This window comes from Candidatus Nitrosotenuis aquarius (assembly GCF_002787055.1).
Classification (GTDB): Archaea; Thermoproteota; Nitrososphaeria; order Nitrososphaerales; family Nitrosopumilaceae; genus Nitrosotenuis; species Nitrosotenuis aquarius.
In genome coordinates, this window is sequence record NZ_CP024808.1 from 1,522,011 (window position 1) to 1,697,207 (window position 175,197).

The 175,197-nt window shown below is 42.8% G+C and carries 200 protein-coding genes, 10 tRNA genes and 1 rRNA gene (1 of these 211 cut by a window edge); 117 read left to right on the forward strand and 94 right to left on the reverse strand.

Features of this window, described 5'->3' with window-relative positions; translation table 11 throughout:
* The 6 genes in view from NAQ_RS08865 to hisI are tightly spaced (at most 22 nt apart) and all read left to right on the forward strand, a layout consistent with a single transcriptional unit that may run on beyond the window.
* On the forward strand, window positions 1–449 hold the end of the coding sequence (locus tag NAQ_RS08865) for an HAD family hydrolase (protein WP_100183178.1). 523 nt of this gene lie to the left of the window's left edge; the window shows 449 of its 972 coding nt (coding positions 524–972); its start codon lies off the left edge, out of view; the stop codon is at window positions 447–449.
* 11 nt (window positions 450–460) lie between these two features.
* Complete coding sequence (hisB, locus tag NAQ_RS08870) at window positions 461–1,045, forward strand: imidazoleglycerol-phosphate dehydratase HisB (RefSeq protein ID WP_100183179.1); 585 nt, start codon at window positions 461–463, stop codon at window positions 1,043–1,045.
* A complete protein-coding gene (gene hisH / locus NAQ_RS08875; protein WP_100183180.1) occupies window positions 1,042–1,650 on the forward strand; it encodes an imidazole glycerol phosphate synthase subunit HisH in 609 nt (202 codons plus the stop codon). Before hisB ends, hisH begins: the two co-directional genes overlap by 4 nt.
* Window positions 1,647–2,351: a 1-(5-phosphoribosyl)-5-[(5-phosphoribosylamino)methylideneamino]imidazole-4-carboxamide isomerase gene (hisA, locus tag NAQ_RS08880; RefSeq protein ID WP_100183547.1), complete on the forward strand. Its 705-nt coding sequence runs from the start codon at window positions 1,647–1,649 to the stop codon at window positions 2,349–2,351. The genes hisH and hisA overlap by 4 nt, the downstream gene beginning before the upstream one ends.
* Window positions 2,348–3,151, forward strand: a complete 804-nt coding sequence (gene hisF / locus NAQ_RS08885; RefSeq protein ID WP_100183181.1) for an imidazole glycerol phosphate synthase subunit HisF — start codon at window positions 2,348–2,350, stop codon at window positions 3,149–3,151. Before hisA ends, hisF begins: the two co-directional genes overlap by 4 nt.
* Window positions 3,152–3,173: 22 nt before the next feature.
* Window positions 3,174–3,500 (forward strand): phosphoribosyl-AMP cyclohydrolase, encoded by a 327-nt coding sequence (gene hisI, locus NAQ_RS08890; RefSeq protein WP_100183182.1) that lies wholly within the window; start codon window positions 3,174–3,176, stop codon window positions 3,498–3,500.
* Here the strand turns inward: hisI and NAQ_RS10235 are convergent.
* Window positions 3,497–3,967, reverse strand: a complete 471-nt coding sequence (locus NAQ_RS10235) for a hypothetical protein (RefSeq protein WP_100183183.1) — start codon at window positions 3,965–3,967, stop codon at window positions 3,497–3,499. The two genes, hisI and NAQ_RS10235, sit on opposite strands and share 4 nt — an antisense overlap.
* Window positions 3,968–4,113: 146 nt before the next feature.
* Between NAQ_RS10235 and thrC the strand changes: the two genes are divergently transcribed.
* From thrC to NAQ_RS08940, 9 genes are all read left to right on the forward strand, one after another.
* Complete coding sequence (gene thrC, locus NAQ_RS08900) at window positions 4,114–5,328, forward strand: threonine synthase (protein WP_100183184.1); 1,215 nt, start codon at window positions 4,114–4,116, stop codon at window positions 5,326–5,328.
* Window positions 5,329–6,663: a ThiF family adenylyltransferase gene (locus NAQ_RS08905; protein ID WP_100183185.1), complete on the forward strand. Its 1,335-nt coding sequence runs from the start codon at window positions 5,329–5,331 to the stop codon at window positions 6,661–6,663.
* 108 nt (window positions 6,664–6,771) lie between these two features.
* Window positions 6,772–8,136: a Cdc6/Cdc18 family protein gene (locus NAQ_RS08910; protein ID WP_100183186.1), complete on the forward strand. Its 1,365-nt coding sequence runs from the start codon at window positions 6,772–6,774 to the stop codon at window positions 8,134–8,136.
* Between the two features lie 187 nt (window positions 8,137–8,323).
* Window positions 8,324–13,543, forward strand: a complete 5,220-nt coding sequence (locus NAQ_RS08915; RefSeq protein ID WP_100183187.1) for a hypothetical protein — start codon at window positions 8,324–8,326, stop codon at window positions 13,541–13,543.
* Window positions 13,544–13,644: 101 nt separating this feature from the next.
* Window positions 13,645–14,607, forward strand: a complete 963-nt coding sequence (locus NAQ_RS08920) for an envelope protein (RefSeq protein ID WP_100183188.1) — start codon at window positions 13,645–13,647, stop codon at window positions 14,605–14,607.
* 7 nt (window positions 14,608–14,614) lie between these two features.
* Window positions 14,615–18,817: a S8 family serine peptidase gene (locus NAQ_RS08925; protein ID WP_100183189.1), complete on the forward strand. Its 4,203-nt coding sequence runs from the start codon at window positions 14,615–14,617 to the stop codon at window positions 18,815–18,817.
* Between the two features lie 39 nt (window positions 18,818–18,856).
* Complete coding sequence (locus tag NAQ_RS08930) at window positions 18,857–19,465, forward strand: Rieske 2Fe-2S domain-containing protein (protein ID WP_100183190.1); 609 nt, start codon at window positions 18,857–18,859, stop codon at window positions 19,463–19,465.
* Complete coding sequence (locus tag NAQ_RS08935) at window positions 19,446–20,903, forward strand: cytochrome b (RefSeq protein ID WP_100183191.1); 1,458 nt, start codon at window positions 19,446–19,448, stop codon at window positions 20,901–20,903. The genes NAQ_RS08930 and NAQ_RS08935 overlap by 20 nt, the downstream gene beginning before the upstream one ends.
* Before the next feature lie 83 nt (window positions 20,904–20,986).
* Window positions 20,987–21,403 (forward strand): cupredoxin domain-containing protein, encoded by a 417-nt coding sequence (locus NAQ_RS08940; RefSeq protein WP_100183548.1) that lies wholly within the window; start codon window positions 20,987–20,989, stop codon window positions 21,401–21,403.
* Here the strand turns inward: NAQ_RS08940 and NAQ_RS08945 are convergent.
* From NAQ_RS08945 to NAQ_RS08960, 4 genes are all read right to left on the reverse strand, one after another.
* Window positions 21,400–21,747, reverse strand: a complete 348-nt coding sequence (locus tag NAQ_RS08945; RefSeq protein ID WP_100183192.1) for a hypothetical protein — start codon at window positions 21,745–21,747, stop codon at window positions 21,400–21,402. The two genes, NAQ_RS08940 and NAQ_RS08945, sit on opposite strands and share 4 nt — an antisense overlap.
* 38 nt (window positions 21,748–21,785) lie before the next feature.
* Window positions 21,786–21,863 (reverse strand) — tRNA-Arg (locus NAQ_RS08950).
* A gap of 35 nt (window positions 21,864–21,898) precedes the next feature.
* Complete coding sequence (locus NAQ_RS08955; protein WP_100183193.1) at window positions 21,899–22,735, reverse strand: DNA-3-methyladenine glycosylase family protein; 837 nt, start codon at window positions 22,733–22,735, stop codon at window positions 21,899–21,901.
* Window positions 22,735–23,991: an MBL fold metallo-hydrolase gene (locus NAQ_RS08960; RefSeq protein WP_100183194.1), complete on the reverse strand. Its 1,257-nt coding sequence runs from the start codon at window positions 23,989–23,991 to the stop codon at window positions 22,735–22,737. The genes NAQ_RS08955 and NAQ_RS08960 overlap by 1 nt, the downstream gene beginning before the upstream one ends.
* A 114-nt stretch (window positions 23,992–24,105) precedes the next feature.
* Here NAQ_RS08960 and NAQ_RS08965 point away from each other — a divergent pair, with 114 nt between their 5' ends.
* Complete coding sequence (locus tag NAQ_RS08965; protein ID WP_100183195.1) at window positions 24,106–24,318, forward strand: hypothetical protein; 213 nt, start codon at window positions 24,106–24,108, stop codon at window positions 24,316–24,318.
* A gap of 139 nt (window positions 24,319–24,457) precedes the next feature.
* Window positions 24,458–24,760, forward strand: a complete 303-nt coding sequence (locus NAQ_RS08970) for an ATP-binding protein (RefSeq protein WP_048194556.1) — start codon at window positions 24,458–24,460, stop codon at window positions 24,758–24,760.
* Window positions 24,761–24,776: 16 nt separating this feature from the next.
* On the opposite strand, the gene tgtA is transcribed toward NAQ_RS08970, so the two are convergent.
* Both tgtA and NAQ_RS08980 read right to left on the reverse strand, forming a co-directional pair.
* A complete protein-coding gene (gene tgtA / locus NAQ_RS08975) occupies window positions 24,777–26,279 on the reverse strand; it encodes a tRNA guanosine(15) transglycosylase TgtA (RefSeq protein WP_100183196.1) in 1,503 nt (500 codons plus the stop codon).
* A gap of 4 nt (window positions 26,280–26,283) precedes the next feature.
* Window positions 26,284–26,838, reverse strand: coding sequence for an adenylate kinase family protein (locus NAQ_RS08980; RefSeq protein ID WP_100183197.1), 555 nt, complete (start codon window positions 26,836–26,838; stop codon window positions 26,284–26,286).
* 73 nt (window positions 26,839–26,911) lie between these two features.
* Here NAQ_RS08980 and NAQ_RS08985 point away from each other — a divergent pair, with 73 nt between their 5' ends.
* Window positions 26,912–28,105, forward strand: a complete 1,194-nt coding sequence (locus NAQ_RS08985; protein ID WP_100183198.1) for a redox-regulated ATPase YchF — start codon at window positions 26,912–26,914, stop codon at window positions 28,103–28,105.
* Between the two features lies 1 nt (window position 28,106).
* Entirely contained in the window at window positions 28,107–29,087 is a 981-nt protein-coding gene (kae1, locus tag NAQ_RS08990; protein ID WP_100183199.1) for a KEOPS complex N(6)-L-threonylcarbamoyladenine synthase Kae1, read from the forward strand.
* On the opposite strand, the gene NAQ_RS08995 is transcribed toward kae1, so the two are convergent.
* The 3 genes from NAQ_RS08995 to NAQ_RS09005 all read right to left on the reverse strand — a co-directional run bounded on the left by NAQ_RS08995 (window position 29,081) and on the right by NAQ_RS09005 (window position 31,088).
* Complete coding sequence (locus NAQ_RS08995) at window positions 29,081–29,407, reverse strand: hypothetical protein (RefSeq protein WP_100183200.1); 327 nt, start codon at window positions 29,405–29,407, stop codon at window positions 29,081–29,083. The genes kae1 and NAQ_RS08995 overlap by 7 nt on opposite strands.
* Window positions 29,408–29,464: 57 nt before the next feature.
* The gene (locus NAQ_RS09000) at window positions 29,465–30,226 is read right to left on the reverse strand and encodes a hypothetical protein (RefSeq protein ID WP_100183201.1); all 762 of its coding nucleotides are present in this window, start codon (window positions 30,224–30,226) and stop codon (window positions 29,465–29,467) included.
* A 61-nt stretch (window positions 30,227–30,287) separates the two neighbouring features.
* Window positions 30,288–31,088, reverse strand: a complete 801-nt coding sequence (locus NAQ_RS09005; protein WP_100183202.1) for an inositol monophosphatase family protein — start codon at window positions 31,086–31,088, stop codon at window positions 30,288–30,290.
* A 78-nt stretch (window positions 31,089–31,166) separates the two neighbouring features.
* On the opposite strand from NAQ_RS09005, the gene NAQ_RS09010 reads away from it, so the two are divergent.
* The 7 genes from NAQ_RS09010 to NAQ_RS09040 all read left to right on the forward strand — a co-directional run bounded on the left by NAQ_RS09010 (window position 31,167) and on the right by NAQ_RS09040 (window position 37,746).
* Window positions 31,167–32,282, forward strand: coding sequence for a hypothetical protein (locus NAQ_RS09010; RefSeq protein ID WP_100183203.1), 1,116 nt, complete (start codon window positions 31,167–31,169; stop codon window positions 32,280–32,282).
* A 9-nt stretch (window positions 32,283–32,291) separates the two neighbouring features.
* Window positions 32,292–33,449: an AAA family ATPase gene (locus NAQ_RS09015; RefSeq protein ID WP_100183549.1), complete on the forward strand. Its 1,158-nt coding sequence runs from the start codon at window positions 32,292–32,294 to the stop codon at window positions 33,447–33,449.
* Entirely contained in the window at window positions 33,446–33,769 is a 324-nt protein-coding gene (locus NAQ_RS09020; protein ID WP_100183204.1) for a hypothetical protein, read from the forward strand. Before NAQ_RS09015 ends, NAQ_RS09020 begins: the two co-directional genes overlap by 4 nt.
* A 20-nt stretch (window positions 33,770–33,789) precedes the next feature.
* Entirely contained in the window at window positions 33,790–34,095 is a 306-nt protein-coding gene (locus tag NAQ_RS09025; RefSeq protein WP_100183205.1) for a hypothetical protein, read from the forward strand.
* A gap of 90 nt (window positions 34,096–34,185) precedes the next feature.
* On the forward strand, window positions 34,186–35,733 hold the full coding sequence (locus NAQ_RS09030) for an acyl-CoA carboxylase subunit beta (protein WP_100183206.1): 1,548 nt from the start codon (window positions 34,186–34,188) through the stop codon (window positions 35,731–35,733).
* A 4-nt stretch (window positions 35,734–35,737) separates the two neighbouring features.
* A complete protein-coding gene (locus NAQ_RS09035; protein ID WP_100183207.1) occupies window positions 35,738–37,231 on the forward strand; it encodes an acetyl-CoA carboxylase biotin carboxylase subunit in 1,494 nt (497 codons plus the stop codon).
* Window positions 37,232–37,233: 2 nt separating this feature from the next.
* A complete protein-coding gene (locus NAQ_RS09040; protein ID WP_100183208.1) occupies window positions 37,234–37,746 on the forward strand; it encodes an acyl-CoA carboxylase biotin carboxyl carrier protein subunit in 513 nt (170 codons plus the stop codon).
* 10 nt (window positions 37,747–37,756) lie between these two features.
* Here the strand turns inward: NAQ_RS09040 and NAQ_RS09045 are convergent, their stop codons facing one another.
* A complete protein-coding gene (locus tag NAQ_RS09045) occupies window positions 37,757–38,227 on the reverse strand; it encodes a redoxin domain-containing protein (protein ID WP_100183209.1) in 471 nt (156 codons plus the stop codon).
* A 157-nt stretch (window positions 38,228–38,384) separates the two neighbouring features.
* Between NAQ_RS09045 and NAQ_RS09050 the strand changes: the two genes are divergently transcribed.
* The 11 genes from NAQ_RS09050 to NAQ_RS09100 are packed head-to-tail and all read left to right on the forward strand — an operon-like array spanning window position 38,385 to window position 48,713.
* Window positions 38,385–38,717 (forward strand): NADH-quinone oxidoreductase subunit A, encoded by a 333-nt coding sequence (locus NAQ_RS09050; RefSeq protein ID WP_100183210.1) that lies wholly within the window; start codon window positions 38,385–38,387, stop codon window positions 38,715–38,717.
* Between the two features lie 43 nt (window positions 38,718–38,760).
* A complete protein-coding gene (locus NAQ_RS09055) occupies window positions 38,761–39,276 on the forward strand; it encodes an NADH-quinone oxidoreductase subunit B (protein WP_100183211.1) in 516 nt (171 codons plus the stop codon).
* Between the two features lie 6 nt (window positions 39,277–39,282).
* A complete protein-coding gene (locus tag NAQ_RS09060; RefSeq protein WP_100183212.1) occupies window positions 39,283–39,828 on the forward strand; it encodes an NADH-quinone oxidoreductase subunit C in 546 nt (181 codons plus the stop codon).
* Window position 39,829: 1 nt separating this feature from the next.
* On the forward strand, window positions 39,830–40,963 hold the full coding sequence (locus NAQ_RS09065; RefSeq protein WP_100183213.1) for an NADH-quinone oxidoreductase subunit D: 1,134 nt from the start codon (window positions 39,830–39,832) through the stop codon (window positions 40,961–40,963).
* 1 nt (window position 40,964) lies between these two features.
* Window positions 40,965–42,266 carry an NADH-quinone oxidoreductase subunit NuoH gene (gene nuoH, locus NAQ_RS09070; protein WP_100183214.1) on the forward strand — a complete coding sequence of 434 codons (1,302 nt, stop codon included), beginning with the start codon at window positions 40,965–40,967 and terminating at the stop codon, window positions 42,264–42,266.
* Complete coding sequence (locus tag NAQ_RS09075; protein WP_100183215.1) at window positions 42,266–42,766, forward strand: 4Fe-4S binding protein; 501 nt, start codon at window positions 42,266–42,268, stop codon at window positions 42,764–42,766. The genes nuoH and NAQ_RS09075 overlap by 1 nt, the downstream gene beginning before the upstream one ends.
* Entirely contained in the window at window positions 42,759–43,271 is a 513-nt protein-coding gene (locus NAQ_RS09080; RefSeq protein ID WP_100183216.1) for an NADH-quinone oxidoreductase subunit J family protein, read from the forward strand. The genes NAQ_RS09075 and NAQ_RS09080 overlap by 8 nt, the downstream gene beginning before the upstream one ends.
* Window positions 43,252–43,557 (forward strand): NADH-quinone oxidoreductase subunit NuoK, encoded by a 306-nt coding sequence (gene nuoK / locus NAQ_RS09085; protein WP_100183217.1) that lies wholly within the window; start codon window positions 43,252–43,254, stop codon window positions 43,555–43,557. The genes NAQ_RS09080 and nuoK overlap by 20 nt, the downstream gene beginning before the upstream one ends.
* Complete coding sequence (locus tag NAQ_RS09090) at window positions 43,557–45,125, forward strand: complex I subunit 4 family protein (protein ID WP_100183218.1); 1,569 nt, start codon at window positions 43,557–43,559, stop codon at window positions 45,123–45,125. The genes nuoK and NAQ_RS09090 overlap by 1 nt, the downstream gene beginning before the upstream one ends.
* Complete coding sequence (locus NAQ_RS09095; RefSeq protein ID WP_245871608.1) at window positions 45,125–47,215, forward strand: NADH-quinone oxidoreductase subunit 5 family protein; 2,091 nt, start codon at window positions 45,125–45,127, stop codon at window positions 47,213–47,215. Before NAQ_RS09090 ends, NAQ_RS09095 begins: the two co-directional genes overlap by 1 nt.
* A 10-nt stretch (window positions 47,216–47,225) precedes the next feature.
* Window positions 47,226–48,713, forward strand: coding sequence for an NADH-quinone oxidoreductase subunit N (locus NAQ_RS09100; RefSeq protein WP_100183219.1), 1,488 nt, complete (start codon window positions 47,226–47,228; stop codon window positions 48,711–48,713).
* Here NAQ_RS09100 and NAQ_RS09105 read toward each other — a convergent pair.
* Complete coding sequence (locus tag NAQ_RS09105) at window positions 48,697–49,548, reverse strand: polyprenyl synthetase family protein (protein ID WP_100183220.1); 852 nt, start codon at window positions 49,546–49,548, stop codon at window positions 48,697–48,699. The genes NAQ_RS09100 and NAQ_RS09105 overlap by 17 nt on opposite strands.
* Before the next feature lie 49 nt (window positions 49,549–49,597).
* A tRNA-Glu gene (locus NAQ_RS09110) sits at window positions 49,598–49,673 on the reverse strand.
* Between the two features lie 79 nt (window positions 49,674–49,752).
* Here NAQ_RS09110 and NAQ_RS09115 point away from each other — a divergent pair.
* Together NAQ_RS09115 and NAQ_RS09120 are read left to right on the forward strand one after the other, a co-directional pair.
* The gene (locus NAQ_RS09115; protein ID WP_100183221.1) at window positions 49,753–50,391 is read left to right on the forward strand and encodes an iron-containing redox enzyme family protein; all 639 of its coding nucleotides are present in this window, start codon (window positions 49,753–49,755) and stop codon (window positions 50,389–50,391) included.
* Window positions 50,392–50,424: 33 nt separating this feature from the next.
* Window positions 50,425–50,498, forward strand: a tRNA-Ile gene (locus tag NAQ_RS09120).
* A gap of 80 nt (window positions 50,499–50,578) precedes the next feature.
* On the opposite strand, the gene NAQ_RS09125 is transcribed toward NAQ_RS09120, so the two are convergent.
* The 8 genes from NAQ_RS09125 to NAQ_RS09160 are packed head-to-tail and all read right to left on the reverse strand — an operon-like array spanning window position 50,579 to window position 58,018.
* A complete protein-coding gene (locus NAQ_RS09125) occupies window positions 50,579–51,931 on the reverse strand; it encodes a site-specific integrase (protein ID WP_100183222.1) in 1,353 nt (450 codons plus the stop codon).
* Window positions 51,928–52,674 carry a hypothetical protein gene (locus NAQ_RS09130; RefSeq protein ID WP_100183223.1) on the reverse strand — a complete coding sequence of 249 codons (747 nt, stop codon included), beginning with the start codon at window positions 52,672–52,674 and terminating at the stop codon, window positions 51,928–51,930. Before NAQ_RS09130 ends, NAQ_RS09125 begins: the two co-directional genes overlap by 4 nt.
* Window position 52,675: 1 nt before the next feature.
* A complete protein-coding gene (locus tag NAQ_RS09135; protein ID WP_100183224.1) occupies window positions 52,676–54,865 on the reverse strand; it encodes a helicase HerA domain-containing protein in 2,190 nt (729 codons plus the stop codon).
* Window positions 54,858–55,037: a hypothetical protein gene (locus NAQ_RS09140; protein WP_100183225.1), complete on the reverse strand. Its 180-nt coding sequence runs from the start codon at window positions 55,035–55,037 to the stop codon at window positions 54,858–54,860. The genes NAQ_RS09135 and NAQ_RS09140 overlap by 8 nt, the downstream gene beginning before the upstream one ends.
* 28 nt (window positions 55,038–55,065) lie before the next feature.
* Window positions 55,066–55,668, reverse strand: coding sequence for a C1 domain-containing protein (locus NAQ_RS09145; protein ID WP_100183226.1), 603 nt, complete (start codon window positions 55,666–55,668; stop codon window positions 55,066–55,068).
* A complete protein-coding gene (locus tag NAQ_RS09150; protein ID WP_162858728.1) occupies window positions 55,665–56,981 on the reverse strand; it encodes a HesA/MoeB/ThiF family protein in 1,317 nt (438 codons plus the stop codon). Before NAQ_RS09150 ends, NAQ_RS09145 begins: the two co-directional genes overlap by 4 nt.
* Window positions 56,978–57,616, reverse strand: a complete 639-nt coding sequence (locus NAQ_RS09155; protein WP_100183228.1) for a hypothetical protein — start codon at window positions 57,614–57,616, stop codon at window positions 56,978–56,980. Before NAQ_RS09155 ends, NAQ_RS09150 begins: the two co-directional genes overlap by 4 nt.
* On the reverse strand, window positions 57,617–58,018 hold the full coding sequence (locus NAQ_RS09160; RefSeq protein ID WP_100183229.1) for a hypothetical protein: 402 nt from the start codon (window positions 58,016–58,018) through the stop codon (window positions 57,617–57,619).
* 301 nt (window positions 58,019–58,319) lie between these two features.
* On the opposite strand from NAQ_RS09160, the gene NAQ_RS09165 reads away from it, so the two are divergent.
* Window positions 58,320–58,808 carry a hypothetical protein gene (locus NAQ_RS09165; RefSeq protein ID WP_100183230.1) on the forward strand — a complete coding sequence of 163 codons (489 nt, stop codon included), beginning with the start codon at window positions 58,320–58,322 and terminating at the stop codon, window positions 58,806–58,808.
* A 2-nt stretch (window positions 58,809–58,810) separates the two neighbouring features.
* On the opposite strand, the gene NAQ_RS09170 is transcribed toward NAQ_RS09165, so the two are convergent.
* The gene (locus tag NAQ_RS09170; protein ID WP_162858729.1) at window positions 58,811–59,335 is read right to left on the reverse strand and encodes a hypothetical protein; all 525 of its coding nucleotides are present in this window, start codon (window positions 59,333–59,335) and stop codon (window positions 58,811–58,813) included.
* Between the two features lie 118 nt (window positions 59,336–59,453).
* Here NAQ_RS09170 and NAQ_RS09175 point away from each other — a divergent pair, with 118 nt between their 5' ends.
* Both NAQ_RS09175 and NAQ_RS09180 read left to right on the forward strand, forming a co-directional pair.
* Window positions 59,454–59,759, forward strand: coding sequence for a hypothetical protein (locus tag NAQ_RS09175; RefSeq protein WP_100183232.1), 306 nt, complete (start codon window positions 59,454–59,456; stop codon window positions 59,757–59,759).
* Window positions 59,760–59,771: 12 nt separating this feature from the next.
* Window positions 59,772–61,184 (forward strand): M48 family metallopeptidase, encoded by a 1,413-nt coding sequence (locus NAQ_RS09180; RefSeq protein ID WP_162858730.1) that lies wholly within the window; start codon window positions 59,772–59,774, stop codon window positions 61,182–61,184.
* A gap of 19 nt (window positions 61,185–61,203) precedes the next feature.
* On the opposite strand, the gene NAQ_RS09185 is transcribed toward NAQ_RS09180, so the two are convergent.
* From NAQ_RS09185 to NAQ_RS09195, 4 genes are all read right to left on the reverse strand, one after another.
* Window positions 61,204–61,566 (reverse strand): helix-turn-helix domain-containing protein, encoded by a 363-nt coding sequence (locus NAQ_RS09185; RefSeq protein ID WP_100183234.1) that lies wholly within the window; start codon window positions 61,564–61,566, stop codon window positions 61,204–61,206.
* Window positions 61,567–61,582: 16 nt separating this feature from the next.
* Window positions 61,583–61,723, reverse strand: coding sequence for a hypothetical protein (locus tag NAQ_RS10240; protein WP_162858731.1), 141 nt, complete (start codon window positions 61,721–61,723; stop codon window positions 61,583–61,585).
* Window positions 61,724–61,896: 173 nt separating this feature from the next.
* A complete protein-coding gene (locus tag NAQ_RS09190) occupies window positions 61,897–62,451 on the reverse strand; it encodes a hypothetical protein (RefSeq protein WP_100183235.1) in 555 nt (184 codons plus the stop codon).
* A gap of 428 nt (window positions 62,452–62,879) precedes the next feature.
* Window positions 62,880–63,821, reverse strand: coding sequence for a F510_1955 family glycosylhydrolase (locus NAQ_RS09195; protein ID WP_100183236.1), 942 nt, complete (start codon window positions 63,819–63,821; stop codon window positions 62,880–62,882).
* Between the two features lie 170 nt (window positions 63,822–63,991).
* Here NAQ_RS09195 and NAQ_RS09200 point away from each other — a divergent pair, with 170 nt between their 5' ends.
* A complete protein-coding gene (locus tag NAQ_RS09200; RefSeq protein WP_162858732.1) occupies window positions 63,992–64,300 on the forward strand; it encodes a P-II family nitrogen regulator in 309 nt (102 codons plus the stop codon).
* Window positions 64,301–64,320: 20 nt separating this feature from the next.
* Here NAQ_RS09200 and NAQ_RS09205 read toward each other — a convergent pair whose 3' ends face one another.
* A complete protein-coding gene (locus tag NAQ_RS09205; RefSeq protein ID WP_100183238.1) occupies window positions 64,321–64,875 on the reverse strand; it encodes a TATA-box-binding protein in 555 nt (184 codons plus the stop codon).
* Window positions 64,876–65,055: 180 nt separating this feature from the next.
* On the opposite strand from NAQ_RS09205, the gene NAQ_RS09210 reads away from it, so the two are divergent.
* From NAQ_RS09210 to NAQ_RS09225, 4 genes are all read left to right on the forward strand, one after another.
* The gene (locus NAQ_RS09210; RefSeq protein WP_100183239.1) at window positions 65,056–65,829 is read left to right on the forward strand and encodes a DsbA family protein; all 774 of its coding nucleotides are present in this window, start codon (window positions 65,056–65,058) and stop codon (window positions 65,827–65,829) included.
* Between the two features lie 34 nt (window positions 65,830–65,863).
* Entirely contained in the window at window positions 65,864–67,483 is a 1,620-nt protein-coding gene (locus NAQ_RS09215; RefSeq protein ID WP_162858734.1) for a multicopper oxidase family protein, read from the forward strand.
* Between the two features lie 37 nt (window positions 67,484–67,520).
* Complete coding sequence (locus tag NAQ_RS09220; protein WP_100183241.1) at window positions 67,521–68,060, forward strand: hypothetical protein; 540 nt, start codon at window positions 67,521–67,523, stop codon at window positions 68,058–68,060.
* A 272-nt stretch (window positions 68,061–68,332) separates the two neighbouring features.
* Entirely contained in the window at window positions 68,333–69,094 is a 762-nt protein-coding gene (locus tag NAQ_RS09225; RefSeq protein WP_100183242.1) for a DsbA family protein, read from the forward strand.
* A 7-nt stretch (window positions 69,095–69,101) separates the two neighbouring features.
* On the opposite strand, the gene NAQ_RS09230 is transcribed toward NAQ_RS09225, so the two are convergent.
* Window positions 69,102–71,510 (reverse strand): heavy metal translocating P-type ATPase, encoded by a 2,409-nt coding sequence (locus NAQ_RS09230; protein ID WP_100183243.1) that lies wholly within the window; start codon window positions 71,508–71,510, stop codon window positions 69,102–69,104.
* 95 nt (window positions 71,511–71,605) lie between these two features.
* On the opposite strand from NAQ_RS09230, the gene NAQ_RS09235 reads away from it, so the two are divergent.
* Window positions 71,606–72,046 carry an AsnC family transcriptional regulator gene (locus NAQ_RS09235; RefSeq protein WP_100183244.1) on the forward strand — a complete coding sequence of 147 codons (441 nt, stop codon included), beginning with the start codon at window positions 71,606–71,608 and terminating at the stop codon, window positions 72,044–72,046.
* Between the two features lies 1 nt (window position 72,047).
* Here NAQ_RS09235 and NAQ_RS09240 read toward each other — a convergent pair whose 3' ends face one another.
* Window positions 72,048–72,470: a hypothetical protein gene (locus NAQ_RS09240; protein WP_100183245.1), complete on the reverse strand. Its 423-nt coding sequence runs from the start codon at window positions 72,468–72,470 to the stop codon at window positions 72,048–72,050.
* Window positions 72,471–72,650: 180 nt separating this feature from the next.
* Between NAQ_RS09240 and NAQ_RS09245 the strand changes: the two genes are divergently transcribed.
* Window positions 72,651–73,034 carry a hypothetical protein gene (locus NAQ_RS09245; protein ID WP_100183246.1) on the forward strand — a complete coding sequence of 128 codons (384 nt, stop codon included), beginning with the start codon at window positions 72,651–72,653 and terminating at the stop codon, window positions 73,032–73,034.
* Window positions 73,035–73,077: 43 nt separating this feature from the next.
* On the opposite strand, the gene NAQ_RS09250 is transcribed toward NAQ_RS09245, so the two are convergent.
* The 4 genes from NAQ_RS09250 to NAQ_RS09265 form a co-directional block, all read right to left on the reverse strand.
* A complete protein-coding gene (locus tag NAQ_RS09250) occupies window positions 73,078–74,268 on the reverse strand; it encodes a S1C family serine protease (protein ID WP_100183247.1) in 1,191 nt (396 codons plus the stop codon).
* Window positions 74,269–74,715, reverse strand: a complete 447-nt coding sequence (locus NAQ_RS09255) for a hypothetical protein (RefSeq protein WP_162858735.1) — start codon at window positions 74,713–74,715, stop codon at window positions 74,269–74,271.
* Between the two features lie 32 nt (window positions 74,716–74,747).
* Window positions 74,748–75,593, reverse strand: a complete 846-nt coding sequence (locus tag NAQ_RS09260) for a sulfurtransferase (RefSeq protein ID WP_100183249.1) — start codon at window positions 75,591–75,593, stop codon at window positions 74,748–74,750.
* A gap of 92 nt (window positions 75,594–75,685) precedes the next feature.
* Window positions 75,686–77,332, reverse strand: coding sequence for a spermidine synthase (locus NAQ_RS09265; protein ID WP_100183250.1), 1,647 nt, complete (start codon window positions 77,330–77,332; stop codon window positions 75,686–75,688).
* A 99-nt stretch (window positions 77,333–77,431) separates the two neighbouring features.
* Here NAQ_RS09265 and NAQ_RS10480 point away from each other — a divergent pair, with 99 nt between their 5' ends.
* The 7 genes from NAQ_RS10480 (at window position 77,432) to NAQ_RS09300 (ending at window position 81,683) form a co-directional block, all read left to right on the forward strand.
* Window positions 77,432–77,572, forward strand: coding sequence for a YHS domain-containing protein (locus tag NAQ_RS10480; protein ID WP_100183251.1), 141 nt, complete (start codon window positions 77,432–77,434; stop codon window positions 77,570–77,572).
* 245 nt (window positions 77,573–77,817) lie between these two features.
* On the forward strand, window positions 77,818–78,249 hold the full coding sequence (locus NAQ_RS09275; protein WP_100183252.1) for an AsnC family transcriptional regulator: 432 nt from the start codon (window positions 77,818–77,820) through the stop codon (window positions 78,247–78,249).
* Window positions 78,250–78,323: 74 nt separating this feature from the next.
* Entirely contained in the window at window positions 78,324–79,085 is a 762-nt protein-coding gene (locus tag NAQ_RS09280; RefSeq protein WP_100183253.1) for a ferric reductase-like transmembrane domain-containing protein, read from the forward strand.
* Between the two features lie 133 nt (window positions 79,086–79,218).
* Window positions 79,219–79,812: a hypothetical protein gene (locus NAQ_RS10350; RefSeq protein WP_245871610.1), complete on the forward strand. Its 594-nt coding sequence runs from the start codon at window positions 79,219–79,221 to the stop codon at window positions 79,810–79,812.
* An 89-nt stretch (window positions 79,813–79,901) separates the two neighbouring features.
* Window positions 79,902–80,789, forward strand: a complete 888-nt coding sequence (locus tag NAQ_RS09290) for a transcription initiation factor IIB (RefSeq protein ID WP_100183254.1) — start codon at window positions 79,902–79,904, stop codon at window positions 80,787–80,789.
* Window positions 80,786–81,169: a hypothetical protein gene (locus NAQ_RS09295; RefSeq protein WP_100183255.1), complete on the forward strand. Its 384-nt coding sequence runs from the start codon at window positions 80,786–80,788 to the stop codon at window positions 81,167–81,169. The genes NAQ_RS09290 and NAQ_RS09295 overlap by 4 nt, the downstream gene beginning before the upstream one ends.
* A 13-nt stretch (window positions 81,170–81,182) precedes the next feature.
* The gene (locus tag NAQ_RS09300; RefSeq protein WP_100183256.1) at window positions 81,183–81,683 is read left to right on the forward strand and encodes a DUF192 domain-containing protein; all 501 of its coding nucleotides are present in this window, start codon (window positions 81,183–81,185) and stop codon (window positions 81,681–81,683) included.
* A 22-nt stretch (window positions 81,684–81,705) separates the two neighbouring features.
* Here NAQ_RS09300 and NAQ_RS09305 read toward each other — a convergent pair whose 3' ends face one another.
* From NAQ_RS09305 to NAQ_RS09320, 4 genes are all read right to left on the reverse strand, one after another.
* Complete coding sequence (locus NAQ_RS09305; RefSeq protein ID WP_100183257.1) at window positions 81,706–82,269, reverse strand: flavoprotein; 564 nt, start codon at window positions 82,267–82,269, stop codon at window positions 81,706–81,708.
* A 118-nt stretch (window positions 82,270–82,387) separates the two neighbouring features.
* On the reverse strand, window positions 82,388–82,627 hold the full coding sequence (locus NAQ_RS09310; RefSeq protein ID WP_100183258.1) for a thioredoxin family protein: 240 nt from the start codon (window positions 82,625–82,627) through the stop codon (window positions 82,388–82,390).
* The gene (locus NAQ_RS09315; RefSeq protein ID WP_100183259.1) at window positions 82,624–82,767 is read right to left on the reverse strand and encodes a YHS domain-containing protein; all 144 of its coding nucleotides are present in this window, start codon (window positions 82,765–82,767) and stop codon (window positions 82,624–82,626) included. Before NAQ_RS09315 ends, NAQ_RS09310 begins: the two co-directional genes overlap by 4 nt.
* Window positions 82,764–83,867 (reverse strand): cytochrome c biogenesis protein CcdA, encoded by a 1,104-nt coding sequence (locus NAQ_RS09320; protein ID WP_100183260.1) that lies wholly within the window; start codon window positions 83,865–83,867, stop codon window positions 82,764–82,766. The genes NAQ_RS09315 and NAQ_RS09320 overlap by 4 nt, the downstream gene beginning before the upstream one ends.
* Before the next feature lie 218 nt (window positions 83,868–84,085).
* Here NAQ_RS09320 and NAQ_RS09325 point away from each other — a divergent pair, with 218 nt between their 5' ends.
* The 4 genes from NAQ_RS09325 to NAQ_RS09340 all read left to right on the forward strand — a co-directional run bounded on the left by NAQ_RS09325 (window position 84,086) and on the right by NAQ_RS09340 (window position 86,640).
* Window positions 84,086–84,268, forward strand: coding sequence for a hypothetical protein (locus NAQ_RS09325; RefSeq protein WP_100183261.1), 183 nt, complete (start codon window positions 84,086–84,088; stop codon window positions 84,266–84,268).
* On the forward strand, window positions 84,252–84,704 hold the full coding sequence (locus NAQ_RS10245; RefSeq protein WP_162858736.1) for a hypothetical protein: 453 nt from the start codon (window positions 84,252–84,254) through the stop codon (window positions 84,702–84,704). The genes NAQ_RS09325 and NAQ_RS10245 overlap by 17 nt, the downstream gene beginning before the upstream one ends.
* Window positions 84,705–84,898: 194 nt before the next feature.
* Window positions 84,899–85,657: a fibronectin type III domain-containing protein gene (locus NAQ_RS09335; protein WP_162858737.1), complete on the forward strand. Its 759-nt coding sequence runs from the start codon at window positions 84,899–84,901 to the stop codon at window positions 85,655–85,657.
* A 251-nt stretch (window positions 85,658–85,908) separates the two neighbouring features.
* On the forward strand, window positions 85,909–86,640 hold the full coding sequence (locus NAQ_RS09340) for a CbtA family protein (protein ID WP_100183264.1): 732 nt from the start codon (window positions 85,909–85,911) through the stop codon (window positions 86,638–86,640).
* A 25-nt stretch (window positions 86,641–86,665) separates the two neighbouring features.
* Here the strand turns inward: NAQ_RS09340 and NAQ_RS09345 are convergent, their stop codons facing one another.
* Window positions 86,666–87,229, reverse strand: a complete 564-nt coding sequence (locus NAQ_RS09345; protein ID WP_162858738.1) for a hypothetical protein — start codon at window positions 87,227–87,229, stop codon at window positions 86,666–86,668.
* A 78-nt stretch (window positions 87,230–87,307) separates the two neighbouring features.
* Between NAQ_RS09345 and NAQ_RS09350 the strand changes: the two genes are divergently transcribed.
* Entirely contained in the window at window positions 87,308–87,571 is a 264-nt protein-coding gene (locus NAQ_RS09350) for a hypothetical protein (RefSeq protein WP_100183266.1), read from the forward strand.
* Between the two features lie 55 nt (window positions 87,572–87,626).
* Window positions 87,627–88,079 carry a hypothetical protein gene (locus NAQ_RS09355; protein ID WP_162858739.1) on the forward strand — a complete coding sequence of 151 codons (453 nt, stop codon included), beginning with the start codon at window positions 87,627–87,629 and terminating at the stop codon, window positions 88,077–88,079.
* A gap of 85 nt (window positions 88,080–88,164) precedes the next feature.
* Here NAQ_RS09355 and NAQ_RS09360 read toward each other — a convergent pair whose 3' ends face one another.
* From NAQ_RS09360 to NAQ_RS09375, 4 genes are all read right to left on the reverse strand, one after another.
* Complete coding sequence (locus tag NAQ_RS09360) at window positions 88,165–89,547, reverse strand: ubiquitin-activating E1 family protein (protein ID WP_162858740.1); 1,383 nt, start codon at window positions 89,545–89,547, stop codon at window positions 88,165–88,167.
* Window positions 89,548–89,555: 8 nt separating this feature from the next.
* The gene (locus tag NAQ_RS09365; RefSeq protein ID WP_100183269.1) at window positions 89,556–90,095 is read right to left on the reverse strand and encodes a hypothetical protein; all 540 of its coding nucleotides are present in this window, start codon (window positions 90,093–90,095) and stop codon (window positions 89,556–89,558) included.
* A gap of 79 nt (window positions 90,096–90,174) precedes the next feature.
* Window positions 90,175–90,348, reverse strand: coding sequence for a hypothetical protein (locus tag NAQ_RS10305; protein ID WP_218192566.1), 174 nt, complete (start codon window positions 90,346–90,348; stop codon window positions 90,175–90,177).
* A gap of 226 nt (window positions 90,349–90,574) precedes the next feature.
* Window positions 90,575–90,850: an EsaB/YukD family protein gene (locus NAQ_RS09375; protein WP_100183271.1), complete on the reverse strand. Its 276-nt coding sequence runs from the start codon at window positions 90,848–90,850 to the stop codon at window positions 90,575–90,577.
* Window positions 90,851–91,115: 265 nt separating this feature from the next.
* Here NAQ_RS09375 and NAQ_RS09380 point away from each other — a divergent pair, with 265 nt between their 5' ends.
* Complete coding sequence (locus tag NAQ_RS09380; RefSeq protein ID WP_100183272.1) at window positions 91,116–92,294, forward strand: hypothetical protein; 1,179 nt, start codon at window positions 91,116–91,118, stop codon at window positions 92,292–92,294.
* A gap of 4 nt (window positions 92,295–92,298) precedes the next feature.
* Complete coding sequence (locus NAQ_RS09385) at window positions 92,299–93,384, forward strand: hypothetical protein (protein WP_100183273.1); 1,086 nt, start codon at window positions 92,299–92,301, stop codon at window positions 93,382–93,384.
* A gap of 494 nt (window positions 93,385–93,878) precedes the next feature.
* Here NAQ_RS09385 and NAQ_RS09395 read toward each other — a convergent pair whose 3' ends face one another.
* From NAQ_RS09395 to NAQ_RS09420, 6 genes are all read right to left on the reverse strand, one after another.
* The gene (locus NAQ_RS09395; RefSeq protein ID WP_162858741.1) at window positions 93,879–94,355 is read right to left on the reverse strand and encodes a hypothetical protein; all 477 of its coding nucleotides are present in this window, start codon (window positions 94,353–94,355) and stop codon (window positions 93,879–93,881) included.
* Window positions 94,300–94,605, reverse strand: coding sequence for a DUF2958 domain-containing protein (locus NAQ_RS09400; protein ID WP_100183276.1), 306 nt, complete (start codon window positions 94,603–94,605; stop codon window positions 94,300–94,302). Before NAQ_RS09400 ends, NAQ_RS09395 begins: the two co-directional genes overlap by 56 nt.
* A gap of 15 nt (window positions 94,606–94,620) precedes the next feature.
* Entirely contained in the window at window positions 94,621–96,462 is a 1,842-nt protein-coding gene (locus NAQ_RS09405; RefSeq protein ID WP_100183277.1) for an ATP-binding protein, read from the reverse strand.
* 58 nt (window positions 96,463–96,520) lie between these two features.
* Window positions 96,521–97,312, reverse strand: a complete 792-nt coding sequence (locus tag NAQ_RS09410) for a nucleotidyl transferase AbiEii/AbiGii toxin family protein (RefSeq protein ID WP_100183278.1) — start codon at window positions 97,310–97,312, stop codon at window positions 96,521–96,523.
* Window positions 97,313–98,131 carry a type IV toxin-antitoxin system AbiEi family antitoxin domain-containing protein gene (locus tag NAQ_RS09415; protein ID WP_162858742.1) on the reverse strand — a complete coding sequence of 273 codons (819 nt, stop codon included), beginning with the start codon at window positions 98,129–98,131 and terminating at the stop codon, window positions 97,313–97,315.
* Window positions 98,132–98,841: 710 nt separating this feature from the next.
* Window positions 98,842–100,032: a tyrosine-type recombinase/integrase gene (locus tag NAQ_RS09420; protein ID WP_162858743.1), complete on the reverse strand. Its 1,191-nt coding sequence runs from the start codon at window positions 100,030–100,032 to the stop codon at window positions 98,842–98,844.
* Between the two features lie 349 nt (window positions 100,033–100,381).
* Between NAQ_RS09420 and NAQ_RS09425 the strand changes: the two genes are divergently transcribed.
* A complete protein-coding gene (locus NAQ_RS09425; RefSeq protein ID WP_100183281.1) occupies window positions 100,382–101,365 on the forward strand; it encodes a Cdc6/Cdc18 family protein in 984 nt (327 codons plus the stop codon).
* A 135-nt stretch (window positions 101,366–101,500) separates the two neighbouring features.
* Entirely contained in the window at window positions 101,501–102,418 is a 918-nt protein-coding gene (locus NAQ_RS09430) for a DUF5655 domain-containing protein (RefSeq protein ID WP_100183282.1), read from the forward strand.
* A gap of 82 nt (window positions 102,419–102,500) precedes the next feature.
* Here the strand turns inward: NAQ_RS09430 and NAQ_RS09435 are convergent, their stop codons facing one another.
* Both NAQ_RS09435 and NAQ_RS09440 read right to left on the reverse strand, forming a co-directional pair.
* Window positions 102,501–104,477 (reverse strand): heavy metal translocating P-type ATPase, encoded by a 1,977-nt coding sequence (locus NAQ_RS09435; RefSeq protein WP_162858744.1) that lies wholly within the window; start codon window positions 104,475–104,477, stop codon window positions 102,501–102,503.
* 11 nt (window positions 104,478–104,488) lie between these two features.
* Window positions 104,489–104,815, reverse strand: a complete 327-nt coding sequence (locus NAQ_RS09440; RefSeq protein WP_100183284.1) for an ArsR/SmtB family transcription factor — start codon at window positions 104,813–104,815, stop codon at window positions 104,489–104,491.
* A 312-nt stretch (window positions 104,816–105,127) separates the two neighbouring features.
* Between NAQ_RS09440 and NAQ_RS09445 the strand changes: the two genes are divergently transcribed.
* From NAQ_RS09445 to NAQ_RS09470, 6 genes are all read left to right on the forward strand, one after another.
* The gene (locus tag NAQ_RS09445; RefSeq protein WP_100183285.1) at window positions 105,128–107,017 is read left to right on the forward strand and encodes a heavy metal translocating P-type ATPase; all 1,890 of its coding nucleotides are present in this window, start codon (window positions 105,128–105,130) and stop codon (window positions 107,015–107,017) included.
* Window positions 107,018–107,089: 72 nt separating this feature from the next.
* On the forward strand, window positions 107,090–107,347 hold the full coding sequence (locus NAQ_RS09450) for a metal-sensitive transcriptional regulator (protein WP_100183286.1): 258 nt from the start codon (window positions 107,090–107,092) through the stop codon (window positions 107,345–107,347).
* Window positions 107,348–107,712: 365 nt separating this feature from the next.
* Window positions 107,713–108,075 (forward strand): YnfA family protein, encoded by a 363-nt coding sequence (locus NAQ_RS09455; RefSeq protein WP_100183287.1) that lies wholly within the window; start codon window positions 107,713–107,715, stop codon window positions 108,073–108,075.
* The gene (locus NAQ_RS09460; protein WP_100183288.1) at window positions 108,060–108,392 is read left to right on the forward strand and encodes a YnfA family protein; all 333 of its coding nucleotides are present in this window, start codon (window positions 108,060–108,062) and stop codon (window positions 108,390–108,392) included. The genes NAQ_RS09455 and NAQ_RS09460 overlap by 16 nt, the downstream gene beginning before the upstream one ends.
* A gap of 288 nt (window positions 108,393–108,680) precedes the next feature.
* Complete coding sequence (locus tag NAQ_RS09465) at window positions 108,681–109,040, forward strand: YnfA family protein (protein ID WP_100183289.1); 360 nt, start codon at window positions 108,681–108,683, stop codon at window positions 109,038–109,040.
* Window positions 109,028–109,360 carry a YnfA family protein gene (locus NAQ_RS09470; RefSeq protein ID WP_100183290.1) on the forward strand — a complete coding sequence of 111 codons (333 nt, stop codon included), beginning with the start codon at window positions 109,028–109,030 and terminating at the stop codon, window positions 109,358–109,360. The genes NAQ_RS09465 and NAQ_RS09470 overlap by 13 nt, the downstream gene beginning before the upstream one ends.
* 109 nt (window positions 109,361–109,469) lie before the next feature.
* Here NAQ_RS09470 and NAQ_RS09475 read toward each other — a convergent pair whose 3' ends face one another.
* On the reverse strand, window positions 109,470–109,931 hold the full coding sequence (locus NAQ_RS09475; RefSeq protein ID WP_162858745.1) for a universal stress protein: 462 nt from the start codon (window positions 109,929–109,931) through the stop codon (window positions 109,470–109,472).
* Between NAQ_RS09475 and NAQ_RS10250 the strand changes: the two genes are divergently transcribed.
* Both NAQ_RS10250 and NAQ_RS09480 read left to right on the forward strand, forming a co-directional pair.
* Window positions 109,923–110,123 carry a hypothetical protein gene (locus NAQ_RS10250; RefSeq protein WP_162858746.1) on the forward strand — a complete coding sequence of 67 codons (201 nt, stop codon included), beginning with the start codon at window positions 109,923–109,925 and terminating at the stop codon, window positions 110,121–110,123. The two genes, NAQ_RS09475 and NAQ_RS10250, sit on opposite strands and share 9 nt — an antisense overlap.
* Window positions 110,124–110,174: 51 nt before the next feature.
* Entirely contained in the window at window positions 110,175–110,735 is a 561-nt protein-coding gene (locus NAQ_RS09480) for a TATA-box-binding protein (protein ID WP_100183292.1), read from the forward strand.
* Here NAQ_RS09480 and pyrE read toward each other — a convergent pair.
* Entirely contained in the window at window positions 110,732–111,337 is a 606-nt protein-coding gene (gene pyrE / locus NAQ_RS09485; RefSeq protein WP_100183293.1) for an orotate phosphoribosyltransferase, read from the reverse strand. The genes NAQ_RS09480 and pyrE overlap by 4 nt on opposite strands.
* Window positions 111,338–111,387: 50 nt before the next feature.
* Here pyrE and NAQ_RS09490 point away from each other — a divergent pair, with 50 nt between their 5' ends.
* Window positions 111,388–112,473: a nickel-dependent lactate racemase family protein gene (locus NAQ_RS09490; protein ID WP_100183551.1), complete on the forward strand. Its 1,086-nt coding sequence runs from the start codon at window positions 111,388–111,390 to the stop codon at window positions 112,471–112,473.
* Here NAQ_RS09490 and NAQ_RS09495 read toward each other — a convergent pair.
* The gene (locus NAQ_RS09495; RefSeq protein ID WP_100183294.1) at window positions 112,459–113,541 is read right to left on the reverse strand and encodes a site-2 protease family protein; all 1,083 of its coding nucleotides are present in this window, start codon (window positions 113,539–113,541) and stop codon (window positions 112,459–112,461) included. The genes NAQ_RS09490 and NAQ_RS09495 overlap by 15 nt on opposite strands.
* 84 nt (window positions 113,542–113,625) lie before the next feature.
* On the opposite strand from NAQ_RS09495, the gene rimI reads away from it, so the two are divergent.
* Window positions 113,626–114,126: a ribosomal protein S18-alanine N-acetyltransferase gene (gene rimI, locus NAQ_RS09500; protein ID WP_100183295.1), complete on the forward strand. Its 501-nt coding sequence runs from the start codon at window positions 113,626–113,628 to the stop codon at window positions 114,124–114,126.
* 32 nt (window positions 114,127–114,158) lie between these two features.
* Window positions 114,159–114,380 (forward strand): transcriptional regulator, encoded by a 222-nt coding sequence (locus tag NAQ_RS09505; protein WP_100183296.1) that lies wholly within the window; start codon window positions 114,159–114,161, stop codon window positions 114,378–114,380.
* Here NAQ_RS09505 and NAQ_RS09510 read toward each other — a convergent pair whose 3' ends face one another.
* Window positions 114,381–115,211, reverse strand: a complete 831-nt coding sequence (locus tag NAQ_RS09510) for a class I SAM-dependent methyltransferase (RefSeq protein WP_100183552.1) — start codon at window positions 115,209–115,211, stop codon at window positions 114,381–114,383.
* Window positions 115,212–115,216: 5 nt separating this feature from the next.
* Window positions 115,217–117,001, reverse strand: a complete 1,785-nt coding sequence (locus NAQ_RS09515; protein WP_100183297.1) for a ribosome biogenesis/translation initiation ATPase RLI — start codon at window positions 116,999–117,001, stop codon at window positions 115,217–115,219.
* A gap of 82 nt (window positions 117,002–117,083) precedes the next feature.
* On the opposite strand from NAQ_RS09515, the gene rrf reads away from it, so the two are divergent.
* Together rrf and NAQ_RS10450 are read left to right on the forward strand one after the other, a co-directional pair.
* Window positions 117,084–117,203, forward strand: a 5S ribosomal RNA gene (gene rrf / locus NAQ_RS09520).
* A 40-nt stretch (window positions 117,204–117,243) separates the two neighbouring features.
* Window positions 117,244–117,372 (forward strand): hypothetical protein, encoded by a 129-nt coding sequence (locus tag NAQ_RS10450; protein WP_256387152.1) that lies wholly within the window; start codon window positions 117,244–117,246, stop codon window positions 117,370–117,372.
* Here NAQ_RS10450 and NAQ_RS09525 read toward each other — a convergent pair.
* On the reverse strand, window positions 117,359–118,843 hold the full coding sequence (locus NAQ_RS09525; protein WP_420887483.1) for a leucyl aminopeptidase: 1,485 nt from the start codon (window positions 118,841–118,843) through the stop codon (window positions 117,359–117,361). The two genes, NAQ_RS10450 and NAQ_RS09525, sit on opposite strands and share 14 nt — an antisense overlap.
* A gap of 60 nt (window positions 118,844–118,903) precedes the next feature.
* Between NAQ_RS09525 and NAQ_RS10255 the strand changes: the two genes are divergently transcribed.
* Window positions 118,904–119,053: a hypothetical protein gene (locus NAQ_RS10255; protein ID WP_162858536.1), complete on the forward strand. Its 150-nt coding sequence runs from the start codon at window positions 118,904–118,906 to the stop codon at window positions 119,051–119,053.
* Window position 119,054: 1 nt separating this feature from the next.
* On the opposite strand, the gene NAQ_RS09530 is transcribed toward NAQ_RS10255, so the two are convergent.
* From NAQ_RS09530 to NAQ_RS09540, 3 genes are all read right to left on the reverse strand, one after another.
* Window positions 119,055–119,555, reverse strand: coding sequence for a universal stress protein (locus NAQ_RS09530; RefSeq protein ID WP_162858747.1), 501 nt, complete (start codon window positions 119,553–119,555; stop codon window positions 119,055–119,057).
* 94 nt (window positions 119,556–119,649) lie between these two features.
* Window positions 119,650–120,009 (reverse strand): MscL family protein, encoded by a 360-nt coding sequence (locus NAQ_RS09535; protein ID WP_100183299.1) that lies wholly within the window; start codon window positions 120,007–120,009, stop codon window positions 119,650–119,652.
* Between the two features lie 77 nt (window positions 120,010–120,086).
* On the reverse strand, window positions 120,087–120,473 hold the full coding sequence (locus NAQ_RS09540) for a hypothetical protein (RefSeq protein WP_100183300.1): 387 nt from the start codon (window positions 120,471–120,473) through the stop codon (window positions 120,087–120,089).
* A gap of 106 nt (window positions 120,474–120,579) precedes the next feature.
* Here NAQ_RS09540 and NAQ_RS09545 point away from each other — a divergent pair, with 106 nt between their 5' ends.
* Genes NAQ_RS09545 through NAQ_RS09560 form a run of 4 tightly spaced genes read left to right on the forward strand, consistent with a single transcriptional unit; the run spans window position 120,580 to window position 124,158 of the window.
* Complete coding sequence (locus NAQ_RS09545; RefSeq protein ID WP_100183554.1) at window positions 120,580–122,247, forward strand: ribulose-phosphate 3-epimerase; 1,668 nt, start codon at window positions 120,580–120,582, stop codon at window positions 122,245–122,247.
* A complete protein-coding gene (locus NAQ_RS09550; RefSeq protein ID WP_245871612.1) occupies window positions 122,244–123,215 on the forward strand; it encodes a transketolase family protein in 972 nt (323 codons plus the stop codon). Before NAQ_RS09545 ends, NAQ_RS09550 begins: the two co-directional genes overlap by 4 nt.
* Window positions 123,212–123,865, forward strand: a complete 654-nt coding sequence (gene fsa / locus NAQ_RS09555; RefSeq protein ID WP_100183301.1) for a fructose-6-phosphate aldolase — start codon at window positions 123,212–123,214, stop codon at window positions 123,863–123,865. Before NAQ_RS09550 ends, fsa begins: the two co-directional genes overlap by 4 nt.
* Window positions 123,866–123,906: 41 nt before the next feature.
* Window positions 123,907–124,158 carry a hypothetical protein gene (locus NAQ_RS09560; protein ID WP_100183302.1) on the forward strand — a complete coding sequence of 84 codons (252 nt, stop codon included), beginning with the start codon at window positions 123,907–123,909 and terminating at the stop codon, window positions 124,156–124,158.
* On the opposite strand, the gene NAQ_RS09565 is transcribed toward NAQ_RS09560, so the two are convergent.
* Window positions 124,155–124,625 carry an ASCH domain-containing protein gene (locus tag NAQ_RS09565; RefSeq protein ID WP_245871614.1) on the reverse strand — a complete coding sequence of 157 codons (471 nt, stop codon included), beginning with the start codon at window positions 124,623–124,625 and terminating at the stop codon, window positions 124,155–124,157. The genes NAQ_RS09560 and NAQ_RS09565 overlap by 4 nt on opposite strands.
* The gene (locus tag NAQ_RS09570; protein WP_100183303.1) at window positions 124,626–126,026 is read right to left on the reverse strand and encodes an MBL fold metallo-hydrolase; all 1,401 of its coding nucleotides are present in this window, start codon (window positions 126,024–126,026) and stop codon (window positions 124,626–124,628) included.
* A 41-nt stretch (window positions 126,027–126,067) separates the two neighbouring features.
* Between NAQ_RS09570 and NAQ_RS09575 the strand changes: the two genes are divergently transcribed.
* The gene (locus NAQ_RS09575; RefSeq protein ID WP_100183304.1) at window positions 126,068–127,153 is read left to right on the forward strand and encodes a sensor histidine kinase; all 1,086 of its coding nucleotides are present in this window, start codon (window positions 126,068–126,070) and stop codon (window positions 127,151–127,153) included.
* 2 nt (window positions 127,154–127,155) lie between these two features.
* Here the strand turns inward: NAQ_RS09575 and NAQ_RS09580 are convergent, their stop codons facing one another.
* The 9 genes from NAQ_RS09580 to NAQ_RS09620 all read right to left on the reverse strand — a co-directional run bounded on the left by NAQ_RS09580 (window position 127,156) and on the right by NAQ_RS09620 (window position 135,599).
* Window positions 127,156–128,721: a vWA domain-containing protein gene (locus NAQ_RS09580; protein WP_100183305.1), complete on the reverse strand. Its 1,566-nt coding sequence runs from the start codon at window positions 128,719–128,721 to the stop codon at window positions 127,156–127,158.
* The gene (locus NAQ_RS09585; RefSeq protein ID WP_100183306.1) at window positions 128,721–129,521 is read right to left on the reverse strand and encodes an AAA family ATPase; all 801 of its coding nucleotides are present in this window, start codon (window positions 129,519–129,521) and stop codon (window positions 128,721–128,723) included. Before NAQ_RS09585 ends, NAQ_RS09580 begins: the two co-directional genes overlap by 1 nt.
* A 50-nt stretch (window positions 129,522–129,571) precedes the next feature.
* Window positions 129,572–131,032, reverse strand: a complete 1,461-nt coding sequence (locus NAQ_RS09590; protein ID WP_338140699.1) for an NAD(P)/FAD-dependent oxidoreductase — start codon at window positions 131,030–131,032, stop codon at window positions 129,572–129,574.
* A 149-nt stretch (window positions 131,033–131,181) separates the two neighbouring features.
* Window positions 131,182–131,613 carry an RNA-binding domain-containing protein gene (locus NAQ_RS09595; RefSeq protein ID WP_100183307.1) on the reverse strand — a complete coding sequence of 144 codons (432 nt, stop codon included), beginning with the start codon at window positions 131,611–131,613 and terminating at the stop codon, window positions 131,182–131,184.
* Window position 131,614: 1 nt separating this feature from the next.
* Window positions 131,615–132,229, reverse strand: a complete 615-nt coding sequence (locus NAQ_RS09600) for a 30S ribosomal protein S3ae (protein WP_100183308.1) — start codon at window positions 132,227–132,229, stop codon at window positions 131,615–131,617.
* Window positions 132,230–132,264: 35 nt separating this feature from the next.
* Window positions 132,265–133,527, reverse strand: coding sequence for a serine--tRNA ligase (gene serS, locus NAQ_RS09605; RefSeq protein WP_100183558.1), 1,263 nt, complete (start codon window positions 133,525–133,527; stop codon window positions 132,265–132,267).
* Window positions 133,527–133,763: a KEOPS complex subunit Pcc1 gene (locus NAQ_RS09610; RefSeq protein WP_100183309.1), complete on the reverse strand. Its 237-nt coding sequence runs from the start codon at window positions 133,761–133,763 to the stop codon at window positions 133,527–133,529. Before NAQ_RS09610 ends, serS begins: the two co-directional genes overlap by 1 nt.
* Complete coding sequence (gene recJ / locus NAQ_RS09615) at window positions 133,735–135,150, reverse strand: RecJ family nuclease (protein ID WP_420887484.1); 1,416 nt, start codon at window positions 135,148–135,150, stop codon at window positions 133,735–133,737. Before recJ ends, NAQ_RS09610 begins: the two co-directional genes overlap by 29 nt.
* Window positions 135,150–135,599, reverse strand: coding sequence for a 30S ribosomal protein S15 (locus tag NAQ_RS09620; protein ID WP_100183311.1), 450 nt, complete (start codon window positions 135,597–135,599; stop codon window positions 135,150–135,152). The genes recJ and NAQ_RS09620 overlap by 1 nt, the downstream gene beginning before the upstream one ends.
* Before the next feature lie 112 nt (window positions 135,600–135,711).
* Between NAQ_RS09620 and NAQ_RS09625 the strand changes: the two genes are divergently transcribed.
* Both NAQ_RS09625 and NAQ_RS09630 read left to right on the forward strand, forming a co-directional pair.
* The gene (locus NAQ_RS09625; protein WP_100183312.1) at window positions 135,712–136,041 is read left to right on the forward strand and encodes a hypothetical protein; all 330 of its coding nucleotides are present in this window, start codon (window positions 135,712–135,714) and stop codon (window positions 136,039–136,041) included.
* A gap of 112 nt (window positions 136,042–136,153) precedes the next feature.
* Window positions 136,154–136,423 (forward strand): hypothetical protein, encoded by a 270-nt coding sequence (locus NAQ_RS09630; protein WP_100183313.1) that lies wholly within the window; start codon window positions 136,154–136,156, stop codon window positions 136,421–136,423.
* Window positions 136,424–136,494: 71 nt separating this feature from the next.
* Here NAQ_RS09630 and NAQ_RS09635 read toward each other — a convergent pair whose 3' ends face one another.
* Both NAQ_RS09635 and NAQ_RS09640 read right to left on the reverse strand, forming a co-directional pair.
* Window positions 136,495–137,031, reverse strand: a complete 537-nt coding sequence (locus NAQ_RS09635) for a hypothetical protein (protein WP_100183314.1) — start codon at window positions 137,029–137,031, stop codon at window positions 136,495–136,497.
* Window positions 137,032–137,108: 77 nt separating this feature from the next.
* The gene (locus NAQ_RS09640; RefSeq protein WP_100183315.1) at window positions 137,109–137,675 is read right to left on the reverse strand and encodes a methane monooxygenase/ammonia monooxygenase subunit B; all 567 of its coding nucleotides are present in this window, start codon (window positions 137,673–137,675) and stop codon (window positions 137,109–137,111) included.
* Window positions 137,676–137,955: 280 nt separating this feature from the next.
* Between NAQ_RS09640 and NAQ_RS09645 the strand changes: the two genes are divergently transcribed.
* The 4 genes from NAQ_RS09645 to NAQ_RS09660 all read left to right on the forward strand — a co-directional run bounded on the left by NAQ_RS09645 (window position 137,956) and on the right by NAQ_RS09660 (window position 140,862).
* The gene (locus tag NAQ_RS09645; RefSeq protein ID WP_048189064.1) at window positions 137,956–138,519 is read left to right on the forward strand and encodes a methane monooxygenase/ammonia monooxygenase subunit C; all 564 of its coding nucleotides are present in this window, start codon (window positions 137,956–137,958) and stop codon (window positions 138,517–138,519) included.
* 88 nt (window positions 138,520–138,607) lie between these two features.
* Complete coding sequence (locus tag NAQ_RS09650) at window positions 138,608–138,970, forward strand: hypothetical protein (RefSeq protein ID WP_100183316.1); 363 nt, start codon at window positions 138,608–138,610, stop codon at window positions 138,968–138,970.
* Window positions 138,971–139,096: 126 nt separating this feature from the next.
* On the forward strand, window positions 139,097–139,747 hold the full coding sequence (locus NAQ_RS09655) for an ammonia monooxygenase family protein (RefSeq protein ID WP_100183317.1): 651 nt from the start codon (window positions 139,097–139,099) through the stop codon (window positions 139,745–139,747).
* Window positions 139,748–140,007: 260 nt separating this feature from the next.
* Window positions 140,008–140,862 (forward strand): DNA adenine methylase, encoded by an 855-nt coding sequence (locus NAQ_RS09660; RefSeq protein ID WP_245871618.1) that lies wholly within the window; start codon window positions 140,008–140,010, stop codon window positions 140,860–140,862.
* Between the two features lie 4 nt (window positions 140,863–140,866).
* On the opposite strand, the gene NAQ_RS09665 is transcribed toward NAQ_RS09660, so the two are convergent.
* Window positions 140,867–140,940, reverse strand: a tRNA-Thr gene (locus NAQ_RS09665).
* Window positions 140,941–141,035: 95 nt separating this feature from the next.
* Here NAQ_RS09665 and NAQ_RS09670 point away from each other — a divergent pair.
* Window positions 141,036–141,160: transfer RNA gene (locus NAQ_RS09670), tRNA-Leu, on the forward strand.
* A 7-nt stretch (window positions 141,161–141,167) separates the two neighbouring features.
* On the opposite strand, the gene NAQ_RS09675 is transcribed toward NAQ_RS09670, so the two are convergent.
* Both NAQ_RS09675 and NAQ_RS09680 read right to left on the reverse strand, forming a co-directional pair.
* The gene (locus NAQ_RS09675; protein WP_100183318.1) at window positions 141,168–141,554 is read right to left on the reverse strand and encodes a hypothetical protein; all 387 of its coding nucleotides are present in this window, start codon (window positions 141,552–141,554) and stop codon (window positions 141,168–141,170) included.
* 111 nt (window positions 141,555–141,665) lie between these two features.
* Window positions 141,666–142,190: a hypothetical protein gene (locus NAQ_RS09680; RefSeq protein WP_100183319.1), complete on the reverse strand. Its 525-nt coding sequence runs from the start codon at window positions 142,188–142,190 to the stop codon at window positions 141,666–141,668.
* A 210-nt stretch (window positions 142,191–142,400) separates the two neighbouring features.
* Here NAQ_RS09680 and NAQ_RS09685 point away from each other — a divergent pair, with 210 nt between their 5' ends.
* Complete coding sequence (locus NAQ_RS09685) at window positions 142,401–143,282, forward strand: helix-turn-helix domain-containing protein (RefSeq protein ID WP_100183320.1); 882 nt, start codon at window positions 142,401–142,403, stop codon at window positions 143,280–143,282.
* 2 nt (window positions 143,283–143,284) lie between these two features.
* Here the strand turns inward: NAQ_RS09685 and NAQ_RS09690 are convergent.
* Both NAQ_RS09690 and NAQ_RS09695 read right to left on the reverse strand, forming a co-directional pair.
* Window positions 143,285–143,378, reverse strand: a tRNA-Ile gene (locus tag NAQ_RS09690).
* A gap of 38 nt (window positions 143,379–143,416) precedes the next feature.
* Entirely contained in the window at window positions 143,417–143,968 is a 552-nt protein-coding gene (locus NAQ_RS09695; protein ID WP_100183321.1) for a thioredoxin family protein, read from the reverse strand.
* Between the two features lie 86 nt (window positions 143,969–144,054).
* On the opposite strand from NAQ_RS09695, the gene NAQ_RS09700 reads away from it, so the two are divergent.
* The 4 genes from NAQ_RS09700 to NAQ_RS09715 all read left to right on the forward strand — a co-directional run bounded on the left by NAQ_RS09700 (window position 144,055) and on the right by NAQ_RS09715 (window position 146,383).
* Window positions 144,055–144,126: transfer RNA gene (locus NAQ_RS09700), tRNA-Ala, on the forward strand.
* A gap of 297 nt (window positions 144,127–144,423) precedes the next feature.
* A complete protein-coding gene (locus NAQ_RS09705; protein ID WP_162858748.1) occupies window positions 144,424–145,497 on the forward strand; it encodes a hypothetical protein in 1,074 nt (357 codons plus the stop codon).
* A gap of 24 nt (window positions 145,498–145,521) precedes the next feature.
* Window positions 145,522–145,992 (forward strand): phosphopantetheine adenylyltransferase, encoded by a 471-nt coding sequence (locus NAQ_RS09710; RefSeq protein WP_100183323.1) that lies wholly within the window; start codon window positions 145,522–145,524, stop codon window positions 145,990–145,992.
* Window positions 145,993–146,071: 79 nt separating this feature from the next.
* Complete coding sequence (locus NAQ_RS09715; RefSeq protein ID WP_100183324.1) at window positions 146,072–146,383, forward strand: hypothetical protein; 312 nt, start codon at window positions 146,072–146,074, stop codon at window positions 146,381–146,383.
* On the opposite strand, the gene NAQ_RS09720 is transcribed toward NAQ_RS09715, so the two are convergent.
* Window positions 146,380–146,661: a hypothetical protein gene (locus NAQ_RS09720; protein WP_100183325.1), complete on the reverse strand. Its 282-nt coding sequence runs from the start codon at window positions 146,659–146,661 to the stop codon at window positions 146,380–146,382. The genes NAQ_RS09715 and NAQ_RS09720 overlap by 4 nt on opposite strands.
* Window positions 146,658–147,770 (reverse strand): tryptophan--tRNA ligase, encoded by a 1,113-nt coding sequence (locus NAQ_RS09725; RefSeq protein ID WP_100183326.1) that lies wholly within the window; start codon window positions 147,768–147,770, stop codon window positions 146,658–146,660. Before NAQ_RS09725 ends, NAQ_RS09720 begins: the two co-directional genes overlap by 4 nt.
* A gap of 52 nt (window positions 147,771–147,822) precedes the next feature.
* Here NAQ_RS09725 and pheS point away from each other — a divergent pair, with 52 nt between their 5' ends.
* The 6 genes from pheS (at window position 147,823) to NAQ_RS09755 (ending at window position 152,651) form a co-directional block, all read left to right on the forward strand.
* Window positions 147,823–149,229 (forward strand): phenylalanine--tRNA ligase subunit alpha, encoded by a 1,407-nt coding sequence (pheS, locus tag NAQ_RS09730; protein ID WP_100183560.1) that lies wholly within the window; start codon window positions 147,823–147,825, stop codon window positions 149,227–149,229.
* On the forward strand, window positions 149,220–150,854 hold the full coding sequence (gene pheT / locus NAQ_RS09735) for a phenylalanine--tRNA ligase subunit beta (protein WP_100183327.1): 1,635 nt from the start codon (window positions 149,220–149,222) through the stop codon (window positions 150,852–150,854). The genes pheS and pheT overlap by 10 nt, the downstream gene beginning before the upstream one ends.
* A 246-nt stretch (window positions 150,855–151,100) precedes the next feature.
* On the forward strand, window positions 151,101–151,511 hold the full coding sequence (locus tag NAQ_RS09740) for an EVE domain-containing protein (RefSeq protein ID WP_100183328.1): 411 nt from the start codon (window positions 151,101–151,103) through the stop codon (window positions 151,509–151,511).
* 48 nt (window positions 151,512–151,559) lie between these two features.
* Window positions 151,560–151,799: an Lrp/AsnC family transcriptional regulator gene (locus NAQ_RS09745; RefSeq protein WP_048187091.1), complete on the forward strand. Its 240-nt coding sequence runs from the start codon at window positions 151,560–151,562 to the stop codon at window positions 151,797–151,799.
* Window positions 151,800–151,823: 24 nt separating this feature from the next.
* Window positions 151,824–152,387 carry a hypothetical protein gene (locus tag NAQ_RS09750; protein ID WP_100183329.1) on the forward strand — a complete coding sequence of 188 codons (564 nt, stop codon included), beginning with the start codon at window positions 151,824–151,826 and terminating at the stop codon, window positions 152,385–152,387.
* Between the two features lie 45 nt (window positions 152,388–152,432).
* Window positions 152,433–152,651, forward strand: coding sequence for a hypothetical protein (locus NAQ_RS09755; protein ID WP_100183330.1), 219 nt, complete (start codon window positions 152,433–152,435; stop codon window positions 152,649–152,651).
* Here NAQ_RS09755 and NAQ_RS09760 read toward each other — a convergent pair.
* Complete coding sequence (locus NAQ_RS09760) at window positions 152,648–153,283, reverse strand: hypothetical protein (protein ID WP_100183331.1); 636 nt, start codon at window positions 153,281–153,283, stop codon at window positions 152,648–152,650. The genes NAQ_RS09755 and NAQ_RS09760 overlap by 4 nt on opposite strands.
* A gap of 153 nt (window positions 153,284–153,436) precedes the next feature.
* On the opposite strand from NAQ_RS09760, the gene NAQ_RS09765 reads away from it, so the two are divergent.
* The gene (locus NAQ_RS09765; RefSeq protein WP_100183332.1) at window positions 153,437–155,707 is read left to right on the forward strand and encodes an aconitate hydratase; all 2,271 of its coding nucleotides are present in this window, start codon (window positions 153,437–153,439) and stop codon (window positions 155,705–155,707) included.
* A 2-nt stretch (window positions 155,708–155,709) separates the two neighbouring features.
* On the opposite strand, the gene NAQ_RS10260 is transcribed toward NAQ_RS09765, so the two are convergent.
* A tRNA-Trp gene (locus NAQ_RS10260) sits at window positions 155,710–155,862 on the reverse strand.
* An 87-nt stretch (window positions 155,863–155,949) separates the two neighbouring features.
* Between NAQ_RS10260 and NAQ_RS09770 the strand changes: the two genes are divergently transcribed.
* From NAQ_RS09770 to NAQ_RS09790, 5 genes are read left to right on the forward strand one after another with little or no spacing between them, the layout of a single operon-like run.
* Window positions 155,950–156,486 carry a hypothetical protein gene (locus NAQ_RS09770; RefSeq protein WP_100183333.1) on the forward strand — a complete coding sequence of 179 codons (537 nt, stop codon included), beginning with the start codon at window positions 155,950–155,952 and terminating at the stop codon, window positions 156,484–156,486.
* Window positions 156,483–157,715: a hypothetical protein gene (locus NAQ_RS09775; protein ID WP_100183334.1), complete on the forward strand. Its 1,233-nt coding sequence runs from the start codon at window positions 156,483–156,485 to the stop codon at window positions 157,713–157,715. The genes NAQ_RS09770 and NAQ_RS09775 overlap by 4 nt, the downstream gene beginning before the upstream one ends.
* 55 nt (window positions 157,716–157,770) lie before the next feature.
* Entirely contained in the window at window positions 157,771–158,739 is a 969-nt protein-coding gene (gene pdxS / locus NAQ_RS09780; protein ID WP_100183335.1) for a pyridoxal 5'-phosphate synthase lyase subunit PdxS, read from the forward strand.
* A complete protein-coding gene (gene pdxT, locus NAQ_RS09785) occupies window positions 158,736–159,428 on the forward strand; it encodes a pyridoxal 5'-phosphate synthase glutaminase subunit PdxT (RefSeq protein ID WP_100183336.1) in 693 nt (230 codons plus the stop codon). Before pdxS ends, pdxT begins: the two co-directional genes overlap by 4 nt.
* Before the next feature lie 39 nt (window positions 159,429–159,467).
* On the forward strand, window positions 159,468–160,034 hold the full coding sequence (locus NAQ_RS09790) for a hypothetical protein (protein ID WP_100183337.1): 567 nt from the start codon (window positions 159,468–159,470) through the stop codon (window positions 160,032–160,034).
* A 27-nt stretch (window positions 160,035–160,061) separates the two neighbouring features.
* On the opposite strand, the gene NAQ_RS09795 is transcribed toward NAQ_RS09790, so the two are convergent.
* The 3 genes from NAQ_RS09795 to NAQ_RS09805 are packed head-to-tail and all read right to left on the reverse strand — an operon-like array spanning window position 160,062 to window position 163,527.
* Window positions 160,062–162,377, reverse strand: a complete 2,316-nt coding sequence (locus NAQ_RS09795; RefSeq protein WP_100183338.1) for a valine--tRNA ligase — start codon at window positions 162,375–162,377, stop codon at window positions 160,062–160,064.
* A gap of 2 nt (window positions 162,378–162,379) precedes the next feature.
* Window positions 162,380–163,201 (reverse strand): 6-pyruvoyl trahydropterin synthase family protein, encoded by an 822-nt coding sequence (locus NAQ_RS09800; RefSeq protein WP_100183339.1) that lies wholly within the window; start codon window positions 163,199–163,201, stop codon window positions 162,380–162,382.
* 50 nt (window positions 163,202–163,251) lie between these two features.
* A complete protein-coding gene (locus NAQ_RS09805; RefSeq protein WP_100183561.1) occupies window positions 163,252–163,527 on the reverse strand; it encodes a 4a-hydroxytetrahydrobiopterin dehydratase in 276 nt (91 codons plus the stop codon).
* A gap of 86 nt (window positions 163,528–163,613) precedes the next feature.
* Here NAQ_RS09805 and NAQ_RS09810 point away from each other — a divergent pair, with 86 nt between their 5' ends.
* A complete protein-coding gene (locus NAQ_RS09810; RefSeq protein WP_100183340.1) occupies window positions 163,614–164,363 on the forward strand; it encodes an asparagine synthase C-terminal domain-containing protein in 750 nt (249 codons plus the stop codon).
* Here the strand turns inward: NAQ_RS09810 and purB are convergent.
* Window positions 164,356–165,717 carry an adenylosuccinate lyase gene (gene purB / locus NAQ_RS09815; protein ID WP_100183341.1) on the reverse strand — a complete coding sequence of 454 codons (1,362 nt, stop codon included), beginning with the start codon at window positions 165,715–165,717 and terminating at the stop codon, window positions 164,356–164,358. The two genes, NAQ_RS09810 and purB, sit on opposite strands and share 8 nt — an antisense overlap.
* A 73-nt stretch (window positions 165,718–165,790) precedes the next feature.
* On the opposite strand from purB, the gene NAQ_RS09820 reads away from it, so the two are divergent.
* Genes NAQ_RS09820 through NAQ_RS09830 form a run of 3 tightly spaced genes read left to right on the forward strand, consistent with a single transcriptional unit; the run spans window position 165,791 to window position 167,932 of the window.
* Complete coding sequence (locus tag NAQ_RS09820) at window positions 165,791–167,239, forward strand: RtcB family protein (protein ID WP_100183342.1); 1,449 nt, start codon at window positions 165,791–165,793, stop codon at window positions 167,237–167,239.
* Window positions 167,236–167,637: a DNA-binding protein gene (locus NAQ_RS09825; RefSeq protein ID WP_100183343.1), complete on the forward strand. Its 402-nt coding sequence runs from the start codon at window positions 167,236–167,238 to the stop codon at window positions 167,635–167,637. The genes NAQ_RS09820 and NAQ_RS09825 overlap by 4 nt, the downstream gene beginning before the upstream one ends.
* Complete coding sequence (locus NAQ_RS09830) at window positions 167,624–167,932, forward strand: hypothetical protein (protein WP_100183562.1); 309 nt, start codon at window positions 167,624–167,626, stop codon at window positions 167,930–167,932. Before NAQ_RS09825 ends, NAQ_RS09830 begins: the two co-directional genes overlap by 14 nt.
* Here the strand turns inward: NAQ_RS09830 and NAQ_RS09835 are convergent.
* Genes NAQ_RS09835 through NAQ_RS09845 form a run of 3 tightly spaced genes read right to left on the reverse strand, consistent with a single transcriptional unit; the run spans window position 167,929 to window position 170,604 of the window.
* Window positions 167,929–168,327: a 30S ribosomal protein S11 gene (locus NAQ_RS09835; RefSeq protein WP_100183344.1), complete on the reverse strand. Its 399-nt coding sequence runs from the start codon at window positions 168,325–168,327 to the stop codon at window positions 167,929–167,931. The genes NAQ_RS09830 and NAQ_RS09835 overlap by 4 nt on opposite strands.
* Before the next feature lie 56 nt (window positions 168,328–168,383).
* On the reverse strand, window positions 168,384–169,328 hold the full coding sequence (gene thiL / locus NAQ_RS09840; protein ID WP_100183345.1) for a thiamine-phosphate kinase: 945 nt from the start codon (window positions 169,326–169,328) through the stop codon (window positions 168,384–168,386).
* Window positions 169,312–170,604, reverse strand: a complete 1,293-nt coding sequence (locus NAQ_RS09845; protein ID WP_100183346.1) for a phosphomannomutase — start codon at window positions 170,602–170,604, stop codon at window positions 169,312–169,314. The genes thiL and NAQ_RS09845 overlap by 17 nt, the downstream gene beginning before the upstream one ends.
* A 52-nt stretch (window positions 170,605–170,656) precedes the next feature.
* On the opposite strand from NAQ_RS09845, the gene NAQ_RS09850 reads away from it, so the two are divergent.
* A tRNA-Thr gene (locus NAQ_RS09850) sits at window positions 170,657–170,730 on the forward strand.
* 172 nt (window positions 170,731–170,902) lie between these two features.
* On the opposite strand, the gene NAQ_RS10265 is transcribed toward NAQ_RS09850, so the two are convergent.
* Entirely contained in the window at window positions 170,903–171,073 is a 171-nt protein-coding gene (locus tag NAQ_RS10265) for a hypothetical protein (RefSeq protein ID WP_162858749.1), read from the reverse strand.
* Window positions 171,074–171,123: 50 nt separating this feature from the next.
* Between NAQ_RS10265 and NAQ_RS09855 the strand changes: the two genes are divergently transcribed.
* Window positions 171,124–171,294, forward strand: coding sequence for a hypothetical protein (locus NAQ_RS09855; protein WP_218192567.1), 171 nt, complete (start codon window positions 171,124–171,126; stop codon window positions 171,292–171,294).
* Between the two features lie 2 nt (window positions 171,295–171,296).
* Here NAQ_RS09855 and NAQ_RS09860 read toward each other — a convergent pair whose 3' ends face one another.
* Window positions 171,297–171,557: a winged helix-turn-helix domain-containing protein gene (locus tag NAQ_RS09860; protein ID WP_100183348.1), complete on the reverse strand. Its 261-nt coding sequence runs from the start codon at window positions 171,555–171,557 to the stop codon at window positions 171,297–171,299.
* A 105-nt stretch (window positions 171,558–171,662) separates the two neighbouring features.
* Here NAQ_RS09860 and NAQ_RS09865 point away from each other — a divergent pair, with 105 nt between their 5' ends.
* Window positions 171,663–172,229, forward strand: coding sequence for a hypothetical protein (locus tag NAQ_RS09865; protein ID WP_100183349.1), 567 nt, complete (start codon window positions 171,663–171,665; stop codon window positions 172,227–172,229).
* Here the strand turns inward: NAQ_RS09865 and NAQ_RS10270 are convergent, their stop codons facing one another.
* Together NAQ_RS10270 and NAQ_RS09870 are read right to left on the reverse strand one after the other, a co-directional pair.
* Window positions 172,230–172,397, reverse strand: coding sequence for a hypothetical protein (locus NAQ_RS10270; protein ID WP_162858750.1), 168 nt, complete (start codon window positions 172,395–172,397; stop codon window positions 172,230–172,232).
* A gap of 158 nt (window positions 172,398–172,555) precedes the next feature.
* A complete protein-coding gene (locus NAQ_RS09870; protein ID WP_100183350.1) occupies window positions 172,556–174,310 on the reverse strand; it encodes an AIPR family protein in 1,755 nt (584 codons plus the stop codon).
* An 85-nt stretch (window positions 174,311–174,395) separates the two neighbouring features.
* Here NAQ_RS09870 and NAQ_RS09875 point away from each other — a divergent pair, with 85 nt between their 5' ends.
* Entirely contained in the window at window positions 174,396–174,827 is a 432-nt protein-coding gene (locus NAQ_RS09875; protein ID WP_100183351.1) for a cupredoxin domain-containing protein, read from the forward strand.
* A gap of 1 nt (window position 174,828) precedes the next feature.
* On the opposite strand, the gene NAQ_RS09880 is transcribed toward NAQ_RS09875, so the two are convergent.
* Together NAQ_RS09880 and NAQ_RS09885 are read right to left on the reverse strand one after the other, a co-directional pair.
* A tRNA-Cys gene (locus NAQ_RS09880) sits at window positions 174,829–174,900 on the reverse strand.
* 36 nt (window positions 174,901–174,936) lie between these two features.
* The gene (locus NAQ_RS09885) at window positions 174,937–175,155 is read right to left on the reverse strand and encodes a histone family protein (RefSeq protein WP_048187123.1); all 219 of its coding nucleotides are present in this window, start codon (window positions 175,153–175,155) and stop codon (window positions 174,937–174,939) included.
* Between the last annotated feature and the right edge of the window lie 42 nt (window positions 175,156–175,197).

Genomic DNA, 175,197 nt, shown 5'->3' on the forward strand with positions numbered 1-175,197 from the left:
AAGGACTGATCGAAAATGATATTGTCCTTGTGACACAAAAACTGATGGATTCACTAGAGCCGAAATTTGCAAAAAAAATTGCCATAGTCACAGGACGAGGCAAAGAATCAACCAAATACTCACTGAACAAGTTATTTGGCAAATTTAACATAGATTCTTCATTTTTCCTAGAAGACCATCCAAGAACACTTGCAAAGCCAAATCCCAAATCTCTAATCATGTCGATAAATCGCCTAAAGTCAAAGCACTGCCTCTATGTCGGTGATTCCATGGAAGACCTGATCATGGCAAAAAAAGCAAGCAAGCTAGGAAAAAAAACCATATTCTGCGGAATCTATGGGACTGCCCAAAACCCAAATTCCAAAAAGAGATTCTTTGAAAAAAATAATGCCGACATCATAATACAATCAATAGACCTAATTCCAAAGGCATTAAATTTGGCGCACTAGGTTTTGTATTTGTGGCAAGAACAAGCAAAATCAAGCGTGAAACAAAGGAAACATCGATTCTAGTTCAAGTAAATATTGATGGTTCTGGAAAAACCTCAGTTAATACGGGAATTGATTTATTTGATCACCTGATTACATCGTTTGGCAAGCACTCTATGCTTGATCTTGCAGTAAAGGCAAAGTCAAATGACGGAATACTGCACCACCTCATCGAAGACACTGGCATTGCAATTGGTAGCGCAATAGACAAGGCACTAGGAAGCCGAACGGGCATTACAAGATTCAGCTATTCTTCTGTACCTATGGATGAATCACTTGCAGAAGCCTCAGTTGACCTAGTCAGACGACCATACGGCAAAATCAATCTCTCAATAAAACGATCACAGATAGAGGGAATGTCAAAAGAAGACATTGAGCACTTTTTCTCATCACTAGTCCAAAACCTGAACAGCTGCATCCACATCAGTGTAAAGTATGGAGAAAACGACCACCACAAAATAGAATCTGCAATCAAATCACTAGCGGTAGCACTGCGAACTGCATCAAGTCTGGACAAAAAACAGAAAGGAATCCCAAGCACAAAAGGTTCAATGTGATGAAGCTAGCCATATTTGATTACGGAGCAGGAAATATCTTTAGCCTCAAAGTTGCACTAGAAAAACAAAATGCTCAAGTGGATGTAATAACAAACTTTGACGCTGCAAACAATTATTCTGGTTTGATTCTGCCCGGTGTTGGTAATTTTGACCCAGCCATTCGAAGCATTCGCGATTACTCTAGCGTGTCGTTTCAGGAATATGTAAAAGACAAGATGCCGGTACTTGGAATCTGTCTTGGAATGGAAATGTTTTTTGAAAAAAGCGAGGAAGGAAAGGAAAAGGGCCTTGCCGCCATAGAAGGAGATGTGATATTACTTCCAAACAAGTTCAAGATCCCTCACATGGGATGGAACGGCCTGAGGATCAAAAAATCAAATCCTCTCTTGGATGGGATTCCTGATAATTCTTGGGTCTACTTTGTTCACTCGTATAGGGCAAAGCCAAAAAACGACGATGTTGTAGTTGCCGACTCTGACTATGGAATCGACGTTCCAGCAGTGATTAGCAAGGGCAATCTGTATGGGACACAATTCCATCCGGAAAAATCCGGCAAAATCGGCTCGCTTATGATAAAGAATTTTCTGCGAGAGTGCAAAAAGTGAAGATAATTCCTGCAATCGATATAATGGATGGCCAAGTGGTACGACTAGTACAGGGCAAACCCGAAAACAAAACTGTCTATAGCAACAATCCTGGAGAGATTGCAAAAAAATGGGAAAAACAAGGAGCGGACATGCTCCATATTGTGGATCTTGATGCCACGTTAAAACTAGGATCAAATCTAGAATTAATCCAAAGAATCGTCAAAGAAATATCAATACCTGTACAGATTGCAGGCGGTTTGAGGGATGAGAATGTTATATCCAGCACACTTGACTTTGCAGACAGAGTGGTCATTGGTACCCTTGCATTCAAAGATAGAGAACTGGTAAACAAACTAGGCAGCAAACTCGGACATAAGAATCTGGTAATATCTGCAGACCACAACAATGGTAATGTAGTAATAAATGGTTGGACACAAAAAACTAAAACCAATCTAGTTGACGCAGTTCAGGAATTTTCAAACAATGGATTTACGGAATTTCTAATCACAAATGTGTCCAGAGACGGAATGTTGCAAGGACCTGACCTTGAAAATCTTGCACTAGCATGCAAGCAAAACGTCAACGTGATTGCAAGCGGGGGAATATCAAAACCCTCTGATGTATCTGATGTCAAACAATGCAATGCATACGGCGTGATTTTGGGCAAGGCACTATACGAAGGCAAAATAACAATCGAGGAGGCAAAAAAACTAGCATGACCCTAACGAAGAGAATAATTCCGTGTCTTGATGTTGCAAATGGCAGGGTTGTAAAGGGCTTAAACTTTGAATCAATAAAAGATGCAGGAGACCCAGTACAGCTGGCGCAAAAATACAGCAACGAAGGAGCAGACGAGCTTGTATTTTTGGATATCACTGCATCCCAAGAACAAAGAGAAACAATTAGATCGCTTGTGTCAAAAGTAGCTCAAGTAATTGACATCCCATTTACGGTTGGCGGTGGGGTAAAGACACTTCAGCATGCTCGAGACATTTTGCTTTGCGGTGCAGACAAGGTGGCAATCAACACTGGCGCTGTAAAAAACCCGCAAATCCTCACAGAACTAATGGATCTATTTGGCAGACAGTGTGTTGTGGTAGCAATTGATGCCAAAAGAAACTACAACATTTCAAATGGAAAAAATATCTTCTCTGATGGTGCCAAGAACTTCTGGTTTGAGGTCTTTATCTATGGCGGCAAAAAAGAGACAGGCCTTGATGCAATCGAGTGGGCAAAGACAGCACAAAAACTAGGCGCAGGAGAAATTCTTCTTACCAGTATAGACAGAGACGGAACAAAGGATGGCTATGATTTGACACTCACAAAGGCAATAGTTGATGCTGTAAACATACCTGTTATTGCATCTGGAGGATGTGGAGAGCCGCGACACATGTTGGATGTTTTTAAAAACACTGATGTGGACGCAGCACTTGCGGCATCAATATTTCACTATGAGACACATTCTGTGGATAGAGTCAAGGAGTATCTCAAAGAAAACAACACTAATGTAAGATTATAAGGAAAAACCATACTCTAGAATCATGCAAAAAACCATTGATGATCTGGATTTTACAAAAGGTGACGGCCTAATCCCAGTCATAGTTCAGGATGCAAACACAAAGGAAGTGCTCACACTTGCCTATACCAACAAGGAATCTCTCTCATTGACACAAAAAACAGGTAATTCATGGTTTTGGAGTAGATCCAGAAACAAACTATGGATGAAGGGTGAAGAGTCTGGCAATGTGCAAAAGGTAAAAGAAATTCTAATTGACTGCGACTCTGATGCCGTTGTGTATTTGGTAGAGCCGACAGGGCCTGCGTGCCATACTGGGGAGCGCGTCTGTTTTCATAATAAGTTAGACTAGCAGACTCTCTGGAAATTTCCTTGTTCTTCTGGGATTGTATCGTTTAGTATTCTGAATCTTAATGGGTCATACTGCGTTCCCTGAAATACGACAGTCCAATCCCCTATTATGTCGTCTGTGCTGCAAATGTTGCGGGCCTTGGACACTGATGGCTTGAAATACTGATTAAAGCCTGACTTTTGTGCACCGTCAAACGGTATTACGATGTATTTTGTAGTTCCGTTTGGCAGTACAAATACTGCATTACCTACATCCATTGCTGTTAGTCCTTCTACTGCAAGAAAGATGTTTTCGCCTATTCTGTATTCGTGCTTGTTTACTGCAAATGGGCCTGATCTATGCCAATTTTTGAACTCACTTTCTTTTTTTGGAGTAGATACATCAATTGGGCCGACAAAAGATATTATTGCAATTATCGAAACGGCCAGCGCCGCGATCAATCCTAGCCCAATTAACTTTCCGTTCAACTTTTTCTTAGTCTGGAAAATCAGGTAAAAACCTTATGAACGATTTATACTGTGATTTTCCTACTTAAATTTTTAACCCAATAAATTAAGTATCACTAAACTTGATATTAGGACATTTTAACTAGACAATAAACTCGGTTTTTCTTATGACAAAAATATCGCTACAATGCAGAGAATGCAAAAAAGAATACGAATCCACATTCAAGTATATTTGCGAAGAGTGCTTTGGACCACTGGATGTCAAGTATGACTTTCCAAATATTTCAAAAAATACATTTTCTGGAAGGGAACACACCTACTGGCGATACTTTGAGCTCTTACCAATCCAAAACAAGGCAAACATTGTAAGCATTAGTGCCGGAATGACGCCTCTAATCAAAGCAGAAAAGCTAGGAGAAAAACTCGGACTCAACAACTTATACATAAAAAATGACTCTGTAAATCCGACATTTTCATTCAAGGACAGACCTGCAGGAATTGCAGTATCCAAGGCAAAGGAATTTGGCCTGTCTGCGGTTGGCTGCGCATCAACTGGAAATCTGGCATCAGCTACTGCGGCACATGCAGCAAAGGGGGGATTTCCGTGCTATGTGTTTGCGCCAAGCGATATTGAACACGCAAAAATAGCCCAGGCGCTTGCGTATGGCTCCAAATTCATTGCAGTTGACGGCACATATGATGACGCAAACAGAATTGCTGCTCAAATTGGTGACAGCAAGGGAATCGGGATTGTCAACATCAACATGAGATCATACTATGTGGAAGGATCAAAAACACTGGCATATGAGGTAGCAGAACAGCTTGATTGGAATGTTCCGGATCAGCTTATCGTTCCAGTAGGTAGCGGTGCAATGCTCAATGCCATATGCAAGGGATTTGAGGAATTGCAAAGCGTATCTTTGTTGAATAATGTATCGAACATGCACATGATTGCGGCCCAACCACATGGATGTGCGCCTGTAGTTGACGCATTCAAAAATGGTTCTGCCGAAGTAATCCCTGTAGAAAATCCTGACACTATAGCAAAAAGCCTTGCAATAGGAGATCCTGGAGATGGGCGCTATGTGCTAAAACGACTAAAGCAGTACAATGGTTATGCCGAAGAATCAAACAACAAGGAAATTCTTGATGCTATCCTGCTTTTGGCGCAAACAGAAGGCATATTCACAGAGCCTGCAGGCGGTGTGTCTGTTGCAGTGCTCAAGAAAATGATTGATGATGGAAAAATTGACAAAAATGACATTACAGTGTGCTATGTTACTGGAAACGGCCTCAAGACAACCGAATCAATCATGGAAGTGCTGGCAAAGCCGCAAGTGTTGCCAGCGGATATTGCAAAAATTGCAGCGGTGGTGAACTAGTTGCCAAACATTACATTCACAATACCATCTGTCCTAAACAAGGGTGGCGGGGAGAAAAAACTCTCGATAATAGCAGACTCTCTTTTGGATTCCTTTAACAAAGCATCTGATAACATGGGAGATGATTTCAAACGACGAGTTCTAAACGACGACGGTACGCCGCGCTCTCTGATTAACATCTATGTTAACGGAAAAAACGCCCGATTCTCAGGCGGAATGAATACTGTATTAAAAGACGGAGACGAAGTATACATCCTCCCTGCAGTGGCAGGCGGCTCTGAATTATCCAGCAAAGAAATCGACAGATATTCCAGACAGATAATGCTGGAAGAAATTGGTTATCAGGGACAGCTAAAACTGCGTTCTGCAAAAATCTGTGTAGTCGGAGTTGGCGGCCTTGGCAATCCGATTACAACCAGGCTTGTCGCAATGGGTGTTGGCAAACTTCGAATCATAGACAGGGATGTCATAGAGTTATCAAATCTGCACAGACAGACAATGTTTGACGAGTCTGACGTGGGCCAAGTCAAAGTCGAAGTTGCTGCAAAAAAACTCAAAAAACTAAACCCTGATGTGGAAATTGAATCCCTTCCAATCTCAATTAATGATTATACTGCTATAGACGCAGTTGAAGGATGCGATGTTGTAATTGATGCACTAGATAGCGTCAATGCAAGATATGCGCTAAACAAGGCGTGTGTTGAAAAAAGCATTCCGTTTGTGACTGGTGCAGCAGTGGGTGTGTCTGGACAGGCATTTACTATTATTCCTGGGAAAAGCGCGTGCTATTCATGCATGTTTCCGGCACTGGATGAGGATTCAATGCCTACATGTAGCATTGAGGGTGTGCATCCGTCGATTCTTTCCATAGTTGGAGGAATCGAGGTAGCAGAGGCAGTCAAGATAATTCTTGGCAAGAATCCAAGTCTTTCTGACAAGATACTGCACATTGATCTTGAAACCCTGGACTTTACCATGACTAGGACGTTTAGGGCAGAAGAATGCCCCGTCTGCGGCAACGGCAAAGCAGAATCTGCGCCAAAACAGGATCTGATAATTGAGGAACTCTGCGGCAGAAACAGAGGAAAGCGAACCTTTTCCATTACTCCTACACAGAAATTCGAAATAGATGTTGACAAGATCACAAATCTTGCAAAATCCCTAGAGTTTAGAATTGAGAACCAGGGCGATCTCGGGCTGTCCATGAGGACAAACGATCTGTCTGTGAACTTTATGAAAAGGGGCTCTGCGGTAATAGTCGGACCCAAGGATGAAAACGACGCTGTCCTATTGTACAGGCAGCTCCTAAGCAAAAAGGAAACAATACCCAACTAGTCCTGCTGGGGTTTCTTACGATATCTGTTTGGAGCCTTTAGTGTGTGCGTTGCAAGTGGAACTTTTATGATCAAATTTTTATATCATGTTGGTACCTTATAATAACGTATGAGTACGGTACCTAGCTCATCACATGACGCCGAGCTCACCCAGGAAAAAATCCGCGCAATCCGCAGGAAAATAGAGCGGCGCAATTCTGTCTTTTCTGACAAGAGATTTCTTGACTCGCTGTTTTTGCCCTCAAGTGTCATTGGAAGAGAAAAGCAGACGGAATCGATACTAGAGTTTGTAATGAGTGTGCGCGACGGCCTCGTAGTTCCGTTTGTATCCGTATATGGAAGAAGCGGCTCTGGCAAGTCCACTGTAGTCAAGTTTGTGTGCCAGAATCTCTCTGATCTGGCAGAGTACACGTTTGTCAATCTGCGCAAATCACGAACCGTCTTTGGATGCGCAAGCCTCATCCTGTCTGAGCTTGGAGGGGAGACGCCGCACCAGGGTGCCGGCATAAACAGAGTAATAGAAGGAATCGAGAAAAAAATCACCACCGCGCTGGATCTTTCAAAAAAGAACCTCTTTGTTCTGGTGCTTGATGAATATGATGCGATATTTTCTGATAGCCGTGGCAAGCCGTCTGATTTTGTCTACAAGCTTTTGACATTGGAAGAGGAGATGCGCGAACGCGGCCTGTTCTTGTGCGTGATTGGAATATCAAACAACGCGCTGTCGCAATACGAACTTGATGATCGCGTAAAGTCCAGAATGGGCAGCTCAGAAGTATTCTTTGAGCCGTATTCCAAGGATGACGTGCTTGGGATTATTTCGGATAGGGCCAAAAAGGCGTTTGCAGTTAAAATCGAAAAAGAGGTATTGGAATATTGCGCAACTCTGAGCTCAGACGATCACGGCGATGCACGTCGTGCACTCGACCTGCTACGGGTAGCGGGGGAGATGTGTGATGGAAAAAAGATCACAGTACAAAACATTGACTCTGCGCAGCAAAAAATAACAAAGGATCGTATATCAATTATTGTATCCAGCTCATCGTATCATTCCAGAGTTTTAATTGCCGCAATATGCTCAAATGCGCTTTCTTCTGGACACCCGTGGACTAGCACCTCTGAGATACACAAAAAATACCTCAAAACTATCTCCTCTGATAAAAAACCACTATCGTATCGCAGAATTGTGGACCTGCTGGTGGAAATTGAGAACTCTGGGCTAGTCGAGTCCCGCACCATATCTCGCGGAAGATACGGATATGGAAACGAGTACAAGCTCAGGACGTCTCCTGATCTGATCGGGCCTATTGTATCTGAGGAATGGTGGAACAGTCAGGTCGATCTCAAGGTGAGAAGGGATGCGGTGGAAGATTTGAAAAAGCAGATTGAGACAAGATCCAAAAACAATCCGTTTAGGAGCGTTTACAAAAATATGATGAAGGCAGATGCACTAATGAAAAAATATGGAAAATAGGGGAATTTTTTGCATATAATACAAACGGGCTGGTAACTGCCTGGCAAAAACTGCAAAATTTACATAATGCGATCAAATTAATGGATCGGGCTTTACTCGTGCGTGAAATTCTTACAAAAAACCCGTCAATTGTGGACAAATTGTCCATTAGTCTTATATACTAAATTTTGAACGGAAAGTCAATAACATGAACAACGAGATAGGACGTAAATTAACTAGTCTTACATTAATGACAATTATGCTAGCCGCTGGCTTCTCTGCATTTGCTCCAAGCACAATGCCAGAAGCAGCAGCAGCAAATGCTAACTTGTTTGTATCAGCTGAAAACTCTCAATTCCAAAACTACTTTGCAGGACCAATGGTCATCGAAGTAGTCGTAATTGATAGTGATATCAAAGATACTGACAAAGGCAAAGGTGAACCTGATGTTACCGTTAACGGTAACAAACTGAGAATGGCACAGGCAACTGATGGTAACTGGTATGGTTACTTCGCAGACCGTGCGCAAGCACAGAAAGCAGACGCAACACAGACAGCTCCAGGTACAAACGGTGCAACCACCGGATTAGACTTTGGTGCCTTCTGTAGTGCAGCAAGTGCTGGCGCTTCAATCGGTCCATCATTTACTCAAACAGTAGGTGTTGCCCTTGCACGTGCTCCAGCAGGAGCTACACAAGGTGAGGCCACACTAGGAACCTGTACTGGAACAGTACACAGCAATGCATTAGAAAATAATGTAGTTAGAGAGAACAAAACCCTTAACCGCGCTGGCACGACAGGTGTCACCGTCGGTCAAATCGGTGTACTTCAATCTAATTTCTGGCCATTCATCCAATTATACAACTTTAACCCAACAGGTAATGTTGTAGTACAGTACAACAAAGGTGGCGGTGTTCAAAGCACCACATTAAAGTTTGATACTGTAGACCAATTTGCAAAATTGGACTTGGATAGATCATCTTACCCAAGAGGAGCTCAAGTTCAGGCAACAATCACCGATCTACAGCTAAACATAGATCCAACAGATGAAGATTCTTGGACATTCCAAACATTAGGTACAAATGCAAGTACATACTACTCTGTCTTCACAGAAGATGGTGCATTTGACAACTCTACAGCACGTATCTCACTAGCATTAACCGGTAACTTGACCGGATTGATGTTTGAAGATAACGGCGTATTGTTACTTAACAAGAATGCCCAAAGTGCGTCAAACAACATCTTACTCATACAAGATAATGCTGATTCAATATTATCTGGTGATGACGGCGTTGTCCAGACCACAGTTCAAACTCTAAACTCAGCAAGCCAACCAGTCACAATTACCGAAACTGCACCAAACACTGGTGTGTTCGGTACTTATGATGAAAATGATGTCTCTGTATTGGAGATCACATCAGGCGCTGATAGAGGCAAATCCGCAACAATCAACTATAACGCAGCAGCAAAAAGCATCGTTGTAGGATTTGGATTTGCATCTGTTGATATTGCAGCAGTGGATGCAGAATGGAACTCTGGCCAAGAAATCCCAGTTCGAATTACTGACTCTGATGCTAACAAAAACAGCAGAGCAGACGAGGACTTGGACTTTAACAACGCAGATGTTTCAATCATTCCAGCACTGAGAATTGGTACTCCATTTACACTAGGTGTAAAGGGTACAGAAAGCTCAACAACTGCAGTTTCTGTCATTCTGAATAACTTTACAGAAAGTCAAGCCAACGTGGAAAACCGACCTCCAACGGACGGTGCATCCGTGTTCAAATTTACCGCAAGTAATACTGCAGCAGTAGCTGGTGGTATTATGGAAGGTAACATGACAGTACAGAAATTCAGTGATCGTGCTTTGCTAACACAAAACAGAACCAACTCAGCAACAGCTATCTTAATTGATACAAAAGCAACAGCCCAAGATCTAAAGAAATCCATCTTTGATCCAAGACAAAGTTCAACACCAAAGTTCTTTGGTTTCAACTTGCTAAACTTGGATGTTAGAGGAATTAGCTCTGGAGTTATTACTAACTCTAGCGTATACTTGGTAAACAGTACTAGTACAATCATTACAAGACAATCGGGAGCAACCGGAGCTGAATTAGAAATAAACGGCACCGGACACTTTACTGCAAAGTTAATCCCAATTGCTCATAATGTTAAACCACAGTCATTGAGTTTACTCAATGCAACTTTGGGTACTGCACAAAATGCACAGGTATACAGCAACATCTTTGGTGGCGCAGCAAACGGCGCAACCGGCGCAGTCAGCAGAGGAATCAGCGGCGGCGCAACAGATGCAACTACTAATATTGGATTCTTGGTCAACTTTACCAGAGTTGCTAACGTCACTTCAACCGCTCCAATCGCAGTCGACTTGTTCTCATTTGGCTACAAAAACGATGGTATCGTCAAAGCCGACAGAGTAAACAACATGATTGTTAGAATTGAAGCAGAAGAGACAGGCGATAACACAAGCGTATTCGAAGGTTCACTAGAATTTGTAGTACTAAACCAACTCAACATCCTTGACCGCACAACATACACTGGACTCACCACAATTGCTGATGATCCATCGTTTATTGTGCACCAAGATCTAGATGACGAGGAAGCTCCAAGAGTCAACTATAATGACTTGGCAGGAGATGGTACAGTTACTCAAGTTTCAGACCAAGAAGATGCTCCAACACACTCTGGTGTTGTATCATTTAACCAGCCTACATACAAGAAAGCAGATACAGTTGTAGTAACATTGGAAGACCAAGATCTCAACACTGATGTCGATCTAATCGATATCTATACCACTGTTAACAGCACAAACCTTGGAACACAGGATACTGCTGTAGATGCAGTGGGAGCAACCGGTCTACCAACACTAACCAATGGTGACGCCCTAGGTCGATTACTAGATGTTACCTTTGATGATGCTCGCTGGAAGGATACCAACAACGCATGCGCAACTTCTCTAAGAAGTGAAGGCATTGATGTTGGTCTATTCACATCCGGATTCACACTAATTGAAACCGGTCCAGCAACAGGCATCTTCACAGGCGACTTCATAGTTCCAGGCAAAGTGTGTAACATCTCGACTGGTGTACAAACCAGCCCAGTGAACGCACAAGGCCTTGACATGGAAGTAAACTATGTCGACTTTAGAGACGCATCAGGACAAATTGTTGAAGTCGGAGATGGCGCAGGTATTAGAGCAAACACTGGTTCAGTCAGCCTTGACAGAACTGTTTATCCAGTACCATTCGGCAGCTTCGATGACTTCTCTACACCAACTGACAATACCGCTCCAAGCGGAAGATCAATCTTCCCAATCCACTTAACTGGAATTGGAACAAACGGCATTGACGCATCAGAAACACTAGGTGACGGAGCACTGACCATTCACGTACAAGTGAACGATCCAGACTTTGACACCTCAGCATCTGGTGAAGACATCATTGCCGAAAACGTTACCGGTACTAACAAAGGACCAGTCAAGGTTACTGTCTCTAGAGGACAGAACCATGTGATCCTAGGTTATGCAGGTGGTTCTATTGTGAAGAATGGTGTAATGGATGTCGGCGCAGACAACACTGGCAACGGTGTATCATCAGTCAGACAACTAGGTCCAATCACAGAGACATCGCCTTCAAGCGGTATCTTTGAGTTTGACTTGGATGTGCTATACACTGATGGTCCAGCATCAACAACATGTCCAGCAACTGCAACAAGCGGATTTGACTCATTATTAACACCTGGCAGCAAAGGCACTGTTACAACAAGATTTGACACTGCTGCTTCATCTGGCAACTACTGTATCCTACAAGGTGATATCATCACAGTAGAATACACAGACCCAGCTGATGCATCTGGTGATCAGAATACAGTAACAGACTCAGCAACATTTGACCTAAGAAACGGTGCATTACAATCTGACAAATCAGTCTATATCATAGGCTCAGACATGATCCTGACTCTAATCGAGCCAGATCTTGACCTTGATAATGACTTGGCAGAAACCTATGATCTGGATCTCATTGAATGGGATTCAGATGCAGCTACCACCACCATGGGTGATAAAGGTGGCTCTACAAACCAAGCCGCATTCGATCCAGAACCATCTGACCTAAGAGAAACTGGTGACAGCACTGGTATATTCCAGGTAGTTGTCGAAATTCCAGAGACTCTAAGCAACGATAAACTGGAAAGAGGCGAGGAAATTGTACTAGAATACACCGACTGGGGTCCATCTGGTGCTGATTATGTTGGTCAAGAAGATGAAGACATCAACTTGACAGTATTCACATCAAACTTTGGTGCAACAGTTGAACTAGACCAAAAGGTCTACACATGGACTGACAAGGTATACATTACCGTAGTCGCCCCTGATCAAAACTTCGATAGCAACCTAATCGATGAAATCGGTGAACAAAACTCCGACCCATTGAAGGTAGCTACAAGAGGTAACGCACTTAACAAGTACAAGCTTGTTGAGACAGGCACTGACACTGGCATCTTCACTGGTGAAGTAATCCTCACAGGATTCAACCACGATGCTAACGGTGCTCAACAATCAGGCGGTACACCAACTGCAACAACTTCAGGATCCGGTCCAACGAGCGGATTCCTAAGTGCTGATGACGATGATGGTCTAACAGTATCCTATGAATTCTCAGAGGATGAAACTGTTGTAGGATCAGCATTGATCAGATGGAACATTGGTGAAGTCGCATGGTTAGAAGCTAGCTACCCAGCTAGTGGAACCGGTGTAGTAAGAGTCATTGATCCTGATATGAACTTAAACCCAGAAGCAGTAGACAACTTTAACGCAAACGTCTGGTCTGATTCAGACGCAGGCGGTATTGACTTGACTGTAACTGAGACTAATGAGGCAACTGGAATCTTCGAAGGTACTGTGTTCTTCACAACTACCGACGATTCATCCGGTCACAGACTCAGAGTCGCAGAAGGTGACACTGTCACAGCAGAATACCAAGACAATACACTACCAGATCCATACACAACTGCAGATGAACTCGACATTACTGGCACGGCATTCATCGGTACTGTAGTACCACCTCTTGAGAGAGCACCAGCTTCTAACGCAAGAGTTGTTGACGCCTTCGGCAATACCTTAGATGAGGTATCCGTAGACCAACAGGTACAAATCACAGCCGATTTGACAAACGGCCAGGACAGAGAGCAACCATTTGCATACTTGGTACAGATCCAGGATGAAAACGGCGTTACAGTCTCACTAGCATGGATTACAGGTTCACTATCTGCAGGTCAATCATTCAGCCCAGCATTGTCTTGGATTGCAACAGCACCTGGAACATACACTGCAACAGTGTTTGTCTGGGAGAGTGTTGACAACCCAACAGCGTTGAGCCCACCAGTATCTGTAGACATAACTGTCAGCTAAGACGAAAATAATACTATCCCTTTTTTCTTTTTTTTACTAGAACAAAACCTAGCGGATGCTATCACAAGTAATATCTATCAGATATCTTTCATATTGAGCAGATGAAATTATTGCTGGTATTTTGTATTGTGTTTTCTTTTGGTGTTTCACAAGTATTTGCTGCACAACTGGATTTTTTTACCGACAGCCAAATCTATTCTCCGGGAAAGCCGCTTTTTGTGTATGGCAAAGCCCTCCAACAAGAAGACATTGTCCTTCGATTCACTGATCCAGCTGAGAATGTCATAACGTTTACCCAGATTACTACTGATGATGACGGTCAATTCCAGACAGAACTGTTTGTCTGGCCAGAGGCGTCAACCACACTCCCATACGGAACATACACCATAGAAGCAATCAGCACTCAGCAAGGTGGTCTTTCCAAAATAATAGAAATCAAGTTCTCCCCAACAACAGAAATAGAAAAAATACCCGTCTCTCGAGATATAACCACACTTGTCTTTACTCCAGAGACTGCTGCAATAGGCCAACCTTTCCGAATATTCGCTCAGGTAACAAGTGATGGCTTGTTGGTTGGAGGAGATCCAGACAAGCTGCTTGGCACAACACACGTTCATTTGCCAGATGGACAGGCAGTTAATCTGTCTACATCATTTCAAACTCTACATCCTGGATTGTATTATGCTGAATTTACCCCAACACAGGAAGGAACACACGTATTTCACGTGGTGGCCTTCTCACAGGGGACAATATCACACGGTTCTGCAGCTACGGTAGTCCTAAAGCAAGACTTGGGAGGAATATCAACGCAAATCATCGAGCTAAACTCTGTACTAAAGGATACGTCATCAGAGCTGGACAATCTAAAATCGGAAATAGAAGGGTTTGGCTCTTCGCTTGATTCTGCCAGCAAAAACATCGATGAGAGTGTCACTTCTATATCAAACTCTGTTAAAAACATGGAAAATGCATCGCAACAGCTAAACTCTTTGTTGTTTCCTATAGTTGCATCAATTGCAATAATTGTGGCACTGCAAATTGTCATTCTTGCAAGAAGAAGATAACTGTACTATGTTTTTTGGCACAAAAATCCTCTCAGTGACTCTCTGTGTTTTGTTACTGTCTTCGGTTTTTTCAAGTTCTTTCGCATATGATAAATTTGACAATCCACCTGAGCCAAAATTAAATGCAAATTCGTTTACTGATCTGGTCGTTGTACCGCAAGAAACATTGCAAAACCACAAGTTGCAGCGCTATCTGGTATTTGGGCACGGATCACTTGATGACATTGACACAATTTCCAGTGTTAGCACTGGCAATGGGTTTTTTTCAATTGCCATACTTTCTGAGCAATCGATTCCTATTTTGAGTGCAAAAGGATATCACATTATCCGGGATTTTCCGCTGGAATTTCATAATAGGGGCATGTTTTCTGAAATGGACCAGATCCGAGAATCCAGCGGGGCAGAGCTTGCGCAAATAAAATACAATTACACTGGAAATGGAATCAAAATCGCCATAGTTGACACTGGTGTAGACTTTTCAAATCCCGATCTCAAGGATTCTCTGGCAAGGGACCAGAACAATTATCCAATAATGCTTGATGCCGACGGGCAGGGACTAGTACTTACAAATGCTACTTTTATTGCAAACATTGACAAGTATGGCGTTCTACAAAACACCACAAAACCAATAATTGAGAAAATAAACAAATCCCTTGACAAAAACGCAACATCTACAGTATACCTGACAAAAAACGGCGCCTTTTTGAACCTAAAGCAAAAGGGCAAGGGAACCCCCATATCGATATACAATTCGTTTTTTCCGGCAAGCGGCCCGGCGCCAAAATTCAACGGCACCATATTAGATGATTACAAAATAGGCAAAAGCAAGCACGATTTTATCAAATCTGCAAGCGGCGTTTACCATTTTGGAATGATGTATCAAGGGGCAATGCAGGGCCCATTTACAAGCGTTCAGGCCGTGCCTGTATTGGTAGTGGACTCTCAAATTCCTGGCAAATATGATACTATTATACCAGACCTTAGCACATCATGGCAAGACTATACCAAGTTTGATCTAAAAAAGGGACAAAAGCCTACTTATGACTTTGACTTTACAGATGAAACACCGATCCGACTTGGTTCCGGTAATGAATTTTTGGTGTATGATTCCAACAAGGACGGCAAGCTGGATTTCAGTGCGGGTACTGTGGGTGCGCAAATAGTCGACATCTATGGTGTAATGTCGCAAAACAAGTCCTTCGTAGATAAGTTCCTCAAGGCGACAAATGGAACGCTACTGCCGCCACTGGATCCAAATGGTAATTTTTTTGGCGTAATGACTGACTTTGTCGGCCATGGAACAGGAGCTGCAGCATCAATCGTATCAAAGGGAAAAGAACAATACGATATTTACAACAACACAAAAAAATACAAGCTAACAGGTGTTGCTCCAAATGCAAAAATCATACCAGTAAAGGCACTCTGGTTTGGCGACACTGTATATGGATGGCTGTGGGTCTCTGGATTTGATAGTACAAACAACACGTGGAAGTTCTCTGGCAAGCCACGAGCCGATATAATCTCGAACAGTTGGGGCATTTCCAATTTTCCATCGCTAAAGACAACGCCAGGAATCGATGTCTTATCTCTGATAGTAAATGTTTTGTCTACACCGCAGTCAATTGATCCGAAATATCCCGGCGTGACAATAATTTCTAGTGCAGGAAATGCAGGACCTGGCTATGGCACCATGGGATTGCCAAATGCCGCACCGTTTGGAATCACAGTTGGGGCTACTACAAACAATGTCTATGTTGGGTATGGCGCATTCAAGGGCCAGCCAAGATTTGGCAACACCACATATCATGCAAACCACATGGTTGACTTTTCAAGCAGGGGCCCAAGCATAATTGGTGATCCGAAACCCGATTTGCTAAACACTGGGGCATACGGATTTGTGCCAAGCAACGTACTCAAGGCAAAAAAGGACTCTAAGGCGGAATCGTTTTCCATGTTTGGAGGAACTAGCATGGCAGCACCTCTAGTTGCAGGCTCTGCGGCAATCCTAATGGAAGGCCTGCAAGAAAAAAACCAAGACTATGATCCGTTTATGATAAAAAACATTCTAATGTCTACTGCCACTGACATACACAACGATCCGTTCACGCAGGGCTCTGGCTTTGTAAACTCGTATCGAGCAGCTCAGCTCATCAATGGAGAAAATGGAATATTTGCAGTGTATAACAATTCGACATATTACACCATAAAACAAGTCCTAGAACCTCCAATGTTACGGCTAAACCAGACCCTTCCTGGATTTGATTTGTTCAAATTATCTGAAAAGGCACACCCGCAGACAAGCTGGTTTGGAGGAAGACTGGGGCCGGGTGACAAAAGCACAACCACATTCACAATAGAAAACCCAGGCAACCAGACCATAACAATACAGGTAATTCCTCAAAAGCTAGCACTGATTGAAAAATCCGAGATAAACTCTACCACAAAAATCCGACTCAAAGACATACTGTATAACAAAACAGGCGTGTTCAGGCCAGATTATATCAAGCTAAAAGATGTCTCAGAGCAGAAATCACTGTCATCGTATTATGAGAATCGAACCGTAATACCAAAAGATGCAGAACTAATGGTGATGAATCTGAACTTTGCATTCTCTGACTTTATGAACAAGACAGAAAAGCTCTACGCATCGGACATGAAGATTGCCTCACTATATCTCTATGACTGGAATGACAAAAACAAGGACGATCTGGCCTCAAGCAGCGAGCTGTCTCTAGTGAATAGGGGAGGTTCGTGGGGAACAGTCCAAGAGCTGCGCGTATCTGATCCAAGCACTAAATTCGAAAATGTGCCACTGGTCGGCGTGTATCCTGTGCCCACAAGATACTCGTACTGGCTAGGTGAGATCAAGAAAAATTCCACAGAGATGAACTATGAATTATCTGCCAGCTATTACAAAAAGCAAGACTGGAGCGATATCTGGATTGACAATGGAATAATACAGGTACCGCCGCACGGCACAGCCCAAGTCTCTGCAACAATTACTATTCCAGAGAATGCCAAGCCTGGACTGTATCAGGGATTTCTAAGATTCATTGGCAATAATCACACAGTGAATGCGCCGGTGTCGTTTGCGATAACATCACAAATACAAAAGGAAAAGCTGACGGTGATCTCTGGCCAAAAAAACCCAGACATATTGTATGGAAACGGCTACGTCAAGGGGGCATTTGACATGACAAACAGGTACAATGCAGGAGACTGGCGCCAATATTATTTTGACATATCGGATTCTACAATCAACACCGCATCAATTGACATATCTTGGCAAGACGGCGACACAAATTTTTCTGCATTTGTAATTGATCCGCAAGGCCGAATCATACAAAGCAATGTTCCTGCCGGCGTGTTTGGGCAATTACTTGACTGGCCGACATCTGACTGGCTTGGCACCACTCCATTTAGTGAGGGCGGAGGATTTTATCCAGTCAAAAACAAAGACGCAACATCCACGTTATTGTATGCGCCAATAAACCAGACAGGAACATACACCTTATTACTGCATTCCACTTTGTTTGGAGGAAAATCTACTACAGAGCCGTTTACGGTAATTGGCAAATTTTCTTCCATATCTGCAGATGACTCACCACCAGTAATTGATTTCCCAGTTGATCAGTACACCAATGTAATTCCAATTCCAACAATAACTGATGATGGCGAGGTTTCAGTCAAGTATCACCTTGATGGTATGGAAACCAATACAATATCTGACATATCAGAAGGCCCACACACCGTCAAAATAGAGGCAACCGATGATGCCGGCAACACGTCAGTACAATTCTATTCGTTTGTTGTGGACAGGACTGCACCACAGATACTGGTCTCAAATCAGGAGAGAATATCTGATGTGATGAGTGTTGATTTTGCTGTAGAGGATGCAAATCCGGATATCATTTCAGTATTGTTGCCAGATGGCACCATAATAGAAAATCAGACCTCAATTGACTTTGATGCTAGCAATCTGGATGATGACAAATATGACATTATAATTCAGAGTATGGACAGGGCTGGCAACAAGGCAGAAAAAACCATCACATTTGAAAAATCTAATGTCATAACTCCGGCTCTAGCCAAAAACGATACAAAACTTGATTTCAATCTTGTCTTGCTGATTATATCTGGAATGATTGCGATCGGAATTTCCATCTTTATAGTTTTGACAACCAAGTCGCAAAAATCATCAAAACGATGAAACAAGGTTTATAAGAAAAGTTTCGAAAAGCAGCTTTGAATGTCGCAAGGGGATAGTATCAAGCCATCTACGCTATCGCGACGAGATTTTCTCAAGCTAATGGGTGCCGCAGGAACAGCACTTACCTTTGCACCGTTTGTCCCATGGGGCAAATTCATGCCAAACCCGGACAGCGCAAAACTCGAAAAAGTGCCGGTAATTCTGCCGGACGGCGGCCAAGCAAACGTTAACACTTTTCCAACCAATCACGCCGAAGTCATCACATATCCAAAGACAGGAGACCGTGTATTGGATGAGGAGGCATTTAGAAAATGGCAGTTTATTCGATTGCCCGAAGAGCTGGGCGGTAGCAAAAACGATGCCAGCTCGTTTAGGGCTTATAGCATGGTGTGCTTGCATTTGTGGTGCCTTTGGAAGTATTGGCCGCAAGAAGGCAGAAAAAGAGGAGAATGCCCATGCCATGGAAGCATGTACAACCCAATCACTGGAACTGCGTTTGCAGGACCTGCAGCCTTGCAGGCGGCACCGTCTAACACTTTGGCAAAGCTGGACTTGGAAGCAGACACAAAAGGTGATCTGTGGATAATGCCCGCCAAATTTTCACCAGACAAAAATGGAGTAGTAGGATATGGCCGTTTCGTTGAGTAGGCGCACAGGCACTGTTGCCTTTTTGTACTGGATCTGGGATGGACTAGAAAGAACCGTCTTTACTGGAGTAAAATTCTCATTCCCATCTAGATTTGTCAGTCCATTTGGATTTTTAGGAATGCTGACATTTATCGTGTTTGTAATACTTGGTATTTCTGGCGCACTGCTAATGTTCTATTACATGCCTGTGCTGGATAGAGCATGGGACAGTGTGGAGAAAATCAACAATGTCGTGCCGTTTGGATTCCACATTAGGAACATTCACTATCACGGCTCTAACGCAATGGTTCTTTTAGCAATTCTGCACATGTACTATCAGTATTTTAGTGGAAGATACAAAATTAGAAACGAGATCCTCTGGGTAACTGGTGTCATACTGGGAACAGTAACCATACTTGAGGCATTCACTGGATACGACATCATATTTAGTGAAAGAGCGGAACTTGCAATCAGTATTGCAGCGTCGCTTACCAACTCTATACCGATAATTGGGTCCACTGTGCGTGACGCCATGTTTGGCAATGGATTTTCGGACTTTGTGCTTAGGTTCTATGCGCAACATGTGTTTATCCTGCCGCTTGTGATGCTTGGACTAATGGCAGTTCATTTCCCAAGATTCTTGGTCTTTGATGTGCCAATGGTCATGGCAATCTCTGGCGCTATTCTGATCACGGGAGGTGTGTTCCCAATTGACATGGGATTCAAGTTCGAGCCTACGGTACCGCCTGGAATTACTGTTCCAGAATGGTACCTGACAGGACTGTATGCATTTTTGAGGACGCAATACGACAAGTTCGTAACTGGCGTGCTTTGGCCGGGCCTGTTCATAGGCGCATTATTGCTGGTGCCATTCCTGGATAGGTACAAGAAATTCTCTTGGAAGGACAGGCCAATGGTTACTGCCTTTGGAATCACTGGAATTGCGCAAATCATGGTCACTACATACTGGGGGTTCTACATTCCTGCTGATACCACAGTGCCACTAGTCCAAAGACTGGTAATTGACCCAATATTCTTCTATCTGGTTATGATTTTACTAGTGCCGCTAGGGTTTGGCTTTAGCTACATGATGATAAAGATGGCACAGGAAGCAGAGCGCAAGGCAAAACTCAACAAGGACAAGGGGCCAAAAAAAGTAGCCGAGATCAACTTGTCCCAGAAATGGATCAACTGGGTCATAATCGGGTTGCTGGTGTTCCAAGTCTATCTCAACATAGCTGCATATAATGCGGCAATCACCGGCCTCAACAATTTATCGCTGTTCTTTACGGGCCTAATACTGATTGTATTTGCAGGAATGTTCCATGTGTACAGGTATGGCATGTCTGAGGCAAAGAGGCCCCCACCACCGCCGCCAGTACAAGAGCCGCAGCTAGAACAAGCACCAATCCCGGAAACAAAGGAACTTCCAAAAGAAAAATCGGAAGGCCAGCACTAAACTTATAAGACTTTTAGCGACCAGCAGAGTCGTTGAGCAGCAAACCAACATCTAGCCATGCATATGGAATTGGCATTATAGCAATGATCGTTGGGGTTTCAATTGGAATCGGTTACTATCAAATGTATTATCTGCCGGAATCACTGGCAAAACCAAAGGTATCTGAAGAAATTCTAAATCCTCCAGACAAAATCGAGGTCAAAATGATCAAAGGCTCTGACAGTCCTGAGCAAAAGGACAACTTTGTTCCAAAACTAATCAACGTACAGCTAGGCGTAGACAACCGCGTAATTTGGATAAACGACGATGGAACTCCTCATACTGTTACTCCTGACAAGGCAACCGAAGACTCGTACAGCGGGGAATTTGGCTCACCGGGAGTAGTCAAGGCTGGCGAACATTACGAGTTCCTCTTTACAGAAGCTGCCGAAATTGACTATCACTGCTCTCCTCACCCATGGATGAAGGGCAAAGTAGTGGTAACAAAGCAGAGATTCTAGGAAAAACTGGCAAAAACAACATCACTTTCAATTTCCTTGTGTTGCTCTATTATTGATGCGCGAAACTTGACTTCGTGCTTTTGTGCAGGCTCAAAGGTAATCTGAGCAGTAAAGTCCGCCTTGTTGTTTGGCATGGATTCCCGGCTGATGAAAAGCCTCGAGCTGCGCTGGGATATTTTTTTGCCATTATGTGACGTAAATAACATCAGCTCATTAGATCCAAGAATCTGGGTGTTAAGGACAATGCTGTCGTATTTGCCGGAATAATTCACTAGAATAGTACCTATGATGTCTGAATTTGGCTTGATGTTTTTGTCTTGTAGGATTATCTCGATGTCTTTCATTGTATGCCGCATGGTTTGATGTTAAATAATTTTTTAGGTGGCGGGCCAGAAGGGCTTCGATCCCTTGACCACTGGATTAGAAGTCCAGCACTCTATCCATGCTGAGCTACCGGCCCAAACACCTCAAAAGGAGCTGGCATTTTAAGGGTTTTTACAACCATTTTTTCTGATTTGACTCTCTGATCAGCTTGAAGAGAAATTGCTGGCAGTACCCTGCATATGGCCCAAAATACTGTGTGATTTGCTGGTGTAGAATTTGGTATTTGTTTTGTGTCAGTGTTTTTCCCTCAAAGGAAAATCTGTCTGGATAGTATTCCTGCAGGCTGCGAATTATCCAGCGGTCCAGCGGAAATGATTCCAGCTTTTCCAGTGAAAAAAGCAAAATACAGTCAGCTACTTTGTGCCCAATGCCAAACACCTGCAGTAGGGATTCTTTTGCGGCGTGATAGTCTACCTTTTTTAGATGATCAAAGTCAATTTGGCCATTGCTAACTAGGCTTGACGCCTCTTTCACAAATGGCGCTCTGTATCCCAGGCCGCAGGATAGCAACTCTTGCTTTGTTGCATGTGCCAGTGTCTTTGGTTCTGGGAATGTGTGAAATTCTTTATTGTCGAATTTGATTTTTTTGCCAAACTTTATTGTAATGTTTTGCAAAGTTCGCCTGATGTTTTGTATGCTAGAATTAGATGATACAATAAATGAGATATAGCACTGGAACGGGTCCTGCCTCATTAGCCGGAGGCCTGCAAATTCTTTTGCTGCCTTTTTTATTATTTTGTCTTGGGATATTGATTTTATGATTTTCTCAAAATTGTCTTTTTCTCTGAATAAATCGTAATCTTGTTTTTGATATGATGATGCTATGCCTGGATTGCTCTCGTCTACCGATAAAACATCAGGGCCGTTTATTCCGTACCACTTGGTCCCAAATTTTTCCCACAAAAACACTTGGCCGCTATTGATGGTATGATCTAGGTTGATTTGCATTATATCGATATGACATCGCCCATTTTCGGGGCATGTGCATCAAAGCCAAAGCGCTCGTTGATTTCCTGTGCAAACTTTGTGCATGCGTTTCCATCCCCGTGGACAGTCAGGACCTTGGGGTTTCCCTTGATCTTCTTGATTAGATCAAAGAGTGCGTTTCTATCAGAGTGGCCTGAAAACTCGAATTGCCTTACCTGCGCTTCTGCCTTTCGCTCTCTACCATGAACTGAAATCTTGCCTGAATCTAGCAGCCTTCTGCCTGGCGTGCCCTCACCTTGGTATGATACCAGCGCAATTCCATTTTTCTTATCTAATGCGAGTTCTTGCAGATAAAAGACGGCGTTTCCGCCAACTAGCATTCCTGCAGGAGATATCACAACACATGGCTCTGCAAGCTCGCGCTTTCGCTCTGAATGGGTCCTCACCCAGACTGTGTTTTCTATTGCATCTACAAAGACCTCATAGTCTCGGAGATATTCTGGATATCGCAATAATACTTCGTTGACACTTAATGCCATTCCGTCCATGATTATTTTGTGCTTGAACTTGGCATTTTTTAGAATGCAGGCAATTTCCTGGGAGCGCTCTACGGAAAATGCTGGAACAAACAGGGTTCCCTTTTGGTCTAAAATTTCATTTGCAAACTCGATGAACTTTTCCTCGGATTCCTTTCTTGGCATCTGTTCTGTCTGAGAATAGGTGCTCTCTGTGATTAGCATGTCAATTTCGCCGATATCTAGGTCTGCTTCGCGCAACATTCTAGAGCCGTTTACGTTGATGTCTCCAGTGTAGAAGAGTTTCTTTCCTTCGGATTCGACTAGGACTGTTCCGCCGCCCACGACATGGCCGGAATCTCGAAGCTCAAATGATGACTTGCCGTGGGTGATTTTTTCGCCAAAGCCAATTCGCTTTGCATGGGAATACATCTTGTGGACTTCGGGCAAGCCAAAGGGATGGGCTTCCTTTTCCAGTCGTAGCATGTCTTCGATTAGGATTCTGCTGAGATCAAATGTTGGCGGAGTCGCATACACGGGACAGGTACCGCTGACATACATCAGTGGCACATAGCCGGAATGGTCCAAGTGTGCATGTGTTACTATGATGGAGTCGACCTCCTTTGGCATTACGTGCATTGGGGCCTGAAGATTCTTTCCTAAATTTACTCCATAGTCCAATAGGTAATTGGCGCCTTCGCAATTTACCAAAAAGCCGGACCTTCCTACCTCTAGGCCTGCCCCCAAAACTTTTACTTTCAAGAGATTGGGATGGTTTTTGGTCTACGTTAAAAGGTTGTCACAAGATCGACCGATCGTTGCGCTAATAATGTAATCTTCAAAAGCTTTAATTAGTCAAACCTAAGATCCTCTTTCATGGGTAGAACTTTTGACCAATGGTGGAGTTCAATTCCTGCAGACCTACGCAACAAAGTTCGCGCAGGCGATGAAGGAAACAAACCACTGTTAAACCAAATTAATTGGGTTTGGGTAAAAAATCTGATGGACAAAAGAGCTGACTTGAATCCAAGCGCAGCTGAATTGCTAGATTGGGTAACAAGCGGCCAAATCGACGCAATGCGAAAGTAAAAACCATCTGTATACCTTTTTTATATTTTGAAAATTTTTTGTTTATTTGATCGCGCACGCCGATCAAAAAATAACGCTGTTGAATATTTCAATCATGGTTTAAATAGTTAGCAGAGACAAATTACATCAAGTGAAATAAATGCCAATAGCAATACTTCCAGACGTTGACGAACAAAGATGTATTGGCTGCGCACTATGCGTAGAAATCTGTACATCTCTTGGCCCAGACGTACTCCGAGTAAAACCAGTCGAAGGCTGGAAAAGAGGTAAGGCATTTGTCTTTTACCCAGAAAGATGCATCTCCGACGGAGCATGCATCGGCGTTTGCCCAACAAAGGCAATCTTCTGGATGAGACCAATGAACTACACAGCTGGACAACCAGTTCCTCTACACAAGAACGGAGTTTTCGTAAAAGGCTGGGCAGAAGACGCAGGTCTTTAGACCGCTTTCTTTCTTTTTACTTTTTTATTTGTCTAGTTTTGACTGATTTTGGTATTTTTTGGGATTTTAGGAAGTCGTTCTTCTCTAGATGTATCTTCTCAAACTTGTTGTTCTGTAAAAAAATCTTCCAGGTCTTTGAGAATTCTGTAAACTCTTCTGGCTTTGCGTTGGTATTTGCCATTACATAGTGCGCTGCCGGATACAGGTCAGAGATTTCCAGTGGTATTAGCCCCAGATATGGGTTGAACTGGCAAAACTGGACCTTCTCATCCTTGTATTTTTTCTTGATTTTGGAGTAATCTCCTGAAAGATAGAATGGCTTGTCTGTCGTGTCTCTTAGAATTACGAGTTCCTTTTTGTCGGTCTTAAAAGCCCGGACTGTTTTGTGATATGATAGAATCTCTGGCCTGAACTGGTCTTCTGGAGTATACAGGAATAATGCCCTGTCCTTGAATTTTGGTGTGGTTTTTGCCAAAAACTCGGAATTTGCAGTAAAGACATCCAGTGTTTCGTAGAGTTTTGGGTGAGCCTTTATCTTTTTGACGACATATTCCCAGAGCCTGCCTTCGTGGATTGCCTCCTTGGTCCTGTCCACCTCGGACTTGATAGCATATAGGTTGTGCAGGGCAATCTGGGGGATTCTCTCGTCTGCTGGTAGTTCTGAGAGTGACTTTGGGGTATATTTTGTGCAGACCTCGCAGTTGCATGCAAAATACTGCATTTCGGTGAGGTGGTTTGTTCTGTCGTCTGAGATGTACCTGTCGTGCTTGGCATAAAGCATGTAGGATGCCGAGTCAAACGTGTCATAGCCCAAGGCAATTGCAATAGGTATTGTAAGTGGATGGCCTGCGCCAAACAAGTGAAGCGGTATTGAATCCGGAATTAGCTTTTTTGCTTCAAGAATTATTTTTGCCAAGAGGCCATACTCGTATGACTCCATTACCTCAACTGGACTGCCAAAAGCAAGCATCTGGTATCCCTGTGATAGTAAGGTGCTAGTTGATCTTCGAACCAAGTCCAGATGTTCTGCTCCCTGGATTGGGCCAATCCAGATCTGGCCGTTTTCTTTTTTGTCCTTGATTGTTTTCTCTGTTACTGCTAATGTATGGTCGACATAGTCCTTTGCCTTTTTCTTTGGCAGGCCGTATCCTGTGGGCTTGTCCAGAGGTATTGCAATATCTGTCATTATTTTTTGCTCATAGTCTGCCATATTTTCTGGCGTGACGTCTACTTGGCCGTACTCGAGTACTTGGTATCCACCAGAGTCCGTCATGATGCTGCCGTCGAATTTTATTATATCATGGATGCCACGTCTTGCAGCTTCATCACCCCAGCGCTTCATTGTGATGTATGCATTTGTAATAACAAGATCAAAACCCATCTGTCTTAGCTTCGATGGCGGAATGCTTTGCTTTACTGGGTGAATCACCGGGACAAATGCAGGGGTTTCTACTTTGCCGTGGTTTGTCCGCAGTATAGCTATTCTTGCTGCAAGGTCTGTCTTTAGAATTTCAAACATGGGATCACTTTTTGTTTGGGAAAAACTTGGCCAGGTCTCCTTTGCGTGCGACTACATCCAGCCAGTCTACCTTGTCTCCTTTGGATTTGCGCCGTGTGATCAAGCCTATCTTTGATATGATTTGGCTTGGGGATAAATTGGTAGCATTGATTTGAAATGTTTTTTTGATGCCAAAGTTTGCAATTGAATCGTATTCTATTATGCCTAGGATTTCACTTCCTACGTTTTCGATGATTTTCTTTTGAGTGTATTTTCTTTTTTTGTAAACTGGGATTAGCTTGTATGGGTTTTTTCGCAGAATTATTGCAGTGCTTACCTGTGTTTTGTCCAAAACATATGGCGCTAGGTGTCCCGCTACGACGCTGTTCTTTTTTGCCATCTTTTTTACCAGCCTTGCCAGCTTTTTTACGTCAACGTCTAGTGTAGAGCCAGATTTTTCGTAGATTTTGTTTTGTATTGCGACTTGGTTTAGGTCCAGTACTGGCAGGTCTAGTTTTTGCGCTAGTTTTTCTGTGACTGTGTGTTTGCCTACACCTGGGTTGCCAGTAATTACTAACATGTAGGGGCTAGTTTTGCTCCACATTAAACAATTTCTGCAATCCTAATAAGAAGTGGTGATTTTTTTGTCTTTGATGTTTATTGGTCTTTTAGGCAAGGCAAATGTGGGAAAATCCACATTCTTTTCTGCAGCAACTGAAACCGCAGTGCCAATTGGGAATTATCCGTTTACTACAATAGAGCCAAACGTTGGCGTGACATATGTCAAGACAAAATGTGCATGCAAGCATTTTGGCATTGCACACCAAAACCCAATGTGCCTGGATGGTGTGCGACTGGTTCCTGTCAAAATCATTGATGTTGCAGGATTGGTTCCTGGAGCACATGAGGGCAAGGGTCTAGGCAACAGATTCCTAGATGATGCGCGACAGGCAGACGTTCTGATTCATGTTGTGGATATTGCTGGCACAACAGACATCCAGGGCCAGCCAGTTCCTGCGGGAACGCACAATCCTCTAGAAGACGTGGAATTTGTTGAAAACGAGTTCAACCAGTGGTTTAAGCAAATCTTGATGCGGGAATGGCAAAAATTACTAAAAGAAATTCTGCAAAAAACAGCAACGCTGGTGGAGGGAATAACTAGAAGGTTTTCTGGCCTGGGAATCAAGGACTATCAAGTATCTGACATGCTAAAGGAGACTGGGCTTGCTGCAAAAAAACCAACAGAGTGGAGTGAAGACGACATTTTGCAATTTGTGACTAGATTGCGCAAAAAAACAAAACCCGTACTAATTGCGGCAAACAAGGCGGATTTGTGCAAGGATTTATCCATAATTGAGAAAATCAAAAAGGAAAACCACGTGGTAACGTGCAGCGCTGAATCTGAACTGTTGCTCAGAAAAGCAAGCAAGGCAAATCTGATAAAATATGTGCCGGGGGACTCGTCATTTACAATATCAAACGAATCCACGATAAATCCGCAGCAAAAGCAGGCACTGGATCTGGTAAAATCCGTGATGGCAAAAATCCAGACAACCGGCGTTCAATCGGCAATCAATTATGCTGTGTTTGATGTTCTCAAGTTCATCACCGTATACCCAGTAGAAGACGAGACCAAGCTCTCAAACAAGGACGGCGTCATACTGCCTGATGCAAGACTACTGCCTGTCGGTTCTACTGCAAAAGAGCTGGCAGGCACCATTCATGCAGATCTGGCAAAGGGATTTTTGCACGCAATTGACGCAAAGACAAAGCAGCGAATCAGCGGTGATCACATCCTCAAGGACGGGGATGTAATCAAAATAATATCTAGCATGAGTCGTGGATAGAATGCTTTGTTTGGGAATAGAAAGCACCGCACACACATTTTCATGCGCTATAGTGGAAAAGAAAAACGGCAAGGGAAAAATTCTTTCTGATGTTCGCAAAATCTATCGGCCCCCAGACGGGCAGGGAATCCATCCGCGCGAAGCCTCGCGGCACCACATTGAGCACAGTGCCGGCGTTTTATCAGAATGCATGCAACAGGCAAATTTGTCCATAAAAGACATTGACATTATCTCATATTCAGCTGGGCCTGGCCTTGGACCGTGCCTGCGAGTGTCTGGCGTAATAGCTAGGACAATATCGTCGTATCACAAAATTCCCATCTATCCTGTCAATCACGCAATAGGGCACATTGAGCTGGGCAAAATGCTCACGGGTGCAAAGGATCCTCTGGTGTTGCTAGTGTCAGGAGGACACACAATGCTTGCGGCATTCAAGCACAAAAAATGGAGAATATTTGGAGAGACACTTGACATAACACTAGGACAGCTGCTTGATCAGTTTGGGCGATCGCTTGGATTTGCATCACCATGCGGAAAAAAAATTGAAGAGCTTGCGCAAGAATCTGATAACTATGTTGAACTGCCATATGTTGTAAAAGGAAACGACGTGTCGTTTTCTGGACTAATGTCTGCGGCAAAAAGAATCTCAAAAAACAAGCAAGACGCGTGCTATTCCCTGCAGGAGACGGCGTTTGCAATGATTGGCGAGGCTGCAGAGAGAGCACTGTCGTTTACAGAAAAAAAGGAATTGCTAGTAGTTGGCGGTGTTGCGGCAAACAAGAGGCTCTCGCAAATATTTCGGCAAATCTGTGCAAGACAAAAGGCAAAGTTCTTTGTCTCACCCCTGCAGTATTCCGGCGATTGCGGCTCACAAATTGCCTGGACTGGATTATTAGAGGCGACTGCAAAAAAGGGCGCAAAAATTCAGGACACATTTGTCAGACAATCCTGGAGACTAGACACAGTGCAAATTGATTACTGAGACTTTGCCTGCTCGATTGCCTTTTTGATGTCTTTTTCCCAGCCGCCCGTGCTAAAGACGCCGAACTTGAAGGTTTTTTCTCCGTCTGCTGTCTTGCCAGTAATGCAGATCTTTTTTATGAATAGGCCTTCCTTCCAGACCTTTTGAATATCGCCTAGGGGGATATCCATGATTGTCTCCTCTATGCGCTTGGTAAAATCGGCAATTCTTCCGCGAGTCTTGTCAAAGGCAACTCGCTTGTTTGTTAATGTGAGAATTCCTGGACCTAGACTGTCTTCGCTGCAGTCTTCTTGCTTTAGCCGCTTTTCTGACTCGTCCATGTGGAATTTTCTTTTGGTGATTATATAAAAATTAAAGAAAATAGAATTTAGGAAATTCTATTGGTATTGCTGCTTTAGCTTGGTCTTTTTCTTGCCTTTGGCCACTTGGGGCTTTTTCTTTGACTTTTCCTCTTTCTTTTCTTCCTTCTTTTCCTCGGATTTTTCTACCTTGGCCGGAGTCTTCTTTTCGACTTTCTTTTCTGTCATTTTCTGCTCTTTGACTTTTTCCATGCTTTTTTCGTCCACTTGGATTGCGTCCATCAGGATGCTCTTTCTTGAGCTTCTAGAGTCGTCCCAGGCTTCAAGTATGATTGAGGATTTCTGTACTGGCTGTGCAAACTCGAATGTAAACTCGATTACTGTTGTAAACGAATCAATTGAGGTTGCGGTGTACTTGACGTTGGATAATAGTTTGTCAAAATCCAGCACGTCTAGCTTTTGAGTTCCATCAAAGTTTTGCATAAATGCAATTCTTGCCTTTTGGGTTTGGTCCCGCTCGCCCTTGTAGTCGGCAACTGCAAATGATGCGTATCGCAATGCCGAAGTTCCGCTATTTTCGTATACTGTCATCTTTACGGTTACTGGCTGGCCTACAATTAGCATCTGGGTTGGAATTGTTTGTGCAAATCCTGCAATGTCAAATGACTGGCCGTTGATTACCAGTCCTTTTTCTACTAGCTTTCTTCCATCGTCTAGTGAGCCTAGTGTCGGTGCCTCACAGTCGCCGTCGCACTTTGAGTTTTCTGCAAACGATTCCTGCGCGGCAACTGAGCTTACCAAGATTGCCGCAAGAAGAGCCGCAAATACTGGTTTGTTCATAGAGAGTATTATCATACAGTTATGCTATAAGTCTAGTTCCAAATCTGCTCTGGCTTTGAGCCTAGAGTTTTAGCTGTCTTGTGATCTCTGATAGAATTTGCTTGTTTGCAGCAGCAATAAATGAGAGCCTTGTCTCATAGGAGAGATCAGAGTCTAGCGGCTTGAGTTTTGTGTCCAGTATGGTTCCGCCGGCTTCTTTTGATATGATGTATCCAGCTGCCATGTCTGTGACTCGGATTTTGTCTCGAAGGTCGATATACACATCAATTAGGCCGCGCGCAAAAAGAGCAAGCTCTAGTGCGTTTGCACCCAGGTGCCTAGAGTGATTGGAGTTCTCAAAGATTGGCTGGATTTTTTTTACTAGCTTGGGTTTTGCTCCAGAGACGTTGATTCCGACAATTTTGTAGACTGGGATCTGCTTGTGGACTGTGATTTTTTTCTTGTTGAGGTATGCGCCTTTTCCCTTTGTTGCCCAATACATGTCACCATTGGATAGGTCAGTTACTACTCCGTCTGTGATGGAGCTGAGCTTGTCCTTTGGAGCAAATGCAAGCGAGCAGCAAAAAAATGGAATTCCGCGCACTGCGTTTGCCGAGCCATCAATTGCATCCATTATCACAAATCCTTTTGGATTTTTTGATAACTCTACACGGCCGCACTCTTCGCCTAGGACTGTACAATCAAACTTTACTTTTTTTAGATAATTCAGAACTGTCTTTTCTGCGACAATGTCTATTTTTCTAGAAATGTCTCCGCCCTTGCCTACTCCGTGGTCTTCTGCAGCTGCCTTTGTTCCTGCTAGATCTTTTACATTTTGGTACACTAGCTTGGATGCGTTGCGCAAAACCTCGATTGGCTGCATAATACTTGGGAAAATTTTTCGTAATTTAATCTAAGAAATCTTGAAAGGCTAAATAACTAGGTGGAAAGCTAATCACTGATGAGCAGCAAGGACCAGTCTGTAGTGTCCAAAGAGGCACTAATGTCCACAAAATCCGGCAAGCAGATAATCAAGCAAGGGTTGTTCAAGTCAAAGGGGTTCAAGCTGTTCAACCAGTACAAGGAAGAGGCAGAATCCGAATTTCCAAAATTTGCGCAGAGATTTGCAGATGACTTGTTGCGTGAGATAAAAAATGATGCCTCTCCGGCATCCACACAAAAGGCGTTTGCGCAAGAGGTGGGCTCTGAAGAAATAATACTGCAGGATTCGCAGATTCCTGAAATCAAATCCAAGCTTGAAAATCCAGAGATCCTCAAGGACAGGGTTTTGCGCATTTTAAATTCCAATTTTGTAAAAATGACACTGCCGGTGTTTTGCGCTCTGTATGATGCGGCAGCTGAATACACTCACACAAAATCTGCGCAAATGCGACAGGACCTAGTTGACGGACATATCATAGCAATTGATCTTTCAGAGCCAATGGACAGAATAGTCGACAAGGACGAGGATTTGGAATATCTGGATGACTACAAGCTCATGAATCCGTATATTTTGAAGCTTGCCCGGGACAAAATAGCAAAAGGGGGCGAGGAAGTATTACGGGAATTCGAGGAAGGATTTCGCGATGCAAGACTAGGCCAATACATTGACACCAAACTCAAAAGCACGCCGACAAAAATTACCGAAGAGCAGATGAACCAATGCTACAAGAAATACCGAGCAGTAATGGGAACTGCCGGACGCAACATGGCACTATCCAAGAATCCGCTGGGCGAGATATTCTATTTGGGAATGGCACGTGCTGCAGAAGGAGTTGGATGCGGAAATGAAATCGAGGACTCGATTAAAAACAAGTTCGTCAAGGTCCCGTCATGGCCACTATACTATTCATTGCTGACAAATGACGTCAAAAAGGGCTTTGAATATACAATGAAGAAAAGCGAGCTGTATCTATCCGATGCAAGACTTGCACTGGAGTTGCTCCCAAAGGAATTTTCGCACACGGAATTTTTGGAGTTTTTGTTTTTGACTGTAGAGCACTACAACCAATACTGGTATAATCAGCTGGACAAGGCGAACCTGTGGTCGGAATTTTCCGCAAAACTTCCGCGGTGATAAGCCATGATGTGGTCTGAAAAGCATAGGCCAAAGAAAATCATCGACATGGTTGGAAACGAGGAATCTCGCAAGGCCTTTGTCGAGTGGCTTACAAAATGGAAGGTAGGCGCAAAGCCAATTCTGCTTGTGGGCCCGCCAGGAATAGGAAAGACAACGCTTGCGCATTTAGCTGCCAAGGAATTTGGATATGATCTAATAGGAATGAATGCAAGCGATGTTCGCAACAAGTCCAACATTGAGGACTTGTTATCGCCATTGCTTGGAAGCACTAGCTTGCTTGGACAGCCAATGATATTTGTCGACGAAGTGGATGGAATTCATGGCAGGTCTGACTTTGGGGGAGTCGAAGCACTGATCAAAATTCTCAAAGAGCCAACAATTCCAATAATCCTTGCAGCAAACTCTGATGATTCTGACAAAATGAAGAACATCAAAAAAACCGCAAAGACCGTCTACTTCAAGCCGGTTCCGCCGCGGCTGCTCGGAATGTACCTGAACAAGGTCCTCAAAGAAGAGGGAGCAAAACTCTCGCCTGGAACCGTAATCAAAATAATTGTGGACTGCAAGGGAGACATCCGCTCATTATTGAACATGGCGCAGGCCCAGCTTGGCGGATTTGATGTAATGACTGAAAAATCATTTGAGGCACTGGACGTGGAAGCAGGCATCAATGCATTTTTCAAGGCAAAAACACTCCAAGAGGCTCAAAGCGTTTTGTATTCTCTGCGAATTGATCCGCGAGAAAAAATCAACGCGTTCTATTCTAGTATGGTGACTAGCAACATTCCAAACCGGGACATGGCTCGACTATTGGATGTGATATCTGAGGCAGATGTACTGTATGGCAAAATAATGAGAACGCAGGAATGGCGCCTGCTTCGATATCTGGATAATATTTTGCTGAAATTATATTCCGAGGGCATGCCGGTGCAATACTCGCAATACAATTTGTCGTGGCCGCTTTTGAACAAACTGAGATGGGACGGCAAGGTAATCAAATCGCTTGGTGCAAATCTTGCGCAGCGATTCCATGTCTCCACCAGTACGATTGCGACGCATTATCTGCCGTACATTTTGTTTTGCATCAAAAACAAAAAGCTGGAACTCGAAGTCAACCCTGAATATTCCGAGGTAATCCAAAAGGAGATTGAGCTGATAAAGTGAGCTGGCGCAAAATCCCAATGAAGTTCCCTGGAACTTGTATCGTGTGCAACCAGAAAATCGAGGTAAGCGAGATTGGCCTGTGGGCAAAGGGGCTTGGGGTCAAGCACGAAAAATGCGCAGAAAAAGAGGTAAAGGAGCTAAAATGCATCATATGCGGAGGCCCTGCAGGATGCGCAAAGTGCGAGTTTGCGGACGACTGCGATCGAAACATGGTATCGGAATTGTGTGTGTGCAAAAAGTGCGGCGACTCGAAGGAATCGTTTTTGGATTATCAAAATGCCGTAAAAAAGAACTATTCCCTGCTAAATCTTAAAATTTAAGCGCAAAAGAGAACCATACATTGACTGACACCCAGATCGAGACAAAAAAAGAAGAGATCACGTACCAGATTCCTCCGTATAATCCTCAGTACATACTGAGCCCCGAATTCAAGGGAACATCAAACTATGAGATGGGTGTGGGTGATATGGTAAAGCAAAAGGCAGAGGAGCTGGAAAGGCTGCGAGTGGACCCAGAGGCAACCCCTGGCCAAATCAAGCAGGCAGAAGAAGACCTCAAAAAACTAGAGACACTATACGAAAATTACAACATCGGCATGAATGTCTTTAGAACTGCCAAGGGCGGCAGGGACAAAATCCGGGAATAATTTTCGCAAAGCGCGATCAGGCATTTTCTATACCATTACGATCTAAAATTAATATAGAGTTCAGCGCGGTCAGTTGTTGCGGGGTCTGGCATGCACACTGACAAGATTGAAAAATTTCTAGAAAAGCAAAAGACAGCACTTGCAAGCGGCGGCCAGGACAAAATAAAGGCTCAGCATGAAAAGGGAAAACTCACCGCCCGAGAGAGAATCCATCTTTTGCTGGATGAAGGAAGCTTTACGGAAATTGATGCGCTAACAACTCACCATTATTACGAATATGACATGCAGAAAAAGAAATTCTTTACCGACGGTGTCGTCACTGGATATGGCACCATCAATGGCAGGCAGGTCTTTGTCTTTGCGTATGATTTTACTGTTCTTGGCGGCACACTGTCCCAGATGGGTGCCAAAAAAATTACAAAACTAATGGACCATGCCGTGCGAACCGGCTGTCCGATTATAGGAATTGCTGACTCTGGCGGTGCAAGAATCCAGGAAGGAATATTGAGCCTTGATGGATTTGCAGATATTTTTTATCACAATGAGCTTGCATCTGGCGTTGTCCCGCAGATCACTGCAAGCATTGGGCCTTCTGCTGGCGGTGCGGTATATTCTCCTGCGATGACTGACTTTGTCATAATGGTGGAAAAGGCAGGAACAATGTACGTGACAGGTCCCGAAGTGGTAAAGACTGTTCTTGGCGAGGAAGTATCGTTTGAGGATCTTGGAGGCGCAATGGCACACGGAACAAAGTCTGGCGTTGCTCACTTTGTCGCAAAAAATGAATACGATTGTTTTGATAAAATCAAGACCCTGCTTTCATACATTCCATCAAACAACACCGAAGAAGCGCCACACGTTGTAACCGACGACGATCCGAACAGAACAGATCACAACTTGATAAACAAAATTCCTGAAAACTCGCTTCAGCCATATGACATGAAGGAGATAATTCTCTCCGTTGTGGACAACAACCAGTTATTTGAGGTCCATGAGTTATTTGCGCAAAACGTAATTGTTGGATTTGCAAGACTGAACGGCAGAACTGTGGGTATTGTGGCAAACCAGCCAATGTATCTGGCAGGAGCACTAGACATAGATTCTTCAAACAAGGCTGCGCGATTCATTAGATACTGCGATGCGTTTAACATTCCAATTATCACGTTTGTGGACACACCTGGCTACATGCCTGGAACCAATCAGGAACACAACGGAATAATCCGTCATGGAAGCAAGCTTCTCTATGCGTACTGCGAGGCCACAGTTCCAAAAATCACACTAGTAATTGGCAAAGCATATGGCGGAGCATACATTGCCATGGGAAGCAAAAACCTTCGAACCGACATTAACTATGCGTGGCCGACTGCACAGATTGCCGTGCTTGGATCAGAGGCCGCAGTAAAAATCATGAACAAAAAAGACCTTGACAATGCCAAAAACCCAGAGGAGCTCAAAAAACAATTAACAGCTGAATTTAACGAAAAGTTTGCAAACCCGTACGTTGCTGCATCAACAGGATCTGTGGATGCGGTAATTGACCCTGCCCAGACAAGACCAATGCTGATAAAGGCACTGGAAATGCTTGCAAACAAGCGAGACAAACAACTTCCTCGAAAACATGGAAACATAAACCTGTGATACTATGATAAAAAAAGTTCTAATCGCAAACAGGGGAGAAATAGCACTGCGCGTCATTCGAACATGCAAGGCACTAGGACTCAAGACAGTTGCGGTATATTCTGATGAAGATTACAACTCACTCCATGTCAAAAAGGCGGACGAGGCATTCCATATTGGAAAAGCAGCTCCTCGAGAGAGCTACCTGAATCAGGAAAAAATCCTTGATGCGATATTAAAGTCCGGCTCTGATGCAGTTCACCCAGGATATGGATTCTTATCAGAAAACTCTGACTTTGCACAACTATGTGAGGACAACAAGATCAACTTCATTGGACCGTCAGCTGCATCAATGGATCTCTGCGGTGATAAGATGCGTTGCAAGGCGGCAATGTTCAAGGCAAAGGTGCCGACAGTTCCGGGCAGTCCGGACCTAGTCAAGGACGTCGAGGAGGCACTGGACATTGCAAATGAAATTGGATATCCAGTTTTGCTAAAATCAGTATATGGTGGAGGAGGAAGAGGAATCAGACTGGTCCACAACGACAAGGAACTCAGGGAAGCATACGAGACAGTAACGGGAGAATCAATTGCGGCATTTGGAAAATCTGCAATTCTAGTTGAGAAATTCCTAGAAAAAATCAGGCACATTGAATATCAGATGGCGCGAGACAAGCACGGAAACGCAGTACACATCTTTGAGAGAGAGTGCTCAATTCAGCGACGCAACCAAAAACTAATCGAGCAGACACCATCACCAGTAGTTGATCAAAAGACCCGAGACAGAGTAGGCGAGCTTGTGGTAAAAGCAGCAGAGGCAGTAGATTACACAAACCTTGGCACTGCCGAATTCCTCCGAGCAGACAATGGCGATTTCTATTTCATTGAAATAAACGCAAGGCTCCAAGTAGAGCACCCAATCACGGAGCTGGTCTCTGGCTTGGACTTGGTAAAGCTGCAACTAGACATTGCAAACGGCGAGCCGTTGCCGTTTAAGCAAAAAGACCTGCACATGAATGGCTATGCGATTGAATGCAGAATCAACGCAGAGGACACATTCTTGGACTTTGCGCCATCGACGGGCCCAATTCCTGATGTTACCATACCGTCTGGTCCTGGCGTTAGATGTGACACATATCTGTATCCGGGATGCACAGTTTCTCCGTTCTATGATTCACTGATGGCAAAACTCATCACGTGGGGCCAAACATTTGAGGAATCACGAGTTCGAATGATAAACGCACTAAACGACTTTTACATCCAGGGAGTAGAGACATCCATACCGCTATACAAGACCATACTAAAAACAGAGGAATACAAAAAGGGAAATCTTTCCACTGACTTTTTGAAGCGATATGGAATAATCGACAGACTAGTACAAGACATCAAAGAAGGCCAAAAGCAAAAGCAAGACGCCGCAATTGCGGGAGCCATTATGCACTCTGAATTCTTTAGAAGTAAAGTAAAATCATCGAATGCTCCAAGCCCACGCTGGAAGAGCCACATGGATGGAAGATAATCATGGAATACAAAATAGCGGACATTGAGGCGGCATTTGAGGGCCAAATCCTGCAAAAGACAGGCGAATCTGATTACACCATCAAAATAAACGACAAGCAGCACACACTAAAAATTCTAAAAATGAACACGAGAGGAATAGAATTTGTCCTCGATTCCCACGTCCACACTGTCAAGTATCTGGACGCCGGAACTGCACACATGAAGATGGTGGTGGATGGTACTCCATTTGCGGTAAACATGCATCACTCTCTAAACGAGATTGTCTACAAGAACTCTGGCGGGGGAGACTCGGGCGACGCACAGACGGCACTGCACAGCCAAATTCCGGGCAAAGTAGTCTCTGTTAATGTAAGCGAGGGCGACAGCGTCAAAAAGGGAGACGTCGTCTGCGTTTTGGAATCAATGAAGATGCAGGTATCCATAAAATCGCACAAGGACGGCACCATCAAGAAAATCAAGGTAAAGCCCGCTGCATCTGTTGCAAAAAACGATATCCTGGCAGAAATAGAATAAAAGAAAAAATTTACTTTCCTTTCTTGAGGAAATCAATTATCTCTTGGTAGTTTGGCTCCACCAGTGGATTATCAGAGACCCACTTGTATGATACCGTGCCGTTCTCATCCACTACGAAGATAGAGCGCTTTGCCGCATCGTATCCCTTTACGTGTAGTAGGTCTGGCATTAGTATGTCATAGTCCCGAATTGTCTTTGACTTGTAGTCTCCAAGTATTGGATAGTTGAAATGGAATTTTTCTGCAAACGCCTTGTTTGCAAACGGGCCGTCATTTGAGATTCCAATTACTTGGGCGCCAAGCGCAGAGATCTCGCCCCACCTGTCCCGGAATGTACACATTTCATTGGTGCATACGGGGGAGCTTGCGGCAACAAAAAATGACAGAACCACTTTTTTGCCCTTAAACTCGGAGAGCTTTCTCATTTTTAGATCGGTGTCTACCAGCTCAAACTCTGGAGCCTTTTCGCCGACATTTACCATAAATAAAAAATTCCAAATGCGATATATCAATGATGTCAAGATTAATTTCTGATCGCAAAAATTCGTTCAATTTTTTACATAGCTTTTTATATTATCAACCGGGTGTCAAGCTGATTTGGTTGGGGAATATGCGGCTAGCTATAGTCATGTTCTTCTGATGTTTGGCTTTGCCATCATGGCTGTAGGTCCTGCACTTTTGATATCGCGTATGATTTCGCCTAGACGACTCAGCAATCCAGTCAAGTTCCTCCCAATGGAAGCAGGCCAAGTCCCCAAGGGAGAGGGAAGAACCCACTTTATGATGCAGTATTACGCCTACGTTCTGATGTTTGTAGTATTTGATGTGATGGCAATATTCCTGTATGCGTGGGGCAGCTCGCTTTTGAATCTGCCCAAGACTGCGACTTTGCCAATAATTGCATTTTTGGGAATAATGTTTGCAGCAATGGCTTTTGCTTTGTACCAATCAAAGAGGAGAAACATTTGGTAAGTCTTAATATTACTTTGACGCAAAAATCAGCTGAGGGATCAAATTGCTAAAGGATCTACTTACACCACAAAACGCAAACGTCTTTGTAGGCAAGCTAGGCGATGTCCTAGTCAAAGCAGTTGATCAACCCCTAGGATACGCCATTAACTGGAGTAGACTCTGGTCTTTGTGGCCAGTGCACATTGAGACTGCGTGTTGCAGTGTTGAATTTGGTGCCGCATCCAGCCCAAGATATGATGTAGAGCGATTTGGAATCATCGAGGCGTTCGGATCGCTACGACAATGTGATCTTGTGGTAGTACAGGGAACCATCACTAGAAAGATGGCACCAAGACTAAGACTAGTCTATGACCAAATGCCCGAGCCCAAGTATGTAATTGCTATGGGAGCTTGCGCAATCACCGGCGGACTGTACTTTGATTCGTACAACGTCTTGCCTGGAATTGATGGAATTTTACCAGTAGATGTGTACGTGCCAGGTTGCCCTCCAAGACCTGAGACCCTAATTCAGGGATGCATGTTACTACAAGAGAAAATCAAGAGGCTAAAGGCCAGGTAATGCTAAATGAGCGCACAAGAAACAAAACCAGTAGCACAACCAGAGCCAGTAAAGGAGCTCCCCAAGTTTGAAAAATCAATAGCAGACAAGATTGAAAAAAAGTTTGGCTCCAAGGCAAAAATAGAGTTTGTAAAAGAGAACAGAATCCGCATCAAAGTATCAAAAGAAGACATACTGGATGTGGCAAAATTCCTTCGCGATGAGATGCACTATGACCATGCCGAGTCCGTCACAGGCGTTGACTATCCAGACGAAAAGGAAATCGAAGTAGTTTATCATTTAGGCTCTTACACGGACGCAGAACTTGCAAAGCAGGTTCTGACCCTGGCAACTAGGGCTCCAAGAGAGGACAATCCAAATCCGGGATCCGATAATACCAAACTTCCAAGCCTCAGGGACATTTTCTACAGTGTGGAATTTCATGAGCGCGAATGCTTTGAGATGCTTGGCGTTTACTTTGATGGTCATCCAGATAATCGCAGATTACTTCTCCCAGAAGACTGGGCGGACTTGCCACCAATGCGAAAAGACTTCAAGTTAAAGGGACGATAAAATGAGTACTTCACTGCCACCAGGCCTGCAAATGGAAAAAGTAGACGAGCGAATCATGACGCTCAACGTAGGACCACAGCACCCAGGATCTGGCCACATGAGAATCATTGTCAAAATTGACGGCGACTATATCGTTTCTGCAGATCCTGATCCTGGCTATGTGCACAGGGGAGAGGAGAAAATGGCTGAATACCGAAATTACATTCAAAACATCCCACACCTAGAGAGGCCGGTAATTCACGACTCTTGCAATGTATTATACCCGTACTGCCTTGGCGTTGAGGAATTATTAGGAATCGAGGTGCCAGAGCGCGCAAAATACCTGCGAGTGATTGCATCGGAGCTAAACAGATGCGTCTACATCCAATACTGGCTTGCAATCTATGGAATCTTTTTGGGCCACTCTACGATGTTCATGTGGCCTGCAGGTGACAGGGAACTCTACATCGACATGCTAGAAAAAATGACAGGGGCTCGCGTCACACACGCATACTTTGTACCTGGTGGAATTCGAAACGATGTTCCAGCAAACTTTGAGGACATGTTGCTAAAGAGAGTAAACTATTTTGAAAAACGCATCAAAGAATACGGCGCAATATTTTACGACAACCCAATTCTGATTTCAAGAACCCGTGACGCAGGAAAACTTTCTCGCGAGGACGCAATACGACTAGGAACAACCGGCTCTACATTGCGCGCAAGCGGTGTTGACTATGACCTGCGAGTAAAAGAGCCATATGATGCGTATGGAGAACTTGACATCAAGGTAAACACACTCAAGGAAGGAGATGCATATGCGCGCTCCAAGATTCCATGGCTTGACATGCTGGAATCCTGCAACATTATTCGCCAGGCGGTGCAGAAAATGCCAAAGTCGGGCTCTGTTCGAGTCAAGCTAAAGCCAAACCCAAAGGGTGGAAACGACGAAGTTTACAAGAGAGTAGAGTCTGGCCGTGGCTCACTGGGATGCTATATTGTGTCTAAAAGTCAGCCGGAGCCATACAGAGTAAAGATGAGCGTGGGCTCGTTTAGAAATCTCATTTGCATGCCATATTTGCTAAAAGGCGAAAAACTAGGAAACATGCCGGCAGTGTACTGGAGCTTAAACTATTGGCCAGTGGAGGCTGACAGATAAAATGTCTACAATTGCGCCAAAGTTTCGGCTAAGCTATTTCATAAAGTCTCTTACAGACAATGCGTTTTGGGCAATCACCCTGCTTACACTGATAGGACTGCCATTTGTCCAAGTGATACTATTCTATTTGGAGCTGCCAGTGATTGGAACAAGACTGCTTGACCCATATCTAGCACTGACAATTCTTGCAGACCCGTCAAGACAAATCCCACTGATAAAATCTCTGATGCAGACAGAGTTCTTTAGAATCGCTGCATTTCCTGGGTTTGGGTTTGCGGCATTGCTTGCGGCAGGAACCATTTTTGTTGAGAGAAAAATGCTTGCCAAGCTCCAACTTCGCGTCGGTCCGTTCTATTGCGGAAAAATAGAAGGAATTTTACAATTAATGAGTGACGGAATCAAACTGTTATCAAAGGAAATTATAATTCCGGCAAAAGCAGACAAGCCAATCTTTTGGGCGGCACCTGTCTTGTTTGTTGGGACGGCAGCTGCATTTGTATCGCTAATTCCTGCAGCTAGGGGCGGCTGGGTAGTAGCAGACGCCGATGTTGGATTGTTGGCAGTCTTTGCAATAATCGGATTCTTCCCAGTCATTACGGTATTATCTGCATGGTCCGCTAACAGCAAGTTCCCATTCATTGGAGGAATTCGCGCACTGCATCAAATGGTCTCATTTGAAATTCCACTAATTTTGTCGGTTTTGGGCGTAGTCATATTGACTGGAACCCTAAACCTGACTGAAATCGTAGAATCCCAGTACACGTTCTGGTGGATCATATTTTTGCCAATAGGCGCAATCGTGTTCTTTATAGCAATGCTGGCAGAACTGGAGCGAATTCCATTTGACCTGCCAGAAGCAGAAAGCGAAATTGTCGCAGGATGGCTAACAGAGTTTTCCGGCATGATGTATGGCTTGGTGCAACTGGGCTCGTACCTGAAGCTGTATGCATTTGCGGGGCTCTTTGTGGTGCTGTTCCTAGGGGGATGGAGCGGACCGAACATCTGGCCGCCATTCCCAGAAGAACTAGTCAAGGAAGGAATCCACATGGGACCGATCACTGCCAAGTTCCCAGGCCTGCCGCTGCTGGATCAGCAGATGCTCAATGATGTGTTGTGGTTTGTAGTCAAAGTAGTTGGCGTTATCTTTTTCATATTGCTGCCAAGAGGCGTATTCCCGAGAATCAGAATTGATCTGCTCTTGCACATTGGTTGGTACAAACTGATCGGCCTTGCATTCGTTAACATCTTTATAGCACTCGCCTTGGTTTACGCTGGGGTACTAGGTCCGGAGGGAATCTTGTAATGGGAACAGCAACTGGAATCATCAAAGCACTAAACTCTGGAATCAAGCACCTGGCAGTCAAGAGATTCACACTGCGATATCCTGAACAAAAGCTAAAGATGGTCGGCGATGGCTATCAGTATGATCCAAACACCGGCGTAGGCATTGCGGGCTACAAGGGGCGACACATGCTGTTCCATGACCACTGCACTGGATGCCAGCTGTGCTCTATTGCATGTGAAGGGGTAGCGGAGGCAATCGCAATGGTCAAGGTCCAAGAGGACTGGAAACAAAACAAAAAGGCAATCATGCCGCAAATCGACTATGGCAAGTGCGTCTTCTGTGGTTTGTGCGTGGACGCATGCCCGTTCTATGCGCTATACATGACTAACGACTATGAATTATCGTCATTTACTAAGGAGGGACTGATTTACACGCCAGCCCAGCTACAAGTAAAGCCAAACGTTGCACAAGACGTCGAGCTGAAATTTGACAACCCAAGAGGTGCCACACATGGCTGATGCAGTATTCCTTGGTCTGGCAGTAATCACAATTGGCTCTGCAATTGCCGCACTTGAGGTAAGATCACTAATCTATGGCTCTATTGCATTGATGGGAACACTTGGGGGAATTGCGGGATTCTTTTTGCTGCTGGACTCGCCGTTTGTAGCAATGTTCCAAATTGCAGTGTACATTGGCTCTATTGCAGTACTGATTCTGTTCACCGTGATGCTGGTACGACGACAATTAATTTTCATTAAAATCGAAGACAAGCGAAGACGCTATGCGGGCATAGGCCTGATGCTTTCGTTGATGATGGGCCTAGGCGCAGTCATACTGAGCTCTGGCATCAAGACTGTTACCACCGATGAGCCACCAGTTGACTTTAGATCAATTGGTGCTGACTTTTTGACGTATTACTGGCCCGCACTCATACTAATGGCATTCATCTTGGCTGCATCCGTAATAGGTGCGCTAACTTTGGCAAGAAGGGAGGATTTGACAAATGACCAACACAATGCTTGACTTTGTTATTGTATCAATTGCACTATTGGCAATTGGAATCTATGGGATCTCTGTCAAGCGAAACGCAATCCGTATGCTCTTTGCAGTAGAAATGATTGTAAATGCAGCAAACCTGAATCTGGTCGCCTTTGGCAGATTCCTGCCAAACAGCCAAGGCCAGACATTTGCGTTATTCTCAATTGCCATTGCCGCAGCCGAAGTGGCAGTGGGCCTTGCACTAATCATTGTAGCATATCGCATGTACAAGAATGTCGATATTGCAGAATTTAGGAGCCTGAAAGGGTAATGGAATACGCACTACTTCAGGCAGTCTTCCTGCCTTTGTTATTGTCACCGGTAGCCTACATTTTGGGCAGAAAAATGGGTCCAAACGCCGCAACTTGGTTTACCTTTGGACTGTTGTTGTATTGCACATTTCTGGTCATACAAGTATCGCTCTCTGGAAGCTATGAGGAGCACTATGTCTGGACCAAGCTCTTTGGAGAATTTGGATTCAAGCTGGACGGCCTTGCAATTCCGTTTGCAGTAATCATCTATGTACTAAGTACTGTGTTGGCGCTATACTCCAAGCCGTACATGTTGCACAAGTTCCATGAAATGTACGAAGAGCACGTCCACCACACTAACTCTGGCTCTGGACAGACAACTGCAATGGTAGAATCATCTGAGATGAACGACTATGTCAACAAGCAGTCTGGTCTGTACTTTGCACTGTATCTGGTATTTGCAATGGGCATGCTTGGTACAGTTCTTGCAACAAATCTCATCCAATTCTACATTTTCTTTGAGGTCATGCTGATTCCGGGTTTCTTCCTAGTTGCATTCTGGGGTGATGGACCAAGAAGAAGAATTTCCCTGATGTTCCTGTTCTGGACCCATGTCGGCGCAGTTGTGTTGTTGTTGGGATTTCTGACAATTGGATTATCCATTGGAAGCTTTGACTTTGCGGCAATATCGGAGGCAAAAATCCCGCAAGACGTTCTGATGCTTTCTGCAATTGCTATAGTACTTGGCCTTGCAGTCAAGCTTGCGGCCTTTATCTTCCACATTTGGCTGCCCTATGTCCACGGAGCAGCTCCTACACCAATTAGTGCACTGTTGTCTCCTGCAATGATCGGAATTGGTGCATATGGTCTTTTCAGATTGATTATCGAATTTTTGCCAAACACGTATGCAGAAATGGCAATCTGGCTCCACATCTGGGGTCTGATGACTATGATTTACGGTGGTGCAATGGCGCTAATGCAAGACGACATCAAGCGACTACTGGCATATTCCAGCGTAAGCCAGATGGGCTACATCCTCTTTGGAATTGGCTCGTATTCTACGCTGGGACTTGCGGGAGCAGAGTTCATGTATGTGACCCACGGCTTGGGCAAGGCACTCCTCTTCATGACTGCAGGCATACTCATCGTACAGTGTGGTACGCGAAGCATGACAAAACTTGGAGGCCTTGCAGGAAAAATGCCAATCACTGCAGTCTGTGCTGTAATTGGCGCACTGACAATTGCAGGCGTTCCGCCAACAAGCGGATTCATGGGAGAATGGACTTTGTTTGCCGGCGCACTAGACACGGCAGTAAAGGAAAACGCAGCAAGTGGCGCAACACTGCGATACATCGCATTTGGACTGGGACTAGTTGCTACAGTAATTACAATGTCTTACATGCTCTGGATGCTAAAGCGAGTGTTCTTTGGAAAAATGCCAGAGCACCTATCGCACGTAAAGGAGGCAAGCTGGTACATGACTGCGCCAATGATGGTGCTGGCTGGATTTACCATAGTTGTAGGAATATACCCAGACTTGTTCTTTGAGGACATCATCCCATACATGAAAGGAGTGCTTGGTGTATAATGGCAGACGCTAGCATGCTGAGCTTTTTGCCTGACTTTGCGCCAACAAGCGCATGGCTTGTCTGGATTTTGCCGTTCATTGCAGCTCTGATTATTCCGGCAGTCGGAAAAGCAACACAGCGTGGCACTGGATGGGTAGCAGTAGGATTTGCTCTGATGAGTGCAATTTCTGCTGCAACGCTATTGCCAGGTGCGCTAGAAGCACACGAAGTGCATGACCAGGTAAACTGGATCTCAACAATTGGAATCAAGGCAGGAGTTCTTGCTGACCCACTTGCAGTAATAATGGCAAACGTTGTTGGCTGGATTTCATTTTTGATCATGGTGTATAGTACTGGATACATGAAAGGCGACAAGGACATTACTCGTTTCTGGTTCTGGATGATGTTCTTTATTGGTTCGATGCAGATCATAGTATTGTCTGATAACCTGCTAATGATGTTCTTTGGATGGGAAGGCGTAGGACTTGCATCATACGCACTGATCTCGTTCTGGTATAGAGACAAACACAAGGACCATGTCGGCGTTCAGGGAAGAACCGTACTGGGATTGCAAGAGTATTATGCGCCAACACACGCAGGCATGAAGGCATTCATCATGACCAAGGTCGGCGACATCATGATGCTATCTGGCATGTTCTTGATTTTCGCATTTGCAGGCACATTTGGATTCAGAGAACTAATGCACGACACTGCATGGGCTAGCGCGATGCAAGCTCAGGGCTTGCTGGTACCAGCAGCTGTTTTGTTATTTGGCGGCGCAATCGGAAAATCCGCGCAATTCCCACTAAACGAATGGCTACTAGAAGCAATGACAGGCCCAACTGCGGTCTCTGCACTTATTCACGCAGCAACAATGGTAAAGGCAGGTGTGTTCTTGGTTGCAAGAATTGGACCGCTCTTCTTTGCTCTGGCAGCTGCTGGATTTGCAATGGACCAGTTCTTTGAGGTGATAGCTTGGGTTGGAGGAATCACCGCAATACTGTTAGCTACGCAAGGAATGGTAAACCCAGAAATAAAGAAAGTCCTGGCATACTCTACTGGCTCACAAATCGGTTACATGATGATGGCAATGGGCGTTGCTGGTCTATCACACCAATACGTTGATGGTTACACAGCAGGATTCTTCCATCTTATTTCACACGCAATGTTCAAGGCATCACTCTTCATGGCTGCTGGCTCGCTATTGCATGTGGTGGGATCCAGATTCATGACAGACATGGGCGGACTGCGAAAGCACATGAAAAAGACATATGCATTCATGTGGGCTGCAGGCCTGGGCCTGATGGGTGCTCCGTTCATCACGACTGGATTTTGGAGCAAGGATGCAATCTTTGCCGCAGTGTACGAGTCTGGCAACACCTGGGCAATGCCGCTATTTGCAATTGCCGTGCTGACTGCAGTCATCACTACTTTCTATACCACAAGAATGATTGGAATGGTCTTCTTTGGAGACAAGTCCAAGCACATTGAGCACATGGAAAAAGAAGGACACCACATCCACGAGGCAAGCCTCTCCATGTGGGTTCCATACGGAATTCTAGCGGTGCTGACAATTGGCATTGGTATAGTTGGATTGTCCGCAGAGCATGGCATCCACGAATTATTCACAGAATATCTGGGCCACACATTCCACATCGAGGCAGAACACGGCCCGGCACCAGATACTGAAGAAAGCATTTTACCGTCATTCCTGGAGGGAATTAATCCAGTTGCACTGATGGCATCGCTTGCAGCATTTGGAATTGGAATATCGCTTGGATATGTCTTCTATATTGGAAGATTTGTGGACCCAGTCAAGTTTGTAAACTCTAACATTTTCTTTTACGCAATTCACAAGACTTTGCTGAACAGATGGTACCTCAACGCAATGGTGTACTGGTGCTTTGTAGTGGCGCCACTGTGGCTGGCAAGAGGAATCTGGAGATACTTTGAGAAATATGCAATCGACTTGGGCCTCAACGTCGGCTTTGAAAAGTCCGTCGGCTGGAGCGCCAAAGTGGTGCAAAAGGCCCAGACAGGTGTGGCACAGTCTTATCTTTACGTATTTGGAGCGGGAATACTATTCGTAGTATTGTTCCTGTTCTTGTAGGGGATATACCATGATAGAAATCACATCAACTCCAATTGTCCTGATTGCAATACTGGGTACAATCGGCATGATTCTGCCGGTGATATCCGTAGTACGAAAGGAAAAGGGATCCAACTCGTTTTATGCGGCAATTGCATTTGGTGCACTGATAGCATCAATTGGCTATGTTGCATACGAGATAGTCTCAGGCCAGCTTCCACCGGCAGCGGTATTTTCTGCAGATGTTCTTGCAAATGACTCCTTTAGCGGACTATTTGCAATAGCAATGCTAATTGTAGCAATAATCACGACTGCAGGCTCGTTTAATTTCATGCGCGGACAAGCTCATCCGCCAGTCTACTATTCCCTGATACTGTTATCCACAATAGGAATGGTGCTTGTTGCATATTCTACTGACCTAGTGATGTTGTTTGTCGCATGGGAGCTAATGTCAATTCCGACATATGTCTTGGCTGGATTTATGAAAAAGAATCCAAGCTCAAACGAGGCTGCACTCAAGTACTTCCTCTTTGGAGCACTGTCCTCAGCTATAATCATTTACGGAATCTCAATAGTATATGGCCTGACTGGCTCGACAAACATTGGCGAAGTCATGACAGGCCTTGCAAATCTGGATCCATCAATGATGCCGCTTGCCCTCTTGGCAGTAGGTATGTTCATTGCAGGATTTGGATTCAAGATGGGCCTAGTCCCATTCCACATGTGGCTTCCAGACACCTATGAGGGTGCGCCCCCGACAATCACTGCTCTATTGGCAGCTGGAACCAAAAAGGCAGGATTTGCAGCCGCCCTTCGAGTAATCATAATGGGTACTATAGCATTGCAGCTAGACTGGACGTTTGCATTGGGTGTTATTGCAGTAATGACAATGACTGTAGGAAACATTGCAGCTATAATGCAAAAGAACATTTCACGTATGCTTGCATATTCCAGTATCGGACATGCAGGATACATTTTGATTGGCCTGGCAGTTGCTCCGTTTACGTCACTGGGAATACAAGGATCATTGTTCCATGTATTGAACCATTCTGTGATGAAGGGTGCCGCATTCATTGCAATTGCAGGCATTGTTACTACAATTGGTATAACAAATATCGATAAACTCAAGGGCTTGGGCAGAAAGATGCCAATCACATCGCTAGGTCTAGTCATATCACTATTAGCACTGGCTGGCGTTCCACCAACTGCCGGATTCTGGAGCAAGCTGATTCTCTTTGGCTCTGCACTAGAAACAGGACTTCCTGCGTGGGCTGGCTGGCTTGCAATAGCAGGCGTTCTCAACTCTGCATTGTCTCTGGCGTACTATGGTTGGATTATACGAAAGATGTACTTTGAGGGAGAAACTGAGAAAAAGATCAAGGAGCCAAAGGCAATCATTGGTGTTATGATATTTTCTATAATATTCCTGGTCGGAATAGGAGTCTATCCAGACCCAATTATAGAATTCACAAAGAATGCAGTACCAATACTGGATAATGCACTTATAATTTCAAAGTAGTAAGTCTTAGCAAATATTCCAAATGCGACTTTGCATCATTGTCTGGAATTATTCTAAGACTGGCCGTAGCTTTTCCTGCATAATCCTTTAGCATTTTTTCCATGTGATTGAAAATGTCACGCGGGTCCATACTTCGCTTTACTAGTAGATTAAACAGCTTGTCTTCGTTTTTCCAGTCGATTAGATCATCTCGGATTTGATATGCAATTCCGATGTTTCGTCCGTATTCCGATAGTGCAACAATTTGGTCCTCACTTCCACCGCCGATTATTGCGCCAAGCCTTGATGATACCTCAAATGCTGTTGCGGTTTTGTATTCTATTACTTTGAGATAGTCATCAAATGTAAGGTCCTGGCTTGTCTCTAGCATTGTCTCTAGGACCTCGCCTTCACTCATCAGCATTGCAGTGTTTGCCAGGTCTTTTGTGATTCTTGGGTTGTTTAGCCTAGATGAAATGTTAAGGATTAATCCCAGGACAAAATCGCCAGTCAGAATACTTGTGTTGTATCCGTATTTGATGTGAAACGGGTCCTTGTGCCTTCGCGACGTTTCATTGTCGATAATATCATCATGAATTACAGATTCTGTGTGTAAAAATTCCACTGCACAGCCTGCCGCAAATGCACGCTCATCCGCCTTGCCAACAGATTCTGCAGCCAGCAATAATATCAGGGGCCTGATTCTCTTTCCGCCTTCTATTGCGTACATGAGGGGCTGCATGAACTCTGACTTGGAATACAGTGATAATTCGGATTCTAGGGCGCTGTCTATTTTTTGTATATACTCTTTGTATGTGTCAAGTAATGGATTGATTTTCAGATTTTTTCGATCCAAAAAGCTACACTCGACCGATCTCTTCGCTTACAGTATTAATAGTTGTAGGTGCTCCCGCCGGGATTTGGACCCGGGATCTCCGCCTTGAAAGGGCGACATGCTTGACCGGACTACACCACAGGAGCCCGTTTGCATCGCAAACTTGAAAGCATAAAATCTTTTGGACAGTAAAGATTTTTTTATTGGCAAAAATGCAGCAATACTATGTCGCTTGCAAAAAAAATTGATCAGCTTATCGAGCAGAAGAGCTTACTCAAACACCCGTTTTATCAAATGTGGTCAGAAGGCAAATTATCCAAAGAAATGCTTGCAGGCTATTCTAAAGAATACTTCCAAATGGTAAAGGCGGTCCCGTCTTTTGTTGGTATGATTGTGCCCTACGCACCAGAATCAATGGTATCAGAAATCAAAGAAAACCAGCAGGAAGAATCCGAACACATTACTCCTTGGGCTCACTTTGCAGTATCCCTAGGCGTCCAAAACATAGAGTCCTATACAGGACTGGAAAAGACAACCTCTGCGGTCTATGAGCTATCTGGACTAATGACTTCGCTAGAGTCAGGAGCTGCCGCAATGTATGCATTTGAAAAAGAAATTCCAAAGATAAGTCACACAAAACTAGAGGGCTTGGCAAAATTCTACAATATCACTTCAGATTCTGCAACAGAGTACTTTAGACTGCACGAGGAAGCAGATATTAGACATGCAGCAACATGGGAAAAAATCCTAGATACCATTCCAGAAGAAAAACATTCAGAATTTTTGGCAATTGCAGAAAAGTCACTGGATGCACAAAACCATCTGTTGGATAGCTGCTACGAAAATTACTGCACATCTCTATAACTTTTATACACAGCACAAACCTGTTTTGTTCAGGGGCCCATAACTCAGCTTGGTAGAGTAACCGGCTCATAACCGGTGAGCCAAGGGATCGAAGCCCTTTGGGCCCATCTCTACATTACCAGTGGGCACCTTTTCAGTATGACCTTTCCGTTTGGAAGAGTTCCGACGTATTGCCATCCGTCAGCTATTAGTTGCTCAGACTCGTCTGCCGTTGCGACTCGCTGCTTGTATTGCCGCCTCTCAGATCACTAAGAAGCTCTAGCACCCTTGCGAGTTCCTCCGGCCTCATCGTCTCTATCTTTGTCTTTGCATCTTCCTTTTGTTTTTCCAACGGGTCCTCTGTTGCCTTTTCCAGATCAAGAAACTCCTCGCTTCTCTTGAACGCGTCACGCATTTCGTCTGTCAGGATTTTTGGTAGTATCCCTTTGTTCGTAGTGTACTTGGATTCAATGCTTCCACGATGTCCCATAAAGAACACACGAAAGTCATGTGCTATCTTTCCCCTCGACTCCGCAATGAGTAGTTGCGTGTCAAAGTATGCGCGCAGCACATACGGTCTCCATGTGAATCTTGGTCTCATAGCTGTTCTCACGTCGTCCACTATCACCTGTGTCTTGACGAATTTCTTGCCGATGTTGTTTCCTCGCCATCTAGTCAGCTTGCTTGGTGCAATGACTGGGGACTCTGGACCAAGCGAATCACCGTCCATTATCCTCTGGTTGAGGTATGCAAGAAGTCTCTTTCCACCAAGATCTGTGATGAAGGTGAAGTATTCGTGTCGCGCCTTTGATAGTGTTCTTCTGACAACTATCTTTGCCGGGCTTCTGGTAAAGACTGCGAGTCCCTGAATGATTGCAAGGTCTGGCAAATCCCTGATGGACAGACCGTCACTTGCGTCATAGTTACCAAGAACTTCGGGGCGAAGACCTGATTTTCCAATCAGTGCCATTATTGCGCCCTGTCTCATGTTTGCCCTGTTGAACAGTTCTGCAAGCTCGTTTCCCTCTGGAACCCTCTCGTTCTCAAGAGTTGGTGTGGAGTCGATGTTCTTGATTTTGATCTTTCTTTTGATCTCTACGTCGAAATGACGAAGCCAGGATTTCACGGATGTCAAAAGTCCCTTGATGTATTGCGGCGCATTTCCGTTTTCCTCAAGACGCGTTATGTAGTCCTGCAACAAGTCTGTTGCAGTCCTGATGTCCTTCATCCCTAATTCGGCAAACTGCATCGGGGTAATGTCGTGGTCTTCAAGGAACTTTCGAAGTCTTCTCAGTCTCACGTCTGCCGTTATCGGGCTTCCACGTGCGACATTTTTGTACCATCTGTGTACGTCTGGATTGGCAAGAAGTCTCTGTTTTTTGGATATTTTTTGAATTTTGGCAGTGTTGTTCGTTGTTGTGTATGTTGTGTTTTTTCCCATATCGATCCCCTCGTCGGGGATTTCATTGGAAATAGAGGGGTCGTCTCCGGTATTTAGCTTTTCTCGGTGTGGACAGTTGACCAAGTCGTTGCTGCTCTTGGATGGAAAAGGATCTATCAAAGCTCACCATCACCATCGTAAAGACTGTCCCTGCGTTTTCTTTGAGTCATATTATCAAAGGCGGGATCAAGATTGTACTGATCCACAATCCTGTCTGTGGCAAGAGTCTCAGAGGGTGTTCCAGAGCCTGAAAATAACTCATCTGCCTTCTTCATCTCGTCTGCTAGGTGCTCAAATTCAGGCATGCTTTCTCTTACTTCTAGGGTTTCGCTTTTCAGCTCATTCATCTGGTTTCTGATCTTGTCAACCTGTTCAAGGATGTCAGAATGCCATGGCTGGATTGGTTCATCTAGGAATTCTTTTGTGAACTCCAGTACTGTGGTTTTGTCTTCTGGATTACTTCTTATCTCAAATGAGCGCTGGGCGATGCGGTCAGCCAACTCGCTTGCCATTTCGTATTTTTCCGCTGAAATCTCTTTGTCGTTATTGAGATTCTTGAGTTTCTCCATTGCATCGTGAAGTATCTTGTCTGAGAACTCGTCTACCTCCTTTTGTGAGAATCTTGTCTCCTGTTGAATTCTTGGTGCGTTTATCTTGTAGGTATTTGTGTCGGATTCAAAGCTTCTAGACATCCCACTGAGTTCAGGCTTTTCGAGTTTGTTTCTTATTTTTCTGTCATACTCACTCATTGGAGGGGATGTGTGTCTGTATGCTGCAAGTGGATCCCTCTGTGCCATGTAACCTGACTTGTATCCTCCGTATCCGCCGCCAAACCCCTTGGAGTATTTCTTTTTGTAGGACAACTTAGTCTGTCACACCATTGTTTCCGCCATCTTTCCGGTTTTGTTCAGAATCAGGAACGGCAGGGTCTGGACCCTCGATGTTTCCGCTCTTCTCCGGGCCCTTTATTACATCGTCAAGTAACTCCACATAATCCCGAATTAATCCAATCCAAATCTTTTCTTTTGGAATGTTTTCCATCCTCTCCAGCTTTGATCTTGCAAACTGGAAAGCCGATTCTTCTCTGTATAGCAGTACCAATTCATCCACCTCTCGGTCTGTCAGCACTCTGACCTTGTTCTCAACATCCTTTGTTGAAAGCTCGATTTCCACTGCCTTGCGGTGCCCATTCAATTCCTCGTAGAGATCTACCCTTCGACCGTCCTTGAGGTCGTATTCCACTCTGCCGTTCCAGCCCAGTATCTTGTGCTTGACTCTGAGCACATTGAGCCAATAATGATGCTCGTACCCTGGAACGCCGGAAATCCACTTCCAGTAGCCGATCCTCTGTGCAGGTCTGCCTAGAATCTTCATTATCTCCAAGGCGTTTGGAGTGAGGGAAAAGTGGATTCTGTCATGGACCTTCACTGGGAATTTCTGTATTCTAATCAGGTTTTTGTCAAGCAGGTCTTGCTTCACCTTGGCAAATTTCCTGTCAGATATTCCAAGTGCCTCTGTTATCTGCTGCTGGTAGCTCCACTCATGAAAGAACACATAGTCAAGAAGCAACCATCCCTCCTTTGTGAGGTCTGGCAGGTGTACCTCCTCTGATTTCTTTTCAACCTGAACCATGAACATCCTGCTTTCAATTTCCTGTCGCTTCATGTCAAGTGCAGTAATGAGCGGCCTTGATCTTTGCAGTACCTCTGCATCTGCTATCAGATCCCCTTTCTTTATGTCAAGAGTCTTTAGAACAAACGGTTTTGTTCTTCCGGCAACTCTTGCAATCCAAGTTCCCTTTTCCAGTTTTCCGAGTATTTTCTCAGAATCCCTGTCCAATCCAAGCGAAGAGGAAAGATTTCTCTGCTGATCACTTTCAACTATGTTTCCAACAATCATGGTACCGGCATTGTCCTTGAATGCATCCATCACTAAATGTGGGAACTGAGTTAGTGCAAATGTGCCGAGCATCATCTCGCGGCTCTGGCTGAAAAAAGTAGCAAGTGGGGGCAAAGACAGCTCTGTAGACACAAGGCTTCTTTCTTGGCCGCTGTACTGTGTAAGGTGAGCTTCGTCCATAATTATTTTACAGAATTTAGACTTAAACTCGCTATCTAGAGTAGACTTCCGGTTGAGTCTTATCTGGTTGTAGAGTCTTCGGTAAAACTCGTGCATGATTATGGTCTGGATAAGAAACGATGCCACCGAGAAATCCAGCGGAAACATCTCGATTATGATTCGTCTTTTGAAAAGTTCCTTGATCTCAAATCCGTGTTTTACGTTGATTACTTTGTCCAGTGCCTGATTGATGTTGAATATTCTGTTTTCCGCGATTGCGGAATATTCGTTCTCCTTTCTGCTTTCGCTGTGCTGCGATTTGAGGTGGTTCTCCAGTTCACGGAATGTCACCTGTCCCTTGTTGTGCTCATACAATTCTTCTAGTGAGCGAAGAATGTGGGCAGGTGTCGCCATCAAGAGGCCCTGTGAGTGTGCTGCGATATCCAAGACAACTCTCCACCACAGCTTTATGTCCATGCCTTCTGGACAGTTTGTCAAAACGTTGTATGCAAGCTCGTGCCATCTTATGACGTAAACGTCATCGTATTTTTTGGCAAGAGTTCTATAGTCCTGCTTCCAGTCAAAGGAAAGAAAGCATATTTCATGTTTGATCAACTGATCAACAAAGTTGAAGACTGTGGTGGTCTTTCCATGGCCTGACCTGGCAACTACAAATTCATTTTCACGTAGATTTTCACTGGTGAGGCCGAAGGGGTGTAGCACTCTGTCTCCAGAGCAAACATGTCCGATGATCACTCCATCACCAATTGCGTCTGCCTTTGACGGAAATGAGAGCAATGGATTCTTTGATCTCATTGAATGTTCATTGAATTTTGTCTCGACCAAACTCTTTATCTTGTCAACCAGCTTCTTTCGCCTTCTCTCGTTTGCATACGGCAGCATCCTCAACAGAGTGTCGATGTAGCCTGTGGGGAGTCCTGGAATCTTTGAGACCTTGTCCATTATCTCCTGTCTGAAATCATCTATCTCAGACAAACTCAAGACTCCTGAATACTTTGATTGCAAGAAATGACATTACCATCACAACCACTCCAGCTACTGCAAGTTGCAAGTAGACCGACGGAGAGTGCGGTGATAACATGTCGTTGAAGAACAGTATCAGCGCTATCGTAATGATGACTATTCCTGCACCCACTAAGAGCTTCATAACACTCAGAACGGTGCCGGAACTTCGGTTAGGCCCGCGATACATACTCCTCAATCCTCCCGTCCAAATCCTTCATGTCGTCCTTGCCTCCCAGAACCTGAGAATGCGCGTAGAATGCCTCGGTTCCAAGGTCTGTGAGACGCTTGCCTCCGAGAAATGATGTCGTGACATATCCTGAATCTCTCAGAAAATCGACAATTCCTTTCATCTCATCCCTTGGTATTCCGGACACCTCGTTCATGTCGCGTTCACCTGTTATGCCGTTTGCAATCATCAGGATGATCTTGAACACTTGTCTCGATATCGGATGGGTTTCTCTGAGATCTTGCAGACAGATTATCTCGTTTCTGAAATCAATGGCACAATTCTCGCAAAGTTTCTTGCCGCATTTTTTGCATAGCGATAGCTGATCAATTTTCCCAAAACAATAATCACACATTGTGATTCGTTTGGTGGTGACTACGCTGTCGTTTACTCTGGACACTCGCTCGCTGTCCATCTCTCCCTCTCCAGCAACCTCGGTTCTCTCCTCCGTTATGATTTCGTTGTTTGTTGGCATGTCCTCAAGTCTTTGCAATCGTAACTCAATCTCGCCGAGCTTTTCCAGAATTCTGTCGGTATCCGATGTCATCTCCCAAGCCCCCTGATCCTATGTCTTAGTTTTTTTACGAGTCCTTTGGTGTGTGACTTTCTGATTTCTTTCGTTTTTTCTTCCTCATGTTTGAGCCAATTCTCATAGTTGCATGTGGCGCAGAGGTCTTTCTTTGGGACGTTGAGTTTCTCTACCCTTAGGTCGTCGTAGTATCTGACAAGATTGAAGATGAACTCTTTTCCAAGTAGGAGCCAAAGCGTCATTTTTACCATCATTGATCCTGGGATGGTAATGTCAGCAAACATTCCCTGTGCTGCTTTCAGCTCACCCTCTTCTAGGCCGTATTTTCGTCTCAATGTATTTTGGTCGATTGCAGCACTTGTGAGGCTGAATATGCAGTCAAAGCACGCATGTGAGCCTGATGAGACGCAGAACACGTATGCGCTCTTTGCCCCGGCGTATATCCCACAGTATACTGCTTTCTTGCCCAGTTCGCAGCAAATGACATTTGTGTGATAGTTCAGTTCCGGGTTTCCAGATGCCGCAACTATGATGTCGCATGATTCTATGATCGAGCGCAACAACTCTCTATTCTTTATCAGGTCGTCCTCCACCGTCTGCACCACTGCGAGGGGATTGTGTGACTCGATGTGTCTTTTGATTATCTGAGTCTTTGATCTGCCGATATCGTAAATTCCTCCCAGATGTCTTATGACATTGACCGTGGCAAGCTTGTCCATATCGCATACGATGTAATCGCATATTCCAGTCCCAGATATTGCAGAAACCACCGACGACGCAAGCGAGCCGCAGCCGATTATGCCGACCCTTGACTTTCTTAACGTATCATTGTCTGTAATCTGGTCGATTCTTTCAAGAAGACTCTCCTCGGAAAACCCATCTGGCACTATTTGGTACGGGATTTCTGTTCTTTCGCTATCTGCATCCAGCCCAAAGAATCTGACTTCTCCAGTTGAGGAAAACACCGCAATGACGAACCACGGTCTAGTTTTTCTGGAGCGACTCAACTGGTTGATGTCCGTGCCGCTTGGCGACGGGACTGTGGGCCAGGGGTGCGAGTGCCCGTCTCCTAGATATCTGATCTTGGGGTTTTCTGTCTTGGCCTTCTTTAGCTCTTCTAGTATCTTTACTTCGTCCGTTGTAAAACTTACATGGCCTCTTTCAGATCGAGGTCCCCCAAGAACAATCTTTTTGATGACGTAAACTTTGTTGGACCTTATCTCTCCAAAGAACGCAAACCCAGTCTCGTTGCAGTCCTTTGCATGTTCTAGGACCTCGTCTCTGCACGTCTGAATGTCGGATTTTGTGATCAATATTTTTGTAGGATTCAAAATCGGAACGACCTCCAAAAACTGGATTTGTTGTCGATTTCGCCGATAATGCGCTCTGACTCTCTAATTATGTCCTCTATGCTCCTGTCGTATCCAGAGTCCCCGTAGTAGTCCTCAAGCCAGAACCTGACCTGCGTCGCGGTCTTGAGCATGGTCCAGGACCTGTTCCAGGCGTGGATGTAGCACGGCTTTCCGTCCATATACCAGTGGCCGACCATCTTGGAGAAACTCAGCTTTGGGTATTCTATTGAGGCGCTGATCTGGTAGTCTGGATGGTTTCTATCGTAGGTTAGCACCACCTTGTGGGATATGCCGCTGATTGTCATGTAGATGGTGCAGTAGATATCGCCTGTGGTATAGTTCTGTCCGATATAAATCGGGAATGCCTTTGGGAAAAGCTTCATTTCCTGCATCTCTGTCAGAAATCTTCTTTCGCCCATTTGCGTGTCGTAGAACTGCCCGTAGCCGGTCCTGATGTTGACAAGTGCTCCATTTAGAATGAAAGAAAAAGAGGGAGCGTATGCTCCGTAGGAATGTTTTTCCATGGCAAGGCTCTCAGGCGGGATTGACTCGACGCCCTCGCCCCTGTCAAGGTCTATGACCTTTCCAGAAGATGTGAGGATCCTCTTTGCCATCTAGGCCGCCTCCTCAATATTCGGGTTCCTTATCTTGTGCAGTACGACGTTTTGCTCCGTGTACCACACTACCCTTTCCGGTTTCTGTTTTGGGCGCTTTTCGTCAAGGGCGCAGAGCGCTGCATAGGCCACCTGCTCTATCTTGGAGTCAGAGTTCTGATTCGTGATGATCTCCAAGGTTCTCACCTTTTCAACAAACTCCTCGAACCGGCCCGTCTTTTCGTTTTCCTCGACATAGACGCCGGTTCCTGGTGGCGAGAACGTCGCTCCCTTGAAGAGCTTCTTTGCCACGGTTGTCACCTTGTTCAAGACATCCCTTGTCTGGGGCCCCTTGAACGGTGTCGGCACGTAGAGAACGTATCTCTTGCCGTTTTCATGTGATGAGTTTTGGTTTGTATTCATCACCTATCCCCTACTAGCTGGCGACTTAAGGCGGGGCAAGTTCCGCGGGTACAAAACTTACGAACGGCGGGATGACCGAAAGGGGCTTAAATGTTAGCTGTACAGCTAAATTCATGCCTAAACCACCTTCGATACTGGTGATGTATGGCCGGCACTCTGCCGAACTCTACGCTAACTAGATGAGGAAACGATAGGCGTCCAAGAGATCGGTAGAAGAATAGAAAAGCTCGGTATAGAAGGGGTCACCACTGTAGAGATTCCAGATCCTAACTATCCAAAGTATTATCTGTTGAATGTTTTCATGCCAGATGAAATCCGCCTCAAGGCCTCAGGCGGCCTTGATCCGGAACAATATCAACACAAATTGTTTGTCGAGTCAAGAAGATACACCAGAAAAAAGATCAAACAAACGGGAAAATCATATGATATAATATTTGATCTGCATGACAACACACCACATCCCGACATGTGGAAGTATGAGGAAATGATTCTCAAAGAAGACAACTTGGGAAACAAGACTGAGGAAGGCTATGTAATCAGTCCGCTGGCTGAGCAGATAGGGGTGTTTCATTATGCCAACCCGAAACTGGAGATCTTACTCAAGTCTTTCAGACCAAGAATCTACCCGAAGATACCGTATGTGATCGACACCCGTGTGCTGTCAACAGACAACACAATAGGATTGGAATATTTTCCTGCAAGGTTCGACAAATGGACCAAGGAGGTGCACAAGCTTCCTGTTACAAAAGGCTTGCAGTTTCTCACAAGATTGCTCTACCACATGAAGTAAAACTACGAGTAGGTCAGATTCTCAAAGTATTTTGACTCGTAGGCCCACTTGAACATCCGCATCTTGGACAGCTCGTCTAGCTTGTCGAAGTCCCTGAGCAACCAACCTAGAAGCTCCCTCAATCTCTGTTCGGTTTTCTTAATCTTCTCTGTTTTTCTTTCCGACGGATCTTCGAGTTTGTATGATCTCAAATTATGATATGTCTTTTCAGCTTCAGGCACAATTTGAGCCACCATTGCCTCTGCCTTCAAATTGGTTACAGTGTCGATTATGATCTCCCTATGTTGCAAGAGCCGCTGGTAGAACCTTGGAGAATAAGGCTCCCATTTGACATGCTCGTATGAGCCGTGGACGACCCTCTTTATCCATCCCATGTCTTCCAAGTCTTTTAGTCTCCTGATTAGGGTGGGCTTTGATCTTGACATCCCGATTGCGTCAAGGCGTTCCTTGAGCTCACCAACGTAGAAGGGCTGCTGGCTGGATTCAAGAATTTTGACAATTTCATAGTTTATTCCGTCTAGTAGCATGCCGACAACTCTCGCATCGTCGATTTTGCTCGATTTCATAACCTGATTACGTCACATTTTCGGATATCGACTGCGCCGACCTGCTAAACTTATTAGATAAATCTAACAACCTACCGCGATGGCCGAATCTGGCATGAATGAGATAAAAGTCAAGGTTAACGGAACAGTCGGATTCAAGGAGCCTTTCTCACAAGGGGGATCTTTTGCGTTGACAATACCAAAAAGATTGGTAAAGAAGTTCGGCTTGGAGGACAAAAGTCAAGAATCCTTCTTTGGATTTGTTTTTGTTGATACTGACAAGGGAATTTTGTTGGTTCCTTTGGAAGAAGGGTTCAGGCCAGAGACAGTGAAGAACGCCCTCAAATTTCTTGACCTCTCGAACCTTACTGAAAACGACTTGCGTCTTTTAGCAAAGGACGACTAAGCTGTGACATTAGTGGAATCAAAATCGCATATTGTAACGGCAGAATCGACAGTCCGGATGGTTGTGCCAATAATCTCAATATTATTTGTGGTTCTGAGTGCACTTGGAAATCTTTCCTCTTCTTATTACAAATTAGACACGCTAGAAGAAAGAGACGTAATTCTGTATTACATAGGACTCATGATTCTTCTATCGTTGCCATTGTTAGGCATTATCGCGTATCTTGCTTCTCCACTGATCGTAAATAAGAAGGACAAAATCGAACTATCCAAAGTCTATCCTGAAGTGTACTCAAACATCATTAGTCTGTGTAAGGAGCTGAAAATCACAAAAATACCAAAATGCTACGTTGTCAATACCGTCGAAAACTATTGCTACGTTTTTGGTAGAAATCTGGGAAAAGGAAATCTCATAATAACTTCGAATCTCATCAAAATTCTAGATAAAGAGCAACTCGAAGTAGTCATCTTGCATGAAATTGCGCACATAAAGCATTCTGATGTGGGATTCATGACTTGGGCCAATACGTTTCTGATCATGTTCAGGTATTGGGTTGTGTTTTTTGTAGTCAGTATAGTTCTTTCTTATTTTCTCGTATCTAGCAACCCTGTACAAGATGCGATTTCATGGTTTAGACAGTCTGTTTTGGTCGGAATTGGATTTCTGGCTCTACCGTACATATCAATAACATCTGTGTCGAGAATTAGAGAAAATCTTGCCGATGCCGAGGTGTTGTTACACAGACCAGCTGGACTGATGAAATCAGCAATTAAAGAAATCACTATCGAATCACTTGGCAATTCATTGATCTTTAAAAAAAGAAAATCTGGCAAATTTGTAACTTTGAAATGTAAAGTGCCAAAATTTGTTAGGACCTACATAATTGACACCCATCCCACCCTCAGTGAAAGGCTTGTGAATATTGAAAGCCACAGATATGTCTATAATGAATCCAAATTTTGGCACATCACGACAGAAACCGCAATCTATGCAGGAGCGATTAGCGCGTATGTGGTGTATTTTTCGTGGTTGGGGATGTTCTTTCTGTCTGGTGGGGACACAAAGGAAATATCGATTTACATCCTTGTTTTCTTTCTAGTCCCAACAATAATCATCTCGCTAGTTAATGTGTATCCTCTCAGATATTCTGCGGAAAAACAAGTAACAACGGTAGCGGGAATTTCTTGGAAATCGTTCCGAGATGCGTTTTCTCTGATTTATCGCGCTGGATTCCAAACAAGTTTGATAGGCGTTGTCTCATATGGAGTTTTTAGCATCTTGTATGGGGCGATTGTCAACGGTCTTTCTCAAGACCTCCTGTATCTGTTTCCGATGCTCATCTTGTTTCAAGGACTTTTGGTACTCTTGGTCCATACAGTCGCAATTCTAACGAAGGTCCATTACGCATCAGCAACCAATAAGTAAAAAACAAAAAAAGCGGGTGTCAAACGACGACCCGCACCAATTTGTTGTTCTTTACCGCACCCCTGTAGTTGTCTATCTTCTCCTGAATCTCGTAGAGCGAGCACTTTTTGTCGTTCATGTACTCGTTGGCGAACCTAAGGAAGGGCTTTGCCTTGACCTCCAGCGGATTGAGGCTTGTCGGCTCAACTAGACCCTTCATTGAGAGCGTCTGAATCGAGTGGTAGACTTTGTTCTGTGGCACACCTGCCGATTGCCACAGTCTGCCCGCCTTGGTCTTACCGCTTACTTGGAGCGTAAAGTAGACCCTCGACTCATATTCGTTCAGACCGAACTTCTTGAAGAGTTCGGCTACCTCCTTTCCATTTCCGTTTATCGTGAACATTCCATTTCACCTCGAATCATTGGAAGAGGGAGTCTTCCTCCCCCTTCCTCTTCTCGACCCTCCAGAGCGCGATTCTTCCCAGAATCTTCCTCTTCTTGGGGTCTTTCTCTCCTGACTGAATAACCCCAGTCAGCACGGGTTGCTTTCCATTCTCCATTTTGATTACCTCCGTCAGTTAATTCTGGAGGCGAGCCATGTCCTTTTCAGCGACGTTGCGACAAAGTTACACCAGGAGCGGTCCCGGAAAGGGACGAAAAGGACAATGAGCGAAGCCGATTAGGTTATTCTTGAAAAATTATGATTGAATACACAGGTGATTCTATCTTCGTTTTACTTTGTCAAAGAATCAATCTTCTCTTTGATATCTTTCAAATAATCCAGATTGGTTAGTTTTTCTTTGGTCTCATTCTGGAAACTTACTATCTGTTTCATGTATTCTCCAAACACGCCATATTTTTCAATCATTATTCCAAACTGTTTATCTATACTTCCCAATTGTTTATCTATGCTACCAAGTGATCCGGCAACCTGAGACATTGCAGTTATCCCATGGTACATCTGTTCGGCATTGATCGTATTCAGACAATAATCCCAGTTGGGTTCCTTGCCTTTGTAATTTTCAGATTTAGATACTTTGTACATCGAGCCTTGTCTTAACAATCTAATGTCATTCATTTCCACGTAGTTACGGAATAGGGATATGCTTCTTTCATCGCCTTTGACAATGACTTCGACTCTGTTTTCTGTAGGTTTTTCTCCAAAGATGTTGTGAGCTACTATCTTCAGATTATATGTTGATGTAGCATGATATGCCAATGCAGGTCTTAACCCTACATCGGTGACTTTTCCACCGTCTGCTGAAATGTAGAATCTCTTAATTGGCATCGCCAGGGAATCTCCGTGTTTTTATTTCCGAGTTATTCCCTAATTCAACTTGGAAAGGATAACCCTTAAAGCTGTATGTCGACGTACCTGAAACATGTGTTTCGGGTATGTTTTTCACTGAATATGCAAAATCGTCATTTTTTGTTACAATCACCGCAAACAGTAGCATAGTGGCAAAAATACTATTTAATCTCAATTGACAAAACTCACGAAATACAGTATATAACGTTAATGGACAATTTTCCCAAAAGTCTGATACTTTCGATAAAAATCAGGCAAACAGATGAAAATTGTGAATGACTCGCCTCGATTCAGCGTGTCGAAAAGGACAATGGAGATGAAATTATGACGTTGCTCTATTATTGGAAGTTTTACGTGGGCAAAACTGATTAGAAATCGATTGGACGACTTGTCTTCACCGATGATTTTTACAGTTCCCTGTTGGTTCCAATCAGATCCCAAGAGTTTCCATCGTCTGAGCTCTTGTAGACTTCTTGATATCCCTCAGGCGCATATCCTGCCACATACAAGGCCTTGTTTTGTGCATCGATTGCTATGCTCATGATGGTCAACTCTGGCGTACTTATCTCATCCCAGCTTAATCCAAGATTGGATGACCTTGTGAGGCCAAACTCCTCAGTCGATGCATAAAGAATACCGTCCTCATCAAAGGCTAAAGAAAGCGCAGGCAGTCCTTTGTATTGCTCAATCTGAGTCCAAGTGTTTGCGCCGTCCATTGATTGGTGTACTCCTTTTGCGGTAGCCGCAAAGACCACGTTTGCGTCATTCGGTGATATGGCAAGCGCGGAGACAAACTCTGGAAACTCTAATGTCTGCCAAGTCTTTCCGGAATCTGTTGTTTTGAACAGTCCGCGTCCTGCACTGTCATGACCAATTATCACATTTGGATCTGATCTGCTGATACTCATTGCATGAAAGTCAACAGGCGGATCAAGTACTGTGGAGACTTGCTGCCAAGTTTTTCCTCCATCCGTGCTTTTGATCAGCCCAGTGTTACCGCCAGTTGCAGGGTGTCCGCTCGCATAGAGAGGCACTCCTCGAGTGTATGGAGCATTGAACGCCATGTAGTCTGCCCTTTGCTCGTCTACTTTGCTTGGAGGCCCGTCATTTACGCTCCAATAAAAATCCCCATGTGTTGCTATGTACAAGATGTTTCTGTTGTCGGGATCAAATCCTAGTCCGTGAATATGTCTCCAGAAAACCGTTCTTGGATTGATTTCCGAGTTTTCATGCGTGTTGACTGCAAAATTTGCCAAGAACACCCCAGCTAGACCTCCTATGACCAACGCAATTCCGATTATCAAGATGACGAGTTTTGTGGGTGGTGTTTTTGTTAGCACTTTAAACATTAGATATCGATAATTGTGGATTGTCTTTTAATTAGTTATAGTTAACTAGCTGTAGACACCGGTTACTGTTTTACAAATGTAAATTTAAATTTGACAATTTTTTTGTAGATTATTTTTTTCGCAAACATATCTCAAATATGTTTATAGTTGACAATCGGTTTCTATACTCAATGAAAAAAATTGAAGTTTATCTTCAATCCGGCAAATTGGAGCAGATAGTTGAGACAATAGAACAAGTAGGCCAGAAAGGACTGACAGTATTTTATGCACGAGGACGTGGAGACGCAGAACGCTCAAAGATACATGGCCAACGAGGAGTAAAAATGCAGGAAGCCATGTTCAATATGGTTGACTGTGTTGTTGCTGTCGTGGAAGACAAATTGGTTGACGCTTTGGTGACAAAGATAAAGAAGCAAGTAGATGGCGACAATAAGGGACTAGTCATAGTTTCAAGTATTGACGATGCCATAAAACTATGATTCGTAAAAAACAAAATGAACTAGTCCATCAGATTTTTTTCTTCAAGTAATGCATGCAAAGTGTACACTGATCTACGTACTTCGGACTCTTTTTTTGCGCCGGTGCACACTACTTTTCCCGACGCAAATATCAAACTCACCGTCTTTGGATCAGGCATTCGGTATATGAGGCCTGGAAACTGTTCTGGCTCGTACATGCTTCGCGGCAGTATTCTTGCGGCCTCCTCCAGGTGCACTCTGCTGCCTAGGTCTACAGAGGCGACTATGTTTTGAATCGTTATGGTCGCATCATTGTCTATTCTTATTCCACCGTTTCGAAGATTTTGTACAACGTTTCTTACAGCCTTGATGGACTCTTCTTCTGACTTTGCTCCAGTACAGACCATCTTACCGGTGCGAAAAATCAATGTTGCAGTCATTGGAGACTCTAGTCTGAAGACGAGCCCTGGAAATTGGTCTGGGTTGTACTCCACATCTGGAAAGATCTTTACGAGAAGATCAAGATCGATTTTTTGTCCTACCGACGCAGAGGCTACAACATTCTGTATGGTGATTACTGGCTTTACCTGTAACACGAGCTCTGCATCACAATATCATATTTAACCAACGTACTTTACAAACGTAAGATTTCGGTGCTCATTTCGTCATCTGCGTATGTTCTAACTGGAAAGTCATTTTTCACATGTTTGAAGCAATATATTTACAATTGTAAACCGGATATTCGGTATCGCGTATTTAAGCTCCAAGAATCCAATATGGTTTATCTATTTTGGATGGTGTCAAAAATCTCTCAAAGATTCACCCTTGAAATAACAAAATCTACCATAATATTCGCTGCACTGTTCTTGGTTTTCGGATACTTTGTAGGCAATGTTCTTCCAATATCTGGCGGATCTGCGTCCGTTTCTATAAAGCAGGTTGATGCTGGTGCTTCGGCAGGCGAGTTACAGCAACAGCAGGCACCTTCCAATGTCAAGCTGGAGGTGGAGGACGACCCTACGATAGGGAGCAAGGACGCCAAGGTGATCTTTTATGAGTTCAGCGACTTCCAGTGCCCGTTCTGCAGAAGGTTCTTCACTGACAGTCTTTCACAACTGGAAAAAGAATATGTCTACACCGGCAAGGTTCTTTTTGTCTACAAGGACTTTCCTCTGACTCAGATTCATCCTGGCGCCTTGCCAGCTGCAGTGTATTCAGAGTGCGCCAACAAGCAGGGCAAGTGGAGGGAGTTCCACGACATGGTGTTCAACGAGCAGAACAAGCAGGGCGGCGGCACCGTCCAGTTCGGCCAGGCCGAGCTCGACCAGTGGGCAAAGACGGCAGGTCTGGACGCAACGGAGCTTGCCAAGTGCGTACAGGATCCGAGTGTTGTTGCGGAGGTCCAGAGCGACCAGAACACCGGGGTATCTTTGGGGGTATCTGGCACACCGTCCTTCTTCATCGGCTCTCAGGACAAGGGCTTTGTCAACGTTGTAGGTGCGCAGCCGTATGCTGTCCTAAAGCAGGCAATAGACCAGAAGCTAAACTGATTGTCTCACTTGGAATGCAAACCCGATGATCCTTATGAAAAAGTCAGTCAGAAATGCCCTCTTGGTCATGGTAATAATCATAGTTTCAGTTGTCTCGGCTTCTGGATATTTTCTGCTGGCCAACAAAATATCTGGACCCGAGTTTGATTCAGATGCAGCCAACGGGGTTTCTCTGGACAGATCTCTACAGGGACTCGCCGCTCTTGACTCCAGGGAGCAAAATCTTTCCGACGGCGATGTTTTCAACATGGATGCCAGAAAAGCAACTAAGAGAATTGATGGCAGTGAGATATCCATGTACGCCTATAATGGCCAGATACCAGGACCTGTCCTGAAAGTCAGACAAGGGAACTCGTTAACTGTAAATTTCACCAATAATCTTGATGTTGACACGACTGTGCACTGGCACGGAATAAGGGTCAAGAACGAGTTCGACGGAGTACCGGGTGTAACTCAGAGAGCAATCAGACCTGGAGAGAGTTTTGCCTATCGACTGGACTTTCCAGATGCTGGTGTCTACTGGTACCATCCTCATGTCCGTGAGGATTACCAGCAGGAACTAGGTCTGTACGGCAACATAATCGTGCAGCCGTCTGATCCTAGATACTACAACCAGGTCAACAGAGAGGAGATGCTGATTCTTGACGACATCATGTTAGTGGGTGGGGACGTCGAGGCGTTCTCAAAAGATTATGTGAAACGAACCCTCATGGGCAGGTTCGGCAACGTCATGCTTCTCAACGGCAAAGAGGACTACAGACTGGATGTTAAGAAGGGCGAGAAGGTCAGGTTCTACATAACTGACGCCGCAAATGCGAGGACCTTCAACCTTTCAGTGGAAGGGCAGCAGATGGTGCTAGTCGGGGACGATTCTGGTAGGTATGAGAGGGACTCCCCTGTCGACAGTGTCGTGATCTCGCCGGGCGAGAGGAGGATAGTAGAGATCCAATTTGACAAACCAGGCAGTTTCGACATCATCCACATAACTCCGGACTCAGGATATGTTATTGGTGGCATCGAGGTGTCCAACGTCGGTCTGGCCTTGGGAAGGAAAGAAAACGTCTTGCCGCCAAGCATCAGGGGCCAGATAGACAAGTTTGACGGATATCTGAAAAAATCACCAGACATTGAGATGCAGTTGAAATCGGAGCTCACTGGAATGATGTCGAGGACAGGGGGCGGCACAATGTCGCACACCATGCCTGATGGATCTGTCATGAGAACCTCTATGACAATGGACGAGTCAGGCCCAATAGAATGGGAGGACGACAAGTTCATGATGAACTCCATGTCGAACAGCGAGAACACCAGGTGGGTAATCAGGGACGCAAAGACCGGCAAAGAGAACGATGATCTGATGTATAATTTCAAAGTAGGTGACATCAAAAAGGTCAGAATATACAACGACCCAAGCTCAATGCATCCAATGCAGCACCCAATACACCTGCACGGCCAGAGGTTCCTAGTGCTAAGCGAGGACGGAATGACAAACGACAACTTGGCATGGAAGGATACGGTATTAGTCAAGAAAGGATCTACCGTGGACCTGTTGGTTGACTTCACGAATCCCGGTAACTGGGTGATTCACTGCCACATACCGGAACACATGGAATCGGGGATGATGGCAAAATTCTCCGTGAGCGAAAAACCCTGAAACATGTTTTAATAACAACCTCGGTTACGGTGTCTAAATGAAAGTGATTAGAAACATCATTGAGGTTGAAAGGAAGCCGAAATATGCGCTCTTGACATTTCTTATGTCGCTTGTTCTTTTCACCGTGTTCATACTAGTTAACAACGTCTCAATGTTTTTGTCAGCGTTTGATGCCACAAAAGACCTCTGGCTCATGACGAGCGTCTTTGTAAGTGCAGTCGAGATGGTCTCGGAAGTTGGCGGCGCTGCTGTAATTGCGTCATCCATCATAATATCAATCCTGGGTGGCATAAGCATAGCCATGCTTGTCTACAAGATGAAGAACACCGCAAGAATCGAGGGAGGTGGTCTGATGAGCTTTGGAGGCCTCTTTGGCGGAGCACTGTCCTCTACATGTTCGGCTTGCTCAGCTACGTTGATATCGGTTCTCGGCATTGCTGGCGGACTGTCCTCATTTCCCTTCAAGGGACTTGAACTGAGTACTGCGAGTATCGCTGTCCTGATCGTGTCGATTTATTTCACGGCAAAGACGCTCGACGGGCAAACGTGCAGCTTGAAGGACAGAATCAAGAACTAATTATTCCGCGCCAGTAATTTTACATTTGTAAATTACTGTATTAATATATCTCACATTCAAACCAAAATCGTGTTCGGATTACTTAAGAGACACTGTCCAGTGTGTGGAATGGATGTTGATAAGGAGTCCTCGATCAAAAGATTCGGAAAACACTTTTGTTCTATGGAGCACGCTGAAAAGTTTGCTTCGGAAAACGAATCTAGACAACAAGATGATTCGCGCAATCACGGCGGCGGTTGCTGTTAGTTTAGACGTGCGATGGATGGCAAGAGATGTCCAATGAAAATTCTGGAAGGACAAAAAGCATAACCAAAACAACGATCGTTTTTGGCGTAGTGCTTCTAGTGCTTGGCTATTTTGTGGGAAACACCGTCCCACTAACAAGTATTAACAGTGGACAGCAGGCAAATGTAGGTACAATAATCTCGACCGTTGGCCAAAATGACAAGTCGCCTTCAACCAAGTTTGCTGGAAGCGTGAATTTTGATGTTCCTACAATAGCAAAATTCAAGGGATCTGAATCCGCAAGACTGAATTTGGTGGAATTTGGAGACTATCAATGCCCATTCTGTGAAAAATTCTTCAAGGAGACCGAACCAATTCTCGAAGATGAATACATCAATACAGGAAAAGTAAAATTTTATTTTCTTGATGTTTCAATACTTGGATCTGATTCACTTGTGCTCGCACAAGCATCATGGTGTGCAGATGAGCAAGGAAAATACTATGAATATCATGACTATATCTATGCAAATCAGGGGCAGGAAAACAGTGGCTGGGGGACCACTGACAAGGTGAAGGGCCTTGCTAGGAACATTCCGGGAATCGACACGGAAAAATTCAATCAGTGTCTTGACGCCAAAAAATACGAGTCAAGAAGTCAGCAGCTGACGCAGTTCGCCCAACAACTCGGTCTTACTGGTACACCTACGATGTTTGTAGGAAACTCAGAACTTGGCTATACAAAAATCACAGGCGCGCAGCCATATTCTGTATTCAAACAGGTAATCGAAAAATATCTAGAACAGATCTGATTATGGTCTACTTTGTCGGTGACCATCTCTTGAGTAACAGTGAGCTGCCTGTGACAGAAACAGAACTAGCAGCCATTGTGAGTCCAGCAAGTGCTGGATAAAGTAATCCAAGTCCTGCTATGGGGATTAGGGCCGCGTTGTATACAAAAGCGTAAAACAGATTCTGTTTTATCTTGCTGATTGTTTTCTTGCTGATCTCGATTGCCGTGACTACGTCCCTGACGTCGTTTCTTATTAGAACAACCTTGCCAGATTCGATTGCAATGTCGGTGCCGCTCCCGACAGCAATGCCGACATCAGCCTGGGTTAGAGCAGCTGCATCGTTGACGCCGTCTCCTGCCATTGCAACCTTTTTTCCCTCTGCCTGCAGTTTTTTTATGACGTCTAGCTTGTCCGCGGGAAGAACATTTGCAATCACTCGCTCTATTCCTATTTCTTTTGCAACTGTATTGGATGTTCTCTGATTGTCACCCGTTAGCATAACAACTTCGATTCCTTTTGATTTTAGTGATTTCACAGCGTCTTTTGCACTCGGTTTTGCTGTGTCTATGAGCCCAAGTATTCCGATGATCTTATTATCCAAAGCAACAAGTATTGTTGTCTTGCCCTCGTCTTGCAGTTTTGTGGTTACTTCTTTGGCTTGAGAATCGTCAACTCCTCTTTCTGTGATGAATCCTTGGCTTCCGACAAGAATTTTTTTGCCGTCATATACAACATCGACTCCTCTCCCTGCTACAGAGATAAAGTCGGCCGGCTCTGCAATCACCAAGTTTTGTTCTTGGGCGTTTTTGACAATCGACTTTGCAAGGGGATGCTCGGAGTTTTTTTCTGCTATGGCAGCAATTTGCAGAATTCTGTTTTTATCAAAATTGACAATTGAGATTATGTCTGTTACCTCAGGACTTCCTTCGGTTAAAGTGCCGGTTTTATCAAAGACGGCGACTGTAATCTTGCCCAAAGTTTCTAGAGCTTCACCGCTTTTGAATATGACTCCATTTTGAGCGCTTTTGCTCATTCCTACCATCACTGCAGTGGGCGTGGCAAGGCCTAGCGCACACGGACAGGCAACAACTAGTACTGCCACCGCCGGAATCAGAGATGCCGCAAGGTGGTGTTGGCCTGGCGCTGCGAAAACATACCATCCAGCAAAAGTAACTATTGATATGCCAATAACTACAAGTGCAAAATAGCCAGATATTTTATCGACCATTCTCTGCATCGGAGGTTTTCTGCCCATCGCGTCCTCGACCAGTTTTACAATTTGTGAGAGCATGCTCTCGCTTCCCACCTTTGTCGCCCGCACTATTAGGACACCGTCTTTGTTGACCGTGCTTCCTATTACAAAATCTCCCTGCTTCTTTTCAACTGCCACCGACTCTCCTGTGATCATTGACTCGTCTACTGCAGAATGCCCATCGATCACTATGCCATCGACTGGGATCTTTTCTCCAGGACGAATCACTATGACGTCATCCTGCTTTATCATCTCAACAGGAATGTCAGTTTCTTTTCCGTCCTTCCTCAACCTTGCAGTCTTTGGTTGCAGCTCGAGCATTTTTTTGATTATTGATGAGGCCTTGCCCTTGGTCTTGTTCTCTAGATACTTTCCCAGAACTATGAATGTGATCACAACCGCGGCAGCATCATAGTAGATGTTGTGCCATACAAGGTTCGGAAACGTGTTGTAAGCGCTGAACAGATAGGCTGCAGTCGTGCCGATCACTACAAGTGTGTCCATGTTTGCAGATTTCATTTTCGCAATCCTGAACGCTCCGATGTAGAACCTACTGCCAGTCGCAAACTGGACTATGCTTGCACAAGCGAACATAATGTAGCCGGCAATTTCAGTGCCGGCCCACGGAACAAACGATAGATATTCTGGGTATGCAAAAAGCAGAATTGGGACGGTGAATACGAGCCCGACTGCGAACAATTTTCTGAGCTTTTTTGCCTCTATCTCTTCAGCCGATGCGGACAGGTCCTCACTTAGTATCTGGTATCCGTGCTTGCTAATTATCTGCCTGATGTCTGAAAGGGAAATCAGAGCCTGGTTGTATTCGATCACTGTTTGACTGTTCCCATAGTTAACAGATGCGTACCTGATTCCTTCAAGTTCTCGCAATTTTTTCTCCAAGTTGTCTGCATCGCTTGAATCTGTGATACCACTTAGCTTCAAGGTGAGTTTCTCATAAACGACTTTGTAACCAACGTCCTGTATCGCGTCTTCGATCTTTCTCAAGTCGATTGAGGAGGGATCAAACTCCAAGACCGCCTTTTCTGCGGCAAGATTGACCTCGCATTTTTTAACGCCAGGAATGTCCATGACGTAGTTTTGTATTGAATTAACACATCCAGCGCAGTGCATGCCACCTATCTTGATTGCAGTACGTTTGGTTTGAATCTGTTCGGAGCTCATTGGTTTTCCTAATTTAGTGGTTAGTTTATGTGATACTTAACCCCTAATCTTTACAGTTGTAAAGTAAATAACTAGGTACACCATCACATATCCAGATGCCTTTTGAATTGGACAAAATCGACACAGACATCTTGGAATCACTGCTAGAAGACGGCAGAAAATCTTTCAGACAGGTTTCAAGGGAAATTAAAGTCAGCACACCAACTGTCAAAGCGCGGTATCAAAGACTAGTGAATGTGGGTCTCATTAAGGCAGTATTGCCAGTGATTGATCTTGGAAAAGTCGAAGACAAAACAGGCTTGAAGCTTGATAAAATACGCTCAAAGGCAATAAAAAACCACAATGTCAAGTTGAGCAAAGATGCTGTTGTGAAACTGTCTTGCGATTATTGCAAGGGGCCAGTACATGGCAAACCGAGTATTCTGAAATTCTCAATATTTGAGAGGTTCTTTTGTTGCCCGTCATGCAAGACGTTGTACAAAGAAAAACACCACGGCAGAATCCAAAGCCTCTCTGAGAATCTTAATGCCCGATAGGTTATCTGAACGTTATCTGCATAACAATTCTTTTCCACAACGGTGGAAGTTCCCTCTCATCGTGTCCTATCTTTTCAACGGCGTCTGCCATCTCCATCGCCGATAGTTTATGTTTTACATTCAGATGTCCTATCAAATTTTCCAGCGGTCCAGCATGTCTACATCCATCAATTGGGCAAAGTTTTTCCGTAATGGCTTCGTCATGGGTAAATCCGTATTTTTCTACAATATTGTCGATCAGATTAAATCTAATTCTCCAGTCTGCATAGCCTTTTTTCTTTTCAAGATAAGCTAAGGCGCAATAATGCGTGATTCCACCCTTTTTCTGAATGAATCTCCACCCTGCATAATATGGGAAATCCTCTCTCAGGGTTTTAGTGATTTCTTCAAATGGTGATAAAGTTTTAGCTGATTGTGAATTCATCGGATCAGCAGCTTTACTGTCTGGAGATATATTAATACAGTAATTTACAAACGTAAAATCTCAATCCCAACATCCAGAAATCATGTTACCTTACAAACGTAAAGTACCATCGATAAATATGCCGTCTCAATCTCCAAAAGACATGCTAGCAAATTTGTTTGTTACTTCAGGCTGTGAGGAATGAAAACAAAACTAGCTATAGTACTTTCGATTGTAGCCTTGATCCTAATTCTGGTCTATGGCGCAGACGTACTGTTGCCAATATATCTCGGAAAAGAGCTCCTCCATTTGGACATGAAAAGCAGGGGACTCTTGATAGGAACCCCAGCCGCTATTTTGCCAATCATTTCATTTTTCTTAACCAGAAAAGAAAAATCAAAAACTTTAGGTTTGTTGATTTTATCTTCAGGAATTTTAATTATGAGCGGTTCGCTTGCAGCTGCTACATCTGTAAATCAAAATATCTCTGATCTAGAGTCTTTTACACAGAATATTCTGTTGTTTGTGCCTGCTGTGGGCCTAGGGATGTACATAGCAATTTTAGGCATAAGCAAGCTGAGCTAGTAAAGCTATCCTAATGATATTGTTCGTCTTCTGATCGGAGTTACTAGTTAGAAGGCCTTGCCTTCAATACCGTATTTAGTTGAATTATGTTGCCGTTTCTGTTCACTTCTAATGATACATCGTCGCCTACGGCTTTGTTCTCGGAAAGATACAATATCAACTCCGCAATGCTGTTTATCTTGTTTCCATCAATTGAAATTATTATGTCTCCATTCTTAATTTCACGATTTATGTTGAACGTAGCTTCCAGTAATCCTGCCTCGTCTGCGGGACTATCTTTTACCACCGTTGTGACAAGAACGCCCTTGTAGTTCTTTGGCAGATCAAGTTTTTTAATAATATCTGGGGTTAGACTCGTACCGGCCATTCCAAGCCAAGGATGATCATACTTGCCTTTCTCAATTAAAACAGGAACAATTTTCTTCACCGTATTTGATGGAACGGCAAATCCGACTCCAGAAAATTCGCCAGTATTGGATTGAATTGCAGTATTGATTCCTATTACTCTACCCTCAAGATTAAGTAAGGGCCCACCAGAGTTACCTGGATTTATTGCGGCATCTGTCTGTATTACATTGGGTATCGAGAATCCTTCCTCTTGGTTTGGGAGAAGACGGCCAATCTGACTCACTATTCCGCTGGTCATTGTACCGCTTAACCCAAAGGGATTGCCTATGGCCGCCACCGGATCCCCTACTTCAATTTTAGATGAATCGTCCAAGGCTAGGGGAATTAGACTTTCCTCTGAGAAATCATCGATGATTTGCAAGACGGCTATGTCATTATAGGGATCCGTTCCAGTGACATTGGCAGAATAGGTATTGCCATCTACAAATGTCACATCCACGGTTTTTGCATCTTTTATGACATGGTTGTTGGTTATTATCAGACCCGAGTCAGAATAGACAAATCCGGATCCTAGCTTTGTGGATTGCCTTTCCAACGGATTTCCGTTTATTATGATATTGGAATTTGTCTCAGATACCTTGCTTGTTATCTGGACAACGGAATTCTCTGTGCGCTTGAAGAGCGAAGATAATGATAGTACTTCGCTGTTAGCAATATTGTTTGGTTCTGATGTCTGAATGTCCTGCACTTCATTCGATTTTTCAGCAAGATCTATGTCTTGAGCAAGACTCGCGGGAACTCTGCCGAAATTTGTAAAAACTCCAATCAGGAGCAAAACACACAACGCGCCTATTACTCCTAACTGAATTGTTTCTCTACCATTCATTTAGAGCATCACGTATTGGTTGAAGGTATTGGGTTTGTTCCTAAGCCAGCTTTTTCTCCAAGTGTTAATCAGTCCGTACATCTGCCAAAAATACGAGCTTCTAGGCGACTCTAGTGTCTTCAGAACAGGTTCATTGTAAATTTTTGCTGCTCCATCATGTAACATGCGAGCCCATTTCTCCAGAAAGATTCCAAGATCGTCCAATGTCCCAAATGATTTTGGTTTTAGTGTGTTGATGCCGTCTGTGATTTGCATCAATTCTGGTGGAACTTTGTACCAAGGCAATACGAATGGCTTGTCATATTGCTTGCACCATCGTTTGTATTTTGCAATAAACTGCCTATTCCAATTGAGAAACTCTTCGCCTGATCCAAAATGTCCTTGAGGTATTGTTCTTCCTCCTTCTTCCGGTCTTTTGGAATGCCAAGAAATGTAACTATTTATCATGTTTTTTGGAACCTCGACTAACACCATTTTTGTTATTTTTCGACTGGATTACCAATCATGTTGCCCCATTCAGTCCAAGAACCATCATAGTTTCTGACCTGTGGATATCCAAGAAGATATTTTAGGACAAACCAGGAATGTGATGAGCGCTCACCGATTCTGCAATAGCAAATGATTTCCTTATCTGGCGTGATTCCCTTCGGTACATAGTTTTGTTTTAGCTCATCTGCTGTCTTGAATGTGCCGTCTGCGTCATTTACTGCAGTGGCCCATGGAATGTTTTGTGCACCAGGCACATGTCCTCCCCTCTGTGCATGCTCCATTGGATATTCTGGCGGTGCAGTGATTTCACCTGTGAATTCTTTTGGAGATCTTACGTCAACGAGACCAACTTCTTTTCTGTCTAGTGCGCGTTTAACATCAAACAAATATGCTCGCAGTCCCTCGTCTGGCGGCTGTGCCAAATAACTGGTTGGTGATACCTTGGGCTCGTCAGTTGTGTATGGTTTCTTTTCTAGTTCCCATTTCTTTCTACCACCATTCATAATTTTGACGTTTTTGTGACCGTAATACTTGAAAACCCAAAACACGAATGCCGCAAACCAGTTGTTAAAATCTCCATACAGAATCACTTCGCTTTCAGGATTGATTCCGTTTCTGGACATCAATTCCTCAAATTGCTTTTTATCAACAATATCACGGGTTACCGGATCATTGATGTCGCGCTTCCACCAAATCAGGGTTGCGCCAGTGATGTGTCCCTTTCTGTAGCCATTTTCTGGATCATAGTCAACCTCTACCAGCTTCAAATTGGCGTTTGTCGGATTTTTTGATACAAAGTCTGTGTTCACTAGAACTTCGGGATGTGAGTATGTCATATCGACTTGTTGCGTTGTCAGATATATTAATACAGTAATTTACAAACGTAAAATAACTAGGCATCTTTTGTTTTATGAAAATTTTTCTTTATTTATGATGTCTTAGATTTATTAATTTTAAAATTAATGTAGGCAAACCATATGATCACTATTGATAGCAACAGTGAAATTGTAACATACGTGCTAGCGGTCATTGTACTGGTGTCTGCCGCAGTTTCTTTTTCATCAACCTCTAGAGGTTTGTTTGTAACTGGGTTGAGGAGGTGTTCAACCGGTGCAAACTGATCCGTTAGTATGGAAACGTCACTTGTCTCCATTTGAGAACCAATATAGTTGTCAAGAAATTTACTGCGATATGAGACGTCTTGGTTTTTCTCAAAAGCGTCATTAAAGTTTAGGTTGGATTTAGAGGTGACAAACATTATGTTTTGTACCGAAATGGAGTCATATCCTTTTGTCTTGAATGCGTAAACTGTGGGAAACACCTGATCCATCGTTTTGTACACAGATCTAACTAAATTCGACGTGTCTCCTTTTGTGGTTCCTATTAGGTTTGATACTATGACGCCGTCTGGCTCTAATCTGTTCTCTAATATCTCAAAATATTCCAGAGTCATAAGGTGGAATGGGACGTAATACTTTGAGAATGCGTCCAAGATTATCAAGTCATATTTCTCATCGGTATTTGCAAGAAAGATCCTAGCGTCTTCATTAAAAATTCTCAATCTGGTATTCTCGCTTACCTTGAAGTAGGTTTTGGCAGCGCTGATTATGTCGGGATCTATCTCCACTACGTCGATCTGTATATTTGAATATGTGGCAAGGAAGTTTTTTGGTCCAGAAAACCCCCCTCCGCCAATGAAAAGAACTTTTTGGAAATCCGGATTGAAGACTTTGCCAGCATGAAAATATTTGGTATACTCTACAACAAGCTCCTCTGGCCGATCCAGATTCATTCTACTGTGGAGCATGCCGTTCAGGTACATACTTCTCATCTGCTTGGAATCGACAACATCAAGATGACTGTAAGGTGTCTCTTTCTCATACACTAGAATTCCAGAATGTGAAATTGTGCCTGCAACTACCGACGTGGGAAGAAAAACAAGGACTCCCACGAATACTATTAGCAACATCGGAAATTTTGACAGTCCAATAAGTGAGACCAATAACAATGAAACTCCTAGAGAAAAAATGATCGTATTTACCTCAAAAAATGGAATTAGGCCAAAAACCGCAAGAAAAGTTCCTGCAATACTTCCAGCGGTAGACAAAAAGTAGAGATTGCCTGTGACGCTGCCCACTTTACTAAGGGCTGTCGTGCCTAGCTTTACCGAATATGGAGAGACAATTCCGAGCAGAAAAGAGGGAATTGTGAGTAGAGTAAACGTGCTCAAAAGTACAGTTAGCGAATTTAGTGGAATTGGATTGTATAGAGATATGACGAGTGGTGCAATATATGGTATGAATATCACGTATAGGCCTGCGGAAAAGATTATTGCACTGAATTTGAACAGTGTGGGATTCCGATCTGCGATTCTCCCGCCATAAAAGTATCCCAAGCTTAATCCAGTAAGAACCACTCCAATCAAACTACCCCACATGTATGTAGTGCTTCCAAAAACAGGGGTAAGTATACGACTAGAAACAAGCTCGAGCGCCATTACCGATGCACCGCAAACAAACACCAAGACAGCAAGTTGCCAAAATTTCACGGTGCGGATGCTTGATTCTAATTCCATCTGTTAATCTGACATGATAAAAACGGTTTTTTATTTGTAAAGCTATCTTTACAAATGTAAATTACTATACTTATCTAAGAGTAACGCATTGCACCTAATATGAAAATAGATCCTGTTTGCAAAATGGAGTTGCCTGACGGTTCAAAGTCCGTATCTACACAATTTGAAGATGAGACATACTATTTCTGTTGTCCATCATGTAAGATGATGTTTGAAAAAAACCCGCATAAATTCAAATAGACATATTTAATCGAAAATTGACTCCATTAAGAATTGATTTATGTAGAAAGTGCGGTATTGAAATGAAATCTCATGCTAGGTGCAAGATATGTAACATGACATTAAGATTCATTTGCACAAAATGTCAAAACATAACCGATGACCTAGTCCACTTCCATAATATTGGCTAAAACTGGCTTTTTACGTTTGTATTCTTACATTTGTAAAGTACTGTTGTTAAATATGTTCTAGCGTAACTATCTTTCGTGCCTATAAAACTGGACTCGATTGATGTCGCAATTCTTAATGCGTTATCAAAAGATGGTCGTAAATCGTATCGCCAAATAGCAAGGGAAATAGGAGCAAGTACGCCAACAGTAAAACTCCGGTATGAACGTCTGATCAGTACTGGTCTGATTAAATCCATTGCTCCGATTCTAGATTTCAGTAAGATAACCAAAACAACCAAAGATAAACTAGACAACAACGTCGCGACAGCAAAACCGACTCCGATCGATCTAGGTGAAGAGATTAGCCTTGATGTGAATTGTGAATACTGCAAAATACAGATTGCTGGCAAACCACTCATTCTAAAAATATTGGATCAGGAACGGTTTTTCTGTTGTACTTCGTGCCGCGGCCTTTACAAGGAAAAATATCGCGGCAGAATTGATGCATTATTGTCAAAAGAGACATAAATGAATTTCTTGAACAAGAATTTTACATTTGTAAATTACTATTGTTATAAATCACCAGTATACAAAGAAAGAAGTTGAAGTCAAAGATCAAACTGTATCTTCAAAATCTGTCTTTTAGAAAATTAGAAAACTATCGCGCAGTATTACATGGAATTGCATGTAAGTGGACACTCCGCCATCTGATTGTGGGTCTGATAATGTCGGTTTTGGTTTACTCTTTCTGGCTTGGCCATTATGAATGGCAACAAGATATGAGATTATGGAAGTCATTTGGAGATGTGGGGTATATCTTTCTGGCCTTTGCACTCATAATCGGACCCTTGAGTAAACTGAAAAATGGCGCAAAATTTCTTATTCTCTGGAGACGCGAAGTCGGGATCTGGGCCGCAGTTCTTGCTATCATACACGGTGTTTTGATTGTAGATGGTTGGATAAAATGGGACGTTGCCAAATTTTTTGGTTATGAATTCATACCTCAGCTTGGTCGGCTCGCAAGACTGGAGCCTGGATTTGGATTGGCCAATTTGATTGGTTTTGTGGCGTTTTTGTGGTTAGCTGTTCTTGCAATCACCTCATCTGATAGGATCATGAGGTTTTTAGGAGGACAGTCCTGGAAATGGCTACACACAGGTTCCTACATAGTGTTCTATCTGACATCAATACACACTTCGTATTTTCTTTTCATGCATTATACTGAGTCATTTCATCGTGAAATTGCGCCTCAAAGTGTCTTTATAATACCTTTTATTGTAAGCGCTTCCGCAGTTTTAGTTTTACAATTTTCGGCTTATATCAAAATGATAAACATGCGAAAAAAGCATCTAACAAATACCTGACACTGAAAAATACCTGACACTGAAAGACGGCTTAGCGAAGCTGTTTTTACAGTTTACGGCTATCAATGTCCAAAAAAAATCTTACATTTGTAAAGTACCATCCTTATACATCTGTAAATTTTCCAGATGGATAATGCTACGAAACAGATACTTGATCGGCATGGCAATAACTGTGCTCTTTGTGGGTATTGCAACAACTTCGGTTACGCTATATGGACAAAAAGGACCCAGCGACTTTTTTGCATTCGGTCAATCCATGGATCATGGAAGCATGATGAATACAGACCAAGCAAAAACTGACTCGGGAATGAAAGATTCTATGAAAATGGAAGAAAAACAGACAAAGATGTCCAAGACAAAGGAATCAAAAACAAAGGATGGATACAAATTCACATCAAAAACCGTCACATCAACCAAAGATCCTGGAGTAGGACATGAAGCACACCAACTTGCATTAGTTTTACCGCCAAGCGACAAAGGTTACAGTGGAATTCTAACATATTCGGCATCTGAAAACATTCAACTGGTTGCGTTACATGGCCCACTCAAGGCAGGGGAAGACAAAGGCCAACCCATATGGTCTGATGGCAAAAATAAATTTGCCTTGACGTTTGTGGATCCTGCTAATGCTGCTGGATCATGGCAATTTTCAGCAAATGCCGTGGCCATACACACAAAGAATACCACTCCATTTACGGTAAGCTATTCGGTGGCTACCGTAAACTAATTTTTTCTTTCAATACTGTCATCATCGAATAGAATTCTTACATTTGTAAAGTACTGTTGTTATATACATATACTGTTTGGATCATCTGATTGTCTGCAAAGAAACCGGAAGAAGAGAAGATTAGACATGACCACAAAAATGGAGGGAATCTAATTCTAGACAAAGAAACCGGCGAAGTCTTCTGCAAGATCTGTGGGAAAGTGGACGAAGAATGTGCAATCCTGGATCAAAATGTCTACAATAATGACCTTGACAGAGAAAATCGTAGGATATCATCTTTAAGGCTGTACGACAAAGGACTGCCGACAGTCATAGGCTCTACTCACAAAGACTCTACTGGAAGAGTCCTTAGTGCTAACGTAAAGGCGCAATTTGATAGACTACGTATGGTGGATAACCGACTTAAATCACAATCCTCCGGCGCTGCCACCAAATCGTTTCTTTTACTAGATGGAATAAAATCAAAACTTGCAATACCAGAACATACTGCGGAAAAGGCCGCATATCTTTTTAGAAAGTTCCTCTCTGGACAAACGCGACATCCGAGAAGCCATGCCTCCATGATGCTTGCGTCGCTTTATGCAGCATGTAGGATCACAAACATTCCTAGAACCATACAGGAAATATCCACCACATCAAACGTAAAAAAACGTCTTATCTTGCGTGATTATAGGATCTTAGTAGAGTCGCTGGATCTTAGCTTTGAGCCCTACAAACCTGCAGAGTTTGTAGCAAGAATATGTACAGGTCTGGGATTAACGGAAAAAACCCGCTTGCATGCGACCACCATTCTGTCAAAAGTGAAACAGGATATCTTCTATGGAAGAAACCCAATTGCTTTGGCAGCTGCGGCAGTTTACATCTCATGCAAAAACAACACCGAACGAATAAATCAGTGGAGGATAGCAAGTTTGGTGGGAATTAGTAATGTCTCATTAAGGAACATGTATGTGCTATTGAAGGGGAATATAGCATGAAATTACAAATCGCACTAATAATGACGGGAATCTCGATAATACTACTCGCAATTTATGGGGCAGATGCAATGTGGAGCATAGGCAAGTCGCATGGATTCCTACCACTTGACGCAAGAACCCGTGGCATGGCTCTTGGCTTCCCATCGGTAATACTGCCAGTGATATCTTATATTATAACAAGAAATGTTGCCTCAAAAACACTAGGTGTTATGATTGCAGTTGCGGGTGTGTTTATGTTCGGCGGCTCTGCGGCATTCTTGGGGATGCAAGATCAGACTGGAGATCCAAATCAATTAAGAAGTGCAATCTCGTCTCTTGCAGTGATATTTGCTGGCATCATAATCTCGGTTTTGGGCGCAATCAAAATCAGAAAATCATAATTGTTTTTAGATTATGCCAAACATCAAGACAATAGCTATAATATCTGTGGTGATGGCAACCGCTGCAGCCATAATCTACATTATAAACAATCAGGCCTATGAAACTGGATTAGAGCCGCAAAGCAACAAAGAGAGGTACCATCAGGCAAAAATAGACATTGATGGGTTTGAGATTCTAGCAGATGTTGCATATACGGACGAACAACTGGAAAAAGGACTGTCAATCAAAGACAACCTAAACGAAGATGAGGGAATGTTGTTCATTTTCCAAAACGAAGGACAACATAATTTCTGGATGAACAATATGAAGTTTCCAATCGACATATTGTGGCTTGATGCGGCAGGCAAAGTAATACACATAGAATCGAATCTACAGCCGTGTACTTCAGAGTTCAATTGCACTGTCTACGAACCTCAAAACAACTCTCTTTATGTGTTGGAGACAGTTGCAGGGTTTGCCGAAAAACATCAAGTTGAAATCGGTACAGACATTGATTTTGAATTAATTAGATAATCTTGGTTCTGATTCTGAAAGATCATCTCTTGTTTACAATGTCCTTTAGGAAATTAGCTATAACCTCAAATTCTGGCATGCTTCCAAAACTTGGTTTCATGTCGGATATTTCATATCCCTCTGATGGCAAAATAACATGATGACCTAATTCCTTTAGTGTTAACACATTTTTTTGATTTGCCTTACTAAACCACATAGTGGGATTCATAGCTGGGACAAAAACCACGGGTGCCTTACATGCCATAACCGCTGTGGATATTAGATCATCGCAAATTCCATTTGCTACTTTACCGATTATGTTGGCCGTTGCAGGCATGATCACAAACACATCGCATTTTCTTGTGAGTTCAATATGGGGGACTCTTACATCGTCAGTAATATCGAAAGAGTCAGTGAAGACATAATTCCCAGAATAAAGTCTTAGCGTATACGGCGTAACAAACTTTTTTGCTGAATGAGACATCATGACGTGAACATTTTCTGCAATATTTTCTCTAAGGAGTCTAATGTAGTCAGGTAGAACCAGAACACCTACGGAACCAGTTACTCCAAGCAATAAATTATTAATAATGATCTTTTCTGTCACATCTAATCATTCTCATTGTTTACTATAAAGATCGTTGCGCAAGCCATTTTGCAATTTACTAGAATCATCTAATTTTGTCATGACCCAAGGATTCCCCTTAAAATCTTCTAAAATGTTCTCATGAGATCTTTCTAACACCTTCAATCTTTTCAATCAACTTCTGTTTTTTTGGAACTCCTGTAAATTCCAATTTTCCATTTATTACGACGCCTGGAGCTGTGTATATTGGATATTTTTGCAGGTACTCTGGCTTTTCTGTCACATCTATTATATCATAAGACACGCCCATCTCATCAAGCATTTTTTCTACCACACTGCAGTTTGAGCATCCAGGAGTTGTCAGTATTTCTACTTTCATTTTTTCTCACCAACGAACTGGTTTGGGTTCTTTTCAAACGCCCATCTACAGCTTGCACAACAAAAACGATATTCTTTGCCTTCATACTTGATTGACTCAGACTTTTCGTCAACTTCTGAACCACAGACGGGATCCTTCATTTCATTCCCTCCATTGCTTCCATTCCCTTGGGCAAACCTTCCGACAAGCCCAGAATCTGCATAGAATCAAGACCTACATTGAACAACAATGCGCTCCACGCTAGAACAATTCCAAGTATCATCAGAACTTGTTTGCGTTCCTGCGGATATTTACGCAGATACCAGAAAACTGGCACTACTGAAACAATTAGATTAAACAGCGCCCCATATTCTACAAATGGGACTTTTTGTTCCACCTCTTCGATTGGAATGTCTGCCTCGCCTATCATCTTGCCTCCAGTTGTCATAAAGACCATGTTCAGGCCCTCGTGGAATACTCCTCCCTCATACCAAAGATGACCAAAAGCACCGTTGAGTATGATAAATGAGCCAAGAATAACTAGGGCCCACCCTGTAAACTTTCTTACAGTCTCAATCCTCTTTGTAAGGCCTCCAGTCGCATTGATTCCTAGAATCCCTAATGCGCTTAGAAGAAGAAGCGGAATCACCCTGCCCACTCCATTTATTGCCATCAAAAGGCCTCCCTGCAGCCAGTCTCCTGTTGATGCAGAAAATATCAGTATGATGTATGTGACTGGATTTGGGCAGCCAACTCCGGCATTTCCCAAAAGCAGTCCCAAGAGGAAGACCTTGGTATAGTCTCCCTGTTTTTGGATAAACTGCGGCATGCCAGAATATGTTGGCATTTTGAACTTGATCAGCTTCAGTTCCGAGAGTCCAAAGATAAAGGCTGCAATTCCTGCAGCAGCATACATTATTCTTGTGGCACTGTCAAGTCCGACATATTTTCCAATTTGTGCTACCGCAGCCCCATACACTGACAATGTGATTATCAACCCGATGCCAAACAATGCTGCCATGACGAGGCCTTTTCTTCCCGAGGCGCTCATTGCGATTGGAACTATGATAAAGACAAGTGGGAGAGTGCAGGGAAGAACAATATTAGAAACTCCGCCAGCAAAGGAAAGAAGCATGGTAAGTGTGGTTGCAGGCGTTGTTGCAAGATAGATAAAACCAAAAAGCGTAATTGATGCTAGAACGAAAACTGCTACGACTAGGAATGACTTGAATCCTTTTCCTTGCTGCGTTAGATCACTCATGTATTATGACGCCAGTCATAGTTCTGCTACAATTAATTTAAGAACTCGATATGAATATCAAGGCTGACATTGATCAACATATACCAGAACAAATCAAAATTTTGTTTTATTCTAGATTAACTTACATTTGTAAATTTACAATTTTATCGTAACTTGGACAAATTATCAACATTGAGTTTTGCTTATATGTTTAAAAATCAAATTTAACAAGTAAGTCCATGTTTGAAAAACATTGTCAGATTTGTGGTGTTGACGTTGACAAAAAATCTACATCAAAAAGATTTGGCAAATACTTTTGCTCAGAGGATCACGCTCAGCAATATGTGGCAAAAAGAGAGGAAGAAGAAAGATTAATGGAAGAAGAAAGGAGGAGGAATCCTCGCCGTGGCGGCTGCTGCTAAAACACCACGTGCTGAATCGGAACGACCCACAGGAATCCCAGTACTTGGAATCACCTACACAATCTTTGGCGTTTTGATGATAGTGTTCGTGTCAATGGTGGTTACATTTACCGCTATGATGGGGGGATATTCTTCAATGATTGGAGGCATGATGGGAAACACACTGACCGTTTTTGGAGGATTTATAGCAGTCGGGGTAGGAATCCTTGCAGCAATAGAGTTTGCCATATCTTGGGCATTATTTAGCGGGAAAAACGCTGGAAGGACGATTGTAATTGTTTTGTCCATGGTGGATTTTATCATACACTGCGTTACCCTGTTAGTTGGAAATGTGTTTGCCATACCTCACATAGCTCTGGATCTCATAACTTTCTTCTACATGTGGAAGCCAAGCGTCATTATGTATTATGATAGAAAAAGTATGAATCTTGTATAAGTATGGTAAGCCTCTTCGACAAACTATACCATATTAGGTGCTGCCATTTGAAATCAACAAAATAATTTGCTATCATAATCTTACATTTGTAAAGTACCATCCTTATACATCTGTAAATTTGCATGTCAGCAATGTTAGATAACAAATACCGCCTCGGAACCACAATAGCCGCCTTTCTAATTATGGGAGTGGCCTTGACCTCATTTCAAGCAACCAATTCCAGTGATTTTGTGGCGTATGCTCAAACTGACTCAAAGGCAATGCCAGATTCAAAACAAACAAACGCAGAGCAATTACTCACGGATCCTAAATTTCGCCAGCAAATTATCGATACCATGAAAAAGAACCACGACATTTCTCAGGAGATAATCATGAAAATGATAAGCGATCCAGCCCTACGTTTGCAATTGCTAGGACATCTGACTGAAAATAAGGAAGCAATGCAGGATCTGATGAAGCTGTTTGGATCAGGTGGAAGCGATGTGAAGATGGGCTCTATGATGGATCATTCCGGAATGTCCATGAAGAAAGATTCTTCGAAAACTGGAATGAAGGACTTGATGAAAAAAGAAACCAAGAAAGATTCGATGAAGATGGGCTCTATGATGGATCATGGCAGCATGTCAATGAAAAAAGACTCGATGAAAACCGGAACCTCGGCAAGCGTAGACTTTAGTAACATCAAGATCACTAACATCTCTGCAAGCAGCGTAACCATACAGGGAAGTACGAATCAGGCTGTCAACTGCCAAGTTGAATATTGGACAGCAAAGGATTCAAAACATTACTCTGCATCTGATACCGGTGACATGATGGACATGAAGCACACTGAACACACAGTCACAATAAAGAATCTCGAACCGAATACAAAATACAACTACAAGTTCAAGGCAACGCTTGACGGCAAAACATTCCATTCGGATCTAAAAACATTCACCACAAAGACAGCATAGTCCAATTTTTTTGTATTTTTTTGAAATAATTGCTCTATCTGCCAATTCTGTTGGAACACGAATCATTGTAAATATTCTGATGGGTGGAGTTTGCTTGCGACCGAGAGCACTTTATATATTGGATGAATCATCCAATAGCTTAAATAATTGCCATAGAAAAACGTGACAATGACCCCGTCAAAACATGCCGCAATACTTTATTCGAATGTATCCATCTATGCGGCTGGATTTTCTTACCATTGTGAGATTTCATGAAAGCGCATCTTTTTGTTTTAATTGTACTTGTTTCGGGGTTTTCCGCGGGAACTGTTTATGGTTTTATCAACTTTATAACAACAGAGCCGTTTCTTGATTCTGCAATAGAGCTGGAAAATCGTGCTATGTTTGAATCCGGCGAAGAAAAAGACGGTCCAGAGTTCAGAGCAGAGTATGACGCATATCGATACTGGCAAAAGAGCGGCATGGTGCTGGCAGGCGGAATATATGGCCTTGCCATAGGTTCACTTTTTGGAATAGTTTTTGCCTATTCGAGAAATACGTTGCCTGGAAAACACCACGTACAAAAAACACTGTTTCTGGCAGCTTTGATGTGGTTTACAGTATTTATGATTCCGTTTCTGAAATATCCAGCAAATCCGCCCACCGTGGGTGACCCCAACACCATAGTTTACAGGGCTATTCTGTATCTTTCCTTTATTGCTATTTCTGGACTTGGTGCTCTGGCCTTTTACAGACTATACAAGAAACTCTCAAAGAGCAAAAAAATTCTGGCGTTTGCGGGCTACGCATTATTCATCAGCATCGCGTTTGTCCTGATGCCTCAGAACCCAGACAAGGTGTTGGCTCCAATGGATCTGGTAAACGGGTTTAGGACAATGTCTGCAACCGGCGTAACCATCTATTGGATAGTCAATGCGGTTATCCTTGGAGCCTTGTGGCAGAAACTCCAAGCAAGACATAAGATGCAAAAAGAACTTCAGTAAAAGACAAAGCCGACTCTCACAATAACTATGTTCTTGATATTGTAGTAGAGTTCAAAACGCCTATCTCTACATCAATCTTGTCGGGGTTGCCATAGCTGATCAGGATCCTGTCACCGTCCTTTGGTACATAGTGCTGAAACTGCGAATTTGCCTTGCCGTTTACCACAAATGAAATCTGGTTGTCAAAATCACTACAGTATGAGGCGCCGCTGTCCAATGTAAGGCAGTTGTTGGCTAGCGTCATGTTGAGTGTCTGCAAAAACATGCCAAGCCAGGCCTTTCTTGAATGGTTGTGGAGCGTAACCCCATCACCATTCTCAAAATGTGTGAGAAGATCTTTATTTTGGTACTTGCTACCGGAAAAATCAACTGCTTTGCCGTCAACAAACACCATGAAGGCAGCATGAGTGTGTCCTTGAGTTGGTTGGGCGGCCTTGGCGCCAGTCACATTACTGATGGATGAAACCTGGATATTTTTTTGTGGCGACATCATGAATGAAACAGCGGAAAATCCTATGAACACAACGAAGGTGACCAAAACCGCCAAAACGCTAAGTACGATGACTTTACGCGATCTCTCTAGACTCATAACTTGTTTCAGCGCGTCAAATATTTGTACCATGGTTTGGCAACAGACTATTTATCAAAATTCATCACATGAAAGTAAATGAACAGAAAACTGGCCAAACTGATCATCGTTTCTGTACTTGTTGTCATTGCAGCTGCAGCATCACTTGCATTTCTTAGTTTTCTTCCACGTAACGTCACCGAATCAGTAACTGTCATAACCGTAGACCAAACTAGTTGCACCGTCCAAACGTCAGACAAGTTCATCCTCAAGATCAAACCATGTGATGTAAAACCGGGAGAGACCGTAACTGTTACCTATGATGAAAAAATGAAGGAACGTTTTCGTGCCACTACGCCCTGATGCGAAGACACGAATGTCATAAATCTTCATTAATCACTTGCCCTCAATATTTGCGATGCCTCCAGTAAACATACCTCAAAGCATGATAACTGAGCACGTCAACTGGCACACAAAGCCAGGCAAGCCAAATCAAGGAGGTCGCACAATTCCAGGAGGTCAGCCTGGCTCCGGAGAAGAGTTCCTTAACTGGCATAAAGGATTCATCTCGCGATATAAAAAATGGCGAAAACAAAACGGCGAGCCTGCAATAAAAGCATGGTCCAAGATTCCGGCCGCACTAAACCCAATCCCCCCAAACCTGAATCCGCCTGATGTCATGGCATTCAACACGCTTGATAGTTTCGGAATATTTCTTGAGGGCGGAGTTCATGCCACTTTGCATAACCGGGCATCTGTTGTGTATGGCGAGCCCGTACTTGCGTCATTTGAATCCCCCAGAAGCTCGTACTTTTGGAAACTCCACGGCCTAATTGACAAATGGAGAAAGGACTGGGTAAAGGCTCACTGAACGGTTTTGTCAAGTCTTCATCGGTTTGTTATTCGTGTTAAATTCGTCGGCTGAATGGATATTTTCGTCAAAAATCACACAATAGTTATTGGATCCCGATATGATCATTATTCGCAAGTTTCCAAAATTTTGTATTTTCTCTAAATTTACTAAATATTTCTAATGGTTGTGTATTACATATGCAGTCATTTTTAGCTGAATATGTTAATTCCAAGTGTCCAAACGGCGGCTCAATGGACATGTTGATAAAATTTCCTTTTGATTTGATGTTGCTTGCCAATTTCGCCATTTCGGCAAACATTATGACTGCAGAAGCTGGAGAAAGAAAAGGCAATACTCCAAGGACTTCCTCCTGATTCTTGGTTCTGATTACTCCTTCTTCACATCTAGGAATAAAATTATCTTTAATATGTTCACCAAATCTGCACATTATGCACCATTCTTTTTTGGGAATATGCCTGCCGAAATTGGTTCCCCAGTTCTTAGTAGTAGTGGCATGGAGAACTAGAGGTGGAAAATTATTTTGTATTGTAGACCAGACATTTTCAGCATTAGCAAGGCAGAGTATGAGATCGGGAGGGTATTTACTGAATTCGCGCGTGCCTGAGAACTGGGAATATGATTTTTTGATAGGGAATGCTTCTCTACCGTTCGATGCAATAACATTATTGCAAACAACTACTTTGTCTTTAGAATGTGTAGCATCATGTGCACTGAACGGCAAAGATCTATTGCAGTTAGAGTATGTGATTATATCTGGATCAATCAGAAAAAATCTACCCTTCCAATTTGTCAAAGAAATCAGATAATCCAATGAAGAGCCAACTGCACCGCAGCCTATCTGATAGATAGTACCAAAATCAAAATCATTACAAAAATCTGGATTCTGTAATCCGACCGAGCTGGCTCCATTCGAGTAATCATATAATGAATACCATTTTTCAAAAGAATCGCTTTCTTTTTTGATAGCTTTCTTGAATACTTGAGCAACACCAAAACAAGCTGCAAACGATGGGCCAATCGGGTTGTTACTTCCGCTATAATGTATTTCTCCTGCACGATTACCGAATCCGCAACCGGAAATCCAGCCGTCTGAATTGATCCACGTGAATGGTTTGTCTGACTTAACTCCATTCCCAATAGCCAGTATGTCATCAACATCTTGAGGAATATGCTCAAAAGAAAATTCTCCATATGGATCAATTTCACTCATTAATTGCTTTATCTCCATTTTCAAATCTGATTGTGTGTGGTGTATGATGTTCTGACAATTTTGCATGTCTATTGTGATTTTTCTGCACCATCTTGCAAGTATATTGCAGGCAAGTAGTGTCATGCACTGAATTTCAAATGACTCGACTATTCTTGGATCTACGATTATGCCTAGATGATAATTGTCTAACTCTTTGATGCTCTCCGAATGATTAGTTCTGTCATCTCGTTCATTATGCCATGCACCTTTGTCCAAAGGAAATTTCATTTTTTTCTCAAATCGATAAAATTTGAATATGATTGGTTTTCAATAATGAAATGTGTTTTCACATATGCCGTAGACAATCTGTGAAATGACCCTTTTGTAAACCGGTGTACTCCACAGTTTACTAATGGTAACATGCCATCAATACCATAATTCGGTACAACAATGGAGATCAATCCCTCTGATTTGAACGCGGCCCATTTGTTGTCTCCAGGGGAATGAGATACCCATGAACTCGGGTGAGAATGTACTTGAGCGATCTGAATTATCTTGTTGTTATTTAGTGTCTTTACGAATTCAAAATTAGATCTATGTGATGTTGTAACACGCCCAAAATCGGACTCTGTGTCTGGCGCTATTATCGCAGTTATTGATATTTCATTTCCAACGATATTTCCACCCCAATAAACCAGTCCTTCATTTGAAGGTGCCATCTTGGCATAATCATCAAGAACTTTCTCGGTGTCTCTTATTACTCCTGCAGATATGCAATAAGACATGCTGTCACGTTCTACTTTTCTTTCAAAAAAATGAGTCATTACTATTTCATTCTTCCTTGATATATGTCACGATTATTTATGCGAGCATAGATTGCTTCTAAGATTGATCTGAGATCTACTAGGGTGTTGGTTTTTTGATTTTGCTGCCAGCCAGCAAGAGTCCAATCAGCATCTTTGTGAACGCCAGAATAATCAGCGTATGCTTTTCTAGAACATGGATTGCAGATGCATGGATGCTGGTGGAAAAAACTGTCGTCTCCTTTAGGATATGCATTTTTTGTTCCTTTTTCACCTGTAACTGGATCAATGAATTCTAGATAAAGAGGCCATTCTTTGTAGTTATCAAATCTGACTTCTAGAATGTATTTTTCATTATCTAGTTTCGACTTTAGATTCACATTAAAGATCTGCTCTTTCTCGTTAATTTGTGATATTTCAAAATACTCTGATTGTATGAGTAGTTTGCAATCCTCAATTTCTTTTTTAATAACAGCTAATGAGATTTCAGATTGAATCGTTTAAACTGCCACTCCAAGATCGGTAAAAACAAGTATGTCTCCATCTTTGATCCCATAACTTACAAGTGGCCTTTTTGGATCAAATGGCTTGTCTGGTTCATTCTCTGGGTTAAGTTGGTATTTTCCATCCTTTGAAAAGCTAAAATGTTCTATTACAGCACTGATTACTTCGCTTATTTTCGCAGTTTTTTGGAATACTGCATCTTTCCATGCGCCTTTTGTGGTTTGTATTGTGATCGTAAGTTCATTATCGTTTTTCTTTTTCTCTTCAGCCATACCGTATGGTACAGTAATTTACCTTATTAAAGATATTGGTATGAGATTCTATCGTCTTTGTCTATTCTGAGAATAAAATTTCATCGATCAGAGGTTTAGACTTAATGACAAAAGACAAACGTTGAATATAAAACGAATTAATCAGTTCAAGGCAACATGATACCTTATCCTGTTAAGACTTGATCCATGTGAGAAAGATAAATCGAATCTAGTGTTTATTACTACATGAGATAAGGCTAATACCTTAATCATCTATTAGTTCCATATGAAAACTGATGAGATTAAATTTTGGGAAGATCTCTCTGTCCCAGTTGAAGACATAAGAGAAATGATCAATGCTAGTGTTCGTCCCACTACAAAACTCCTTAACAGACTAAACAAATATTCAGGCTGGCTCGAAATTTTGAATGCACATTATGACACTTCATATAGCGAGTTGAAATTAATAATTAGACATTTAGCAACTCATAGAAAAGCAGAGTTTGCTAGATTATTCTGTTTGATAATTTTTGCTTTACAAGTAGACAGAATATCCATCAAGAATAGAATTCCAAATGATATATTAGAAAAATATAAAACCAAATTGGAAGACAATTCGGTAAGCTACGAATCAATTCTATTTCTTTTGCTTAAAAACAAACCTCAAACTTTGAAAGGTGTATTTTATGATTCTATAATCAATCGATCACCAACAAGAACATTCATTTGTGAACCAACAATAGCTGTAACAGAAAAATTGCAGAATATTTCAGAAAACGATATTCAAGAGTTTTTCAAAAAATTAAGAGAGGATGGTATTATCAGAAGAGAAGTAAAGCTATGGTGGTTCGAGACTAACAATTCAAAGACAAAGATCTTTGTGAGATTGGAAAGCCGAAACAGAAATCCCATACACCAGGTAACAAAAAATTTGTTTCTCAAAACGGCCGGAATTAAGGGGATGGTATTATCAGAAAAGGGGAATAGACTAGATATCGTATCGTCAAGAGATACCCAAGCAGTCACTAAGTGGATGGAGTTGCTAATTGAACATATATCAAAAAAGAGTGTCACGTTTTCCAGAATCGTTCAGGAATTTGAAACTTCTGAAATTTCAGATTTCTTGACTAGATTAAAAAATGGTAAAATAGCAGAAATGCGCCTGTTAGGAATAGAACGTAGGAATGCACCAGTAGTAAATTCTCCCACCATACGTTTGGAATCATCAAACATGGAACCAATAACTGAGTCTCTAAAAGAGTTAGAAAGCAGTCATAATTTGAATCTCATTTCAGAAATGAAAGATATTTTGGGAATAACTGTTGGTATTGGAGATATAACCTATAGACTGAATACTCTTACCAACAAAGATGAAAAAATTATTCTTAATTTTGAAAACCGAAACATGTCAGAAGACAAAAAGGATGCGGTAATTTCCACTTTAATCACGGCCATCAGAAAGTGATTGTATGAGCATACAAATTCGAAAGGGTTATTCTGTCAGCAGTGATGACGTACTTAGTCATTTACTTTTAAAAAAATTGGAATCTGAAAAACTGATTTCAACATCAATAAAAAAATCTGTGACATGTAACCGTTGTAAGAATAGAACGTTGTTGAATAGCAATAACATTGAGAATTTTATAATTTGTTCAAATTGTAACAAGCGTCAGAATATATCTAAAACAAACTCTGAAAATGAGATTTCCAAGATAAACTATGACAAAATTATTCAAAATATTGACTCCATGTTATCAGACATAGAAAATGTTTATGACAAAAATTCTAGATATTGGAAAGTGAAAATTGATGGTAAGATTATTCCTTTACTGATATTAGAAATTTCCGACTCCAATTATATCATGGCGAATGCAGAAAAACAATCTTCATTATTTATTATACTGGATAGTGAGAAACACGCACACCTACTTAATCAATTCAACAAATCTCAGTTTGTGACATTTATCGAGTTGTTAGAAGATAAATCACTGTTGATTAAACAGCTACAAAATGTTACGACAATCTTTGATACAAATTATTCGATAGAACTCGAAAATAAATTTGATGAATTAAGATCATCATTAACACCAACGCAATTCGAACACTTTTGCGTGGATTTGTTAGAACAAATAAAAACAAATTATCCGAAACTGCAAACATTTTATGGTTATCTGGCCAGATTTCAGAACACAATATTAAATTCGAAAATTATTCCAATGGGAGGACCAGCTAATCCAGATTTTGTCATAATAGACTTATTGCAATATCTACAATCTGGCTTACAACCTGAAAAATTTGGTGAAGCTAAAAGATATGGAGGAAAAACAACATTCACCTGGGAAAAGTACTCTGCAGCAATAATGCACGGTAATGCCAGTGATGCCCTATTTCTTGTTTCTACTACAGATATTCAGTTTGAAATATGGAGGAATATATTAGAAAATAATCGAGATGGGAAATTCAAATACGTACTACTTGATAAACCACTCATGTTAATTCTGATAAAATGTCTTGGCCTTGAAAACATTATAGAAGATCATTTAAATTCAAAATGATTAAACAAATTGTAATCTGGATAATCGTAATCATTGAAAAGATTTTGGGAATTCAATTCAGACGAGAAAACCTCAATCTCGAATTATGGAATCTATTTTCCGTAGCAGTTATTCTTAGTGTCACTTTTTTGATAGCTATCTACTCTCCATTTCTACAAGTGATTGACGATATGGTTAACTCGTTGCAAACAGAATGGATATACCATCAGGCATTAGCAAGTTTCAAGTTTTCATTTGTCACCACACCCATTCAACTTTCACTTGTCTGTCTTTTCAGAGATGTCAAAAACCCGCTTGTGAAATTTAAGAATACTTTTGCACTATTGTTAGCTGGTTTTGTAGGTGTATATGCGATGATTAGCATTATGCAGATTTTTCCAGAATCAATCCCTTCAGAGACATTGAGTATACTATGGCTATATCCACTCATAACAGTAGCAATTGTGAGATTATCAATAGCTCAGGAAGTAAGAAAATAAAATGATTTTATGAATTCATTTTTCATCAATTTTCTCCTTTTCCAAAACATCCTGATAGATCCTCTTGCAGAATGTCTCAAAGAATGATCTTTGCTTGCACATTGCATCGTATTCCGCAATCAAATCCACGATATGGTATCTTTTCCACTTTTCATATTTGGCCTCTTCAAGTGATTTTTTGAGCTTGTCATCTGACATCATGTCTTCCTCAGACATCAATCGAAGGCCTTTTTTGACAAAACCGGGGACATACCCAAACGAGTCAATCTCGTACAGCATTATGTGGCCAAACTTGGAATACGGATCATATCTTGTGGCTTCGCCTACTACCTTTCCATAATCGTCAACCAAATAACCATCGTAAAGCGACTCGTATTTCTTTGAGCTGTCAGCAGGTATGTCGACGCTAAAATCATCCGCAAAATTGTCGTCTTCATCATCTGAGATGACGCTCCCTCCTGTATTGCTGCATTTTTTTCTGTGCCTCTTCAAATGAGCAGGGCTTCCAGCTGTGACATTTTGTGACCTTGTTCTCAGTCAACTCATCCAGGCTGATGTAGCCCCATTCCGCAAAATTGTCGTCATTCAGGTTGGCATAGCCAAACGCCAGATTTTCCTTCTTGTCCAGTTCCGCTATCAGCCAGTAAAAGCCAATCTGCGGAATCTCCCATTTTTGGTAGATTACCTTCTTTTCGGCAGGTATGCCGTCGGTTTCGTACAGTTTTGGTATTTCATCTTCCACTTGCTCACCTCATTATCAAGTATTCAAGAAATCCTTCCCAATCCGCATCTTTTCAAATACGGCCGGAACTTTTTGGACTGGCAGAAACAAAATCCGGTTCTCCTTGGATTTGGCAGACAAGGCTTCAATGAGCTTTGAATCGTCCGAGCAAACGATCACTCTGTCGAATTCTTGCAGGTTTCTTTTCAGATTGCCAGATATGTTGGATGTGCCAAGCTCCACTTCAATCACCGTGCTGCGATCCAGCACTTCTATGTCTGGACCATCTTTGTTTTTTCGAATATCATATCCCTTTGCTGTGAGACTTTCCGCTATCCAGTTGACATAGAATTCGTGTTTGACTCCTGGAACCGTCCCAGGCCTCTGGTACAGGATCCTAGGCGCCCCCCTGCCGAGCTTGACTCTGACCAACTCAATTTTCTTCTTCCTGCAAAGCTCATCCGTCACATTGGTGTATCTCTTGTCATCCCATCCTAACTTTGTTCGCCTTTCGATGACGGAAAGAAACGGTTCCTTGTCTATGCTTTCAAGGAAAGTCTTGTTGTCCTCATCGTCTCCGTTGTCTTTGTCGTCTTCTCTGTCTTTTGCTGCTTTTGCTTTGTTTGCCGTTTCTGTTGTTGCTGTTGCCGCTGCCGCTTCCATTACCGCTGCATCCGCTGCCACTTCATGCGGCATGATGTCGAAGCTGTCAGCTGTCACAAGAAACGGCTCGTACCCTGAGACAATTGCAATTGCAGTTGTGCGGGGAAGTCTGACAAAGCGGTCGGCTAGATACTCATATTCGACCTGGTCGACGAAGGCGGCAGCCTCGGACAGGAGGCGGATGTCTTCCTGATGCTGGAGGCGGAAGGCTATTTTCGTGCCCACGTTCTTGAAGATGTCCTTCTCTATGTTGCTCGGAGATTGGGTGATCAGCATAAGACCGCATCCGCGCTTTCTGAGACGTGTGGCAAACTCTGTTGCCGGCCAGGATTCTGTCACGACGATTTTATGTAGAATCTTAGGGACCAGCAACTGGGCCTCGTCTGCTATGAAAAGATTGGAGACCCAGTCGCAGGGCCCACGATTCAGCATCTTTCTCAGATAGTAGGTCGTGATTGTGTTGTAGATGAGGCGGATCTCAGCACCATACGCCACTAGGGCATCAAGTGCATGCAAGTCGATTATGACGTTCTTTTCATCGAGTCGGGAAAAATCTGGATTCGACTTGTTGCAGAGAAAAATTTCCTTCAATGGAGAGCGCATGAACGGGTCAAGCCTGACCAGGAGGGCAGTCTTCGTTTTGTCTAGAGCGGTAAGTTTTTGCCGGTCGTAATATTTGATGTTCTTGATCAGTTCATCTATGCTGTGGCTCTCACTGATCGTCTCTTGTAGAACGAAATTCATTTGAGCTGATAAATCGACGTACTCCTTCTCTATTCCTTTGAAGACGGTCTCTCTCATCAGCTCTCTGATGAGTGCCGGGTCGCCAAGATCAAACGGATTGATTTTCAGATTCTTATCGACTGCAAAATATTCCGTCTGGCCTTTCAGCTTCGGAATAATGTTCTTCCACTCTCCCTCTACATCTACTACTAGCAGTTTGATTTTCTGAAAAGATTCGTAATTTGAAGACTTGACTGCAAGGTTCATCGCAAATCTGGTTTTGCCGGTTCCTGTCTGTCCGCTCACTAATACATGAGTGGCCAGAAAGTTCACCGGAAAGTTGAACGGAAGGCCATTAGACAGAGTACCGACTCTGAGGCCCCAATAATCGAGGATCGGTGAATTTTCTATCCTGAATCGGAAGAATTTGCATCTTGGACAGAATCTTTTGTCGCGGACGAAATTACCGCATATGCAGTACCAGTTCACCATCCAGATGTTGTTCTTGTTAAGAACTAGGTTACGGGTGTAGAATTCCGCTAGAAGTCAATCACTTGAGAAACTTTTCTAATAATTCCCTGATCTCACTTATCATATCGTCAAGAGATGGCATTGGTTCTCTACTGAGTCTTGTCAGGCCTGTCTCAAGATATGGTTCCAGCGTTTTCACTATGCCGTCAGGGAAGAATTGATCAATACCTGTAAATGTGACATCTTTGCTCTTGCATTTTTCCAAAAATAATGCCTTTACTTTTTCTCTGTCAAATTTTTTGGTTTTTAGCAATCTCCATACATCGTAATAATCCCTGATCTTAGTGCGTTGTATGATGGCGCGTGTTTTCTCTGCAAGTATCTCATCTAGTGAATATACTCTAACATCGAATTCCGGATAGTCGAATACCCTTGGCATCTTTTTTGTATGTGTCTCTCCGGTCACTTCTTCCCTCGTTATCTCTATCTTTACGGTGTCCTTGCCCAGTGGGCCATCATATTGAAACCTGCTCATAAGATATCCCTCGTTACTATGAGGCCTATCTTTCAATCGAACAGCCATACCGACTGCATCCTTGACAATTTTTGGAACTTCATCCTTCAGTACTTTTTCCAAAGTCTTTGGGTCCATGTCGTCAATCAGAGTGAAATCAAGGTCCTCAGAGAGCCTCCAGCCTTCGGGAAAGTGTACCTTGGAGAGGGCAGTACCTCCCTTGAAAATGAGCTTGCTACCTATCGAGCTTTTCATAATGCCAAATAACAGCCATCCTAATGCGTAATCCTTGCTTACTGCTGACGGGTTGAGCTTTTTCTCACCAGCAATTTTCATTATGTCGTCTTTACTCAACATCTAATATCCTCTCCAACTCATCAAATCCTTCTTGGTCCTGTTTATGATCAAACCGTACTCTTTGGAATATTCTAATGCTTTTTTTGGTCCACTCGGATCCAGCCACTTGAGATCTTTTGGAACTTTGTTCAGATCCTTTGATCTGATTTTCTTATTTAATTCTAATATATCGAGTATGTAGAACAGTCTTCTCTTGACAGAATCATTTCTCATCTCTTTTGCATAGTCAATGACTTTTGCAAAGTCGATCTCGTTCTGAGATTCCCAAATACCTTTCACTATCTCGTCAAGACCGCCACAATATTTCGGATAGATCAAACCATCCACAATTGTTTTTTCTCTAGATGATATTTTGAATTTCTCACCCGAAATTTCTTCATCAACTATACCGAAGAATCTCTTTTTTGAAAATGTAATGAATTTGAATTTGAGCGAACCGTATTCCAGATTTCTCTTTCTCTTTGTTGTTACTACGAAAGTTGTGTTTGGAACCTGTTCCGTCATACCCCAGTAATTGAGAGCTGATGCAAATCCTATGTAATAAGGATCTACAATTTCTGATACTATTAGAAAAGGCACTTCGGCCCATTTACCATGATAACCTGCTTTTGCTGGTATGAGAAGATATTTACCGCGTTCTATCTCCTCGACTCTCCCTTTTTTCCTGAGTCTGTACAGAACGTTCTTTATTGACGCCTCACTAGTTCCTAAAATTCTACGTGCATCATCTGTTTTGAATACAAATTTCCCTTCCTCTTCTAGGGTGAACAATAGCCTCAGTTCCCTCGGCCCCAAGAGCTTTAATTCTTTTGTAACCATAGTCTCACCTAACAAGACTTTGGTTACATAAGTATTAAAATATATCCTTTGTAACGATAGTCTTGTCCAACAAGACTTTAGTTACATAAGTATTAGAAAATCATGCGTAAACTGGTCTTGTCAGTACCAAATTTCCTTACAAATCCAGCATAATCTGTGGACATAGGGCTGCTGTTGCCGCATCACTATCTTTGCTTCCATGTGCAGCATGCAGCATATCTCCTGGCACCTGTCGCAGATCCTCTTGCAATGGTTGCACGTGTGGTTCTTGCACGTCTTGCATACTCCGTCTATCTGATCCCTTGTCACAAGCGACCGGCAGATTCCACACTGCCAAAGCTCATTCATCCTTCTCCCTCATCTTATCCTCAAAGCATCTCGGGCAGATCAGCTGACCGTCGATCACCTGAAGGCATCTACTACATTTGTTCATCTTGCATTTGGCACACTTGCCAAGGCCAGAGTTGGAGTTGATGGCGTGACCGCACGACAGAATCACCAATTCAAACTCTTCTTCCATCACTGGTCCTCCAGATCAACGAATGCACCACACTTGTCACACATGGGAAAATTCTCCCACAAATGTATGTCCCACTCCTCCCCCACCCCCCTATGCTCCTTACATCGGGTACATAGGCCTCTCATTTTGAATCCAGACAATTCTGTTTTATCAATTAAAAATAGGCTGTGTCAGTGTGATTCCGCTAGGGCTAATCCTCTTTGCAGATCTTCGTTAATGCAACTCTCAACTTTTCGAATTTCTGCGGTTCTGCGGCGATCCCATAGATGAGCTTGTCTAGCATGGTCTTATTCTGGTCAACATCGCTGGTTGTAGACGTATCAAGTAACGCGCCGCATCTGTTGCAGAACTTGGAAACATGAGAATTCTCAAGACTGCATCTGAAACACTTCCTCGGTTGAGAGGTGACAACAACTGTCTTCTCCTGCGGCCTTATCCCGTTCATGATTGACTGCGCGTTGTCGATGTGCTTTCCGTATCTTTTCATGTATGTGGCCGGCATGGCAGAGCCAAACCTCCATCCAAACATCATGCATTGCTGTGGTTCAGTCAGAATTCCCTGTGTCTCGTCTACTCTAGTGTGCCTGAAAAGGTAGTAGAACACTCTCTTCTTGATTCCGGCCCTCTTGGCTGCCTTTTTCAGAATGGATACGGCAGCAGCATATGCAATCTGGTTCATCATGTTGGTCTTGCCAAACCCAATCCAGACTGGGCAGTCCGGATGGTTCCTTCCTGGGTGGTGGTCAAGCCATATGGCAAGCGAGGGCGCAGAAGAGATTATCCTCACAAAGTCGGATCCTATCTTTCCGTCAACGTAGAGTTTTGCCCCTATGGTGTCAAATTCTATGTCGCTTAGATGTAGCGTGAGGATCTCTTCCAATCTTCTACCCGATTCGAATAGAATCTCAAATAGTGCCCTATCTCTTGGATTGTAGGTTGCACGTAGGAGGGCGTCCTTCTCTTCCGGTGTGAGGAGGTCCTTTGGAAGTATTGGCCTTTTGTTTTGCGCGCTCGAGGTCTTTTTGATCCATCTGACCTCAGGTGGTGCACCGTCCTCCCAATTTCTGAACCATTTGTAAAAATGCTTTAGGATCACCTTGTAGTCCCTCTTGGTCCAGTCCGACCAGTCAGTGCTTTCAAACCCTGAGACAAGCTTCACAAAGTCGTCCTTTGTGGCGTCCGCAAATGACTTTCCAAGCATTCTAGAAATGAGCTTGATGGTGTTGAGACACTTGTGTATCCTTGCAGGGCTGATGCCCTCTGCTACTCTGGATTGATGATACTTTAGAATTGATTCTGCATTGTATGGATCCTTGCTAACAAGTTCGAGTTCTCTTTCTATTCTCTTCCTGAGTGGATAGATCTCTAATGCTCGGCTCATCCGCATCACATTGTTTTCTATTATATTCCGTTTTGCGACTGTAACGTTCCGTTACATTTCCGCAAGAATTTCGGATGGAGACATTAGCCGATACTAGTGGCTCGCAGGGAGCATCACTCATTAGGTTCAAATCTTCTCCGCAGAGGAGATTTGTTCCGATGTGATGTGCTCCCAGCGAGCACCTAATTGCGGCTCATCTCTCGTGCCGAAAATCTCTGAAAACTAGATGATCTTCAACTAAGAAATCAATAGCTGTGATAGAATAGCTATTTTCCAAAAGCGAATTTCTATCGGAAAATCACCGTGACAAAGGTTAAGCTGGACAAATGTACAGTTTTATGAAGATACGATGGGGAGGCGTATAATATTAGACGAAGGTCTGCTGCATGAGGCCTTCCTACCGCAAAATACACTTTGCAGAGACAGCCACAAAAATGAGATTCTCAATTGTTTATCTCCAATAAAGACTGGCAATCTTGCGAGAAACCTCTATGTCTATGGCTCCCCTGGAGCCGGCAAATCGACTGTGGTTCGGTCGGTATTGCGTGATCATTTCAAAGACATGCACGTGTACGTCAATTGCTGGTCGAACAGAACGTCCCACAAGGTCATGGAGGCGATACTCAGTCAGATGGGTTTCATGGTTCACGGAAAAGAGTCCACAAGTGAATTGATTCGCAAATTTGAGAAGTTAAAGCGCAAGGTCATAATCTGCCTTGACGAAGCAGACCACCTAAAGGACAATGATCTGCTCTATACCTTTACACGAAACTCGTGTCCGCTGATTCTGATATCAAACTATTCCTACTCTCCAATAAACATGGACAACAGGATCAGAAGCAGCTTGCATCTGCATGAAGTGGAATTTGGTGGTTATGAGTCGCATGAGATAACACAGATACTGCAAGATAGAATAGATTACGGCCTTCACCCACAGTCCATTTCTGGTGAGCTCATCTCTGAGATTGCAAGGTCTAGCGGTGGCGATGCTAGGGCCAGCATACAGATTCTGAAAAATGCAGCAATCGACGCAGAATCAAGAGGTGCTGAAACTATAGCATTGGATCACGTAAAGATCGCAACAAAATGCGCAAGAAAGTATCGGCTGTCCTATCTTCTCAGAAAACTGAACGAGCACCAACAGACCCTCTATGAACTGTTAAAGCAGAACAAGGTCATGGACTCTGGAAGACTGTTCAACCAATATAGAAAATCAATGAACGAGACAGTCACGGACCGCTCTTACCGAAATTACATGACAAAAATGGTTGAGCTTGGTCTTGTGAGAGAAATTGGTTCCGGTAGATGGAAAAAATACGAAATTTCAATTTGATTTTGTTATTTCCTATGGTTTGCCTAGGTGGAGATTTATACTACCAAGCGAAAATAGAAAAAAGTTCCCATGCAGCAAGAATGAATACCAGTTGTCATACTTGATGATGAAGTTTACAATCTATACTCTTACAAGTTGGAAGAAGAATTAGAAAAGCTGGCAATAGAACACACTGCAGAATTATTTGGAAAGAACACGCATTTTTTCAATGTCAAGAGAAAAATAGTGAGCAAGAGCGGGATAGGTAGCACGCCAGACGGTTATTTGGTGGATCTAACCAATGACAAATTCTTCATCATTGAAGTAGAGCTGAGCTCTCATGATATCGTCCGTCATGTGATGAATCAACTCTCAAGATTCAAAATGGCCATGGACAACTCTGAGGCAAGATACGAACTGGCAAAATTCCTAGCCGGCACAACTGATACAGTGAAAAATAAGAACAAGGTTTCCGATATGGATTACTTGGCTAGGATTATTGGGAAGGGAGTGGGAATCTTCATAATTATTGATAGTATCTCAGAGCAGCTCAATGAAGTGGTTGAGTATCTGGCAAAGGATGGAACGGATGTAAGGGCAATACCTTTCGAGACATACACGAACAACCGGAACCAATCCCTCCATAAATTCACCACATTCACCAGAGAGACTCTGCAGAAAGAAGCCAAGAAGTGGACCTTCAAGTGGACAACAATTCCTGTGGACGAACATCTCGACAAAATCAACAATGACATGAAGAATGTCTTCTCCACGTTAAGCAAACAGATTTGCTCTCTGCCGAACGTCAAGGAAAAATCAAGAAAGAATTGGATCACTTTCCAGACTTCGCCACTCAAGAACTTTTGCACAGTAAAATTTCTCCCGGACTGTCTGGAAGTACACATAAAATCCAATGATTCCTTCATGGATGAAAAGGGTATTACTAGGAAAATCAAAAGAACTCCGGCTTGGACTTTTGACAGAGTGTTTACTATTAGTTCACAGAAAAATATTGAAGATGCGATGCATCTGATCCGACAAGCGTACCAGTGTACATGTGTCGAGCGCACTTGACACATTCAAGGACAAATTCGCAGATTTGTTTTCATATTTTTCCCAAGTTGGGTATCTGTCTGTGCCGTCGCTTGCGTTATAGTTAATACGATAATGTGAACCTTCTGACAAGCAAGGAATTCCCAAATACTGATGAATCACTTACTATCCAGCCCAGTGCTGCGAGTGCAGGTGAAAGAATCAAGGAGTTTGTTACTCCGTACAATATGCCAGCAGCGATTGGGATTGTTATGGCATTGTAGGTAAATGAAATTGCCAAGTTTTGCTTTATCTTTGCAAAGGAGTATTTTGCCAATTTTATTGCGTAGACTACGTCGTGGAGATCACTCTTCATTATTATGACGTGCCCAGAAGTAATGGCCACGTCTGTTCCAGAACCTATTGCAATCCCGACATCCGCCTGGGTCAGAGCAGGTGCATCGTTTATGCCGTCACCGACCATCGCAACTCTCTTTCCCTCCTCTTGCAGTCTTTTGACTTGTAACGCTTTTTGTTCTGGTAGCACTTGAGCCAAGATGTGCTTGATTCCTATCTGTTTTGCAACCGCGTTTGCAGTTTGCTGATTGTCTCCGCTAATCATTATGATGTCTTTTCCCATCTTTTTTAAATCATCTACAATGTGCTTTGCATTTTCTCTTGGAGTATCTGCTAATGCAATAAGACCGATTAGTTTATTGTCACTACACACGATGACAACTGTTTTTCCTTCCGATTCAAGATCGGATATTGTCATAAGTTGATCTTGTGGAATTGTTTCGATTTTTGTTTTTGGTCTTCCTACGAAGATCTGTTTTTGTTCACACACTACAGATATACCGTGTCCTGACAATGCCTCAAAGCTGGTAATCTCAAGTGGTTTGATATCTAGATATGATGCCTTTGTAACTATTGCCTTTGAAATAGGATGTTCTGATTTTAGTTCGGCTGAGGCGGCTACCTGTAAAACCGAGGTCGTGTCATATCCATTGCTTGGAATTACATCTGTGATCTGTAGATTTCCCTGAGTTAGGGTGCCAGTCTTGTCAAAGATTATGGTATCGACTGCTGCCAGCTTCTCAAGATATTCACCACCCTTTATCAAAACACCATGCCTTGCAGCTTTATCGACACCAAGGGACACCACCATCGGCGTTGCTATTCCCAAAGCGCAGGGACATGCCACTACCAGAACCGTAGCAAAGACGGTCAAAGCAAACGGTATGGATTGGAGGCTGAACAACCAGAAAAGAGACGACGCTATTGCGATGGCAAAAAGAATCGGAACGAAATGTCTTACGGCCTTATCCGCGACTCTCTGTATGTGAGATTTTGATGCTCTTGCTTGTTCTACCATTCCTATTATGCTAGCAAGAACTGTGTGGCTTCCAACGCTTGTTGCCTTGAATTGTATGTAGCCATTTTTGTTGATGGTTCCGCCAATTACCTTGTCGCCTATCCCCTTATCAACAGAAAGCGATTCTCCGGTGATCATCGATTCGTCAACCGACGATTCACCATACACAACTACCCCGTCTGTTGCAATTTTTTCGCCCGGTTTTACAACAATTATGTCGTCAACTTGAATCTGGTCGGCTTGAATTGTTTCCTCAGTGTTGTTCTTTAATATCGTTGCAGTTTTTGGCCTTAGCTCTAAAAGACTCCTGATGGAGCCTGATGTTGACTTTCTTATTCTTGCTTCGATGTATTCACCAATGAAAAAAATAGTGAGAACAGATGTAGATGCCTCAAAGAAAGTTGTGTGCGTTCCAACCAGAGTTGACAGTATGCTGTAAACGTAGGCTACCGTTGTGCTTATGACAACGAGGATGTCAACTGTAAATCCAGATCTGTGCTTTATGGTGTAGTAAAACCTCACATAGAACGGTTTGCCTAAAATCACCTGAATTGGAGTTGCCAATCCCAAAAGAATGAAATCAATTTCTGGTGAATCAAAAAATGTCTCAAGAACTACTATTGCTACGGTGAGGGCAAGCCCCATGGAAATAAGATACTTTGAATTCTTAGAAGCATTCTCATCTTCTGTTTCATTGGTGCAGCAAACACATCCTAGTTCTGTCATCAATGACAACCCTATGATTTTTCGTTATAGTGGACACATGAGTATAACCTATTGGCAACATCTGACAGGATGTTATCACTTTCTTCAAGAACCTTTGAGACCTTTCTATCGCTTATACTGTAAAAGATGCTTTTTCCCTCTCGCCTATTTTTCACCAGTCCGCAGTCCAGAAGACAGGCAAGATGGTTAGACACGTTTGATTGGCTCTGGCCGGTGACCTCAACTATTTGTGATGTTGTCTTTTCACCCTTTCGTAAATGTTCCAGAATTGCCAGTCTTGTGGAATCTCCAAATCCCCTGAAAAGTTTTGCCTTAAGTTTGAGTTTCTCTAATTGCATTAATGTATCATTAATTAATGATATGTTGTATTAATACTTATAATCACTAGAACATGTGTGAAACAAAGACCGATGAGATTATGATACTCGGTATATGTTGATGAATAAAAAAATCTCTGGTTAACCTTTTGATTTCGTTTTCCTCTGCAATAGAAAAATAAAAAGTGGTATTGTAAGCCCCACGATGGCTTTCCGCCTTAATGAAAGTCATTGACATGATTATAATGGATTCGTCCCTATCTCTTTTAATTCAAACTTGGATTAAGTGGTTTTGCTTAAAAACATATATCCTATCCTCCCCCAGGGGATATCATGTCACAAACATATGAATACGACGAGAAAAAATCAAACAAATTTGTAGACATAATACAGAGCAAGCGCATAGATGTCTCCCGTATTGCGGTGACTGGAATTATTGCGATTTTGTACTGGCAGCAACTAGTTCCTGTATATGTGCTATGGGCAGCAATTGCCATCGGACTGTACCCGTTAGCGAAAAAAGCCGCCATCGAAGGTATACGCGAACGAAAAATTGGAACCGAGTTGTTCATAACGATTGCTACCTTGACGGCTGTTTTTGGTGGGGAGACGGTAGCTGGCGCAGTATTGATGGTGATTATTCTAATTGCAGAATTTATCGCCGAGCTTAATACTGATCGGGCAAGGGCATCAATAAAGAATCTAATTGGTTCTGTCCCAACCACAGCAATAGTCAAAGACGGTGGGACGGAGCGAACAGTTGCCATTGCAGATCTAAAAGTGGGCGACATTGTGCTCGTGCGGGAAGGAGAAAAAATTTCTATAGATGGCACAGTCATACATGGAAATGGCGCGGTGAATGAAGCGCCAATTACAGGAGAGAGCATTCCAAAAGATAAAGCATGCGGTGATCACGTTTTTGCAGGAACTATTGTAGAGGCAGGCGCTTTTGACATTCGAGTTGAGCAGGTTGGAAAAGATACTACATTTGCTCGCATCATATCGCTTGTTGAAGAGGCTGAATCACACCAGGCTCCAGTCCAAAAACTAGTTGATAAGGTAGCTAAATGGCTGATCCCGGCAGTTTTTGCCTTTCTCATTATAGTTTATCTGGCAACACAGAATGTACTACTGATCGTTACACTTCTAATTTTTACATCGCCTGCGGAATTGGGTCTTGCAACACCATTGGTTATGATTGCAGCCATTGCGCGTGCCGCACGTAGTGGTGTACTTGTGAAAGGCGGTATCTACTTGGAATCGCTTGCGAAAATAGACACCATTGTTTTTGATAAGACAGGTACACTGACATCTAACAAATCACGCGTAGTCGATATCGAAGTATTTGACTCGTCTTTTTCAAAAGATGAATTGTTAGCGTTTGCCGCAACGGCGGATCGAAGATCTGCACATCCCCTGGCAAAAGCCATAGTGGATCATGCAAGCGGTAAAAAACTCGCCATTTCAGAGCCAACCGAATTTGAACAAGTGCGTGGAAGGGGTGTCAAGGCAACTGTGGAGAAAAAAGAGATACTGGTAGGAAACTCTGCATTACTCCAAGAAAACGGGGTTGAGGTACCTGTTATTGGATCTGGCTCATCCACCCCCGTGCATGTGTCGATAAACGGAAAGTTCGCAGGTGTGATCATGGTTGGAGATACGATTAGGCCAGGTGCCAAGACCGCGCTTGCAGAGCTACGAAACACCGGAGTAAAGCGCATTATCATGTTGACTGGAGATAATGAATCTACAGCTAAGGCAGTGACAGACGAACTTGGCATTGATGAATATCGTGCAAACCTCCTCCCGCAAGACAAAGTGGCCGTCATAAGGGAGATGCAGCAGAGAGGGACAAAAGTGGTAATGGTTGGAGACGGTATCAATGATGCTCCGGCCTTGGCAGCTGCAGATGTAAGCATTGCTATGGGTGGAGGAGGTACACAAGCCGCGATGGAGGCTGCAGATATTGTTTTGATGACCGACGATCTTGCAAAGATCGCAATAGCGCGTACAATATCGCGTCGTGCATATAGAACCATACAAGAAAACCTAATAGCTGGTGTTGGTGTAGTTCACATTCTAGGTATTACTGCAGCTCTGCTGGGGTGGATAGGTCCAATTCAAGCAGCAATACTTCACTTAGGGCCAGATGTACTCGTCTTCCTAAACTCTGTCAAATTATTAAAAGTAAAACTGGTAAAAGAATTACAAGTCAAAGATTGAGTATGATTGAATTATTTTAATATTGGACGTCTAAACTTATCAGATAAATATAATGAATAAGATGAATGGTATATGACTCATCATAAACTGCCTGAGGTAGAGAAAAGACTGGCCAGAATAGAAGGACATGTCAAGGGGATAAGAAAAATGATAGATGATGGGAAAAGCTATCCTGAAATCGTACAACAGATAACAGCAGTTCGTGCAGCACTCGATGGTGCAATTGGTGTCATAATAGAGGATTTGGTCGAAGGCATTAATCAAGCCCCGCACGGAAAACGAAGACAAGCTACTACAGAACTAAAAGACGCAGTTTCAAAGATACTTTGATGATTTTTGCCGAACTTGGCAAAATTATAATCCGAAATAATTGAGAATCACACTAAATTCATAACCACTAGAAGAAAAGCTTGGAATCATACTTGGCATCTCTGCTGCCATATTTGTATTTGAGATCGTTGGCGGAATCCCTAAGCAACAGCCTTGCCTTAATCTCAGACTCTTGCATGTTTTGTTGGATTTTAGTGCAATTGGCTTGGCATAGTAAGACTCTTTCAGAAATTAGTTAAATGATTTATCGCGTATCAGAGGTAAACGAGGCAGATCTGGTAATTCTACAATCTATTTTCTAATATTATACAAGACGAATTCACCAAAGTAAATGATTAAAACAATCGTTTGGTTGTCAATTCCAAATGAATCAAAAAGATGTATTTTCATCAATTCTTCTTTTCTTTATTGCTGGACTGTGTGAGATTGGAGGCGGATATCTGGTATGGCTATGGCTTCGAGATAACCTTGCTTGGTGGGTCGGAGTGATTGGAGGCTTTGTGTTATTTCTTTACGGTGTTGTCCCGACTTTGCAAAAATCGCATTTTCATAGAATCTATGCAGCGTATGGGGGAGTCTTCATCGTGATGTCGGTTATGTGGGGATGGTTGATTGATGGCACACAACCAGATAACTATGATGTGATCGGCGCTATCATTGCAATAATTGGCGTTTTGATCATTTACTATTATCCAAGAAAAGGTGGAAAGGTTTGGTCGAAGTCATAGTAACAACACTTGCTGTTTTCTTTTTTGCGGCATTGCTAGAAATTGGAGGCGGATATCTTGTGTGGAAGTGGCTGCGTGAGCACAAGGGTAAGATATTTGGATTGATTGGTGGATTAGTACTCTTTGTATATGGTGTAGTGCCTACATTACAGCCAGCCGAGTTTGGACGAGTGTATGCAACGTATGGCGGAATATTTGTTGTCATGTCAATAATTTGGGGATACTGGATTGACAAGAAAAAGCCGGATAGATTTGAAATTATTGGCTCGGTAATTGTGTTGATTGGAGTGGCAGTAATGTTTTACTTTCCACGGTGATATATGCTTCATAAAAAATGAGGTAGGTGTATTCTAAGCCCACCGATGGCTTTCTACCGTTTCTGGTTTCCATCTATTACGTATTGGCGCAAACCTTTGGGCCCACCTTCGGTTTCACAACTCTGAGAGGATCGAAGCCTTTTTTCAAAAATCAATGACATGATTCCATGTGTATTGATGGAAGATGAAACACGGACTGGTGATTTTACAATTTATTTTCCAAGTATCGGCACAAGATTAATCCACCAAAGGTAATGATTAAAACGATCATCTGGTTGTCAATTCCAAATGAATCAAAAAGACATACTTTCATCAATTTTTCTTTTCTTTGTTGCCGGACTGTGTGAGATTGGAGGCGGGTATCTGGTATGGTTGTGGTTACGAGATGACTTTGCCTGGTGGGTTGGAGCAGTCGGGGGCTTTGTGTTATTCCTTTACGGTGTTGTCCCAACTTTTCAAAAGTCTCATTTTCATAGAATCTACGCAGCATATGGGGGAGTCTTTATCGTGATGTCTGTTATGTGGGGGTGGCTGATTGATGGCACACAACCGGATAATTATGATGTGATTGGCACGATAATTGCAGTAATTGGCGTTTTGATCATATACTATTATCCAAGAAAAGGAGAAAAGATTTGGTCGAAATAATAGTAACGACATTAGCTGTTTTCTTCTTTGCTGCCTTGCTGGAAATAGGCGGTGGTTATCTTGTATGGAAATGGTTGCGTGAACACAAGGGCAAGATATTTGGGTTAGTTGGAGGTTTGATTCTCTTTGCATATGGAATAGTTCCAACACTGCAACCGGCCGAGTTTGGACGAGTGTATGCAACATATGGCGGAATATTTGTTGTCATGTCAATAATTTGGGGATACTGGGTGGACAAGAAAAAGCCGGATAGATTTGAGATTATTGGCTCGGTAATTGTGTTGATAGGAGTGGCAGTAATATTTTACTTTCCACGATGATGTACACCATAAAAAATGTGGTAGGTGTATTGTAAGCCCACCGATGGCTTTCTGCCTGTTTTTAGTATATCTTCAATAAGCTGAGAATTGTGGAATCCTTTGGGCCCACTTATTTTACCAATACTACTGGACACGCCGCATTAAGAGCCACATTGGTAGAGACCCTGCCTAGCATCATCTCCTTTACCATTCCTTTACCATGTGTTCCCATTACGATATAGTCCACCTTGTTCATGCTGGCAAATGAGATCAATGATTCCCCAATTGTGTTTGATTCTAAAATTCTACAAGTAAGATGAATTTGGAATTTGGTGGCTTGGACTTCCAATAATTTGAAGATTCTTCGAAGTTCTGCGTTTCGACTAGCTGCAAGTGCTTTTTGCCTGCTTGGCGTGCCGTTAATCCACTCTGTGTTTTGGTCTTCATCAGTTATGGATATAACCGTGATTGCAGCCCCGTATTTTTTTGCCAAATCCAGTGCATGGCCAAATGCGCGAATCGCATGCTTTGAGTTATCAAATGGCACCATAATGTGGCGAATCAGGGTATTTGCAATACCGCAATGCTCCAAGTCATTGCATACGATCTGGGTGTGATCCATCCATTATGGTACCAATACGGCTCTAAAATCAACGAGTTTGTCCACATTGAAAAGTCATGCGCAAGGGGGACAATCAATAAAAGAAGTCCCGATAACATAGAACTTGGCCGCAATGAAGAATCAGAGTTATATCTGAAAAATGATGTGAAGGCATTTGACTGAGCTGCCAATTCATTTGAGTATAAATACGGCTGACTTGCAAAAAGTCTGAAGATGCCGCAAACAAAACCCATAGTATCAATAGAAAACGTAGTGGCCTCTGCCACAATAGAGCAAAGGCTGGATCTGACAGAAATCACAAAAAAATTTCCAGACACAGAATGGAACCCAGAACAGTTCCCGGGACTAGTCTTTAGAATAAAGAGCCCGAAGACTGCAACTCTGATTTTCTCATCAGGCAAAATGGTCTGCACCGGAGGAAAATCAGAAGAGATGGCAGTCAAAGCTGTAAACTCTGTTGTAGCCCAGCTAAAAAAAGGCGGAATCAAAATAAAAAACAATGCAGTAGTAACTGTACAGAATATTGTTGCATCTGGAAATCTTGGCGGAAAAATTCACCTAGAGCAGGCTGCTCGAGTTTTACCTAGGAGCATGTACGAGCCAGAGCAATTCCCTGGATTGATCCACAGGATGCTTGACCCAAAAACAGTGGTACTCTTGTTTGCATCTGGAAAGCTAGTATGCACCGGCGCAAAAAAGGAATCCGACGTTTACCGCTCGGTAAATAACCTGCACAACACCCTAGAAGACAAAAAGCTAATGATCTACGACTAGGACTGGACCTGTCTTTTTACCTTGTCCAAAACAGAATCATCGATCAGCTTTTGCTCGTGCAAAATTTTAGCAACCTGCATTATATCCAAAATTTGATGTAATGTGACTCCTTCCTGCAACAAATTCTTCTCAGCTCCTTCCAGTCTGTTTACAATAACATAGGCATCTGTAATCTTGGCGCCTGCCTTTTTGAGTTCCTTGATTCCATTTATGACCGAGCCGCCAGTAGTTGCAACATCATCCACCAGAAGAATTCTGTCGCCAGACTTTACAATACCTTCTACTAGTTTGCCAGTCCCATAGTCCTTTGCCTGAGACCTGACATAGACTAGAGGCTTTACCAGCTCGTACGCCAGTGAAGACGATATTACTAGGCCGCCCGTAGGCACAGATGCAACAGAATCAACATTGTCAAAGCCAATTTGCTCTGATATTAGGCTCTGCAAGTGCTTTATCATGCGCCGAAATTGGTGAGGATAGCTAGGAACTAGTCTTAAATCTACATAGTAGGAGCTTTTCTTGCCACTTGCCAGGGTATAGTCACCAAACTTGATTATGCCATTTTGGTGCAAAAACGTTGCAAACTCTTTTACAAACTCCATACCAAAATTTACTAAACTGGATTTATTTTGCTTTGTTTTGTGGGGGTATTGTGCCCGAAATCTGGTTAAACTATGGAGCCACAGATGTTGTCCTTGATATAAAGGCAGAAAACCTAGACCAAAAAATCGAGCTCGACTCTCCAGTACTGGATGACGCCCAAATATCTGAACGACTTGACGCACTAGACATAACAAAACCGATTACACTAGTTGCACTGAGTTACACTCCGGCAATCCAAAAAACATTATCTATAATATTTGAGAAATGCACACAAAAGTCAGCCCCCAGACCCAAAGTGTTTGCCGACAAGCAAATTATGAACTTGGTCCGCTCAAGCCTTCCGCCGGAAAGCCAAGTTCTGGCGTTTGAGGGAATTGAAAACGTTGATTCCAGTTTGGTCTTTGTGGGGGAAATGGAGTTTGACGGCTTGTTCGGCTTTGATACTGTATCTACTAAACTATTGCGAAAATTTGGCAAGGACCAGATGCTGTCCGCATATGAGAAAAGGCAAGGCAACCTGCCAAATTCAGGAAAAGAAACACAACCAATGGAAGTTGCCAAGTCCTTTGCAGGAACATTTGATATTTCTGCAATAGAAATTGTAGCACACAACAAGGGGATTGCTGATCTTGCAGTAGGCCATCCCTCCAATACAAATACCATATCAAAAACAATGGCAACATTTGTCAAGTCAATAGAAAAACACCGAACACTTCTAATCAGCACAGGCAAAGACGCAAGCAACGACACACTTGGCAGGTCCCTAGGCTCGCTTTGGAACTGTTATACCGCGATTCGCGATGAGGGACTAGCAATTTTGCTTGGCGAATGCAGGGCAGGAATCGGCTCTGAGGCAATACGACAGTACATTGAGGGCAGGATGAGCATAGAGAGGCTGCAAAAGCCAGCAAAATACGTGGACGGCATGGAGGACTTGCTGTACCTATCGGAGATTCAAAAAAAGATCCAAATAGGAATTGTATCTGTTTTGCCAGAATTTTACATCAAAAAGCTAAACATGAAATTGTTTGATGGCGTCAAAGAAACTCTGGAATATGTCCTAAAACATCAGGGCGCAAGACAAAAAGTATCAATTGTCCCAGATGGGGCAAGAATCCTTCTAGGGCCAAATTGAAAACGGCAGAGGAGCGCACAATACGGCCAAGACCACCACTATGATGTAGAGCAGTTTTCTGTTCTTGGATAGCGGCGAGACGTCATCCAGTGGACGTACACTCATGTTTCTCATGCTGAATATCAAAATGAATATTGCCATCATTTCATATCGAAGCAAAAACAAAACTCCCACACTTGCATATGTTGCAATTTTGTGGATTTTTTGGCCAAACATTGCGTGAGCCATGTGACCACCATCAAGCTGCCACGCCGGAAGCAAATTCAAAAACGTGATCAAAAACCCAATCCATGCAGCAAACATCACAGGTGACATTAACACCTCGACGTCGGATCCTGCTTTTCCAAATGCACCAAGAGCTATCTGCATGAAAATGCTGTCGTCAAGCTTCCGCAAACCGTCCGCTCCTTCGGAAATGCTGGGATCCAAAATCGGCGAAGTATATGCTCCATAAAATGACACCAACACAGCGATGACTAGGCCCGCAATGGGGCCTGCAATTGCAATATCAAAAATGATGTTGCGATTTACCATCAAGCCGCGGGATTGGATTACTGCGCCAAATGTCGGCACTAGGCCAAACACGGGAATTCCTGGTATAAAGTACGGCCAAGTCGTGCGTATTTTGTGCCATCTTGCCGCGACTAGGTGTCCCGCCTCGTGCACACCAAGTATGCCAATCAGGGATATCGTGTATAATACTGCAAAGTCAAGCGGGTCTCCGATGTAAGTCAGACTGTTTGCGCCCAGCGTCTTGTAGTATCCATCAATCATGGCAAATGCCACGACAACACCAAACAGAATTCTTTGTAGCCAGGCGCGTGAAAGGAATTTTTTCTTTTTGGCCTCTGGGGGAAGCCTGTTTACCTGAATTACTATTTTGTTGTCATGTTTTTGCACAAAGCAGACAATTCCTATTTTTTCCAGTCTTTGCGCAAGGCCGACAAACTTTTCCAAGTCGTAATCTGATATTTCAAACTCCATTTTCTCAAGTGTTACAGATATTCCTTTTATGGAAAACACTGATGATACAATGGCAATTACGTCTTCCTGCGTAGGCTCGCTCATTGTGTATCAAAGTATAATCTGGGCATTAATTGATTTGTATAATTCTACTTTAACGTTAAATATCGATTATTCCAGAATAGTACAATGCAGATAATCAACCACCAGACCGGTGATTACATAATCCGACACTGCGAGCCGGGAGACCTAATTCCTGTAATGGAGATAAACCTCAAGACACTGCCAGAGCATTATTCGGATTATTTCTATGAAAGTCTGCTAGCAGAACTACCGGAAGCGTTCCTTGTTGCAGAACACCAAGGCAAGCTAGTAGGATACATCATGTGCAAGACAGAATATGGATTTTCAAATTTCAAAAAGCTAGGCTTTGTCAAAAAGGGTCATGTGGTCTCTGTTGCAGTACTAGAAGAATACAGAAAGCAGGGATTGGGCAAGGCGATCATAGAAGAATGCATCCAGGGAATCAAGTCAAAGCGATGCGACGAGCTATACCTGGAGGTCAGATGTAGCAACGGCGACGCAGTCCGATTGTACGAAAAAATTGGATTTGTCATAAAGCAGAGACTCAAGGCATACTATAGGGATGGCGAGGATGCCTTTTTGATGGCCATCGAATTTACATATTAGATTCATATACTTACAATCAAGTGTTTAGCTAAATGACTAGGCGCAAGATGACTGGGATTTTGATCTTTTGTTCCTGCATAAGTGGGTTTTTTGTCTATGCGTATTTGCTGATGCTTTCCGAGTGGAGCCCAATTGTACTGCAGCTGTCGGTACTGATGATTGCAGGCGGAATCCTTGGTGTGATATCCTGGATTGGTTACATGATGGCAACTACAAAGCCATCACCATCTTCTATTTTACCTGATGACAAGTAGCTATTTTGTAATTTTGGCATCCACTACTGTTTGGTAGTATCGAGGACCTACTGCCCGCACCATTCTCCCGCCAATTATTTCGGCCTTTACTGGCACTACTTGCAAAAAGTGCTGCTTTGACAGTTCCGCAGAGTTTTGGCGCCTGTCCGCATGCTGGTGTGAGTAATAGTGGATTACTCCGCCTGACTTTGTTGCAAGAACGGCAGAATCCAAAAATTCATCGGATCTTTCGGGAAGCAACATCAGGGTTCTGTCCCCCCTGTCACAGAGCTGTTCCCTTACTACTTGGGCCGCATCGCCGTTAATGGATATTATTTTGCCCTTGAGCTTTTTGTTCAGCTTGACACTTTCCTCGCATAGCTTGGCAGCATGCGGGTTTAGGTCGATATTGTACACTGTGCAGTTTTTGGTCTTGGCGGCAACTATGGAGAACATACCCACTCCGCCAAACATGTTGATTAGGACCTCACCATCTTGGACCAAATCTGCTATTCTCTTTCTTTCTGTTGATAGTCTTGGCGAGAAAAACGCCTTTTCGACGTCCACTTTGAATCTGCATCCATGTTCTTTGTATTCCGTCTCGGTTTTGTCTTCTCCTGCAATTACCTCTAGCTTTCTTGTCCTAAAGTCGCCTGAGACATCTGAGCTCTGGTAAAAAACAGAGCGTGCAGGATGCACCGCATCCAACAATGTCTGGCCGATTATTTTTTTCTTTGATAGTAGGGAATCTGGAATCCTGACTACTATAATATCACCGATTTGATCAAATGCAGAATACAGCTCGGATGCCTCTGTTGGATTTAACACTCCCTCCAGTGCTTTTTTTAGCATTCGAGTCAATGCTTGTAGTAAAAGTGACCAGAGTCTTTTTGCTGCTTGTCCAGCCTGCTTCCTGCCTTGTTTACTCGTGGTCGTAGCGTTTGCTCGTCCCGCCTAAATGTAATGTCTAAGGAATTGAGGAATCTATTCATTGCATCTGCTTTACTCATTGGTGTTGTTCCGTGGCCGGACTTGCCAGACTCTCCTTCAAAGATTACCATGGTATCAGAAATCAAGTCCATTAGCTGAATGTCATGGTCTATTATGATGGCCGATTTTGCAAAAGATCTTACGAATCTCTGGATGAATTTGGCAATTGCAATTCTGTCTTCGACATCCAAAAATGCCGACGGTTCATCTAGTGCGTAGACATCTGCTTTTTTGAGAAGGCATGTGGCAACTGCCACCTTTTGCAATTCTCCTCCGGACAGGTTCTTGATTGATTTGTTGTATAGTTTTTTGATTTTTAGTGGATCCACGATTTGCTCTTCTTCTATACTTCCAAATATTGGGCCGCCATTTGCCTTGTCCAGTACGGATAACACCTCGACATCATAGTCATTTGGAATGTATTGCGGCTTGTACGATATTGTGATTGCCTTATCAACTGTGCCTTCGTCAGGCTTTTCGACTCCTGCAATCATCTTCATCATGGTTGTTTTTCCAAGGGCATTTGCGCCCATTATTCCCATTACCTCGCCTCGCCTTACTTGGCCTGGTTCAACAGACACGGAAAACGCAGGATAGTTTCGCTTTAGTGCAGGATATTTGATTAGAACTTCGCCTTTCTCAAAGTCTTCTGCAGACGTGGAAACATCAAAGCTGAATTTCTTGTCACGGAACCGGACGTTTTCGTTTGGCAGGTACCCGTCCAAAAATACATTGATTCCCACTTTTGTTGACAAAATTCCAGACACTATACCATATGCGGACGGCTCGCCATACAAAATTTCAATATAATCCGACAAAAAGTCAAGCAGCGTCAAGTCGTGTTCTACCACCATTACTGATTTTCCAATGTTTGCCAAGCTGTGTATTACCCGGGCGACTCCTCTTCTCTGAAATACGTCATTGTAAGAGGATGGCTCGTCAAAAAAGTAAAAGTCAGCTTCCCTTGATGCAGCTGCTGCAACAGAAATTCTTTGTAGTTCTCCACCAGATAATTCCTTTACATGGTGTTCTAGTGAATTTTGCAGGCCAAGCTCCTTGACCAAATCTCCTGTGACCCCTCTCTGATCATATTTGTCCAGCAACTCTTTTCCTGTACCGTCAAAGACTTGGGAAATGTTGTAGACTTGTTGTGGTTTTATTGCCGCTCTTATCTCTTGGTTTTTTATTTTCTCAAAGTGCTCCTTTAGCTCGGTTCCTGCAAATCTCTTTAGTATTTGGTCCCATTCCGGCGGGGAGTCATAATTGCCAAGGTTTGGCTTGAGGTTGCCAGACAAAATGGAAACGACAGTACTTTTTCCCATGCCGTTTCTGCCCAATAATCCTACGACTTCGCCTTTTTTTGGCGTAGGTAATTTGTATAGTCGAAATGAGTTTTTGCCATATTGGTGAATCTTGTCCACTCCTAGTTCTGTTGCCAGATTTACTATTGTGATTGCCTCAAACGGGCATACTTTGACGCAAATCCCGCACCCATTGCAAATATCCTCGTCAATTTGCGCCTTTTTTATCTCCTCATTTAGTATGATACAGTCTGCGCCAGACTTGTTGACGGGACAGTACTTGATGCACTCTAGGCCGCATTTTTTTGGCTGGCACAACTCCTTGTCTAGTACCGCTACTCGGTGCGTCATGGTGTATTCTCTGATCTGGTCAATTTATACCTCATTCGGGACTAGTCGTAATCTTAATACAGAACAATTAGACCAAGACATTCAAGCCGGCCACAGCGTTAGGGCGCGACCCAGTCTCTTTCCGAACCTGGAAGTCAAACCTAATGTCGCCACTGTGTTACTAAGGTGCGAGAGCCCTTGGGAAGTAGTGGTGCTGGCATTTTTTAATCAAATTCTTATACTATACATTTTGTATCATATCAATGCCAATCTGTTCAGTTTGCGGTGCACAGCTAGAAAACGACATTAGATTCATGAACCACATGATGGAAAAGCACAACTTTAGAAATCCGACTGGCGGAACCCCGGATAGAAATTCTAGGGGCTACTAAGATAATCCAGCATCAGTCGCACGCCAAATCCAGTTGCACCTTTTGGGTTGTATGATTTTTCCTTGGCACCTGTCTGTACCCACGCAGTTCCTGCAATGTCAAAGTGAGCCCAAGGCGTGTTTCCAACTGCGTTTGCCAAAAATGCGGCTGCAGTTATTGTTCCGGCAACCCTGCCAGGACCTGTGTTTCTGATATCTGCATAGTCGGACTTTATCATGTCCATGTAATCGTCATTGATTGGAAGCTGCCAGACCTGCTCTCCAGTGTTCTGAGACGATTTTGCAATTTTGTCTGCGATTTTTTTGTTGTTGCTTACTAGGCCTGCGACATTTGCGCCCAGTGCCACAATGCATGCGCCTGTAAGTGTTGCAAAGTCGATTATCTCCTTTGGCTTGTAGGTCTTGATGCCATAGGACAGTGCATCAAATAGGATCAGGCGCCCCTCTGCGTCGGTGTTTAGTATTTCTGCCGTTTTTCCATCGTATAGTTTTATTATGTCACCGGGTCGATATGACTCCCCGCCAGGCATGTTCTCAACTGATGGCACAATTCCAACCAGATTTACAGGAAGCTTTAGCTCCGATGCGGCCTTGATTATTCCAAGTACTGTGCATCCACCACACTTGTCAAACTTCATCTCGTCCATCTTGTCTGCAGGTTTTATCGAAATTCCGCCGGTGTCAAACGTGACTGCTTTTCCTACCAGTATGGTAGGTTTGACGTCTTTTTTGCCGTTGTATTCTAGTATGATGAGTTTTGGTTCGTTTTTGCTTCCCTGACCTACTGCCGTAATTCCACCAAATCCCTTCTGCTTTAGTTCTGCCTTTGATAGTACGGTGCACTTTAGCTTGTTCTTTGATGACAGTGATTTTGCAAAACCTGCCAGTTGTGCAGGATTGCACTCGTTTGGAGGAAGATTTGCAATTTCTCTAGCATAGATGACGCCTTCGGATGCAATATTTGCCCTTGATGCTATTTGTGATGCCTTTGCATCAGATGATATTATTGTGAGATTTGGAATTTTTTTCTTTTCTTTTTTGTACTTGTCAAATGAATACAGCGCAAGTCTAGAGCCTTCCACTATTGCCTCAATTGTTCCCTTGGAGCTAACTGGCAGCCCGCCTGGAATGACTATTGTGTATTCGTCTAGGCCTATCTCGCTTGCCTTTTTTGCAATTTTGCCAGACGTAGACCTCAGCGATTCATGGGTGATTTTGTGCCTAGGGCCAAGGCCAGCAATTAGAATTCTCTGCGCAGGAATCATGTCATGTGTGTGAATAATTGAGATTGCTCCCAGTTTTGCCTTGGTTTCCTTGACTGCATTTTTTGTTGAGTCGACCAGTTTTTGATCTAGTTTTGGAAATCCTAGCGGCAGATCTGATTTTTCTGTGACAAAATAGCAAAGCGATTTTGTTTTTTTCTTGGCAGGATCAGTGTTTTCTGCTTTTACAAACACAAGTCTGCCTCGCATTTTTTGTCTCTATTAAGATTTGGGCTTATTGATAAATAGTGGATTTGTATCAACAAATCCATGTCAAGTACAAAATGCATATCCTGCGGAAAGAGCTTCTTTTCTCCTCTAGGACACAACAAATGCAATACCTGCTCCAAAAAAGACGGAGATTCTGGCATGGATCAGATGGGCCATGGTTCTTGTGGCTGCGGTGGACATCACCACTAAATTATTTTCTTTTAACAAATATCACTGGGCATTTTGCCTTTTGAACTATGTCAAACGTTACGCTGCCAAGCATGTATCGAACAGATCCTTCACGGCCTCGCGTACCCATAACAATTAGGTCTACCTTTCTGTGAGAGGAAAATGACAGGATTGTGTCTGCAACGTTTTGCGAAAAGACTAGTTCTGGCTTTACTTCGACGCCAAACTTTTTTGAGGTGTTTTGCAGCTCTTGCAGCATGGAGTTTATTGCCTTTAGCTTTTCCTTTTCGATTATTTTTTGATGACCAGACATTTCAATAAACGAGCTTGACAAAATCCCGCTGTGGATTATTGTGATTAGGGACATTCTGGCATTGTATTTTTTTGCCAAGTCCAGCGCAAACTCGAATGCCTCAAAGGCAATCTGACTTTCATCAAATGGCACTAAAATATGCTTGATTAGCGAGGGGGATACTTCTTTGCAGTAATCAATTGTAGGGCATACTATCTGCGTGTCGTGCAACACAGGTAATCTGCAAGATGTCTGCTCTTATCTTGTTGTTTGTTCGTTTTTGATACAAAGCACGACCTTTGCGAAAATGGACTGCGGACATGTCTTATCCCTTTGTCTTGTCTTCAACAAGCTTGAATCTGGACAGCTGCTTGTACAACACAAACACAATGATTGCAATTATCAAAAAGTCAATGACGTTTGCAATAAAGTCACCATACTTGAATTCCGAAGTAACACCCGTAAGCTGATTTGTTACAGAATATTGTAGTGTCTTTAGATCACCCGAAGGAAGCGCAAGGCCAATAATTGGATTTATCAAATCCGTGACTAGCGCAGTGACAAGCTTTGATGATGCCGCACCTATTACAAACGCAATTGCAAGGCCAATAATTCCAAATGTCTTGAGAAAATGTACGAACTCTCCTACGAAGCCCTTCTTTTCTTCCGCTGGTTTGTCTGACACAATTGTTCTGGCCTTGAAGTACTATATGGAAAACGCTGGGTGAACAGAATAGATCTTTTGGTGAAATTATATGACTTTCATACGGAGTTGATTGGTATTTTTTTGCTGTTTGTGATGAGGCTAGCAGAGCGCACAAAGACGGCCTTGGCATTTTTACACTCCATGTTACATGCGTTGTTGTCTTCAAACTTTTGATTGCCAATTCCCCTGAATCGTATTATGCTACAAATCAGAGGAATCAGTGCAGCCCGTCCCCCATACGCAGTTTTTCCATCTACAAACCAAAACATCTCCAGAGCACTAGAGTCAAGGATTTCTTTGCGTAATCTTTCTCCAAGTTCGGTATAGTGGCCTACAAGCAAGAGTTTTCCTCTTGCAAAAAAGTTGACTGCCTTTGCGAATTTGGTGCAAAGATAACACTGGTTGTCGTAAATTACAAGTGGAGTTATTTTGCTCAGATCCACAATACCATAACGCTAGATCGAGATTAAAGCATTGAGCAGAAAATAGCTTTTTATTTAATCTGGAAGCAGCCTCAAAACATGACTTTGCCAGTTATGCTTGATTGAAATGGGCCTCAATTACTATACAATAAAAAAAAATGTTAGAAGAGCACGCAAACTTGTAATTCGCGCCACATCGACTGCCGGTTCTGGCCATCCCGGAGGCTCTTTTTCCATGGCAGAAATCATGGGCTGCATATTTTTCAAATATCTAAGATATGATCCAAAAAACCCATCTTGGCAAGACCGAGACAAGCTTGTCCTGTCCAAGGGCCATGCCTCACCTGGATTGTTCTCAAACATGGCGCTTGCCGGCTATTTTGATATATCAGAATTAGACACGCTGCGAAAATTTGGAAGCAGACTGCAAGGCCATCCTGATCTCAAGTGCCCAGGAGTAGAGTTTTGCGGTGGCTCACTAGGAATTGGACTGTCATTTTCAATTGGCGCAGCGCTTGCGGCAAGAATTGACGGAAAACCAACAAGAATCTTTACTGTAATGGGTGATGGAGAAACAGACGAAGGCCAAGTCTGGGAGGCAGCTATGGCTGGAGCAAAATACAAAGTCGACAATCTAACTGCAATATTAGATAGAAATTTCATACAACAAGACTCGTACACGGAAAAAATCATGCCGCTAGATGAGGAACTTGTGGGCGATGACCTATCTGAAATGTGGAAGGATGCAAGCAGATGGAAGACTGGCGACAAGTGGCGATCGTTTGGTTGGAATGTGCTGGAAATCGACGGCCACAGAATAGAACAACTAGACCATGCAATCAACAAGGCGACTCAAACCAAGGGCGCACCATCAATAATCATTGCAAGAACCATAAAAGGAAAAGGAGTGGAGCACATGGAAGACAACCCCAAGTGGCACGGCCAGGCTCCAAAAAAGGAATTTGTCCCAATCATTGACATGGAAATTGACTCCCAGTCCATGATTGCACCATCTATCATAGCTGGCGATATGACCAATCTTGAAAACGAGGTAAAGCGTTGTGTGAATGGAAGGGCTGATTACATTCACCTAGATGTGATGGATGGGCTGTTTGTTCCAAACAAGACATTTGATCACAACAAAATCAGGGAACTGCGACCGCTAACTGTCATACCTTTTGACACTCATCTGATGATAAACGAGCCAGTCAAATACGTCAAAGACTATATCGATGCCGGCTCTGATATCATAACTGTTCATGCCGAAGTTTGCGATGCGTCAAGCTTTGGCCAAATACATGACACACTAAAGGCAAATCAAGTAGGCGTAGGCCTTGCAATAAACCCGGACACAGAAGCGCCGGAATGGGCACTACCGTTCATCCCAAAGCTGGACCAAATCATAGTGATGTCTGTGGTTCCTGGAAAGTCTGGCCAAAAATACATCGAGGCAACACATGAAAAAATGCGACGATTAAACCAAATTCTAAGCCATCACAACTTTGATGGATACATCGAAGCCGACGGCGGCGTCACGCTGGATAACATTGGGGCATGTTTTGCAGATGGCGCGCGTGCATTTGTTGGGGGAAGCGCAATAATTGGACAGCAGGATGTCCGTGGAGTAATTCGAGAGTTTAGAAACAAAATTGCCTATGCAAGGCGCAAGATGCTCATCCAAAAAGCGTTTGAGCTTGGAGGCAAGGAACTAGTCGCAAAATGGATAGACCTGCATGTGATTGGAGAGAAAAAGAACCAGCTTAACACCATAGCAAAGGAGCTTGGCTATACATGATTGGCGACATGACTGATATGCGCACAGCATATGGCAAAGCCCTAGTGGAGATTGGAGAGCAAAACCAAGATGTCGTGGTTTTGGGCGCAGACACTACCGATTCCCTAAAGACAGCAGACTTTGGCAAAAAATTCCCAAACAGGTTCTTTAATGTTGGAATAGCAGAGGCAAATCTTGTTTCAGTCTCTGCAGGTCTTGCACTTTCCGGAAAAATTCCATTTGCAAGCACATATGCGATCTTTCTGCCAGGCAGATGTGTCGACCAAATCCGAAACGCAATAGCGTATCCTTCTCCTGGAGACAAAAAAGGCCTAAACGTAAAGCTGGTGGTATCACACGGCGGAATCTCTGTCGGGGCAGACGGTGGCTCTCACCAACAAATAGAAGACTATGCGATAATGCGCTCTATGCCAAACATGACAGTACTTGTGCCGGCAGACACAATAGCCGTATCAAAGCTTACCTGGATAATTTCACAAAGGTATGGCCCGCACTATATGCGACTGACCAGATCTGCATCTCCAGTTGTACACCAAGATTCGCAGGAATTTGAGGTAGGAAAGGGAATTGTAATGAGGGAAGGCTCTGATTGTACTTTGGCTGCGTGCGGCCTTACAGTAAAGATGGCACTGGATGCAGCAGAATCTCTAAAGCAAGAAGGAATTTCTTGCAAAGTAATTGACATGTTTTCAATAAAGCCAATTGATTCTGAATTACTGGAAAAGTCTGCTAGGGAAACTGGCTGTATTGTGACGTGCGAAGAGCACAACATCATGGGAGGATTTGGCTCGGCAGTATCTGAAATCGTATCTGAGTTGTATCCAGTACCAATCAAACGAATCGGCGTCAATGACAAGTTTGGCGAGTCTGCGCGTGATGCGGAAATTCCACTGCTTTTGGAAAAGCACGGCATAACATCAATTAATATAGCAAAAGCAGTCAAAGACACATTGGGTAAGAAAAAATGAAAATCTTTCTTGACACTGCCAACCTACAATCAATAAAACAATACAATGACATGGGGTTGCTTGATGGCATTACTACTAATCCATCCTTGTTGGCAAAAGAAGGCGGCGATCCGCAAAAAGCAATGGAAGAGATTACCAAAATAATCAAAGGTGATGTGAGTCTTGAGGTTGTTGCAACCGATTATGCAGGAATGATGGATGAAGGCCACAAACTCAAAAAGTATGGTGAAAACGTTGTCATCAAAGTTCCAATGACTGCAGACGGCCTCAGGGCCTGCAAAAGCTTCACAGCAGAGGGCATACCTGTCAATGTCACGCTGGTGTTTTCACCAAACCAAGCGATTTTGGCTGCAAAGGCAGGCGCAAAATATGTCAGCCCCTTTATTGGAAGACTGGATGATGTAGGCCAAGACGGAATGGCACTCATTGCAGAAATAAAACAAATTTTCTCAAATTACAATTTCAAAACACAAATTCTTGTTGCCAGCGTAAGGCATCCAATGCACGTAGTGGAGGCAGCAAAGATCGGAGCAGACGTAGTAACGTTGCCTCCAGACGTTCTGGGCAAAATGCTCAAGCACCCGTTGACTGATAACGGACTCAAAGCATTTTTGGCAGACTGGGACAAGTTGCAACAAGGTCAGAAATAATCTCACAATTCCTTAAAAACCACTTCAAACAGTACTGTATCATGGATGATGAGGCACGAAATTTCCAAATTATGGAGATAGCCGAACTTTTAGCCAAAGACAACATCTCAATTCACGAACAAGATCAGAAAAAGCTGCAAAAATACTATGATTTTGCACAAAAAGAATTCCATTTGAATGGCGATGATTCTGTACAGTTAGTCAACGAGACGTTTTTGTACCTGACACTAAAGAACGCCAAGGATGTCGATCCGCTACAGGATGGCGACAAGTTTGGTGCTGGATTTAGCTAGTGGTGATTAATCCACTGAGTGCGGTATTCCTCATCAAAGATTTCTGATGTAATGTCATTTTCCTTGGCAACTGAGCTCTGCAGCTCTATATCAAAAAACCCAAGTTGTCCCTTTGCAGGAATCGGAATCTTGAATTCTTTGGTGCTTTTTAGGAAAAAACCGAATGTTTTTTCTGTAAAATAATCGTCTGGGGCAAAATGATGTTTTTTGTCAGACGCAAATTCCTTTTTGGTCTGGTACTTTTTTGTATCAAAAATGGTAGCCTTGCCAATTATTGCTCCTGTGACTAGGGAGCGGTGATCGATTCCAAGCCTTTTACAATCGTCTAGTTTAATTTTGGATGGAGAATGAACCAGAAATTCTCCGCGATAATTTGTATTCCAGTGTCGAAGCTCGATTGTTTTTTTACCCTTGATGATAAGCTCGGCAAATGGCTGTGATATAGAAAGACACTTGAAGGTGCTCAATTACATTCTGATGCTGCATCTGTTTGGACCCATCTCCAAGTCTGGAATTTGTTCTGGTGCTATTGGGATGACGCCCTTGTTAATCTTGATTATCATGGAATAGTTCATTGGCCTAGGAGTTGTAATGCTTACTACTTTGGATACAAACTCGGCTTGGCCCAAGTCTAGCAATGGCAACCTTTTGGCGTTTTGTACTGTGGTGTAGAATATTCCGTCTTTGGTTGGATTTACTCCTTCCCCATGATGGGTTGGAAATATCTTGGTGTCGTCTCCGAATTTTAGTATCTTGTTGTGTAATGTGTCGTAGAGTTTTGCTGCAAATTCTTCTGCTTGATCTCTCAGATCCGGCCTTCCAATTCCTTCCACAAATAAAATGTCGCCAGAAAACACATACTTGTCATCTAGGATAAATGACATTCCACCAGGCGTGTGTCCCGGCGTATGTATTGCTCTGAGCTGCTTTGCGCCAAATTGGATTGTGCTTCCGTCTTCGATTTTCTCGCTTTCAATTTTGTATTCTTCTAGCTTGCTGAGGTATAGTTTTGCGCCAGTCATCTGTGCCAAATCTTTTGCGGCGGAAACATGATCTGCATGCTGGTGTGTGTCAATTACCTTGGTGATTTTGAGTCCTTCCTTTTGTGCAAATTCAATGTATCTTTTTGCTGGATATGTGGGATCAATTACAACTGCCTCTTCATCTGAGCCAATAATGTGAGATAAACAACCTTTGCCGATTTTTTCTACTTGGATAATGGTGACGTTGTTTTCCCTTAGGGTAGTCGCACCAAGCACTTGGTTCCACAAAGACATGCCGCCAACAAGAGATGTTGATTCCAATCCATTTTGTGCCAGTGCAAATGTTGCAACCATGGAACGATTCCCATGCGAGCAAATAGTGACAATTTTTTTGTCTTTTGGCAGTTGTGCTTGTGAGTCTGGCGTGAATAATTGCGATAGTGGAATATTTACTGCTCCAGGAATTTTAAATTCGGCAAACTCTTGCGGTTCTCTTACATCTAGCAAAAACACATTACTGTCTTGTTTTATGGATTCCCATAGATTGTCTCCACTAATTGTAGTGTCTTGCGTGCTCTTTACAAGCTCGCCACTCCATGACTTGATCCCATCTTTTAGATAATGGGCATCAAAGCCAAAGCGAGCCATCATGGTGGCATTTTGTTTTGCCTCAGTACCGTCATCGTCGATTAATATGATTTTCATGTTTGGTGGAATCTTTGACATTATGACTTGTTTTTGCTGCATTGAATTGCATACTGCGTTTGCCGCGCCGGAAATGTGGCCATTCATGTAATTTTCTTTTGCGCGAATATCTAGGATCAGGGCATTGGATTTGTTTTGTAAAACCTGAGTCAATTCTTCAGGGGTTATCTCTATGTTCATTTAATTCCGTCTAAATTGGAGCCAAATTTAGAATTTTTGCTATGATTTTACAACTGATCTGGAAGGGGAGCTCATCTGTTTTGAACACATTATTCGATATTAAATCAATACGAGCCTCATCAATATTGGCCAGATTTATCAACAAAAAAGATCCGTCGGAAAACCCTGCAAACAATGGCAGAATGATATTCTTCTCAAAGGCTCCAGGGCAAGGAACAGAAGCAGAAATTGAACAGATTGGAGGGTCTTCTAATGCAACCGAGTTTGAAAAAGCAACATCTGGTTCTGGCGGTTCTGGAACTTCAAAACCTTACGCCGAAGATCGATACAATACAATTAACAGCATAATAGAGGAGGAAAAAAAGGAACTGCAAAAAATTCAAGAACTAATTAGAAAACGCTCAGAAACTCTGGACCTGGCAAAAAAGCAACTCCGAGAAAAACAAAACATCCTTCAGACTCATCTGGATAAAAGATCAAACAAGTTTACCGTGGTTGGAGAAATGTCCTCCAAAATGGTTCATGACATAAAAAATCCATTAACTGTGATCAAAGCTCAAGTCGACTTGCTAAAGCTGCGCTATTCAAAGGAAGAAGACTCTACACTGCTTAACTCACTTGGCAGAATGGAGCAGGCAGTCAATGGAATCACAAATCACATAAACGATATTCTAAATTTTATACGAGAAACACCATCTACATTTGAAAGCAATAGCATCCTGAAGATTCTAAATGAATCAGTAGTATATGCAAACAAGCCAGACAATGTCTCAATTAATCTGCCTACAAACGATGTTATGGTATCCTGTGATGCAACAAAACTACAACGAGTATTTACAAACATAATTGTAAATTCCATTCAGGCATTGGAAAAAGGAGGTACAATAACAATTCAAATCTCAGAGCAAGACAACAATGCAGTAATTCAGATAAGTGATTCCGGTCCTGGAATTCCATCTGATGTTTTGCCAAAAATCTTTGAGCCGTTATTTACCACCAAAAAGGAAGGAACTGGATTGGGATTACCCACCTGCAAGAAAATAATTGAAGAAGAACATTCCGGTTCTATTACAGTCAGAAATGATCCTACTACATTTACCATAACCATGCCAAAATCACAACAATAATTCTAGCTAGTCTGTAGTACAGCCAGGACCCTATTTGGTATGTCTTTTAGTCTTGATACTGCAAGTGTTTTTTCATATCCCAAATACTTGAGATTGTTTGCAATTGTAGTGGCACTAAATGTGTCGTGGCCAACACCTATTGCAACCATCCTAATCCCAAGTGTTTTTAGCGATTTTACCATGGCTCTTACTGCGTCAGGATCCGATGGTTCACCATCTGATAGCGTCAGAAATATGTCTGGTTTTTTGGATTTTAGCGTGGGAAACATCTTTTGATATACGTCTGCCAGGGGGGTTCCACCGTTTGCCTCAATTTGAGCCAGTCTTTTGGCGCAAGCATTGTTCCACTTGATGTCTTCTGGCTTGACCATCCAGCATACAACCTGTTTCTGGGTAGTGTTAAAGGCAAAGACTGAGAATTTTATCTTCAAAAATGATAATACCTCACATAGTGCAAGTGTTGCCTTTTTGTATTCTGTTTGTTGCTCTGTTATGCTAGACGAATGATCAAGTAGAACCATTATTTTGGATTTGATTGATTTTTTGACATCAACTACAAATGGCTTGTATCCCTCTACATAGGACTCTGCATCAAATTCATCGCCCGCAAAGACCTGTTGCTCTTTCCAGCTAGTCTTCCATTCTTTGAATTTGGTTTTAAGATTGCTAATTAGATCTTGGTCATAGATTCGGGTTTCATCTACGTTTGTAGATCCGGGGATCTGAATTCCAATAGATTCGCTGCCAAGGCCCTTGTTTTCATTTTTCTTATTTTCTTCTTTAATTACCTTGAATTCTTCAGCAACGGATTTTCCAGATATTATGTTGTCTTTGTCAATTTTACCAAAATCGTTTTCCTTGTTTTGAATTATTTTTTGCAATGCCTTTTCAAAGTCTTGGGGCGTGATCATCAGGCCGGGTCCTTTCCATGGAACGGCCAGTGGGACGGTCGTTAGCGCATCGATGTTTAGAATGCTTAGGATTTCCGGAATCTTTTTTTCTAGCCATTCAGTGTCGTATTTTTTTTCTATTGCCTCTGAAATGATTTCCTTTGCTTTTATTGTGGCAAGCGCGACTCTATCTGCGAAGCTTGGCTGGAGTTCGCCTTTGATGTCGCCAAGCAAGAATTTTTGGAAAAATGCCTCCACTATTCTTGATTTTCCCAAAATGTTTCCAAGCTGAGGTCTGTACAGCCACAAGTATGTATAGTAAAAGATGAGCTCTTCATCCATTCCCCGCCAGGTTTTTCTTCCAAGCAGCTCAATGCGCCTAGTTTCCAGAGTGTTTAGAATAAAGCCAAATGCGTGGTCATTAGATAGGATCTTTTTGCAAAATCTTACTCGCATTGCTTCATACCATATTGCTACACGGAATTGCCTGTACTTGTCAAAGTCTGTTCCGGTATAGCGTTCAGGGGAAACAAGACTGATCTTGTTTTCCTTTAGCTTGGTGATCGTCTCTTTTTTGTCTGAAAACTCAACCGTTATCTTTTCTTTTTCGGACCATCTTCTTGCCAAAAACGTGGCAATTTCCACCAAAGTGTCGTTTCGTAGTTGTAATGATTGCATTATCTACCAAACATGGATGTAATGATATCGCTTACCTTTTGATATTCAACATTTCCCCACTGGGAATACACATTTGCAAATACAATGTCAGCTGCTTTTTTTGCATCAAGGCCAGAATCTAAGAGTTTTGCAAAGGCAATTGTCTCTCTAAGGCTGGGAGAATAATACAATTCTTCTACTGCAGCTGCCTGTCTTAGTGTGTTTGCAAGCTTTATTCCTTGTGTTAGTGCATCGTCATGGTTTCCAGAAGCATATTTTTTGACGATTTGAAATTCAGTTTCTTCTGGAGGATAGTCAAGTCTGATTCTAACTGGGAATCTGCTTAGTAATTGTGGTGGAAGCTCTTTAGTTCCGACATGTGTTAGTGGATTTATTGTTGCAATGACAAACCATTTTTGATTTGCGTTTATGGTCTCGCCTGTCGATTCCTTGAGGACAATCTGCCTTCTGTCATCTAGTGCCTCATCTAGTCGAAGCAAAACATCTGCTTCTGCAGCATTTAGCTCATCAAGATACAGGATGCTTCCCTCCTTCATTGATTTTATCAGGATCCCTTCATCAAATCCTATTGTTCCTTCGTTGAGGGTTTTTGTCCCAATGAGGTGACTCTCACGAGTTCGAAGACTAAAGTTGATTGATTCTAGTTTTGAATTCTTTCTGTTTGTGAACTCGCGAACCAAAGTTGTCTTGCCTGTTCCCTTTGGTCCTATTATTAGTGCAAACAAGCCCGCATCATAGGCCTTGCCCAAAACATCTAGAGAGTTATTCCAGTCTAGATATGTCGATGTTGTCTGTAACATAATCTCTGAGTGTCTGTACTTTATTTAAAATAATTAGTTGTTGTCTGGCACTAGTTTTCCCATTTTGCTAGGTGCTCGTAGGCTTCGTTCATTGTCTTGAGCAGTTTTTTGTGCCATTCTTCAAATCCATCTGGGGTTGTTGGATAATTGCGATAGTGCTCAGTTAGCCATCTGTTTTGCTGTGTTGTGTATCTGAGGCCGTCTGCAAGTTTTTTGTTTAGTGCACCGCGAATTAGCATTCCCATTTTGCCAACCATTGAAAAGTCTGGATGTTCACCTTTGCTTATTGCCTCTACATCCATGTTGCCCAAAAAGTGCTTCATTCCATAATTTATCTGATCATTTGTGAGCATCTGCAATAACCTTCGGAACACTTCAAGGCCTGCTGTTTTGTAACCATATTCTCTAACATAATCAACATTGTATTGCCACAATCCCTTTTCTGTTACATCGCCAGCTTCTATTGCATGTGCAACGTTTTTGCCAATTATGGTTCCTGCAATCAATGCAGGACCTATTCCACCCGCGTCCAGCGGCTTTGGCATCCATGCAGAATCTCCAACAAGCATGAACCCATTTGCAACCATGCAATCATTTTGTCTTCTAACTGACACCTGAAAGTTTCCTGTTGCGTTATGCGAGTCTGATGGATCAGTGGAGAGTCTTGGATTTTTGATTGCTTTGTTTCTTGCAACATACTGGTTTATCAGGCCTGACACATCATCGTGCTTTCCAAGTCGCTTGTTTCTTTTGTCTAGGAGTGTCTTTTCTACTCCAAGACCGATGTTTACCTTGTTCTTTCCTTTTGGAAAGACCCAACCATACCCGCCAGGAGCAATGTCTTGGTCCAGGTGAATTAGGCAATAATCAGGATCAAATTCTGATAGGTCGTCTTCACCCTGATCAAAATACATGATGTGGCGTCCGGTGGACTCTAGGTCTGTTCTGTCTATTTTGCGCTCCATTCTTGTGGTATTTTTTATTTGGTTTCGAAGCATCGAAGTAACTCCGGTAGCATCAATTACAACCTTGGCTGTCTTTTTGTATGGCTGGTTTGTTTTTTTGTTGAGTCCTTCTACTCCTATGATTTGGTTTCCGTCGTAGAGCAGGCCTGTCAGATTTATCTCAAAATCCACGTTGATTCCGCGCTTTTGTGCTTCTTTGTATTGTGTTTGGGGAAGTTGTTGTCTGTTTAACAAAAATCCATCCCCGTCAAATGGAATGGATGTCTCTCTGTCTGGCGACAGCGCCATTACTCCTTTTACCCTGTGTTCGATTTCTGGTGCACCCCAAGAAACCTTGATGCGGCTTCCCATATAGTCAACAGCTTCCTTTGATACTGCGTCGCCACAAACCCAGCCATTGATGGATTTGCTGCCGAGCATTATTGGGGCATTTCTGTCTATTACAAGAATTGATAATTTTTGATTAGAATAATGAGAAGCAGAGTGTGCGGCAATCATGCCAGCTAGTCCTCCACCAGCTACAATCAAGTCATAATCCGTTTTCAATATGTGACAGCTGAAATAAGATTATTTAAAACAATCTTGAATTATTTTTTTGGGTCAGATCGTCGCGGCGTCTTCACAGCTTGCGTATTGCTCAGACTGGAGCGGCTTGTTAGCTCTTCATTCCCAACCATATACTACTCTAAATGATATTAAATTGTGCTTGTGAGTATTTCAGAATAAGTCTTGAGAATGTCTTTTTGAGAATAGACTGGCGTGTAGATTTTGAGCTTGATTGGGTCATCTGCGGCAGGCTCGATTTTACCTTCAACCAGTGATTGCTTTGATATTCTCATGTATAGCCCAGAGCCGTCGCAACGACTCTCTAAGTCTTCCACAATCTCATTGATGTCTTTTTTTGTAATGTTTGAAATTAGGTTCTTGACAAAGATTGCCGCTTTCTTCTTTTTTATTTTGCCATTTACCAAAGCAATTGGATTGTCATAATGTCCTTGGAGTTTCTGTGTAGTAAAATCGTCTTCATCTACACCGAAGATCTGTTTGAATGAATCGAAGATTTTCTGCGAGTCTTCAGTTGCATGTATGATGACTTGGATCTCTACTTCGAGTTTTTTTTCCGCCAAACTATGCTTCTAGTAATGTGACTTGCGCTTCTGCGGTTCTGATTAGTTTTACCTTTTCAAGACCTACATGTCTCATTCTGATTACTTTTTTGGCCGCTGCCATGATATCAGAGTTTATCTTTCCATAGCATGTTGCCTGCACAAACTGATCAATTGTCATTTCTGGAATTGTTTTATTCATCACATCTCTTGCAATTAGTCGCAATGCGTGCTTGCGTGACGTGTTGAGTTTTTTGTGTGTTAGAGCAATTACTTTGAGTCTGAATAGATAGTTGTCTTTTGTCTTTACATTCATGACAAAGTTCACCTTGCTAGAGCCACGTCGGATGAGGCTTCTTAGGAATTCTTTTGCATATTCATATCTCTTGAAGATGGAATATGCCTTGTCTCCCTCGACCTTGGTAATCTGGAAGTAAATCTTGTATTGGTATTGGGATGGATCGCCTTTTAGAATATCAAATAATGTTACTTCAATAACACGGCCGATTGCTTTTTGCTCATCAGTGATTGGTATGTATGCAAGTGGTGCATTGTTAAATGACTCTGGAGCAATAACTGTGACCCATTTTTTCTCACGCCACTTGTCCTTTACTTTTCCACCCTTTCTACGAGCCAATTATTAAGCGACCCTGAAGCCAAAATATAATTGTACTAGATTATGTCTGAACCAAGATACTTTTGCAGAGGTTTTGGTACACTAATGTGGCCATCTTGCGTCTGAAAGTTTTCCATTATTGCAACAAGTGTTCTCGTGGTGGCAACAAGTGTGCTGTTTAGCGAATGCAGATACTGGGTTTGCTCATTGGTCTTGTCGCGGAACCTGATCTTTAGTCTCCTTGTCTGAAAGTCAAGGCAGTTAGAGCAAGAGACTATTTCACGGTACGAGTTTTGGCCTGCCATCCAAGCCTCAATGTCATATGTCTTGGCAGAAACCTTGCCCAAATCTCCACTTGATAGCAACATGACTCGGTATGGGATTTCGAGCTTTTGATAAAACTCTTCTGCTATTGTAAGCATTTTCTCATGTTCCTTCCACGAGTCTTCGGGTCTTGCAAAGACGTACTGCTCTACTTTCTCAAACTGGTGTACTCGAAAGATTCCCTTCTGATCTCGTCCATGGGCGCCTGCTTCTTTTCTAAAACATGGACTGACTCCGGCATATTTAATTGGCAAGTCCTTTCCGTCTAGGATTTCGTCTGCATGCATTGCTGCAATGGAATGCTCTGATGTGCCAATCAAAAACAGGTCTTCGTCCTGAACCTTGTATATGACATTTTCAAAATCGTCTGCAATTATGGCGCCTTCCATGGAACTGCGATTGATCATGTATGGCGGCTGGACCAACCCATATTGCTTTTCTGCCAAAAAGTCCAGCGCAAAATGAATCAGCGCTTGGTTTAATCTTACCATGTTGTTTTTCAGATAGTAAAATCTGGCACCTGCTGTTTTTGCAGCACGCTCCAGATCAACTAGTCCTAGACTTTGCGAAATGTCGATATGATCTTTGATTTTATAATCAAATTTTGGAATCGAACCCCAGCTTCGCACAACAACATTTGCAGAATCATCAGCACCAATGGGAACTGACTCGTGGACCAAGTTTGGCATTGTCATGTTAAGTCTATTGTATTCTGACTCTGTTTTGATCTGGTCTGCTTCTAATTTCTGGAGTTCTTGTGAGACCTTTTGCATTTCTGCAATTGATGTGTCTGCGTCTTGGCCGGATTTTTTCTTTGACGCAATTTCCATTGCAACTTTGTTCTTCTGCTTACGTAGCTCATCTGTTTTTATGATTAGTTCGCGTCGTTTGCTATCAAGCGAAATTAGCAAGTCCAAGTCAAACTGGACGTGTCTGTCTGAGAGCATCTTGCGAATGATTTCAGGCTTTTCTTTGACGAGTTTTGGGTCTAACATCATCCCATCACCCTTAGTGCCATGGAGACATGGGCCAAGACCTCGTCAATTGTAGCAGTAAGTGTTTTCATATTGCCCGTACTATGAAAATTAAAAACAAGTGCGTTATCAAGATTTTCTATCTCAAATGACAGCCCACTTGGAAAATCGACATTGTCTGGTTCCAAGGCAGCCCTGATTGCGTCGGCTTTTTCCTTGGTTATGTTATCAATTGTTATTTTGACTGTGGTTTCCATTTACACTGTCTTCTAGATAGTCCAAAAACCCATCAAGCTTGTCTTTTGTGATTTTTGCGCCCGCTGCCGCGTCATGTCCTCCTCCAATCCCATTGAATTTCTCTGCACCTGACTTCATCAGGGCAGAAAGGTTAACCTCGGTTTTACAGCCAATTGATTTTCGTGATGAAAACTTGATCGTGTTTTCCTCGCCGTTTGTTCGAAGTATGATTATTTTGCCTGCGTTTTTTGGCGAGCCGGCGAGCAGTGATGATATTGTTCCTGTCATGGTCTCTGGAATCACTCCTTCGCCGTTTACCATCACACATTTTGCAGAATCGCTGATTCGCCATCGCTCATTTGTCAAAATATTCATGTAGTCCCGGATGAGTTTTCTGTATTCAAGCAAGATGTTTTCTCCTTCTTGGAGCATCCTGTTTCTATCTCCCATACATATTGCAATTCCGACCCCAGACCTACCAATTCTTCCACAAGAGTTCAGCATTGTAGAGAATTCTCTGGCATCGCGCAAAAAGCTTCGTCGCTCTTCTGCTGGGAATGTGTATGTATGTCCAATTAACTCCTCCATGATCTGGCTGGCGTTTTGCGAGCTGGCAAACTTGGTAATGGATTCTATTATTGTGCGTTTTTCGTCCTCTGTAAGATCTGATGGAGTTCTCCATCTTCCGCCGTCCTTGAGCTCAATTCCTGATGATTTGAAAAGAGCAAGACTTGCATCCCTATTCCAGGTCAATCCCTCAATGAACGGCTGCGAGGTAAACGCCAGAGCATCAACTAATGGCCTTGTCTCGCGGCCGACCAAAAGCAAGTCCATGTCAACTTGGAGTCCGCCAATGTTTTTTGCCTCTTCCACCATCTCGAGATTTTTACCAAGAAACGACTTTTTCTCTCCCTGATCTTGCCTGTCGCCTAGGGCAGAAACAACTGCTATTGGTGCAAGGTCCGAGTTCTTCTTGTCCAGCGCCTTTGCAGCCAAAAACGCCATGCCGCCAGCACAGATCTCGGTTCCACCATTAATTCCGTATTTCCAAGCGTTTATCACACAATTATTGTCGTGTTCTTCTTGCGGAATTTCATGGTGGTCTAGGATAAACCAGTTCTGGCCTAGTGCTTCGTCCATCTGCTTTGCAAATCCTCCTCCCAAGTCGGTTACAATGTGAAAATCGCGAGAGTCTGACTGCATGTTTTTGATAACTGCTTGGCTCATCTCTTTTGTGGTGCGTACAGTTACCTTGGCGCCTGCTCGAATCAGTGCCTTTGTCATAATGGCCCCAGATGTTAGGCCATCACAATCGATATGAGTTACAACACAAATGTCTTTGTTGCTTTTGATGCGGTCGGAAATTATATCGCTAAAATTTGATAAATGCTGATCGAGGTTGCCCATTATTCAAGTTGGGCTACGACTGACTTATATTTCCAGTTTTGTGGGATTGCGCCGATCTTTTTGTAGTATGTGGCAATTCGATGAACTTTTGCCTCTACCAGCTCAAGTGATCTGACGTTTCTTTTGTCCGAGTTGTTGTTTTTGAGGTGTCTTTGCAGGTTGATCGCCTTTTTGACTATATTGTTGAGGTCTTCTGGGATGTCTTGCTTGACATTGTTTTCTTCGAGGATTTTTTTGACTGATTTTTTTGTAATTGTCTTTGTCAATGGAATTGCGTGCTGGTCTCGAAGCTTTATTCCGATTTGAGCCATTGGGACGCCGTCTTTGCCGTACTTGACAACTAATTCCTCTACTTCTTTTGCGCTAGTTGTAACCCAAGACGGTGATCGTTGGTTTATTGGTCTTGTAGAGTGTGATTGACCATGTCTGTGAGTGTGTACACGTCCCATGCCGGCTTTGATCCTAGAACTAACATAAACGTTACCACAAAACAATTCTCAGAAATGGCGATTAGAAAAAAGTTAAATAGAAACCATAGCCCCCAACACACAGGTAAACACTATGAATAAAGCACTATTCGGAACAGCAATTCTTGCTGTAGCCGCAATATCGATGGGAATGACAGCACCAGCATTTGCCCAATACATGGGTAATGTTGATACCGAGTCTGGCGCAACAGGCAAAAACACACTCGAAGAAGCCCTAAAACTTCAAAGAGAACGTGTTACCTCTGCAGCCGAAAACCCAGCAACAGGTTCTGGCACTCCATACCTAGCAGCTGACGGTGTCTTGGGAGCCTCTGCAATTGCAGCGGCCGTATTTGGAGGAATTGCCGCGGCATTTTTCTTCAGAGCAAGAACCGGAAGATATGCAGCTCAAGGAAGAGGGTAAACCTACTTCTATTTTTCCATTTTATTGAATCCCTCCTAGCGGTACGCGATCAACATCTGCTTGTGAGTATCAGAGAAATGTATATATCGCACATGAGGCGGTCATTAGTTTAATGACTCCATTATTCGGTACAGTGTTCAGTATTCTGTCTACCGTATTTGGACAATTGGGACCAGGTTATGACCCATTGTTCTATGATGTCATGGTATACATCTTCGGCACAATGATGTTCACAGTATTCCTCTTGGGAATTATTGCATATTGGCTAAGAGTCCATGGCTGGTCATACAAAGACAACCGTGAAAGATGGGTTGACGAACTAGACAGACACTTTGAAAGAGAAGGTATCGGTTTGATACCAGACAACGGAAAGTACTGGTAAAACCTCTTTTTTCATTCTTTTTAGTTTTCTTTTAATCTTAGATTCTAGTTATTTTTTAGACTTTGATGATTTTATTGCGGCGGTAAAAAGTCGCGCTCACTGGCTTCGTCATAGTTCTTTGTAAAGAATTCTGCTCTATAATGAGCCCCATCTACCAGTGGCTCTCGGATATATGCTCCTGATTCCTTGCCGTCCACGAAGACTTTGGATTTGGATTCATCCATATCTCGCATTGGAAATCCGTTCTCATGGTATGTAGTCCATGTCCACAGGAAATGGCCTATCTCAAATGGGTATTCTCCTTTCCACTCTGCATGGATTACGCCATCATTTGTCAAAGTATACAATGAATGCCTGCAGTTCTCATTGTTTCCAATGTTTGCGGGAATCTCTATTTTCTGCTTGTCTACATATAGTTCTAGGGTTGCCGAAACCCTGTAGTTGGATTCAATATCGTTGACGCATACCCTTAGCGGGTTGTCTAGATTTAGCCACTGTTGAATGAATATGCTGGCAGTTCCTACCGATATGGCAATCACTGCCGTAATTATCAGGTAGCGTATGGTGCCCTTTCTTTTGGCAGGATTGCCCAAACCAGGCCAATTCATAGCCCAGACTTGGGTCCTATAGGATAAAGTCGTTTCTCTGTGACCAATAATAAAATGAAAAGAGAAGGGTTGTTGGTTTAGATTACTTGCCAGGGGCGAGTTGCGAACGTGATCACATAGCCAACGCCAATGATGATTGATTGATACATGATGTTGGTGTATGGAATTGGTTTTAGTATTGGATCACCCGTAACTACTACTGTTTGTCCTGGGCCTAATCCTGGTCCAACTTGAGCAACGTTGAGTTGAGTGTGTACGTGGTATACGCCTGGCTCTAATGCCTTTGCCCTGATTTCATAATCAAGTACTGCGTTACCTGGGATTTGAAAGACGTTTCCTGGTGGGGTTCTTGCAAGAATCTCCCATCTGTTACCTGCGTTGGTGGACTCTGAGAATATAGAGTTCCAGCCTCTGAGGTCTCTTTCAACAAGACTTACGAACTTGCCAGATAAGACTAGTTCTTCACCTGTTTGCAGTGATTGTCTGTTGAAGGTTTCATCTTCAATCTTTACGAAACGACTCTGTAGTTGTGCTTGAACACCGTGTGCTTCTGCAGTCTGTACCATTTGAGCCAAGTTTGGACCAAGTGTACCGAGTGCCAAAACTACACTGAGTGCTAGTACGATTGTTTTCTTGTCGACCATAGTTATCCCGTTAATTAATCATCGACCCACATAGAATGATATATGTTTTACCGTTTTAATCAGTAGTGAAAGTTAATAGGATCACGCAGTGGTACTGATCTAATAGCTAAACATTAATGTTGAACATTGAAAACATGTTTTTTATAGTTGTAAAACTTTTCATTTCAAGCATGTATGATATAATTTCAGTACATGTTATTAGTAAATCTTATAAAAATTTCAATAAAATTGACCAAAAATAAACTCATGTTTTATATATTGAAAATTACCCATCGGTATCATGGCACAGATGCCGGCATTAATCCCAAAAGAAGTTGAGATTCAGAGACTAAAGAAGATCTGGCTCATCGTTATTGCAATGGGATCCACAGCAGCATCCGTGGAAGTAGACAACTTCGTAGATGGTTCCTTACATCAAACCTCTATCAGAGACTCTGCATTCACACCAGCACACTGGTGGCTTTACTCTCACTTTGTGGCACTACCACTAGGTTGGGGTTCAGTTGCAATCTATGATAGAAAGGTACCAGTACTCAGAGGTCCAAACAACTCCATGAACACAGGCCTAAAGATGACCATTCTAGGTTACCTGGCAACCATGTTCACAATCGGAGTCAATGAAATGTGGCACTTCTGGTTCGTAGAGGAAATCTTCGCAGTACCAAACCACTGGATGTTCAACATGGGTGTAGTAGTAGCATTCATGGGTGCTCTAGCATATGTCGTAAGAGTATATGCTAGACTAGTCGAACTAGGTGCAGAAACACCAGGTGAGAACCCATATGTTGCAGAAATGTACAAGATGGCCCTAGAAGGCAAACTGTACAGCAGAGCAATCCCATAAAACTCTCTTTTTCTCTTTATTTTCCAAGATCGACCCAGCCTGAGATTTTAAGAAAGACTTAAAAGCCAACTATCGATTACAAATTCAAATGACTCTACCAAAAGGATTTGGTTCAGGCGGCTCCGGCGGAGCATCAAGTGCCGATGTAGAGAAGATGATTGGCAGACGTGTAGAAAACATGACTGGCATAATCACCATTTCGTACATTGCAGCTTGGCTAGCAACCTTTGGCGGAACAGCAGCTGGATATTTCTATTATCCATGGGCTTATCCAACACCAAGTGGTCACTATGCATTCATAGTCCTGACAATCATCGAAGCAATTGGCTATCTCTTCTGTGTTAAAGTAATGGAAGAAGGTACCAAGAAGAAGAGCAACGGAATAGTAGGCGCAACACTGGCCGCAACCGCTGTTGGAACAATATTGATCTCTCTGTTCGTCGGAACATAGGGAAAGTTCCTCGACTTTTTCTTATTTTCATTTTTCAATTCTCTCCTTAGGCGGTCCTGATCGCGCCGTTTACAATGCCAATAATTGTCTAAAATTTTATATACTCACCACTGCCCTAACCGGTTAATGGTCTGGCTTAGACGATGTACGCACTACTTGTTCATAGTAGTCGTAGCAGTCAACTCAACCCTGCTTACAATCAACGCAGGAGACTACATCTTCTACACTGACTGGGCATGGACTTCGTATGTCGTGTTCTCAATATCACAGACATTGATGTTGGTGGTAGGTGCAACTTACTATCTGACATTTACCGGAGTTCCAGGAACCGCAACATACTACGCGCTGATTATGACCGTGTATACATGGATCGCAAAAGGCGCATGGTTTGCTCTAGGTTACCCATATGACTTCATTGTTACACCAGTTTGGTTACCATCAGCAATGCTGATTGACTTAGCATACTGGGCTACAAAGAAGAACAAGCACTCACTGATACTATTCGGTGGTGTGTTGTGTGGAATGTCACTGCCATTGTTCAACATGGTAAATCTAATTACCGTGGCTGATCCATTGGAGACTGCTTTCAAATATCCAAGACCAACATTGCCTCCATACATGACTCCAATAGAACCCCAAGTGGGCAAGTTCTATAACAGTCCAGTTGCACTCGGTGCAGGCGCAGGCGCTGTATTATCAGTAACCTTTGCCGCTCTGGGATGTAAGCTGAATACGTGGACGTACAGATGGATGGCAGCTTGGTCCAAGTGGGACTAAAATCCTACAACTCTCTTTTCTCTTGTTTTTTACTATGACTAGCCGTAAGGCTTGATTTTTTCCAAGCAAAATGACCCTGTTTCTAATCGGAGATGAAATTATCTTTTGTGATTACTGAAATTGAGATTAATTTAGGCATCATTAGGATTCTTCTTGAGCCTAATAGTAAGCGATTGCGACAATCTGATTAACAAATGTTGCACATCTTGTGATCTTTTGTTGTCTTGTACCGGGATATGATTTGCTAGAATCTTGTATTATTGAGCCAGCACCAGATACTCTCAGTCGAACCAAAGCCATTTGTCAAGTGGGCGGGAGGAAAAAGGCAGCTAATCTCGGCAATCGACAGGCACATTCCGTCTGAATTTGGCACGTACTTTGAGCCATTTTTGGGAGGGGGGGCAGTACTGTTTCATCTGTTGAGCAAAAACCCCGCCGTGAAATGCAAGGTCTCTGATTTGAACTCTGACTTGGTATTGGCATATGTGACAATTCGCGACAAAGTGGACGAGCTGATTTCAGCACTGGAAAACCATGCAAAAAACTATCACAAAAATCCAGACTCTTACTATTATGGCATAAGGGAAAGCGAGCCGACAGGCCAGATTGCCAAGGTCTCGCGATTACTATTCCTCAATAGGACCTGCTTTAACGGATTGTATCGAGTAAACAGCAAGGGAAAATTCAATGTCCCACTCGGGAGATACTCTAATCCAAATATCGTAAATGAGGAAAATTTGGTTGCCGTCAGCCACGTCTTGCAATCAAAAAGGATTCAGATTAGTTGTCGTGACTTTACCGCAGTTCTATCTGATGCCAAAAAAGGCGATTTTGTGTACTTTGATCCGCCATACCAGCCAGTTAGCGACACTGCAAACTTTACCAGCTATACAAACCGCGACTTTACCTATTCTGACTTGGAAAAACTAGTCAAAGTATCTGAAAAGCTCTCAGACAAGGGCTGCAAGGTTTTGCATTCCAATTCCAATTCCAAGGAAGTAAAAGACCTATTTTCAAAGGGCTGGAAGGTAATCGAGGTTGCCGCCAATAGGGCGATAAACTCGGATTCTGCAAAAAGGACAGGCCAAAAAGAACTACTCATCAAAAATTATTAGAATAAGCTTCGAACGGGATCCGAACCCGCGACCTTTACCTTACCAAGGTAACGCTCTACCAGGCTGAGCTATCGAAGCGATAATTTTTTGCTCAATCAAATCCTAATTATACTTACTTGAGATGATCTGCAAAAACATCAACTGTTAAATTTCAGCCAGAATTTAGCTATTTTGCAGGAGTCGCCGAGCCTGGCCAAAGTAAGCAACAAAAATTGCTTTTGGACGCGCGGGACTTAAGATCTAATAATGGGTGATCCCGTCTCTTAGGGGTTCGTGGGTTCAAATCCCACCTCCTGCACCTTTTTCTATTTAGGATGCTTGATTCCGCGAGAATTCAAAACTTCGTAAACGTCTGGTAGCGAAAACACATAGCCAATATGTACACAGTCTTTTTCCTCGCAAAGCTGGCAGAACAGCTCGCCCTTTTGGATTGCAACTTCGGCAATTCTGTTTTTGATGTTATCCTTTAGAACAACTCGGTCATCGTCCACTGCAACTTTTTCTATCTTTGGTGCATATCTTGCAAAGGTCTTGTCCTTTTGCATTGTCTGCTCTAACATGTAAGTCACATAACCTGAAAAGCTGTTAATTCCCTTCATTACTAGTTCGGACTTGTTCTTTTCAAATACGTCAAAGAACTTGTCATACACTTCTTCGGAGACCGTAATGGATTTGAAACCTGCTTTTGGCATTTTACTTACCTATTACCGTACTTTAAGGTACCCTACTATTTAACGTTTTTTGTAAGCGGGATCTTTTACCTCTTCGGTGAAAAATTGACCCTGTTACCTTTCGGTGATAACTCATTTGATAACACCATACTCTATATCATATTCAAATGGATAGCCGTTCTTTGTCATACAGTTAGGGCAAATTGTTATTAGGTGTTCCTTTATTCGTGGTTCCGTCATGGCATCATGATGAGGGTTTTCTTGTATTGTTATGCTATACCAAATCTGATTTTCTCTATTAATTGGAATCTCACACTCTCTGCAATAAAATGGATCTTTCGGCTCGATTGGTTTTTTGTTTCGCTTGATTGAATCTCGTCCAAACCAGAACAGACATTGCTCTTCATTACATTTAGGACAATTTCCTCTATACTCATATTCATGAACACCAAAAATGCGATTTGGTGACGCTATTGCATCTTTATTACCTCGTTCTCGTTCAAATTTTCTTATCATATCTGTTAACAACGCACTTCCTAGTGGTGTCATTCCTTTCATTGCAACTTTACGTGGTTCCCATTTGACTTTTTTATGATTAAAAAATTCATCGCAATTCCAACATTGCATATCAACTGGTTCATTTTTGAAAAACTTCACATTAATCCTTAGTTGCATTTTGAATTAAGGTTATCCATTTATTCTGGCCTTCAATTTTTACACCGCTAGCTTCGGCAGGGGTTTTCCCTTTCAAGCCCATGCGTGGTCAAGTAATTGTGGTAGATTTTGAATCAATAAAAGAAGTCAAATTTGTAGATGTGAATATCACATCAATAGCATAAATAATTAGGTCTGATAATAAAAGCGACTTTGGCAAGAGGCTATTCATTACAAGAAATGCAAGAAAAACTAATCGAGGTTTTATCAGATTCCAAGACTGGATTATCTGGAGTAGAGATTGCAGAAAGACTCAAAGTTAACCGTGCAACAATGGCAAAATACCTCAATGTTTTTGCAGCAGAAGGAATAATCCGACAAAAAAACATTGGCAATGCAAATCTGTGGTTTGTAGATTTTGGAACAGAAACACTCCAGTTTCCTGCAGACTACTATAGGGTCAAAGAAAAATTCCTAGAACATTTGGTTTCAAACCAGCAACATCAAGCATATCAATTGATTCGAAATTCGTTTCATTCTGGAGCAGACATTGCGACTCTGATAATCGAGGTAATCTTGCCGGCAATTGCATCTGTGGAGGACTTGTATCTCAAAGCCAAAATTGGCACATCCGAGGCAAAAATGCTTCGCGGAGTAATTGCAAACTCTATTCAAATTCTAAACTCACAAGAAGAGCCAGACACAAAAAGAAACACAGTCTTGCTTTCTACAGACCAATCAAGCGTTCTTTATTCACAAGCAGCATCTGCTGCACTTGCATCAAAGGGGTGGCAGATTTGGCAAGTAGGCGACGTGTCTGATTCTATTGGAGTACTGTATGATCTTGATTTGCAGAAATTCATCACAAAAATCTGGAAGCAAAAACAAGGAGCAATGGTAATCGCAATATTTTCTGCAACAGAGGAAGGTGCAAAATTTTTCTCAGAATCAGCAAATTCAATCAAGCCCAAGTTTGGCAAAAATCTGCATGTTGTAGCTCATTCCAGAGCGCAAAAACAAGGAGTAAAGGCCGAATTTGCAAGCGAGAAACTGGAATCAGTCATACAATGGATAGACTCTATTTCTGGTTTGTAAAATGGTGGGCCGAGAGAGATTCGAACTCTCGACCTTTCGATGTCTGAAAGGTTGTTTTATCAGTCGAACGCTCCAGCCAAGCTGAGCTACCGGCCCTAAAAAAATCCAAATAAAACGGACTTAAAAGTGTGTGGTCAGTTCTTCCATTTTATGGAGCAACCAATAGAAGGATCGAAATCTTTTGGAATTGGTTGACCTGCAAGTAATTTTTCTACAGTTGCAATCATTGTTTTTTCCGTAGCCTTGTCTTCTGGCTTCATTGCATTGTCTATTTTCCCATGAAATACTAGCTTGCGCTCTTTGTTGAACAAAAACGGATCTGGTGTGCATACTGCACCGTATTTTTTTGCCACTTGTTGTGTTTCATCTACCAAATACCAAAATGAGATTCCTCGCTGTTTTGCAAATTCCTTCATGCTATCAAAGCTGTCGTCTGGATATGCAACTGCATCGTTGCTGTTGATTCCGACTACTGCCAGCTTTCCTTTGAACTTGTTTTGGACCTCGTTTATTGCGTCAACCTTTGCCTTGACATATGGACAGTGGTTGCACATGAAAATTACAAGAAGCGCATCATAGTCTTTGAAGCTAGCAAGTGAATGCTTTTTGTCGTCTACTCCCAAAAGCTCAAAGTCTGGAGCAGAGTCGCCCTTTTTGAGTACCACTTGGGATTCCATTACGACCATGTTGTGCGCAATTTGTTTTGCAAATAAAAATTCTTGCCTAAATCAAAGACAACAATTAAAATCTGCACAACGGAGCCATTCCTTAAGGGCTGATAGTTCAGGGGTAGAATGCTCGCCTTGCACGCGAGAGGTCAGGGGTTCAAATCCCCTTCAGTCCATACATCGATCTTTTTTGCAAATCTGGGTCTGAGAGATGGATTTAAATATGATAATCAAAGTGGATTATCTTAATGGCGATTCCACAAGTTGCAAGCGAATCAATCGCTGTATGGATACCAATGATTGTCGGTTTAGCTCCAGGATTAGTTTACTGGTTTGTTATTACCGGCATGCGAAATAGAAAATAACCTCATTTCTTATCTTTTATTCTTAATTTTTGTAAAACCTTCTAGTCCACATTGTTTACAATGTGTAATTCCTCATGTGATTAATGTCTCCTGTGTAGGGAAATTGAAATGAAAATATTCGTATTTGCTCTATTGTTCCTGCTCTTTCCAATAACTACTGTATTTGCCCAAGTAACTGATACGCAATCCACGCTTGGGGTCAAGCTTACAAACACAGCCCCCTTCATCTACAAAGACGATGAAGGATATACTGTTGTAATCGGTGAAGTAGAGAACACAAAGAGCTTTCCAGTGAATAATGTCCGGGTTTGGGTCGGATTCTTTTCTGGCCAGGCAGCAGGCCCTGCTGGCGAAACTCCGCTAGAAACAGTAACTGGAACCAGCCTCTTGGAGGTGATTCCGGCAAAGGGCAAATCGCCATTTATCGTAAAATCTGAAACCCCAGACCCGGAAATTGCCGAAGTGACAATAAACATTCTGGGATTCAATTCCGCTACACAAAAACAGCAACTCTTAGAAGTAAAACCGGGCGCGCTAGTCATTGGCGAAACAATTACCCTTGATGCGCAAATCACAAACACCGGCGCAAATCCTGCAGAAAACATCAGAGCACATCTAATTGGCTATGATGCGTTTAGTCCTCCAAGAATTGTGGGAATTCAAACCGTAACTCTGGATGAAATCGCATCAAAGAAAACAGGAAAAGTATCATTTGATGCTGTAATGGACAACAGAGCATCGTCGTTTAAAGTGATTGCAGAATCTGATGGTTTACAATCCAAGATGACAAATGTGGACGAAGTATCGCTAGAATCGCCAACTCGACTAATCACAATAAATGATGTTGAGGTGTTGGGTTCTGATGGAGAGAGAATTTCCAAAATCAAGATTGGCCAAACCGTAGACATTTCAAGCCAGCTCTCAATATTTGCCTCGTCTGATACTCCCGAGCAAGACTATGTGTACTATGTCCAAGTGAGGCAGTTTGGCGAAAAACCACAGGTAGAGTTCTTGGGATTTACCGAAGGCAAGTTTGACTCGACAGATCCGCAAACAGCAACAGTAAGCTGGACTCCACAAAGCGAGGGCGGATTCTTCATTGAGACATATGTCTGGGATCTGGACGCAGTGGCGCTTGCAGCCCCAAGCAAGACAATATCTGTCATACTGGTAACACCATAAATTCATCTTTGTGTATCTGGTAGTATGGCAAAATTTTCCCTAGTTGCGATGGGTGGCACATTTGACATAATACACAAGGGACATCTGGCATTATTGCAGGGGGCATTTTCTGTTTCAGACAATGTCATAATTGGTCTGACAAGTGACGAGCTTGCCAAAAAAAAGGGCAAAAAGCTAAACCATGATTATTTGCAAAGGCTGGAAACACTAAAGCAGACAATAGAAAGAAAATTCCTAGGCAAATCATACACCATTAGCAAGCTTGACAACGACTTTGGCCCTGCAGTAATTGAAGGAAACGTCCAGGCGCTGGTAGTAAGCGACGAAACGGCACACCAGGGGGATGTACTAAACAGGCTCCGAGCGCAAAGAGAACTCCCACCCGTCCAGACCATAGTGGTGCCAATGGTCTTGGCCCAAGACGGCAAGCGGATTTCCACCACTAGGATTCGCAATTCCGAGATTGACGCTCAGGGAAACCTGATTCAAAGTTGACCAAGTGTTGTTGACTTTTTGAGTCATCTGGATAAAACAAAAATTTCCAAGAATTCCGTGCTTGACTCTGATTAACCACATGTCAAAAAAGTTCAAAAACGACGTTACGGGCCTGCAGGAAGGCCTTCATCCGGAAAGCCTGGCGTTTTGGTATGGTATAGTAATAAAAGAAGCAAAGGAAATGGCGCCGTCCTGGCTCGTGGATAAAATCAACGTAAAACAGGATCCCATACTGCCAATGAAGTTCAACTTGGATATATCAAAAAGAGCCGTTCGCTATTTTATGATGGCAGTGGATAACAACCTGCACAAAATGCCCACATCCACAAAACTATACTTTCTCAAAGTAGAAGAGACACTATCTAATGAGATGGACAAGTCACTAGTCTAGCCCTTTGTGATCTCTACTGTTTCTATGATTGTCTTGGTATCTATTATCTGATTTACGTTATCCAAAACAGACTGGATAAAATCAACAAAAATGTCTACTTGGATTGTGTCCTTTAGGACAATGGAGTGAGCGGACTTGTCCTTTAGTGCAATTACAACTTCGTTGTCGTACACATTTAGAATTGATGAGATGAATGTCTCTTTCCCATCCTTGATGAAAATAAGGCTTGCAAGCTTGGCTGCTTCGTGTTTGTCCTGACAGATTACTCGCGTCTTCATTTGTCTTCTAGGAGGAATTTGTCGATCTGGTCCTTGGCTTTTTCCCTTTTTTGCTGATGTGCAACCAGAAACTCGGTTACCTTTTCGATTAGGATTGCCTTTAGCTCGCCTGTGAGCATTTTGCCTGACTTGTAGTCGTCGTATATTGTCTTTAGCTTCTTGTCGTCTGGCTCAAAAAAGATTCTCAGATATTGATACGACACATCAATGTCTGGGTTTCCACCAATTTTGCGGTGCTCTTCTACCGTTGACTGGCCTCCGGAAAATGCGTACTTGTTTATCTTTTTCTTGATCTGCTCTGGTGTGTCAGTCGTGTATATTGTACCGGATTCTTCTGATGCGGACATTTTTCCGCCAGGTCCTGAGAGTGCTGGGATCATAATATTGTGGATTAGCGCAGGCTTTTCCTTGCCTATGCGTGGTGCAACATCGCGCGTTATTCTAAAGTGCGGATCTTGGTCTACCCCAAGCGGAATCAGAACCGGCCTGTCCTCAATAAAGCACGGGGCCGACTGGAGCGACGTATAAAATATCATGCCAACATTTGTCTCGTTTGTAAAGCCAAAGACAGCCTTGGTGTTGGAAAAATTGATCTTTTTTGCAACCTGAGATGCAATGGGGTATAGGGTCTTGATGTTTTTGGTGTTGATGATTATCTTTGTTTTATCTGGTTTGAATCCAAGTGCGATAAAGTCTAGCGCATTTTCATAGGCAAATTTGCTTGTCTGCTCTAGTGTTAGGTCTTGCTTTGCAAAGAATTTCTCATCATCTGTTAGCTGAAAGTACAGGTTTGTGTCGAATTTTTCCTGCAGCCACTTTGTGAAAACCCATGGAACCAGATGACCAATGTGGGTGTGGCCTGAGGGGCCTCGTCCTGTATACAAAAAGAACTTTTTTCCCTTTTGGTAATCTGAGAGAATTCTCGACAGGTCTCGGTGCGAGAAGAAAACGCCGCGCCTGAGCATAAAGTGAAGCTCACCAGTCACGGCTTCGATTTTTTTTAGAATTTCTTGCGTAATCTTTTCCGTGCCAAATTGTTTGATGAGCTTGTCATAGTCAATTTCTCCTTCTACGTGCCAGGGAGTGACAATGAAATCATCAGAAGGCATCCATGGTCAAGTTAGGTTAAGGTTTAAAAAGTCTTTTCGGGTCGTTTTGCTGTTGTCTCAAGTTCTCCATCCAATTGAGAAAACAATAATCAAACTATTACAAGCTGAAAAAAATCTCACAGAATCACAAATCATGGAAAAAACCAAACTTTCTGCAGACCAGACAAGGCGCGGAATAGAGTGGCTTCGACTAAAGAATCTGGCAGTGGTGCAAGAATCAGAACAATTGTTTTTTGCTTTGGGCAAAAACGGACTTGTGGCAAACAAGGAAGGACTACCGGAACGAAAACTGGTAAATCTGGTTTCTGGTGCACCTGTACCATTTGATGAGCTGCGAAAAAAACTACTAGATGAGATGAATGTGGCAATTGCAAATGCCAAAAAAAACGATTGGATAACAATAACAAAAAATGATTCTGGAAGCATTGTTTCGCTAAAGACAAAGCCGGACCCGACAAGCGAGGAGAAAATCCTCTCGCAAATAGGTGAAGGCAAAGTCCAACAAGACCAGATCAAAGATTCTGCCGCGCTGGAATCACTCAAAAAAAGACCTGACTATATCATACTAGAATCTGTCAAAACCAAGACGCTTTCGTTATCGGAGCAGGCAAAGTCAATTGACGTTGATGCAGCTGACTCTGGTGCAATAGATGTTGAAGCGGACGTTCCTATGATTCATGCAGCAAAAACTCACCCACTCAAAGACACAATTGGCGAAATTCGCGAAATCTTTGTCAGCCTTGGCTTTACGGAAATTGCAGGCAATCTAGCACAGCCTGGGTTTTGGAACTTTGATGCATTGTTCACACCACAGGACCACCCTGCTAGGGAAATGCAAGATACATTTTACATCAAAGACAAGCTTGCACAAAACTTTGCAACCCAAGCCCAGATTAACTCTGTTTCTGCCTCTCACAAAAAGGGATGGAAATATCCATGGAATCTGGATGCTGCACGAAAAATGGTTTTGCGAACCCACACCACATGTGTCACCATAAAATATCTAGCAGAGCACAAGCCAAGTGAAGCCCGAGTGTTTTCATTGGGACGTGTATTCAGAAATGAAAAGGTTAGCTACAAACATCTAGTAGAGTTTAACCAAGTGGAAGGAATTGTCGTAGGAAAAAATGTCTCGCTGCGAGACCTGATGGGAATCCAGACGCAATTTTACAAAAAGCTAGGCCTAAACAAAATAAAATTCTGGCCCACATTTTTCCCATACACAGAGCCATCCTTGCAAACAATGGTGTACAATGAAAAGCTGGACAAGTGGATTGAGCTATTTGGTATGGGAATATTCCGACCCGAGGTGACTAGGCCATTTGGAATCACGCGTCCTGTTTTGGCGTGGGGTGGGGGAATTGAGAGAATTGCAATGCTAAAGTACGGACTGGATGACGTTCGCGAATTTTACAACAACAACCTAAGCTGGCTGAGGAGCACCCCAAAATGCCAGTAGTCACACTATATCTTTCAAGGCTGCAAAAACTCGTAGGCAAAACAAACAAAAACAAGATAATTGACGCGCTACCGTTTTTGGGCCTTGACATAGAAGAGCAGACAGACCAGTATATTCGAGTAGAATACAGCCCAAACAGGCCAGACTATGCGACAGATGTTGGAATTGCAACCGGACTCCAGGGACTGCTTGGGATCAAAAAAGGAATTGCCAAGCTAGCAATCAAAAAAGCTGACAAAAACTATTCCATCAAGACAGATCCTGCAGTAAAAAAGATCCGACCATATGTTTTGGGGTTGATTGCAAGGGGAGGCAAGCTAGATGATGAAATCATTCGACAGCTAATTGCACTACAAGAAGACCTTCACTTTGGCGTTGGAAGAAGGCGCAAAAAGGCATCAATTGGGATACACAACCTTGATGCCGTAAAACTTCCGTTATTGTACACTGTCAAATCCAGAGATCACAAGTTTGTGCCGCTTGCCACAGACAAGAAAGTCTCTGTATCGCAGATCCTCGATACCATGGATGCTGGCAAGGAATATTCCCCAATACTTGGGAATGCTTCTGGCGTTCCAATGATTCTGGATGCACAGCAAAACACCATCTCTTTTCCACCAATAATCAACTCTGCACTGACCACAGTCACCACATCTACTACGAATATACTCGTGGAAGTAACTGGAAATGATTCTGGCGCAGTATCTGATACATTATCTGTGGTCGCATCTGCACTGCAGGGCTTGGGCTTTACTCTATACGATATGAAAACAGATAAGAAAAGCTCGGCCGACTCGTTAAAAGCAAGAAACATCCCACTTGATTCTAATTTAGTAAATCAAACTCTGGGGCTGAATCTGTCGTCTGCACAAATCTGCAACATGCTTCGAAAATGCAGACTGGATGCAGTAGCCAGAGGCAAAAAAATCTCTTGCACAATTCCAAGCTATCGCTTTGATATTTTTGGCCCAATGGATCTGGTTGAAGAAGTGGCACTGGGATATGGAATTCAAAACCTCGTCCCAACACTTCCATCATCTGTATCTGTTGGACAAAAAAGCATAACAACACTCAAGCTTGATCAGCTTGGACAGATCATGATTGGCCTGGGTTATACTGAGGCACTAAATTCGTCGCTTACAAGCAAGCAAATACTATACAATAACACAAAGCGTGACTCTGCAAAGCTAATCGAGGTTGCAGAATCAAAAAGCCAAGAGCACACCGTACTGCGCGACTCTATTCTGCCGGGACTGTTGGAAAACCTCTCAAAAAACATTCACGAGCAATATCCACAAAAATTATTTGAAACAGGAATCGTTTTTTCCGGAAATTCTCCAATCATAGAATCTATTTCGCTGGCATGTGTTTCTGCACACAAGGATTCTGGATATACTGAAATCAAGTCCGTGCTGAAATCTCTACTCAAGACAGACTCTAACATTGAATGCCGTACCAAGACTTCGGAAAATCCAATGTTTGCAAAGGGCAAGACTGCCAATGTTTTGGTAGGGGACAAAAAAGTAGGCATTGTGGGCGAGATCAGTCCTGAGGTGATTGAGAACTTTAAGATCCGTGTTCCAGTAAGCGGCTTTGAGTTGGTACTGTCTGATTTTATTCTGTAGATTCTGGGTCTGACTTAATATTTGAGAGAATTGCTACCGTTTTTGCCCTAACAAAGGCATACAGACGGACTAGAATGATATGATGCTTAAACATGATTTCTGGGTCCACCCAGGTATGCGACATGGGGCTACCCCGGTCACAGAGCATGTTTGAGGAAATAGGCTAAAGACCTGTGAGAACGTGTGAGTCAGTGCCGGGGTACATTATTCTAGCAAAAAAATATTAGATTTACAAAATCTGCTCATATTATGAATTATTGGCTGTGCAAGCAAGAGCCGTCCACCTACAACCTAGATTTGCTCCAAAAGGAAAAGACCGCTACCTGGGATGGCGTCCACAACAACTTGGCAATAAAACACATCAATTCGATGAAAAAAGGTGATCAGGCGTTTTTCTATCACAGCGGCGATGAAAAACAAATTGTTGGCATAATGGAAATAACATCCAATCCATATCCAAACCCAAAAGAAAAAAATCCGAGATTTGTTGTAGTTGATGTAAAATACAAAAAGCGACTGGAAAACCCAGTAACATTAGCACAGATCAAGACAAATCCAAAATTCAAAAACTGGGAGCTTTTACGAATATCGAGACTTTCTGTCATGCCAGTACCTACTCAGATCTGGAGTGAAATACTGAAAATTTCACAAAAATAGAAACTGGCAATAGGTTTATTGATATATCCCGGGGTGTATACTTTAATCATGGCAACAGCATATGTTTTGATAAACTGTGAACTGGGTTCAGAAGAAGCCATAATCAAGCAATTAAAGTCACTTGATGGCGTAAAAGAGGTTCACGGCACTTTTGGTGCATACGACATCTTGGCCAAAATCGAATCCCCAACAGTAGAGGCGTTACGTGAGACCATTACGTGGAAGATTCGAAAAATAGAGAAAATTCGATCTACATTAACCCTGATGGGTATTGAGGGTCAGTCTTAAACACTTACCTCTTTTTCTTGTGTCATGCTTTTACATTTCATATTCTTGGTTACCAAGGAAGACCTAGAGTTCAGGACCGAGGAATTTGAGTACATCCAGCAGATGGCGCAATTCTACAAAAAATGGATCAAAGACACATTTTCTTTAGATTATGATGTAAAATGCGACCAGATGATAGTGCCAAAGCAGAGCCTGATTCGAAGACTGGATACTGCAGTACTAGTAGAAGATCACAAGTCTCGCGACAAGGACACATTTCATTTCTATTTGGCAAACTTTAGGCCCATGTGGACTGACTGCACATGCGAAGGATACTATGCAGAAAATTTTGCAATGGTATTGTGGGTCAAGCCAAAAGAAGACGAGTTTTTGTTGATGTGTCAGAAAAACTGCACCGTAGTGTCGCATGAGCTAGCACACGAATTGTTGCGCCAAAAAAAATTCAAAAAGCAATATGAGGTGGTGCATGACGTCTGGTCAAAGCACCTCTTCAAGGATTTAGCATTTGAGCAATACGGAAAAAACTTTGAGCGCAATGCATCACAACCATACTTTATGACACTTGATGCATCCGAGCTTCGGTCATAATATAATCACCCGCTCTTTTAATCCGTCCTGATTTGAAATAATATCATGCTGGTTTGCAGGGGATATTGCAAGACAAAATACAAGGAATGCCTGGGTGAGTTTTCACTAAAATACAACGGGCAGAAAAGATGCGGAATATGCGATGTCTACCTGAAAACCCAGGAGATAAAATGTCCATGTTGCAAGTCTGTCTTACATGTGAGGCCAAGACACTCGCGTGCCAAGAGAAAATACTATGAAAGCAAAAACATCCAGTGGATCTAGCTGCACTTGGTCACAGAATAGATTCTGTTCTCAAAGTTTGCAGTCTTGATTTCAAGTCTGTTTTCGGCGTCTGACTTTCTTGACTTGCTGAGCCTTTCTAGCTCGACTAGGGAATCGCCCTTGAAGCCAACTGATGTGCCAAAGATTGCATCAGTCAGCATTGTTCCGTGGTCACCCTTTTTGACGTCATCTACTATGCCGTAAAACTTGATTGCTTCTCTTTTTTGAACTGGAGTTCCGGTGGACTTGTTAAATGCAACTGCAATGTACATGCCGTTGTTTTTGACTGCTACTGGAACCTTGTGGTTTTTGCCAGAGGCACCAGGAATTGTTTCGTTGATCAAAATATCGCATTTATGATACATGCTTGCTACGTATGCATAAAATCTAAAGTCGGCAAACTTGCCGGCGTCATCACTTTCGCAGTCGATAAAAATTCGGTGCAACATGACAAGAGCGGTGTCATTCATGCTTTGAAGTCTATCGTCAAGACGACCTCGCTCTAAAAGATTTGAACCGCATTCTTTGGCAATTTTTTTCAAAATAAAATCAGGCAGATTATAGTTTTTCAGGGCAGCAATGTACGAGCCTGCTTGCGACATGCCGAAGCTTGGAAATCCTTTATTGACCATGCAGATGGACTCCTTTGGAAATAATACAATGAATCATGCCCCGTACCTACATGGTAAAGCTGCTTTTTGCTTATAACTGTTAGGAATAACTAAATTTTCAAACAAAAAAAGCCTGATACGATTTATAACTAATTGACAGGGAATTATTAATTCGTGGAAATAGAGACGACACCAAAGCTCGTAACTGCTGTCTATGAAAAACTAGAACAAAACATTTCCAAATTTAGAAATGTTGTCAATCGCCCACTTACATTGTCTGAAAAAATTCTTGTAGGTCACTTGGCGGAATTTGATGGAAAAGAGCCAGAGCGAGGAAAGAGCTATGTCTTTTTGAAACCCGACAGAGTAGCACTGCAAGACGTTACGGGGCAAACCGTGATGCTGGAATTCATGCAGGCAGGACTAAAACAAGTCGCACTGCCAACCACAGTCCACTGTGATCATCTGATTCAGGCAAAGATCGGTGCAAAAGAAGACACCAAGCTTGCAATTTATGAAAATAATGAGGTTTACACGTTCTTGGAATCTGCTGCCAAAAAATACGGCGCGGGATTCTGGAAGCCAGGCGCCGGCATCATACACCAAGTGGTGCTGGAAAACTATGCGTTTCCGGGAGGACTGATGATTGGGACCGACTCACACACGCCAAACGCAGGAGGCCTTGGAATGGTGGCAGTAGGGGTTGGCGGAATGGACGCAGCAGAAGTCATGGCGGGAATGCCTTGGGAGTTGCTATATCCAAAAAGAATAGGGGTATACCTTACGGGACAGATGAGTGGGTGGACTGCGCCAAAAGACATCATACTCTATGTTGCAGGCCAGCTAACCGTATCGGGTGGAACTAATGCAATTATCGAATATTTCGGCCCAGGTGCCAAGACAATAAGCTGCACTGGCAAGGCAACCATAACAAACATGGGTGCAGAAATTGGTGCAACATGCTCTATTTTTGAATATGATGAAAAGATGGCTAACTATCTGCGAGCTACCGGCCGCGGACAGCTTGCAGAAATTGCAAATCAGCACAAGGATATACTAACAGAAGACGAAGATGTGGTGAAAAATCCTGGCAAATATTTTGACAAGGTAATAACAATTGATCTCTCAAAACTAGAGCCGCACATTGTTGGCCCACACACGCCTGACTTGGCAAGACCAATTTCCAAGCTGGCAGATGATGTCAAAAAGAACAATTATGTTGATGGCATTTCTGTTGCGTTAATTGGTAGCTGTACAAACTCATCATATGAGGACATGTCCCGTGCAGCGTCTGTTGCAAAGCAGGCAAAACAAAAAGGAATAAAATCAAAGATTCCATTATTAGTGACACCTGGCTCTGAGCAAGTCCGCGCAACAATAGAGCGCGACGGACAAATGCAAATGCTAGATGATATTGGCGCAACTGTACTGGCAAACGCATGCGGTCCATGCATCGGCCAGTGGAGCAGACCTGAGCTCAAAAACGACAATCCAAATACTATAATCACTTCGTTTAACCGAAATTTCCCTGGACGCAACGATGGAAAACGAAACACAATGAATTTCATTGGAAGTCCTGAGCTGATAATTGCATTATCACTTGGCGGAAGACTATCGTTCAACCCAATTACTGATGAGCTAACAGCACAAGACGGAACAAAATTCAAGCTGGCACCGCCAGAAATCGCACCAGATGTCCCAAAAGACGGGTTCAAGGCTGGAGTGGATGTTTATGTTGGACCGTCGCAAAACCCAGACTCCGTTAGTGTGATAATTGATCCGAGCAGCTCAAGACTGCAGAAACTAGAGCCATTTGCTCCGTGGGACGGCAAGGACTATATCGACTTACCAATAATGGTCAAGGCAAAGGGCAAGTGCACAACTGATCACATTTCCCCCGCAGGAGCCTGGCTATCGTATCGGGGACACCTAGACAAGCTGAGTGACAACCTGCTTTTGGGCGCAGTAAACGCATTTTCTGGCGAGGTGGGCAAGGGCAAAAACGCACTAGATAATACTATAGAGTCTTTTCCAAGCATTGCAAGAAAATACAAGGCTAAAGGCCTCAAGTGGGTAATAATCGGCGACACCAACTATGGGGAAGGAAGCAGTAGAGAACATGCGGCACTGACTCCGAGGTTTTTGGGATGTGGTGCAGTAATCGCAAAATCATTTGCAAGAATCCACGAGACAAACCTCAAAAAACAAGGACTGCTTGCATTGACATTTTCAAATCCTACTGATTATGACAAAATTCAGGAAACAGACAGACTGAGTCTGGTGGACTTGGGCCAGCTAGAGCAGGGAAAACCAATACGATGCATAATTACACACGCAGACGGAAAGAAAGAAGAGATTTCCCTGTCGCACACATTCAACTCTTCGCAGATTGAATGGTTCAGACAGGGCTCCGCGCTAAACGTTTTACGAAATAAATCAAGATAACGTGGGGCCGACCGGAGTTGAACCGGCGATCTACAGGTCACTGCAGCTCCAAACTCACATCATCTTGTGAAATCAGTTTGGATTGTATTACTTCTGGAGCCTCTAGCGATGACTTTGTCAATCATAGTCGCCTTGCCAGGCTGGGCTACGACCCCACGAATTACACAAATCCAGACTTGGATTTATTCTAACTGGTGCCGTCAAAAAATTAGATTTATTATAAATTCAAAAATTCACTGTGTATGGCAAAGCCTATTCTCATCATTGGTGCGTCAATTCCCGTGATTTTTGCCATTTTGATTGCAATCCCGATGATTATGAATCCGCAGATTCCGTTTTCTGCGGCGAATGCTGACGATAAAATCAACATAGAACTGATAAAATATGATCTCAAAAAAATCTCACTTGGGGTAACTGACAGGCTTGCGCCCCAAAAATCCGAAATCCTGACCATATCTGATGATGGCGCGCTTAGGTATACTCTGACCGTACCGGATGTTACGCCCGTGGAGAAAACCATGATCTTGCCAGAGGGGAACGTAACTAAGCTCACTGCACTGGTAAAAGAGACTGGCTTTATGCAATTGCCAATTGACAACATTTCTGCAGACGAATCGCAAACCGAATTTACAAAATTCTCACTCAAAGTAACGCTAAACGGCAAAACAAAGCATATCCAGTGGGCAGAACAAAATGCGACATCTACATTTGTTCCGCCTCTGATATCAAATGTGGAGCTAGAACTTGAAAAGCTCATAGATTACGCAAAACAGAATTGAGCACAATCAACTACACTCCTGTCAGCAAGCCGTTTTTGGTTACCGGTGTTATCTTGTCGTTTATTGGAACCGGAATTGGCTCTGTCTGGATGCTTGGCTTTTTTGGAATCGCAATGCCAGAACAGATAACGCCTATCTTTTCAGTGCACAGAATTTTCCAGCTAAACGGCTTTGTCACACTGATGATAATGGGAATTGGCTACATGATAATACCTAGAATGCGAAACGAGCTTACACCGTCTAACAAACTTGCCAAGATATCGTATCTCTTTGTTGTATTCTCAATAGCAGTTGACTTTGCTGGCAGTGTCATGTCTGGCGATTATTCTGATGTTGCGACAATGCTGAGACTGATTGGCGTTTCTATTTTTGGAGGGCTGATGTTTTACACGCTGCGCATTCTGCCAAAACTACTGCGGGAATCTGACTATTTTATTGCAATTTCGATTTCACTGCTTGTCGCATCTCAGGTAATGTCGCTATTTGATGTGCATCAAAATGTTCTAATTCAAAAACAAATGTGGCTGTTTTTCCCAATCTTGATGATATTTGCAATCCAATACAAGACCCTACCTTCATTTTTGGGCTTTATTCGGCCAAAAAGGAGGATAGTTGTAGTATCTGTTGGCTTGGCAATTGTCTCTGGCGCATTTGCGTTAGCATCTGGAATCTTTCCATCCATGATTCTCGATGTTGCATTTAACATATCTTTGATAGCAACAGTGTCGTGTTTCGTGTTGTCTTTGTATGTTTTTGGAGGGTTTGATGACACCGAGATTCTCAAGCTGATATCTGGTGAGAAAAAGAAAAGATACCACACAATAATTCTACACTCAAGAATTGCATACGGATTTTTGCTTGCAGGGCTGCTTCTGGGCACAATTCATGCTATGCATCTGACGAACTTTGCGCTGTATGATCTGACAATACACTATATTGCAATCGGCTTTATTGGCATAACAATAATGCTGTATTTGCCGATTATGATTCCGCCAATACTTGAAAAATCAATTAGGTTTTTGGACTTTAATCACATTCCATTGATCTTGATAATATCGGCAATTGCAATTAGAACAATTGGCGATGTGATTGTGAGTGCTGGGTCTTTTCCTCAGCCTTTTGTAATATTTGGGATATCGGGATTTGTAATACTTGCAGGAATGTTTTTGTTTGTGAGAATGATTCATCGCGCAATGAAAAACACCAACTCTGAATTGTCTATTGTGTGATTTTTGGGTCGATTGTGTCGCGTATTATAAATATGCAAATTCAACCATTTCCTCTATGATTCCACTTTCCGGCGACCTACCTAGCGCAAAGGGAAAAGTAAGTGAGCGAGTAGGTGCGTTTTCTACGGTACGCGGAACATCCACACTCAAGCGCGGATTTGCTCACATGCTAAAAAATGGTGTAGTCATGGATGTCACAACAGTAGAGCAGGCCCAAATAGCAGAAGAAGCAGGAGCCGTCTCTGTAATGGTTTTAGACAAATTACCATCCGATGTGCGAAAGGCAGGTGGAGTTGCAAGAACTGCAAGCATACGAGTAATTGAGGAAATAATGGATGCAGTAACAATTCCTGTCATGGCAAAGTGTAGAATAGGCCATGTCTATGAGGCTCGCGTACTAGAAGAGACAAACGTGGACATGATTGATGAATCCGAAGTCCTAACCCCAGCAGACGAAACCCATCATATCTGGAAATGGGACTTTACAACTCCATTTGTCAATGGTGCAAGATCTCTTGCAGAAGCATTGCGAAGAATAGAGGAAGGTGCTGCAATGATTAGGACCAAAGGTGAGCCGGGAACTGGAAATGTTGCAGAAGCAGTAACACACATCAAAAAAGTAAATGATGAATTACGATTAATTAAATCAGTTTATGATTCTGGGGATCACCAGGACTTGGTCAGAATTGCAAGAGAATTCAAAGTATCATATGATCTGGTGGAGCAAACTGCTAGAGTTGGCAGATTACCTGTTGTGAATTTTGCGGCAGGCGGAATTGCAACACCAGCAGATGCGGCATATTTGATGTCACTTGGATGCGATGGAATCTTTGTTGGCTCTGGCATATTCAAGGCAGAGGATGCCAAAGAACGAGCGCGAGCAATCGTATTGGCTACTACATTCTGGGAAGATGCGGACAAGGTCAAAGAAGCCCAGAGAATGATAGATGAGCGACAATCAATGCTAGGCCTTGATGTAAAGAATTTGGAACTACGAATGCAAGAACGTGGTAGCACGGCATGAGCGTAAACATTGGCGTTTTAGGAATGCAAGGAGATGTTGCAGAAAACATTGCTGCAACTCGTGCAGCCCTTGGACGAGCAGGAATCAAAGGTATTGTGCGACAAGTAAAGACACCATCGGAGATTTCAAAACTGGACGCATTGATCTTGCCAGGGGGCGAGAGCACCATGATGGGCCAAATGTCTCTGGTCAATGGTGCAATCAAGACAATCAAGGACAAAATCCAAAAAGGAATGCCTGTCTTTGGAATATGCGCAGGCCTGATTTTGCTTTCAAAAAATGCCAAGGACAGAGTTGTTGGCAAAATGGACCAGCCATTATTGGAATTATTAGATGTGCGAGTGGAGAGAAACTCGTTTGGACGACAACGCGACTCATTTGAGGCGGAAATATCTGCACAACCAATAGGAATTCCAAAATCCCGCGGTGTGTTTATTCGCGCCCCATCAATTGAAGGAATTGGCAAGGACGTTCAGACAATATCAAAATTCAATGAAAAAGTGGTTGCAGTAAAACAAGGAAACATCTTGGGCGTTGCATTTCATCCGGAGCTGACCGGCGATGTTTCATGGCATCGATACTTTGTATCGATGATAAAACCGCAAATCAAGAGCAACCAAAAACCACAAAATCAAAAACCAAAACAGCAAAACAACTCAAAGCCTAAACCACAAAACAACAAAAAATAATCTCATCGATAATATTGTTCTGGATTTTGTAGTGTATCATTGGATGATCAGCTGTTACAAATAAGAAGAGCATTTGGAGTTCTCTTTGTTTTGGTGTCAGTTGCAGTATCTGTCGCATCTACACTTAGCCTGATGATTTCACTGCAGAACTATCCCATGTTTTGGTATATTATAGTGTGGATTGCCTCATTTGGCATTCCTTTTGGTGCGTATTTTGCAAAATCTCGGGCAAAACTGATGAGGATTCGACAGAGAATGAAAAACAGCGTCAGCTGGCCTACTCCAGTCAAGGCAGTAAACGGCCTATGCTGGGCTTTGCCATTTGCGTTAATTGCAGCGTTTCCATCAATGATTCAATATTTGATATTGTTTGGTATTGGCCTTGGCAATCTTTCTACGTACATTTTCATGCGACGATTTAGTGGATTGGCAAACAACGAGCAACTGATGGTAGGTGCTGTATCGCTGGCATTTGTTGCAGTTGCAGTGCAAATTGATAATACGATATTTTTGGATAATCAGCCATTTGCGGTGTTTTTGTCTAGGATACTAATTGCAATATCATATGCACTGGGTGGAATTTTTGCATTGTTGTCTAGGAAATAACTGTAAAACAAATAATGTCTGAAAACTCTACTGAATTCTATGCATTGGAATCAAATCCTTTGCAAACTGTTTGAGTGATTCTGGGATTTCTATCGTTATGGTGTCCTTGAGTGACAACCCTTTTGATTTCTTTTCATTCCAAACTTTGGAATTGAATTCTTCAATTTCCTTTGTGTACTGACTCATGTCTACAAAGCCTTCTGAATTTGGGCGTTTTTGTTTGTGGATTGTTTCTTTAGAGTATAGTTCCTGCCAGAGATGATCCGTGATAAATGGCGAAATTGGCGCAAGCAAGAGCAGTATTGTGGATAAAACCTTGTGCAAGGTGTAGATTGCAGCGTTTTTCTCTGCCTCTGTAAAGCCTTCTCCATATGCACGCGCCTTTACCATCTCAATATAGTGGGCTGCAAACAAATTCCAGGTGAACTCGCGAATTGATATTGCAGGCACAAAAAAGTTGTATTCAGAGTATCCTTTTTGGCATTCTGCAATGACTCGGTCCAATTCTGATAGGATCCACTTGTCAGTTGCAGTTGGCTCTGCATTTTCTATTATACTATAACTGGAAATGAATCGAGATACATTCCAAAGCTTGGATAGGAACTTCTTTGTCGCCTCTATTTTTTGCTCAGAGCACCTAAAGTCGTAACCATGGTTGATCTCTGATGCACTCCAGAATCGAAAAGTATCTGCTCCAAATTTCTCAATTATTGGTAGTGGATCCACTGCATTGCCCTTACTCTTTGACATTTTCATTCCCTTCTCGTCTAGGCCGTATCCCATTATCCAAGCTTCAGACCATGGACTGGAGCCAGTCAGCTGCTCGCATCGCAGTATGGTATAGTACAGCCAGGTTCGAACAATGTCTTTAGCCTGTGGTCGTAGAGTCGCTGGATAGGTCTTTTTGAAAAATTCTGAATCCTTGTTGTACTTTGAGATGAATAATGGTGAGACTGACGAGTCCATCCAAGTATCAAATGTTCTTGTCTCTCCAACAAACTCACTTGCTCCGCATTTTGTGCACTTGTCAAATGGTGCAGGATCCACCCATGGTTTGTAGTATTTTCCAGGAGTTGGAACATGTGGCTCTGAGCAAGCCTTGCAGTACCAGATTGGGATCTCTGTTCCATAGTATCGTCTTCTGGATATAGGCCAGTCAATTGAAATCGAATCCAACCAATTCATCAGGATTTGCTTGTGCATATCTGGATAGAATTTGATTTTCTGTCCGATTTCGCGAATTTTTTCTATAACATCAATCTGCTTTACGTAATATTCCTCCATGGGTATGATTTCAATTGGGATTTTGCTGCGCTCAGAAACAGGAGTTCTATGCGTAATTTCCTCAATTTTCTCAACTAGTCCAGCATTTTGTAGGTCTTCGACTATCTGGTTTCTTGCCTGCTTGACTTTGAGGCCTGCATATTTTCCGGCAGACTCTGTCATCAAGCCGTTCATCCCAATTGCAACAATTTCTTCTAGCTTCATTTCTCGAAATAGAGCAACATCGTTTTGATCACCATACGAGCAGACCATTACTGCACCGGAACCAAACTCCATCTGTGCGGAATGATGTGTATTGATAGTGACCTCTCTGTTAATCACTGGAACAATGATTTGTTTTCCAATGACATCTTGGTATCTTGAATCGTCTGGATTTACTATTACGGTCTGACATGCGCAGAGCAATTCTGGTCTGGTACTAGCTATGATGATTTCTCTATCTGAATCCTTGATTTTGAATTTCATGTAAACTAGCTTGGTTGGAATGTCTTGGTATTGGATCTCTGCATCGGCAATTGTGGTGCCAGAAACCCAGTCGTAGTTGTTTGGGCGAGTCGCCTTGTAGATTGTTCCGCGCTTCCATAATTCAATAAAGGTGGATTGTGTCAGGATTCTGTATTCTTCAGAGTCTGTTCTGTAATAGTTTGCAAAATTGCCAGAGAGTCCTAGGCTTTTCATTATCTGTAACATTTCTGCTTCTAGGTCGTCCAGAGAACTCTTGCACAACTCCAAGAACTTGCTTCGCTCCGTTTCCTGCATCCTGATGTTGTGCTTTTTTTCTGTGTATAGTTCTACTGGCAGTCCATTTCGGTCTATACCAATTGGAAAATACACATGATTGCCGTTCATTCGTGCAGTTCTAGCTATCATGTCTATCTGGGAATAGTGAGCTGCCGCTCCAATGTGCCAAGGCCTACCGGACGGATATGGAGGGGGTGTGTCTATGACAAAATTCTTGTTTTCAGGCACAAAATCGTACAGGCCAGAGTCTACCCACTGTTTTAGGATCTTTGCTTCAAGCTCTGGATTCCATGCGGTCTCTTTGATCTTTGGTTCCATGCCTAATACTTGGAAATCTTGGAAATCAGGTGTGCGCCTTTGTTGTATCCTTCGTAAATGTATACGCCTACGGCTTCAATGTTCTTTGGTAGCTTGGGCACTAGGAGCTTGATTATCTCAGTAGAGAGATTTTCCACTGTAGCTTCGCCTTCTAGGAGAAATGTGGTATTTTTTGGTACTTGCATGTCAAACATTCCCTTTGGTCCCTCAAATGATATTCTATAATGTGATTGATCTTCTGTTCTGAGGTATTTTCTGTTTATGAAGAACTTATGATCCAAAATTCCGATTACTTCTTTGATGATTTTTTTTGCCTCACCAAAATCAATTAGCAAATTGTTTTTCATATCACCTACTAACTCCACTAGAACAGTGGATGTGTGGCCGTGCAGAATGGAGCATTTTTCAACTAGTGGTAAAATATGCGCATAGTCAAATGCAAACGATGGGTCCTCAATGAAGATAGAGCCGGATTGGGCGTCCTTGGTGTCGTAAAACACAATCTCTTCTAGCTCTTTGAGCTTTGCAGCAAACTGTGGATGGCCTATTGCCATGATGGTGTGGTTGTCTGATTTTATCTCCTTGTATTTTGCAATGTCTGACTCTGAATCAATTACCTCGATTAGCTTGCCGTCGCTTGTTTTGAAATCAACCAGTACTGTTTTTCCGCTTGACAGTGTCAACTTGTGCTGGTATTCGTATGATGTTCCCAAAAACGAGAGCATCTGTGCGATGGATAATTCCGTTCTTGATTTTAACAGAGTACCGTTTTTGTCAATGTATCTAAAATCCGAATCTAGTATGGTGGAATTGGTCAGTGTCATTTGCAAAATGCCTCTGTTTTGTGCCTATATATTCAATAGAGCTGCTGAGCCTAGATTGCAGACTCGATGAACTTGGCAAGCTCAACATCGTTTTGTGTAATGCCGCCAGCGTCGTGAGTCATTAGGTCTATTGTGATTCTGTTATACACATTGAACCATTCTGGATGGTGATTCATCTTTTCTGCATGCAAGGCGACTTTGGTCATAAACGAAAATGCTTCGACAAAATCAGAAAATGCAAAGTCTTTGTGCAGTTTGCCGTTTTTTACTGCCCAACCGCTTAATGATTTTAGTTCGTTTTTGATTTGCTCATCAGATAGTGACATTGGTCTCATTATACTGTGGTATAACAATTGGATAATAGTCTTTACCAAACAGTAACTTCTTTGTATGGGGGTATAATTGCAAAAACATGAATCTTGGTGTGTTGTTGGAAAAAATCAAATCTGCAATAACGCAAACTGTGCCGTCTAAAAAAATTGGAATTGCATTTTCTGGCGGAGTTGACAGCACCCTGATTGCCAAACTATGCAACATAATGAATTATGATGTTACATTACTCACAATAGGATTTGCAGACTCACATGACATTAAATTTGCAAAACAAGTCAACGAATTTCTCAAATTACCACATCATGTCTTGGAGATAAATCCTGACGAGTTTGATTCCATTTCAAAAAAAATCAACACCACAATAAACACTGACAATCTGTCTTGGAATGAAAACAGTATTGCATTTTATCATGTATCCAAGCTTGCACAAAGTCTTGGGTTGGATATGGTGGTAACGGCAAATGGAATAGATGAGTTGTTTTGTGGCTATAATGGGTACCGGGACGCAATAAAACAAGGAAATGATGCCGTAATGGTTCTGATGGATGCCAAGCTAGACAATGAAATCAATATGATGAGAGCAATAAATCAGATCTGCTTTGAGTTTGGCGTCAAAATAGTCCAACCGTTATTGTCTGAGGATTTTATCAAATTTGCCAAGACCATTCCAATAGATCAGAAAATTACAGATGAAAATGATCTGCAAAGAAAGCACATTATACGAAAGCTTGCCATTGAAGTGGGCGTTCCGGATTTGTCTGCAAATGCAAGAAAAAAGGCATTACAGTATGGCTCTATGATTCACAAAGCACTGCTAAAGTCTAGATGAATTTTTTGCAGATTTTATTTACTGTATTGTTTACGTTTGTGATTATTTGAGGCGCTGCACCCAAGTGGCTTTGCGGCGTAAATATTTCGTCTATTTCACTTTCTGTTAGCTTTGATGAAACGGCTTTGTCGTTTTTGATTGCATCAGAGTAATCGATTCCCTTGTCATGGGCTTCAAATGCAACTCGCTGGACATCTCTATATGCAACAAATCTTGGAACGCCTTTTTTGATCAAGGCCTCCAAGACAAATTCTGCAAAGATTTGCCCTTTGGTGACATACAGGTTTTGCTCTATCTTTTCCGTGTTTACTCGTAACTTGTCAATGATTCTGAGCATCGTCTCTAGCATTTCATCAAGCAAAATGGAGCACATTGGTATTGTGAATCTCTCGTTTGCCGAGTTTGATAGGTCTCGCTCATGCCATAGGGGGATGTTTTCAAATGATGCGCTCATCTGACTGCGCAATAACTTTGACAGTGATGATATTCGCTCACTTTTGATTGGGTTTCTCTTGACTGGAACTGCACTGCTTCCCATCTGACCTTCCTTGAAATGCTCTGCCACTTCGGCGATTTCGGTTCTCTGCAAATTTCTAATCTCTATTGAGATTTTTTCTAGTGTGCTTCCAATTAGAGCAAGCTGAAAAACATATTCTGCGTATCGCTCTCGCGGTATGATCTGAGTGGTGACCTCTACTGGGAACAATCCTAGCCTTTTTGAGACTCGTCTTTGGACCTCGATTGCCTTTGCACCCATTAGTGAGCCAGTACCTACTACACCAAGTGTCTTGCACAACAGAACTCGCTTTTTTATCTCTTCGATTCGCTCTACGTGTTTTGCCATCTCGGATGCCCAGTTTGCGAATTTTAATCCAAATGAAATGATACTTGCGTGCTGGCCGTGCGTTCGTCCAACTGCTGGAACCTCTCTGTGCTCTATTGCCTTTTTTGCCAAAAGCAGAGCCAGTCTTGCGACCTTTGGCTCTATTATTGCTAGTGCGTCTCTCATCTGCATTGATGTGCTGGTATCAACCAAGTCGTTGCTTGTTAAACCATAGTGAATCCACGGCCTTGCATTTACTTGGCATTTCTCACTTAGTGCTTCTACCAGAGCAGCAGTGTCATGATCTGATTTTGCCTCTAGCTGCTTTACCCGCTTGGCAGAGATTTTACCGGATCTTGATGCGGCAAAAATGTTTTGGGCAGATTTTTTTGGAATCATGCCAATTTCTCCCTGTGAAATGGCAGCTGCTCCCTCGATTTGCAACTGATAGTCTATTTTTTTCTGATCATCAAAGACAGCAAGCATCTCTTTTGTGCCATATCGGCCGCTGTCAATTGGTAAAATAGGCAATAATTAACTTTGGAATCGTATCAAAAATAAATCTACTTATGATTTAAATTGCAACCAAACAGCTTAATCGATAATGTCAGGTATTACACCAAAAAAAATTCGAGATAACGTATACCAAATAGATGCTGATTCCAGCAAGGGCATGAAGGTTCCAGTCACAATTTACGCAGACGAAGGACTAATTGCAAAAATGATGACTGACAGGACTCTATCTCAGGCAATGAATGTGGCAACTCTGCCAGGAATCCAAGGCAGTGCAGTGGTTCTGCCAGACGGACACGAAGGATATGGATTTCCAGTGGGTGGCGTTGCAGCAATGGATGCAGAAGAGGGAATGATCAGCCCTGGGGGTGTCGGCTATGATATCAACTGTGGTGTCAGATTACTGAGAATGAATTTATCAGAAAAAGAGGTTAGGCCAAAACTAAAGGAACTAGTAACAGACCTTTTCAATTCAATTCCTTCAGGCGTTGGCTCCGAAGGCGCAATCAAGCTAAACTATTCTCAATTAGACGAGGTTCTAGTTCGCGGCGTGAACTGGGCAATTGATCACGGTTATGGAACCGAAGACGATGCCGATGTCTGCGAAGAAAACGGCCAAATAAAAAATGCAGACCCAAGCAAAGTATCCAATACCGCAAGAAAGCGAGGCGCACCACAGCTAGGAAGTCTTGGCTCTGGCAATCATTTCCTTGAGGTGCAAAAAATAGAAAAAATCTATGACGAAGAGGCGGCAAAAAGAATGGGGATCCAAGAAGGAAACGTTACAGTTTTGATTCACTGCGGCTCTAGGGGATTTGGCCACCAGATCTGCTCTGATTATCTACGGGTATCAGAACAAGCTTTACGAAAATACAACATCGATCTGCCAGACAGAGAGCTTGCATGCGTGCCAAACACATCCGAAGAGGGTGAATCATATCGAAAAGCAATGTTTGCCGCACTGAATTTTGCGTGGAGCAACAGACAGATGCTGACTCACTGGACTAGAAAATCATTTGAGCGAGTCTTCAAGAGCACAGAGGCAGACTTGGATATGAAGCTAGTATATGACGTTGCACACAATATTGCCAAGGTTGAAAAGCACAAAATTGACGGCAAAGAAAAATCAGTAGTAGTTCACCGCAAAGGTGCAACTAGAGCATTTCCTGCAAACAGGGATGAAATTCCATCAAAGTACAGAGACCTGGGCCAACCTGTTTTGATTCCAGGTTCAATGGGAACTGGCAGCTGGATTTTGCTTGGCAAGCCAAACTCGATGAGCCTAAGCTTTGGTTCTACTGCGCACGGTGCAGGACGAATGATGTCACGCTCAAAGGCGAGGCGCGACTTTACAGAAGAACAGGTAAAAAAATCACTAAGTGATAAAGGAATTTTCATAAAATCATTGACTAGGGATGGCGTAGTCGAAGAGACACCAGAGGCGTACAAAGACGTGGATGCAGTAGTAAACGTATCACATGAGTTAGGAATTGCAACCAAGGTGGCAAAGCTAGTCCCAATTGGCGTGATAAAGGGTTGAGCGAAGACAGAGAACTAGAAGCACTCAAGGCAAGGCGCCTAGCAGAGATGAGAAAAAACATTGCGTCCCAGTCTCAAAAACAAGAAAAAACACAGGCTGCAGCCCAGCCATCATATAGGGAAATTGTGATTTCTCATCTTGGATATCGAGGAATGGAGGTACTGCAAAATGCCGAATCACAATTCCCAAATGAGGCAAAAATGGTAATTGATAGGCTAGGCCAATTGTTTCAGACTGGAGAAATAAATGAAGAAATCGACGGCGGACAGCTCTTGGCATTGTTCAGATCAGTTGGAATCCATGTGCGAATGCAAACCAAGATCAACATCGAGCAAGACGGAAAATTCGTCTCACTATCAGATAAGCTAAGCAAGACTGATGAAAATGAAAATATTTGAAGTAAGCTCGACTGATTTTCTAGAAGACAAGCGCCTGATTAACAACGCGTTAGCAGACATGGCGTCACAGTTTGGCCTGCCAAATGACTTTGTGTTTGGCGAGCCCACATCGCGATTTGGCTGGACATTTTTTCGACTCTGGATAAAGCCAAGCTTGCAAGAGGCAATAAACCAAAAATTCGATGATATGATCCGAAGGTACAAAGGCAAGCCTGAAGAAAAATTTACTTTTTTTATTGCGGATTATTTTCAAGCCAAAGGCTGTAAAACCAAAGTAAAGCTGATTGATGCCTAGACTCTTCTTCCTCTCTTTCCACCCTTCTTTCGTGTGGTGTCGTGAGGAATTGGTGTGACATCGTCGATTCGACCGATTTTGAATCCGCCTCTTGCCAGTGCTCTAATGGCTGCTTGTGCACCAGGTCCTGGAACTCGAGAGCCTACGCCGCCTACTGCTCGCACTCTGATATGAAAGCCAGTAAAGCCTTTTGCCTTTGCTGCCTCTACTACTGCGTTTGATGATTTCATTGCAGCAAATGGGGATGATTCGTATCTGTCAGCTGTTACGTGCACACCGCCGGAGCTGATTGCCACGGTTTCCGCGCCAGTAAGATCAGTCATGTGTACTATGGTATTGTTGTAGCTACTATAGATGTGAGCAATACCCCACTTGTCGACTTGTTCTTCTGACATTGGTTACCCAAAGTTTGGTGGTTTTAAAAAGCTATGTCGGCTAGCTGAGCGGCAAATTATGTAAAATGCCGCCATCCCTTGTTTTTGATTGGGATTTGCTTTTTTCCAGACTGTAAAAAGACACCTTTGCCGCTTTGCACATGGCCAATCTGAATCAGACTTATCTTGCACTTTTTGGCAATCTTTTCCAGTCTTGGCAGGTTTTTTTGGGAAACGGTTGCGACTATCTCGTATTCTTCTCCAGAGTTAAACACAAGATCTAGGGGATTTTTCCTGTTTGCCCTTGCAAATTCATCCAATCCGTTTTCTTTTGGTATGGTACTAATGACAAATTTCTTTTTGCTTGCACTTGCAAGCTCTATCAGAGTAGTTGATAGCCCATCACTAGAATCCATTGAGGAATCAAGATACTTTGAGGCCAAAACGCCAAATTTGAGCTGCGGTCTTGGCTCTATGACAGAATTGATGGCATCTTTTCTGAATTTGCCGCTAGATCTGCCATTCTTTAGCAAAATACCCAGGCCTGCCCCTGTCTTGCCAAATGTTCCGGTGGTGATTATGATGTCGCCGACTTTGGCGCCGCTTCGTGGAGTTATTTTCTTGGCAACACCAAACAACATGACTGAAATCACGATTTCCTTTGCCTCGTTTGTGTCTCCGCCAAGAATTTTTACGCCAAACTGCCTTGACGCCTCTCTGAACCCAGATGCGAGTCTTACTAGTTTTGTTCTTGGATAGTTGCGCGGCAACGACACGGAAATGATTCCGTGCTTTGGCTTTACCCCCTTTGATGCAAAATCGCTTAGCGGTGCAACCATGCTTTTTTTGGCAATCTGCTCTGGACTCATCTGTGGTGGAACATCCGTGCTTTGTACCAGTGTGTCTGTTTTGATTACGCCAAAATTTTTGCCTAGGCGAAATATTTCCACATCTTCATGAGTAGTTGAGACTAGATTTTTCTGTAAAATGGAAATTATCTTTTTTTCATCTAGCTTGGTCATGGCTTTGTCTTGTTAGGATGGTGATCTCTTTTTGAATCTGTTGAGCCTTGCTCAAGTCATTTGACTCTACAGATATTCTGATAATGTCCTCGGTGTTTGACTTTCTAACCAATGCCCAAGTGTCTTCGTCTATTGTGACTTTGATTCCATCAATAGTGATCGTTCTTCCAAATTTTTGCCTTAGCTTCTTTTCTAGTATGACAAGTGTTTTGTCGTGCAGGTGTGATTCAACATCAATTTTGGTTCGAAGCTGATGATAACTAGCAACAAACTCTATTACTTTATCGATTATTTTTTTGCCAGTCATTGCAGCAATTAGTCCCGATGTCAAAATTCCGTCCCGGCACATGTTAAATTCTGGCAGAATAAATCCACCACTGCTTCCCTCGCCTCCTGCTTGGCACCTTTGCTTTAACATTGCATCAATGACGTTTGCCTCGCCGACCTTTGAGCGAACCACTGAACCTCCATGTTCTTTGATGTATTTTTCGACTGCAATGCTGGTATCTATGCTAAGACAGAATTTCTTGTAGCCTAGTTCTAGTGCCTTGATGACACCTAATGCAAGTGTAGTGTCAGGTGATTGCTTTTTGCCGTCTTTTACAACTACTAGTCTGTCACCATCAAGATCAAAGGCAAACCCGATGTCGTTCTTTTTGCTTGCAGAAACCAACTGTGTAAGCTTGTCTGCTGTCGGGTCTGGGCCACGGCTAGCGGATTTTTCATTAATGATATGTACCTGGCATCCTAGTTTTTTTAAAAGCAGGGGGGCAACATTTGCCGCAGCTCCTCCTCCGATGTCTATTGCTATCTTAGGTGAGTGTCTTATTTTGCCGATAATTTCTACCGCATCGTCCACATAACTTGAGGTGATTTTGTGTTCTGTACCAAATTTTGCGATTTTATGTTGCTTTTTCTTGATGATGTGGGCAAATTCCCGTTCATTTGGCCCGCGACCGTTTATGATGAATTTCAGACCATTCCATTGCAGTGGATTGTGTGATGACGTGATTATCAGTCCTGCATCATATTTTCTTGCCTCTCGGAATACCACTGGGGTTGGCACCATTCCCAAATTGTACACGTCGATTCCGCACTCTAGGAGGGCGGCTATTGCAACACTACTTACCATCTCCCTTGACGGCCTAGTGTCATGTCCTACGACGCACTTTTTTGATGGTATTGCATGGGCAAAGTTTCTACAAAACTCCAAAACATCTGGAAGCGTCAGATCGTCTCCGAAAATTCCGCGAATCCCAGAAATGGATTTTTTCAATGGTCAGAAACCTGAAATGCTTTTTATAAACTCTGATAACACTGCCCTCCATGCCTCGATAGCTCAGCCTGGTAGAGCGAAAGTTTCGTAAACTTTAGGTCGTGGGTCCAAATCCCACTCGGGGCTTCTTTACGATCAAAAATTATTCATCAAGGGTTTCGATGTCGACTTCAAGTTCTTTGGCGAGACCTTCCCACCATTTGTTAGTCTGCTCTGTCATACTCCCCAAAAAATATCATAAAATGCTCCTTTATAGATCTGTCGGTTTGTGATCAGTACAGCATGATCCACTGATCAGCTAAGCTTGTTTTCGTTTTCTTTTTGCGCGGTTGTACATTATGATTGCAAGTGCGCCGCCTGCGCATCCCCAAAACACTGGCCATCGAAGCGGATCATTTGTCATACCAACAAAAGAATAGATCGTTCCGCCAATTAGTGCGAATCCGATTAGCTCAAGGACCTTGCTCATAAGAGGCAGAATAATCGAAAAGATATATTGTTTGTTTGCTGTCTGATATTGTGGACAAGTATCTCCTAATGATGCTAATTGTTCTGACGATGGGAATGGGATTTGCCATTTTCAAGGAGCCCCCAAGCCTGGAATTGTTTTATGCGCAGCTGGCAGGGGCATTCATCATAGTTGGATATTCTACATACAAGGAACGAAAAACTCGAAAAAGTTCTAAATAGTACTAAAGATCTAGACCGAAGCCTTGTGCCAAGTCATGGAATCGCTTGTAAGATTCTAGGTATTGTCTTCCTTTTGGTGTGATGACATAGGTGTTCTTTCCATCAAACTCGATTTTGTTTATCAGTCCTGCTCCAGTCAAGTTTTCAATGAACTTGGCTAGTCGAGAGTGTGACAGATTTGCTTGTGTTAGAAGCGATGTTACCTTGATTCCCTCTTGTCCACACTGTTCAGTAGCTGTTAGCAGATCTGCTACTATTTGCATACTGGTACGATATGTGGCCATTGTACTTCGAGTGTAATTCTAGGATATAAGGGTATTAACCTTTCTCACGATTGCTTAATAACCAAACACAAACCCCCGAACAAAGTGTCCGGTACGATTGCTTGGTATGATGATTTTCTTGGCGTGGCCTATAGGTATTTTGATCTGCGAATGAATGTGGTTCCGCTCTTTTCTGATCGGAAAAAGGCAACCGACATCTGGAACGAATACGTCCATTGGTGGGGCGACCATGACATCAAACTGAGATTCGTAGAGACGGGCGATCATTACTGGTTTATTGTCGCATCTGAAACCAGAAGACCGGGCCACAACATGGCATTTTTCAAGCTGTTGCCCAAGTCTGCTCACTATGCCAGATTCAAAAAGGGACATCTGGGTGAGGCGTACTTTAGGTTTGCAACCTATTCACAAAAAGAAGAAAAAGACGTCAAGGACGATGCAGTGTGTAACTGTACACACACCAAAGAAGATCATGACGGCAAGTGCCAAGCAGACGGATGCGGCTGTGAACAGTTCCAAACATTTGAACTCCGACTGCTCAAGAAAAAGAAGACTGTAACTGACATCAAATTCCTAGAGGAAAAAGATGTCAAGGACGACCCTGTTGCATGGAATTGCCTTTATGTGAACAAGTACAAAAATTCTGCCTAGTTATTTTTCGTCCATGCTGACTCGGACATGTTCGCCGGGATAGTGCTCATAGATCTTTTGTGAATAACATTTGCCGCACAAAACTCCTTTGATGTTCCATTCCGGCATTCCCACGTATTTGTGTGGCACTGGTCCTTTGCATAATGCGCATTTGTCTGCGTCAGCCAAGCAATGTGGATTTTTTTGTGTCTATATAAAAATCATGGCCATTTTTTGGTGTGATCAAAAAATTTGTTAAATAATGGTGTGTCTCAGAAAAAGCTGCGGTAGATTGTCTGGCCATTGTAAATCTCCTGCAATTTTTACCATGGCTGGCAACTATCGCTTTACAATAAACTGTTGACTAGTTTTCTGATGCTCTCGATTTCCTCTTCTTCTTGGCGTATTTTCTTATCCACTACGCGTAACATTGCCTCATTCCATACGTGATGGGAAAAGAAGTTGTGCTTGGTGTTTGCTCGCTCAATTTCATCTTCTACTACCGTATCTTCGAGAAATCTTGTCACTACGCCATCTGTTAGTTTTAGAATGCGTTCGTTGAGCTTGGAGCTCTTAAAGATTGGCTCTACTTTGGCAATGTCTTCTTTGAAGTCACCTTTTGTGTTCAGGATGCCTTTGTGTATTATTCTAAAGTACACTGCGACAAAAAACAATGTAGCGTATCTTTTTGTCTTGTGCCCTCCACGTTTTCCATAACCTAGTGATTTTTTGGCGTATTCTTTTACCAAATACGGATAGAGCAGCAGTCTGTAGTCATCCTTTAGGTTTTCATTGAATACATCGTCGTATTTGCTTCCGCGAGGCAAAAACTGCGCAGGTGAACTGTATGATTCGGTTGGTCTTTGCTCAATTCCTGCAACCAAAGCCTGTATTGCGTCTTTTGCAACAATTACTTTTTTGTGATTGTCAGGCAGGTATTTGTTGTATGTAGTGTCGCCCTTGAACTCACCCTGCTGCGACTTTGTCTTGGAATCAAACGAGCCTGCCTGTATTTCGTAAAAGTATCCCCGGTTTTCAAGCTGGGATTTGACAGACTTGTGAAAATCCATCAGCGATACTAGATCCTTTCCTCGTACAGAGTTTTGCGAGTTTCTGTATTTTGTGATGTTGTTTTGGTCCAGCTCGTCGTCTGCTCTTATTATGGTGACCGTGATGCTGCCGTCCAAGTTGTTGGTTCTCTTGGCATGATCTAAAATAGAGTTTGATGTCTGCGCACCGTTTACTATTTGCGGTGCGTGCAACATCAGAGTATTGTCTTCTAGCTCCTCAAAATTGCTAACTACGATTGTGATTCCGTTGTTATAGTAAAAGAACTTGTCAGGAGAATTTTGTAATGTGTCTCGAATTCCCTTGTTTACGTTTGTCTTAAACTGCATCCACTGCCTGATGTTTGACTCAAAGACATAGTCCCTGTTTTTAATGACAAAATCTGTCAGCTCTCGAAGCTTTAGTATGCCGACTACGGTGTTTTTGTAGCGAATTCTCTCTTCCAGTCGTATCTTGGATTTTTTTCCCGCCGCTGGTTTTTTTATTCGATCCCATAGCGACTTGACAATTTTATCCAAGCCCATTATCTCTAGTGTGTCATCACCGTCATAGTTTACCGGCTGGTTTGTAACATAACAGCACTCGACTTTGAGGTTTTTTTCTTGGATCTTTGTTACTAGGTTTGCAAGCTCTGGCCTCATCTTGGTGATGTCTTTGCTTAACAGCCTTCTGACGTCTTCTTTGAACTTGGCAATTGCCTCTTCAGAGTGTGCAGTGCCGTATTTTGACTGAAATAATCTTATTTTATTGTCTGAAAAATCCACTGGCAGATAAGCGTCAATTCCAAGATCGTTTGCACCATCGATTATAGAGTCTGAAGCGTCGTCTTCTGTTGCCTCGTACACCCGAGTCAAGACCCAGTGCAGGAAATTGTAGCCTTTTTCTACGTCGCTTTTTCCACTTTCGACATATTCTATTATACTGTCCTTGATGTTCTCGGAAAATCCCTCCAATGGCTGCTCTGCCTTTTTTTGAATCAATAACGACTGTGAGCCTGGAATGTATTCTAGCAAACCATTACTTCTTTCTGCCATGGTATGGTGTGGTAGTGCTGGCTTTAGAATGGCAGGTTATTGTATAATGACCTAATGTAATCATGCGTAGGCAAAAATAATCACCATGTCAAATCGAGTTGTGAAAAAATATCTTGTCCTGATCGGAGCTGCAATCGTTGCCATAATTGCAAGCCTGGCACTAACGTACAGTCAGCCCAGCTCTGAGCAGATACCACAAGGGACTCCTACTGAAGAAATTATGCCAGAAAACGCCGTCTCAATTGTAATGCTGTCTTCAAGGCCCGGATGTGAAACAACAGAATGCTATCTTCCAACAACCATTACAGTTGATTCCGGCAAGACGATAACCTGGATAAATCAAGACAGGGGACTGCATACTGTTACCACGGGGTACTATGACACGCCAGATGGAATGGTGGAAAGCGGGCAAATAGCACCAGAGGACAAATTTTCATTTACTTTTGACACGCCGGGAGAATTCCATTATTATTGTAGACTGCATCCATGGATGGAAGGAACCATAATTGTAAATTAGGAGGTGAGGAAGGGATTCGAACCCCTATAGATTCGCTTTGCAGGCGAACGCATAGCCGCTCTGCCACCTCACCAACAGAAAAAAACAAAATCCAACAGAATTAAACTCTTTACTTGATAAACGTCTTTGAAGCAAGCTTGACGTCTTCGCCGCGAATTGTCTTGCGCCCAGCATGGTTTGACATGTCTACTGCGCTCTTTGCTATTGTGGTTGCAATCTCTTCTAGGACGCGCCTTAGCTCGTCTGCCGACTCGTCGCTTACGCGATCGGCGCCTGCCTTTTTGAGTATCCTGTACATGGCAGACAGGCCCAATTCGGACGACTTCATGTCAAATTCTGACTAAATTACATGATAAAGGATTATGAGCTA

Coding starts and splice junctions, on each gene's coding strand:
- hisF (WP_100183181.1), top strand. CDS start 2,348: ATGACCCTAACGAAGAGAATAATTCCGTGTCTTGATGTTGCAAATGGC.
- hisI (WP_100183182.1), top strand. CDS start 3,174: ATGCAAAAAACCATTGATGATCTGGATTTTACAAAAGGTGACGGCCTA.
- thrC (WP_100183184.1), top strand. CDS start 4,114: ATGACAAAAATATCGCTACAATGCAGAGAATGCAAAAAAGAATACGAA.
- NAQ_RS08910 (WP_100183186.1), top strand. CDS start 6,772: ATGAGTACGGTACCTAGCTCATCACATGACGCCGAGCTCACCCAGGAA.
- NAQ_RS08915 (WP_100183187.1), top strand. CDS start 8,324: ATGAACAACGAGATAGGACGTAAATTAACTAGTCTTACATTAATGACA.
- NAQ_RS08920 (WP_100183188.1), top strand. CDS start 13,645: ATGAAATTATTGCTGGTATTTTGTATTGTGTTTTCTTTTGGTGTTTCA.
- NAQ_RS08925 (WP_100183189.1), top strand. CDS start 14,615: ATGTTTTTTGGCACAAAAATCCTCTCAGTGACTCTCTGTGTTTTGTTA.
- NAQ_RS08930 (WP_100183190.1), top strand. CDS start 18,857: ATGTCGCAAGGGGATAGTATCAAGCCATCTACGCTATCGCGACGAGAT.
- NAQ_RS08935 (WP_100183191.1), top strand. CDS start 19,446: ATGGCCGTTTCGTTGAGTAGGCGCACAGGCACTGTTGCCTTTTTGTAC.
- NAQ_RS08940 (WP_100183548.1), top strand. CDS start 20,987: ATGATCGTTGGGGTTTCAATTGGAATCGGTTACTATCAAATGTATTAT.
- NAQ_RS08945 (WP_100183192.1), bottom strand. CDS start 21,747: ATGAAAGACATCGAGATAATCCTACAAGACAAAAACATCAAGCCAAAT.
- NAQ_RS08955 (WP_100183193.1), bottom strand. CDS start 22,735: ATGCAAATCAACCTAGATCATACCATCAATAGCGGCCAAGTGTTTTTG.
- NAQ_RS08965 (WP_100183195.1), top strand. CDS start 24,106: ATGGGTAGAACTTTTGACCAATGGTGGAGTTCAATTCCTGCAGACCTA.
- NAQ_RS08970 (WP_048194556.1), top strand. CDS start 24,458: ATGCCAATAGCAATACTTCCAGACGTTGACGAACAAAGATGTATTGGC.
- tgtA (WP_100183196.1), bottom strand. CDS start 26,279: ATGTTTGAAATTCTAAAGACAGACCTTGCAGCAAGAATAGCTATACTG.
- NAQ_RS08980 (WP_100183197.1), bottom strand. CDS start 26,838: ATGTTAGTAATTACTGGCAACCCAGGTGTAGGCAAACACACAGTCACA.
- NAQ_RS08985 (WP_100183198.1), top strand. CDS start 26,912: ATGTTTATTGGTCTTTTAGGCAAGGCAAATGTGGGAAAATCCACATTC.
- kae1 (WP_100183199.1), top strand. CDS start 28,107: ATGCTTTGTTTGGGAATAGAAAGCACCGCACACACATTTTCATGCGCT.
- NAQ_RS08995 (WP_100183200.1), bottom strand. CDS start 29,407: ATGGACGAGTCAGAAAAGCGGCTAAAGCAAGAAGACTGCAGCGAAGAC.
- NAQ_RS09000 (WP_100183201.1), bottom strand. CDS start 30,226: ATGAACAAACCAGTATTTGCGGCTCTTCTTGCGGCAATCTTGGTAAGC.
- NAQ_RS09005 (WP_100183202.1), bottom strand. CDS start 31,088: ATGCAGCCAATCGAGGTTTTGCGCAACGCATCCAAGCTAGTGTACCAA.
- NAQ_RS09010 (WP_100183203.1), top strand. CDS start 31,167: ATGAGCAGCAAGGACCAGTCTGTAGTGTCCAAAGAGGCACTAATGTCC.
- NAQ_RS09015 (WP_100183549.1), top strand. CDS start 32,292: ATGTGGTCTGAAAAGCATAGGCCAAAGAAAATCATCGACATGGTTGGA.
- NAQ_RS09030 (WP_100183206.1), top strand. CDS start 34,186: ATGCACACTGACAAGATTGAAAAATTTCTAGAAAAGCAAAAGACAGCA.
- NAQ_RS09035 (WP_100183207.1), top strand. CDS start 35,738: ATGATAAAAAAAGTTCTAATCGCAAACAGGGGAGAAATAGCACTGCGC.
- NAQ_RS09040 (WP_100183208.1), top strand. CDS start 37,234: ATGGAATACAAAATAGCGGACATTGAGGCGGCATTTGAGGGCCAAATC.
- NAQ_RS09045 (WP_100183209.1), bottom strand. CDS start 38,227: ATGGTAAATGTCGGCGAAAAGGCTCCAGAGTTTGAGCTGGTAGACACC.
- NAQ_RS09050 (WP_100183210.1), top strand. CDS start 38,385: ATGTTTGGCTTTGCCATCATGGCTGTAGGTCCTGCACTTTTGATATCG.
- NAQ_RS09060 (WP_100183212.1), top strand. CDS start 39,283: ATGAGCGCACAAGAAACAAAACCAGTAGCACAACCAGAGCCAGTAAAG.
- NAQ_RS09065 (WP_100183213.1), top strand. CDS start 39,830: ATGAGTACTTCACTGCCACCAGGCCTGCAAATGGAAAAAGTAGACGAG.
- nuoH (WP_100183214.1), top strand. CDS start 40,965: ATGTCTACAATTGCGCCAAAGTTTCGGCTAAGCTATTTCATAAAGTCT.
- NAQ_RS09075 (WP_100183215.1), top strand. CDS start 42,266: ATGGGAACAGCAACTGGAATCATCAAAGCACTAAACTCTGGAATCAAG.
- NAQ_RS09080 (WP_100183216.1), top strand. CDS start 42,759: ATGGCTGATGCAGTATTCCTTGGTCTGGCAGTAATCACAATTGGCTCT.
- nuoK (WP_100183217.1), top strand. CDS start 43,252: ATGACCAACACAATGCTTGACTTTGTTATTGTATCAATTGCACTATTG.
- NAQ_RS09090 (WP_100183218.1), top strand. CDS start 43,557: ATGGAATACGCACTACTTCAGGCAGTCTTCCTGCCTTTGTTATTGTCA.
- NAQ_RS09095 (WP_245871608.1), top strand. CDS start 45,125: ATGGCAGACGCTAGCATGCTGAGCTTTTTGCCTGACTTTGCGCCAACA.
- NAQ_RS09100 (WP_100183219.1), top strand. CDS start 47,226: ATGATAGAAATCACATCAACTCCAATTGTCCTGATTGCAATACTGGGT.
- NAQ_RS09115 (WP_100183221.1), top strand. CDS start 49,753: ATGTCGCTTGCAAAAAAAATTGATCAGCTTATCGAGCAGAAGAGCTTA.
- NAQ_RS09140 (WP_100183225.1), bottom strand. CDS start 55,037: ATGAAGCTCTTAGTGGGTGCAGGAATAGTCATCATTACGATAGCGCTG.
- NAQ_RS09145 (WP_100183226.1), bottom strand. CDS start 55,668: ATGACATCGGATACCGACAGAATTCTGGAAAAGCTCGGCGAGATTGAG.
- NAQ_RS09155 (WP_100183228.1), bottom strand. CDS start 57,616: ATGGCAAAGAGGATCCTCACATCTTCTGGAAAGGTCATAGACCTTGAC.
- NAQ_RS09160 (WP_100183229.1), bottom strand. CDS start 58,018: ATGAATACAAACCAAAACTCATCACATGAAAACGGCAAGAGATACGTT.
- NAQ_RS09165 (WP_100183230.1), top strand. CDS start 58,320: ATGCCAGATGAAATCCGCCTCAAGGCCTCAGGCGGCCTTGATCCGGAA.
- NAQ_RS09170 (WP_162858729.1), bottom strand. CDS start 59,335: ATGCTACTAGACGGAATAAACTATGAAATTGTCAAAATTCTTGAATCC.
- NAQ_RS09175 (WP_100183232.1), top strand. CDS start 59,454: ATGGCCGAATCTGGCATGAATGAGATAAAAGTCAAGGTTAACGGAACA.
- NAQ_RS09185 (WP_100183234.1), bottom strand. CDS start 61,566: ATGTTCACGATAAACGGAAATGGAAAGGAGGTAGCCGAACTCTTCAAG.
- NAQ_RS10240 (WP_162858731.1), bottom strand. CDS start 61,723: ATGGAGAATGGAAAGCAACCCGTGCTGACTGGGGTTATTCAGTCAGGA.
- NAQ_RS09190 (WP_100183235.1), bottom strand. CDS start 62,451: ATGCCAATTAAGAGATTCTACATTTCAGCAGACGGTGGAAAAGTCACC.
- NAQ_RS09195 (WP_100183236.1), bottom strand. CDS start 63,821: ATGTTTAAAGTGCTAACAAAAACACCACCCACAAAACTCGTCATCTTG.
- NAQ_RS09200 (WP_162858732.1), top strand. CDS start 63,992: ATGAAAAAAATTGAAGTTTATCTTCAATCCGGCAAATTGGAGCAGATA.
- NAQ_RS09210 (WP_100183239.1), top strand. CDS start 65,056: ATGGTTTATCTATTTTGGATGGTGTCAAAAATCTCTCAAAGATTCACC.
- NAQ_RS09215 (WP_162858734.1), top strand. CDS start 65,864: ATGAAAAAGTCAGTCAGAAATGCCCTCTTGGTCATGGTAATAATCATA.
- NAQ_RS09220 (WP_100183241.1), top strand. CDS start 67,521: ATGAAAGTGATTAGAAACATCATTGAGGTTGAAAGGAAGCCGAAATAT.
- NAQ_RS09225 (WP_100183242.1), top strand. CDS start 68,333: ATGTCCAATGAAAATTCTGGAAGGACAAAAAGCATAACCAAAACAACG.
- NAQ_RS09230 (WP_100183243.1), bottom strand. CDS start 71,510: ATGAGCTCCGAACAGATTCAAACCAAACGTACTGCAATCAAGATAGGT.
- NAQ_RS09235 (WP_100183244.1), top strand. CDS start 71,606: ATGCCTTTTGAATTGGACAAAATCGACACAGACATCTTGGAATCACTG.
- NAQ_RS09240 (WP_100183245.1), bottom strand. CDS start 72,470: ATGAATTCACAATCAGCTAAAACTTTATCACCATTTGAAGAAATCACT.
- NAQ_RS09245 (WP_100183246.1), top strand. CDS start 72,651: ATGAAAACAAAACTAGCTATAGTACTTTCGATTGTAGCCTTGATCCTA.
- NAQ_RS09250 (WP_100183247.1), bottom strand. CDS start 74,268: ATGAATGGTAGAGAAACAATTCAGTTAGGAGTAATAGGCGCGTTGTGT.
- NAQ_RS09255 (WP_162858735.1), bottom strand. CDS start 74,715: ATGATAAATAGTTACATTTCTTGGCATTCCAAAAGACCGGAAGAAGGA.
- NAQ_RS09260 (WP_100183249.1), bottom strand. CDS start 75,593: ATGACATACTCACATCCCGAAGTTCTAGTGAACACAGACTTTGTATCA.
- NAQ_RS09265 (WP_100183250.1), bottom strand. CDS start 77,332: ATGGAATTAGAATCAAGCATCCGCACCGTGAAATTTTGGCAACTTGCT.
- NAQ_RS10480 (WP_100183251.1), top strand. CDS start 77,432: ATGAAAATAGATCCTGTTTGCAAAATGGAGTTGCCTGACGGTTCAAAG.
- NAQ_RS10350 (WP_245871610.1), top strand. CDS start 79,219: ATGCTACGAAACAGATACTTGATCGGCATGGCAATAACTGTGCTCTTT.
- NAQ_RS09295 (WP_100183255.1), top strand. CDS start 80,786: ATGAAATTACAAATCGCACTAATAATGACGGGAATCTCGATAATACTA.
- NAQ_RS09300 (WP_100183256.1), top strand. CDS start 81,183: ATGCCAAACATCAAGACAATAGCTATAATATCTGTGGTGATGGCAACC.
- NAQ_RS09310 (WP_100183258.1), bottom strand. CDS start 82,627: ATGAAAGTAGAAATACTGACAACTCCTGGATGCTCAAACTGCAGTGTG.
- NAQ_RS09315 (WP_100183259.1), bottom strand. CDS start 82,767: ATGAAGGATCCCGTCTGTGGTTCAGAAGTTGACGAAAAGTCTGAGTCA.
- NAQ_RS09320 (WP_100183260.1), bottom strand. CDS start 83,867: ATGAGTGATCTAACGCAGCAAGGAAAAGGATTCAAGTCATTCCTAGTC.
- NAQ_RS09325 (WP_100183261.1), top strand. CDS start 84,086: ATGTTTGAAAAACATTGTCAGATTTGTGGTGTTGACGTTGACAAAAAA.
- NAQ_RS09340 (WP_100183264.1), top strand. CDS start 85,909: ATGAAAGCGCATCTTTTTGTTTTAATTGTACTTGTTTCGGGGTTTTCC.
- NAQ_RS09345 (WP_162858738.1), bottom strand. CDS start 87,229: ATGAGTCTAGAGAGATCGCGTAAAGTCATCGTACTTAGCGTTTTGGCG.
- NAQ_RS09350 (WP_100183266.1), top strand. CDS start 87,308: ATGAACAGAAAACTGGCCAAACTGATCATCGTTTCTGTACTTGTTGTC.
- NAQ_RS09355 (WP_162858739.1), top strand. CDS start 87,627: ATGCCTCCAGTAAACATACCTCAAAGCATGATAACTGAGCACGTCAAC.
- NAQ_RS09365 (WP_100183269.1), bottom strand. CDS start 90,095: ATGACTCATTTTTTTGAAAGAAAAGTAGAACGTGACAGCATGTCTTAT.
- NAQ_RS09375 (WP_100183271.1), bottom strand. CDS start 90,850: ATGGCTGAAGAGAAAAAGAAAAACGATAATGAACTTACGATCACAATA.
- NAQ_RS09380 (WP_100183272.1), top strand. CDS start 91,116: ATGAAAACTGATGAGATTAAATTTTGGGAAGATCTCTCTGTCCCAGTT.
- NAQ_RS09385 (WP_100183273.1), top strand. CDS start 92,299: ATGAGCATACAAATTCGAAAGGGTTATTCTGTCAGCAGTGATGACGTA.
- NAQ_RS09405 (WP_100183277.1), bottom strand. CDS start 96,462: ATGGTGAACTGGTACTGCATATGCGGTAATTTCGTCCGCGACAAAAGA.
- NAQ_RS09410 (WP_100183278.1), bottom strand. CDS start 97,312: ATGTTGAGTAAAGACGACATAATGAAAATTGCTGGTGAGAAAAAGCTC.
- NAQ_RS09415 (WP_162858742.1), bottom strand. CDS start 98,131: ATGGTTACAAAAGAATTAAAGCTCTTGGGGCCGAGGGAACTGAGGCTA.
- NAQ_RS09420 (WP_162858743.1), bottom strand. CDS start 100,032: ATGAGCCGAGCATTAGAGATCTATCCACTCAGGAAGAGAATAGAAAGA.
- NAQ_RS09425 (WP_100183281.1), top strand. CDS start 100,382: ATGGGGAGGCGTATAATATTAGACGAAGGTCTGCTGCATGAGGCCTTC.
- NAQ_RS09435 (WP_162858744.1), bottom strand. CDS start 104,477: ATGACAGAACTAGGATGTGTTTGCTGCACCAATGAAACAGAAGATGAG.
- NAQ_RS09440 (WP_100183284.1), bottom strand. CDS start 104,815: ATGCAATTAGAGAAACTCAAACTTAAGGCAAAACTTTTCAGGGGATTT.
- NAQ_RS09445 (WP_100183285.1), top strand. CDS start 105,128: ATGTCACAAACATATGAATACGACGAGAAAAAATCAAACAAATTTGTA.
- NAQ_RS09450 (WP_100183286.1), top strand. CDS start 107,090: ATGACTCATCATAAACTGCCTGAGGTAGAGAAAAGACTGGCCAGAATA.
- NAQ_RS09455 (WP_100183287.1), top strand. CDS start 107,713: ATGAATCAAAAAGATGTATTTTCATCAATTCTTCTTTTCTTTATTGCT.
- NAQ_RS09465 (WP_100183289.1), top strand. CDS start 108,681: ATGAATCAAAAAGACATACTTTCATCAATTTTTCTTTTCTTTGTTGCC.
- NAQ_RS10250 (WP_162858746.1), top strand. CDS start 109,923: ATGCTCCAAGTCATTGCATACGATCTGGGTGTGATCCATCCATTATGG.
- NAQ_RS09480 (WP_100183292.1), top strand. CDS start 110,175: ATGCCGCAAACAAAACCCATAGTATCAATAGAAAACGTAGTGGCCTCT.
- pyrE (WP_100183293.1), bottom strand. CDS start 111,337: ATGGAGTTTGTAAAAGAGTTTGCAACGTTTTTGCACCAAAATGGCATA.
- NAQ_RS09495 (WP_100183294.1), bottom strand. CDS start 113,541: ATGAGCGAGCCTACGCAGGAAGACGTAATTGCCATTGTATCATCAGTG.
- rimI (WP_100183295.1), top strand. CDS start 113,626: ATGCAGATAATCAACCACCAGACCGGTGATTACATAATCCGACACTGC.
- NAQ_RS09505 (WP_100183296.1), top strand. CDS start 114,159: ATGACTAGGCGCAAGATGACTGGGATTTTGATCTTTTGTTCCTGCATA.
- NAQ_RS09510 (WP_100183552.1), bottom strand. CDS start 115,211: ATGCTAAAAAAAGCACTGGAGGGAGTGTTAAATCCAACAGAGGCATCC.
- NAQ_RS09515 (WP_100183297.1), bottom strand. CDS start 117,001: ATGACGCACCGAGTAGCGGTACTAGACAAGGAGTTGTGCCAGCCAAAA.
- NAQ_RS10450 (WP_256387152.1), top strand. CDS start 117,244: ATGCCAATCTGTTCAGTTTGCGGTGCACAGCTAGAAAACGACATTAGA.
- NAQ_RS09525 (WP_420887483.1), bottom strand. CDS start 118,843: ATGCGAGGCAGACTTGTGTTTGTAAAAGCAGAAAACACTGATCCTGCC.
- NAQ_RS10255 (WP_162858536.1), top strand. CDS start 118,904: ATGTCAAGTACAAAATGCATATCCTGCGGAAAGAGCTTCTTTTCTCCT.
- NAQ_RS09545 (WP_100183554.1), top strand. CDS start 120,580: ATGGGCCTCAATTACTATACAATAAAAAAAAATGTTAGAAGAGCACGC.
- NAQ_RS09550 (WP_245871612.1), top strand. CDS start 122,244: ATGATTGGCGACATGACTGATATGCGCACAGCATATGGCAAAGCCCTA.
- fsa (WP_100183301.1), top strand. CDS start 123,212: ATGAAAATCTTTCTTGACACTGCCAACCTACAATCAATAAAACAATAC.
- NAQ_RS09560 (WP_100183302.1), top strand. CDS start 123,907: ATGGATGATGAGGCACGAAATTTCCAAATTATGGAGATAGCCGAACTT.
- NAQ_RS09570 (WP_100183303.1), bottom strand. CDS start 126,026: ATGAACATAGAGATAACCCCTGAAGAATTGACTCAGGTTTTACAAAAC.
- NAQ_RS09575 (WP_100183304.1), top strand. CDS start 126,068: ATGATTTTACAACTGATCTGGAAGGGGAGCTCATCTGTTTTGAACACA.
- NAQ_RS09580 (WP_100183305.1), bottom strand. CDS start 128,721: ATGCAATCATTACAACTACGAAACGACACTTTGGTGGAAATTGCCACG.
- NAQ_RS09585 (WP_100183306.1), bottom strand. CDS start 129,521: ATGTTACAGACAACATCGACATATCTAGACTGGAATAACTCTCTAGAT.
- serS (WP_100183558.1), bottom strand. CDS start 133,527: ATGTTAGACCCAAAACTCGTCAAAGAAAAGCCTGAAATCATTCGCAAG.
- NAQ_RS09610 (WP_100183309.1), bottom strand. CDS start 133,763: ATGGAAACCACAGTCAAAATAACAATTGATAACATAACCAAGGAAAAA.
- recJ (WP_420887484.1), bottom strand. CDS start 135,150: ATGGGCAACCTCGATCAGCATTTATCAAATTTTAGCGATATAATTTCC.
- NAQ_RS09620 (WP_100183311.1), bottom strand. CDS start 135,599: ATGGGACGTGTACACACTCACAGACATGGTCAATCACACTCTACAAGA.
- NAQ_RS09625 (WP_100183312.1), top strand. CDS start 135,712: ATGAATAAAGCACTATTCGGAACAGCAATTCTTGCTGTAGCCGCAATA.
- NAQ_RS09630 (WP_100183313.1), top strand. CDS start 136,154: ATGACTCCATTATTCGGTACAGTGTTCAGTATTCTGTCTACCGTATTT.
- NAQ_RS09635 (WP_100183314.1), bottom strand. CDS start 137,031: ATGAATTGGCCTGGTTTGGGCAATCCTGCCAAAAGAAAGGGCACCATA.
- NAQ_RS09640 (WP_100183315.1), bottom strand. CDS start 137,675: ATGGTCGACAAGAAAACAATCGTACTAGCACTCAGTGTAGTTTTGGCA.
- NAQ_RS09645 (WP_048189064.1), top strand. CDS start 137,956: ATGGCACAGATGCCGGCATTAATCCCAAAAGAAGTTGAGATTCAGAGA.
- NAQ_RS09650 (WP_100183316.1), top strand. CDS start 138,608: ATGACTCTACCAAAAGGATTTGGTTCAGGCGGCTCCGGCGGAGCATCA.
- NAQ_RS09655 (WP_100183317.1), top strand. CDS start 139,097: ATGGTCTGGCTTAGACGATGTACGCACTACTTGTTCATAGTAGTCGTA.
- NAQ_RS09675 (WP_100183318.1), bottom strand. CDS start 141,554: ATGCCAAAAGCAGGTTTCAAATCCATTACGGTCTCCGAAGAAGTGTAT.
- NAQ_RS09695 (WP_100183321.1), bottom strand. CDS start 143,968: ATGGTCGTAATGGAATCCCAAGTGGTACTCAAAAAGGGCGACTCTGCT.
- NAQ_RS09705 (WP_162858748.1), top strand. CDS start 144,424: ATGAAAATATTCGTATTTGCTCTATTGTTCCTGCTCTTTCCAATAACT.
- NAQ_RS09710 (WP_100183323.1), top strand. CDS start 145,522: ATGGCAAAATTTTCCCTAGTTGCGATGGGTGGCACATTTGACATAATA.
- NAQ_RS09715 (WP_100183324.1), top strand. CDS start 146,072: ATGTCAAAAAAGTTCAAAAACGACGTTACGGGCCTGCAGGAAGGCCTT.
- NAQ_RS09720 (WP_100183325.1), bottom strand. CDS start 146,661: ATGAAGACGCGAGTAATCTGTCAGGACAAACACGAAGCAGCCAAGCTT.
- NAQ_RS09725 (WP_100183326.1), bottom strand. CDS start 147,770: ATGCCTTCTGATGATTTCATTGTCACTCCCTGGCACGTAGAAGGAGAA.
- pheT (WP_100183327.1), top strand. CDS start 149,220: ATGCCAGTAGTCACACTATATCTTTCAAGGCTGCAAAAACTCGTAGGC.
- NAQ_RS09745 (WP_048187091.1), top strand. CDS start 151,560: ATGGCAACAGCATATGTTTTGATAAACTGTGAACTGGGTTCAGAAGAA.
- NAQ_RS09750 (WP_100183329.1), top strand. CDS start 151,824: ATGCTTTTACATTTCATATTCTTGGTTACCAAGGAAGACCTAGAGTTC.
- NAQ_RS09755 (WP_100183330.1), top strand. CDS start 152,433: ATGCTGGTTTGCAGGGGATATTGCAAGACAAAATACAAGGAATGCCTG.
- NAQ_RS09760 (WP_100183331.1), bottom strand. CDS start 153,283: ATGGTCAATAAAGGATTTCCAAGCTTCGGCATGTCGCAAGCAGGCTCG.
- NAQ_RS09770 (WP_100183333.1), top strand. CDS start 155,950: ATGGCAAAGCCTATTCTCATCATTGGTGCGTCAATTCCCGTGATTTTT.
- pdxS (WP_100183335.1), top strand. CDS start 157,771: ATGATTCCACTTTCCGGCGACCTACCTAGCGCAAAGGGAAAAGTAAGT.
- pdxT (WP_100183336.1), top strand. CDS start 158,736: ATGAGCGTAAACATTGGCGTTTTAGGAATGCAAGGAGATGTTGCAGAA.
- NAQ_RS09795 (WP_100183338.1), bottom strand. CDS start 162,377: ATGGAACCAAAGATCAAAGAGACCGCATGGAATCCAGAGCTTGAAGCA.
- NAQ_RS09800 (WP_100183339.1), bottom strand. CDS start 163,201: ATGACACTGACCAATTCCACCATACTAGATTCGGATTTTAGATACATT.
- NAQ_RS09805 (WP_100183561.1), bottom strand. CDS start 163,527: ATGTCACTATCTGATGAGCAAATCAAAAACGAACTAAAATCATTAAGC.
- NAQ_RS09810 (WP_100183340.1), top strand. CDS start 163,614: ATGAATCTTGGTGTGTTGTTGGAAAAAATCAAATCTGCAATAACGCAA.
- NAQ_RS09820 (WP_100183342.1), top strand. CDS start 165,791: ATGTCAGGTATTACACCAAAAAAAATTCGAGATAACGTATACCAAATA.
- NAQ_RS09830 (WP_100183562.1), top strand. CDS start 167,624: ATGAAAATATTTGAAGTAAGCTCGACTGATTTTCTAGAAGACAAGCGC.
- NAQ_RS09835 (WP_100183344.1), bottom strand. CDS start 168,327: ATGTCAGAAGAACAAGTCGACAAGTGGGGTATTGCTCACATCTATAGT.
- thiL (WP_100183345.1), bottom strand. CDS start 169,328: ATGACCAAGCTAGATGAAAAAAAGATAATTTCCATTTTACAGAAAAAT.
- NAQ_RS10265 (WP_162858749.1), bottom strand. CDS start 171,073: ATGAGCAAGGTCCTTGAGCTAATCGGATTCGCACTAATTGGCGGAACG.
- NAQ_RS09860 (WP_100183348.1), bottom strand. CDS start 171,557: ATGCAAATAGTAGCAGATCTGCTAACAGCTACTGAACAGTGTGGACAA.
- NAQ_RS09870 (WP_100183350.1), bottom strand. CDS start 174,310: ATGGCAGAAAGAAGTAATGGTTTGCTAGAATACATTCCAGGCTCACAG.
- NAQ_RS09875 (WP_100183351.1), top strand. CDS start 174,396: ATGTCAAATCGAGTTGTGAAAAAATATCTTGTCCTGATCGGAGCTGCA.
- NAQ_RS09885 (WP_048187123.1), bottom strand. CDS start 175,155: ATGAAGTCGTCCGAATTGGGCCTGTCTGCCATGTACAGGATACTCAAA.